At 50.6% G+C, this 230,686-nt stretch carries 209 protein-coding genes, 6 tRNA genes and 1 pseudogene (2 of these 216 only partly in view); 97 read left to right on the top strand and 119 right to left on the bottom strand.

Features of this window, described 5'->3' with window-relative positions; translation table 11 throughout:
- Positions 1–413, bottom strand: partial view of a prolyl oligopeptidase family serine peptidase gene (locus ACMGDE_RS10800; protein ID WP_436832798.1) — the 5' end (the start) only. 1,729 nt of this gene lie to the left of the window's left edge; only the first 413 of its 2,142 coding nucleotides appear in the window; it begins with the start codon at positions 411–413; its stop codon lies off the left edge, out of view.
- A gap of 58 nt (positions 414–471) precedes the next feature.
- On the opposite strand from ACMGDE_RS10800, the gene ACMGDE_RS10805 reads away from it, so the two are divergent.
- From ACMGDE_RS10805 to ACMGDE_RS10820, 4 genes are all read left to right on the top strand, one after another.
- Positions 472–1,227, top strand: coding sequence for a UDP-2,3-diacylglucosamine diphosphatase (locus ACMGDE_RS10805; protein WP_436832799.1), 756 nt, complete (start codon positions 472–474; stop codon positions 1,225–1,227).
- 9 nt (positions 1,228–1,236) lie between these two features.
- Positions 1,237–1,566: a DMT family transporter gene (locus tag ACMGDE_RS10810; RefSeq protein ID WP_436832800.1), complete on the top strand. Its 330-nt coding sequence runs from the start codon at positions 1,237–1,239 to the stop codon at positions 1,564–1,566.
- Between the two features lie 104 nt (positions 1,567–1,670).
- Positions 1,671–2,744: a peptide chain release factor 1 gene (prfA, locus tag ACMGDE_RS10815; RefSeq protein WP_436832801.1), complete on the top strand. Its 1,074-nt coding sequence runs from the start codon at positions 1,671–1,673 to the stop codon at positions 2,742–2,744.
- 66 nt (positions 2,745–2,810) lie between these two features.
- A tRNA-Asp gene (locus ACMGDE_RS10820) sits at positions 2,811–2,884 on the top strand.
- A 1,432-nt stretch (positions 2,885–4,316) separates the two neighbouring features.
- On the opposite strand, the gene ACMGDE_RS10825 is transcribed toward ACMGDE_RS10820, so the two are convergent.
- Positions 4,317–4,898: a hypothetical protein gene (locus ACMGDE_RS10825; protein ID WP_436832802.1), complete on the bottom strand. Its 582-nt coding sequence runs from the start codon at positions 4,896–4,898 to the stop codon at positions 4,317–4,319.
- Between the two features lie 409 nt (positions 4,899–5,307).
- The gene (locus ACMGDE_RS10830; protein WP_436832803.1) at positions 5,308–5,511 is read right to left on the bottom strand and encodes an SHOCT domain-containing protein; all 204 of its coding nucleotides are present in this window, start codon (positions 5,509–5,511) and stop codon (positions 5,308–5,310) included.
- Between the two features lie 178 nt (positions 5,512–5,689).
- Between ACMGDE_RS10830 and ACMGDE_RS10835 the strand changes: the two genes are divergently transcribed.
- Positions 5,690–6,040 (top strand): hypothetical protein, encoded by a 351-nt coding sequence (locus ACMGDE_RS10835; RefSeq protein WP_436832804.1) that lies wholly within the window; start codon positions 5,690–5,692, stop codon positions 6,038–6,040.
- Positions 6,041–6,130: 90 nt separating this feature from the next.
- Complete coding sequence (locus ACMGDE_RS10840) at positions 6,131–6,652, top strand: hypothetical protein (RefSeq protein WP_436832805.1); 522 nt, start codon at positions 6,131–6,133, stop codon at positions 6,650–6,652.
- Positions 6,653–6,761: 109 nt separating this feature from the next.
- On the opposite strand, the gene ACMGDE_RS10845 is transcribed toward ACMGDE_RS10840, so the two are convergent.
- The 3 genes from ACMGDE_RS10845 to ACMGDE_RS10855 are packed head-to-tail and all read right to left on the bottom strand — an operon-like array spanning position 6,762 to position 7,600.
- Positions 6,762–6,959 (bottom strand): hypothetical protein, encoded by a 198-nt coding sequence (locus ACMGDE_RS10845; protein WP_436832806.1) that lies wholly within the window; start codon positions 6,957–6,959, stop codon positions 6,762–6,764.
- Positions 6,960–7,190: a helix-turn-helix domain-containing protein gene (locus ACMGDE_RS10850; protein WP_436832807.1), complete on the bottom strand. Its 231-nt coding sequence runs from the start codon at positions 7,188–7,190 to the stop codon at positions 6,960–6,962.
- A 5-nt stretch (positions 7,191–7,195) separates the two neighbouring features.
- Positions 7,196–7,600, bottom strand: coding sequence for a helix-turn-helix domain-containing protein (locus ACMGDE_RS10855; RefSeq protein WP_436832808.1), 405 nt, complete (start codon positions 7,598–7,600; stop codon positions 7,196–7,198).
- A 313-nt stretch (positions 7,601–7,913) separates the two neighbouring features.
- On the opposite strand from ACMGDE_RS10855, the gene ACMGDE_RS10860 reads away from it, so the two are divergent.
- The 4 genes from ACMGDE_RS10860 to ACMGDE_RS10875 all read left to right on the top strand — a co-directional run bounded on the left by ACMGDE_RS10860 (position 7,914) and on the right by ACMGDE_RS10875 (position 10,189).
- Positions 7,914–8,324: an iron chaperone gene (locus tag ACMGDE_RS10860; protein ID WP_436832809.1), complete on the top strand. Its 411-nt coding sequence runs from the start codon at positions 7,914–7,916 to the stop codon at positions 8,322–8,324.
- Between the two features lie 25 nt (positions 8,325–8,349).
- Positions 8,350–8,859 carry a VOC family protein gene (locus ACMGDE_RS10865; RefSeq protein ID WP_436832810.1) on the top strand — a complete coding sequence of 170 codons (510 nt, stop codon included), beginning with the start codon at positions 8,350–8,352 and terminating at the stop codon, positions 8,857–8,859.
- Positions 8,860–8,920: 61 nt separating this feature from the next.
- Positions 8,921–9,466: a GNAT family N-acetyltransferase gene (locus ACMGDE_RS10870; RefSeq protein WP_436832811.1), complete on the top strand. Its 546-nt coding sequence runs from the start codon at positions 8,921–8,923 to the stop codon at positions 9,464–9,466.
- A 111-nt stretch (positions 9,467–9,577) separates the two neighbouring features.
- A complete protein-coding gene (locus tag ACMGDE_RS10875; protein ID WP_436832812.1) occupies positions 9,578–10,189 on the top strand; it encodes a 2'-5' RNA ligase family protein in 612 nt (203 codons plus the stop codon).
- Positions 10,190–10,194: 5 nt separating this feature from the next.
- Here ACMGDE_RS10875 and ACMGDE_RS10880 read toward each other — a convergent pair whose 3' ends face one another.
- From ACMGDE_RS10880 to ACMGDE_RS10890, 3 genes are all read right to left on the bottom strand, one after another.
- Positions 10,195–10,782, bottom strand: a complete 588-nt coding sequence (locus ACMGDE_RS10880; RefSeq protein ID WP_436832813.1) for an RNA polymerase sigma factor — start codon at positions 10,780–10,782, stop codon at positions 10,195–10,197.
- A gap of 231 nt (positions 10,783–11,013) precedes the next feature.
- A complete protein-coding gene (gene glyA / locus ACMGDE_RS10885) occupies positions 11,014–12,285 on the bottom strand; it encodes a serine hydroxymethyltransferase (RefSeq protein ID WP_436832814.1) in 1,272 nt (423 codons plus the stop codon).
- A gap of 60 nt (positions 12,286–12,345) precedes the next feature.
- On the bottom strand, positions 12,346–12,873 hold the full coding sequence (locus ACMGDE_RS10890; RefSeq protein WP_436832815.1) for a DUF7935 family protein: 528 nt from the start codon (positions 12,871–12,873) through the stop codon (positions 12,346–12,348).
- 98 nt (positions 12,874–12,971) lie between these two features.
- On the opposite strand from ACMGDE_RS10890, the gene ACMGDE_RS10895 reads away from it, so the two are divergent.
- From ACMGDE_RS10895 to ACMGDE_RS10910, 4 genes are all read left to right on the top strand, one after another.
- A complete protein-coding gene (locus ACMGDE_RS10895; protein ID WP_436832816.1) occupies positions 12,972–13,325 on the top strand; it encodes a HesB/IscA family protein in 354 nt (117 codons plus the stop codon).
- A gap of 345 nt (positions 13,326–13,670) precedes the next feature.
- A complete protein-coding gene (gene ileS / locus ACMGDE_RS10900) occupies positions 13,671–17,084 on the top strand; it encodes an isoleucine--tRNA ligase (protein WP_436832817.1) in 3,414 nt (1,137 codons plus the stop codon).
- Between the two features lie 3 nt (positions 17,085–17,087).
- Positions 17,088–17,471 carry a TraR/DksA family transcriptional regulator gene (locus tag ACMGDE_RS10905; RefSeq protein ID WP_436832818.1) on the top strand — a complete coding sequence of 128 codons (384 nt, stop codon included), beginning with the start codon at positions 17,088–17,090 and terminating at the stop codon, positions 17,469–17,471.
- Positions 17,472–17,499: 28 nt separating this feature from the next.
- Positions 17,500–18,150, top strand: a complete 651-nt coding sequence (locus tag ACMGDE_RS10910) for a lipoprotein signal peptidase (RefSeq protein ID WP_436832819.1) — start codon at positions 17,500–17,502, stop codon at positions 18,148–18,150.
- Positions 18,151–18,189: 39 nt separating this feature from the next.
- On the opposite strand, the gene gnd is transcribed toward ACMGDE_RS10910, so the two are convergent.
- Positions 18,190–19,644, bottom strand: coding sequence for a decarboxylating NADP(+)-dependent phosphogluconate dehydrogenase (gene gnd, locus ACMGDE_RS10915; protein WP_436832820.1), 1,455 nt, complete (start codon positions 19,642–19,644; stop codon positions 18,190–18,192).
- A 147-nt stretch (positions 19,645–19,791) separates the two neighbouring features.
- Here gnd and ACMGDE_RS10920 point away from each other — a divergent pair, with 147 nt between their 5' ends.
- From ACMGDE_RS10920 to ACMGDE_RS10930, 3 genes are all read left to right on the top strand, one after another.
- Positions 19,792–20,778 (top strand): glycoside hydrolase family 43 protein, encoded by a 987-nt coding sequence (locus ACMGDE_RS10920; protein WP_436832821.1) that lies wholly within the window; start codon positions 19,792–19,794, stop codon positions 20,776–20,778.
- Between the two features lie 45 nt (positions 20,779–20,823).
- The gene (locus ACMGDE_RS10925) at positions 20,824–21,723 is read left to right on the top strand and encodes an SDR family oxidoreductase (RefSeq protein ID WP_436832822.1); all 900 of its coding nucleotides are present in this window, start codon (positions 20,824–20,826) and stop codon (positions 21,721–21,723) included.
- 100 nt (positions 21,724–21,823) lie between these two features.
- Positions 21,824–22,348 (top strand): acyl-CoA thioesterase, encoded by a 525-nt coding sequence (locus ACMGDE_RS10930; protein WP_436832823.1) that lies wholly within the window; start codon positions 21,824–21,826, stop codon positions 22,346–22,348.
- On the opposite strand, the gene ACMGDE_RS10935 is transcribed toward ACMGDE_RS10930, so the two are convergent.
- The 7 genes from ACMGDE_RS10935 to ACMGDE_RS10965 all read right to left on the bottom strand — a co-directional run bounded on the left by ACMGDE_RS10935 (position 22,329) and on the right by ACMGDE_RS10965 (position 26,465).
- Positions 22,329–22,541 (bottom strand): hypothetical protein, encoded by a 213-nt coding sequence (locus ACMGDE_RS10935; protein ID WP_436832824.1) that lies wholly within the window; start codon positions 22,539–22,541, stop codon positions 22,329–22,331. The genes ACMGDE_RS10930 and ACMGDE_RS10935 overlap by 20 nt on opposite strands.
- A 71-nt stretch (positions 22,542–22,612) precedes the next feature.
- Positions 22,613–23,614, bottom strand: a complete 1,002-nt coding sequence (locus tag ACMGDE_RS10940) for a 3-keto-disaccharide hydrolase (RefSeq protein WP_436832825.1) — start codon at positions 23,612–23,614, stop codon at positions 22,613–22,615.
- 42 nt (positions 23,615–23,656) lie between these two features.
- Entirely contained in the window at positions 23,657–24,061 is a 405-nt protein-coding gene (locus ACMGDE_RS10945; RefSeq protein ID WP_436832826.1) for an EVE domain-containing protein, read from the bottom strand.
- Positions 24,062–24,117: 56 nt separating this feature from the next.
- A complete protein-coding gene (gene gldC / locus ACMGDE_RS10950) occupies positions 24,118–24,468 on the bottom strand; it encodes a gliding motility protein GldC (RefSeq protein WP_436832827.1) in 351 nt (116 codons plus the stop codon).
- A gap of 16 nt (positions 24,469–24,484) precedes the next feature.
- Positions 24,485–24,733: a hypothetical protein gene (locus ACMGDE_RS10955; RefSeq protein WP_436832828.1), complete on the bottom strand. Its 249-nt coding sequence runs from the start codon at positions 24,731–24,733 to the stop codon at positions 24,485–24,487.
- Positions 24,730–26,061, bottom strand: a complete 1,332-nt coding sequence (locus ACMGDE_RS10960; RefSeq protein WP_436832829.1) for a DEAD/DEAH box helicase — start codon at positions 26,059–26,061, stop codon at positions 24,730–24,732. Before ACMGDE_RS10960 ends, ACMGDE_RS10955 begins: the two co-directional genes overlap by 4 nt.
- Positions 26,062–26,114: 53 nt before the next feature.
- On the bottom strand, positions 26,115–26,465 hold the full coding sequence (locus ACMGDE_RS10965) for a hypothetical protein (protein WP_436832830.1): 351 nt from the start codon (positions 26,463–26,465) through the stop codon (positions 26,115–26,117).
- A gap of 100 nt (positions 26,466–26,565) precedes the next feature.
- Here ACMGDE_RS10965 and ACMGDE_RS10970 point away from each other — a divergent pair, with 100 nt between their 5' ends.
- On the top strand, positions 26,566–27,720 hold the full coding sequence (locus tag ACMGDE_RS10970) for a glycosyltransferase (RefSeq protein WP_436832831.1): 1,155 nt from the start codon (positions 26,566–26,568) through the stop codon (positions 27,718–27,720).
- 26 nt (positions 27,721–27,746) lie between these two features.
- On the opposite strand, the gene ACMGDE_RS10975 is transcribed toward ACMGDE_RS10970, so the two are convergent.
- The 4 genes from ACMGDE_RS10975 to ACMGDE_RS10990 form a co-directional block, all read right to left on the bottom strand.
- Positions 27,747–28,220, bottom strand: a complete 474-nt coding sequence (locus tag ACMGDE_RS10975; RefSeq protein WP_436832832.1) for a uroporphyrinogen decarboxylase/cobalamine-independent methonine synthase family protein — start codon at positions 28,218–28,220, stop codon at positions 27,747–27,749.
- A 566-nt stretch (positions 28,221–28,786) separates the two neighbouring features.
- Positions 28,787–29,254, bottom strand: coding sequence for a CPBP family glutamic-type intramembrane protease (locus ACMGDE_RS10980; protein ID WP_436832833.1), 468 nt, complete (start codon positions 29,252–29,254; stop codon positions 28,787–28,789).
- A gap of 254 nt (positions 29,255–29,508) precedes the next feature.
- Positions 29,509–30,093 carry an O-methyltransferase gene (locus ACMGDE_RS10985; protein ID WP_436832834.1) on the bottom strand — a complete coding sequence of 195 codons (585 nt, stop codon included), beginning with the start codon at positions 30,091–30,093 and terminating at the stop codon, positions 29,509–29,511.
- 20 nt (positions 30,094–30,113) lie between these two features.
- Complete coding sequence (locus ACMGDE_RS10990; RefSeq protein WP_436832835.1) at positions 30,114–30,578, bottom strand: pyridoxamine 5'-phosphate oxidase family protein; 465 nt, start codon at positions 30,576–30,578, stop codon at positions 30,114–30,116.
- Between the two features lie 536 nt (positions 30,579–31,114).
- Here ACMGDE_RS10990 and ACMGDE_RS10995 point away from each other — a divergent pair.
- Both ACMGDE_RS10995 and ACMGDE_RS11000 read left to right on the top strand, forming a co-directional pair.
- Complete coding sequence (locus tag ACMGDE_RS10995; protein ID WP_436832836.1) at positions 31,115–32,455, top strand: M16 family metallopeptidase; 1,341 nt, start codon at positions 31,115–31,117, stop codon at positions 32,453–32,455.
- 34 nt (positions 32,456–32,489) lie between these two features.
- Positions 32,490–34,535, top strand: a complete 2,046-nt coding sequence (locus ACMGDE_RS11000) for a M16 family metallopeptidase (protein ID WP_436832837.1) — start codon at positions 32,490–32,492, stop codon at positions 34,533–34,535.
- Between the two features lie 5 nt (positions 34,536–34,540).
- Here ACMGDE_RS11000 and ACMGDE_RS11005 read toward each other — a convergent pair whose 3' ends face one another.
- Complete coding sequence (locus ACMGDE_RS11005) at positions 34,541–35,062, bottom strand: NADPH-dependent FMN reductase (RefSeq protein WP_436832838.1); 522 nt, start codon at positions 35,060–35,062, stop codon at positions 34,541–34,543.
- A gap of 122 nt (positions 35,063–35,184) precedes the next feature.
- Between ACMGDE_RS11005 and ACMGDE_RS11010 the strand changes: the two genes are divergently transcribed.
- The 5 genes from ACMGDE_RS11010 (at position 35,185) to lepB (ending at position 39,950) form a co-directional block, all read left to right on the top strand.
- On the top strand, positions 35,185–35,985 hold the full coding sequence (locus ACMGDE_RS11010; RefSeq protein WP_436832839.1) for a ParA family protein: 801 nt from the start codon (positions 35,185–35,187) through the stop codon (positions 35,983–35,985).
- Between the two features lie 3 nt (positions 35,986–35,988).
- Entirely contained in the window at positions 35,989–36,909 is a 921-nt protein-coding gene (locus ACMGDE_RS11015) for a ParB/RepB/Spo0J family partition protein (protein ID WP_436832840.1), read from the top strand.
- On the top strand, positions 36,909–37,649 hold the full coding sequence (locus tag ACMGDE_RS11020) for a DUF5683 domain-containing protein (protein ID WP_436832841.1): 741 nt from the start codon (positions 36,909–36,911) through the stop codon (positions 37,647–37,649). The genes ACMGDE_RS11015 and ACMGDE_RS11020 overlap by 1 nt, the downstream gene beginning before the upstream one ends.
- Positions 37,650–37,747: 98 nt before the next feature.
- Positions 37,748–38,497: a 4-hydroxy-tetrahydrodipicolinate reductase gene (gene dapB / locus ACMGDE_RS11025; RefSeq protein ID WP_436832842.1), complete on the top strand. Its 750-nt coding sequence runs from the start codon at positions 37,748–37,750 to the stop codon at positions 38,495–38,497.
- A 31-nt stretch (positions 38,498–38,528) separates the two neighbouring features.
- On the top strand, positions 38,529–39,950 hold the full coding sequence (lepB, locus tag ACMGDE_RS11030; protein ID WP_436832843.1) for a signal peptidase I: 1,422 nt from the start codon (positions 38,529–38,531) through the stop codon (positions 39,948–39,950).
- A 29-nt stretch (positions 39,951–39,979) separates the two neighbouring features.
- Here the strand turns inward: lepB and ACMGDE_RS11035 are convergent, their stop codons facing one another.
- The gene (locus ACMGDE_RS11035; protein WP_436832844.1) at positions 39,980–40,702 is read right to left on the bottom strand and encodes a pyridoxine 5'-phosphate synthase; all 723 of its coding nucleotides are present in this window, start codon (positions 40,700–40,702) and stop codon (positions 39,980–39,982) included.
- 128 nt (positions 40,703–40,830) lie between these two features.
- On the opposite strand from ACMGDE_RS11035, the gene cdaA reads away from it, so the two are divergent.
- Positions 40,831–41,613 carry a diadenylate cyclase CdaA gene (cdaA, locus tag ACMGDE_RS11040; protein WP_436832845.1) on the top strand — a complete coding sequence of 261 codons (783 nt, stop codon included), beginning with the start codon at positions 40,831–40,833 and terminating at the stop codon, positions 41,611–41,613.
- 58 nt (positions 41,614–41,671) lie between these two features.
- Here cdaA and ACMGDE_RS11045 read toward each other — a convergent pair whose 3' ends face one another.
- The 4 genes from ACMGDE_RS11045 to ACMGDE_RS11060 all read right to left on the bottom strand — a co-directional run bounded on the left by ACMGDE_RS11045 (position 41,672) and on the right by ACMGDE_RS11060 (position 46,136).
- A complete protein-coding gene (locus ACMGDE_RS11045) occupies positions 41,672–42,520 on the bottom strand; it encodes a DUF2911 domain-containing protein (RefSeq protein WP_436832846.1) in 849 nt (282 codons plus the stop codon).
- Between the two features lie 221 nt (positions 42,521–42,741).
- A complete protein-coding gene (locus ACMGDE_RS11050) occupies positions 42,742–44,037 on the bottom strand; it encodes a sugar MFS transporter (protein WP_436832847.1) in 1,296 nt (431 codons plus the stop codon).
- Positions 44,038–44,422: 385 nt separating this feature from the next.
- On the bottom strand, positions 44,423–44,935 hold the full coding sequence (locus tag ACMGDE_RS11055; RefSeq protein ID WP_436832848.1) for a DinB family protein: 513 nt from the start codon (positions 44,933–44,935) through the stop codon (positions 44,423–44,425).
- The gene (locus ACMGDE_RS11060) at positions 44,916–46,136 is read right to left on the bottom strand and encodes a sensor histidine kinase (RefSeq protein WP_436833120.1); all 1,221 of its coding nucleotides are present in this window, start codon (positions 46,134–46,136) and stop codon (positions 44,916–44,918) included. The genes ACMGDE_RS11055 and ACMGDE_RS11060 overlap by 20 nt, the downstream gene beginning before the upstream one ends.
- A 67-nt stretch (positions 46,137–46,203) precedes the next feature.
- On the opposite strand from ACMGDE_RS11060, the gene gltX reads away from it, so the two are divergent.
- A complete protein-coding gene (gene gltX / locus ACMGDE_RS11065) occupies positions 46,204–47,736 on the top strand; it encodes a glutamate--tRNA ligase (RefSeq protein WP_436832849.1) in 1,533 nt (510 codons plus the stop codon).
- Here the strand turns inward: gltX and ACMGDE_RS11070 are convergent.
- Positions 47,717–50,602 carry a DEAD/DEAH box helicase gene (locus tag ACMGDE_RS11070; RefSeq protein WP_436832850.1) on the bottom strand — a complete coding sequence of 962 codons (2,886 nt, stop codon included), beginning with the start codon at positions 50,600–50,602 and terminating at the stop codon, positions 47,717–47,719. The two genes, gltX and ACMGDE_RS11070, sit on opposite strands and share 20 nt — an antisense overlap.
- Positions 50,603–50,699: 97 nt before the next feature.
- Complete coding sequence (locus ACMGDE_RS11075; RefSeq protein WP_436832851.1) at positions 50,700–52,919, bottom strand: helix-turn-helix domain-containing protein; 2,220 nt, start codon at positions 52,917–52,919, stop codon at positions 50,700–50,702.
- Positions 52,920–53,129: 210 nt separating this feature from the next.
- Here ACMGDE_RS11075 and ACMGDE_RS11080 point away from each other — a divergent pair, with 210 nt between their 5' ends.
- From ACMGDE_RS11080 to ACMGDE_RS11095, 5 genes are all read left to right on the top strand, one after another.
- On the top strand, positions 53,130–53,327 hold the full coding sequence (locus ACMGDE_RS11080) for a hypothetical protein (protein ID WP_436832852.1): 198 nt from the start codon (positions 53,130–53,132) through the stop codon (positions 53,325–53,327).
- 298 nt (positions 53,328–53,625) lie between these two features.
- Complete coding sequence (locus ACMGDE_RS11085; protein ID WP_436832853.1) at positions 53,626–53,868, top strand: FeoA family protein; 243 nt, start codon at positions 53,626–53,628, stop codon at positions 53,866–53,868.
- A complete protein-coding gene (gene feoB, locus ACMGDE_RS11090) occupies positions 53,865–55,949 on the top strand; it encodes a ferrous iron transport protein B (RefSeq protein ID WP_436832854.1) in 2,085 nt (694 codons plus the stop codon). Before ACMGDE_RS11085 ends, feoB begins: the two co-directional genes overlap by 4 nt.
- Before the next feature lie 13 nt (positions 55,950–55,962).
- On the top strand, positions 55,963–56,115 hold the full coding sequence (locus ACMGDE_RS20055) for a FeoB-associated Cys-rich membrane protein (protein ID WP_495911616.1): 153 nt from the start codon (positions 55,963–55,965) through the stop codon (positions 56,113–56,115).
- 52 nt (positions 56,116–56,167) lie between these two features.
- A complete protein-coding gene (locus ACMGDE_RS11095; protein ID WP_436832855.1) occupies positions 56,168–56,668 on the top strand; it encodes a cupin domain-containing protein in 501 nt (166 codons plus the stop codon).
- A 17-nt stretch (positions 56,669–56,685) separates the two neighbouring features.
- Here the strand turns inward: ACMGDE_RS11095 and ACMGDE_RS11100 are convergent, their stop codons facing one another.
- The 4 genes from ACMGDE_RS11100 to ACMGDE_RS11115 all read right to left on the bottom strand — a co-directional run bounded on the left by ACMGDE_RS11100 (position 56,686) and on the right by ACMGDE_RS11115 (position 60,577).
- Entirely contained in the window at positions 56,686–58,401 is a 1,716-nt protein-coding gene (locus ACMGDE_RS11100) for a GMC oxidoreductase (RefSeq protein WP_436832856.1), read from the bottom strand.
- A 34-nt stretch (positions 58,402–58,435) separates the two neighbouring features.
- A complete protein-coding gene (locus ACMGDE_RS11105; RefSeq protein WP_436832857.1) occupies positions 58,436–58,966 on the bottom strand; it encodes a gluconate 2-dehydrogenase subunit 3 family protein in 531 nt (176 codons plus the stop codon).
- A gap of 41 nt (positions 58,967–59,007) precedes the next feature.
- Complete coding sequence (locus ACMGDE_RS11110; protein WP_436832858.1) at positions 59,008–60,285, bottom strand: glycoside hydrolase family 76 protein; 1,278 nt, start codon at positions 60,283–60,285, stop codon at positions 59,008–59,010.
- A 100-nt stretch (positions 60,286–60,385) separates the two neighbouring features.
- Positions 60,386–60,577 (bottom strand): cold-shock protein, encoded by a 192-nt coding sequence (locus tag ACMGDE_RS11115; RefSeq protein ID WP_436832859.1) that lies wholly within the window; start codon positions 60,575–60,577, stop codon positions 60,386–60,388.
- 257 nt (positions 60,578–60,834) lie between these two features.
- Here ACMGDE_RS11115 and ACMGDE_RS11120 point away from each other — a divergent pair, with 257 nt between their 5' ends.
- The 3 genes from ACMGDE_RS11120 (at position 60,835) to purU (ending at position 69,617) form a co-directional block, all read left to right on the top strand.
- Entirely contained in the window at positions 60,835–66,810 is a 5,976-nt protein-coding gene (locus ACMGDE_RS11120; RefSeq protein ID WP_436832860.1) for an alpha-2-macroglobulin family protein, read from the top strand.
- 89 nt (positions 66,811–66,899) lie between these two features.
- Positions 66,900–68,765 (top strand): DNA topoisomerase IV subunit B, encoded by a 1,866-nt coding sequence (locus ACMGDE_RS11125; protein ID WP_436832861.1) that lies wholly within the window; start codon positions 66,900–66,902, stop codon positions 68,763–68,765.
- A gap of 9 nt (positions 68,766–68,774) precedes the next feature.
- The gene (gene purU / locus ACMGDE_RS11130; RefSeq protein ID WP_436832862.1) at positions 68,775–69,617 is read left to right on the top strand and encodes a formyltetrahydrofolate deformylase; all 843 of its coding nucleotides are present in this window, start codon (positions 68,775–68,777) and stop codon (positions 69,615–69,617) included.
- A 15-nt stretch (positions 69,618–69,632) separates the two neighbouring features.
- Here purU and ACMGDE_RS11135 read toward each other — a convergent pair whose 3' ends face one another.
- On the bottom strand, positions 69,633–69,791 hold the full coding sequence (locus ACMGDE_RS11135) for a hypothetical protein (RefSeq protein WP_436832863.1): 159 nt from the start codon (positions 69,789–69,791) through the stop codon (positions 69,633–69,635).
- Between the two features lie 216 nt (positions 69,792–70,007).
- On the opposite strand from ACMGDE_RS11135, the gene ACMGDE_RS11140 reads away from it, so the two are divergent.
- Together ACMGDE_RS11140 and ACMGDE_RS11145 are read left to right on the top strand one after the other, a co-directional pair.
- Positions 70,008–70,232: a CDGSH iron-sulfur domain-containing protein gene (locus ACMGDE_RS11140; RefSeq protein WP_188505910.1), complete on the top strand. Its 225-nt coding sequence runs from the start codon at positions 70,008–70,010 to the stop codon at positions 70,230–70,232.
- Between the two features lie 104 nt (positions 70,233–70,336).
- Positions 70,337–71,119 (top strand): hypothetical protein, encoded by a 783-nt coding sequence (locus ACMGDE_RS11145; RefSeq protein WP_436832864.1) that lies wholly within the window; start codon positions 70,337–70,339, stop codon positions 71,117–71,119.
- A gap of 36 nt (positions 71,120–71,155) precedes the next feature.
- Here ACMGDE_RS11145 and ACMGDE_RS11150 read toward each other — a convergent pair whose 3' ends face one another.
- The gene (locus ACMGDE_RS11150) at positions 71,156–71,545 is read right to left on the bottom strand and encodes a DUF1801 domain-containing protein (RefSeq protein WP_436832865.1); all 390 of its coding nucleotides are present in this window, start codon (positions 71,543–71,545) and stop codon (positions 71,156–71,158) included.
- A 304-nt stretch (positions 71,546–71,849) separates the two neighbouring features.
- On the opposite strand from ACMGDE_RS11150, the pseudogene ACMGDE_RS11155 reads away from it, so the two are divergent.
- Positions 71,850–72,272, top strand: a pseudogene (locus tag ACMGDE_RS11155) (DUF1016 N-terminal domain-containing protein); the annotation flags it as partial.
- Between the two features lie 60 nt (positions 72,273–72,332).
- Here ACMGDE_RS11155 and ACMGDE_RS11160 read toward each other — a convergent pair.
- The 3 genes from ACMGDE_RS11160 to ACMGDE_RS11170 all read right to left on the bottom strand — a co-directional run bounded on the left by ACMGDE_RS11160 (position 72,333) and on the right by ACMGDE_RS11170 (position 74,998).
- Positions 72,333–73,232 (bottom strand): class I SAM-dependent methyltransferase, encoded by a 900-nt coding sequence (locus ACMGDE_RS11160; RefSeq protein WP_436832866.1) that lies wholly within the window; start codon positions 73,230–73,232, stop codon positions 72,333–72,335.
- 256 nt (positions 73,233–73,488) lie between these two features.
- Positions 73,489–74,241 carry an ABC transporter ATP-binding protein gene (locus ACMGDE_RS11165; RefSeq protein ID WP_436832867.1) on the bottom strand — a complete coding sequence of 251 codons (753 nt, stop codon included), beginning with the start codon at positions 74,239–74,241 and terminating at the stop codon, positions 73,489–73,491.
- A gap of 22 nt (positions 74,242–74,263) precedes the next feature.
- Positions 74,264–74,998, bottom strand: a complete 735-nt coding sequence (locus tag ACMGDE_RS11170; protein ID WP_436832868.1) for an MlaE family ABC transporter permease — start codon at positions 74,996–74,998, stop codon at positions 74,264–74,266.
- An 87-nt stretch (positions 74,999–75,085) separates the two neighbouring features.
- Between ACMGDE_RS11170 and ACMGDE_RS11175 the strand changes: the two genes are divergently transcribed.
- The 5 genes from ACMGDE_RS11175 (at position 75,086) to ispG (ending at position 80,552) form a co-directional block, all read left to right on the top strand.
- On the top strand, positions 75,086–75,805 hold the full coding sequence (locus tag ACMGDE_RS11175; RefSeq protein ID WP_436832869.1) for an SDR family oxidoreductase: 720 nt from the start codon (positions 75,086–75,088) through the stop codon (positions 75,803–75,805).
- 13 nt (positions 75,806–75,818) lie between these two features.
- Positions 75,819–76,415 carry a PspC domain-containing protein gene (locus ACMGDE_RS11180; protein ID WP_436832870.1) on the top strand — a complete coding sequence of 199 codons (597 nt, stop codon included), beginning with the start codon at positions 75,819–75,821 and terminating at the stop codon, positions 76,413–76,415.
- Positions 76,416–76,424: 9 nt separating this feature from the next.
- The gene (locus ACMGDE_RS11185) at positions 76,425–77,399 is read left to right on the top strand and encodes a toast rack family protein (protein WP_436832871.1); all 975 of its coding nucleotides are present in this window, start codon (positions 76,425–76,427) and stop codon (positions 77,397–77,399) included.
- A gap of 4 nt (positions 77,400–77,403) precedes the next feature.
- Positions 77,404–78,021 carry an RDD family protein gene (locus ACMGDE_RS11190; protein WP_436832872.1) on the top strand — a complete coding sequence of 206 codons (618 nt, stop codon included), beginning with the start codon at positions 77,404–77,406 and terminating at the stop codon, positions 78,019–78,021.
- Positions 78,022–78,557: 536 nt separating this feature from the next.
- Positions 78,558–80,552, top strand: a complete 1,995-nt coding sequence (gene ispG / locus ACMGDE_RS11195; protein ID WP_436832873.1) for a (E)-4-hydroxy-3-methylbut-2-enyl-diphosphate synthase — start codon at positions 78,558–78,560, stop codon at positions 80,550–80,552.
- A gap of 14 nt (positions 80,553–80,566) precedes the next feature.
- On the opposite strand, the gene ACMGDE_RS11200 is transcribed toward ispG, so the two are convergent.
- Entirely contained in the window at positions 80,567–81,079 is a 513-nt protein-coding gene (locus ACMGDE_RS11200) for a T9SS type A sorting domain-containing protein (RefSeq protein ID WP_436832874.1), read from the bottom strand.
- Between the two features lie 301 nt (positions 81,080–81,380).
- On the opposite strand from ACMGDE_RS11200, the gene ACMGDE_RS11205 reads away from it, so the two are divergent.
- A complete protein-coding gene (locus ACMGDE_RS11205) occupies positions 81,381–83,318 on the top strand; it encodes a KUP/HAK/KT family potassium transporter (protein WP_436832875.1) in 1,938 nt (645 codons plus the stop codon).
- A gap of 27 nt (positions 83,319–83,345) precedes the next feature.
- Here ACMGDE_RS11205 and ACMGDE_RS11210 read toward each other — a convergent pair whose 3' ends face one another.
- Both ACMGDE_RS11210 and ACMGDE_RS11215 read right to left on the bottom strand, forming a co-directional pair.
- Entirely contained in the window at positions 83,346–85,034 is a 1,689-nt protein-coding gene (locus ACMGDE_RS11210; RefSeq protein WP_436832876.1) for an amino acid permease, read from the bottom strand.
- A gap of 100 nt (positions 85,035–85,134) precedes the next feature.
- Positions 85,135–85,809 (bottom strand): hypothetical protein, encoded by a 675-nt coding sequence (locus ACMGDE_RS11215; protein WP_436832877.1) that lies wholly within the window; start codon positions 85,807–85,809, stop codon positions 85,135–85,137.
- A gap of 113 nt (positions 85,810–85,922) precedes the next feature.
- On the opposite strand from ACMGDE_RS11215, the gene tyrS reads away from it, so the two are divergent.
- The gene (tyrS, locus tag ACMGDE_RS11220) at positions 85,923–87,206 is read left to right on the top strand and encodes a tyrosine--tRNA ligase (RefSeq protein ID WP_436832878.1); all 1,284 of its coding nucleotides are present in this window, start codon (positions 85,923–85,925) and stop codon (positions 87,204–87,206) included.
- 230 nt (positions 87,207–87,436) lie between these two features.
- Here tyrS and ACMGDE_RS11225 read toward each other — a convergent pair whose 3' ends face one another.
- Positions 87,437–88,153, bottom strand: a complete 717-nt coding sequence (locus ACMGDE_RS11225) for a DUF4397 domain-containing protein (protein WP_436832879.1) — start codon at positions 88,151–88,153, stop codon at positions 87,437–87,439.
- Positions 88,154–88,354: 201 nt separating this feature from the next.
- On the opposite strand from ACMGDE_RS11225, the gene ACMGDE_RS11230 reads away from it, so the two are divergent.
- Complete coding sequence (locus tag ACMGDE_RS11230) at positions 88,355–90,934, top strand: FtsK/SpoIIIE family DNA translocase (protein ID WP_436832880.1); 2,580 nt, start codon at positions 88,355–88,357, stop codon at positions 90,932–90,934.
- 2 nt (positions 90,935–90,936) lie between these two features.
- Positions 90,937–91,605: an outer membrane lipoprotein periplasmic chaperone LolA1 gene (gene lolA1, locus ACMGDE_RS11235; protein ID WP_436832881.1), complete on the top strand. Its 669-nt coding sequence runs from the start codon at positions 90,937–90,939 to the stop codon at positions 91,603–91,605.
- Between the two features lie 30 nt (positions 91,606–91,635).
- On the opposite strand, the gene ACMGDE_RS11240 is transcribed toward lolA1, so the two are convergent.
- A complete protein-coding gene (locus ACMGDE_RS11240) occupies positions 91,636–92,442 on the bottom strand; it encodes a lytic transglycosylase domain-containing protein (RefSeq protein ID WP_436832882.1) in 807 nt (268 codons plus the stop codon).
- Positions 92,443–92,701: 259 nt separating this feature from the next.
- Between ACMGDE_RS11240 and ACMGDE_RS11245 the strand changes: the two genes are divergently transcribed.
- Both ACMGDE_RS11245 and ACMGDE_RS11250 read left to right on the top strand, forming a co-directional pair.
- Positions 92,702–93,841: a pseudouridine synthase gene (locus ACMGDE_RS11245; RefSeq protein WP_436832883.1), complete on the top strand. Its 1,140-nt coding sequence runs from the start codon at positions 92,702–92,704 to the stop codon at positions 93,839–93,841.
- A 4-nt stretch (positions 93,842–93,845) separates the two neighbouring features.
- The gene (locus ACMGDE_RS11250) at positions 93,846–94,313 is read left to right on the top strand and encodes a pyrophosphohydrolase domain-containing protein (RefSeq protein WP_436832884.1); all 468 of its coding nucleotides are present in this window, start codon (positions 93,846–93,848) and stop codon (positions 94,311–94,313) included.
- On the opposite strand, the gene mnmL is transcribed toward ACMGDE_RS11250, so the two are convergent.
- From mnmL to ACMGDE_RS11325, 15 genes are all read right to left on the bottom strand, one after another.
- Positions 94,310–95,275, bottom strand: coding sequence for a tRNA modification radical SAM protein MnmL/YtqA (gene mnmL / locus ACMGDE_RS11255; protein ID WP_436832885.1), 966 nt, complete (start codon positions 95,273–95,275; stop codon positions 94,310–94,312). The two genes, ACMGDE_RS11250 and mnmL, sit on opposite strands and share 4 nt — an antisense overlap.
- 155 nt (positions 95,276–95,430) lie before the next feature.
- Positions 95,431–99,711, bottom strand: a complete 4,281-nt coding sequence (gene rpoC, locus ACMGDE_RS11260) for a DNA-directed RNA polymerase subunit beta' (protein WP_436832886.1) — start codon at positions 99,709–99,711, stop codon at positions 95,431–95,433.
- Positions 99,712–99,745: 34 nt separating this feature from the next.
- The gene (rpoB, locus tag ACMGDE_RS11265; protein ID WP_436832887.1) at positions 99,746–103,555 is read right to left on the bottom strand and encodes a DNA-directed RNA polymerase subunit beta; all 3,810 of its coding nucleotides are present in this window, start codon (positions 103,553–103,555) and stop codon (positions 99,746–99,748) included.
- Between the two features lie 177 nt (positions 103,556–103,732).
- Complete coding sequence (rplL, locus tag ACMGDE_RS11270; protein ID WP_436832888.1) at positions 103,733–104,113, bottom strand: 50S ribosomal protein L7/L12; 381 nt, start codon at positions 104,111–104,113, stop codon at positions 103,733–103,735.
- 78 nt (positions 104,114–104,191) lie between these two features.
- Positions 104,192–104,710 (bottom strand): 50S ribosomal protein L10, encoded by a 519-nt coding sequence (rplJ, locus tag ACMGDE_RS11275; RefSeq protein ID WP_436832889.1) that lies wholly within the window; start codon positions 104,708–104,710, stop codon positions 104,192–104,194.
- Positions 104,711–104,712: 2 nt separating this feature from the next.
- Positions 104,713–105,411, bottom strand: a complete 699-nt coding sequence (gene rplA, locus ACMGDE_RS11280; protein WP_436832890.1) for a 50S ribosomal protein L1 — start codon at positions 105,409–105,411, stop codon at positions 104,713–104,715.
- 22 nt (positions 105,412–105,433) lie between these two features.
- Positions 105,434–105,877 carry a 50S ribosomal protein L11 gene (gene rplK, locus ACMGDE_RS11285; RefSeq protein ID WP_436832891.1) on the bottom strand — a complete coding sequence of 148 codons (444 nt, stop codon included), beginning with the start codon at positions 105,875–105,877 and terminating at the stop codon, positions 105,434–105,436.
- A gap of 171 nt (positions 105,878–106,048) precedes the next feature.
- The gene (gene nusG, locus ACMGDE_RS11290; protein WP_436832892.1) at positions 106,049–106,594 is read right to left on the bottom strand and encodes a transcription termination/antitermination protein NusG; all 546 of its coding nucleotides are present in this window, start codon (positions 106,592–106,594) and stop codon (positions 106,049–106,051) included.
- Between the two features lie 17 nt (positions 106,595–106,611).
- A complete protein-coding gene (gene secE, locus ACMGDE_RS11295) occupies positions 106,612–106,806 on the bottom strand; it encodes a preprotein translocase subunit SecE (protein WP_436832893.1) in 195 nt (64 codons plus the stop codon).
- A gap of 17 nt (positions 106,807–106,823) precedes the next feature.
- A tRNA-Trp gene (locus ACMGDE_RS11300) sits at positions 106,824–106,894 on the bottom strand.
- An 89-nt stretch (positions 106,895–106,983) separates the two neighbouring features.
- Positions 106,984–108,171: an elongation factor Tu gene (tuf, locus tag ACMGDE_RS11305; RefSeq protein ID WP_436832894.1), complete on the bottom strand. Its 1,188-nt coding sequence runs from the start codon at positions 108,169–108,171 to the stop codon at positions 106,984–106,986.
- A gap of 57 nt (positions 108,172–108,228) precedes the next feature.
- A tRNA-Thr gene (locus tag ACMGDE_RS11310) sits at positions 108,229–108,300 on the bottom strand.
- Between the two features lie 76 nt (positions 108,301–108,376).
- Positions 108,377–108,449, bottom strand: a tRNA-Gly gene (locus tag ACMGDE_RS11315).
- 6 nt (positions 108,450–108,455) lie between these two features.
- Positions 108,456–108,536: transfer RNA gene (locus ACMGDE_RS11320), tRNA-Tyr, on the bottom strand.
- Between the two features lie 7 nt (positions 108,537–108,543).
- Positions 108,544–108,616: transfer RNA gene (locus ACMGDE_RS11325), tRNA-Thr, on the bottom strand.
- Between the two features lie 249 nt (positions 108,617–108,865).
- Between ACMGDE_RS11325 and ACMGDE_RS11330 the strand changes: the two genes are divergently transcribed.
- Complete coding sequence (locus tag ACMGDE_RS11330; protein ID WP_436832895.1) at positions 108,866–110,011, top strand: BamA/TamA family outer membrane protein; 1,146 nt, start codon at positions 108,866–108,868, stop codon at positions 110,009–110,011.
- Positions 110,012–110,013: 2 nt separating this feature from the next.
- On the opposite strand, the gene ACMGDE_RS11335 is transcribed toward ACMGDE_RS11330, so the two are convergent.
- The 5 genes from ACMGDE_RS11335 to ACMGDE_RS11355 form a co-directional block, all read right to left on the bottom strand.
- The gene (locus ACMGDE_RS11335; protein WP_436832896.1) at positions 110,014–111,549 is read right to left on the bottom strand and encodes a hypothetical protein; all 1,536 of its coding nucleotides are present in this window, start codon (positions 111,547–111,549) and stop codon (positions 110,014–110,016) included.
- 308 nt (positions 111,550–111,857) lie between these two features.
- Positions 111,858–114,554, bottom strand: coding sequence for a zinc-dependent metalloprotease (locus ACMGDE_RS11340; RefSeq protein WP_436832897.1), 2,697 nt, complete (start codon positions 114,552–114,554; stop codon positions 111,858–111,860).
- A 205-nt stretch (positions 114,555–114,759) separates the two neighbouring features.
- Positions 114,760–115,017, bottom strand: a complete 258-nt coding sequence (locus ACMGDE_RS11345) for a Txe/YoeB family addiction module toxin (protein ID WP_436832898.1) — start codon at positions 115,015–115,017, stop codon at positions 114,760–114,762.
- A 2-nt stretch (positions 115,018–115,019) separates the two neighbouring features.
- The gene (locus ACMGDE_RS11350) at positions 115,020–115,274 is read right to left on the bottom strand and encodes a type II toxin-antitoxin system Phd/YefM family antitoxin (RefSeq protein WP_436832899.1); all 255 of its coding nucleotides are present in this window, start codon (positions 115,272–115,274) and stop codon (positions 115,020–115,022) included.
- 61 nt (positions 115,275–115,335) lie between these two features.
- The gene (locus tag ACMGDE_RS11355) at positions 115,336–115,839 is read right to left on the bottom strand and encodes a hypothetical protein (RefSeq protein WP_436832900.1); all 504 of its coding nucleotides are present in this window, start codon (positions 115,837–115,839) and stop codon (positions 115,336–115,338) included.
- A gap of 36 nt (positions 115,840–115,875) precedes the next feature.
- On the opposite strand from ACMGDE_RS11355, the gene ACMGDE_RS11360 reads away from it, so the two are divergent.
- Positions 115,876–116,730: a transglutaminase-like domain-containing protein gene (locus ACMGDE_RS11360; protein ID WP_436832901.1), complete on the top strand. Its 855-nt coding sequence runs from the start codon at positions 115,876–115,878 to the stop codon at positions 116,728–116,730.
- A gap of 4 nt (positions 116,731–116,734) precedes the next feature.
- Here ACMGDE_RS11360 and ACMGDE_RS11365 read toward each other — a convergent pair whose 3' ends face one another.
- Both ACMGDE_RS11365 and ACMGDE_RS11370 read right to left on the bottom strand, forming a co-directional pair.
- Positions 116,735–117,784 carry a PQQ-dependent sugar dehydrogenase family protein gene (locus ACMGDE_RS11365; RefSeq protein ID WP_436832902.1) on the bottom strand — a complete coding sequence of 350 codons (1,050 nt, stop codon included), beginning with the start codon at positions 117,782–117,784 and terminating at the stop codon, positions 116,735–116,737.
- 45 nt (positions 117,785–117,829) lie between these two features.
- A complete protein-coding gene (locus tag ACMGDE_RS11370; RefSeq protein WP_436832903.1) occupies positions 117,830–118,699 on the bottom strand; it encodes a pirin family protein in 870 nt (289 codons plus the stop codon).
- Between the two features lie 136 nt (positions 118,700–118,835).
- Here ACMGDE_RS11370 and ACMGDE_RS11375 point away from each other — a divergent pair, with 136 nt between their 5' ends.
- Entirely contained in the window at positions 118,836–119,513 is a 678-nt protein-coding gene (locus tag ACMGDE_RS11375) for an epoxyqueuosine reductase QueH (protein WP_436832904.1), read from the top strand.
- Here the strand turns inward: ACMGDE_RS11375 and ACMGDE_RS11380 are convergent.
- The gene (locus tag ACMGDE_RS11380; RefSeq protein WP_436832905.1) at positions 119,494–120,345 is read right to left on the bottom strand and encodes a dienelactone hydrolase family protein; all 852 of its coding nucleotides are present in this window, start codon (positions 120,343–120,345) and stop codon (positions 119,494–119,496) included. The genes ACMGDE_RS11375 and ACMGDE_RS11380 overlap by 20 nt on opposite strands.
- A gap of 482 nt (positions 120,346–120,827) precedes the next feature.
- On the opposite strand from ACMGDE_RS11380, the gene ACMGDE_RS11385 reads away from it, so the two are divergent.
- The 13 genes from ACMGDE_RS11385 (at position 120,828) to ACMGDE_RS11445 (ending at position 133,884) form a co-directional block, all read left to right on the top strand.
- The gene (locus ACMGDE_RS11385; RefSeq protein WP_436832906.1) at positions 120,828–121,037 is read left to right on the top strand and encodes a hypothetical protein; all 210 of its coding nucleotides are present in this window, start codon (positions 120,828–120,830) and stop codon (positions 121,035–121,037) included.
- A 250-nt stretch (positions 121,038–121,287) separates the two neighbouring features.
- Positions 121,288–122,028, top strand: coding sequence for a GLPGLI family protein (locus tag ACMGDE_RS11390; protein WP_436832907.1), 741 nt, complete (start codon positions 121,288–121,290; stop codon positions 122,026–122,028).
- A 127-nt stretch (positions 122,029–122,155) separates the two neighbouring features.
- A complete protein-coding gene (locus tag ACMGDE_RS11395; RefSeq protein ID WP_436832908.1) occupies positions 122,156–124,801 on the top strand; it encodes a TonB-dependent receptor in 2,646 nt (881 codons plus the stop codon).
- A gap of 60 nt (positions 124,802–124,861) precedes the next feature.
- The gene (locus ACMGDE_RS11400; RefSeq protein WP_436832909.1) at positions 124,862–125,401 is read left to right on the top strand and encodes a YceD family protein; all 540 of its coding nucleotides are present in this window, start codon (positions 124,862–124,864) and stop codon (positions 125,399–125,401) included.
- 14 nt (positions 125,402–125,415) lie between these two features.
- Positions 125,416–125,607, top strand: a complete 192-nt coding sequence (rpmF, locus tag ACMGDE_RS11405) for a 50S ribosomal protein L32 (protein WP_436832910.1) — start codon at positions 125,416–125,418, stop codon at positions 125,605–125,607.
- Positions 125,608–125,709: 102 nt separating this feature from the next.
- Entirely contained in the window at positions 125,710–126,648 is a 939-nt protein-coding gene (gene plsX / locus ACMGDE_RS11410; protein ID WP_436832911.1) for a phosphate acyltransferase PlsX, read from the top strand.
- Positions 126,649–126,656: 8 nt separating this feature from the next.
- Positions 126,657–127,652 (top strand): beta-ketoacyl-ACP synthase III, encoded by a 996-nt coding sequence (locus tag ACMGDE_RS11415; protein ID WP_436832912.1) that lies wholly within the window; start codon positions 126,657–126,659, stop codon positions 127,650–127,652.
- Positions 127,653–127,722: 70 nt separating this feature from the next.
- A complete protein-coding gene (gene accB, locus ACMGDE_RS11420; RefSeq protein WP_436832913.1) occupies positions 127,723–128,190 on the top strand; it encodes an acetyl-CoA carboxylase biotin carboxyl carrier protein in 468 nt (155 codons plus the stop codon).
- A gap of 23 nt (positions 128,191–128,213) precedes the next feature.
- On the top strand, positions 128,214–129,554 hold the full coding sequence (accC, locus tag ACMGDE_RS11425) for an acetyl-CoA carboxylase biotin carboxylase subunit (protein ID WP_436832914.1): 1,341 nt from the start codon (positions 128,214–128,216) through the stop codon (positions 129,552–129,554).
- A 37-nt stretch (positions 129,555–129,591) separates the two neighbouring features.
- Positions 129,592–130,479 (top strand): twin-arginine translocase subunit TatC, encoded by an 888-nt coding sequence (gene tatC / locus ACMGDE_RS11430; protein ID WP_436832915.1) that lies wholly within the window; start codon positions 129,592–129,594, stop codon positions 130,477–130,479.
- Between the two features lie 6 nt (positions 130,480–130,485).
- The gene (gene rpiB, locus ACMGDE_RS11435) at positions 130,486–130,926 is read left to right on the top strand and encodes a ribose 5-phosphate isomerase B (RefSeq protein ID WP_436832916.1); all 441 of its coding nucleotides are present in this window, start codon (positions 130,486–130,488) and stop codon (positions 130,924–130,926) included.
- Between the two features lie 128 nt (positions 130,927–131,054).
- The gene (locus ACMGDE_RS11440; RefSeq protein WP_436832917.1) at positions 131,055–132,626 is read left to right on the top strand and encodes a M28 family peptidase; all 1,572 of its coding nucleotides are present in this window, start codon (positions 131,055–131,057) and stop codon (positions 132,624–132,626) included.
- Between the two features lie 4 nt (positions 132,627–132,630).
- Positions 132,631–133,884 carry a DUF819 family protein gene (locus ACMGDE_RS11445; RefSeq protein WP_436832918.1) on the top strand — a complete coding sequence of 418 codons (1,254 nt, stop codon included), beginning with the start codon at positions 132,631–132,633 and terminating at the stop codon, positions 133,882–133,884.
- Positions 133,885–133,948: 64 nt separating this feature from the next.
- Here ACMGDE_RS11445 and ACMGDE_RS11450 read toward each other — a convergent pair whose 3' ends face one another.
- On the bottom strand, positions 133,949–135,646 hold the full coding sequence (locus ACMGDE_RS11450) for a TonB family protein (RefSeq protein WP_436832919.1): 1,698 nt from the start codon (positions 135,644–135,646) through the stop codon (positions 133,949–133,951).
- On the bottom strand, positions 135,646–136,032 hold the full coding sequence (locus tag ACMGDE_RS11455; RefSeq protein WP_436832920.1) for a BlaI/MecI/CopY family transcriptional regulator: 387 nt from the start codon (positions 136,030–136,032) through the stop codon (positions 135,646–135,648). Before ACMGDE_RS11455 ends, ACMGDE_RS11450 begins: the two co-directional genes overlap by 1 nt.
- Before the next feature lie 342 nt (positions 136,033–136,374).
- Here ACMGDE_RS11455 and bshA point away from each other — a divergent pair, with 342 nt between their 5' ends.
- From bshA to frr, 3 genes are all read left to right on the top strand, one after another.
- Entirely contained in the window at positions 136,375–137,514 is a 1,140-nt protein-coding gene (gene bshA / locus ACMGDE_RS11460; protein WP_436832921.1) for an N-acetyl-alpha-D-glucosaminyl L-malate synthase BshA, read from the top strand.
- Between the two features lie 81 nt (positions 137,515–137,595).
- Positions 137,596–138,303, top strand: coding sequence for a UMP kinase (gene pyrH, locus ACMGDE_RS11465; protein WP_436832922.1), 708 nt, complete (start codon positions 137,596–137,598; stop codon positions 138,301–138,303).
- A gap of 30 nt (positions 138,304–138,333) precedes the next feature.
- Positions 138,334–138,897, top strand: a complete 564-nt coding sequence (gene frr, locus ACMGDE_RS11470) for a ribosome recycling factor (RefSeq protein ID WP_436832923.1) — start codon at positions 138,334–138,336, stop codon at positions 138,895–138,897.
- Positions 138,898–138,909: 12 nt separating this feature from the next.
- On the opposite strand, the gene ACMGDE_RS11475 is transcribed toward frr, so the two are convergent.
- Positions 138,910–139,467 (bottom strand): SRPBCC family protein, encoded by a 558-nt coding sequence (locus ACMGDE_RS11475; protein WP_436832924.1) that lies wholly within the window; start codon positions 139,465–139,467, stop codon positions 138,910–138,912.
- Between the two features lie 258 nt (positions 139,468–139,725).
- Here ACMGDE_RS11475 and ACMGDE_RS11480 point away from each other — a divergent pair, with 258 nt between their 5' ends.
- The 6 genes from ACMGDE_RS11480 to purE all read left to right on the top strand — a co-directional run bounded on the left by ACMGDE_RS11480 (position 139,726) and on the right by purE (position 144,691).
- Positions 139,726–140,412, top strand: coding sequence for a zinc metallopeptidase (locus tag ACMGDE_RS11480; protein ID WP_436832925.1), 687 nt, complete (start codon positions 139,726–139,728; stop codon positions 140,410–140,412).
- Positions 140,413–140,521: 109 nt separating this feature from the next.
- Positions 140,522–141,862 (top strand): signal recognition particle protein, encoded by a 1,341-nt coding sequence (gene ffh / locus ACMGDE_RS11485; protein WP_436832926.1) that lies wholly within the window; start codon positions 140,522–140,524, stop codon positions 141,860–141,862.
- Between the two features lie 24 nt (positions 141,863–141,886).
- The gene (locus ACMGDE_RS11490; protein ID WP_436832927.1) at positions 141,887–142,480 is read left to right on the top strand and encodes an NADH-quinone oxidoreductase subunit A; all 594 of its coding nucleotides are present in this window, start codon (positions 141,887–141,889) and stop codon (positions 142,478–142,480) included.
- A complete protein-coding gene (locus ACMGDE_RS11495) occupies positions 142,477–142,980 on the top strand; it encodes an NADH-quinone oxidoreductase subunit B (protein WP_436832928.1) in 504 nt (167 codons plus the stop codon). The genes ACMGDE_RS11490 and ACMGDE_RS11495 overlap by 4 nt, the downstream gene beginning before the upstream one ends.
- A 25-nt stretch (positions 142,981–143,005) precedes the next feature.
- Complete coding sequence (locus ACMGDE_RS11500; protein WP_436832929.1) at positions 143,006–144,148, top strand: 5-(carboxyamino)imidazole ribonucleotide synthase; 1,143 nt, start codon at positions 143,006–143,008, stop codon at positions 144,146–144,148.
- A gap of 30 nt (positions 144,149–144,178) precedes the next feature.
- Positions 144,179–144,691, top strand: coding sequence for a 5-(carboxyamino)imidazole ribonucleotide mutase (purE, locus tag ACMGDE_RS11505; protein ID WP_436832930.1), 513 nt, complete (start codon positions 144,179–144,181; stop codon positions 144,689–144,691).
- Between the two features lie 496 nt (positions 144,692–145,187).
- On the opposite strand, the gene ACMGDE_RS11510 is transcribed toward purE, so the two are convergent.
- The 8 genes from ACMGDE_RS11510 to ACMGDE_RS11545 form a co-directional block, all read right to left on the bottom strand.
- Positions 145,188–146,033, bottom strand: coding sequence for a hypothetical protein (locus ACMGDE_RS11510; RefSeq protein WP_436832931.1), 846 nt, complete (start codon positions 146,031–146,033; stop codon positions 145,188–145,190).
- Positions 146,034–146,094: 61 nt separating this feature from the next.
- Positions 146,095–146,322 (bottom strand): hypothetical protein, encoded by a 228-nt coding sequence (locus ACMGDE_RS11515; RefSeq protein WP_436832932.1) that lies wholly within the window; start codon positions 146,320–146,322, stop codon positions 146,095–146,097.
- Positions 146,323–146,395: 73 nt separating this feature from the next.
- Positions 146,396–147,115, bottom strand: a complete 720-nt coding sequence (locus tag ACMGDE_RS11520) for a hypothetical protein (protein ID WP_436832933.1) — start codon at positions 147,113–147,115, stop codon at positions 146,396–146,398.
- Between the two features lie 337 nt (positions 147,116–147,452).
- Positions 147,453–148,388: a glycoside hydrolase family 43 protein gene (locus ACMGDE_RS11525; protein ID WP_436833121.1), complete on the bottom strand. Its 936-nt coding sequence runs from the start codon at positions 148,386–148,388 to the stop codon at positions 147,453–147,455.
- A gap of 2 nt (positions 148,389–148,390) precedes the next feature.
- Positions 148,391–149,671, bottom strand: coding sequence for a Gfo/Idh/MocA family protein (locus tag ACMGDE_RS11530; RefSeq protein ID WP_436832934.1), 1,281 nt, complete (start codon positions 149,669–149,671; stop codon positions 148,391–148,393).
- A gap of 109 nt (positions 149,672–149,780) precedes the next feature.
- Positions 149,781–151,529, bottom strand: a complete 1,749-nt coding sequence (locus ACMGDE_RS11535; RefSeq protein WP_436832935.1) for a family 43 glycosylhydrolase — start codon at positions 151,527–151,529, stop codon at positions 149,781–149,783.
- Positions 151,530–151,657: 128 nt separating this feature from the next.
- A complete protein-coding gene (locus ACMGDE_RS11540) occupies positions 151,658–153,553 on the bottom strand; it encodes a RagB/SusD family nutrient uptake outer membrane protein (protein WP_436832936.1) in 1,896 nt (631 codons plus the stop codon).
- An 18-nt stretch (positions 153,554–153,571) separates the two neighbouring features.
- Positions 153,572–156,784 (bottom strand): SusC/RagA family TonB-linked outer membrane protein, encoded by a 3,213-nt coding sequence (locus tag ACMGDE_RS11545; RefSeq protein WP_436832937.1) that lies wholly within the window; start codon positions 156,782–156,784, stop codon positions 153,572–153,574.
- Positions 156,785–157,302: 518 nt separating this feature from the next.
- On the opposite strand from ACMGDE_RS11545, the gene ACMGDE_RS11550 reads away from it, so the two are divergent.
- The 5 genes from ACMGDE_RS11550 to ACMGDE_RS11570 all read left to right on the top strand — a co-directional run bounded on the left by ACMGDE_RS11550 (position 157,303) and on the right by ACMGDE_RS11570 (position 163,043).
- Positions 157,303–157,998 carry an NUDIX hydrolase gene (locus ACMGDE_RS11550; RefSeq protein WP_436832938.1) on the top strand — a complete coding sequence of 232 codons (696 nt, stop codon included), beginning with the start codon at positions 157,303–157,305 and terminating at the stop codon, positions 157,996–157,998.
- A 96-nt stretch (positions 157,999–158,094) separates the two neighbouring features.
- Complete coding sequence (locus tag ACMGDE_RS11555) at positions 158,095–159,756, top strand: ribulokinase (protein WP_436832939.1); 1,662 nt, start codon at positions 158,095–158,097, stop codon at positions 159,754–159,756.
- A 9-nt stretch (positions 159,757–159,765) separates the two neighbouring features.
- The gene (gene araD, locus ACMGDE_RS11560) at positions 159,766–160,467 is read left to right on the top strand and encodes an L-ribulose-5-phosphate 4-epimerase AraD (RefSeq protein ID WP_436832940.1); all 702 of its coding nucleotides are present in this window, start codon (positions 159,766–159,768) and stop codon (positions 160,465–160,467) included.
- Positions 160,468–160,514: 47 nt separating this feature from the next.
- The gene (gene araA / locus ACMGDE_RS11565; protein ID WP_436832941.1) at positions 160,515–162,014 is read left to right on the top strand and encodes an L-arabinose isomerase; all 1,500 of its coding nucleotides are present in this window, start codon (positions 160,515–160,517) and stop codon (positions 162,012–162,014) included.
- A 48-nt stretch (positions 162,015–162,062) separates the two neighbouring features.
- Positions 162,063–163,043 (top strand): sugar phosphate isomerase/epimerase family protein, encoded by a 981-nt coding sequence (locus tag ACMGDE_RS11570; RefSeq protein ID WP_436832942.1) that lies wholly within the window; start codon positions 162,063–162,065, stop codon positions 163,041–163,043.
- Here ACMGDE_RS11570 and ACMGDE_RS11575 read toward each other — a convergent pair.
- The gene (locus ACMGDE_RS11575) at positions 163,040–164,191 is read right to left on the bottom strand and encodes an aldose epimerase family protein (protein ID WP_436832943.1); all 1,152 of its coding nucleotides are present in this window, start codon (positions 164,189–164,191) and stop codon (positions 163,040–163,042) included. The genes ACMGDE_RS11570 and ACMGDE_RS11575 overlap by 4 nt on opposite strands.
- Positions 164,192–164,496: 305 nt before the next feature.
- Here ACMGDE_RS11575 and ACMGDE_RS11580 point away from each other — a divergent pair, with 305 nt between their 5' ends.
- Complete coding sequence (locus ACMGDE_RS11580; protein ID WP_436832944.1) at positions 164,497–167,223, top strand: DUF5695 domain-containing protein; 2,727 nt, start codon at positions 164,497–164,499, stop codon at positions 167,221–167,223.
- A 309-nt stretch (positions 167,224–167,532) separates the two neighbouring features.
- Here the strand turns inward: ACMGDE_RS11580 and ACMGDE_RS11585 are convergent, their stop codons facing one another.
- The 3 genes from ACMGDE_RS11585 to ACMGDE_RS11595 are packed head-to-tail and all read right to left on the bottom strand — an operon-like array spanning position 167,533 to position 173,133.
- On the bottom strand, positions 167,533–171,036 hold the full coding sequence (locus ACMGDE_RS11585; RefSeq protein ID WP_436832945.1) for a PVC-type heme-binding CxxCH protein: 3,504 nt from the start codon (positions 171,034–171,036) through the stop codon (positions 167,533–167,535).
- A gap of 58 nt (positions 171,037–171,094) precedes the next feature.
- Positions 171,095–172,228, bottom strand: a complete 1,134-nt coding sequence (locus ACMGDE_RS11590) for a Gfo/Idh/MocA family protein (RefSeq protein ID WP_436832946.1) — start codon at positions 172,226–172,228, stop codon at positions 171,095–171,097.
- Between the two features lie 26 nt (positions 172,229–172,254).
- The gene (locus ACMGDE_RS11595; protein WP_436832947.1) at positions 172,255–173,133 is read right to left on the bottom strand and encodes a sugar phosphate isomerase/epimerase family protein; all 879 of its coding nucleotides are present in this window, start codon (positions 173,131–173,133) and stop codon (positions 172,255–172,257) included.
- 187 nt (positions 173,134–173,320) lie between these two features.
- Here ACMGDE_RS11595 and ACMGDE_RS11600 point away from each other — a divergent pair, with 187 nt between their 5' ends.
- Positions 173,321–174,193, top strand: coding sequence for an AraC family transcriptional regulator (locus tag ACMGDE_RS11600; protein WP_436832948.1), 873 nt, complete (start codon positions 173,321–173,323; stop codon positions 174,191–174,193).
- Here ACMGDE_RS11600 and ACMGDE_RS11605 read toward each other — a convergent pair whose 3' ends face one another.
- From ACMGDE_RS11605 to ACMGDE_RS11645, 9 genes are all read right to left on the bottom strand, one after another.
- Complete coding sequence (locus ACMGDE_RS11605) at positions 174,194–176,584, bottom strand: TonB-dependent receptor (RefSeq protein ID WP_436832949.1); 2,391 nt, start codon at positions 176,582–176,584, stop codon at positions 174,194–174,196. It lies immediately after the preceding gene.
- Between the two features lie 150 nt (positions 176,585–176,734).
- On the bottom strand, positions 176,735–177,721 hold the full coding sequence (locus ACMGDE_RS11610) for a hypothetical protein (protein WP_436832950.1): 987 nt from the start codon (positions 177,719–177,721) through the stop codon (positions 176,735–176,737).
- A 24-nt stretch (positions 177,722–177,745) separates the two neighbouring features.
- Positions 177,746–178,438 carry a hypothetical protein gene (locus ACMGDE_RS11615; RefSeq protein ID WP_436832951.1) on the bottom strand — a complete coding sequence of 231 codons (693 nt, stop codon included), beginning with the start codon at positions 178,436–178,438 and terminating at the stop codon, positions 177,746–177,748.
- Positions 178,439–178,479: 41 nt separating this feature from the next.
- Positions 178,480–180,135 carry a RagB/SusD family nutrient uptake outer membrane protein gene (locus tag ACMGDE_RS11620; protein ID WP_436832952.1) on the bottom strand — a complete coding sequence of 552 codons (1,656 nt, stop codon included), beginning with the start codon at positions 180,133–180,135 and terminating at the stop codon, positions 178,480–178,482.
- Positions 180,136–180,140: 5 nt separating this feature from the next.
- Positions 180,141–183,263 (bottom strand): SusC/RagA family TonB-linked outer membrane protein, encoded by a 3,123-nt coding sequence (locus ACMGDE_RS11625; protein WP_436832953.1) that lies wholly within the window; start codon positions 183,261–183,263, stop codon positions 180,141–180,143.
- A gap of 356 nt (positions 183,264–183,619) precedes the next feature.
- The gene (locus tag ACMGDE_RS11630; protein WP_436832954.1) at positions 183,620–185,851 is read right to left on the bottom strand and encodes a S9 family peptidase; all 2,232 of its coding nucleotides are present in this window, start codon (positions 185,849–185,851) and stop codon (positions 183,620–183,622) included.
- Positions 185,852–185,923: 72 nt separating this feature from the next.
- Positions 185,924–187,354 (bottom strand): APC family permease, encoded by a 1,431-nt coding sequence (locus tag ACMGDE_RS11635; protein ID WP_436832955.1) that lies wholly within the window; start codon positions 187,352–187,354, stop codon positions 185,924–185,926.
- Positions 187,355–187,374: 20 nt separating this feature from the next.
- Positions 187,375–189,150, bottom strand: a complete 1,776-nt coding sequence (locus ACMGDE_RS11640) for a DUF885 family protein (RefSeq protein WP_436832956.1) — start codon at positions 189,148–189,150, stop codon at positions 187,375–187,377.
- Between the two features lie 164 nt (positions 189,151–189,314).
- Positions 189,315–190,457, bottom strand: coding sequence for an acyl-CoA dehydrogenase (locus tag ACMGDE_RS11645; RefSeq protein WP_436833122.1), 1,143 nt, complete (start codon positions 190,455–190,457; stop codon positions 189,315–189,317).
- 83 nt (positions 190,458–190,540) lie between these two features.
- Here ACMGDE_RS11645 and ACMGDE_RS11650 point away from each other — a divergent pair, with 83 nt between their 5' ends.
- Positions 190,541–190,714: a hypothetical protein gene (locus ACMGDE_RS11650; RefSeq protein WP_436832957.1), complete on the top strand. Its 174-nt coding sequence runs from the start codon at positions 190,541–190,543 to the stop codon at positions 190,712–190,714.
- Between the two features lie 13 nt (positions 190,715–190,727).
- Here the strand turns inward: ACMGDE_RS11650 and ACMGDE_RS11655 are convergent, their stop codons facing one another.
- The 4 genes from ACMGDE_RS11655 to ACMGDE_RS11670 form a co-directional block, all read right to left on the bottom strand.
- Positions 190,728–191,096: a VOC family protein gene (locus ACMGDE_RS11655; protein ID WP_436832958.1), complete on the bottom strand. Its 369-nt coding sequence runs from the start codon at positions 191,094–191,096 to the stop codon at positions 190,728–190,730.
- A gap of 96 nt (positions 191,097–191,192) precedes the next feature.
- The gene (locus ACMGDE_RS11660) at positions 191,193–191,576 is read right to left on the bottom strand and encodes a VOC family protein (RefSeq protein ID WP_436832959.1); all 384 of its coding nucleotides are present in this window, start codon (positions 191,574–191,576) and stop codon (positions 191,193–191,195) included.
- 170 nt (positions 191,577–191,746) lie between these two features.
- Positions 191,747–192,538 (bottom strand): AraC family transcriptional regulator, encoded by a 792-nt coding sequence (locus tag ACMGDE_RS11665; RefSeq protein WP_436832960.1) that lies wholly within the window; start codon positions 192,536–192,538, stop codon positions 191,747–191,749.
- Positions 192,539–192,542: 4 nt separating this feature from the next.
- Positions 192,543–193,295: an EcsC family protein gene (locus ACMGDE_RS11670; protein ID WP_436832961.1), complete on the bottom strand. Its 753-nt coding sequence runs from the start codon at positions 193,293–193,295 to the stop codon at positions 192,543–192,545.
- A 106-nt stretch (positions 193,296–193,401) separates the two neighbouring features.
- Here ACMGDE_RS11670 and ACMGDE_RS11675 point away from each other — a divergent pair, with 106 nt between their 5' ends.
- A complete protein-coding gene (locus ACMGDE_RS11675; protein WP_436832962.1) occupies positions 193,402–194,037 on the top strand; it encodes a peroxiredoxin in 636 nt (211 codons plus the stop codon).
- A 92-nt stretch (positions 194,038–194,129) separates the two neighbouring features.
- Here the strand turns inward: ACMGDE_RS11675 and ACMGDE_RS11680 are convergent, their stop codons facing one another.
- Positions 194,130–195,242: a trypsin-like peptidase domain-containing protein gene (locus ACMGDE_RS11680; protein ID WP_436832963.1), complete on the bottom strand. Its 1,113-nt coding sequence runs from the start codon at positions 195,240–195,242 to the stop codon at positions 194,130–194,132.
- Between the two features lie 17 nt (positions 195,243–195,259).
- Entirely contained in the window at positions 195,260–195,835 is a 576-nt protein-coding gene (locus ACMGDE_RS11685) for an RNA polymerase sigma factor (RefSeq protein ID WP_436832964.1), read from the bottom strand.
- A 212-nt stretch (positions 195,836–196,047) separates the two neighbouring features.
- Here ACMGDE_RS11685 and ACMGDE_RS11690 point away from each other — a divergent pair, with 212 nt between their 5' ends.
- Positions 196,048–197,022: a polyprenyl synthetase family protein gene (locus tag ACMGDE_RS11690; protein ID WP_436832965.1), complete on the top strand. Its 975-nt coding sequence runs from the start codon at positions 196,048–196,050 to the stop codon at positions 197,020–197,022.
- 152 nt (positions 197,023–197,174) lie between these two features.
- Positions 197,175–197,966, top strand: a complete 792-nt coding sequence (locus ACMGDE_RS11695; RefSeq protein WP_436832966.1) for an amidohydrolase — start codon at positions 197,175–197,177, stop codon at positions 197,964–197,966.
- 17 nt (positions 197,967–197,983) lie between these two features.
- Here ACMGDE_RS11695 and ACMGDE_RS11700 read toward each other — a convergent pair whose 3' ends face one another.
- Positions 197,984–198,409, bottom strand: a complete 426-nt coding sequence (locus tag ACMGDE_RS11700; RefSeq protein WP_436832967.1) for a hypothetical protein — start codon at positions 198,407–198,409, stop codon at positions 197,984–197,986.
- A 68-nt stretch (positions 198,410–198,477) separates the two neighbouring features.
- Between ACMGDE_RS11700 and ACMGDE_RS11705 the strand changes: the two genes are divergently transcribed.
- Together ACMGDE_RS11705 and ACMGDE_RS11710 are read left to right on the top strand one after the other, a co-directional pair.
- The gene (locus ACMGDE_RS11705; RefSeq protein WP_436832968.1) at positions 198,478–198,975 is read left to right on the top strand and encodes an RNA polymerase sigma factor; all 498 of its coding nucleotides are present in this window, start codon (positions 198,478–198,480) and stop codon (positions 198,973–198,975) included.
- Positions 198,962–199,564 (top strand): hypothetical protein, encoded by a 603-nt coding sequence (locus ACMGDE_RS11710; RefSeq protein WP_436832969.1) that lies wholly within the window; start codon positions 198,962–198,964, stop codon positions 199,562–199,564. The genes ACMGDE_RS11705 and ACMGDE_RS11710 overlap by 14 nt, the downstream gene beginning before the upstream one ends.
- A gap of 18 nt (positions 199,565–199,582) precedes the next feature.
- Here the strand turns inward: ACMGDE_RS11710 and ACMGDE_RS11715 are convergent, their stop codons facing one another.
- Genes ACMGDE_RS11715 through ACMGDE_RS11725 form a run of 3 tightly spaced genes read right to left on the bottom strand, consistent with a single transcriptional unit; the run spans position 199,583 to position 203,246 of the window.
- Entirely contained in the window at positions 199,583–200,347 is a 765-nt protein-coding gene (locus tag ACMGDE_RS11715; RefSeq protein ID WP_436832970.1) for a Rossmann-like and DUF2520 domain-containing protein, read from the bottom strand.
- A complete protein-coding gene (gene ccsA, locus ACMGDE_RS11720; protein WP_436832971.1) occupies positions 200,347–202,800 on the bottom strand; it encodes a cytochrome c biogenesis protein CcsA in 2,454 nt (817 codons plus the stop codon). Before ccsA ends, ACMGDE_RS11715 begins: the two co-directional genes overlap by 1 nt.
- A gap of 8 nt (positions 202,801–202,808) precedes the next feature.
- On the bottom strand, positions 202,809–203,246 hold the full coding sequence (locus ACMGDE_RS11725) for a cytochrome c maturation protein CcmE domain-containing protein (RefSeq protein WP_436832972.1): 438 nt from the start codon (positions 203,244–203,246) through the stop codon (positions 202,809–202,811).
- A gap of 160 nt (positions 203,247–203,406) precedes the next feature.
- Here ACMGDE_RS11725 and ACMGDE_RS11730 point away from each other — a divergent pair, with 160 nt between their 5' ends.
- Positions 203,407–204,369 carry a lipid A-modifier LpxR family protein gene (locus ACMGDE_RS11730; protein WP_436832973.1) on the top strand — a complete coding sequence of 321 codons (963 nt, stop codon included), beginning with the start codon at positions 203,407–203,409 and terminating at the stop codon, positions 204,367–204,369.
- On the opposite strand, the gene arfB is transcribed toward ACMGDE_RS11730, so the two are convergent.
- Together arfB and ACMGDE_RS11740 are read right to left on the bottom strand one after the other, a co-directional pair.
- Positions 204,366–204,785: an alternative ribosome rescue aminoacyl-tRNA hydrolase ArfB gene (arfB, locus tag ACMGDE_RS11735; protein WP_436832974.1), complete on the bottom strand. Its 420-nt coding sequence runs from the start codon at positions 204,783–204,785 to the stop codon at positions 204,366–204,368. The genes ACMGDE_RS11730 and arfB overlap by 4 nt on opposite strands.
- Positions 204,772–206,040, bottom strand: a complete 1,269-nt coding sequence (locus ACMGDE_RS11740; RefSeq protein WP_436832975.1) for a dicarboxylate/amino acid:cation symporter — start codon at positions 206,038–206,040, stop codon at positions 204,772–204,774. Before ACMGDE_RS11740 ends, arfB begins: the two co-directional genes overlap by 14 nt.
- Positions 206,041–206,084: 44 nt before the next feature.
- Here ACMGDE_RS11740 and mnmC2 point away from each other — a divergent pair, with 44 nt between their 5' ends.
- Positions 206,085–206,759 carry a tRNA (5-methylaminomethyl-2-thiouridine)(34)-methyltransferase MnmC2 gene (mnmC2, locus tag ACMGDE_RS11745; RefSeq protein WP_436832976.1) on the top strand — a complete coding sequence of 225 codons (675 nt, stop codon included), beginning with the start codon at positions 206,085–206,087 and terminating at the stop codon, positions 206,757–206,759.
- On the opposite strand, the gene ACMGDE_RS11750 is transcribed toward mnmC2, so the two are convergent.
- From ACMGDE_RS11750 to ACMGDE_RS11775, 6 genes are all read right to left on the bottom strand, one after another.
- Positions 206,760–207,254, bottom strand: a complete 495-nt coding sequence (locus ACMGDE_RS11750) for an FKBP-type peptidyl-prolyl cis-trans isomerase (protein WP_436832977.1) — start codon at positions 207,252–207,254, stop codon at positions 206,760–206,762.
- 41 nt (positions 207,255–207,295) lie between these two features.
- Positions 207,296–209,302, bottom strand: a complete 2,007-nt coding sequence (locus tag ACMGDE_RS11755) for a thioredoxin domain-containing protein (RefSeq protein ID WP_436832978.1) — start codon at positions 209,300–209,302, stop codon at positions 207,296–207,298.
- Between the two features lie 58 nt (positions 209,303–209,360).
- Positions 209,361–209,861, bottom strand: coding sequence for a SixA phosphatase family protein (locus ACMGDE_RS11760; protein ID WP_436832979.1), 501 nt, complete (start codon positions 209,859–209,861; stop codon positions 209,361–209,363).
- A gap of 77 nt (positions 209,862–209,938) precedes the next feature.
- Positions 209,939–210,796 carry an alpha-1,2-fucosyltransferase gene (locus ACMGDE_RS11765; protein WP_436832980.1) on the bottom strand — a complete coding sequence of 286 codons (858 nt, stop codon included), beginning with the start codon at positions 210,794–210,796 and terminating at the stop codon, positions 209,939–209,941.
- Complete coding sequence (locus ACMGDE_RS11770; RefSeq protein WP_436832981.1) at positions 210,793–211,557, bottom strand: DUF268 domain-containing protein; 765 nt, start codon at positions 211,555–211,557, stop codon at positions 210,793–210,795. The genes ACMGDE_RS11765 and ACMGDE_RS11770 overlap by 4 nt, the downstream gene beginning before the upstream one ends.
- An 11-nt stretch (positions 211,558–211,568) precedes the next feature.
- Complete coding sequence (locus ACMGDE_RS11775) at positions 211,569–212,591, bottom strand: glycosyltransferase family 2 protein (protein ID WP_436832982.1); 1,023 nt, start codon at positions 212,589–212,591, stop codon at positions 211,569–211,571.
- Positions 212,592–212,665: 74 nt separating this feature from the next.
- Between ACMGDE_RS11775 and ACMGDE_RS11780 the strand changes: the two genes are divergently transcribed.
- Both ACMGDE_RS11780 and ACMGDE_RS11785 read left to right on the top strand, forming a co-directional pair.
- Positions 212,666–213,400: a hypothetical protein gene (locus tag ACMGDE_RS11780; protein WP_436832983.1), complete on the top strand. Its 735-nt coding sequence runs from the start codon at positions 212,666–212,668 to the stop codon at positions 213,398–213,400.
- Entirely contained in the window at positions 213,397–214,239 is an 843-nt protein-coding gene (locus ACMGDE_RS11785; protein ID WP_436832984.1) for a glycosyltransferase family 2 protein, read from the top strand. The genes ACMGDE_RS11780 and ACMGDE_RS11785 overlap by 4 nt, the downstream gene beginning before the upstream one ends.
- Here ACMGDE_RS11785 and ACMGDE_RS11790 read toward each other — a convergent pair.
- The 10 genes from ACMGDE_RS11790 to ACMGDE_RS11835 form a co-directional block, all read right to left on the bottom strand.
- Positions 214,211–215,242 (bottom strand): glycosyltransferase, encoded by a 1,032-nt coding sequence (locus ACMGDE_RS11790; RefSeq protein ID WP_436832985.1) that lies wholly within the window; start codon positions 215,240–215,242, stop codon positions 214,211–214,213. The genes ACMGDE_RS11785 and ACMGDE_RS11790 overlap by 29 nt on opposite strands.
- On the bottom strand, positions 215,218–216,138 hold the full coding sequence (locus ACMGDE_RS11795; protein ID WP_436832986.1) for a glycosyltransferase family 2 protein: 921 nt from the start codon (positions 216,136–216,138) through the stop codon (positions 215,218–215,220). The genes ACMGDE_RS11790 and ACMGDE_RS11795 overlap by 25 nt, the downstream gene beginning before the upstream one ends.
- A gap of 16 nt (positions 216,139–216,154) precedes the next feature.
- A complete protein-coding gene (locus ACMGDE_RS11800) occupies positions 216,155–216,928 on the bottom strand; it encodes a glycosyltransferase family 2 protein (protein WP_436832987.1) in 774 nt (257 codons plus the stop codon).
- A 69-nt stretch (positions 216,929–216,997) separates the two neighbouring features.
- Complete coding sequence (locus ACMGDE_RS11805) at positions 216,998–217,765, bottom strand: glycosyltransferase family 2 protein (protein WP_436832988.1); 768 nt, start codon at positions 217,763–217,765, stop codon at positions 216,998–217,000.
- Between the two features lie 10 nt (positions 217,766–217,775).
- Positions 217,776–218,516, bottom strand: a complete 741-nt coding sequence (locus ACMGDE_RS11810) for a hypothetical protein (RefSeq protein WP_436832989.1) — start codon at positions 218,514–218,516, stop codon at positions 217,776–217,778.
- Positions 218,509–219,264, bottom strand: coding sequence for a glycosyltransferase domain-containing protein (locus tag ACMGDE_RS11815; RefSeq protein WP_436832990.1), 756 nt, complete (start codon positions 219,262–219,264; stop codon positions 218,509–218,511). The genes ACMGDE_RS11810 and ACMGDE_RS11815 overlap by 8 nt, the downstream gene beginning before the upstream one ends.
- On the bottom strand, positions 219,261–220,076 hold the full coding sequence (locus tag ACMGDE_RS11820) for a glycosyltransferase (protein ID WP_436832991.1): 816 nt from the start codon (positions 220,074–220,076) through the stop codon (positions 219,261–219,263). The genes ACMGDE_RS11815 and ACMGDE_RS11820 overlap by 4 nt, the downstream gene beginning before the upstream one ends.
- A gap of 182 nt (positions 220,077–220,258) precedes the next feature.
- Positions 220,259–221,371, bottom strand: a complete 1,113-nt coding sequence (locus tag ACMGDE_RS11825) for a glycosyltransferase family 4 protein (RefSeq protein WP_436832992.1) — start codon at positions 221,369–221,371, stop codon at positions 220,259–220,261.
- Positions 221,368–222,396 carry a glycosyltransferase family 9 protein gene (locus ACMGDE_RS11830; RefSeq protein WP_436832993.1) on the bottom strand — a complete coding sequence of 343 codons (1,029 nt, stop codon included), beginning with the start codon at positions 222,394–222,396 and terminating at the stop codon, positions 221,368–221,370. Before ACMGDE_RS11830 ends, ACMGDE_RS11825 begins: the two co-directional genes overlap by 4 nt.
- Positions 222,396–223,001, bottom strand: coding sequence for a DUF4254 domain-containing protein (locus tag ACMGDE_RS11835; RefSeq protein WP_436833123.1), 606 nt, complete (start codon positions 222,999–223,001; stop codon positions 222,396–222,398). Before ACMGDE_RS11835 ends, ACMGDE_RS11830 begins: the two co-directional genes overlap by 1 nt.
- Positions 223,002–223,412: 411 nt before the next feature.
- Here ACMGDE_RS11835 and ACMGDE_RS11840 point away from each other — a divergent pair, with 411 nt between their 5' ends.
- From ACMGDE_RS11840 to ACMGDE_RS11865, 6 genes are all read left to right on the top strand, one after another.
- Positions 223,413–224,288 carry a helix-turn-helix domain-containing protein gene (locus tag ACMGDE_RS11840; RefSeq protein WP_436832994.1) on the top strand — a complete coding sequence of 292 codons (876 nt, stop codon included), beginning with the start codon at positions 223,413–223,415 and terminating at the stop codon, positions 224,286–224,288.
- Positions 224,289–224,453: 165 nt separating this feature from the next.
- Positions 224,454–225,404: a dihydrodipicolinate synthase family protein gene (locus tag ACMGDE_RS11845; RefSeq protein WP_436832995.1), complete on the top strand. Its 951-nt coding sequence runs from the start codon at positions 224,454–224,456 to the stop codon at positions 225,402–225,404.
- Positions 225,401–226,882 carry an aldehyde dehydrogenase (NADP(+)) gene (locus tag ACMGDE_RS11850; RefSeq protein WP_436832996.1) on the top strand — a complete coding sequence of 494 codons (1,482 nt, stop codon included), beginning with the start codon at positions 225,401–225,403 and terminating at the stop codon, positions 226,880–226,882. The genes ACMGDE_RS11845 and ACMGDE_RS11850 overlap by 4 nt, the downstream gene beginning before the upstream one ends.
- A complete protein-coding gene (locus tag ACMGDE_RS11855) occupies positions 226,879–227,886 on the top strand; it encodes a 4-hydroxyproline epimerase (RefSeq protein WP_436832997.1) in 1,008 nt (335 codons plus the stop codon). The genes ACMGDE_RS11850 and ACMGDE_RS11855 overlap by 4 nt, the downstream gene beginning before the upstream one ends.
- A 3-nt stretch (positions 227,887–227,889) precedes the next feature.
- Positions 227,890–229,152: an NAD(P)/FAD-dependent oxidoreductase gene (locus tag ACMGDE_RS11860; RefSeq protein ID WP_436832998.1), complete on the top strand. Its 1,263-nt coding sequence runs from the start codon at positions 227,890–227,892 to the stop codon at positions 229,150–229,152.
- A gap of 84 nt (positions 229,153–229,236) precedes the next feature.
- Positions 229,237–230,127, top strand: coding sequence for a thioredoxin family protein (locus ACMGDE_RS11865; protein ID WP_436832999.1), 891 nt, complete (start codon positions 229,237–229,239; stop codon positions 230,125–230,127).
- An 11-nt stretch (positions 230,128–230,138) separates the two neighbouring features.
- Here ACMGDE_RS11865 and uvrB read toward each other — a convergent pair whose 3' ends face one another.
- On the bottom strand, positions 230,139–230,686 hold the final stretch of the coding sequence (uvrB, locus tag ACMGDE_RS11870; protein ID WP_436833000.1) for an excinuclease ABC subunit UvrB. The gene runs 1,489 nt beyond the window's last position; the window shows 548 of its 2,037 coding nt (coding positions 1,490–2,037); the start codon falls outside the window, past its right edge; the stop codon is at positions 230,139–230,141.

Here is a 230,686-nt window from a genome sequence, read left to right on the forward strand (position 1 = left end):
TCCACCTCGCCTTCATCCCCCTGATGGCGATACAGCACGCTTTGATTCTGCAATCCGTCGTTTTTATAAAAATACGTGTAGTCGCCCTCCTTGAAAGGTGCGGAAAACTTCTCATAGTTCCACAGCTTTTCCAGTCGCTTATATATCGCCTCTCGAAACGGGATCTGTTCCAAGTAATTGTTGGTCACTTGGTTCTGCGCTTCCACCCAAGCCTTGGTATCCGCCGCGGTATCGTCTTCGAGCCAACGATATGGGTCGGGCACCTCAGTGCCGAAATGATTGTCCACCACATCGCCTTTTTTTGTTGTCGGATAGGGTAATAAGCTGATATCCTGTGCCGGATGGGTAGCCTTCTGATCTTGACAGGCCGTTACGAGTGTAGCCAATATAATGACGTTTAGATTTTTGTTCATGTTCGCAATCGTTCTTCAGAAACAAAGCTAATAAGATTTTCCTTATTTTAGCGCCGCCATGGCTATACGCGACAAGATCTATTTCGCTTCCGATTTCCATCTCGGGGCACATCCGCGTTCCGCGACGCGCGAACGGGAATCACGGATTGTCCGTTGGCTGGACGCCATCAAAGCCGATGCGGCCGAGCTTTACCTGATGGGCGACGTCTTCGACTTCTGGTTTGAATATGCCACGGTGGTACCCAAAGGCTACATCCGTTTTTTGGGCAAATTGGCTGAGCTGGCCGACTTGGGCATCAGCATCACCCTGTTCAAGGGTAACCATGACATGTGGATGTTCGGCTACCTCAAGCAGGAGCTTGGCGCTACGATCGTCGACCATGAACTCCTCATCGAACGCGGCGGAAAAACCTTCTACTTGCACCATGGCGATGGGTTGGGACCGGGAGACCAAAAATACAAACTCTTGAAGAACCTTTTCCGGAGCCGATTATGTCAGTGGCTTTTCGCCCGATTGCACCCAAACCTGGGGATAGGCATCGCCCAGCGGTGGTCGGCGCATAGCCGCATCGCATCAGGCGGGCAGGAAGTGTTTCAGGGCAATGACAAGGAATGGCTAGTGCAATACGCCAAGTCCGTGCTCGAAAACCAGCACTACGATTACTTCATCTTCGGACACCGCCACCTCCCCCTGGAAATTGATCTGCCCAATGGCAGTCGGTATATCAACCTCGGCGAGTGGATAAATCACGATACATACGCCGTCTTTGATGGGCAGACATTGGAATTGAAAAAATGGCTAACATCATCCTGACAATGCATCATGAATTGGATCATCCTCATCATTGCCGGCCTGTTTGAAGTCGGTTTCACGACAAGCTTGGGCAAAGCCAAGGAAACAACGGGCATGGAATCCATTTGGTGGTATGTCAGCTTTGCCCTATGCCTCACGCTGAGCATGGTGCTGCTGATTAAAGCCACACAGACGCTGCCCCTCGGCACGGCGTATGCCGTGTGGACCGGTATCGGGGCCGTGGGAACCGTATTGGTGGGCATCTTTTTCTTTGATGAACCAGCCACCTTATGGCGCATCGTGTTTATCAGCACCCTCATCGGCTCCATCATCGGGCTCAAAGCTGTATCTCCACACTGAAGCAAAGTCGTAATTTAGCGCACTGAAAACCCATAAAAAAGCGTATTTTTGCAGATATTTTTGGTGATTTTGCTTCGGCGTAATCGCAAGAAACACATCGTAATATGTTAGGAAAGTTAAAAGCCATAAAAGACCGTTGGGAAGAGGTGGAGCGCGAACTAAGCAGTCCGGAAGCCATCAATGACATGAAGCGGTTTGCCCAGCTCAACAAAGAATACAAAGATTTGAGCAAAATCGTGGAGCAATACCATATTTACAAAAATATGGTCAGCAACATCGAGACCAATAAAGACATCCTTTCCAACGAAAAGGATCAGGAACTACGGGAGATGGCCAAGGAAGAGCTCGACATCCTATTGGACCAAAAGGAGGCCAAAGAAGAAGAAATCCGCCTGATGCTCATTCCGAAAGATCCCGAAGACGCCAAAAATGCCATACTGGAGATCCGTGGCGGCACCGGAGGAGACGAAGCAGCCCTATTCGCGGGCGATCTCTACCGGATGTATACCCGCTATTTTGAGCAGAAAGGATGGCGGGCAGAAGTGATGGATGTGACCGAAGGCACGGCAGGCGGCTACAAAGAAGTCATCCTTAAAGTGAGCGGCGAAGACGTCTACGGCCAGTTGAAATACGAATCGGGCGTACACCGCGTACAGCGGGTACCCGATACCGAGACCCAGGGACGCGTACATACCTCAGCGGCATCCGTAGCCGTGCTTCCCGAAGCCGAAGAGGTGGATGTGGAAATCAACCCTGCGGATGTCGAGCTACAGACCTCGCGTTCGGGCGGCGCAGGGGGGCAGAACGTCAACAAGGTGGAGACCAAAGTACAGCTCACCCACAAGCCTTCGGGCATCGTGGTCGTGTGCCAAGTAGAGCGCTCGCAACTGGCCAATCGCGAACTGGCCATGGAGATGCTGCGGTCCAAACTATATGAGCTTGAGGTTCAGAAAAAACACGGCGACGTCGCTGCCAAACGCAAGACCATGGTCTCCACGGGCGACCGTTCGGCCAAGATCCGTACGTACAACTATCCGCAGGGACGGGTCACCGAACACCGCATCGGAATGACGTTATACAACCTCCCAGCCGTCATGGATGGCGCCATTCAAGAGATCATCGACGCCCTGCAATTCGCCGAAAATGCCGAGAAAATGAAAGAAGGAGTGACACTTTAAATATTTTAAAAAAAATATTTGCAAATAGATAAAACACGCTATATTTGCAGACCCGAAAGGGAAGCAGGTTCGGTAGTTCAGCTGGTTAGAATACATGCCTGTCACGCATGGGGTCGCGGGTTCGAGTCCCGTCCGGACCGCTTGTTAAAAACGCAATCACTTGATAAAAGGTGGTTGCGTTTTTGTTTTTGGGCTTGTGGAATGAAATGGGGAATGTTTTTACTGTTTTGAGGTCAATCCAAGCGCTTGCACCGTCACCCGACAATGGCTATATTTGTATCAAATGCCGTAAAGGAATTTTAAACGCAAAAAGAAACCCCGCCATGTGAGTGATGGGGTTTTGTTTTTATCAAAAATATGCGTGCTGACCTCAACAGAGCGTAGGCTTTAATGAAGCAACTCCGGATAAATGTCAATAAACATTCTAGCGGCTATCGGAATAAGGTCGTCAGGGTCTCCGAAACCATTATTGATGATCAAATAGACGCTTGATATAACATTCATGTAGTGGGTGAACATTTCATACCCAAAGTAGGATTCGAAGGCATATTTGTAAAGCCTAAATCTCTTCGTATTAGTTTGACCTTCGCGCCAATTCATCTCCGGCATAACAGTAGGCGAACCTACAAATCCAAAGTTAGCGGCAGGATCTCTTTTGATTATGCTTTCAATTATCCGAAGACAGGTTGCTATAATCCTGGGAGCGAGGTATTCCGACGTTAGTATATTGAATCGGTACTTATAGTTCTTGCACTTTTTAGGGTAGTATTTGACGATATAAAAATTGTGGTCGTAATGCTCGACCTCAACAATATACCGGCCCCTTCCAGTGTCGAAAGTATAAATGATAATAAAATCAATTTGATTTCCAAGCGCTCCCTTCCGTACGTCCGCCTTCCGGTATTCAAACGGCGAATCGAACATCCATTAAGGGATCAGGTATTTATAGTTGTGATTCCTGACGGAATTTAGTTCTTCCTTCGTTCGTTTAACGAACGTTCCCACCGCTTTCGTTGGCACCGTTAGAGGCACCATTTTAGCGTTACGGGTATTGAATTTCACCTTTAAATCCGCGCTCTTTAAAGTTGAAAACTTTGACATTTTGATTTCGCCTTTCTCTAAGTTGCTAAAAACTATAGCTTTACACTTTATTGTGTTGCACAAACATACACACTTCTATAGCACATTTGCAAATTTTGCACCAAAAATGATACAACAATGAGTATCAGATCGGTGTTCTAAATGTTATAATTGCATCCATTAGAAGTTCAACCTTTTGGGGCTTCTTTTAAATTGATGGAAATTGCCAACAGGCTAATACCATCTCAAGGCGCTCCAAATATCCCTTTTATCGCATTTCTTGAATGCGTCGGTTACTTGAATCGCATGGATTTTCCCATAATTGATAAACTCACCTATGTCATTTAAAAAATTTCCGCTTATAAGGCTTAACTTTAGTTGCTTCGTCCACCTCTTTCTTTTTGAAGAAAACCGTTTTACCAGCCTGATGGAAGGCGATATTCAGGCGTTCTTTATTTATGCAAAACTGTATGGTCACGTGGTATTTTCATGCTAACCGCCATATACGTCGTCAACCAGCACCTTTCTCTTTTTCCTGTTTTTGTCGAATTCATCTCTTTCTACAGGTTTTTCTATTCCTACACTAAACGGGAACGCCTCGCCTATTCCGTTTGAAAATCCCTGTATTATAAATATGTATTCGCCATCTTCCAATTTATGCGCCGGAATGATTTTGTAAACCCCGTCGTCCTGCGGGGAAATGTTATAGCTTATTGGCTCACCTCCTACGCTGGCTCCCGAGAACGTTCTTTGTTGATAATACTTAACCCTTCTGCTGTTTTTGGTTACCTCGGATTTGTAAAGGCTTAGGTTTCCTATGAGATTTCCGTCCATCTTGACGTAGAAGTATACGGAATCGCTGTCCCTTATGTTCAGTTTCGATTTGGTTCCGCTTATTTCAAGGTACGAATCCGCTCCACCGTAACCCAGCCCCCTTACTTTTACGGATAACTTTACCTTCACCTTCTCCATCGGATTGCCTTTGTAATAAGGGTGGTTTATAAACTCGATGGAATCTGTTTGAGCGATAACCGGAATGTAAGCCATCAATAGCAATAGTAAAAATGTTTTCATAGTTAATATGGTATTTAATGCTTTATTTGATCTTTGATTTACACCTTTTTTCCTTTATAAATAAGTTTTTTACCGTCATAAGAAAATGTAATGGTAGTGATACCGGACGATGATTTGATGCATATCGTACAACGGTCTCCGAATGAATCAACAACATTTATATCGCACAAAGGATAGTACTGGTTTCCCGAAATAATGGTGTATGTAATTTTATCTCCGTTCCTGTAATCCAAAGTCAACTTGGTTGAATTGGCATAAACGTAAAATATCGCGGATTTTGGCATCCTTTTCCCGTTTAATTCCGCCAACTCAAACTTATAAACACCTGACTGTTTTGGAGTGGCAAATGCAGTTAGGCATGTCGTGACAAAAATTACTATCAAAAATAGGCAGATAGTTGATTTTGTTTTCATATTTTCAATAATTTGGCTTTCTGTTCAATAAATTCATCAGATGTTATAATACCATCGTCAAGCAGTTTTTTCAGCTTGGCCAGCTCGTCCGCTACCGAAAATCCCACGGATGGCTCCGGGTTATCCCTTATCCGTTTCAACTCTTCCGTCTGCTCCTCTTGCTTTTTCAGCAAAAGCTGCTCGTGTTTTATGGTTTCCAAAGACTTGGATGTTGCTGCAACAATAATCCCTATAAGGGGGCTAAGCACCAAGGACAGCAGGAATGCACCGAAAAAACCTATCGATTTGCCAGACCCTATCAAACCCGCAACAAGGGAGCCTACGAACCAAAAAAATACCCATGCCATTACTACGAAATATTTAGTTATGAGATATACAATGCACAGATTGCAGGCCGCGCTACTCCCTTATCCACTGAACCCCACAGTTTATCGGCTGCCCATCATGCGGGGTGCAAATTATCGATTATTTATCCAATTATTGTTACGGTTTCCCGTAAAGCCATTATCCCCCGAAATACCTGCATTTGCTTTGCTCAAATCCGATATGGAAAAACGGGTAAATGTCCGTAAACTGGATATGGGGAGCCCGCTTTCGCTTACCGATCCGGTCCGTGACAGTATTGACATCATCACAACCGACTATATGATCTGGTGCTGTTCGATCTTATGGGCGAACCCTTGTTACGCAAGAACGGAGAAGTCAGGGGCTGATATCCATTGGATTTGACATCGTTACCAGAAGGTGCGTATTTCGTATATTTGATTGGTGAAAAAAGACAGCTACAGCAAAAGAATAATAATCAAAAAATAATATGTCATGAAATACATTTCATTTGTGGTGCTGATGTTGCTTTCTACGGCATGCAGTAAAACTTCGTCGCCGTGCGCCGAAGGTGATCCGCGTACTTATTACATACATTTTGAATTGGACAGTTCATATCCATCCGACGTGCAGGTTGAAATATCGAACCAGGTAAAAATCGTTGATATCTTAAAAAAAGAAACTTGGGAAACGGACAATGTCAGTTTTACTCCGCTTGCGATCGATCAAGCAGCATCCGACATCACGGGAAAGCGGCTTTTAGGGCCATTTCCTTTTGCGATGGGTTGGGAGCCGTGTGACGTGAAGGAAGATAGGCGGCTACGGGACGAATATTACCTGCTACGCTTTAATAGTTCGGAAACCGTTTCACTACGATTCAGGGACAGCTCGGATTTTAATCCGACGGTCAGGAAGTTCCATTTCTACCTTAATGAGAAAGAACTCGAAGTCACGGATGATTTAAAGGATATCGAAAGTATAGGTTTTGTGACGATAAGTAAGAGCCATAATGACTGAATAGGAGGAGTGCCCATCGGATTTAGGGTCAGCCAATGGTTCTTTCGAATCTCCCGAAATGTGTGAACTATCCGCTCAACGGCGGTACGAAATTCATCCTGTCGGACAGTTATATGGGCTTGTAGAACATATTCGAATAGCTGTCAAGCAACCGGTAGCGCGTACTAAGCCATTCTTTCCGCTTGGCTTGCACCCTTGCCCTGGCTTCGTCCGGCATGAGCGAGAATGTCCAAGCTTTTTGGGGTGGAAGTAAATACTTACGCTTGCGGTTCAATATCTCGCTCACACGTCCTTTGAATCCAATCACCTACGCCAGGTCCTTATTGGAGTGATCCATTTGCTCCATGCGGAACGTAATCGCCTCAATGGGATCGGGAAAGTCAATGGGGAAATGTGTGCGTTCGTAGTTATTGATAAGCACGCCCAGTACTTCGAGCTCATCCCCTTCCGGTGTACTCGGCTTTGAGTGAAAGATCGATTCCAGCCTTTCCATGGCGGTCCTGTAATCCTTTTCCGTTTTGATGGGTCTTATATTCATAGTCCTTAAACCAGCAAACTAACCTCGCTTAATTCCCTGCCAAGCTGCTGCACGCCCCTTACGATGCGCTGCAATTGCTTTCCCGATGGCTTCTTGCTACCATTGGCGTATTGCGCCAATAGGCTTTGGCTCATCCCTATGCGCTCGGAAAGTGCCTTGGCATTGATGATCTTATAGAAGTCGAAGAAACTCTCCAGGTCATACTCAAATTGCACCTCATCGATGGCATAGGTGAAGCCCAAATCCTCAAACATCAGATTGAGCATCTCCACCACCATTTCCTTCAATTCGTCCCAAGTGTCGCCGGAAGTGATGAGGTGCCTGTCCTTCCACTGGCCTACGGCAGTGTAGCCGATGTCCTCCTTTATCACGTTCAGCTTGATTGTGGGTTTCTTTGCTTGCTTATCCATAATACCTTACCTTTTGTTCGTTTCGATGCCTGTGACCTCGCTGCTTTTCATTTTCAAAGGTAATAAATCTATAACTTATTTCAAATATTGATTTGGCATATAAAGCTGAATTCACCTATGGGAATTGTCCAGCGGTCGCGAGAGTTTGCGTACGCTGACTTCCTCGAATACCTTTCTTGTAAGTCTGCCTTATTTGAATGTCCCCGGCTGTTCAGATCATTTGTCGCATTCCCCCCCTCACGTTGTCATGTCTACCCATTGGCATGCATTCGCTTTCACCGTATGTTTGTATTGTCCATTAACGACAATCAATATGGAGCAAAACAAGGCAGGTGGTTTTAGCAGCGTAGACGCATACTTGGCCACCATCACAGATAGCAAGCAAAAAGCCCTCTTGGAGCGGGTACGAACTATCATAAAAAAAGCGGCTCCCGAAGCGGAGGAAACGATCAGCTATCAAATGCCAGCTTACAAGTACCACGGCATGCTTGTTTACTTTGCCGCATGGAAAAACCATTGGGGACTGTATCCTGCAAGTGCAGCTATCAAGGAGACGTTCAAGGAGGAGCTGGCGGCATATAAACAGACAAAAGGGGCTATCCAATTTCCTTGGGGTGAGCCGCTCCCCGAAGGGCTCATCACCCGCTTGGTCAAGAAACGAGTGGAAGAAAATCTGGAGGCGGCAAGACTTAAGACCGCAAAAAAAGCTAACTCGAAAAAATAATCATTCATTTTTAACAAAAGACATCATGGAAAAGCGCATTTCAAGCCAGAAGATCACCCCAAACCTGTGGTTCGATAACCAAGCGGAAGAAGCAGTTAATTTTTATACGTCGGTTTTCAAGGATTCCAAAATAGGAAGGATCACCCGTTATACGAAGGATGGGATTGAACAACACCAACAACGTGTCGGTTCGGTGATGACGATCGAATTTATCATCGAAGGACAGGAATTTGTAGCCCTCAACGGCGGACCAATCTTTACGTTCAATGAATCGATCTCGTTCATCGTCAATTGCGAAACTCAAGAGGAGATCGATTATTATTGGGGAAAACTCGCGGAAGGCGGAGATGAATCTGCACAGGTATGCGGCTGGCTCAAGGATAAATTCGGTGTTTCATGGCAGGTAGTTCCCGCTATATTGAACGATATGGTGCTCGACCCAGATCCCGCCAAGGTAAGTCGGGTATTACAAGCCATGTTTCAAATGAAAAAGCTGGATGTTACCCTGCTCAAAAAAGCGTATGACGGCAGGTAGCACCAGGTAGGTCCTGTGAATTACGCAACAGGCAACGAATAATACTTTCATTCCAATTTATATGCTGTTTGTCATTGATCGGGTAATGCATCAGCCCCGTCCGCTGTGTCTGGACGCAAACGACGAGATCCATACGCTCGCCGGTGGCGACGTCGTGTTGCGGGTATTGACGCAGGGCGACGCGGATGCATTTCATGGATTATACGCTCAAATCGGACTATACGGCTACGATAATGATCTGTTTGCCCCGGATGATACTCCTGATAGCTTTACGCAGCGGATCGTCTCAGGCTGCGAAATGATATGGACTGTCCGCTTGGCTAACCATCCGGGTAGGATTGTGGGTGATTGTGCGCTGCACCATTGGGATAAGGAAACGAATGAAATCGAGTTTGGAGGATCTTTGCTCCCGGCGTATCGGGGACAAGGAATCATGGCCGGTGCCTTTTCGCTAATTACCAGATTTGCAAAGGATAGGTATGGCATCACCGCAATCACCTGTAACACTTCTGCCGCTAACCACGGGGCTATCCGGTTTGCAGAAAAGATGGGGTTCAAAAAAACGGCTCCGGCGCATCAAACGGTCTCCTTGAAAAAACACCTATAACTGGCGGTGCTTACCTGTGCGCCAATATTGTTGATAACTTTTTTAGTAAAATAATCTAAATATTTTGGTATTAAAATTTCATTGCTTATTTTTACTAAAAAAATTAGTGTTATGTCCACATTGTTCCAGCATGCTTTTGCCTATCACCTGTATGAGTACCTGTTAATTATCGAGCCTGCCGATCATACACAAAAAGCGATACAGGCATTCAAGCGATATTTCCAAAAAAGCCATCGGTATCACAACGCAATCGTTTCAAAAGGGCACATTACGCTGATGCGGTTCTTCCAGTATGAAAGCTTTGAAAAGCGGATCATCCAACGGTTGCAGCAGCTCGCCGATTGCATCCAGCCATTCGATATCGAATTACAGGATTTTGGCAGCTTTGGCCATACCATATATGTGGATATAAAATCGACTGATCCGATACGCCGGCTCGTGGCCATGCATCGGCAAGAGCTTCGCCCATTGCTAAATAGATCAAAGGATTTGGCACCCTATTTCGTGACAAAACCACACGTTACGATCGCTCGTAAACTCACCCCAGCCCAAAATGATGCCATCTGGCCGATTTGGAAACGCACGCGCTACCACGATACCTTCCGCGCAAAAAGTATGGTGTTGTTGCGGCGCACGGCAGGGACGCTGGGTTATTCGACCGTCAGGAAATTCGATTTTTTAGGGCTTTCCCCCTTTGGTACCCAGGGAAATTTATTTGCGTAATCCCCTTATCCGATTTTCAATGCCAGCTCGTTGCCATACATCATTTTGCGCAGATTATTGAGCGCGTAGCGCATTCTGCCCAGTGCGGTGTTGATGCTTACTTCGGTGACATCGGCGATTTCCTTAAAGCTCATGTCGCCGTAATGCCGCATGATAAGCACTTCTTTTTGATCATCCGGAAGGAGTTGTATCATCTTTCTCAGATCCCTGTGCGTCTGTTCCCGGATCATCCGCGTTTCCGCACTTTCATCGGCAAAATGGAGCACATCGAAAATATCAAAGCCATCGCTGTTGACAACCACCGGGGTGCGCCGTTCCTTTCGATAGTGGTCGATCACCAGGTTATGCGCGATACGCATTACCCAAGGCAAGAATTTGCCCTCTTCGTTGTACCGACCGCTTCTAAGGGTATTGATCACTTTGATAAAGGTATCCTGAAAAATGTCCTCTGCAAGATATTCGTCCTTCACCAATAAATAAATGGATGTGTATATTCTAGATTTATATCGGTCTATCAAAACCTCCAAGCCCGTCTCGTCACCAGATACATACTGACGGATGAGCGCTTGGTCTGTTCGTTGTTCAAGCTTCATAATACGCTACTTTCACTTTTACTATTTTCAACAAATAAGTAATTCTCCGTGTAGTCGTATCTCCTATAGCGCGTCTCCTATTAATGGTTTGATCAGCCAAAAAAAAACAAAAATTTCAGAATTTCAAAGCTTTTGTTCTATTTTAACTTTAATGAAGGGGATAATGAGCTTTAATGTAACAAAAGTGCCTTGTTTCATCGCAGAAACAAGGCACTTTAATGCTCATGTGTATTACTTATACAGCGGGAACTCCGCCATCAGCATCTTCACTTTATTGTGGATTTTGCCCAGCGCTGTGTCATCGTCGTGTTTTAGAAGCGCGACGTCTATCATCTCGGCAATTTCCAGCATCTGTTCTTCCTTGAGCCCGCGGGTCGTAATGGCGGCTGTACCCAAACGGATACCCGATGTGACGAATGGCGACTTATCGTCAAACGGTACCATATTTTTATTGATGGTAATGCCCGCTTTGCCGAGTGCCGCTTCGGCGGCCTTTCCGCTGATGCCTTTGTTACGGAGATCGATCAGCATCAGGTGATTGTCTGTACCTCCGGATATAATCTTATAGTCTTTATCTACAAACACCTTTGCCAGGGCGGCGGCATTCTTCTTCACTTGGATAATATATTCCATGTATTCTTCACTCAGCGCTTCGCCGAATGCGATGGCTTTGGCCGCAATGATGTGTTCCAGCGGACCACCCTGCGTGCCGGGGAATACCGCCAGATCCAGCAGGGATGTAATGCTGCGGATCTCACCCTTCGGTGTTTTAATCCCCCATGGGTTTTCGAAATCCTTACCCACCAAGATGAGCCCGCCACGCGGACCACGCAGCGTTTTGTGGGTGGTGGTCGTCACCACGTGACAATGCGGGAGCGGGTCGGTGAGCAATCCACGGGCGATGAGCCCGGCAGGGTGCGAAACATCGGCAACCACCAGCGCGCCGATTTCGTCAGCCACCTGGCGGATGAAGGCATAGTCCCAATCACGGGAATACGCTGATGCACCACAGATGATCACCTTTGGTTTTTCTTGCAGGGTGATTTCTTCCAATTGCTTGTAGTCGATCAAACCGGTTTCTTTATCCACGCCATAAAATAGGGGCGAATATAATTTGCCGGAAAAATTGACCGTAGCACCATGGGTAAGGTGTCCGCCATGGGAGAGGTCAAAACCTAAAATCTTGTCACCGGGTTGCAACAGGGCCAGAAACACGGCCGCATTCGCCTGAGCACCTGAGTGTGGCTGTACGTTAGCCCACTCGGCATTGAACAGCTGTTTTGCGCGTTCGATGGCAATGGTTTCTACTTCGTCCACAACTTCACAGCCACCGTAATACCGTTTTCCGGGCAGGCCCTCGGCATACTTGTTGGTCAGTACGGAGCCCGCTGCCTCCATCACCTGCTTGCTCACGAAATTTTCCGACGCGATGAGTTCGATGCCCTCTTCCTGGCGCTTGAGCTCCTGGTTAATTAACTTAAAAATGGTTTCGTCCCTTCTCATTATGGTACAAAGAATTGAATGTTAAAAAGTTGCGCAAAGATATAAACTTGGATGCAATATTCAACCTTCCAACTCACTTTTGATGGTTTTAACGGCGAGCGCATACGGACTTTCATCCAATGTGGCGATATGCGCGAGCACAACCTCGCTAAACACCTTCGCACCGGCCGATGCTGGCAGTCCCGCTCCTGCATTGCGTATCAGCGCCACGGTGTTATCCTTTAACTGTTTGACGATGGACCACGCAGCATCGCTCACGTACAGCTGCTGGGTGATATTGTGCTGGTATTCTGCACGGATCTCGTTGACCAAGAGCTGCTGGAAATCAGCGGCGCTCAACCCCGGTTCATGCACCCGAAGCAACAGATTGCTCGGGTTGATCCGTTCTGCAAACAGCACCAGCCGTTCATAGGCCTGCAGCCGCAGCGGCTGTAATTCCTTCCGCGCGGCATGCCGTTCTTCCAATAGTTTGAGCCGGAATACATGGTTATTATATTTGGTCCAATACATCCAATTTGCCACACCGATGATCACGCACCCGGCCAGGATATATTTAAGCAAATCGATCAAGAATAAGGCTATGTCCATTATCGTTTGTTTATGGAACGTCAAAATCCACGTCTTCCTGCAAAAGTGGGGAATTTTATGTATTTTTGTATGGTTTGAAATTAATTAATCGAAAGCGGATGAGTACAGCAACACTTTCAACTTCGGCACCGTTGACACTAACACCTGGGGCGATCAAAGAGCTCAAAAAGCTGAAAGAACAACAGGAAATATCGGATGATTTCGGTTTGCGGGTAGGTGTCGAGGGTGGTGGATGTGCGGGGATGAATTATCTTTTGGGCTTCGACCAAAAGAAAGAAGGTGACTCCGAGTACAGCATCGAGGGGATACGGATTTTCATGAATAAAGCACACGGTTTATACCTTGCCGGCATGGAAATCGACTTCAAAAACGGCCTGGATGCTCGTGGCTTCGTCTTCAATAATCCCAATGCGACCAGCACCTGCGGATGCGGAACGTCGTTTTCGGCGTAATTTGTTGGCTAACGATAACGTTTTATATCATGCCGCTTTGAGAAACCTCAAGCGGCATTGTTATGCAAATTCCAGTTTCGGAGTGGTCACTACCCCCTACCAACGATTCAGGCGGCTGCAGACGAAACCTAGGAATTGGAAGCAACGCGAACCGATTCCAGTTTCGGAGCAGCAATTATCCCCCCATCCCTACCAATGATCCAGGCGGTTGCAGACGAAACCTAGGAATTGGGAGAAACGCGAACCGATTCCAGTTTCGGAGCAGCCGCCTGAATCAAACCTTTCCTTTTACCTTTCGTTCTAATTCCCTATCTTTGCAACCTCATTTTTGAACTCAAACGATTGATGTACAAGGAATATAAGCAGCTCAATTTATCCGAAATAGGCAAGGAAGTATTGGCCCGGTGGCAAGCAGAAGGCATCTTTGAAAAAAGCATTACCCAACGTCCCGCCGAGAAGCCATATACCTTTTATGAGGGTCCGCCGTCAGCCAATGGTATGCCCGGCATCCACCATGTCATGGCACGCGCCATCAAGGATATTTTTTGCCGCTATAAGACCCTTAAGGGCTACCAGGTAAAACGCAAAGGGGGCTGGGATACCCATGGCCTGCCCATTGAACTGGCCGTGGAAAAAACCCTTGGCATCACCAAAGAAGACATCGGCAAAACCATATCTGTGGCCGACTATAATGCCGCATGCCGCCGGGAGGTGATGAAGTATACCGATGTGTGGAATGACCTCACCGAAAAAATGGGCTATTGGGTCGATCTGGAGGCCCCATACATCACCTATGAAAACGAATACATCGAAACGCTGTGGTGGATACTGAAGGAACTGTATACGAAAGGCTTGCTTTACAAGGGATATACGATACAGCCCTATTCTCCGGCCGCGGGCACGGGGCTCAGCTCCCACGAACTCAACCAGCCCGGCACCTACAGACCGGTGAAGGATACGACCATCGTGGCCCAGTTCCGCATCAAAAAGGACCAAGTGCATCCCGCCATGCCGGCACTCTTCGAAGATGAAAACGAGGATACAGCTTTCTTGGCCTGGACGACCACCCCGTGGACCTTGCCTGCTAACAGTGCGCTGGTCGTGGGCAAAAACATCCGCTATGTCAAAATACGCACGTTCAATCCATATACCTTTGAGCCCGTTAGCGTGGTGCTGGCCAAGGACCTGATCAGCCGGTATTTCAAACCCGAGGGACAAACCATCCCTTTAAGAGACTACCAACAGGGAGATAAAATCATCCCCTGGGAAATCCGGGCGGAGTTTTCGGGAACGGAACTGGTCAACTTGCGGTATCAGCAGTTATTGCCTTATGTCAGCAACGAGGAATTGGAGCAGAAGGCCTTCCGTGTCATTGCAGGGGATTTTGTGACCACCGAGGATGGCACGGGTATCGTACATTCGTCGGCTACCTTCGGTGCCGATGACTTCCGCGTGAGCAAGGAAAACGACGTACCGGGGGTCTTCGTGAAAGACGAGAATGGCAGAGATGTCCCCATCGTTGACAAACGGGGCCGCTTCGTCAAAGAGATCGGTGAATTCGGCGGGCGTTTCGTCAAAGAGGAATATTACAGCGACGAAGCGCGCAATGCCGAGGGTTTCAAGCCCACCGACGTGCTGATCGCCATCAAGCTGAAAGAAGAAAACAAGGCCTTTGAGGTCAAGAAATACGAGCACAGCTATCCGCATTGCTGGCGCACGGACAAGCCGGTGCTGTACTACCCGCTGGACAGCTGGTTTATCCGTACCACTGCCGTGAAAGATGAATTGGTGGCCCTCAACAAGACCATCAACTGGAAGCCGGAGGCCACCGGTACGGGCCGCTTCGGTAACTGGCTGGAAAACCTGGTGGACTGGAACCTCTCGCGCTCACGCTTCTGGGGCACACCCCTACCGATCTGGCGCAGCGAGGACGAAAATGAGGAAGTCTGCATCGGATCCATCGAAGAGCTGAAAGGCCGTATCGAAAGCAGCCTGGCTTCCGGTGTGCTCAACGATGATGAGAAAGCCAAGCTCCAGGAATACTTGAATAAATTCGGCACCGATAAACTGGACCTGCATCGCCCTTATGTGGATGATGTGGTCCTGGTATCCGACGCCGGGCAGCGGCTCTACCGTGAGCCGGACCTCATCGATGTGTGGTTTGACAGCGGCGCCATGCCGTTTGCACAGTGGGGATTGGATCAGGAAAAACTGGCCACAGGCAGTGATACACCATTCAAAGCCGGTTTTGAGGGAGCCTATCCCGCAGATTTCATCGCCGAGGGGGTAGACCAGACCCGTGGTTGGTTTTTCACCCTGCATGCCATCTCGACCATGCTGCGGCACTCGGTAGCGTTTAAAAATGTGGTATCTAACGGACTGGTCTTGGATAAAAACGGCAATAAAATGTCCAAGCGGTTGGGCAATGCCGTAGACCCCTTTGCAACGATCGAAAAACACAGCGCCGATGCTACACGCTGGTACCTGATCAGCAATGCCGCGCCCTGGGACAACCTCAAGTTCAACGAAGAAGGATTGGAAGAAGTGCGCCGCAAATTTTTCGGCACGCTGTATAATACCTATGCGTTTTTCGCTTTATACGCCAATATCGACAAGTTTGCTTATCAAGAAGCCGACTTGCCCATCGCCGCACGTCCGGAAATCGATCGGTGGATCATTTCCCTGCTTAACAGCCTCACCCAGGAAGTGGATGGCTATTATGCGGATTTCGAACCGACCAAGGCTGCCCGCGCCATACAAACGTTTGTGGATGAGCACCTGAGCAACTGGTATGTGCGGCTTTGCCGCCGCCGCTTCTGGAAAGGCGAATATACCGACGATAAAATTTCGGCTTATCAGACACTCTATACCTGCCTCAATACCATTGCCAAGCTCATGTCGCCCATCGCGCCGTTTTTCAGTGACCGCTTGTATCTCGATTTGAACAGCGCAACAGGCAGGGAGCAAGCCGAATCGGTGCACCTGGCCGATTTCCCGGTTTACCATGCCGATCTGGTAGACAACGCATTGGAAGAGCGGATGGCACTTGCGCAGGACGTGTCTTCATTGACGTTATCGCTTCGCAAGAAAACGGGCATCAACGTGCGGCAGCCGCTCAATAAAATCCTATTGCCGGTGCTTAGCGACAATTTCCGGAGCCAGGTAGAAAAAGTGAAAGACCTCATCCTGGCTGAAACAAATATCAAGGAAATTGAGTTCATCACGGATACGTCTGGCATCATCAAAAAGAAAATCAAACCCAATTTCAAGGCCTTGGGACCTAAAGTGGGCAAGGACATGAAATTGGTTGCCGATGCCATTCAGGCGCTTTCGCCAGCCGAGATCGCTACCTTCGAACGCGAAGGAAGCATCGCCATACGCAATACGCCCTACGTGATACAGCTATCTGACGTCGAAATCATCGCGGAGGATGTGGCCGGCTGGCAGGTCGCTAACCTGGGCGCGCTCACGGTGGCCCTGGATATCAACATTACACCGGAGTTGAGACATGAGGGAATTTCCCGCGAGTTGGTCAATCGCATACAGAACCTCCGTAAGGAGCGCGGGTTGGCGGTTACCGACCGGATAAAAGTAAGTTTGAGTAATATCCCAGACATAACTGCGGCGGCAGAACGTAATTTATCTTATATTCGCACGGAGATATTGGCAGACTCTTTGATATTTGAGGATACCTTCGCGATGGGTGACACCATCGAGATCGGTGAACAGGAATTGAATGTTTTAATTGAAAAAGTGTAACATATGGCAAATAGTGAAAAAACGAGGTATAGTGACGTAGAATTGCAAGAATTCAAAGAAATTATCCTGGATAAGCTCCGTGTGGCCAAAGAAGAGCTGTCAGCTTTGACCAAATCGTTAAACAGCAGTAATGGCAATGGCACTGACGATACGGCAGGGACATTCAAAACATTGGAAGATGGTTCCGCTACGTTAGAGAAAGAGCAGACCAATCAGCTGGCTGCACGCCAGAAAAAGTTCATCGACAACTTGGAGGCTGCATTGGTACGCATCGAAAATAAGACTTACGGCATCTGCCGTGAAACGGGCAAATTGATACCGAAAGAACGCTTACGTGCCGTGCCGCATACGACGCTCAGCATGGAAGCTAAAATGAAGCAATATTAGACCAGCAATCGGGCTGTTAGCTAACACCATGAAAGGTTATACCAAACCCGTTATACTGATTATATCAGTACTCCTGATAGACCAGTTGGTCAAGCTGTGGATCAAGCTCAACATGACGCTTGGGCAGGAGTACAACATCATAGGAGATTGGTTCATCATCCATTTCACCGAAAACAATGGCATGGCTTTCGGACTGGAATTTGGTGGTGAAGCGGGCAAATTGGCCTTATCGCTCTTCCGTATAGCGGCCGTTATCGGTATCGGATATGGTTTGCATTACATGGTCAAAAAGAAGTACCACCGCGGCTTCATCCTCAATGTGGCACTGATTTTCGCCGGCGCGATGGGCAACATCATCGACTCCACCTTTTATGGCGTTATCTTCAGCGAAAGCACCTGGTTTGACAAAGCCCGTCTATTCCCTGCTGAAGGTGGCTACTCCAGCTTCCTTCATGGCAAAGTGGTCGATATGCTGTATTTTCCCATCCTGAAAGGGCATTTTCCGGCGTGGCTGCCGGTATGGGGAGGCGAGGATTTTCTATTCTTCCGGCCGGTATTCAACATCGCCGATTCGGCCATCACCGTGGGCGTGGCGCTCATCCTGATTTATCAAAAACGGTATTTCAAGGAAGAGGTGATCGAACCCGAAAGCTACAATAGTGAGGTGGTGGAGGATTGATTATTTATGCGCGGCTATTGCCGCGCATAAATAATGATATCAAACGTCATAAGTCGTCGAGGAGGTTTCTCCGCCCCGGCCGGTCCAATTGGTATGGAAAAATTCACCGCGGGGTTTATCCAACCGCTCGTAGGTATGGGCGCCGAAATAATCCCGTTGCGCCTGTAGCAGGTTGGCCGGCAGCCGCTCGCAGCGGTAGCCATCGTAATAAATCAGTCCCGCGCTGAGACACGGTACCGGTATACCGTTGGTCACCGCTGTCGCGATCACGTTCCGCCATCCGCGCTGTGCTACCTGTATTTTCTCTTTGAAGAAGTCGTCCAATATCAGATTGGGCAATCCGGGATTTTTATCAAACGCTTCTTTGATTTTCCCCAAAAACGCCGACCGGATAATACAGCCTTCGCGCCACATCAAGGCGATGCTTCCATAGTTTAGCTCCCATCCATATTCCTTAGCGGCCACGGCCATCATCTGAAAGCCCTGTGCGTAGGAGATCACCTTGGCAGCATACAGTGCATCCCGCAGGTCGTCGATAAAGGCCGTCCGGTCGCCGTCGAACGCCGGGACCGGTCCTTCTAGCACCTTGGAAGCAGCCACCCGCTCCTCTTTCAAGGCCGAGAGGCACCGGGCGAATACCGACTCCGCAATCAGCGTCAGCGGCACACCCAGGTCCAACGCCACGGTTCCCGTCCACTTACCGGTTCCTTTTTGTCCTGCGGTATCCAGGATTTTATCCACTAGCGGAAGGCCGTCCTCATCCTTGAACGCCAGAATGTCCCGCGTAATTTCAATCAGGTAGCTATCCAATTCCCCGTCGTTCCACTCTTTGAACACCTCATGCATCTCATCGGGTGTCATGCCCAGCACCTCTTTCATGATGTGGTAGGTCTCGTTGATCAACTGCATATCGCCGTATTCAATGCCGTTGTGCACCATCTTGACAAAATGCCCCGCGCCCCCATCGCCGACCCAATCACAGCAGGGCGTGCCGTCGGCTACCTTTGCGGCGATCGACTGGAAAATCGGCCTGATCGCAGGCCATGCCGCTTTCGATCCCCCGGGCATGATGGACGGTCCCAAGAGTGCCCCTTCCTCACCGCCGGATACACCGGTACCGATATAAAGCAGCCCCTTGCTTTCCACATATTTCGCGCGGCGCTCGGTATCCGGGAAATGCGAATTGCCCCCGTCGATCATGATGTCGCCCGGCTCCAGATGCGGGATCAGCAGTTCGATGAAATCGTCCACCGGCTTACCGGCCTTGACCATCAGCATGATCTTGCGGGGACTTTTAAGGGAATCCACCAAATCCTCGATGGTGGTGGCCCCATAAATGTTCTTTCCTTTTGCCCGTCCATTGACAAAACGTTCCACCTTATCCACCGTACGGTTGTAAGCAGATACATGAAAGCCTTTGCTTTCCATGTTCAAGATGAGATTTTCTCCCATTACGGCGATACCAATGACGCCTATATCAGATTTTTCTTGCATAGCTATATTTTCGGATTCCGCTCCCAAAGTTATACTTTACGTATTAGGAAAAAAGACAAAAATGGAAAAATGTGATTATTGTGATGGCCGGGAATCGAAATTACAACAGAAACTGTATTTTAGCGGTCGTACAAAACCCGATGTTGCATGAAGACGTTCCGTATCTACGGCTTTTTGATTATCCTAGGGCTTTTCGCCAATTGCTCCCAATCGTTGATCGCCCAGCAAAACCCCGTGTTTCCGGGCTGGTATGCCGATCCGGAGGGCATCATCTATGGCGACCGCTTTTGGGTGTATCCCACCTATTCCGCACCTTATGAAGAGCAGGTGTTTTTCGATGCCTTTTCCTCGCCCGACCTTGTCCACTGGACCAAGCATCCGGTGATCATCGATACGGCAGCAGTCAAATGGGCCAAGCGTGCCATGTGGGCGCCGGGTGTGTTGGAGAAAGGTGGCAAATACTACCTTTTCTTTGCGGCCAATGATGTGCATGAAGGCGAGGTAGGCGGCATTGGCGTGGCCGTGGCCGATAAGCCCGAGGGACCGTTCAAAGACCTGCTGGGCAAGCCGCTGATCAATGCGATCGTCAATGGCGCACAGCCCATTGATCAATTTGTGTTCAAGGACAGCGATGGTACGTACTACCTATATTACGGTGGCTGGCAGCATTGCAACATCGTCAAGCTAAATGATGATTTTACCGGCCTAGTACCGTTTGATGATGGCGAAACCTACAAAGAGGTGACACCGGAAGGCTATGTCGAAGGGCCATTCATGTTCACCCGCAACGGCAAATATTATTTCATGTGGTCTGAAGGCGGCTGGGGCGGTCCGCATTATAAAGTGGCTTATGCCATAGCGGATAGTCCGTTCGGGCCATTCAAACGTGCAGCCACCATCCTGGAGCAAGATCCCGAAATCGCCACCGGCGCGGGCCACCACTCGGTCATCCAAATCCCGGGCAAAGATCAATGGTATATCGTGTACCATCGCCGCCCGCTTGGCAAAACAGGCGCCAATGAACGGGCCACCTGCATCGATGAGATGCACTTTGACGAAAACGGCCACATCCTACCCGTCAAGATGACTCATACCGGTGTAAGCTATCCTTTGGGGGCAACTGGTACATACTAACATTAATTTCCAAAAGTGATGACTGAACGTGCAAGTCCGAAAACAATGAAGATACTCGTTACGGGAAGCAATGGGCTACTGGGCCAGAAGATTACCGACCTGGCGCTTAACGACGATACGGTTGAGCTGATTGCGACTTCCCGGGGTGAAAATCGCCATCCCGTCAAAAGCGGTTATCGGTATATCGACTTAGACATCCTCGATGGGCAGCGGCTCAGGGAAGTCATCGCCGAGCAACAGCCCGATGCGATTATCAATACGGCCGCGATGACCAATGTAGATACCTGCGAACATGATCCCGAGGGCTGCCAGAAACTGAATGTAGATGCCGTTGCGCAGTTGATATCCTTGTCCGAAGCCTTCGGCATCCACCTGATCCACCTGTCTACCGATTTCATTTTCGATGGCGAAGACGGGCCCTATGCAGAGGATGCCCCCCCCAATCCGCTAAGCCTGTATGGCCGGAGCAAATTAGCAGCCGAGCACCTCATCCAGCAGTCCAGCTGTAAATGGGCTATCCTACGCACCATACTGGTATATGGTGTGGTGGCCGATATGAGCCGGAGCAATATCGTCCTGTGGGCTAAGGGAGCATTGGAAAAAGGGCAACCGCTCAAGGTGGTCAACGACCAATGGCGGATGCCGACACTGGCCGAGGACCTAGCCAATGCATGCCTCCTTACCGCCATCAAACAGGCCGAGGGTATCTATCACATCTCGGGCAGCGATCTGTTCGCCATTCACGAATTGGTTGCCGCTGTGGCCGATTTCTGGGGATTGGACAAGTCATTGATCACCGAAGTGAGCTCCGCGACGCTGAGCCAAGCCGCGCCGCGGCCCAAGCGGACAGGATTCATACTCGATAAAGCCCGCAAGGTATTGGGTTATCAACCACATGATTTTGAAGAAGGGCTGGCCGTCGTTGACCGGCAGCTCAAAAAATAATCCCATCTTTGCAGCATGAAACCTGCCATATCAGCGCCTTACGCAAAAGGCGATGAAAATGCAGGTTCCATGAGGCCATTAAAAGACAAATAATTTACGAATGACACAAAAGTTTGCCCGCGAATCATATACCATCATGAACGAACTGGTGCTCCCTAACGACACCAACACGCTAAACAACCTGATGGGCGGCCGGCTGCTTCACTGGATGGATATTGCCGCTGCCATCTCTGCTCAAAAACACTGCAACCGCATCGTGGTAACCGCTGCCGTAGACAACGTATCCTTTAAGCATCCAGTAAAATTGGGCGATGTCATCAGTATCGAAGCCAAAGTAACACGGGCATTTACCACTTCTGTGGAGGTGCGGCTTACCGTATGGGCACAGAATATTCCTTCAGGCACGAAGGTCAAGTCAAACGAAGCGTATTATACGTTTGTCGCGATCGACGAGCACGAGCACACGATCAACGTACCTCAGCTTATCCCCGAGACCGAGGAAGAACAGAAATTATTCAACGAAGCGCTTCAGCGCCGTCAACTCCGGCTCGTATTGGCCGGCAAACTCAAGCCAAAGGACGCCAAGGAACTTCAAAACCTGCTGCTTACCTTCTCCGCGGAATAACCAATAGGACAACGCCAGCCAGTAATAGTATACCCCCCACATAGGGCGGCCAATTGACCTGTTCCTGTTTATCAGCCGTGATCTCCACTGAGCCGATATCCACCACTTTTTCCTCGCGTGTAAACGAAAAGCCGGTCCACACGAGCATGACTGCTCCCAGAACGATCAAGATAATGCCAACGGTCCTTGCCATACGGTTTGTTTTATCGTATGCAACAACGACCGTTGGAAAATGTTTGAATGGGTATTGAACCCGATGGCGGGCTACTTCGCCGGTATCACGGTAATCTTCCGGAATTGTACCCCCGTGTGGTCTCCCTGTAGGTAAATTGGACCAGGCTCACCTTCGCGGCTATCGCGTGCACCGCCTGTAATCCCGGGGATCTCCTGATTATTGATAATGGTTTTGCCGTTGGCTACGATCGTAACCATACGCCCACGCAGGGTGATTTCGTATTTATTCCACTCATTCGGTCCTAATGTCGCCATTTCACTGGGCGACAAGAAGCCATATATACCGCCGAAATACAAAGAGCCGGGGTGCCTGTCTTTTGGTGAATCCTCAATCTGTACCTCATAACGTCCTCGCAAATAAATACCGGAATTGGCTCCTTCTGCATAACGGAATTCGGCAACCAGTTTAAAATCTTCAAACTGCTGTTCACTGATCAGGTTGGCACCCGATTCTTTATTGATCAGTATACCGTCTTCCACCACCCATTGGCTATTATCGCCCGAAGTCTTCCATCCGGTTAGGTCTTTGCCATTGAAGAGGTCAATGGGTTGGCCCCATTGTGCTTCGCCCGTTCTGGTCAGATAAGGAGCCTTAACCCCCGTAAACGGAAACGTATTCCCCTTATTGGTCGTGATCGTGCCCTTGATACCCTCGGCGGTCAGCTCTCCTTCAACCGTAAAAAGGCCACCTCCTCCCTCCCATTGCGGCGGGATCTGGAATGAAAACACGCCATTCTGGAGGGTAATGTGCGAAACCGGGCGACTGCTCCCCGCATCAGACACAAAAGCACCTACCAGTACATCAAAGCCCGATAATTTGACTTCCAGCCATGACGGCGCTTCCTCGCCTTCTTTATCTACGGTGATATCCCAACGCCCGATCAGTCCTTCAGCCTCTTCGGGCACGACCTGCGTAGCCGCGTTATGTATCTCTTCTTCCTGTTTCTGTATTGTCGTTCCGTTGTTGCACGAAATGACACTTACCGCTAACAAACCCATTAAAGGGCCGTATATTGCATACTGCTTCAACATATTTATAGGGTTAAATTTTCCAAGGGAGCTAATCTACAAAAATTATGTTCCTAGTGCGACAATGCGGTCAAACTCCTCCCGCATCAGCGGCATCACCGACAAGCGGCCCTGGCGCACCAACGCAATGTTCTGAAGCAATGGCTCTTTCTTAATGGTCTCCAAGGTGACCGGCTTTCTCAGCGTTTCCACCGGCGCCAAGTCCACCACTACCCAGCGTTCATCCGAGGTAGTGGGGTCTTGATAATGTTCTTTCACCACGTTGGCAATGCCCACGACCTCCTTGCCTTCATTGCTATGATAAAATAAGACCAGATCGCCCTTCTTCATTGCCAGCAGGGTGAGCCTCGCCTGGTAATTGCGCACGCCATCCCAAACCGTCCGTTTATCCTCGAGAAATCGCTGCCAGCTATATTTAAATGGCTCCGATTTGACTAAAAAATGGTTCATGCGATGTTAGATTTTAGATTTACGACTTTAGATTTACGATTCCGTGCGTCCACGTGTTAGTTCTGTTTTTGGGTCACCTCCATCTTCTCGGCGAAATGGTCGCAGTAGTCCCGCAGGTCGCCGATGACTGCTTTCGCCACTTCATCATCGCCGGAAGCCCGGATGAAGGTGTCGCCCAGCGTCTGTAGCGTTTCATAGAAAAAGCGCTTCATTTCATCCAAGGGCATGTCCTTTGTCCAAAGGTCTATGCGCATGGAATTTTTATAATGGTGGTCCCACAGCGCCAGAAACATGGCTTTGGCCGGCAGTGCTTCTGCGTTCTCCCCGTCGGATGATTCCCAGGAGATGTTATCCGGTACGTTGTGCTCATCGAGTTCAATCGTCAGTTTTATTTCTGCTTTTTTCATGTTATTCATTCCATATTTACCATACCCGTATCACCCATACCAATACCACCACCAGCACCAAAAACACCCCTTCGGCCATCCATATACGTTTAAGCTTGCGCAGCAGTAACCGAAAAAACTGGTCGGCCGCAACAAGCACCAGCAAAAGTAATAAAAACCAACCAATGGTGCCTACGCCGATCTTGTCGGCGATGACTTGCCACAGCAGCCAGGTAACCAGCAATGCCGCAGCAATATTCAGCGGGGTAATTCGCAACTGCCTCATCGCTTACCCTTACCCGGCTTCGATTTGTTTTGCGCAGTACGCGTATGCTTTCGCTGCGGTTTATCTCCCTTCTGATTCGCCAATTTTTTCTCATGGAAAGCTCCCTGAAAATCGGGATTATCCTTTCGTTTCTGTGCATCAATCTCCCGTGCGATGGCCTGCCGCTCCTCAAATCCCGTTTGCTCCACAAACACCTCCTTGGGAATATCCACTACCGGTATCTGTTGGCGGATCAGCTTTTCGATTTTATGCACATAATATTCTTCTGCCGGATTGCAGAAGGTAATGGCGTCTCCCGTTTGGTATGCCCGCCCTGTTCGGCCGATGCGGTGCACATAATCTTCAATGACGACCGGTACATCAAAGTTGACTACATGGCTCACATTGCTCACATCCAGTCCCCGGGCCGCCACATCGGTGGCCACCAATATCCGGATGGCCCCTTCCTTGAATGCGTTGATCGCATTGATACGGGTATTTTGTCCTTTATTAGCATGGATCACCCGTACATTTTCAGTGCCATATCGGCGTTCAACAAAGTGGAATACGTTGTCTGCCACCGTTTTGGTTTTGCAGAACACGATGAGCCTGTGCAAGGCTTCATCGTCTTTGAGCAAATGCTGCAACAGATTAATCTTCGTTTTGAGGTTAGGCACCCGATATAGCGTTTGTGTCACGGTCTGCGCCGGGGTGGCCTGTTCAGTGACCTCCACGATGGTCGGGAAAGCCAAAAAATCGCCTGCGATCTTATGCACCAGTTCGCTCATCGTCGCCGAAAAAAGCAGGTTCTGCCGCTTGCGGGGCACTACTTCCAATATTCGGTGCAGCTTACCGATGAATCCCATATCCATCATCTTATCGGCCTCATCCATGACCAGCACTTTCAGCGATTTGGTGACCAGGTACCCGGCAAGGTACAGCTCGAGGAATCGACCGGGCGTGGACACAATTATGTCTACGCCCCGCTCCAACGCCGCAATTTGCGTTTTCGGACCGAGGCCACCGTAGAGCACCACGGTCCGCAGGTCGGTATAGGCCGTAAACAGGCGGATATTTTCCTCGATTTGCATCGCCAGTTCGCGGGTCGGCGAAAGGATGAGTGCCCGTGCTTCATTGCCCTGCGCATGGCTGAGTTTCATGAGGATGGGCAACACGAAAGCGGCAGTTTTCCCCGTGCCGGTCTGGGCGATCCCCATGACGTCCTGTCCGGCCAAAATCGGCGGAACCGCCTTCTGTTGGATCGGAGTGGGTGTAGTATAACCCGCCTCTTCGATGGCATTCAGGATTTGTTTGTTGAACTTGAAATCCGCAAAGGTATTCCGCTGCATCCGGCAAACTTAGGCAACTTGCACTGCATATGCAAGTAATCAACATGGTCAGTTCAGTTGCCCCGCTTCACCAATAGCACCTCGTCATTATCCAGCAACAGGTAACCATATTCGTAGCAAAACCGGTATTGGGTACCTTTGCTTGTTTCGTACATATCGGTGATGTAGTCAAAATTGAATCCCGCATGGATGAGCGATTTCCACTTCACTTTTGTCTTGCCATCGGGGTTCAGCGTTTCCAGGATTTTGCGATTACGCTTTAAAATATTATTCACCTTGCGGAGGTAACTGTTTTCTTCACTGTTTCGCCGGTTGTTATAATTGCTACGGCAGGCATCGTCGCAGAATTTCTTATCGGCACGGCCCAAGAGCAACGCTCCACAATCCAAACATCTTTTTTCCATAGGCAGGTTTTGCTTGATGATCGTTTCAGATGATGCCCTAAAGATACGATTTACTACTAGTAACCATTAATTTTTTTAATTTGCATCCCGATTGGGGATCATGCGGATACTGATTATACACAATTACTACCAAGACCCAGGCGGCGAAGACGCGGTTTTCGAACAGGAACGGGCATTGCTTGCGACCACGGAAACGGTGGAGACGCTAACCTTCCGCAATCAAAAGGGCTGGAGGGGCGCATGGCAGACCCTCTGGTCGCCGTGGAATACCTGGGCCGGGCGCAGAGTAAAACAAGCTATCCGGACGTTCAGCCCTGATGTGATCCACATCCACAACCTGCACTATGCCATCGGCCCCATTGCCATCCGCATCGCCAAACGCCATGGTATCCCGGTAGTGATGACCCTGCACAACTATCGCCTGCTCTGCCCTTCAGCCACGCTGTTCCATGCCGGCAAGCTATTCCTCGACAGCCTGCACGCCGGGTTTCCCTGGAAGGCCGTGCGCTTGGGTGTGCATAGCAATTCTGTGTTCAAAACCTATTGGCTGGCCTTCACGGTATGGCTGCATAAGCTGCTGGGCACTTGGTGTATGGTAGATCGTTATATCGTCTTGACGGACTTTGCTAGGCAACTATTCGTCGATTCATCCTTCGGTGTGCCGGCGACACAGTTTGTCGTCAAGCCTAATTTCGTGGCCGATACCAGCCAGCTAGCCGCTGTACGTGGGCGGCATTTCCTCTTCATCGGCCGCCTGACCCAAGAAAAGGGCATCAAGGTATTGCTGGAAGCATTTGGCGGCACGGAGCTGCACGTACGGATCGTGGGCGATGGCCCGTTGCGGACTAGTGTGGTAGACGCTGCTCAACAATCCGCCAATATTACCTACCTGGGTACGCTCGGCAGAGGCGGGATCGAAGCGCAACTGGCTAGCTGCACGGCACTCATCTTCCCTTCTGTTTGGTATGAAGGCATGCCCATGACCGTGATAGAAGCCTTCGCCTCGGGTACACCCGTCATTGCCAGTAATCTGGGTGCCATGCAATCCATGATCCATGATGGGCAAAACGGACAGCTGTACACTCCCGGGGATGCCGCTGCGCTCCGCCGGGAAACCCAGCGGTGGCTCAGCAGTGAAGATGCCTACCGGCAGCAGGTAAGCGACGGCGCAAGGGAAGCCTATGAGCAACGGTATACTGCCCACCAAAACCACACGTTGCTATTGGATATTTATCGATTAGCAACCTTTGGTTAATCGCTGCGCTAGACCTTCTGCTTCTTTCAACAGGAATTGAGTTCTTGGTTGATTTGGTTCAATATCTGGACATCTTCGAAGTCCATTTGGCCGGTTATCCCGTGCGCATGTCCCAACAGCCATTTTGCCCGTTCCAACAACGCGCGCTTTTCATTATTGGATGGCTGCCTCATAGCATCGTGGTATAACAGCAATGCCAATGGCCTCAGTTGGCGGACATCCAGGTTCTTCGCAAAGTCAGGTAAATCGTCTACAGACCGCCGAAGGAAATCCGAACGATCAACGCCGAAATATGCTTCATACAAGAGCAACATGTCGCCTTCGCTATGCTCGAGCGGCTCATCTTCGGATTGGGGGCCCTTACCTGTCATCCGTTCCAACACTTCCAAGAAGCGCTTGACCAGGCGTTCGATATAGTCTTCTCTGCGTGATTGGTACATGCGCTCAAAGATACGCCTATTCCCTGAAAACCGGTGGGCAAAGGCTTCAACGACGTTCAATCATCCGCCTTACCTACAATCGGGTCGGCACTCACCGTATCAACTTACTTAATGTGAAAAGTAATATACCATTTCACCCACACATTTACCAAACGCATAAATGGCGCAGGCAGAAAGCGCAAACAAGCCAATCCTTATTATTTTATTTTCCAGAAGGTGCATGTATTTTTCCATCATGGTGTTGAATTGATTACATCAAAAATAAGGCATAATCTTTAAAATCAATTTTTTTAAGTGTTAACGCATCTAGCAACTTGAGTTGTAGAGATATATTAATATGGCAGCAATGACAAAAATTGAAAATACAACGTTAGCCCAATTACGCTTTTTTTTAGGTTCCTCTTCATTTTTCCTTTTCATTAACATACTTTATACCTGAAGGCGCCGATAAAGTTTTTTACGCACACCGGGCCTGATGCCAAATTTAATTAATGGCAAACAAATGGTCAATATTTAATTTAGCCGCTTGAATCCCCCGATGCGGCTTCGGCTGGACTGCGCCCTAGCATGCGAACAGACATTAGAAGCAATCGATTATCCGTTACCAGTATAAAGCCCAAAAGAAATCAAAAAAAACGAAGTGCTGCAATGAGATTGACGAGAGCATGCACAGCCATCGTGTATGCAAAAGCATAATTACCTTTTCTTTTGAACAACAGGTAACAACATGCTAATACCATTCCAAAAACACTGGCAGAAACCACATAAAAAAAACTGTAAAACCCATGTGCAATGCCAAATATGATGCCGGAGATTATTATAGTACATAAGGGTTTTATGTTCTTTTGCTCCAGAACAGAGATAATCAAAGCTTGGAAAATTGCGGTTTCAATTAATGGGGATACGAAAACCGCAAAAATAAAGGCGACTATTGGATTATCAATTTCTACATATCCAGTTGGTATACCAAGGAACTTAGCGGTTAGCCCTGAAATTATCCCTATCAAGTAAGCAAGAATCAAAATAAACACAAAGCATTTAAGACTAGATTGCCTTAATACAAAGCGGTATGTAAAGTATATGGTTTTATTCATGATTCCCGCGGTAAAGCTATTCAAAAAAGAAAAACTACTTTTTTGAATAGCTGATTTGAATGCTTAACCAGTTCATCTTGACGTTACCCTCCAGAGGCGTAGATACGCATCAGCGTATCCCTTTATTGACATGCATATTATCGTGGCTGTTCCAGTGGCAATTCGCCTCGAAACAGTTAAGAAGATGTATTTTTCATCCAAATCATTCTCGCAGCCTGCCGCAATAAGACTAACTACTACCAGTAAATAACGTTTTATATGCATCTTTTCACGCCAATGATCATGCCGGTTGCCCAATGCTGTTTAGCAATCCACAGGTCACCGCGGCTTTCCAGCCGACGCACAAATTCAAAGGCCTTTTCCTGATGCCCTTCTGGCCAATTCGGTTGCGGCAGCATGTCGTCCACGATATAAAGACCTCCCGGCCGGAGCATGGCCAGCACTTCATCCAAAAGAAGGTATTTGCCATGCCAGGTATCCGCAAAAATAAAATCGAAGGATTGCCCCGCATTTGTATGAACCCATTCGGCACCATCAGACAGTACCAGCGACAAACGCTTGTCGTGGCCGAGGTATTTCCGGGCAATCGCCAGCAGCGCATCATCGTGGTCGAAAGATACCAGGGTGGCATCACCATCCATGCCGTCGAGTACCCAAGCCGTGGCCAGTCCGCTGCCCGTACCCAGCTCCAGGAAACGCCCGGCAGGCTTGCTGGCTGCCAGCGTACGCAGTAATGCGCACGTCTGCACATCCGAGGGCATGGTAAAACCAAACTGCCGCGTTTCTTCAGCAATGGCATGGTACGCTTGCGGGAGGGGTTGGTTTATCGTGTCATTCATGATAGAGCCAAATATATGTTTTATTGCTTACCCAACCTCACATTGTAGGTCTCAAGAGCGCTTTCAATCTGTTTGCTTTCCGTGGTATCGGGAAAGAACAGATAACTCGGCGCCCGGATCGGTTCCACTATGGTCACGGTTATCTCAATAAGCTCCTTGATCGGGAAGGCGTCCGTAAACAGATCCGTTAGGAATTTTAGCTTGCCCGGAAACAAAGGGTCCGAGTTGTCGACGATCCTGGCTGTACCCTTCACTTTATACCCTTTCTGCACGAAAACATCCACGAAACTCACGCAGATCTTCGGATTGCCCCGTATGTTTTGTATGCTGCCCGGTGACGCGATATTCGCTATCAGTAGCGTTTTTTCATCAAAATAAGCGAATATCTCTTTCGGTGATACATTCGGTGCATGGTCTTCGTCAACTGTGGCCAGCCAGCACAGTACACTTTTGTCGATATAGTCCTTTACGCCTTGCGTGATCATACACATTTATTGGATGCTAAAATTACAATCAATTTTCAGTCAATTCTATTAAATATTTTGTTCAATACACCGATTCAACGTAAATTTTATTTCGATGGGTGCTCGCTACGCCACCTTCCGTAGTAGCCCTCCGCATCCGCCAATTCATTTAAAGAGCGGTTGCGTGCCATGCATATGGCGTAGCGGTTTACATATCCGAAATCCTGACACCGTACGATGCTGTCCAATCGGACGCAACGTAGCTTTTCAATATTAGTTTCCCAGTAGTTATCCAGGGATAACCCAGTAGTATTCCGGTAGTATCTTAGTTTAAGCTTCCTCTTAGTACATCGGTTATAGGTAAATTATACATGGGTTATCAGTAGCTAATACCCCGGTAAAGGTGGGGTCAAGCGTGCGTGTACTGCGGTTGATCGGTGTCTGTGGTTCAAGCTGCACGAAAGTTGTAACAACATCCCCGTTTTTTCATCCAATAATGGTAAACTTGCATAAGTTTTTTATCAACGTATACGTTCTTTTAACCTCATTCTCAACTGATGAAGAAAGTTTTACTAATCCCTGCATTTGTTGGCTTATTGCTCTGCACCGTCAGCAAGGCAGTTGCACAAAACCGCATTGAATTCAAGGAATTCAAGTTGGATAACGGCCTGACCGTGCTGATGCACCAAGACAATACCACGCCCATCGTAGCGGTATCGGTGATGTACCACGTGGGCTCCAAAAACGAAGACCCCAAGCGCACTGGATTTGCGCACTTCTTTGAGCACCTGCTCTTTGAGGGTACCGAAAACATCGGCCGCGGCGAATACATGAAAAAAATTGAGTCGATCGGCGGCACGCTCAATGCCTATACCTCAAATGACATCACGTATTACCACGAGGTGGTACCCGCCAATTACCTCGAAACAGCCCTTTATATGGAGAGCGAACGGATGCTGCATGCGAAGATCGACACGATAGGCGTGGAAACCCAGCGTTCCGTGGTGAAAGAGGAAATGCGGCAACGGTATGATAATCAACCCTATGGCACCATCCTACGCGAAACCTTTGAACGCACCCATCAGGTACACCCCTATCACTGGCCGGTCATCGGCTCCCTGGATCACCTGAATGCGGCCTCACTAGACGAATTCATGCAGTTTTACCGCACGTATTATGTACCCAACAATGCGGTGCTATCCCTTGCAGGCGACATTGACTACGATCAAACGGAAGCTTGGGTGCGCGAATATTTCTCGGAAATACCGGTAGGCACGGGCACCATCAACCGGTCGGAGGTAACCGAACCGAAGCGCACGGCAGAAATACGCGATGTGGTATACGACAATATCCAACTGCCGGCGGTCATCCTGGCGTACAACCTGCCTCCCAAGAAACATGCGGACAGCCATGCGCTGAGCATGCTCTCTACCTACCTGACCGGGGGAAACAGCTCTTTGCTGAATAAGGAGATCGTAGATAAGCAGCAAAAGGCGGTGGGCGTGGCGGCATTCCCGCTTGACCTCGAAGACGGCGGCGTGTTCCTCACATATGCGATCGCCAACATGGGCATCGCCGCAGATACGCTGCAACAGGCTGTCGATGAACAGATCGAAAAGGTAATCGCTAACGGCATATCAGAAAGCGACTTTCAGAAGCTTCAAGCGCAGGTGGAGAATGCGGTAGTCAGCCGCCACGCCTCGGTGGCCGGGATCGCCGAAAGCCTTGCCGAGGCGAAGACGTTCTTCGGCGAGGCCAACGAGGTAAACAAGGAGATGGATAAGTACAACAAGGTGACCCGCGGAGACATTCAACGGGTGGCGAAGCAGTACCTGGCCAAAAACGGACGCGTGGTGCTATATTACCTGCCGAAATCAGCAGAACCGACACAACAATAACCGCTTATTCCCGTAAACTTAAGCATCAACGATCATGAAGAAAATCAGCATATATCTACTGACTTTTATCGGCACCTGCACGGTGGCCCTGGCGCAGGTAGACCGTAGCCAATACCCCGAACCCGGTCCGGCTCCGCAAATCAATATCGGCGACCCGGCCACGTTCACGCTGGACAATGGACTGAAGGTATTCGTGGTGGAAAACCACAAGCTACCGCGCGTCACGTATTCGCTCGTGTTGGACCGCGACCCCATCTTGGAGGGTGATAAAGCGGGCCTCACGTCACTTGTGGGCGATATGCTTATGGGCGGCACGGCCACCCGCAGCAAGGATGAATTGGATGAAGCCATTGACCGGATCGGTGCTTACATCGGCGCGTCTTCCACCTCGGCCAATGCTTCGTCATTGAAGAAGTACAATGATCAGTTGCTTGAACTGTTTGCCGATGTGTTATTCCATCCCGCCTTTCCCCAAACGGAGCTCGATAAGCTCAAAAAGCAAACGATATCGTCGTTGGCAGCGGACAAAGACGACCCCAATAGCATCATCGGTGTGGTCCGGAACGCGGCCATGTATGGCAAAGACCATCCTTACGGGGAGATCGAAACCGAAAAGACCGTGGAAAACCTGCACGTAGACGACTTTAAGCATTACTACACGACGTATTTCAAGCCCAACATCGCATACCTAGCCATCGTTGGGGATATCACAGTAGCCGAGGCCAAACAATTGGTAAACAAGCACTTTTCCGGATGGCAAAAAGGTGATGTGCCCAAGCATGAATGGCCATCGCCCACCGCTCCCAAGGGCAACAAGGTCGTGCTTGTAAACCGCCCCGCTAGTGCCCAGTCGGTCATCAGCGTGGGTTATCCGTTTGACCTGAAACCCAATAACCCCGACGTAATAGCGGTCAACGTGGTGGCTGAAATCCTCGGCGGGGGAGCCTCCTCTCGGCTATTCCAGAATCTGCGCGAAGACAAAGGATATACCTATGGCGCCTATGGCAGCATTAACCCGGGCAAACTGGTGGCTACCCTGAGCACCAATGCCAGCGTACGCAATGCGGTCACGGATAGCGCAACTCAAGAGTTTATCCACGAATTGAATCGGATGGCCGAAAAAACCATCACCCAGGGAGAGCTCGACCTGGCGAAGGCTTCCCTTGCGGGGAGTTTCGGACGGTCGCTGGAGCAGCCGTCGACCATCGCGAACTTTGCTATCAATACGGAATTGCAACAGCTGCCCAAAGACTACTATAAAAATTACCTTAAAAACATGGATGGCATTACGTTGGATCAGATCAATGAGATCGCGGCTAACTATGTGCGCGGCCACGACCTGCAAGTGACCATCGTGGGCAAAACGGATGATTTTGCGGACAAGATGGGCACGTTCGGCACGGTGCAGTTCTATACGGTCACCGGCGATCCGGAGGTGAAGATGGATATCACCGATGCCAGCGTCACGGCCGAAGGGGTGATCGAAAAATACCTCGACGCGATCGGGGGCCGCGAAAAGCTGGTGGCTGTAAAAACCATGAAAGCGGTGAGCGAAGCCGAAATCCAGGGAATGACTATTGTCATTGAACAGGTGGTGGATCAAGGCAAAGGCATCGCTGTGCAAAGCACCAGGATGGGCGATATGGTGCTCTCAAAAGTGCTGGTCACGAAAGATAAGGTGACCGCGACAGCCCAAGGACAATCGCAGGAACTCCCGGCCGAAGCTGCGGCGGCATATCAAGCGTTGCTATACATCTTCCCCGAACTCACCTACCAGGAGCGGGGCGTAAAACTGGCGTTGGACGGTATCGGCAAGGTAAACGAAGAGGATGCCTACAAGGTGAAGGTGACCGATGGCAGCAATACATCCACCGAATATTTCAGCGTGGCCACGGGGCTCAAGCTGAAAACCGAGAGCACGCTTTCCGGAGAGACCACCATAAATGGCTACGCCACCTACGAGCGCATCCAGCTGCCTGAAACCGTTACCATCGCTAACCAGATGATGCCGGTGCCGCTGAAAGCGGTAACCAAGGAAGTGGTGATCAACGTGGAAATCAGTGACGAAGAACTGAAATAGGCGCATTAAAATCGTATAAATGCCTCGATCTGCTCATTGGTAAACCGGAGGGTGTCTTCCTTATACAGGTGGCCCGAAGTGTCAAACTCATCAAAAATATGGGGGATGTGGATGCGCAACGGCAACACATTCAAGCGCACGTAGTGGCAGACACCGGTAAAATGATCGACCCCGCGGATGTTGCCATACTTGCCGCTGGATAACCCCACCAGCGCGGCTTTTTTATTAAAAAAACTGTCGGGAAACTGGCAGGCATCGACAAACGTTTTCAGTATCCCCGGAAAGCTTCCGTTATATTCGGGGATGATGAAAATAAACTTGTCCGTTGCGCTGATGTGCTCCTGATAAGGCAGGAATGCGGTGCTCCGGGTTTTGTACATATCGGCCGATATGAATTCGGCCGACAAATCCGCGAGCGACAGAAGATGCGCCTCCACCCCCTTTTCCGCCAGCCTGTGCTGATAATAACTCGACAGCTTAAACGTATTACTATGAGGACGGTTTGTACCGGATATGATGGTAATCATGATGGATTAAATTAAAAAGCGTATCTTAGCCCCTCGCATTTGTACTTGCTGAAATGCCCAAAAATACAAATTAATGAATACTTTTGAGCACAGCGCAACAGGGCGTAAATTTTTCATCACCCATGGGTAAAATCATTTCAATAGCTAATCAAAAGGGAGGGGTGGGTAAAACGACCACTTCCATCAACCTGGCAGCGAGTTTGGCTGTACTGGAATACAAAACGTTGTTGGTAGACGCCGATCCGCAAGCGAATTCGACATCGGGGATCGGATTTGACCCGCGCACCATCAAGGCCAGCGTCTATGAATGTTTGATCAACGACCTGGACCCGCATGAGGCGATCCAGCATACGGATACGCCCAACCTGGACCTGTTGCCAGCGCATATCGATCTGGTGGGGGCCGAAATCGAAATGATCAACCTGCATGAGCGGGAATATAAAATGCGTGGCATCCTCAACCAGATAAAGGACGAGTATGATTTTATCGTGATCGATTGCTCGCCTTCGTTGGGCCTCATCACCATCAATGCCCTCTCCGCTTCCGATTCGGTCATCATCCCCGTACAATGCGAATACTTCGCCCTGGAAGGCTTAGGCAAATTGCTCAACACCATCAAAATCGTACAGAACCGGTTGAACACGGCCCTGGAGATCGAAGGTATCCTGCTGACGATGTATGATGTGCGGCTGCGGCTATCCAATCAGGTCGTGGAAGAGGTAAGGTCGCATTTCACAGAGTTGGTCTTCAATACGATTATCCAGCGCAATACGCGACTGAGCGAGGCCCCCAGCTTCGGCATCTCCGTCATCATGCATGATGCCAATAGCAAGGGCGCCATCAACTACCTGAACCTGGCCCGGGAGATCCTCGAAAAGAACAATCATAACACAGAAAAAAAAGTACACGTAAGCGCATCTTAGCACATGGCAGCACAACAACGGAAAATAGGTTTGGGTAAGGGACTGGGTGCATTGCTCGACGATACCGAAGAGGTCATCAGGCGGCCAGCAGAAAACAAGTCGGTAGGCGACGTGCAGGAACAGCGAATACAGACCAACATCAACGATATACGCATTTCCCAGATCGCGGTCAATCCTTTTCAACCACGGACGGCCTTTGATGAGGAGGCGTTAGGCGAACTGGCCGATTCCATCAGATTGCAGGGATTGATACAGCCCATCACTGTGCGGCACGCCGCAGGCGACACCTACCAGCTCATCAGCGGCGAACGGCGATTGCGGGCGGCAAAACTCGCCGGATTGACGGAAATACCGGCGTATGTACGCACGGCCAATGACCAACAAATGCTGGAAATGGCCCTTATCGAAAACATCCAGCGTGAAAACCTCAATGCCATCGAAGTGGCACTGAGTTTCCAGCGGATGATCGAAGAATGCAGCCTCAAACAGGAGGAACTGGGCGAACGGGTGAGCAAGAACCGATCAACGGTGACCAATTACCTGCGCCTGCTGAAACTACCTCCGGTCATCCAGGCCGCCATCCGCGACGGGCAGCTCAGCATGGGGCATGCACGGGCGCTGATCAATGTCGCCGAGATCGATAAGCTGCTCTATATTTTCCGCGAAATCGTCAAGAAGGGGTTATCTGTACGGAAAACCGAAGAATTGGTGAGAGATATGCAGCAACATGCCAGCCAGCAGGCCAAACGCGAGAAAACCGCTCCCCTGTCCTTTCAGTATCAGAAGGTGGAGGATGACCTGGCCTCTAAGTTTGCCACGCGGGTGAAGCTCAAGGTTGCGGGCAAAAAGGGCACCGGTGCCATCGAAATCCCTTTCCATTCGGAGGAAGACCTCAACAGGATCCTCGAACTATTAGATTGGTAATGAATCGCCTTTTTATCATCGCGCTGTTGATGCTGGGGCTCACCGGTGCGCTGCGGGCACAGGAGCCGGACAGCCTGCGGCGCGACACCATTCCGAAGGCGGTGGATAGCCTTGCCGTGGATACCATAGGTAAAGCCGATACGACCGAGACCCGCCGCGAACGGCGGCAACGGGAACGTCGCGAGCGGGAAGCGCTGGAGGAGAAGCAGACGGTATTCAAAGATTCGGCCCGGCTGGCGCTGGAAGCCATGTCGGTCAGGCCAGGGAGGCAATCGCTCATGGTACCCGGCTGGGGACAGATCAGCAATGGCGGTTGGTGGTGGCTCAAGGTGCCGGTCATCTACGGCGGATTCGTCAGCGCCGGACTGGTATTCGAATTCAATAACCGGTACTATCACGACATTTTGGAAGAGGTGCAATACCGCGTTAATAACAATCATGCCATCCCACCCAATACCAAATACCCGAATATGGACGCCGGTAGTCAAGCGACGGATTATATGATTACTTACAAAGACTACTACCGCCGCAACCGAGACCTGACGGTATTGGTGACCATCGGTTGGTGGGGCCTACAGGCGGTGGAGGCTTATGTCACGTCTATGCTCAAGCACCGCTGGGAGATCGACAATCCGTTGGGTTTCAAGATTTCGCCTACGCTGTTGCCGCAGCCTGCGTCATCTTTCGCTTATCAGTCCCGCCCATACGCCCTCGGCTTCAAAGTAGGATTTACTTTTTAGATATACCGTTTATAGATTAAACCCTTTTGACTTTTAATTTTTAACTTTTGTCTTTTGACTGCTAACTTACTAAGTTTGCGAATCAGCAATTTACGTATATGAACATTGCACTACTCGGATATGGCAAGATGGGGCGGCTCATCGAAAAGTTTGCCTTACAGCGTGGTCATCAGGTCCACCTCGTCGTCGACGAAAACAATCGGGATAGCGTCGCCCCTTCAGACCTGGAAGGCGCCGACGTGGCGATTGACTTCAGCAGGCCGGAAGCAGCCGTAGCCAATATCGAACTGTGCTTTGAGGCGAATGTACCGATCGTCGTGGGCACCACCGGCTGGTATGACCAGCTGGAGGAGGTAAAAAAACAATGCCTCGATGGTAACAAAACCTTGCTTTATGGCTCTAACTTCAGTATCGGGGTGAATGTATTTTTTCACATCAACAAGTTATTGGCCGCCGTAATGAATCCATATAAGCAATATGATGTACAGGTAGAAGAAATCCACCACACCCAAAAGCTGGATGCGCCCAGCGGTACCGCCATCACCATCGCGGAGGGCATCATCGAACAGACCGATTCCAAAACAGAATGGATCAACAACCTCATCGGAGAGGGCAAGGAATCCATTCCGAAGGCCCAGCAGCTGCTCATCGAGAGCCACCGCATTGATGATGTACCGGGCACGCATACCGTGTTGTACAGTTCAGAAGTCGACCAGATCGAATTCAAGCATACCGCCCATAGCCGCGCAGGCTTCGCGCTCGGTGCAGTCATCGCCGCCGAATGGCTTGACGGCAAAACCGGATTTTACCAAGTGACCGAAATGTTTAACTTTGGCGGGCGCATTTAATATCAGATAAACGTATCTAAACGCAACCTATATGGGATATATCGTTTTTGCAATTATTCTAATCTTAGTCCATGTCGGCCTTTGGAAATTGTTCATCAAGGCCGGTCGTAAGGGTTGGGAATCGTTGATACCCATTTACCGGGAATATGTGATCACCCGGATCACCGGACATCCCCGCTGGTGGATCGCATTGCTGCTGATTCCCATCGTGAATATTTTCATCTTTTTCGGGCTGTACCTTGATTTGGTCAAGGCCTTCGGCAAGCGCCGATTTTGGGAGTATGCAGCCACCGTGCTGTTGCCGTTCGTGGTGCTTCCCTGGTGGGGCAACGACCCGAAAGTTGTGTACCTCGGCCAATCCTTTACACCGGAGTTTAAGGAGAAATATCCCTATAAAAAGTCCGTTGGCCGCGAATGGGCAGATGCCATTGTATTCGCGGTGGTGGCGGCTACGCTCATCAGGGGCTTTCTCATTGAAGCGTATATGATCCCCACGGGATCTATGGAAAAAAGCCTGCTCGTGGGCGACTTCCTGTTTGTGAGCAAACTGAATTATGGGCCACGCGTGCCCATGACCCCGATCGCATTTCCCTTTGCGCACCACACCATGCCCCTTGTAGGCGGCAAAGCCTATTGGGAAGGCATAAAAATCGGGTATAAACGGCTGCCGGGATTCCAAGAGATCGAACGGAATGACGTGGTGGTATTCAACTACCCGATGGAGGCCGATCCCCCATTCAACAGGCCCATCGACAAACGCGAAAACTACATCAAACGCGCCGTTGGCGTCCCGGGTGATACCATTTCGCTGCGCGAAGCGCAATTATATGTCAACGGCGACAAGGGGTATCAACCGCCCAATGGCCAACTGGATTACTATGTGTATACCGACGGAACGGGGCTGAACCCGCAGCGGCTGCTCGACATGCGGATTGACTACAATCCGTACGCGCGTGAACCGTACCAGCTTTACCTTACCGACGAAGCTTATGAAGAGGTAAAAGGCTGGGCTAATGTCAAACGGATCGTACCCAATATCCGGCACCGCGATAACGCCGAACCGGGTGTATTCCCCAATAATCCGCTATACCATTGGAATATTGACAATTTCGGGCCCGTCATCATACCCAAAAAAGGATGGACGATCACCCTTGACAGCCTCACCATGCCGATCTACGAACGCGCCATCCGCGTATACGAAGGCAATGAATTGGAAAGCCGGGAAGACGGCATCTACCTCAATGGCGCCAAAGCGAATAGCTATACGTTCAAGATGAACTACTACTGGATGATGGGTGATAACCGCCACAACTCCGAAGATGCCCGTACATGGGGCTTCGTGCCGGAGGACCATATCGTGGGCAAAGCGCTCTTTGTATGGCTGAGCTGGGATAAAGACGGCACCTTCTTCAGCAAGATCCGCTGGAACCGGATTTTCATGGGGATTAACTAGGTAGGCTTGCTGTCCGCTGTCATCAAAAACTAGCGAAGGGATAGCTGGTCCAGATACAGCTTGATTGTCTCTTCTAGCCCCAAGTAAAGCGCATCGGCGATCAGCGCGTGGCCAATACTCACTTCGAGCAATCCCGGTACATGCTGGTTGAAATACCGTAGGTTGTGCAGGTCGAGGTCATGCCCGGCATTGAGGCCCAAACCCGCCTGTTGCGCTGCCTCAGCGGCGGCGATGTACGGTGCAATGGCCTGCTCGCGGTCGCGATGATAGGTGCTCGCATAGCCTTCGGTATAAAGTTCCACGCGGTCGGTGCCGGTTTCTGCCGCTGCCGCTATCATCGTGGGATCGGGGTCTACAAATATAGAGACCCGGATACCCGCTTCCTTAAACAGCGAACAGGTGTCCTGCAAATACGATCGGTGCTTGATGGTGTCCCAGCCATGGTTGGACGTGATCTGCCCCGGGTCGTCCGGCACCAGCGTCACCTGGGCGGGCGCGGTATCCAACACCAGGCGGACAAACTTCTCCTCTTGGCTATTGCCCTCGATGTTCAGTTCGGTCTGGATATTCGCTTTCAGGTCATAAACATCCTGATAGCGGATGTGCCGCTCATCCGGCCGGGGATGCACCGTGATTCCTTGCGCGCCGAATCGTTCACAGGCCAATGCCGCTTGCAATACATCGGGATTATTGCCTCCCCTTGAGTTGCGGAGCGTAGCGATTTTGTTGATATTGACGGACAGTCTTGCCATGGGAATTGCTTTATCAATGACAAACTTAGCCAACTTACCCAACAATGCAAGCTATTGACCGCTAATCGGCCACTGAAAAATTCACTTTTATCACCCGGAACGCATAAATTTCTTAAATTGCGGGGATTATGGAGAGCCTCGACTTCAGCTTTAGGTTACTGGATATCATCGACATCCTGCTGGTAGCTGTCATCCTTTATTATATCTATAGCCTTATACGGGGTACCATTGCGGTAAACATCCTCATCGGCCTGGGACTGATCTATGTGATCTTTCTGCTTGTCCAGCAATTCAATATGCACCTGCTCACCCAGATCTTTGGCGGATTTATCAGTGTGGGGTCGTTGGCCCTGGTGGTGGTCTTCCAGCAGGAAATCCGGCGTTTCCTCATCCATATCGGCAAGAACATCTCCGTAAAGCGGAAAAATTTCCTTTGGTCGATCTTCGTCAACAAAAAAACCGCGACGCAGGATAATCATGCCCGCCTGAAACCGATTGTCGATGCCTGCCGGAGCCTGTCCAAATCGTACACGGGGGCATTGCTGGTGTTTGCCAAATATTATGATGAAGAATACTATCAGACCAGCGGCGAGTTCCTGGATGCGCAGCTCTCCAAGCGACTGCTCGAAAGCATCTTCCAAAAAAGCAGTCCGTTGCACGATGGCGCGGTGGTGATCGTCGATTTCAAGGTGATGACTGCCAGCTGTGTGCTTCCCCTATCGGATAGCGAAGATCTGCCCCTCCATTTCGGTTTGCGCCACCGGGCCGCCATCGGCGTCACGGAGGTGAGCGATGCGATTGCGGTGGTGGTGTCTGAAGAAACCGGGGAGATCTCATTTGCCAAAGATGGCAACGTAAACATGAACATCAGTCACGAGGAGTTGGAAGAGCTGCTGAACGCCAACCTATGATATGAAAAAAGCCTGATCTGCGTCATGCAAATCAGGCTTTTCTGCGAAAGGCCGTTACCTACCGTTGCGCCTCGGCCAATACCTGGCCATTCAGTTTGATGTATTCGGGATTGTTCTGCTGTTTCGCGATCGCAACACCCTCTGTGGCGGTCGCCGCCGCACCTTGTTTATCCCCGGCCTTCAGTTGAATGCGCGCCTTCCAATATTTGATATAAGGCGCTGGGTTTGGACCTTTGTCGGCCTCGTTCATCCACTCAAGTGCTTTTTGGATGTCTTTATTGTTATTATAATAGTATTGCGCGGCCTGCATATACGGCTTTTTCTCGCCTTTCATCGCTTCATCGATAGACGCCATGATCTCCGCATCTTGATCCACCGTCAGATCAAAACTGACCTGTGTCCGTTCCCAGGCAATATTCAGCTTCGCGCTTTGCGGCTTTACATCCGAAAATGCAATGGTAAAGGTTTCCAAGGGTTTAGCCAACCGCTCAGGCTTCACGTTGAAACGGAATAGATCTTCCTCCTGCTTATAGGAATAAGCACCCCATTGTTTGCTGTTTTTGCTGATGATGATCGTCCACTCTTTCGTACCGGGTATCGTAAACAACCCATACGTACCAGCGGGCACTTTATTGCCCGCAATGGTGACCTCGTCATCGAATGTCAGCGTCGAGACATTATTCGCCCCTGTACGCCATACGGTGTCATAAGGCTCCAGTCCACCGAATATCTTCCGGCCGTTCATGTTCGGGCGGCTGTATGTAAGCGTGACGCTACTGATACCCAGCCCCTGCGTGACTGTTTGCGGGCTGCTCGCTGGCGGCAGCTTCAATTGAGCGTTTGCCGGCTGCCAACCCAGGGCAACCGCCATGGCAACGATTGCCGACGTAAATAAGTTCTTCCTCATATTGCTTGTTATTAGTTTACAATGGTCCGAAATTAAACAATATCCCGGAGTAGTAAATCAACCTGCATTTAAAAATGCAACATTACCGAAATATTACAATCCGGTCAAAATACTTCAGCGTCCCAAGCGTTTTAAAAATATTATTTCACAAGTCCTGTTTTCCTGCATCGCATCAGCGGTGCAGGAAAATCAGGCACAACCCCTTCGGTTCGCAATCATTCTTATTCGGAAATCGACTTTTTCCCCACGTTATGGCCGTAACTTGCAAAATAAAGGAGGTAAAGGTAGGCCGGAATCATCGCGTATAGGAATGCATATTGGAAATCTATGCCAAGGGTGTCTTTTAGATAACCATATACCAACGGCCAGATCGCACCGCCTGCGATACCCATGATCATCACGCCGGATCCAACTTTTGTAAACCGGCCAAGACCTTTAATGCCTAGCGGGAAGATTGCCGGCCACATCAACGCATTGGCAATGCCCAATAGTGCCACAAAAATATAGGAAGTCATCCCGGAGGTGAACACCGAAATAGTGGTAAACGTAATGCCGACCAATGTGCAGACCCGAAGTGCGGCCTGTTGTGAGATCAGTCTGGGGATGGTTGCAATCCCAATAAAATAGCCAATAAGCATACAACCAAGCGTAAATGCAGTACCATATTTTACAAAGAAGGGAGGTAATGACAGTAACCGTCCGTAGGTCCCAATGATGTCGCCCGCCATGACTTCTACGGCAACACAAAAGAATATCGCTAACGCTCCGAGGAAAAGATGAGGAAAATGAAAGATGCTGCTTTTCTTTTTGAGATTTGCACTTTCCGTTATCACTTCTTCTTTGTTTACGTCTACGTCGGGCATTTTCACAACAAACACAATGATTGCCAGGATGGCTACGCCAACAGCCATTCCAATGTATGGGCTATGGATCCGTTCGGAGAGTTCGGCTAACAATGCGTCATGTTCGGGACCTACTTTGAGGTCTTTTATTTTCCCCGAAATCAAGTCATAGTCCTTCAACAATATGCTCCCTAAGACAAAAGGGACAATGATGCCGGCGGTCTTGTTGAAAATACCGACAATGGAGATGCGTTGGGCAGCACTCTCAATGGGGCCGATGATGCTTAGGTAAGGGTTGATCGCCGTCTGAAGTAGCGCCATCCCCGATGCTTGTACGAATATCGAAACCAAGAATAGTCCATAACTTAGGTTGGATGCGGCCGGCAATATAATCAACGCGCCAATGACGATTAAAAACAGACTGAGAACAATGCCGTTTTTAAACCCGATCTTGTCTAATATCCACGAACTGGGAAGGGCTAAAAAGAAATAAGCAATATACGAAGCAAATAATATGAAGAAAGCCTGCAAATCTGTTCCTAAATTAAAGGCTAACCGCACAAAGGGGATAAGTGCTCCGTTTGCCCAGGTTATATAACCTAAAATAAAAAACAGTGCGCAGCAGATGATCATGGGTAATACCGCTGTCTTTTTTTGAGTGGCTGTAGCGTTCATTGATGTAAATGTTTATGTTAGTTAGGTTGGTTGTTAAAACGGAAACCTTCCACTCTACAAGACTATAAAATAAAATCAACAATTGAAACAAAAAAAATTACGCAAACGGTTGAGTGGAGGTTTTTGACGTATTGCAGACACGGCCTAGGAGACGGCAGCGAAGCGCTCCGGATCCAGACGTGGAGCAATACGCTAAAATAGGAAACGTCCCGATCGCTCGGGACATTTCCTACACCTAAACCGTATCATAAAACCATGGAAATGGTTTCCTAGATACCATAATTACAATGCGCCTTGAAAAAGGTTTAATATTTTTTCATTTTTTTCCCCACAGCCTCCCACGCAGACCACCCAACACGGATCACCAATCACCAACCACTTACCACTACCCCTCCAAATACCGCTCACGGATCATGTTGCGATGATGATTGAGGTGACCGGCAATGATATACAGGAATGCCCGCACGCTGATCAGCCGTTCGGAGGCAATGCCCTTGCGCGCCAGTTCGTGGTCATTAAAGCTTTTAAAAAGCATCAGGTTCGATTGTCTTACTAACACAAATTCTTCCGCAAAGCTCTCCAATGAGCGTTCGTTGAATCGGGCGTTGGCCACAAAATCTTCCGGTTCAAACCCGATGAGCTCTTTGGTGTCATTACGGGCGAAGCGCAAGGCGCGATAGGCCATGACCCGCTCGGTATCGATCACATGACCGACCACCTCCTTGATCGTCCACTTGCCTTCGGCATACGCATATTCGGATTTTCCCGCGGGAATGTGTGCCAGAAATTCGGGAAACGATTCCACCTGTTCTTGCAACATGTCGAGCGCTTCGCCTTTTATGGTATCGATATAAGATGCATATATTGCCGGATATTCATCAGATTTGAGCGGGTTCATACGTTTGATTACTTGGTAAAACGATTCTAAATGTGGTTCCTTTATCTATTTCTGATTCTTTCACAAAAATCTGTCCTTTATGATACTCGATCATCCGCTTGGTGAGGCTCAACCCGAGGCCCCACCCACGTTTCCTCGTCGTGAAACCAGGCTGGAAAACGGCATCAAACTTATTTCGGGGTATCCCCTTTCCGGTGTCGCTAATGTCTATAAAAATCTGCTCTTTCGCAATATTTTCTGAAATAAGGATATCGATCCGGCCGGCCGACTCGATGGCGTTGGCTGCATTTTTCAAGAGATTCTCCAGTACCCAGTCAAACAGCGGCACATTCAGCATGGCCTCCACCTTCGTATCGCCCGACACATTGAATACAATTTTGTCACTGGTCCGCACCTTGAAATAATTGACAAAATCGGCTACTACCTTGTACAACACATGGTTTTGCAACACGGGGGTAGATCCGATTTTAGAGAACCGATCGGCCACCACCTCCAGGCGCTTCACATCGCTTTCCATCTCATTGAGCAATGCGTCATTTTCGGCATCAAACTTGGCCCGCACCAATTCCAGCCAGGCCATCAGCGAGGATATCGGTGTACCCAACTGGTGGGCGGCTTCCTTGGCCATGCCCACCCATACGAGGTTTTGTTCGGACTTGCGGATCGAGTTGAACACCGTGTAAGCAATGGTCAGGAATATCGCAATCAGCGTGAGCTGCACGTACGGAAAAATTCGCAGCTGGGTCAGCAGCATCGAATCTTTGTAGTATACAAACCACCGGGTGCCGTTGGGGATATCAATGACGATCGGCGGATGGCTTTCCTTCATGATGGCCAACTGCCTGTTGAAATACGCCGGATCGTATACCTGGCCGCCGCCGCCGTCCTCGATTAAAATGTTCGTCTTCGTGGAATCCAGGTCGCGCCAGTAGATGATGCTATCCTGGGCATCGGCAATGATTGCCGGTACAGCAAGGCTGTCCCGGACAGAGTAGATAAAGGTAATCGTTTCGTCATCTACATCGGGCATCGTGATGATGCTCCGCGTGCTCATGGCCCACACTTCCGCCTTGGTACGCTCAGACTTGGACAGGTTCCGCACCAGGTAATTGGTATACAGCAGCGATGCCCCCGCAATGAGGGCAGCGAAGATCAGCAAAGCAAATTTCCAACGCTGTTGATTGTACTGGTAAGGATTCATCAGGGCCAAAATACATAATTCCGCGTAAATGGTGATTTCGGCAGGCGTATTTTTTATCTTTGCCCCCATGGATCAGGACAGAAACGTAAGGGTGCGCTTTGCACCGAGCCCCACCGGGGGGCTGCACTTGGGCGGCGTGCGCACGGCATTATTCAATTACTTGTTTGCCAAGCAGCACGGCGGCACGTTTGTGCTGCGTATCGAAGATACCGACCAAACCCGCTTCGTGCCCGGTGCGGAGGACTATATCCAAGATTGTCTCCGCTGGTGCGGCATCGAGCCGGATGAGAGTCCCACTCATGGCGGCCCATACGGCCCTTACCGCCAAAGCGAGCGCAAGGCTAACTACCGGAAATATGCCGAACAGCTCGTGGCCGATGGGTATGCGTACTACGCGTTCGATACCGCTGAGGAGCTGGAGAACCAACGGGCCGCACAGCCTAACTTTAAATACAGCCACGAAAACCGGCTGCAACTACGCAACTCGTTGAACTTGTCAGCATCCGAAACCGCACGGCTGCTGGCGGAAGGGCATCCCCATGTCATCCGCATCAAGATGCCTGTGGGTGAAACCATCGGCTTCGAAGACCTGATCCGCGGGATGGTCAGTTTCGACTCGTCATTGGTGGATGACAAAGTGCTGCTAAAGGCAGACGGCATGCCCACATATCACCTGGCCGTAGTGGTAGACGACTGCCAAATGGCCATTACCCATGCATTCCGTGGTGAGGAGTGGCTGCCATCTGCTCCCGTACACATCCTCCTATGGGAATACCTCGGCTGGCGCGACGCCATGCCGCAGTGGGCGCACCTCCCGCTCATCCTCAAGCCCGACGGCAACGGCAAGCTCAGCAAGCGCGATGGCGACCGGTTGGGTTTCCCGGTGTACGCCATGAACTGGCAGGACCCGAAGACGGGCGACCTCACAAAAGGTTTCCGCGAACTCGGTGTGCTGCCCGAAGCATTTGTAAACATGCTGGCCCTGCTGGGGTGGAACGACGGTACCGATCAGGAAATTTTCGCGCTGGATGAATTGGTAGTTAAATTCTCGATAGCGCGCATCAGCAAGGCCGGCGCAAAATTTGATTTCGAAAAAGCCAAATGGTTCAACCATGAATGGATAAAACGGAGCGAAGACGATGCGCTCCTGCCCCAGTTGGGCAATCTGTTGGCAGAACACGGAGTAAGAGACATTGACCAACAATACCTCGCGGATGTGCTGCCGCTGGTAAAAGAGCGCCTCACTTTTCTAGCCGATTTCTGGGAGCAGGCGTCGTTTTTCTTCCAGCGCCCGGACAGCTATGACCTGCCGGCCATACAGCCCAAATGGAGTACGGACAAAACGGTCTTCTTCCAAGACATGATCGACAAGCTCGAAAACTTCGCCCCTTGGCACAGCGCCGAGCTGGAGAGCTTCTACAAACTGGCCATCAATGCGTCCGGCATGAAAGTAGGTGAGCTGATGCTTCCCTTCCGCATCATGCTCGTGGGCGGCAAATTCGGTCCGCATGTGTTTGACATCGCCGCACTGCTCGGTCGCGAGGAGACGGTAGCGCGCATGAAAAATGGCTTAGCGGCGTTTACCCAAGCAGCTCTTTGATATCGTCCGGCGTGAGTGACTTAATGAAGCTTTCCTCCGTGGTGATGAGCGTATCCGCAATCGTCTTTTTGCGGCTTTGCAGGGCCAATATTTTTTCCTCCACGGTGTCTTTGGTGATGAATTTATAAATGAACACGTTGCGCGTCTGCCCGATGCGGTGCGTACGGTCGATGGCCTGCTGCTCTACTGCCGGATTCCACCAGGGATCGAGGATAAACACATAATCGGCCTCCACGAGATTGAGCCCTACACCACCCGCTTTGATGGAAATGAGGAATAGCCGGGTACCTTCATTCTCGCGAAACTGCTTGACCACCTCGTCCCTGTTTTTGGTAGCCCCATCCAGATAGGCATAGCCGATGCCGTGTTTGTCAAAATACTGCTTGAAAATCACCAGCTGCTTGACAAACTGCGAAAACACCAGCACCTTGTTGCCGCGCTGCAGCACACTCTCCAGCGTATGGATGACACTCTCGAATTTGCCCGATTCGCCTTTGAAGGCACTGTCTATCATCCGGGGATGATTGGCCAATTGGCGTAGCTTGGTCAGCCCCTGCAAGAGGGCGATCTGCGGTGTCTTGGTTTTTTCATCCCCCAGGTTTTCCAATATCGCATTGCGGTATTCGGATTTTATCCGCTCGTATCGCTCGGCCTGCTCCTCACCCATGGCACAATAAAAAATCTGCTCCGACTTGGGCGGTAGCTCCGTAGCCACCTGGCTCTTGGTGCGCCGCAACACGAATGGCTTGATGATCGCCTGCAAGCGCTTGGCTTTTTCCTCATCCTTCTTCCGTTCGATAGGCTGCACAAACTCCTGCTGGAAATAGTGATAACTGCCCAGCAGTCCGGGATTGAGAAACGCCATCTGCGACCAGAGGTCGGCTACAGAATTTTCCACGGGCGTGCCGCTCAATACCAGCCGATGTTTGCTTTTGAGGCTTTTCACGGCCTTGAACGACTTGGATGTCGGATTCTTGATGATCTGGCTTTCATCCAATATGACATAGTTGAAATAAAAGCCGCCCAACAGCTCCTCATCACTACGGACGATACCGTAGGTGGTGATGATGAGGTCGTAACTTCCAAACACGGCCACATCCTTGCACCGATTGATGCCGGTGTGTACCAACATGCGCAATTGGGGTACAAACTTGTCTGCCTCGTTTTGCCAATTGTATATCAGCGAGGTGGGCATGATGATCAGTGAGGTAGCAGGCCCCGCTCCTGCCACTGCGGTTTCCTTCTGCTTTTGGAGAAAAGCCAAGGTCTGGATGGTCTTGCCTAAGCCCATGTCATCGGCCAGGCAGCCTCCAAACCGGTATTTTTGCAGAAAGTGAAACCAATTGTACCCCGCCTTTTGATAAGGTCGCAGCGAGCCGTTAAACGCTTTCGGCGCGTCAACCTCCTCGATCGCATCGAAGCCCGCCAACTGCGCCAGCCTGCGGTCCATCGTCACTGCCGTATGTTCGGAGATGTCACTGAGCAACCCGATATGATACTTGCTTAGCCGGATACTTTTTTTATCTTCCGAAAAGTGAAAAAGCTGGTTGTAGCGCGCAAACCATTCTTCGGGGATGACCGCCACCTCGCCACTCGGCAGCACAAACTCCTTCTGGTTGTTCAGGATGTGGTGGCGCAGTTGGGTAAACGGCACTTCATACTGCCCGAAGCGGGCAACCGCCTGCACGTCAAACCAGTCGTTGCTTTCGTTGATGGATAGGTCCAGCTCCGTACGCCCAAAAAAGAAACGCTTATGGGGGTCTTCCTGTACGATCTCGTATCCCAGCCGATTGAGTTCATCATGTTTATCGCGGAGCCAGTCCATCGCCGAAGCGGTTTCTGTATCGCCGGCATCCGGCTCCAGGTGGCTGAATAACGCGCTCGTACTGTGCAATCCCATCTGCAGCAGCTCCTGCAGGCGGTGCTCTTCCCACTGCAGCGAACGTTTGATGCGATGGAACATATACTGATCGGCACCTTCGTCATATTGCATCCGTACCGTCGCCTTGTGCTCACCCCCCGAAGCAAAGAGGTATGGCCCATAGCGAAAATTCAGCTGCAGCTGCGACGTGCCATTTTCGACATAGAGCAGCTTGATTACCGGCACGGCATTGTGCTGGTGTGTTTCAATGGCAAACCCCTCGGCATACACATGGTGTTTTTCGATCAAGCCGCGCACAAAGGTTTCGAAATATTTGCGTTCCGTCGCCCTTGGCACAGAAATATAGCGCTTCTGTAAAAATGGCGACAGCTTCTTCCCTTCCAACGGCTGGTCAAAATGGTACAGCACGTTTTCGAGCAATAGCCAAGCCTGCTGGTTGATGACCACCTGTGCATCCTTATACATAAATTCAATACGCTGCCCATCGTATTTAATGGTCGGAAAATAACGCGTCTCTTCTTCATTGCGCCTGAAATGGAATAACACCGAAGCTGCCTGCGGCGCTATTTCGAGCGGTTGTTCAGCGGCATACCCGTCTTTGCTCATCGAGAACAAGGGCTTGCCTTTGAGCAGCTCCAGCGCCTGCAATAAACGGCGCTCGATTTTGGGTCGGATGTATTCGAAAAACTTTTTATCAAACACCTTGGAGAAAAAATCCACCGGCCGTACGGGCTTCTTATGGTAGCGTTTGATAATGTTCGTCTGCTCCACCTCTTCGAGCAGCTTAATCAGTTTATGATCCGTGTCATCCAACACCTGCGCATAATCCAGGGACGTATTGCTGAAAACGCGCCGATGGGTCAGCGAATGCCCCCCGTTGGGGTTGAGCTGCACCACATGCGGTTCAATCAGATAGCCCAAATACGGATGTTCGCAAAGGGAATAGACCAGTTCATAAGGTTGTGTAGTATCGATTTGCTGCATCTAACAACGGTAGCTTCCAAAAAATAAGGCACTAAAGATACGGAAATTCACGATAATCATGCTTGCTTTTAGCAAGACTTGTGCCATTCGGTCCGCATCATGTCTTCATATCGGCTTGGGCGACACGGATTTCATAATATTCCACCTCCGGGCCCAATATCGCTTTGATCACAGACGAAGGCCGACCGGGATTTTTCCGCAGCGTATTCCGGATCGTTTCCAATTTAGCGGCTTCCACCAATTGGGCCGCTTCCACTCCCTTACCGATGAATGCGGTGAGGTGACCGATAACGGTACCTGGAGTCAGCCCTCGCTCGGCTGCAATTTCGTCAAGGGATTTGCCGGACTTGAACAGGTCAAGACTCATGCGTTTCGTATCGCCCTTCGCTGCGCTTCGAACGGCGGGTATGCCCGGTAGTCCGGAGGCATCGATGGCAATGGCGGTCAGTCCATCGGCTTTTGCCATGATGTCTGACAGGGCATCCCCCTTGGCCAGTGCCTCGGTGATGGTGGCACACTGTCTCAGCTGTTCGCGCTTTCGCTTGAAATCGATCAGCGGCTCTTTCAGTTCCTCCACATATTTCTTCGTTCGCTTCTTGATCACCCAGGAGCTGATATGATCTTCAAGCATCGCAATCAACTGCTGATCGATCTTGGGCAAAAACCACTCAATGGCTTTAGCCGTGCGCTCATGTATCCGGATGTAATCTGGCTGCTCCTGCTTATTGAGCAAACCATCCAGTTGGTTCCTGAATTTGTTGGCCACTTCTTGCAGCGCCTCACAGGTCAGGTACAGGGCTTGGAGCACCTGCATGGCAGCCACTTTGTCAGCGATATTGCGCGTAGCGACATCCGTCTTCAGCGATGCCAGTGTTGCCACCGGACCGTCCCACTTAAACGCCTGGAGGAGCATGTGCCCGATGTAATGTCGCTGCGAGGCCTCCAATAAGGCAGGCACCTCCTCTTCGGCCAGCATATTACTCGAAAAATGGGCCACCTGCCGGTCTGTGCGGATGCTGTGCGGCGGAATCCGCGAATAGAGTACCAGCCCGTCAAGGGCACGCAAGCGGCTCAGCGCCACATACACCTGCCCCGCCGCGAAGGAGGCTCCGGCATCAATGATCGCCTTGTCAAAGGTAAGTCCTTGGCTTTTATGGATGGTGATGGCCCACGCCAGCCGCAGTGGAAACTGCGCGAACGTGCCCAATACTTCCTCTTCTATCTTGTCTTCGGCTTTATCATACCGGTACCGGATGTTTTCCCACGCCTCGCGCTTCACTTCCACCGCCTCGCTGCCATCAGTAAAGTCGACCATCAATGCATCACCCGAGGCGTCGATGTGTTTGACATAACCGATTTTGCCGTTATAATAACGCCGCTCATCGCCGCTGTCGTTTCGGATGAACATTACCTGGGCGCCCACTTTCAGCGCCAGCTCCACCTCCGCAGGATACAGGCTTTCCGGAAAATCGTTGGACACCTTGGCGTTCAGCATCATGGTTTTACCTGGAAGGGCTTCCAGCTCTCTTTTATTGATGGCATCAGCCCGGTGATTATGGGTGGTGAGGGTGATATAAGGCGCTTCCTTTGGCGGCACAAAATCCGGGCGGTAATAACTGTTAAGCACCTCCAGTTGCGCCTGCGAGCAGCAATCGTTTCGGATATCGTTGAGGATGTCGATAAACATTTGCTCGCTTTGTCTGTAGATTTTCTTGAGCTCCAACAGGATGGGCGGATGCTCCCGCAATACCTTGGCATCGAAGAAAAACGGACTAGGATAATGGCGGCTCATCACCTCCCATTCCCGCTCTTTCACCACGGGCGGCAGCTGGTATAGGTCGCCGATGAACAGCACCTGTAACCCGCCGAACGCACGCGCATCGCGTCTCACCGATTTCAGGATGGCATCAATGGCATCCAGGGTATCGGCCCGCAGCATCGAAACCTCATCGATGACCAGCAAATCGATTTCCTGCAAGAGGGCGCGCCGCTGCTTGGTCAGCTTCACTTTGCCAAACAGGCGACGGCGGTTGTAGATGTGGCTGTCGTCGTCATTCCATGCCAGTTCGTAATCATCAATATACAAGCCGAACGGCAGCCAAAACAGCGCATGCAGGGTGGTACCGCCCGCATTCATCGCCGCCACACCGGTGGGTGCCGCCACCGCCATCTTCTTATAACTGTGCTGGCGGATATACTTGAGGAACGTCGTCTTTCCCGTCCCGGCTTTGCCAGTAAGAAAAATATTGCGGTTGGTCTGGTTTACAAACGATAGCGCCTGCAAGAAAGCCGTATTGTGCACATCTAATTCGGCCATAATACCGATGGAGGTCTAAACGATTTAATGTTAAAACAGTAGGTAGCATACAAAAATAATATAATTTTTCATATTCGTCTTATTTTCTGCTTGCCACAAGGGTGTTTTTTGTCGCTGGCCGCGAAGGCTTCTTTGTTCTTTGGCTTGACCCAAAGAACCAAAACTCAAGGCTGTGGAGGCTATGTTGCAGTTGATTGCAAAGCATCCACGGTGCGTATTGCAGCCGCTTCGCTTCCTCAATCCGCTCGGTCTGCTACCCGATCGAACGGCGCTGCACATGCTTTGCTGCTCACTGCTGCCATATCCCCCAAGGCCGATCCGGCTCCGACCATATTTCCGTATGGCTACGCCCGTCCGCTGCCCCTCTGTTCCCGCTACGCTGCCCGCAGGAAACCTCCGTACACCTAAAAATCCCGCCTTAGCCAGCTGCGGCATGCAATGAGAGGCACTACCGACCGTAGCAGCTGGGTACAGCGGGGAGTTTTTTGCCTACTTTTTTCCGGAAACCGCGAAGCAGCATGAGTACCAATGAAGCGAACACGATGCGAATAAAAAGTAGGGCCTCGTCGCGGCAGCGACAAAAAGCCTCGCGCAGCGAAAAGTACCAAAGCCCGCGGCAGCGACAGCAAGCGCTGAGGGCACAATTTACTGTGTTTAGATTCATTATAATTAGTACCTTTGGCGATTGCAAGCAAAGATCCGTGTCATGTCACCATCCATCAATCAGTTAAAAATAGGAGAAACGGCCACCATCGTCGGATACCGTTCTGGCGATGTTCCCATCAAGGTCTACGAAATGGGGCTTCTGCCTGGGGTGGTGTTGACGATGAAACAGCAGCTGCCGTTTAATGGTCCTGTGTGCGTGTATATTCATAACAATCCGAATGCGATCGCATTGCGTCGGTCTGAAGCGGACCTTATTTTAATTGAATCCCTATCAGCAGTATGACAGAGCTAAAAATCGCGTTGGTAGGAAATCCCAATGTGGGCAAGTCTACCGTATTCAACAAGCTGACCGGACTGCGGCAAAAAGCCGGGAACTATCCGGGTATCACGGTCGAAAAAAAGACAGGCAGTTTTACCCATGAGCACATCCGGTATCAACTCATTGATTTACCGGGCGCATACGGCATCCACCCTTCATCGTTGGATGAGGAGATCGTATATGACGTACTGATCGACAAAACAAACCCCAATCACCCTGAATTGGTCGTGGTGGTCGGCGACCCCTTCAACCTGAAGCGCGCCGCCCTGCTCTATCAGCAAATACGGGAGATCGGATTGCCTGCGATTTTTGTGGTCAATATGATTGATGAGGCCGAACGGACTGGCATTTCCATTGATGTAGCCCAATTGGAAAAAGTGCTATCGACCAAAGTGGTGCTTACCGATGCGCGCTCAGGCAAAGGCATCGACACCCTCAAAGCAGCCCTCCAGTACAAGCCGAATGGGTATACACCCACTTTCGCCATTCCCGATGAATACATCCCGATCACCCAGCAGGTGAAGGAACGGGTAGCGCAGCCCAATGACTACATTGCCTGGCTATACCTGTCGCAAAAGCACAACAAGCATTTGGATGCGGCACAAACCGCAGAAATCAGGTCTATCCGTGAGGAACACCATGTCAACTCTCACCGGCTTCAGATACAGGAGACCATGGCACGGCACACCCAGCTGGATAGCCGTCTGGCCAACGTGGTGAAGGACCCCGCCAAAAAACGCGAAAACTTCACCGCACGGCTTGACAACCTGTTGATCCACTCGTTCTGGGGATATGTTATTTTCTTCGCCCTGCTGCTGCTCATCTTCCAGGCCATCTACACTTGGTCAGGCCCGTTTATGGACGCCATTGACAACACTTTTGCTTGGTTGGCCGCCAGTGTCGGCGAACGACTGCCCGAAGGCCCGATCAATGGATTGCTCACCGACGGTATCATCGCCGGTATCGGTGGTATCGTCATCTTCATCCCACAGATTGCCATTCTCTTTATCTTCATTTCGCTGATGGAAGAATCGGGGTATATGAGCCGGGTGGTCTATTTGATGGACCGCTGGCTGCGACCCTTTGGCCTCAGTGGAAAAAGCGCCGTACCGCTGATGTCGGGAGCGGCATGTGCCATTCCGGCGGTCATGTCTGCCCGTACCATCGAGAACGATAAGGAACGGCTGATCACCATCTTGGTGACCCCCTTCATGACCTGCTCCGCCCGGCTGCCTATCTATATCATCATCATCGGCTTGGTAATTCCCCAAACGAGTTTTATCGGCCTGCAACTACAGGGAATTGTCCTATTTGGCATGTATGTACTCGGGATATTGGCGGCGCTGGGGAGTGCCTGGGCACTGAAACAGTTGATGACGACCAACTATAAGAGTTTCCTGATCTTGGAAATGCCTACCTATAAATATCCCGTGGTGCGCAATGTGCTGCTCAACGTGTGGGATAAGACCATGGGCTTTGTATTGGGCGCCGGCAAAATCATTTTGGCCATCAGCGTGATGCTATGGGTACTGGGTTCGTTTGGGGTAGGTGAGCGGTTTACCAACGCGGAGGAGATCGTCCGGACGGAAAATCCGGATATCACCGAAGAAGCCTTCGAAAACGCCGTGCAATCGCAAAAACTGGAGTACTCACTCCTCGGCACGCTTGGCCGATTCATCGAGCCGGTGATAACGCCTCTGGGCTATGACTGGAAGATGGGCATCGGGCTGATTGCCTCGTTTGCCGCGCGGGAGGTTTTTGTCAGTACCATGGCCACCGTATACAGTTTGGGGGGCACGGATGATGAGCTGACCATCCGGGAGCGCATGGCCGGCGAGATCAATCCCAATACGGGGCGTCCGGCCTATAACCTGGCCTCGGGCGTGTCACTGCTACTGTTTTATGCCTTTGCCATGCAATGCATGAGCACCATTGCCATTGTCAGAAAAGAAACAAATTCGTGGAAATGGACGTTTATACAATTGGCATTTATGACCGGAATTGCCTATCTTGCCGCTTTGTTGGCGTATCAACTATTGAAATGATATGGATGGGATGATGATTCAATACTTAGCGGTCGGTGCGTTGTTTTTGATGGCACTGATCTACCTGGTCCGGCGAACGCGAAAGTCCCTCAGCGGAAGCAAAGGTTGTTCAAAGGGCTGTGGATGCGCATTCAGTGAAAACACGAAAACACTGAAAACCGAATAAGATGCAGAAACTTGAGCGGTTTCTGCTATATTAGCCGCTTCAAAATATAACCATGACTTACCAAGCAAAGGAAGAACTTTTCAAGGAAATAGAAGGGACTCTTGTTGATCAAGGATTCCAAATCGTGCAACAAGACCAAACCCGTCCATGGGGTGGCTTTTTTGTGATCGAAGAATCGCAGGCACAGGACTTTGCCAACACCTATTTCAATGGGCTTGATGTGCAGGAGCTCAAGATATCCGGCAAACTGAGTCCCAAAATTCTCGTTGTCGCACCGGGCAAGCGCCTCTCGTGGCAGTACCATCACCGGCGTGCCGAAATCTGGCAGGTCGTGCGTGGTGTCGTGGGTGTGGTGACGAGCGACAGCGATGAGGAGCATGAGTTGCAGCTCCTGAATCCGGGCGATGTCATCCGGCTCAACCAGGGCGAACGGCACCGTTTGGTCGGCTTGGACGAGTGGGGTGTGCTCGCCGAAATCTGGCAACACACCGATGCCGCCAATCCCTCAGACGAAAATGACATCGTGCGGGTACAGGACGACTTCGGGCGGTAATCCTCCGCCCCCTGACCTTAGAGATTTCCTTTTTTCAGCTCTTGTACGGCATGATCGACTGCACGCGCAGTAAACGCCATATACGTGAGTGTCGGGTTTTGCGTGGCGGTAGAGGTCATGCACGCGCCGTCGGTCACATAGACATTCTTACACAGGTGCAGCTGGTGCCATTTGTTCAGCAGCGACGTCTTCGGGTCGTGACCCATGCGCACACCACCCATCTCGTGGATGTCGTTGCCCGGCCGGCGATTGTCGTCCGTCGTCTTGATATTGGTGAAGCCCGCCGCTTCGTACATTTCGCTCATCCGGTCGTAGTAATCCTGGCGGCGCTGCTGATCACTGTCGTCATACGCCACCGATACATGCAGCAGGGGCACACCCCATGCGTCTCTCTTGTCGCCATCCAGCCACACCTGGTTGTTCTCCTTCGGGATGGTCTCTGCCATCATATGCGAATGGATCTTCCAATTGCTGAGCGTCGGGTTTAACAGCCCCGCTTTGAGGTCCACACCCGTGCCGCTGGAATCACGTATCTCTTGCCTGCTGGCACCGAAGGCCGCCGCCCATCCCCGCAGGAAATCGGTCTCCTGCCGGTCTACATTCCTGAAATTCGGGATATAACCGCCGCCCGCCGGATTCCGTCCATCGGTCTTGTATTGCAGTAACCCGTCATATTCGGCACTTATCCGCGCCGTATAATTGTGGAAAGCGATGTATTTGCCCAGCAACCCATTGTCGTTGCCCAGTCCATTGGGAAACCGCGCTGACACCGAGTTCAGCAAGATCAAATTGGTGTTCAGTGTTGCCGCATTCACAAAGATCACCTTGGCATAAAATTCCAGCTCCTCTTTGGTGTTGGCGTCTACCACTTTCACACCGGTGGCCTTACCCGTCTCCTGATCGTACAGGATGGAATGCGCCACCGAAAATGGCCTAAGCGTGAGGTTGCCCGTCTTCTGTGCCCAGGGTATGGTGGAGGCGTTGCTGCTGAAATACCCGCCAAACGGACAGCCGCGCTGACAGAGGGTGCGGTTTTGGCATTGCACCCTACCCTGCTGGATGTGAATGGGCTGGGGCTCCGACAGGTGGGCACACCGCGCGCTGATGACGTGGCGCCCTTTATAATGACTGTCCACGGCCTTGCGGAAATGGTCTTCCGCCGCGTTGAGCGGATACCCCGGCAAGAATTCGCCATCGGGCAACGCAGCCAGCCCGTCCCGATTGCCCGCAATGCCGACAAAGCGCTCCACGTAGCTATACCAAGGCGCAATATCCTGGTACCGGATGGGCCAATCCACGGCAAAACCATCACGGGCCGGCCCTTCAAAATCATATGCACTCCACCGCTGGGTTTGGCGTGCCCACAGCAGCGTTTTCCCGCCTACCTGATACCCCCTGATCCAGTCAAATTCCTTTTCCTGTACGTAGGGGTGCTCATCGTCTTTCACAAAAAAATGCGCAGAATCTTCCCGATAAGCGTAACAGCGGTTCGCAATCGGGTTCAGCTGCTTGTCTTGATGCGTCATTTCCCCACGATGTTCCAGCTCATAGGGATATAAATTGGTCGTGGGGTAATCTTTCACATGCACCACATCACGCCCGCGCTCCAGCACCAGCGTTTTCAGTCCCTTTTCGGTAAATTCCTTGGCCGCCCATCCCCCACTGGCGCCAGATCCGATGACAATGGCGTCAAACGTCCGGTCTTTTATACTGTCTATTGCAAGATTTGCCATATTTTAGTTGGTGAATAGTGATTAGTGATTGGTGTCAGGTTGCCACGGCGTATCCATTGTATCGCCCGGGCACCAATTCATACTTCACCAGGTTGGTCATCACGTATTGGGAATTCATATAGCCCTGTATTGATCGGCGTTTGGTGATCGAGAAGAACTGCTTTAGATCTTCGTCGTCGTTTTCGCTGATCTTGCCGAGCAGCTCTGCGCGGCTATCCCCGTCAGCATCACCGAAGGGCACACCCAGTTCGGCAGACGACCAATTAGCAAATGCCGATAACCCCTTCGCAAACGCCTGCTGGTCTTCCGGGCTGTGGCAGTCGTCTACCATCTTCAGCACGAACAGGTGCAGGAGAAGCTCCTCGCTACCGGGTGTATCCGTAGCCGGAATCAGCGTTTCGGTCAGTTCGGCCAGCAACGCTTCATCGGCTTCGCTAATGGACAGGTTGGCCAGGTCAATGCTGGCTTTGCCGGATTGCCGGAAACAGGCGGGCAATACCAACGTGCCTCCCGCAATAATCAGCATATTGCGCAGCGCTGTCCTTCTATTGATGGTCTTCTTCATCATCTGCATCTCACCATTTGTGCGCTAATGTAATAAAAAAACTAATCGTTCGCTATCCTGGCATACATTTCAACCATCGCCGCCTGGTCAAGCAACCATTTGCGTGAACGAATATCCACGCTTTTCCAATCTTGATCAAACAACCCGTTTGCGCTCCTCCCATGATTCCACGCATAATCCAGGTTCTGTTTGAATGCTTCGAGGTATCGGGCATTACCATCTACTTCATCAAGCGCTACATAACCCCTTAGCATCACAGCAATGAACCAATTGTTGCTTGGCTTCAGGAACCTGGATGACCCACCCGGCCCTCCGGAAGCTTCAAAAAAATAATCATAGCCACTTTGGGCAATGCGCTTAGCGTCTTCCAGGTAGCCGGTATCGTTCGTTGCATGGTATAACAATACCGCCCCTTGGAGCATTTGCCCGCTGTTATACGGATACTTCCGTTTGTTTACCCGTCCGGCGAGGTTGATGTTGTCCCAATAAAGGCCATCCGCAGGATCCTGCAAGTGGCGTTTTGTCCACGCATACCATTCCCTCCCCTGCGCCAGATAGGCGCTGTCTTTGGTGGCTTCAAACATCCGGAGGGCAAATACGACCGCTGGCGCATTCGAACAGGTATTTTTCGACTCTTTTTTCTGCTCACACCAGTATACGCCCCCGCCTAGCAGGCTATCCTGTCCGCTCTTCACGAACGCCCATATTTCCGTCGCTTTATCCAAGTATTGCTGCCGCCCGCTGTGGAGATACAATTCGGAAAAATCGATCCCCAGCCAGATGTTATCATCATAGAACCGATCGGATGGGCCTGCCGCGCGGATATAGGATGCATATGCCGCGGGCTTTCTGTCCGGATCATAGTATTGTTGCAGTGCTGGCACAATACGCTTATCCACTAAGCTCAGGTATGCAGTGTCTTTCGTGTGCTCGAGCAATGCACTCACGGCAGACAGTGTCCCCGAAAACGGCCACAGATACGCGTACGGATTCGTTGATCCGGCCTGCCCTCCAGCCAGGTAATCGGCCCGGTAACTGCTGTCATACGGAAAATTCTCCCGCAGCAGCAAGGAGTTATTCGCCGAATACAAGGCATAGATGGAGTCGAGTGTTGCTGTCGCGCGATGAAGTGAAGGATTTTCTTCCCTTGCTTGCTCACCATGCCTTCCGGCAACGAGCACTGCCATGGCCACCGCTCCCGCAAACCAATAGACCGGCTGAACTATTTTTTTTACATACATATCGTCAAGTTGAGCATTATGGCGAGCCTTGTCGTCCACCGCCGCTATGCAGGCATTGGCGTTGTGCAGTCCATCCATCGCTATAGGGAAGCTAAGGTAACGACAAATTGCGTAAAGCAAAAAGAAAAAGCTGCCTTGAGGGGCAGCTTCAATGAAAACCAATCGAATTGACTTTCGTTTAGATGAGCTTTACATTCACCGCACTGGGGCCTTTTTTGCCCTTTTCGACTTCAAAGGATACGTCGTCGTTTTCGCGGATCTGATCAATCAGACCGGATACGTGAACAAAAACGTCCGCACCACCACCTGTCGGGGTGATAAATCCGAAACCCTTGGTCTCATTGAAGAATTTTACTACGCCTTCTTGCATTGTGATCTAAAATAAAAATTAAAATTTAACTAATAGCGAACGCCCGCATTATCTGTGCCAAAACTTAGCGGAAATCACATTTCGAATGAACATTTATGGAATTCGTGCTGCTGTAGCATCCGTGTACTGCCATGCGTCATTACATAATGGCGCAATTTAGCTAAGTTTGTAACAGCATTGAGGGAATTAATTCTAACACCATGATTCGCAGCATCTTTTCCGTATTGACAATTTTCATCACAATCGCCTCCCCTACCATGGCACAACACCAAACGCACCGATTCAAGCAAGAATGGCAGCAGATCGACTCCCTTGCAGGCAAAGGACTACCCGAATCAGCGGCGGTAATCGCCCGCAAGGTGTTGGCCACCGCGCAGCAGCAAGGAGATGCCCCCAATGCCATTAAGGCCCAGCTGTTCCTGATGGGGGTGGATGAGACCATCCACGAAGAGGCTACCATTGGCAACATCCGCCGGATCGATTCGCTCATCGCGATAAGCGAAGGTCCTGAACAGGCGCTGTGGCAAAGCATCAATGCCGAACTCTATTGGCAATATTACCAAGGCAATCGCTGGACCATATTAGGCCGGACACCGCTGGCTGGCGAACCGCCTGCCGATATCACGGCATGGGATGCCGCCGCGTTTGTGTCCAAAGCCAGCGACCTTTACCAAGCCTCCATCCTCGATAGCGAGCCGCTGAAAGTGATTCCGGTGAAGCACTACGCACCACTGCTGCTGGAGGGCAAAAACACACGGCACCTGCGTCCTACGTTGTATGATCTGCTGGCATTCCGCGCCATCGAATTTTTCCAAAATGATGAAAAGGATGTCATCAAACCGGCCTATCAATTTCAGATCGACGGCACGTTGTGGTTTGAACCGGTGGATCGCTTTGCCGCCGTGATGGTCAATCCACGGAACCCTGAGGCGCTGCATTTCCGCGCGCTGCATACCTATCAATGGCTCCTGCGGTTCCACCTCAACGATGAAAAGCCCGATGCGCTCATCGATGCCGACCTGCAGCGGCTGGCATTCGTGCATCAATATTCGGTACACCCCGATAAGGACAGCCTGTACCTACAGGCGCTCCAAACATTGGAACAACGGTATGTCAATACGCCCGCCTCTGCACAGGTCACCTACCGAATCCTCCAGTTTAGGCATGATACCCAGTCGGCGGACACGACCGGGCATGACCTCGAGGTGTTGAAAAATCAGCTCGATGCGCTGATTGCGCGCTTCCCGGATACCGAAGGGGCGGCCAACGCCACGCAGCTGCGCCATACGTTGACCAGCAAATCGCTCAACCTGCAAACCGAAGAGGTGGCATTGCCCGCGGAAAACAGCAAAGCACTGCTGACCTACCGCAACCTGGACCAGGTATACCTGCGCATCTATCGCATTCCCTCCAGTTGGGATGTCCGGCAGCGCGGCCTAAAGGAAGCGGAACAGGCCAACCTACTAGCGGGCAATCCGCTGAAACAATGGGAATCGGCACTGCCCGGCAGCGGCGACTACCGCGAGCACCGTACTGAACTCAAAATAGACCCGCTGCCCGCGGGGAGCTTTCTCCTCGTGGCATCGGCAACGCCGGATTTCACATCCGGCGACAACATCCTGCATGCCGTGCCCTTTCAGGTTTCCAGCGTGAGCGTGGTCATTCAAAATACCCAACGGCATGCCTCCCTAGTGGCACTCCACCGCAAGTCGGGCATGCCCATCCGAGGGGCCGAGGTGACGCATTGGGAAAACAACTGGAATGCCAAGGCCAAGGATTATGAATATACCCGATTGGGCGAATCCCGCACGGATGAAGACGGCGTAGCACCGTTGATCCTTGATGGCTCCAAAAACCGGCGAATCAACCGGATTACCGTCGTGTTACATGGCGATACCCTACAAACCGATGGCTACCACTATCGCCTCGACCGCGAGGATGAACAAGCGGATACCCGCAAACATACGTTTCTTTTTACCGACCGCGCGATCTATCGTCCCGGACAGACCGTCCATTTCAAGGGCATCATGGTGGAGCACCACATCAAACGCAAAGACAACACGACATTGGCAAACGAAAAAACGGACGTGACCCTGTATGATGCCAATGGCCAAGAAGTGGCAAAGCTACCGTTGGTCACCAATGCCTGGGGTTCTTTCTCGGGCAAATTCACGGCGCCGACCAGCGGACTCACCGGCCAGATGCGCATCGGCAATGACAACGGGGATGTCTATATCTCGGTGGAGGAATACAAGCGGCCAAAATTCCATGTCGCGTTCGACACGGTGAAATCGGCCATCGCCCTCCATGAACAGGTGACCGTAAAAGGCCGCGCACAGGCCTATGCCGGCAACAGCATCGATGGCGCACAGGTCAGCTATCGGGTGGTGCGGCGCGCGCGCTTCCCGTATTTCTGGGCGTTCCACCGCTGGGGGCAGCCGCAGTCGCCCGAAATGGAAATCGCCAATGGTACCGTTGCCACCGATGGCGAAGGCGCTTTTGAGGTTCCTTTTACCCCCATTCCGGATCAGCAAATCAATCCACAGACATTTCCTGTTTTTACGTACACCGTCTATGTAGACGTTACCGACATCAACGGCGAGACCCAAAGCGGCAGTTATGGCCTCCATGCGGGCTACCGCTCGCTGGAAATCCAAGCCACCATCGCCGAGCAGCTGGATGCCCGTAAGCCGCAGAAGCTCACGGTGCATACCGAAAACCTCAACGGTGTATCCACGCCCGCCGATGTATCGGTTTCCATTGCCCCGCTACGCTTTCCGGGCAAACTGTACCGCAAACGCCTTTGGGAAAAACCGGACCGATATACGATGACGGAAGCGGAATTCCGCACGGCCTTTCCGGACGACGAGTATGGCGATGAGGCGGACTACCTGAATTGGCCTCCCGACGAGCCGATATGGAAAACAACGCTCCATACCGGAGAGAAAACGGCAACGGAACTCCCCGCGGCAGCATGGAAGGATGAAGGCTGGCACCTCATCGAACTCACGACCACCGACCCGCAGGGGAATACCATCACCGAGAAACAATATACGTATGTGACCGATCCCACCGGTGATGCGCAACCCCAAACCGCACTGCTGATGCAGACGGACAGTACGACCCTGCAACCGGACCAACGATTGGCCATGACCGTCAAAACAGGCTATGACAGCACCTACGTATTGGAAAGCAACACCGATGTAAGCCCTGAATTCACCACGTTCTCCGAAACCCGCCATATCGACCGCCCCATCACCGAGGGAGACCGGGGCGGCTTAGGCTTCCACTGGCTGTATGTATACAACAACCGGGTGTATACCGCATCCAAGCGCATTGACATCCCGTGGACCAACCGGGATCTGCAACTCGAATGGGCCACGCATCGCGATAAGCTCCTGCCGGGTGAGCAGGAAGCGTGGCGCCTCACCATCAAAGGCGATAAAAAAGACGCTGTAGCCGCCGAATTGCTCGCCGGATTGTATGACGCATCGCTGGATGCACTGAAGCCCCATGGCTGGCAGTGGGATAAGCTCTCGCCCGTCAACCTCCTTGATGGCTACTGGAATACGCAGCAAGGTTTCGGCCTGAGCGCCGGCGCCGTGTGGCAAAATACCATCAATGGCCCCTGGCCCGAAGGATTCGACAAGCAGTATGACCAACTCGTAAACTACTTGTCCGGCTACGCACGCCCCGGCAGAGGCATCCGGATACGGGGGGTTTCTAACCAACTCGCGGGAAAGGTTGCCGGTGTGCAAGCATCACCAGAAAGCGCCTTACAGGAAGTCGTAGTCGTAGGCTACGGAGAGCAAGAACAATCTGCATTGACCGGCGCTGCCGAAGATACAGCTGCCAGCGAGGAGCAAGCACCCCCCGCCGAAGCGGACACCAACATCCCCATACGCACCAACCTACAGGAGACGGCGTTCTTCCTGCCCCAATTGCAAACCGATGCCGAGGGCAACGTGACGCTCGAGTTCACCCTTCCCGAAGCCCTCACCGAATGGAAGCTGATGGCATTTGCCCATACCCAAGACTGGAAAACCGGGTACCTCGAAGGCAAGGTCAAAACCCAGAAAGACCTGATGGTAATGCCCAACCTGCCGCGCTTCCTGCGCCAGGGGGATGACATCCGCATCAGTGCCAAGGTGAGCAACATCAGCGCCGAGGCCTTAGCCGGTGTAGCACAGTTGACCCTGTTGGATGCCGCAACGCTCCAACCGATCAGCGATTTCGGCAACAGCGCCGCGCAACAGGACTTTTCCGTAGCTGCTGGCCAGAGCGCGACTGTCCATTGGGACCTACAGGTTCCGGGCGACTACCTGTCACCAGTGGTGGCGCGCATCACGGCCAAGGCGGGCAATTTCACCGATGGGGAGGAAAACACCCTCCCTGTGATCACCAACCGCATGCTGGTCACCGAGACCCTGCCGCTACCCGTGCGGGGCAATGAAACGAAAACCTTCCAGCTGGAAAAACTGGCCCAGTCTACCAGCAACACCCTGGTGCACCATGCCCTCACCGTCGAATTTACGGGCAACCCCGCGTGGTACGCCGTGCAGGCCCTGCCTTACCTGATGGAGTATCCGTACGAGTGTGCCGAGCAGGTATTCAACCGCTTTTACGCCAACGCCTTGGCCAGCCACATCGTAAGCCAAGCGCCCACGGTAAAGGCCATCTTCGATCGTTGGAAAACCAGCGATACCACCGCCCTGCTCTCCAACCTGGAGAAAAATCAGGAATTGAAATCGGCCCTGCTCGAAGAGACCCCCTGGGTGATGGAAGCCAAGGATGAAAGCGAGCAAAAACACCGCATCGCGCTGCTGTTCGATAGCCACAAACTGGCGCAGGGACTGGAGCAAAACCTCGCCAAATTGGCCGAAATGCAATTATCCGATGGCAGCTTTCCGTGGTTCAGGGGCATGATGAGCAACCGCTATATCACGCAGTACCTCGCCACGGGTATCGCCCGCCTGCAAAAGCTGGGCGTAGCGGCAGCCCATTCCGAAACGGCCAAAAGCATCCTACAGAAAGCCGTCGATTACCTGGATCGGCAAGTCGAAGCCGATTACGACCGGCTGCTGCGCGACAAGGCCAAGCTGGATAGCCAACAGATCAGCCCTATCCAAATCCAGTACCTCTACCTGCGCAGCATGACGGATGGCGTGGCCGTGCCGGACGCAAGCCGCAAGGCGTATGATTACTATGTATCGCAGGCCGCCGACTACTGGCAGCAGTTCAACCCCTACCTCAAGGGCCAGCTCGCGCTCGCGCTGCAACGGATGGACGATGCCGCCACTGCCGCAGACATCGTCGCTTCCCTCCGCGAGACCGCTATCCGGCAAGCGGAAATGGGCATGTACTGGAAAGCCATGCCACAGGGGTATTGGTGGTACGAGGCCCCCATCGAAGCACAGGCATTGCTCATCGAAACCTTTGCCGAGGTGGCGAAAGATACCCAAGCCGTGGATGACCTGAAGGTATGGCTGCTCAAGCAGAAACAAACCCAGCATTGGAATACCACCAAAGCCACGGCCGATGCCATTTATGCCCTACTGCTGCAAGGCAGTGACTGGCTCGCAAACGAGCCTGCCGTTACCATTACCCTTGGCGACGAGACCATCCGTTCTACCGAGGCTGTAGCCGAGGCCGGCACGGGTTATTTCAAGAAACGGATCAACGGCGATGCCGTAGTACCCGAAATGGGCAACATCTCGGTGAGCGTAGACAAGGCCGTCAATGAAGGGGTGGCTTGGGGTACCGTGTACTGGCAGTATTTTGAAAACCTCGACAAGATTACCGCTGCCGAAACGCCGTTAAGCCTGCGCAAGCAGCTCTACATCGAGCGGAATACCGACAGCGGCCCCGTATTGGAAGAGATCACCGCCGCAAACCCGCTGAAGGTAGGCGATAAGGTGAAGGTACGCATCGAACTGCGCGTAGACCGCGACATGGAATATGTACACCTCAAGGATATGCGGGCGGCGTGCTTCGAACCCGTCAACGTATTGAGCGGACACCGCTATCAAGGCGGATTGGGCTATTATGAAAGTACGCGCGATGTGGCCACCAACTTCTTCTTTGACTACCTCCGCAAAGGCACCTATGTGTTTGAATACCCGGTATTCGTGTCGCAGGCAGGTGATTTCTCCAATGGCATCAGCACCATCCAGTGCATGTATGCCCCGGAGTTCAGCAGTCACAGCGAAGGAATACGGGTGCGGGTAAAATAAAAATTCTGTATACTTGCATGGCTTTGATATTAGTTGATAACCATCAAAAATCTGATAGCTGATGTCTCATGTCTCATGTCTTATAAAAAATGACCACATATAACGAAGATAGCATACGTTCACTCGACTGGAAAGAGCACATCCGGCTGCGGCCGGGCATGTACATCGGCAAGCTGGGCGACGGCTCGGCGTATGACGATGGCATCTACGTGCTGCTCAAGGAAGTGGTAGACAACTCCATTGACGAATTCGTGATGGGTGCCGGGCGGACCATCGAGATCACCGTAAACGAGCATAAGGTATCCGTGCGCGATTACGGCCGCGGCATTCCCCTCGGGTCGGTGGTCGATGTGGTATCCAAAATCAACACCGGCGGCAAGTACGACAGCAAGGCCTTCCAAAAGTCTGTCGGCCTCAACGGCGTGGGTACCAAGGCCGTCAATGCCCTGTCCTCATCATTCACCGTGCAATCCTACCGGGAAGGGAAAACCCGTATCGCCGAGTTCAGCCAAGGCGAACTGCTGAAGGATGAAGAGAAAACCACCACCCAACGCAACGGCACGGCGGTGACCTTTTATCCCGACGATAGCATTTTCAGGCATTACCACTACCGCCTGGAATTTGTCGAAAACATGATCTGGAATTATGTATTCCTCAATTCCGGATTGACGGTCAGCTTCAACGGCCAGAAATTCATTTCGGAGAATGGCCTCAAGGACCTGCTCGAGCGCAACATCGATACCGAATCCATGCGCTATCCGATCATCCACCTCAAGGGTGATGACATCGAGATCGCCATCACCCACGGCCAGCAATACGGCGAGGAATATTACTCCTTTGTCAACGGGCAGCACACCACACAGGGCGGCACCCATCAGGCGGCATTCCGCGAAGCATTGGTCAAAACCATCCGCGAGTTTTACAAGAAAGATTTCGAGGCATCCGATGTCCGCGCCTCCATCATCGGCGCCATCGCCATCAAGGTGCAGGAGCCCGTCTTCGAATCACAGACCAAGACCAAGCTCGGGTCGCAAAACATCGGCCCCGAAGGCCCCACCGTGCGTACCTTCATCAACGATTTTGTCAAAAAAGCGCTCGACGATTACCTGCACAAGTACGCCGATACCGCCGACGCGTTATTGAAACGCATTTTGCAATCCGAGCGTGAGCGCAAAGACATTGCCGGCATCAAGAAGCTGGCCAACGAGCGGGCCAAGAAAGCCTCCCTGCACAACCGCAAGCTGCGCGACTGCAAGATCCACTACGGCGATAAGCACGAGCGCGCACAGGAAACCACGCTGTTCATCACCGAGGGCGACTCCGCCAGCGGCTCCATCACCAAGTCGCGCGATGTGCAGACCCAGGCGGTATTCAGCCTCAAAGGCAAGCCGCTCAATGCCTTCGGCCTCACCAAGAAAGTCGTGTACGAAAATGAGGAATTCAACCTGTTGCAGCACGCCCTCAACATCGAAGACGGGCTAGACGGGCTCCGGTATAACAACATCGTCGTCGCCACCGACGCCGACGTAGACGGCATGCACATCCGCCTGCTGCTCATGACCTTTTTCCTCCAGTTTTTTCCCGACCTGGTCAAGGCCGGTCACGTGTCCATCTTGCAGACCCCCCTCTTCCGCGTGCGCAACAAGAAAGAGACCATCTATTGCTACAGTGACGAAGAGCGGCAGCGCGCCATCCAGAAACTGGGCGGCAAACCCGAGATCACCCGCTTCAAAGGACTGGGCGAAATCTCGCCCGAGGAGTTCGGGCTCTTCATCGGCAAAGACATACGGCTCGATCCGGTCATCCTCTCCAAAGACCAGAAGATCATCCAACTATTGGAGTACTACATGGGCAAAAACACCCCCGACCGGCAGAAGCACATCGTCAACAACCTGCGCATCGAGGTAGACATCGCCGAGATGGACAAAGCGAAAGAAGAAGAACTCGTGGCTTGACGCAAAGCGATGACCAATCAGACCCTCATCCTCATCCAGTGCCGCGATGCCGTAGGCCTCGTGGCCCAGATCGCCAATACCGTCGCGGCACACCGCCTCAACATCGTCACCATGCGCGAGTATGTCGATGAGGCGGCCAACCGTTTCTACGTGCGCGTCGTCTGCGCCGGCAAGCCGGAAGACAGCGAGCAGCTCGCTGCTGACCTGACCACCGCGCTGCCCGCCGGAGCCACCATCGTCGTCAACCCACCCCAGCAAAAGCGGTTGGCCATTTTGGTCACCAAAGAACACCATTGCCTCAGCGACATCATCGTGCGCCATTTCTTCGGCACCCTCGGCGCCGAGGTGTGCTGCGTGGTGGGCAACTACGATCAGCTCAGCGCCTTTACCGAGCGGTTCGGCATTCCGTTTCATCACGTATCGCACGAGGGAACATCCAAGGAGCAGTTTGAGGCCGCGCTTGCCGATACCCTGGCACCCTACCAGCCCGATTACCTCGTGCTGGCCAAGTTCATGCGCATCCTCTCAGCCGATTTCGTAGCCCATTACCCCGGCCGCATCATCAACATCCACCATTCCTTTTTGCCCGCTTTCATCGGTGCCAACCCCTACAAGCAAGCCCATGCCCGCGGTGTGAAGATCATCGGCGCCACCGCCCATTTCGTGACCACTGACCTCGATGAGGGGCCCATCATCGCCCAGGATATCAAACCCGTGAACCATAGCTACACGGTGAAGGATATGGTCCGCGCGGGCAAAGAGGTGGAAAAGTCGGTCTTGAGCAAGGCCATCTCGCTGGTCATCGAAGACCGGGTGATTATTACCGGAAATAAGACGGTGGTGTTTGAGTAGGGGTCAATTCTTCTGTTAATCAGCTAAGGAGAGATATTTGTATGCCGGATGCATGGTAAGCCTGATCATCCCATCCGCTGAAAAAGAAACTTCATTGGCAGTTTTATGGATATACCAGTACAGTAAGCCAGTAAGCCCCGCGGTGATAAAAGAAGAAATGATTGCAATAGCCATTGGTGTCATTCGTTGATTACACGGCAATTATAAGAAATGGAAGCGATATTTTCGTTTCCAAAAGAAACAAACTAACAGGTCCGCCCCAATGGGATTAGGGGCTATCAACGTAAACCTGAGACGAAGATGCCTATACAGTATAATGTTTCTAAACTATAAGTAGATGTCTATCGATCATTTGGATGTGCTATTTTTGGCAGAAAAAGGAAAACTTAAATGGCGAAGACTAAACTAACTATTAATAACAATGGATCAGTGAGAATTGAAGGTGATTTTGAAATCGTAGACAGAAATGGTGATGCCTATGGCTTACAAGGAAGGTCCGTACTTTCCATTTGCCGCTGCGGGCTTTCAAAAAACAAGCCTTTTTGCGATGGATCACACAACGGACACTTCGAGCATGAGGCTATAGCTTTTGATTTGCCTCCAAAAAAGGCATAACATAATCCACAATACAACATCCGTAACACGATGTGACCTATATTACTGAAGCATATCTTAATCCACGCGCTTTTTGGTCTGTAGATAAGTCAATAATCAACAAAATGATACAACGCGATTTTGCTGACAGAGCTAAGAGAATTTTGGAATCAAACGAAAATGTTATTGGTTTGGCTGTTGCTGGTTCATGGCTGACAAATGAAATAGATGAATTTTCTGACCTTGATTTAATTCTGGTAACTCAACAAAAAATTTCAGACGACAAAAACCTAATGCTTGACTATGCAAAAAGATTAGGGAATTTTTTATCCGGATTTACAGGCGAACACGTCGGAGAACCAAGAGTTTTAATTTGTCTTTATGACAACCCGCTCTTACACGTTGACATAAAATTTGTAACCCTCGAGGAGTTTCATTCACGTATTGAAACACCAACGATACTCCTTGACAAAAACGGGCAACTTGAAAAAGCAATCAGTAACTCACAAGCAGATTTTCCTTATCCCGACTATCAATGGATCGAAGGCCGCTTTTGGACGTGGATACATTATGCACTATTAAAAATTGGACGTGGAGAGTATCTTGAAGCATTCGACTTTTTGGGATTTTTGCGAATGAACGTTTTTGGTCCTTTACTTCACATCAAAAATGGCAACTTACCTCGTGGTGTAAGGAAAGTAGAAACAGATCTAGACCCTGATGATTTTGCCAAACTAAAACTAACAATACCGACTTACAACAGACAATCTTTATTAGACTGTTTAAGAAACGCAGTATCATTATATAGACAATTGAGGACTGAACTGTACGGCAACAAAGTGGATTTGCAAAACGACATCGAAAAAAAAGTAATGCATTATTTCGACGAAATTGAGAGCAGAAAATAAAAGATGCCCATACAAAATGATTCGGCTAATTATAGTTTAGGATACTTTTTTGAAAGTGCTATCTAATTTGATCGCTTCTTTTAAAAGCTTTTTTATTGGAGTTTCATCAATCTCCTCGGCGGTCTGGTAGATTTTATAAAAAATTCGCTTGTTAGTTCCATGAGAAAGAAAGCCGTCGTGGTCATTTAGTTTGTGCCCATACCAAAAACCCAAAAGAACTCCTTTTTTGATACCTCCCCTCGGAACAGTTGAAGGCCAAATAATACAGACACCTTTGTTGCCGTAAAAAAATGGGACATTGTATGATATTTTCTCTTTGCAATATTCAGGAAGAGTTTCAATAACTATCTGTCGCAACACATCTACCATTATTTTTTCGTCTTCAGGAAGGACAGTAAATAGTTCAACAAGATTGCTAATTTTCATCGTAGTTGGTTTTGTTTACGATACAAATCTCGGGTAAAATACCATGTCAATTAGCGTATGTATACGACAATCATAGGGCTAAAATGCGACAAGTTCAAATTCACTTTTTTTTGGAATAATCAATCACAAAGCGATGCGAGCTCATGAGAATGCAATCGTTTGCGGTTATCTATGATTAATTACTAAATTAAATGCGATGAAGGTAATTGGACTTATAGGTGGAATGTCTTGGGAAAGTTCGGATCTGCACTATCAGATTAATTTTATCCATATAAATAATTGTTTTACCGACTATCTTTGAGGCATGTCGATATCGCAAAGCACGCTTATAGCTGATATTAAAGAGATTATCCATTCTTCCCGTGATCGTGCTATACGGCAAGCGGACCATGAGCGGACACTGATGTATTGGCGTATTGGCCAGCGTATCTTCGAGGAAGAGCAACAGGGAAAAGACCGTGCTGACTACGCGGAATATCTCACGCGCATGGTGGCAGAACAATTAGAACCAGAGTTTGGAAGCGGATTTTCCAAAAGGCAAGTGGAGCTTTCTCGGCAGTTTTATCGCACTTTCCCAATTGCGAATACAGTGTATTCGCAATTGAGCTGGAGCCAATATAAAATATTGATACGTCTTGATTCACAGGACCAAAGAGACTTCTATATTGCGGAAACCGTAAAAAATCATTGGACGGTTCGCCAGCTGGAACGACAAATCAACAGTAGCCTTTGGGAAAGACTTTTGCTGAGCAATGATCGGGAAAACGTCCTAGCGCGCTTTAATACCTCATCGCATCAGCTTCCTAAACTTCCCAAATACCCCGAGCGGCAGTTTGCTCCCTGCCGTGGCTTGCAGGTAGAGTTCGCCGGTTTCCAGCTGTTGCACGGCGGGCATGGCGGCCCTGATCAAATTATCCACAATCACCGAGGAGAAACCCAATGAGTAGGTATTGAGGATCAGGAAGTGCTCATGCGGATCTAGCAGTTGCACCACATCGTGCATCATCTCGGCGATGTGGTCTTCGAGCTTCCACTTTTCCCCTTTCGGGCCATGGCCATAGGCTGGCGGATCGAGGATGATGCCGTGGTAAGTGTTGCCCCGCTTGAGCTCGCGCTTGACGAATTTCAATGCATCTTCTACTACCCAGCGGATGTTGGACAGACCGGACAGCTCTTGGTTTTCGTTAGCCCAGGTGACCACCTGCTTGATGGAATCGACATGGGTGGTATCGGCGCCGGCAGCTTGGGCGGCTAGCGAAGCGCCGCCGGTATAGGCAAAAAGATTCAGCACCTTGGGCTGCTTGGTTTGAAAGGACTTAACAGACTCAGTGATGTAGTCCCAATTGACCGCCTGCTCAGGAAAAATGCCCACATGCTTGAAGGCGGTAAGCCCAAGGCGGAAGTTGATGGCCACATCCGGATTCCGGTACGCGATATGCCACCGATCGGGCAGTTGGGGCCGCTTTTTGACCCAATCGCCACTGGTGGCCGAACGCCCTTTGAAGCGGATGTCGTGCCGCTTGGTCCATTCGGCTTCGGGCAACGCCTTGGGCCACACGGCCTGGGGCTCGGGACGGATCAATACCACCTTGCCGAAACGCTCGAGCTTCTCGAAATCGCCGCAGTCGATGAGTTCATAGTCTTCCCAGTGCTGGGGACTGAGGAGTTGGATGTTATTTGATGCCAAGATAAAAATGCTTTGCGGCAAAGATATGGATATTCAGTATATTGTTTGTAGGTACCCTACGTTTCGCAAAAATGCCGCCTTAGCTAGCTGCGGTTTGCACTGGGATGCACTACCCATCGTAGCAGCTGGGTACAGCGGCGAGTTTATTCGCCGCTGGTTTGCTTTCAGCGGTGCTCATGAGCTCCCTTCGGTCGGTTTTGCTTCCTTTTTGCGGTCAAAAAGGAAGGCCAAGTCGCGGCAAGCGACAGACGTCTCCCTAAAACCGCTCCTTGGCCGCTTTCATGAAGGGGCTGGCAAATACGAAGTTATTCAGTTCCGCTACGTCGGTATGGGCGATTTCTTTGTTAGACCCCTCCCACCATTTCTGACCTTTGTATAAAAACAGAATATGATCACCAATGCCCATCACCGAATTCATGTCGTGGGTCACCACCACGGTGGTACATTGGTATTCTTCGGTCAGCTCGGAGATCAGCTCATCGATCAAGATGGCTGTTTCAGGATCCAGCCCGGAATTGGGCTCGTCTACAAATAGGTATTTCGGACTCATGCTGATGGCGCGGGCAATGCCTACCCGCTTCTTCATACCGCCGGAAAGCTCCGCCGGATAGAGCTTGTTTTTACCGGCAAGGTTGACGCGCTCCAGGCAGAAGTTTGCCCGGTCGATTTTCTCGCTGCGGCTCATATCGGTAAACATCTCCAACGGGAAAATGATGTTTTGCTCAACGGTCATCGAATCAAACAACGCCGAATTCTGGAACAGCATGCCGATTTCCTTCCGGACGGCGATGCGCTCTTCAAAGTCCATCTGCGTGAAATCTTCGCCCTGGTAACGTACCGTGCCTTGCTCCGGCGTGTGCAGCCCGACCATGCACTTCAATAGGGTGCTCTTGCCCGATCCTGAACCGCCGATGATCAAGCTGATTTTGCCCGCCTCAAACGTGGCGTCGATGCCCCGGAGCACGTGGTTATCACCAAATGACTTGTGGATATGTTGAACTGCTATCATATGGAATAAAACGGTAAAACGACTACAGCATCAGTGCGGTAACGATATAGTCCATGACCAGGATGGAAATGCAGCTGATCACTACTCCGCGGGTGCTGGCCTGCCCCACTTCCAGAGCCCCGCCCCGCACGTAAAACCCCTTGAACGCCGATACGGACGTGATGACAAACCCGAAGACGAACGCTTTGACCAAGGCCACGGCCACGGTGTAGCCGATGAAACCATCGGTGATGCCGTTGATGTAGTCAGCAGGTGTCACTGCGCCGGATATGGCCCCACCCATCAGGCCGCCGGCCAGTGCCAGGAAGATGGAGATGATGACCAATATGGGTATCATCGTGATCCCGGCTAATATTTTGGGGAGAATCAGGTATCCGGGGGCGTTGATACCCATGATTTCGAGCGCATCGATCTGCTCCGTGACCCGCATGGACCCAATCTGGGAGGAAATGGACGACCCTACTTTACCCGCCAATACCAAGGCGGTAATGGTCGGACTCAGCTCGAGGATGCTCGAATCGCGGTTGATCTGCCCGATAACGGAATTTGGAATCAGATCGGAAACCAATTGGAAGGCGATCTGCATGGTCATAACCGCCCCCACGAAGGTGGAGATAATGGCGATCAGGCCCAGTGAGCCGACGCCGATCTCGTTCATTTCGTGGATAATCTCCTTCCAGTAAATTTTCCATTTTTCCGGTCGCCTGAAGACCGATTTCAGTAATAACAAGTATTGCCCGAAATAGCTAAAAAACATATGTTAACTTTGCGTAATCGAATCCCTTACCATGTTCCGCTTAAAGATACAAGTTTTGGTTAGGAAACGAAAATTAAAGACATTCATATGCCAGCACTTATCAATCAGGCGGCCCTGATCACCGGGGCAACGAAAGGCATGGGACATGCCATCGCAACGAAACTGGCCAGCCTGGGCTGTCACCTGTTTCTTTCAGCCCGCGACGGCCAAGCCCTTGAAGCGCTCAAAACGCATTTGGAGCAGGAACATCCCCCTATCCGCATACAATACTTGGCGTGCGACTTGTCTGACGGTGATCAGCTTCAACAGCTGGTGCAATGGATTGAACGCGTGGCAGCGGACGTGGATATTCTGGTCAATAATGTCGGGATATTCCGGCCGGTTTCGCTGCTGGATGAATCGGATGACGACTTCAGGTCGCAAATGCAGATCAACTATTACGCCCCTCATGTGTTATCTCGCGTAGTGGGACGACACATGCGCAGGAACCGCAAGGGGCATATCTTCAATATCAGCTCCATCGCCAGCCGACAACCCGTTTCATCGGGCGGCACCTATACTGTAACAAAATATGCGATAAGGGGTCTAACCCATGTATTGCGGGATGAATTGAGGCCGCACGGTGTCAAAGTGACCGAAATCATTCCGGGTTCGACATTGACATCTTCATGGGAGGGCACAACGATACCCGCCGACCAGTTTGTACAGCCGGGGGATATTGCAGATGCGATCGCTGCCTGCCTGTTGATGAGTGAGGGTGCCAATGTGGACGAAATGATGATCGTGCCGAAATTTGGCAATAGTTAAAAACAACAGAACGATGGAAAAGAAACTGCAACGGATACCCCACGAGGGCGCAATTGCCGGTGTGTGTGCCGGCTTGGGTGCATATTTTACGATAGATAAGACGTGGGTCAGGCTTGCCTTTGTCATTAGTGTCTTCTTTTCGGGTTACATGGGCATTGGTTTGCTGGGGCCGATTGTGTATATCGTATTATGGATTGTATTGCCGGTAAAGGCATTCTCATTCTCTCAAGACCCCTTTGACGTGGACTACCGCACGCCGGAAAGCCGGCAAGCGGCGGACGCATATGATGCAGGCAATGCGGCGTATGGGTGGAACCAGACGGATAGGCCCGGTGTGCCCAAAAACGCGTCAAAGGATCGGTATGTAGCGGGGATCATCCTGCTGGCACTTGGCTTGTTTTTCCTGCTGCACCAATTGGATGTGTTCCATTGGCGCGACTTCTCGCGATTCTGGCCGGTCTTGATCATCATTGCAGGGTTGGCCAGCATTTTCGGTGCATTCAACAGCGGAAGGAAGGATTTTTGGTCATACAAACAAGGAGATGAACCCGCGCAGGAGCCGGAGCCGCCGACGGACGATGACGGACCTGCGCATACATACACCAAATAAACAACGGCTATGAACAAAGAAAAATTAAGTTGGGGGCTCATCCTGCTGTTTGTAGGCGGGGTCTTGTTATTGGATAACTTGGATGTGATCGATTTTTACTGGCGATCGGTCTTTAGCATGTGGCCGGTGATCCTGATCATCATCGGTGTAAACCTGTTGGTGCCGAAGCGCGGTATGGGCAATGCCGTTTCCATTGTAGTCACCATCGCAGCCCTGGCATTTTTGGCCTATCGGGGTACATTTCCACCCCGCGACAGCTGGTGGACATTCCACAGTGATGATCGACGCAGCGAACGGCGCGAACGGCTATACCCCGATGCGGACGGTGATGACCACGCAAGACGCCTGGAAAAATCTAAGGGTACGTTTACGCATGAATATGACAGCAATATCACGGAGGCGCATCTGAGTATCAAGGGTGGGGCCGTGGAATATGAGATCGAAGGCCTTACCGACAAGCTTTTCAGTGCCGAAGCCACCAGTACCATAGGTGCTCACCAGCTGGAAACGACCACCAATGGCTCCACTGCGGAGTTGACGTTTAGCATGCTGAACAATAAAAAAGACAACTGGGATATTGATGGGGATGAAAACCGGGCTGAAATCAGCCTCAATGGCAATCCGGTGTGGCGTATTGACCTGGAGATGGGTGCCGGCGCAGCGGAGTTTGACCTGACGAAGTATAAAGTGGCCAGCCTCAATTTTAAAGGCGGGGCCGCGGCTTTTGAGGCTCGGCTGGGCATGCCGCTGGCGGAAACTACCATCAACGCTGAATCGGGTGTGGCCAGTGTCGAAATCGAAATACCCCGCGCTGCCGCGTGCAGAATCGTGACTAAATCTGGACTGTCATCGCGGGATTTCCCGGGTTTCACGAAGCAGGGCGATGGTTCGTATGTGACCGAAGGTTTTGAAAATGCCAGCAATAAGTTTGTCGTCAACCTGCAAGGCGGATTGAGCTCCTTTACGGTGAAACGTTACGATTAACCCGGTGGATACGTTGCCAGAGCGGTATGAAGTGGTCATCCAAGGGAAGCCACAAGGGCCGTATACCTTGGATGAACTGCGGAGCATGAAACTCCGCTCAACGGACTTTGTGAAGCCCCAAGGGTATCCGGAGTTTAAAGAGCTTCGGGAAATCGCCCAACTGAGCGAGCTGCTGCATGTGAAGCATCAGGTCGCAGAGCCCCAATATTTCGCCTCGCTGGATATGCGGCTGCTTTCTACGGCTATTGATTATTTCATTGCGTTTTGCATATATGCCGTGTTGGCGGCAATATACCTGAGCGGGACGGCGAATGCCCAGGCGAGTATCCCTACGATTCTTGGTGGGCTGATCCTGGTGCCTATCTTCAAATTTATTTTGTGTGTAATCGCAGAGGGCTCCAAAAAACACGCTTCCATCGGTAAAATGCTCATCGGTGTGAGGGTGACGGACGAGCAGGGACGTCCGATCGGCTATGGCAAGGCGCTGCTGCGCAACCTGGCAAAGTTAGTGGGGGTACTGACCCTTGGTATCGGATTTTTCAGTGGCTTCCTGGACCGCAGGCAGCAATGCCTGCACGACAAGATCGCCGGTACGCTGGTCATTAAAGATCGGTTGATTTGAATGTCGCTCGCCCGCGAATGGGCTTTTTTCCGCTCAAGCCGCGGGGGCTTCTTTGTTCTTTGGCTTGACCCAAAGAACCAAAAGTCAAGGCTGTGGAGGCTATGTTGCAGGTTGATTGCCGCATGCCAGCAACAAACCGAAGCCACGCCATTGCAATACCCCTTCGTTCGTCGGTTTGCTGATCCCGTACGCTTCGCGGTGATATGACGTGAGGGCATGCCTGCTGCCAGTTGCTGCCTACACAGGCTAGGCCTCGGCTCCGACGATAATCCCGTACGGCTGCGCCCGCTCACTGCCCACAACGCTGTCCACCTATTGCATGCAGGAAACCCTCGTTTATCGTAAAATGCCACCTAGGGGATTTGCGGTCAGCAGGTTGAGGCACTACCAATCGTAGCAAAGACCCCAGTGGCGAGTTTTTTGCTTCCTTTTTTGCGGAAAAAAAGGAAGGCCTTGTCGCGGCGAGCGACAAAAAGCCTCGCTAAAACAACGGTCGCTTTCAGCGAAAAAAAACCTTAACTTTGCGGTACGTAAATATGGATACCAAACTCCAAAATACGCTGCCTGGCGGCTACTGCAACTCGCTGACGGAATATTCGAGATGGCATACGCGTGAAGTGACCATCGGTGATGTACCCATGGGAGGTCATAACCCCATTCGGATACAGAGCATGACCACTGTCGATACCATGGATACCATCGGTTCTGTAGCGCAAACAATCCGCATGGTGGAGGCCGGCTGTGAATATGTGCGCATCACGGCGCCAAGTGTGAAGGAGGCGCATAACCTCGCTGAAATAAAAAAGGAACTGCGCAAACGTGGATGTCATGTACCCTTGGTGGCCGATATCCATTTCACGCCGAATGCGGCGGAGGTAGCCGCGCGCATCGTGGAAAAAGTGCGCATCAACCCCGGCAACTATGCCGATAAGAAAAAATTCGACCAACTCAACTACACGGAAGCGACTTACCAAGCCGAACTGGAGCGTATTTATGCCAAATTCGCCCCGCTGGTAAACATCTGCAAGGAATACGGCACGGCCATGCGTATCGGCACCAACCACGGCTCGCTGTCAGACCGCATCATGAGCCACTATGGTGATACGCCAGAAGGCATGGTGGAGTCTGCCATGGAATTTATCCGCATATGCGAAGACCTCCATTATTACAACCTGGTCATCTCGATGAAATCGAGCAATCCTCAGGTGATGGTGCGGGCATATCGCCTATTAGTGGAGAAAATGGTGGCCGAGGGAATGAACTATCCGCTGCACCTGGGTGTCACGGAAGCGGGCGATGGGGAGGATGGGCGCATTAAATCGGCCGTGGGCATCGGCACATTGCTCGAAGATGGCTTGGGAGATACGGTACGCGTGTCGCTGACGGAAGAACCCGAATGTGAAGCTCCGGTGGCGATCGCGCTGGTAAACCGGTATAAAGACAGGCAGGCTCAAACCCGTATAGGGGAATCGGTTGGTCCTGACAGGACGATCACGAAGCCTCAAGCTTACGCTTCGACCGAGGTGAGCGCATTCATCGGGGGGGCGTTGGTGCCGCGGGTCGTGGTCGATATTTCGCACAAAAACCTGAAGGACCCGGCGATCCTTGCCGATGTCGGGTATAAATACGACATCCTGCTCGACAAATATCATATGGGCGAGCAATCGGTAGACTTTGTTTATTTGGCTGATCAGCTGCCTTCTTTTACCATGCCGGGCAACCTCAAGCAGTTGTACGATTACCCGACCTGGGTGGGCATCAATGATAAGGCAAACATCCACCCGGTATACACGCTGCGCGAATTTACGGAAGCCGCCCTGCGGGATGCTAGCCTGAATATGATACGGGTGTGCCGGGCGGATCTGTACACGCCTTGGTTTGAGGCGCTGCCATTGGACAAAACCATCGTATTTGTGCTGGAGACGGACGAACCGCATGGCATGGCAGATCAACGCCTGTTTTTTGCGGCGCTGTCCGAACTGGGGATCACCAACCCCGTCATCATCCGGCGGCACTATCCAGCCGAAGCGTTCTCGGGTCCGCAGGGTGATTTGATGGACCCGGAAGAGCCCCTATCGAAGCTGCAGGTGTATGCCGCCACGGATATGGGGGCGTTGCTGATCGACGGCATGGGCAACGGCATCTGGATCGATTCGCCGGCCACCCCAACGGACAAGCTGGTTTCTGCCGCTTTCGGCATCTTGCAAGCCACCCGCTCACGCATATCCAAGACCGAATACATCTCTTGCCCAAGCTGCGGCCGTACCCTGTTTGACTTGCAGGAAACCACCCAAATGATCCGTAGCCGCACAAATCATCTTAAAGGATTGAAAATCGGTATCATGGGCTGCATTGTGAATGGTCCGGGGGAAATGGCCGATGCGGACTATGGATATGTTGGTGCAGGGCCTGGAAAGATCACCCTCTACCGGGGCAAAGAGGTGGTCAAACGGAATGTCAATACGGCAAACGCGCTCAACGAGTTAATAGAAATCATACGCGAAGATGATCGATGGATAGAACCCGAATAAACGGGAGTCTGAAACTATAGCACGGAAATCCGCTTCACAACCGTTTCATTGCCGGCCGATACACGGATAAAATAAAAGCCATTGGTAAGCTTATTGCTGGTTTCAAAGACATGACTTTGGGGACCAGCATCCAATTCTTGACTAAGCAATGTCATCACTTCGTTGCCCAATGCATCCATTACCTTGATCGATACCGAACTTTGCTTATCAAGCCGATAGGAAAGGTTGATCTGATCCACAACAGGATTAGGGAAAATCTTCACACTGCTCAACAGCTTCTCGTTTTGGATTTCATTGGAACGAAAAGGCAGGAAATTTCGGAAAGAAGAGAAAAATGATCGCTGCATGCGTTTTTCTGAAGATAAAACCCGAGCAGCCTCGGTAGCTTTGACTTCATTTTTCGTCGCCGTACGACTGGTATCAGCCTCCGCCGTAGCTATAGACATCCACGCTGCGTCTGCACTTCCGATGAGCATCACGGTGCTTACTGTCAATATAACAATTATGTGGCGTAAAAACTTCCTCATACAGTATCTGGCTTATCCAAGGTCGTTGATTCGATTATTTTACATCAATTCCCTTTTCACTATGTTTACAAAGTTAGTACAAACTGGTCAATGCACCTAAACAAAGATACATTTTTTTGACTAATTTAACAATTTTTAACACGCATTATCGTTGATGTATGTCACATCGTTGTGGCATTGCGTGAAACAGCTTTGCGATCGTCAAAATCCGTCTGTTAATGGGGTATGAAAAGCAAAATTTTTAGCGCTAGGCATTGTAAGACAATTCTATTATGTTTGCTTCGGAATTGCACCTATTGAAATGTCAAGTACACACACCACACAGCGGCTTAGTTCCGCAGGGCTGCTCATCAGTTTAGGTATTATTTTCGGCGACATCGGCACCTCCCCGCTTTATGTTTTCAAAGCGATCATCGGCACCAATGTGATCACCGCTGATCTCGTACTCGGTGGGGTTTCTTGTATATTTTGGACGCTCACCCTGCAGACCACAATCAAATATGTATACATTACCCTGCAAGCCGATAATAAGGGCGAAGGGGGTATTCTTTCGTTGTACTCTTTGGTGAGACGGCACGGCAGGTGGCTCATTTTCCCGGCCATGCTGGGTGGCGCTGCGTTGTTGGCGGATGGCATGATTACGCCCGCAATTACCATTTCGTCGGCGATCGAAGGACTTGACATTTATTACCCCCATCTGCAAACGGTGCCGGTGGTGCTGACGATCGTGACCGTATTGTTTGCTGTGCAACGTTTTGGCACTTCGGTAGTCGGTCGCTTATTCGGTCCGATCATGTTTCTCTGGTTTGCGACAATGGCAGTGATTGGCATGCTGCACCTCGTTGACATGCCGGGTATCCTGAAGGCTTTTAATCCGGTCTACGGCTTTCGCATATTGATCGAGCATCCAGATGCCTGGCTTATACTGGGCGCTGTTTTTCTGTGTACCACCGGTGCGGAGGCGCTTTACTCCGACTTAGGGCATTGCGGCCGCACCAACATCCAGGTCAGTTGGATATATGTCAAAATCTGCTTGCTGCTCAGCTATTTCGGACAGGGTGCCTGGCTGCTGCTGCACGAAGGGCAAAGCCTGCAAGGCGGCAATCCGTTTTACTTGATGATGCCGGAGTGGTTTTTGCCGTTTGGGATCGGTATCGCCACGATGGCGGCTATCATTGCCAGTCAGGCCATGATCTCGGGCTCTTTTACACTGGTCTCCGAAGGGGTACGCTTCAATATATGGCCCAAGGTCAAAATCATACACCCTAATATCTACAAGGGACAGCTATATGTACCATCGGCCAACTGGATGGTCTGGATAGGATGTGTAATCATCGTATTGGTCTTCCGCAATTCGGCAAATATGGAGGCGGCATACGGTTTGGCGATCAACATCAGTTTCCTCGTCACCACGGTGATGGTGGCGATATTCTTATACCGGAAGCACATCCCCCGGTATGTTATCGGCATCTTTCTATTGTCATACTTGACGATTGAGGGGATATTTTTTGTGGGAAATGCTTCCAAAATAACACATGGGGGGTGGCTGACCGTTCTGATAACAGCGTTGATCTTCGCGGTTATGCTGTGTTGGTGGTGGGCCCGCAAGATCAAAAACCGTCACATCCGCTTCGTGGAAATCGAAGATTATTATGGCATCCTATCAGAACTCGGCTCAGATGAATCGGTTCCCCTCTTTGCGTCTCACCTGGTGTACCTGACCAGTGCAAACTTCACATCGGAAGTCGAGGAAAAAATCGTGTATTCCATTATACAGAAAAAGCCCAAAAGAGCGGATATTTATTGGTTGGTACACGTGGATGTCACCGATGCGCCCTATACGGGGGCATATAAAGTAACACAACTCATCCCGAATAAGCTCATTAGGATCGACTTCAAATTGGGCTTCAGGGATGAACAGCGCATCAGCTTGCTGTTTCGAAGGGTCGTCGAAGACCTCGTCAAAAACAATGAAGTAGATATCCGCAGCCGATACGACACCTTGCGGAAACATGGCATATCCGGCGATTTCCGTTTTGTCGTACTGGAGAAAGTGGTGTCCAGCACCACCGCACTCAAGTTTTATGAGCGCATTATACTTGATGTGTATGCGATATTGCGGCAGTTCAGCCTTTCGGAAGAAAAGGGATTTGGATTGGATTCCAGTTTTGTCACCATGGAGCGGGTCCCCTTGATGATCGAGACAACCGACCGGATCCGTCTTAAACGGCTTAAATGAGGCACATCCCGATCTTCAGCGCGCGAGTTAGCTAGGCTTATTGAGCTTAGAATGCCGATAGCCGTATCCAAAATACACGAGCAACCCGATGGCCAGCCAGGCCAAGAAGATCAACCAATTGCTGGCGCCAAGCTGCGACATCAGGTAAAGATTGACCAGTATACCGGCCACCGGCAACAGCGAAAACCGATACCGGTATCCCATGATGCACAAGATCACCCATACGATCCAAAAGATAACGACGAGCAATTTATGCTCGATGACATCCAGTATGGACAACTGCCGCCACTCGGCGAGGGTATCCTGCCCGTAAACGCCGATGCCCAATACGGCGATCAATAATCCGATCGTAATCAGGTACTGCCCATTGACGTAGGGCACCTTAAAGCGGGATTGCTTCGAAATGCCCGAATAATCCATATACAATACGCCTGCGCATACGAGGATAAAGGCGAAAAAAGTACCTACGCTTGTTAAATCAACAAAAAAATCCATTTTGAAGAACAACGCGGGGATGGCGACCATAAAACCGGTAACGATCGTCGCGAACGATGGTGTTTTGTATTTCGGGTGTATCGTCGCAAAGCGCTTCCAGAGCAGCCCATCGCGGCTCATGGTCATCCATATCCGAGGTTGGGCAAGCTGAAAGACCAGCAACGCACTGGTAATGGCTACTACCGAGGTGACCGAGACAATACCGGCCATATAGTCCATCCCCACGTATTGAAATACATAGGCCAGGGGATCCTTTACATTCAATTCGGTATAGTGGACCATCCCGGTCAATACCAGCGTGATCAAGATATAGAGGACAGCACAGATCAATAAGCACCAAATCATTGCTTTGGGCAGATCCCGCTGCGGATTCCGGCATTCTTCGGCGGTGGTGGAGATCGAGTCAAACCCAATAAATGCAAAAAATACCGCAGCCACCCCAGTTAATACCCCTTCTACGCCATTGGGTGCAAAAGGTGTCCAATTCTCGGGTTTCACAAAAAAGACGCCCCCAAAAATGACAAACAGGATGACGCCGACCTTAATCAGCACCATGATGTTGCTTGCCGTGCGCGACTCCTTAATGCCAATGTAAACCAACCAGGTGACCAGAAATGTGACCAAACCCGCAGGCAGGTCAAATATGATGGGAATGTCTCCGATTCGAGGGGCACCCTGATACGCCGAGGCGGCCATCTGTTCTACCTGAGACAGTGCTTCTGCTCCTTGCTGCTGCAACTTGGCATAAGCCTCTGTGGCGTAGGCAGGGGCCATGGTGAGCCAACCGGGAAGGTGGATACCGAATCCCTCCAGCATGCTCACAAAATATTGCGACCACGAGATGGCTACCACCATATTGGACACCGCATATTCCAGTATGAGCGCCCAGCCGATAATCCATGCAAATAGCTCACCAAAGGCCACATACGCATAGGTATAAGCACTCCCGGATACCGGCACCGTACTGGCAAACTGTGCGTAGGATAATGCCGTAAAGACGCAGGCAACAGCAACAAACACAAATAACAGCGATACGGCCGGTCCGCCGTTAAAGCTGGCAAGCCCTATCGTGCTGAAAATACCCGCTCCTACGATGGCCGCAATGCCCATGGACACCAAATCGCGTACCCCAAGCACCTTCGCAAGCGCTCCCTCCTTGGATGAGTAAGACGCGTCTAAAATTTGCTGTACTGTTTTTTTCCGGAAAAGTTTGTTTGCCATACAGTTGGTGACTATGGGGTTGGATGGATGATCAACCGGCCAAACTTATAAAAAAACTTAGATAAAATTGCTTTCCGACGCAAGTTTATGAAACAATTCGCTAGGTAAGCTCACGACGTATCTCATCGAAGACCGGATGAAAATTGCCATCCAGCCGCGCCGCGTAATCGCCGATGGCCCGGGTGATCTGATGTCGCTGGTCATCGCTGAGCCGCACCTCCCACAGCCTGCGGCAGATATGCTCCATTGCCAGGGTGATTTTATCAAATTCCCAATAGTCTGAAAGGTATCGCGCCTGCATGAATCCGTCGAAATGCACAAAAAAGAAATGGGTATCCGGTACCTCGCATAGTTTCAGAAATCGATCCGTCATCCCGCGATCTGCTGCCCCCAGATAGGCGTAAAAATCCGACTCGTGGACCCAATCGTTGTGGAGCAGCAGGTGGTCCAATAGCAGCTCCAGCGCGATATGCGACAGAAACGAGGGCCTGATGGCCGTTCCCTCTACAGCCGGTGCAAGCACGAGCTTCAGCTCGTGTGTATGGGTATAAAAAAAGGGGGAGTTGTGAAAATAACGATCGATTTCCATGTGCCGCATCCAGCCGTGATAGATGCTCTGCAATTTCGGGTTGGTGATCAGCTGATCTTCATGCTTTTGTGGCAACACGTGGATATCCCGGTCTGCGCTCCTGATGAGGTCGGGCAATACGCTCCCCAACACCTGTTCAGGATTGTGGCTATACCGCTCAAAATAGTAATGTGACAGGAAATTCATTCGACCCGCTCCTCTCCGTTGGAGAACACTTATTGTGCCAAGATAGCAAATTTAGCCGATATTATCCTATCTTTGCAGCCACTTTTGATGACGCGTTTTAAAGTTAGATCACGATGAGTTTTGTCGATGAATTACGTTGGCGGGGCATGTTGCATGATATCATGCCGGGGACCGAAGACCAATTGCTCAAGGAAAAAACGGCCGGTTATATTGGCTTTGATCCGACAGGCGATTCGCTGCATGTCGGTCACCTCACGCAGATCATGACCCTTATCCATTTTCAGCGAGCTGGCCATAAACCAGTAGCGCTAGTGGGTGGCGCTACGGGTATGGTGGGCGACCCTTCCGGAAAATCGGCTGAACGTAACTTGCTTGACGAAGACACCTTAAACCATAACATCGCCTGCCTGAAAAAGCAATTGACCAAGTTCCTCGATTTTTCAGACTCGGATCACGGTGCCATCATGGTCAACAATTACGACTGGTTCAGGGACTTTCGCTTCCTCGATTTCATCCGCGACGTAGGCAAGCACATCACCGTCAACTACATGATGGCGAAAGACTCCGTCAAAAAACGGCTGGAAGGGGAAACCGGCATGTCGTTTACCGAATTTACCTACCAGCTGGTGCAAGGTTATGATTTTTATTACCTGTGGAAGCATCATGGCTGTATACTGCAAATGGGCGGTTCGGACCAGTGGGGAAACATCGTAACCGGCACCGAACTCATCCGCCGCAAGGACGGCGGCACGGCCTATGCCCTCACCACCCAACTCATCAAAAAAGCCGATGGCAACAAATTCGGGAAGACCGAAAGCGGAGCCGTATGGCTGGATGCCAGCAAGACTTCTCCGTACCGGTATTACCAATTTTGGCTCAATGCAAGTGATGATGATGCCAAGAACTGGATCAAAATCTTCACGCTGAAACCGAAAGAAGAGATCGATGCCCTCATTGCCGAGCACGATGCTGCACCACACCTCCGCATCGTACAAAAAGCGCTGGCTAAGGATATCACCATCCGCACACACTCCGAATCGGACTATGAAACGGCCATAAGTACGTCTGAATTTCTATTTGGCAATGGGTCCCTTGAATTTTTAGAAGGCATGCCCCATGCGGCAGTGCTGGATGTTTTCGATGGCGTACCGCAGTTCCAGCTTTCGAAAGACCAACTGGCCGTCGGTGCAAATGTATTGGACCTGTTGGCGGTCTTTGCGTCGGTATTTCCATCGAAGGGTGAAGCACGGAAAATGATACAAGGCGGCGGCGTGTCGATCAACAAAGTAAAAATCGGCGACATTGAGCAAACATTCAACGCAGAAAACCTCATTAATGGCCGGTACCTCATCGTTCAACGCGGCAAGAAAAATTACTATTTGCTGATTGCAACCTAATATAGGGCTGTGATCGGGCCTGGGGGAATGATTCAGGCACTGGATCATAGGCATGCCTCTTGCAGGCGAAGCCTCGGAGACGGGAGCGAAGCGAACCGGATCCCAGCTGAGGAGCAAGAGGCTAAATCACCTACTCATAAAAAAACCGCTCCCGGGGAGGGAGCGGCATCTATGCCGGATCCCGGCACAGACTTTCAATCAACCTAAACTTTATGGAGAAACCGTATTATCTAATGCGTAATGATGCCATGACCGAAATCCAACGCGGCATCCCCCGTGTGGTCTAATAAACCTTTGGCCCAAATCGTATAGATCATGTCATTGCCAACGGCGAACTCAAAGGTATGCACCACCTCCCCACTATCATGATCGATGATATTGAATGTATACGTCTCATCCGCGTCGATGCTGGAGAAATCCTCCGCTTCCTTAAACGCCTTATCACTCGCGATGAGCGTATCCGCACCTTCGATTCCAAAATCCAGCGCTGGAGCATCCGGACTGAGGTTCATAAACCGGATCTTGGCCTTCCCTTCACCCGGCTCGGATAAATCGTCTTCTGTCGCGATGATCTCCATATCTTCATATCCTACTACATAGAGCGAATAGAACTTGCCAGGCGTAAATGTGACTGTACCCTGTGCTAGTGGCTGCGCATTTGGATAGTCCTCGGGATCGAACACCCTCACCAACCGGTTGCCGGGCCACGCATTTTTGTATACCAAGGTATCTTCATATGCAAAATCCTCATCTTGCCCCGTTGTGTTGTCAAAATTGAGTTTGTTCTCATCCAGGCCGATATCAAGGGAGCTCGAACCCGGCACTGCATTCAGCGCCCTCACGGCGGAAACCTGATACCCGCTATTTTCATTATCCTTAAGGCAACTGCTTAACGTGGCCATACCCATTGCCAGCGCTACAAGCATAAAAATTGACCGGCTTTTCATTTTCTTAAATCGTCCCTTTCAGTTGTAATCATGTTCATTTAATCTTGCGGAGAGCATTGTCACCTGCTTTGTTACGAATAACGAACGTCGCCCGTGGAATGCTACACCCGGCAAAAAAATTAGGAAACCACGCGCGCGAATTGCCAAACCGATAATCTGCAAAAAATCCGTAAGTTTGTCTCAAACAAATGGGTGTTCTAGATGTCTGGAAAAGGGAATTCATTCAAGAGAAATGTTCAACACGACACGGGAAGTAGGCCAACTCAACGCAAAAAAAGCGAGCGGAAGACCTCCTCAAGCAACCGTTCCGGTCGTGGAGTTGGGGACAAATTGATAAAAATAGCGGGACTGTTTCTGCTGGTGTTATCCATATATTTCCTCATCGCGTTTATCTCTTACCTATTCACTTGGAAAGAAGACCAAAGTTACGTTTCGGCAGCAAACGGCGGGTGGCACACCCTGTTCAAGACACGTGAGGAACTTGAATTGGCCGGTATACAAACGCCGGTTGTGCAAAACTGGATGGGTAAATTCGGTGCGCTATTGGCCCATCAGTTTATCTATAAGTGGTTTGGCGTCGCATCATTCATTTTCGTCGCCGTCCTTTTCATTATCGGGTACCGGTTACTCGTGAAGGTCCGGATCGTCTCCACTTGGAAGATTCTTGGCTACAGCCTGTTTGGATTGGTGTTCATCTCCCTTACCTTAGGCTTTATTCACGGACTCATCCAGGACTATCCCCATTTTTTAGAGGGTGAGTTCGGGTTCTGGTCTAATCGGTTACTGGGTGCCCAAATCGGAACACCGGGCGTGGCGGGATTGCTGCTCTTTACGATCCTCACGATCCTGATCGTTTTCTTTAACTTCGATTTCAAATTAGGCGATGGGCGAAAACGAGCAGCAGATGACGGCCTGGAAAATGATGCTGCCCGCAACCTGCGGGATGAACGATACATGCATGAATCTGAATACCGGGTTGATCCGGTGGAATTCAGCCTCAACCGGAACAAAGACCTCGCCGAAGGCGAATTAGTTTCTAATCGGTTGAAAACAGTGCCCGACCAACAGGAATCCAAAGATAAGCTCCAGCAGCAACTGACTGTTCCGTCGAAGGCAGACCCAGCGGAATCGAAGGAAACGTTGGATTTCGCGATTGAAAGGCCGCAGGAGAAACCCAAAAACGAAGTCTTGGCGCCCCCCTTGACCGTTTCTGCGATTAAAGAAGAAAAACCCAGTACTGCCAATGAATTGGTCGAGAAAGTAGGACAATACGACCCGAAGCTTGATCTCTCAGGCTATCAACATCCGACACTTGATCTGCTCCGCGACTATGGTTCGGGCAAGATTACAGTCAATAATCACGAACTGGAGGCCAATAAGGATAAGATTGTCGAGACGCTGGGCAACTATAACATCGAAATAGCGAAAATAAAGGCTACTATCGGACCCACCGTGACGCTTTATGAGATCATCCCAAAACCGGGTGTCCGTATATCCAAAATCAAGAACCTGGAAGATGATATCGCATTGAGCTTGGCGGCCTTGGGCATCCGTATCATCGCGCCGATGCCCGGTAAGGGCACCATCGGCATCGAGGTACCCAACAGCCATCCCGAGATGGTATCCATGCGGTCGGTATTGGCTACGGAAAAATTCCAGCATACGGATATGGACCTCCCCATCGCCCTGGGCCGTACCATCTCCAATGAAGTGTACATTGCAGACCTCGCCAAAATGCCGCACCTCTTAGTAGCGGGGGCTACCGGGCAGGGTAAATCCGTAGGCATCAACGCCATCCTCACCTCCCTGCTGTACAAAAAACATCCGGCTGAACTTAAGTTTGTACTGGTAGACCCCAAAAAGGTGGAGTTATCGCTGTTCAAAAAAATCGAACGCCATTTCCTGGCCAAATTGCCGGGCGAGGAAGACGCCATCATCACGGACACCAAGAAAGTCATCAATACCCTCAATTCGCTGTGTATAGAGATGGACGCCCGGTACGATTTGCTTAAAAATGCCCAGGTGCGCAACCTGAAGGAATACAACGTCAAGTTCATCAACCGCAGGCTGAACCCAGAGGAAGGCCATCGCTACCTCCCCTTTATCGTGCTCATCATCGACGAATTTGCCGACCTCATGATGACGGCTGGAAAGGAGGTGGAAACACCGATCGCGCGGTTGGCACAGTTAGCCCGTGCCGTGGGTATCCACCTGGTCATCGCCACGCAGCGTCCTTCCGTAAACATTATTACGGGCACCATCAAAGCGAATTTCCCGGCGCGCCTGGCATTCCGGGTGCTTTCAAAAGTAGACTCGCGTACCATACTCGATTCGGGAGGCGCCGATCAGCTCATTGGTCGTGGCGATATGCTATTGGCCACCGGCAGCGACCTGATCCGGATACAATGTGCTTTCGTAGATACCCCTGAAGTGGAGGAAATATCGGATTTTATTGGCAATCAACGTGGCTACCCTTCGGCGCTGCTCCTTCCGGAGTATGTAGGTGAGGACGGCGAAGGCGGGATAGGCGATTTTGACATGAGCGATCGCGACCCGATGTTTGACGACGCCGCCCGTTTGGTAGTGCTGCACCAGCAAGGATCTACCTCACTCATTCAACGTAAGCTTAAACTGGGCTATAACCGCGCCGGCCGCATCATCGATCAACTGGAGGCAGCGGGTGTGGTCGGACCGTTTGAAGGCAGCAAGGCCCGCGAAGTGTTATTTCCGGACGAATATTCATTGGAACAGTTTTTGGATGGATTACGGAAAGATGTGTAAAAATGATGAATAAATCGCGATATCAAATCGGCAGCCTCCTAGTAGCGCTCTTGCTGGCATTCACGGCCCAGGGCCACGCGCAAACCGATGCTGCTGCAAAATCCTTGCTCAGTAAAGTTAGCAAGACATATGAAGGGCATAAAACCATACAGGCAGATTTCACCCTGAAGGTGCAGCAACCGCAGCAGACCGATAGCTATAACGAATCGGGCAGCATCTTGATGGAACAGGCTACTGGCAAGTTCTACATCACGACGAGTAATCAAGACCTGATCAGTGATGGTAAAACACAGTGGACCATACTCAAGGAAGAGCAGGAGGTGCAGGTGACCGCCGCTGATCATTCGGCTGACGCGATCTCTCCGACCAATATCTTTTCGTTTTACAATAGCGGTTACAAGTACGTATCGGCTCCGGATGAGCGGGCAGGCAATGTGCAATTGGAGGTAGTGGAACTTTCGCCCGAAAATCCCCGAACGCCTTATTTCAAAATCAAGCTGCGCATCAACAAAGCGACCAACTTGATCCATGATGCGACTGTTTTTGACAAAGGGGGCGTCAAATATGTATACGCCATCAAAAATACGAAAGCCAATCCTCAGATCGCTGCTGATCGGTTTACCTTTAAGTCAAGCAGCTATCCTGGAATGGAAATCGTCGATCTCCGGTAGGACCCGGTAATCGTTAAGCATGATAATGCATTATAATTTGCGGGGTTTTTCGGCTGAGGAGGTTTTCCCCTCTCCGCTGGCATTAGCCAACAGCACGCGGTTTTTGCGATAGCCGTGCATGGTAGGATGCTCGATGATTTCCTTTACGGAAATTAGCTTATAAACATAGCTACCGGTCTCCTTATTGAGTTTTAGCCGAAAGTAATTGTCTTCGCGTTGCCTGTTGATAGCCCGCTGAAGATTGCCCTCGCCAATGTTAAAGGCGGCAGCCACCAAGGTCCAGCTATTGAATGCACGGTACAGTGTTTTAAGGTATTTTGCCGCTGCAATGGTAGATTTTTCGATATTTTGTCGCTCATCTACCTGATGGTCTACTCGCAATCCAAAGGCCCTCGCCGTTTGCGGCATAAACTGCCAATAACCGGATGCCCCGCGATGCGATGTGGTGCCGCTCATAAAGCCGCTTTCAACCAAGGGGATGTACTTCAAATCTTCTGGAATTCCATACTTGCGCAAGATAGCCGTCACCTTAGGCAGTGCTTGCAATGCTTGGCGATGTAGCCGGTGTGAACGGCGCTTGGTATACGAATATTCTTTCAGGTAACGCATCATCTTGGTTTCGATTTGCTTATCCCCCAGGGGTAGGTTCTCTTCAGCAAAATTCAAGGATGCAAAGTACGGAGTGTTGCGGATATCACTTATATCTTCTTGCAACAGGGCTCCCTGAGACAGGGAGTCATGTGGTGGTACGTAGGTGGGTTCTGTATCTGCTGCGGCGTGGTACGAATACAACTTTGAAAGCAACAGCAACATCAAAACCACACTACTACAGAGCATGTGTTTTTTTATCATTCAAAACCTTTCTGTAATCCATGGCAGACCAATTAAAATCAACCATAGCAATACTTGGTCCAAAAGCTGGATGCAAAGGTAAAAATATAAGGTTAATATACAAATAGTTACATTAATGTGCATTGGTATTTAACAAAATTTAACGTATCTTTTCGGGTTATTTTTGCGTAAAAAAACGACACAACACCAATTAAAGCCGGATTTTTGACTACCTTTGTCGTTCATATTTTTTTAGGTAAACATCATGCCATTTAGTAACAAAAGGAACAGTCGCGACGACAAATCCAAACGCCCCGGTAAATCGAACCCGAACTTTCACAACTCCAGTGACCGCAAGTTCGGCAACCGGGACAAGCAAGACAATGAACGAAAATACCCCGGTAATAAATCCACTGACCGTCAAGATAGACCATTTTCAACGGATAAACCATTTGGAAAAGACAGGCCATTTGGCAAGGACAGGCCTAAGCCAGCATACGGCACGGACAAACGCCCGGACCGGCCCTCCGATACGGATCGGGAAAGAACGTATAGAAGACCTGGACAAAAACCTCCATTTAATACCGAAAAACGCTCATTCGGCAATAAGCCATACGACCCCTCAAAGAAACGGCGTGAGCGGACTGAGCTTTCACCGAAGCTGTTCGATAAAGCCGTTGAAGATGATGGACTGATCAGGCTGAACCGATACATTGCCAATGCCGGAATCTGTTCACGACGCAAAGCAGATGAGTTGATTCAAGCCGGCGTCGTGTCCGTAAATGGCACGGTAGTCACCGAACTCGGTGTGAAAGTCGACCCATCCAAAGACGAAGTGCGGTACAATGGTGAGCGCCTGAAACGCGAAAAGATGGTATATGTGCTACTGAACAAGCCAAAAGATTATATCACCACCACAGACGATCCGCAAGAAAGACGTACGGTGATGCAACTGGTTGCCAAGGCTACCAAAGAGCGAATATATCCTGTTGGTCGGCTTGACCGCAACACCACTGGCCTGCTCCTGCTGACCAATGATGGCAACCTGGCCGATAAACTCTCCCACCCACGCAATAGCATCGTTAAAATATATAATGTTGAGCTGGATAAGAATCTTAACCAAGGTGACTTTAATAAAATCGTTTTCGGATTGGAGCTGGAAGATGGTTTGATAAAACCTGATGCGGTAAGCTATGTTCAAGGGGGAAGCAAGCGCGAAATCGGGATTCAGATCCATAGTGGCAAAAACCGCATCGTCCGCCGCATCTTCGAGCACTTGGGTTACGATGTAATTAAATTGGATCGGGTGGTCTACGCCAACCTCACCAAAAAAGACCTGCCCCGTGGACGCTGGCGCTATTTAGAAGAAAAGGAAATCATCCAACTCAAGCATTTCATCAAATAACAAAATGATTGATCCAAAGACGTTGACGGCTGTTGCCGAATTTCACAACACATTCAAACATCCCATCCTGCCCGTGCCCACCATCCCCGATGAGCAGCGCTGTCGACTGCGGGTGGCCTTATTGGCCGAGGAACTCAAAGAGCTTGAAGAAGCGATTGCGGACAAGAATATCACTGAAGTGGCCGATGCGCTCTGCGACCTCCAGTATGTCCTCTCCGGCGCGATATTAGAGTTCGGATTGGCCGATAAATTCAGCACGTTATTTGACGAAGTACAGCGGTCCAACATGAGCAAGGCTTGCAAAAGCGTACAGGAGGCTGAAGACACCGTGGCACATTATCAGCAAAAAGGTGTTGAATGTTTCTATGAAGAAGCCGATGGGCATTACCTGGTGTATCGCACGGAAGATCGGAAGACGCTTAAATCCGTGCGCTATTCGCCAGCAAACCTAACGGATATCATCGAAGGTTAGGCATCGGCCCATTGATCACGTAGATACTTACTACCCTGGACGGCTTCCCGCCTTTCCAATTCCTTATCGATATATGTTTGGATAGCCGATTTTCCTTTGCCCCAATTCGGGGCGATCAGCAATTCTTGGTCGGCTAACCCGAACAGTCGCTGGATGATGATATCCGGACGCAGCAAGGGGATAAATTCGCAGAGGAAGTCGGTATATTCCTCCAACGTGAATACCGGGAAAGGATTCCGCTTATACTGCGCCCCCATAATCGAACCTTCCACAATGTGCAGATGGTGCAACTTGACGAATTTAATCTGCGGAAACCGGTTGATTTCATCGGCATAACGCAGCATCATCGCTTTGGTCTCCCACGGAAACCCGAAAATCGTGTGCACGCAGATATCCAGCGGACTGTTTTGTACCAAACCAAGGGCGGTTTCCAGCTCCTCATGGGTACATCCCCTATTGATCCGCTCCAGTGTGTCGTTATATATCGACTCCATGCCCATCTCTAGATCCACATCATAGCGGTCACTATAGCTTTCCAGCAGGGCCACCTTTTCGAAATCGATGCAATCGGGCCGTGTACCCACAGACAATCCCACCACGTGCTCCGGTGCTACGCTCAACGCCTCATCATAGAGGGCTTTCAGGTAATGCGCCGGCGCATAGGTATTGGTGTTCGGCTGGAAGTAAATCACGAATTTTTCGGCACCATAGCCATTCACCGCACGTTGGATACCCTCTTCTACCTGCTGCCGGATGGTCGGCAGTTTTCGTGCCGAATCGGGGGTAAAGGAGTCCACATTGCAGTAAGCACATCCACCATACCCTTTACTTCCATCGCGGTTCGGACACGTGAAATGGCCATCCACGATGATCTTGAAAACGCGCTTACCCGCGTATTTGGCACGTAGGTATGCGCCGTAATGATTGTAAGGCTTCTGACCGATATCCAATAGGGTACCCATAGTGGGGGCAAAGATACGCGATAGATTTTAGATATGAGACATTAGACAACAGACATTAGACATTAGACGCTGCATATCATAAAAAAACCGCCGGATATTAACCCGGCGGTTTTGAACTTTATTGATTACTGGTCACCGACCACGCTAATCACTGCTTAGTCCTCTTCTTTTGAAGCCAGCAGCTGGTCGTATTCCTCTTGTGAACCAACGATGATGTGCTCGTAATCGCGCAATCCTGTTCCTGAAGGGATCAAATGGCCCACAATCACATTTTCCTTCAAGCCCAATAGATCGTCGCGCTTGCCGGCGATGGCTGCCTCGTTCAATACCTTGGTTGTTTCCTGGAAGGACGCCGCCGAAATGAACGACTTCGTACCCAATGACGCGCGGGTGATCCCTTGCAATATCGGGCTGGAGGTGGCCGGAATCGCATCCCGCACCTCCACCAGCTTCAGGTCGCGGCGCTTCAAGCTGGAATTGACATCCCGCAATTTGCGCAACGAAACGATCTGCCCTGGCTTCAATTCATTGGAATCCCCGGCTTCAACGACCACCTTCTTATCGTAGATAGCATCGTTTTCTTCCATGAAATCCCATTTGTTCACGGCTTCCTTCTCCAGGAACCGCGTATCGCCCGGATCTTCAATCTCCACCTTCTGCATCATCTGGTGTACGATGGTCTCAAAATGCTTATCGTTGATTTTCACCCCTTGGAGGCGATAAACTTCCTGAATACCATTTACGAGGTATTCCTGCACCGCCGACGGACCTTTGATGGCCAGAATATCAGCAGGTGAAATGGAACCATCAGACAATGGCATACCCGCTTTCACGAAGTCATTGTCCTGTACGAGAATGTGCTTAGACAGCGGCACCAGGTATTTCTTGATCTGACCATCACGCGACTCGATGGAGATTTCGCGGTTACCGCGCTTCACGCCACCTAAGGTCACGACACCGTCGATCTCGGTCACCACCGCAGGATTGGATGGATTACGCGCCTCAAACAGCTCCGTCACCCGTGGCAGACCACCCGTGATGTCCCGGGTCTTACCGGTAGACCGCGGTATCTTCGCCAAGATCACGCCCTCTTTTACGGCGGCACCGTCGCCCACGGACACGTGGGCACCCACTGGGATATTATACGTACGGATAACCGCACCTTTACTGTCTAATATCTTGATGGCAGGGTTCTTCGTCTTGTCCCTCGTATCAATGATGACCTTCTCACGGTGTCCGGTCTGTTCGTCCGACTCCTCGCGGAATGTCACCCCTTCAATGATCGATTCAAACTCTACTTTGCCCCCAAACTCGGAAATAATTACCGCATTGTACGGGTCCCAGGAACAGATACGCGTGCCTTTGACCAGTTTGTCACCGGGATTCACGTATAGGTAAGAACCGTAAGGGATATTATTCGTCATCAGTACTTTATTGGTTTCCGGATCGATGATGCGGAACTCACCTGAACGACCAATAACCACCTGATCCGGACCTTCCTCGCTTTCATGCGGTACCGAGCGGATATTTTCCAGTTCGATGATACCATCAAACTTGGCGAATATCTGCGACTCTGCGGCAATATTCGATGCCGTACCACCCACGTGGAACGTACGGAGTGTAAGCTGTGTACCCGGCTCACCGATAGACTGTGCAGCAATTACCCCTACAGCCTCGCCCTTTTGCACCCGTTTACCGGTTGCCAAGTTACGGCCATAGCACAGTGCACAAACCCCACGCTTGCTCTCACAGGTCAGTACCGAACGGATCTCAAGTCCTTCAACAGTAGAAGTTTCGATTTTCCCTGCGATTTCTTCGTCGATATCCTGATCGGCTGCCACCAGCAATTCACCCGTTATCGGGTCATATACGTCATGCAGTGATACACGCCCGAGGATACGGTCATATAAGGGTTCGATGACGTCTTCGTTGTCTTTCAAGGCCGTTGTATACACGCCCCTCAATCCACCGCAGTCCGGATCTACCACAATCATATCCTGCGCCACGTCATGCAAACGACGGGTCAAGTAACCGGCATCGGCCGTCTTCAAGGCCGTATCCGCCAGACCCTTACGGGCACCGTGCGTAGAAATGAAGTATTCCAATACCGACAGTCCTTCCTTAAAGTTCGAAAGGATTGGGTTTTCGATAATTTCACCGCCTGAAGAGCCTGATTTTTGTGGCTTAGCCATCAAGCCCCGCATGCCGCAGAGCTGACGGATCTGCTCTTTCGAACCACGGGCTCCGGAATCGAGCATCATGTATACCGAGTTGAATCCTTGGTTGTCGGTGGAAAGGATTTCCATCACGTTCGCCGTCAATCGGTTGTTGATGCGTGTCCAGATATCGATGATTTGGTTATAACGCTCGTTATTGGTGATGAAGCCCATGTTGTAGTTGTTCATCACCTCTTCTACCTCTTTCGTAGCCTGTCCGATCAGATCGGCTTTCGCATCGGGGATATTCAGATCCTGCAGGTTGAACGATAGTCCACCTTTAAATGCCATCTGGAAACCCAATTCTTTGATATCATCGAGGAATTTGGCAGCACGGGCCATACCCGTGATTTTCACCACCTCGCCGATGATGTCGCGCAAGGATTTTTTGGTCAACAGTTCGTTGACATAGCCGATTTCCTCAGGAACGACCTGATTGAACAGTACACGCCCCACTGTGGTCTCGATCACACGTTCTTCGATGTTGCCATCCTTACCCCTTACCTTGCCTTTCACCTTGATAAAGGCGTGGAGGTCTATCTGTTTTTCATTGTGTGCAATGATGACTTCTTCGGCAGAGTAGAAGGACATGCCCTCGCCTTTCATGACCCGGGCTTCGTCAGTCTTGCGGCCTTTGGTCATGTAATAGAGCCCCAAAACCATGTCTTGCGAGGGTACAGTAATAGGCGTACCATTCGCCGGATTGAGAATGTTGTGCGATGCCAACATCAGGATCTGGGCTTCCAATATGGCTGCATTGCCCAAAGGCAAGTGTACCGCCATCTGGTCACCGTCAAAGTCGGCGTTGAACGCCGTACACACCAGTGGGTGCAGTTGGATTGCCTTACCTTCTACCAAGGTCGGTTGGAAGGCCTGGATACCCAAACGGTGCAGCGTAGGTGCACGGTTGAGCAGTACAGGGTGTCCCTTCAATACATTTTCGAGGATATCCCATACCACCGGATCTTTCCGGTCCACGATTTTCTTCGCAGACTTCACGGTTTTCACGATGCCCCGTTCGATCATCTTGCGGATGATAAACGGTTTATACAGTTCGGCTGCCATATCTTTCGGCAAGCCACATTCATGCAATTTCAGGTTTGGACCGACCACGATCACCGAACGAGCAGAGTAATCCACCCGTTTACCCAGCAGGTTTTGACGGAAGCGGCCTTGTTTACCCTTCAGGATATCCGAGAGCGATTTCAATGCACGGTTACCTTCCGTTTTCACGGCATTCACCTTGCGCGAGTTGTCAAACAGGGAATCCACGGCTTCTTGCAACATACGCTTTTCGTTGCGCAAGATGACTTCGGGCGCTTTGATTTCCATCAGACGCTTCAAGCGGTTGTTACGGATGATCACCCGACGGTACAAATCGTTCAAGTCGGAAGTAGCAAAGCGGCCACCTTCCAATGGCACCAACGGACGCAGTTCGGGCGGAATGATCGGCACGATCTTGACGATCATCCACTCGGGGCGGTTCTCAATCCGATCCCTTGAGCCACGGAACGCTTCCACCACTTGCAGGCGCTTCAATGCTTCATTTTTACGTTGCTGCGAAGTCTCGTTAGCCGCTTGGTGACGCAGATCATACGAAAGCTGATCCAAGTCGAGCCGTTTCAACAGTTCTTCCAGCGCTTCCGCTCCCATCTTCGCAATGAACTTCTGCGGGTCGGTATCGTCGAGGAACTGGTTTTCCTTGGGCAGGGTATCCAAGATATCGAGGTATTCCTCTTCCGTGAGGAAGTCCATGTAATTGATACCATCTTCTTCCTTCACACCCGCCTGGATGACCACATAACGCTCGTAATAGATGATCATATCGAGCTTCTTGGTGGGCAGCCCCAACAGGTAGCCGATTTTATTCGGCAGCGAACGGAAATACCAGATGTGCGCTACGGGCACCACCAAGCTGATGTGGCCCATACGCTCACGGCGTACCTTCTTTTCGGTTACTTCCACGCCGCAGCGGTCGCATACAATGCCTTTATAACGGATACGCTTGTATTTACCGCAATGGCATTCGTAATCCTTTACGGGACCAAAAATGCGTTCGCAAAACAAACCATCACGTTCGGGCTTATACGTCCGGTAGTTGATCGTTTCCGGTTTTACCACCTCACCGCTTGAACGCTCCAGAATGATTTCTGGAGAAGACAAGCTAATCGTAATGGAGGTGAAGTTGCTTTTTATTTTATTATCTTTTTTGTAAGACATGCTTTCGTTTCTAAAAGTTAACGCGCTGTACTGATTAATCCAACGTGATATCCAATCCTAAACCACGCAGCTCATGTACGAGTACATTGAACGATTCGGGTACGGACGGTGTCGGCAGGTTATTGCCTTTGACGATAGACTCGTACGTTTTGGCCCGGCCAACCACATCGTCGGATTTGACGGTGAGGATTTCTTGCAGGATATTCGACGCACCGAATGCTTCCAACGCCCACACTTCCATTTCACCGAAACGCTGTCCACCGAACTGCGCCTTACCACCAAGCGGCTGTTGCGTAATGAGTGAGTAGGGTCCGATCGAACGTGCGTGCATCTTATCGTCCACCATGTGGCCGAGTTTCAGCATGTAAATCACCCCTACCGTAGTCGGTTGGTCAAATCGCTCGCCGGTCAGCCCATTAAAGAGGTATGTCCTTCCAGACGCCGGCAATCCAGCTTTTTCAACCCATCCTTCCACTTCTTCAGTCGATGCACCGTCAAAAATAGGGGTAGCAAATTTGACACCCAGTTTTTGTCCAGCCCAACCCAACACGGTTTCGTAAATCTGGCCGAGGTTCATCCGCGAAGGTACACCCAAGGGGTTCAATACAATATCCACCGGGGTACCGTCTTCCAAGAAAGGCATGTCTTCGTCACGCACGATACGTGCAACGATACCTTTGTTGCCGTGGCGCCCGGCCATCTTGTCTCCCACTTTAAGTTTACGCTTTTTAGCGATGAATACCTTAGCCATCTGCACGATGCCGGAAGGCAGCTCATCACCTACGCTGATCGCAAACTTATCGCGTTTGTACGCACCGAGCTCTTCGTTCAACTTGATGTTGTAGAAGTGGAGCGCCTGCTTAATCAATTCATTCTTATCGTCATCGGTGGTCCAACCAACAGGGTTAATGTTGGTGTATTCCAAATCAGACAGGATTTTTTGAGTAAACTTAGCCCCTTTCGGCACCAGCAGCTCTTTGTACACATTATAGACACCCTGCGAAGTTTTGCCATTCACGACGGCAAACAACTTTTCTACCAGTTTGTCTTTCAACGCTTTCAACGCCTTGTTATGTTGGGTATCCAATACGTCGAGGGCTTTTTTCTCCTCTTCCTTGCCCATTTTCTTGGCCCTGGAGAACAGCTTCGTGTCGATGACCACACCATTGATCGATGGTGGGGTTTTCAATGAAGCATCCTTCACATCGCCAGCCTTGTCGCCAAAGATGGCACGGAGCAGCTTTTCTTCCGGTGACGGATCCGACTCACCCTTAGGCGTGATCTTACCGATTAAGATATCACCTTCACGCACTTCGGCACCGATACGGATGATACCGTTCTCATCCAGATCTTTGGTCGCTTCCTCAGATACGTTGGGGATATCGGCCGTCAGCTCTTCTTCACCGCGTTTGGTATCACGCACTTCCAGCTCAAATTCCTCGATATGCAGCGAGGTAAAGATATCCTGGCTCACGACCCGTTCGGAGATCACGATCGCATCCTCAAAGTTGAACCCTTGCCATGGCATGAACGCTACTTTCAGGTTGCGGCCAAGTGCCAACTCCCCGTCTTGGGTAGCATAGCCTTCGCACAGCACCTGCCCCTTTTCTACCTTTTGGCCCGTCTTAACGATCGGTTTCAGGTTGATGCACGTACTTTGGTTCGTTTTCTTAAACTTGATGAGCCTGTAGGTCTTGACATCGTCGTCAAACGATACCAACCGTTCATCCTCATTACGTTCATAACGGATCTTAATTTCATTCGCATCCACATATTCCACCACGCCATTCGCTTCCGCATTGATCAGCGTCCGCGAATCACGGGCTACACGCCCTTCCAATCCGGTACCGACGACAGGGGCTTCCGGACGCAACAATGGCACGGCTTGCCGTTGCATGTTGGAGCCCATCAGCGCACGGTTGGCGTCGTCATGTTCCAAGAACGGTATCAACGAAGCGGCAATGGAAGTGATCTGGTTGGGCGCAATGTCCATCAAATCCAGTTTCTCCGGCTCGATAACGGGGAAGTCACCCTCAAACCGCGCCTTTACTTTCGGCGTGATGAAGTTACCCTTGTCATCATATTCCGCATTCGCTTGCGCGATGGTCTTGCCATCTTCATCCTCGGCAGAAAGGTACACCACCGGCTCTTCAACGACAACCCGTCCATCCGCTACCCTTCTATAAGGGGTTTCGATAAAGCCTAAGTTATTGATCTTCGCATGTACGCAAAGTGACGAGATCAGACCGATGTTCGGTCCTTCCGGCGTCTCGATCGTACACAGCCGACCGTAATGCGTATAGTGCACGTCACGCACCTCAAAGCCTGCACGCTCCCGCGAAAGACCGCCGGGTCCGAGTGCTGATAGCCTACGCTTATGCGTAATCTCCGCCAGCGGATTGGTCTGATCCATAAACTGCGACAGCTGGTTCGTCCCGAAGAATGAATTGATCACAGACGACAAGGTACGCGCATTGATCAGATCAGTGGGGGTAAACACCTCATTGTCGCGAATGTTCATCCGCTCGCGAATGGTACGCGCCATACGCGACAGCCCAACGCCAAACTGCGAATACAGCTGTTCGCCAACGGTACGCACCCGCCGGTTAGACAAGTGGTCAATATCGTCGACTTCGGCCTTCGAGTTGATCAGGTTAATCAGGTATTTCACGATCGCGATGATATCCTGGCGCGTGAGCACCTTGGTCTCATCGGGTGTGTCCAACTGCAACTTGCGGTTGATCCGGTAGCGGCCTACGTCACCGAGGTCATACCGTTTGTCAGAGAAAAACAAGCGTTCGATGATGCCGCGGGCAGTTTCCTCATCGGGTGGTTCAGCATTACGCAATTGGCGGTAGATGTGCTCCACAGCCTCTTTCTCCGAGTTGGAAGTATCCTTTTGGAGGGTATTATAGATGATGGAATAATCGGCGTTGTTGACCGCGTCTTCCTTCGTCAGGATAATGGATTTCACACCAGCATCGATGATCAGGTCGATATGATCGTCTTCCAAGATGGTTTCGCGCTCCAACACCACCTCATTACGATCGATGGATACCACTTCACCCGTATCTTCATCCACGAAATCCTCGACCCATTTTTTCAACACCCTTGCGGCCAGCTTACGGCCTACATATTTCTTGAGTCCCGATTTGCTCACTTTCACTTCATCGGCCAATTCGAACAATTCCAAGATGTCCTTATCCGAATCATAACCAATAGCCCGCAAAAGCGTAGTCACCGGAAACTTCTTCTTTCGATCTATATACGCGTACATGACGTTATTCACGTCGGTAGCGAATTCAATCCACGACCCCTTGAACGGAATTACCCGTGCTGAATACAGCTTCGTACCGTTGGTGTGGCGGCTTTGGCCGAAAAACACCCCCGGAGAGCGGTGCAATTGCGATACAATGACACGCTCAGCGCCATTGATCACAAACGTTCCCTTTGGGGTCATATAAGGGATTGTTCCCAAATAGACGTCTTGCACGATGGTTTCAAAATCCTCATGTTCTTCATCATTGCACGACAAGCGGAGTTTTGCCTTGAGCGGAACACTATAGGTCAGCCCACGTTCGATACATTCCTGGATATCGTAGCGCGGCGGATCGATAAAATAATCCAAAAACTCAAGCACGAAAATGTTCCTCGAATCAGAAATGGGAAAGTTTTCGGAAAATACCTTAAACAGTCCTTCCTGATGGCGGTTGTCTGAAGTTGTTTCCAACTGGAAAAACTCCCTGAAAGACTCCAATTGCACATCCAGAAAATCAGGGTAGTCGATTACCTTTTTACTGCTTGCGAAATTGACTCTTTCTTTTTGAATACTTTTGTTTGCCAAGGGAATAAGAATTTAGTTTAACTATTTAAACTGTGTTTTATTGCTGTTTTTGCTGTGTAACCAGCATCCATGGACAGCGTGGATATGATGTGATAGAGGAAAAGTCATAAACAGGAATAGACTCTGACGAAATTCACGTCAGAGTCTAACCCCTTCAGGTACGTTGTATGATCCGGATTATTTGATCTCAACAACAGCTCCCGCTTCTTCAAGTTGCTTTTTCAAAGCCTCAGCTTCGTCTTTTGCAACACCCGTTTTGATTTCTTTGGGTGCGCCGTCAACCAAGTCTTTTGCTTCTTTCAGGCCAAGACCTGTCAAATCTTTAACAAGCTTAACGACAGCCAATTTCTGACCACCAGCTTCTTTCAAGATTACGTCAAAGGAAGTTTTTTCCTCAGCAGCAGCAGGAGCATCTCCACCTGCAGCGGGACCAGCAACAGCAACTGCTGCAGCAGCAGGCTCAATGCCATACTCATCCTTCAAGATTTGAGCTAACTCGTTAACTTCTTTTACTGTCAAGTTTACCAACTGCTCAGCAAACGCTTTTAAATCTGCCATTTTATTTTAAATTTTTGAATTTACTTTTTAAAAAACTATTAACAATCCGTGGGGGCCTTTTTGTTTGGAGGTTGCCCTTTAACCTCTTTCTTGTAACGTTTTAACCAATCCGGCCAATGTATTGCCGCCCGATTGAAGTGCGGAAACCACATTTTTGGCAGGCGACTGCAACAATCCGATAATATCGCCGATGAGCTCGTTCTTCGATTTGAGCTGGCTCAGCGCATCAACTTGGTTGTCACCGACAAAGATTGCCGAGTCGATATAAGCCCCTTTCAGTACCGGCTTATCGCCTTCCTTGCGGAGTTCCTTGATCAACTTGGCTGGTGCGTTGCCTGTATCTGAAAACAACATGGTAGAAGACCCCTTCAGCACGCCGAGCAATTCTTCCGAATCAACGCCGGCTTCTTCAAGCGCTTTCTTGATCAATGTGTTTTTGACCACTTGCATAGCAATACCCCTATCGTAGCATTTACGGCGAATTCCGTTAACCTTAGCTACAGTTAAATCAGCAGTATCGGTAATGTAAAAAATACCGTAAGATTTAATCTGTTCAGCCAAAGCTCTAACAATCTCTTGTTTTTCTTCTTTTTTCATGATTAAATTCCTGCTACTGATTTAGTTTCTACTTGGATACCGGGACTCATCGTAGAAGAGATGTAAATGCTTTTGAAATACGTCCCTTTTGCCGCCGAAGGCTTCAACTTAGAAATCGTCTGCAACACTTCCAAGGCATTTTCGTAGATCTTTTCCTGAGGGAAAGATGCTTTGCCGATGGAGGTGTGGATAATTCCTGTCTTGTCTACCTTGAAATCAATTTTACCTGCCTTTACCTCCGTCACCGCCTTGCCGACATCCGTGGTCACGGTACCGGTCTTCGGGTTAGGCATCAGGTTACGCGGACCGAGGATACGGCCGAGTTTACCCACCTTCGCCATGACACTGGGCATAGTAATGATGATATCAATGTCGGTCCATCCGCCTTCAATCTTGCTGATATAGTCGTCCAGTCCCACGTAGTCTGCTCCTGCTGCCTTCGCTTCTTCCTCCTTATCGGGGGTACAGAGCACCAACACGCGGACGGTCTTTCCCGTACCATGTGGCAATGTGGCGATACCGCGTACCATTTGATTGGCTTTACGAGGATCTACCCCAAGGCGCACATCGATATCCACCGAAGCATCAAACTTGGCATTGGTAATGTCTTTCACTAAGGCAGACGCCTCTTGCAAAGAATACGCTTTACCAATTTCAATCTTGGATAGGGCCGTTTTTTGATTTTTTGTTAATCTTGCCACTTTCTTAAACTGATTTCGTTAATTAATTGTTCCAGGGCGCATTACCGTTCACAGTAATACCCATACTACGCGCTGTCCCAGCGACCATTCGCATGGCCGAATCCAGTGTAAATGCATTCAAATCAGTCATTTTATCCTTGGCGATGGTCTCCACTTGTTCCCAAGTAACCGCCCCAACCTTCTTCCGGTTAGGCTCGCCAGAACCGCCTTTTATTCCGGAAGCCTCGATCAACTGAATGGCTACCGGAGGGGTTTTGATGATAAAATCGAACGATTTGTCGCTGTACACCGTAATCACAACGGGCAATACTTTGCCGGGCTTATCCTGAGTACGTGCATTAAACTGCTTGCAAAACTCCATGATATTTACCCCCTTGGCACCCAATGCAGGACCAACGGGAGGAGAAGGATTCGCAGCGCCGCCTTTCACTTGTAATTTTACTAACGCACTGACTTCTTTTGCCATTTTTAACGATGTTGATTAATTAATAAATGTTTGTTAGTAAGTTGGAAGCATATAACGTAACATTTAGATTTTGAAGCGCTTGGCATTTAACTGTACCAGCACCCCAAAATGGAGTGCAAAGGTACAACAAAATTTTTAAACTTTATAATATAGTGAAAAAAAGAATGCTCATCACTCTTTTTCTACCTGTATATAATTCAATTCCAGTGGTGTTTTGCGCCCGAAGACCTTGACCATCACTTTCAACTTTTTCTTCTCCTCGTTCACCTCTTCGATCTCCCCTGTGAACCCATTGAATGGTCCGTCATTCACCTTCACCAGTTCGCCCACATAGAACGGAACGTTCATCATCTCACCCTGCCCGGACATCTCGTCTACCTTGCCCAAGATGCGGTTGATCTCAGCCGGACGCAACGGGATGGGAGTGCCATCCTTATCACCCAAAAAGCCGACAACACTGTTGATGTTCTTGATCACGTGCTCTAACTCGCCATCAAGCGCCGCTTCCAACAATACGTATCCCGGATAAAAGTTGCGTTCTTTCGCTACTTTCTTTCCATCGCGCATCTGGTAATATTTCTCCATAGGGATCAATACTTGCGGGACAAGATGGTTGATCCCCAATCGATTTACTTCGGCCTCAATATATTGCTTTACTTTCTTTTCCTTACCACTTACAGCCCGTACAACATACCATTTCAGTGCTTGATCTGCCATTTCTTCTTTCCCAACAATTAAGACTCGATATTATAGAACAATTCCAGCACGTTACTCGATGCTTTATCCATCGCAAAAATCATCAGTGCAATGATAATAGACGCGACCAACACCACGATGGCAGAACTTTGCAGTTGCGACCACGTAGGCCAGGTCACCTTTTGGCTCATTTCTGTATAAGAGTCCTTTATAAATTCAAGTACGTTTGCCATGTTCTGTCACTAGTTAGCACGGGCACCAGGATTCGAACCCAGATCAAAGGTTTTGGAGACCTCTATTCTACCATTGAACTATGCCCGTGTAAATTTCTCACTTACTAGACACGATTAGCTAACCAACGTAACGTTGATTAGCTAATCGGTCGGAAATTTACAATCCCTAAGGATTGATTATTTAAGGATTTCAGTTACCTGTCCGGCACCTACTGTACGGCCACCTTCACGGATCGCGAAACGAAGACCTTTTTCCATGGCGATCGCGTTGATCAATTTCACGGTAATGGTCACGTTGTCACCAGGCATTACCATTTCTACCCCTTCAGGAAGCGCGATCTCTCCAGTCACGTCTGTGGTACGGAAATAGAATTGCGGACGGTATTTGTTGAAGAACGGCGTGTGACGGCCACCTTCAGCTTTTGACAATACGTACACTTCAGCTTTGAACTCGGTGTGCGGTGTAACCGAACCGGGTTTGCAGATCACCATACCACGACGGATGTCGGTTTTTTCGATACCGCGCAACAGCAGACCTACGTTGTCACCAGCTTCACCACGATCCAATATCTTGCGGAACATTTCTACCCCGGTAACAACGGATTTCAAGTTCTCAGCACCCATGCCTAAAATATCAACCGTATCACCAGAATTGATGACACCACGCTCGATACGGCCAGTAGCTACTGTACCGCGACCGGTGATGGAGAATACGTCTTCTACAGGCATCAGGAACGGGAGGTCTGTCAACCGTGGAGGAATCGGAATGTAGTTGTCTACAGCGTCCATCAACTCCATGATCTTGTCTACCCACTGAGGCTCGCCGTTCAAACCGCCAAGCGCAGAACCGCGGATCACCGGGATGTCATCACCAGGATATTCGTAGAATGACAACAACTCACGGATTTCCATTTCCACCAAATCCAACAACTCAGGATCGTCTACCAAGTCTACTTTATTCATGAATACCACCAAAGCAGGTACACCTACTTGACGAGCCAACAGGATGTGCTCCCGAGTTTGGGGCATCGGACCGTCAGTAGCAGCGACCACGATAATGGCTCCGTCCATTTGAGCAGCACCCGTAACCATGTTCTTCACATAGTCGGCGTGGCCCGGACAGTCAACGTGTGCGTAGTGACGGCTGGCTGTTTGGTACTCAACGTGTGCTGTATTAATAGTGATACCACGCTCTTTTTCTTCGGGAGCAGAGTCAATCGAATCAAAAGAACGGGCTTCAGAAAGTCCTTTATCTGCCAATACCTTTGTAATTGCGGCGGTAGTAGTTGTTTTACCGTGGTCAACGTGACCGATCGTACCAATGTTCAAGTGCGGCTTACTGCGGTCAAATTTCTCTTTTGCCATGTTTTATGCGAATTAGTAATTTAAAATTTTATTGTATAAATATATGTTACTCTTACGAGCCAATGATGGGACTTGAACCCATGACCTCTTCCTTACCAAGGAAGTGCTCTACCGCTGAGCTACATCGGCTTTGTGCTTACAATCAAAGCCCCCGTCAATGCACCAATCGATGGTGTGACAGCGGGACTTCTCTTAACACGTTACGAGCGGAAGACGGGTCTCGAACCCGCAACCTATAGCTTGGAAGGCTATCGCTCTACCAATTGAGCTACTTCCGCTTATTGTGGGGGGAGAAGGATTCGAACCTTCGAAGCCGAAGCAACGGATTTACAGTCCGTCCCATTTGACCGCTCTGGAATCCCCCCAATTTTGAGCCCCCTGCCGGGATCGAACCAGCGACCTACTGATTACAAGTCAGTTGCTCTACCAGCTGAGCTAAGGAGGCAATATGATTTCAAAAAACGCCTCACCGGGCCAACTAATCGATTCTATTTGGCGCCAGCTAACACCACTAAAATCATCCCGAATCACGCACGCAAAACACCCCTTTCCTTTAGGGACTGCAAAGATATACAAACTTGTTTTAATACAAAAATTATTTACAAAAATCTGAAACCGGCCCATCAAGCCCGGTTTTCATCCTCCTGACTTCGCTTCTTATCCGTATCTTCGCCGCACATTCATTATGGGATTGATGCGTCGTTTTTGGATATGCTTGGTTGCCGGAATGGTGGCCACACCTGCGTTTACACAGGATAGGGGTGGTTTCTGGGATCACCCGCTCATCAAGCGGTTCATTTCGCCAACCAAAGACAGCACCCGGTCCGCGGGGTTTGTGGTGGTCCCCGCGTTGGGATATGCGCAGGAAACCGGACTGGAGTTTGGCTTAGCCGGTGTCTATAATTTCTATCTGGACAAGGCTGATACCACCATCCGCACGTCCAATGTCACCTTTATCGGCACCTTTACCACCGAGCGGCAAACCAACCTCAAGCTGGAGTCGGACATCTGGACTACGGGAAACGAGTACCATTACATCAGCGAGCTGCGCTTCCGCAATTTCCCGTTCAATTTTTATGGGTTGGGCAATCAAACCCTTCAGCAAGACGAAGACGTTGTGCTGATGCGGCTGGCCAAGGTCCGATTGGAAGGCGAGCGCCGGTTAGCACCTAACTACTATACCGGACTCAACTTCACCTATGAGCACTACACCTTTTCCGATCGGGAAAGCGGAGGCATTTTTGAAAGCAGGGCGCCCTACGGACAGGAAGGTGGTTGGCATATGCTCTTAGGCCTGTCCCAGCTGTATGATACCCGCAACAGCAATACCTATACCACCGAAGGCTACTATGTGCGCTTAAAGTATGCCTACTCCCCCGGCTTCGGAGGAGGCAGCCGTTTCAAGGGCAGCGCAGTGGATATCGACCTCCGGGCCTTCTTTCCCCTCACCCGCCAGCTGACGCTGGGATTGAACGCTCATTATGACACCTCCTTTGGCCCGCGGGTACCCTTTTACGTGTACCGGGAGCTGGGCGGCGACTCGATGATGCGCGGCTATTACAGCGGACGCTACCGCGAGCGCAGCTTGTTGGCCGCACAAACCGAAGTCCGCTACCGCTTCCATCCGCGCATCGGTGCCGTTGGCTTTATAGGCACCGGCTCTGCCCATCCCCATGGCCTGCAAAACGCCCGTTTGGTACCCTCGTATGGCGGGGGGCTCCGGTATTTCTTCGATCTGGAGCACAATAGCACCATCCGGTTCGATTACGGGGTTGGCGAGCAGCGTCCCGGCGAAAAGCGCCAAGGGGGGTTCTACCTGTCGTTAAGCGAAGCCTTTTGACGCTAGAACACTTCCTCGGTTTCACTCCCCCAATCCGTATTGAGGTTGACGGTAAAACCACTGATATTGCCCGACTGCCCAAGCAAACGGCCCCGCAATAGTAGCCGCACATTGTTTGCAATGTTGTGCGAGAGCGTTACCGTGTTTAGTACACTTCCACCTTCGCCATAGGCCGTCAACTCGTAGCTCACGGCTTTCGGGTCACCCACTATTCCCAGGAATTGATGGAAAGCGATCCGGTAGTCTTCGACATCAGCGAGGTTTTCAAAGGAAATCTCCTGCTCATCGGCCAACGGCGACGATGCCGGTGCACCGAAGGGTATATAAAGGTAGTTCTCATGCGATCGGGTTACCGTTATTTTCTTTACGCCCAGCAGATCACGCGCGATATCGGTGAAATCAAATTCGACCAAACTGTAACATCTTTCCAAGGTGATCGACTCATCCACATCGTCGGCACCCACCTCAAGATTCGGTAATAGCGAAGCATACGCCATTGCTTGATGATCATCGAAACGTTGGCCAAAGAAAAACTCATCCGCATGGGTCAAGGTCTCTGGCAGCAGCATCCCTTTGTCAGACCGATAAGCCAAGAATAGGATATCATAGGCGCCCTCTTCCAGCAGCATGTCTAATGCCCCATCCTCCCCCAGATCGGCCAGCGGCAGTGCCTCCTCTTTCACCAGCGCACCGTTTTCAGATGAGAAAATATAATAATGCAGTGTGCTGGGCGTTGATGGATCGCCTCCTCCCCCTTCGGTGTTATATACCCCCGAAAGACGGATGTTGTCAAGCTTCGCCACACCGGTGCTCGCATTGTAATTGCCGGCGCCCTCACGATCGCCCGGCAGGAAGTCCAATTTGATCTTTAGCAAATTGATACCGATGAATTCGGGAAAAGTGCTGATGTCAAACGAATACGGATTGCGAGATTGCGCGCCCATATTTTCAAATTGATTAGCTTCACTAAGTACTTGATAGGTGACACCGTTATCAACGGAATAGGAAAGCTGGAAATCCTTCGGCCCGGTGTCTGAACTGCTCACATCGAACGCGAAACTCGTTAGTGATGCAATGCCAACCAATGGCAAGCTGATTTCCATAGACGATGTGTTTTTAATACTTACCGCACGACCGGCCTCATGGGGCGCCAACGCAAACCCCGTCCCGAATGTCTGATCAACTCCTTCACCCTCAAACACAATCCACGCCCCCATCTCATCCACCGCGATATCGGGCACTAAGGTTTCATCATTGAACGACCAATAATACAGGTATTGCGGCTCCACACCAGGCTCCAAGCCCTTCAATGCTTGGATACCCCGGCCAGTAGGATCAAAGCCCAGCCGAGATATGCCCTGCGCGTCGGGAATCGGTGTAATTTCGGATTCAAAACCCGACACCTTGAAGGTTACCTGACGTGCCTCTTTAATCGGGGCTACTGGAAGTTCCGGAATATCCCGCTTACATCCGCCGGATACGGCAATGGCGCAAGCACCGCACAGCAGTGCAACAGCATGAATTTGTAAAGATTTCATAAATCATATGGTTAGATGGTAAACAAATGCAAAGCCGGCGCCCTGCCTTCATTGCTTACATCCAATAACTACACATGATTCCCTTTCAAGCGTTTAGGTGGCAGAAGCTTAAGTATCATCTCGAATATGCAATTTTTATTATTTCGCAGCAAATGACAACGGAAATGTGAAACGATCTTTACAATGCTGTAAAAAAGAATAATAATTAAGAAATGAGACTTTCTATTAATTGATTGATCTATAATTTTAAAAAAATCCCGCCCGCACCTTTCGGCGCGGGCGGAACACATTCATCAGCTAAAAAGCGCTTATGACTTATCCACCGACAGTGCTTTATCAATCAGGAAAACCAAATTTTTACGGTGGGCAGCGGTTTGGATATCCGCGCCGGTTGCACCTCCTTCCAATTTGGTCTTGAGATCCATCAACGCGGCCAATGCCGCCGCCTTGCTGGCATAGTCGTAACCGGTTTCAGCCTTGAGGATACCACTCAATGCCGACACATAATCGGTCTGCAAATTCTGGCGAACCAAGTTGACGCTTCCACCTAAGTCGGCATCGAAAATATTGGCTGTTAAATCCTGCATCACTTCAGCCACCGGATACGTATTGCCATATAACGTGCTGTTGTTGACGCGCGACAAGGTGGTGGGGTGCAAGATATGCGACAAGGTACTCACCTGCAGCGACCGGAACGTATTTTGCGGCTTGTAGTCTTCTGTGCCGCTGAAGAAGTTGAAGCCCCTGCGCTGCGGCTGCAAATAAGGGAACAATGAATAGTCATCTTTGAACGCATCAGGCGCAAAGATGTATTTCCCCAACAGCTCCATGGCTTTCTTCTGCAATTCTACAGGTACCGGCGTATAGGGGTTCGCATCGGTCTCCTGTCCGACAAAACTACGGTCTACATATACGCCGCCGATATAGCGGCTGATCGCCGCGGCCATGCTGGACCGCTGACCATTCAACTGGCTATACCGCTGGAGCAGTTCCTGATAGCTCTGGTCAGGCTTGCTGAAGCGTGCTTTCAGTTTCGGCATCATGTCGTTGACCAATAAGAAGCGTTCTTCCCCGTAGGCCATCATATCATTGGAATGATCATTCACATTCACCCGTGGGTCGATGGCCTTGCCCGGACTGCGCATGTCATCGGCATCGTTGCCGAAGGCCAGCTTCGGATCGGTGCTCCGGCTCAGTATCTTATTCAATCCCTTCTCTTCCTCCGCAGCTGAAAACGGTGCGTAACCGTATTCAATGGCCCAGATGTCATACGGACCGGCCTTGGTCGTATAGTAATCGCCCTGCTTGCTCCGATCGCGGCTCACATTGATGGCCGGATAATCCATCACCGATCCTTGCAATCCGATTTTATGCGTAATCTTGGTATCGTGCAGCTGCTCAGGGCTCAGCATCTGGCTCGCCCGCATATTGTGGTTCAGCCCCAGCGTGTGGCCCATCTCGTGCATGATCAGGTAGTAGAGAAACTGCTTATGCATCTCCTTTACCGTCTCTGCTTTTCCGGACTCACCAAGTCCGGCATCCAACGTCTCCACCACGGCGATGCCCGTTTGATACTGCATGCTTAGCTCGTTGGCCAGGTTGCAGAACGCCGTGCGGTTCACCTGCGAATGGTGCACATATTCGGCCTGGGCAACGGCCTGTTCCGGATGCTCCCAGGGCAGGGACATTAGGGTAGTCTTCCCTCCATTGAACAAATCATCCATAACCGGTGTTCCGGCGCCCGACTTCCATTCCACGGTAATGTCCGCACCCAAGATCTGCCCCGTCAGCGGGTTGAAGAAACTCGGCCCGATCGCCCCATAGCCCGGACTGCTGGACGACTTCCATCGGATCACGTTGTAAGCGATATCTGCCGGATCCCAATCGGCATCATCCGGCATCTCTTTCATCACCACCGCATTTTTGAAGCCTGCGGCCTCAAACGCCTCATTCCATTTCTCTCCGGCTTCCTTGATGATGGGCCGGTACTCCAATGGCGTCGTATTTTCTATCCAGAAGACAATCGGCTCTACCGGTTCGCTGACCTTAGCGTTCGGGTCTTTCTTTTCCAAGTACCAGCGGCTGATAAAATCGCGGTAAGGGGTAGGTGATATCGAGGTTAGGTCATCCACCTGCGCACCGAAATAGCCAACTCGTGGATCATCCCGTCGAGGGCGGTAGTTGTTTTGCGGCACTTCCAGAAATGAATGCTGCATCCGCACGGTTACATACCGAGCGTCCGTAATGTCCTTGCCACCCCCGTTCATCGGATTCGGATTGTCATAGGCCAGCCGCACCACCACATCCGTATTTCGGGGAAACGATCGCACCGTGTCATAGCTCGACTTGCCGGTATTCAGATTACCAAGGTTGAACATCGCTCCAGGAGGCATCCCCGGAGGCATCGTGGGCTTTACCTGATCCAGTTTGTCGCTCACAAACAAGGCATCCACCGGAATCAGGTACCCCGCGCTGTCCGAAGCGGCAATCTTTTCCGAGTAGAAGATGGCATCCAAGACATCCGCATTGGCCGCCTTGCTTACCGGATTATTCGGATCGTAATAAAAGGCCGTATTCTTCCGTAAAAATTCGATCCGGTCGTTGTTCTTCCGAACACTGAACAGCCAAGTATCCCGGATCATGTTCTCATTCAAAAACAGGGCAGTGGGTCCTCCCATCGAAAAGCTTTGGTAGATGAAATCTTTATCCAGTTGCTCCTTTTTCAAATAAAGCTGCAAACCCGCCGTAGCCGTATCGCGGTAGAGGGTGAACAATCCGTCGATCTTCTTACTCGACTTTACTTTCTCCGTGATAGAAGGCTTTTCGGGCTTCTTCTTCACCGAATCTGCCGCGGCCTTCTTGGTGCTGTCGGGCGGCACCACGTTGGTCGTGTCCGGTTGTTTCTTGGGCAAGGTATCTTGCAGCGCATGGGTTCCTGCATGGGTAGAAGCAGGCATCGCCGCGAATAAGCCACTCGCGACAATTAAGGTCAATAAATACTTCATAAGGTTTGGATCATAATATTATTCATGTAAGGTTTTGGGGGTTAAACTCCCCGTGGTTGTAAGACGCCAAAAACCAATGCAAGTTACACAGGCATCGGGTAAAATACACCGCTGACAATCGTAACTTATATGTTACAAATAGAAAATATCCGCACATATGAGCCAAAAAGCAGCAACGCGGTGATACACGGGTATGCAGCAGGTATTACGAATAGTGGAACCGACATTGTAAAATATGCAAGCGCCCGTCGCGCAATGCATATACCAACCGGTGTTCATCAGTGATCCTACGGCTCCAAAAGCCGGATAAGTTCCCCTTTAGCGGCTCAGGTTTCCCGATACCATTGAATGGATCGCGCAACACATCCTTAATAAGGTCATTGATGCGCTTTAGCACTCGCTTATCCTGTGATTGCCAATAAAGGTAATCCTCCCAGGCCCTTGACTGCCAAACCAACTCCACGGCTACTCTTCTATAAGCGGATGGGCGGCGTATTTGCCTCCATTCATTTCATCGATGGCTTCAGCTAAGCGATGGCGGTTGGCTGGCGTGCCCATCAAATACATGGTTTCCTGTATGCCGTTGTATTCTTCCAGATCCATCACCACGACACTTTTTCCTTTGGTTCGGGAAACAATGACAATTTCACGGTCCTCATTCACCACGTTCAGATTACTCTTAAGGTTATTTCGGAAATCGGAATAATTAACAACTTTCATTGAATACTTATTTACGTACAAAAATACGTACAAAAACCGGAACAACCAAATTCCCTTAAATTCAGTGCCTGATCTTAAAATCCTCCTTAGCCTGGCCCTTGTGAAAGAATGCCAATCCTGCATGGAATAGGTTTACCGTGACCGTCACCTGCGGTTTGGTCTGGATGGCGCGCCACAGCCGTTTCATCTCCGCATTGCGGTAAATGCCCTCGACCAGCAGCACGCTGCCCGGATGAAACGTTGGCCAAAGCCGGTCAAGTTCGTGGCGTATGCATGCTGCATCGCTGCCATCGGCAATGACAAAATCCACCGGTGCCTCCGGTAGCGCAGCGCCCAGTTCATATACGTGCTGCGGCTTAAAACGATCTATGAGCCTCATCGTCAATCGCTTTACCTTGTCCGCTGGCTCACCCACCTGCCGTTTAGCATAGAGGACCTCATCCACCAAACGGTATATGAAAGGTGAATGGGTGCCATGCCGAGTATTGGACGACAAGAGATGAGTGAGGCGATCGATGTAAAAACGCAGCGCATACACACGGGCAAAGCTAACAGAAATTAGCACTTGTGAAAAAATACAATTTTATTTAAGTTTGTCATAATGAACGAGCGTGAGATAGATTCGTTGATCAAGTTACTCGACGATCCGGATACGGAAGTGTTCCGGCATGTGGAGCAGAAGCTGATTACGTTCGGTCCCGAGGTCATCTCACGGTTAGAATCGGTATGGGAGCAGTCTTTCGATGTCATGTTACAGACCCGTATCGAAAATCTAATTCACAAAATTCAGTTCGAAGATGTGCTGCAGGAACTGGAGCTCTGGAAATTGAGCGGTTCATTTGATTTGCTCCAGGGGCTGATCATTGTCAATAAATATCAATATCCCGACCTGAATGAACAGAAAATCATCAACCAGATTGAAACGATCAAGCGGGATGCCTGGCTGGAGATGATCTACAGCATGAGTGCCGTAGAAAAAGTACGGCTGCTCAACAACATCATCTATAACGTCCACGGTTTTTCGGGCAATACCAGCAATTACCATGATCCGCAGAACTCATACATCGGCCAGGTACTGGAAACCCGCCGCGGCAATCCCATCTTGTTGGCGTGCGTTTACAGTATTGTGGCTCAAAAGCTGGACATACCCATCTATGGGGTAAACCTGCCTAAGCACTTCATCTTGGCTTATACAGAAGATCATATGCCTGTAGAGAACAAGCACGGCATCCTGTTTTATGTCAACGCGTTCAACCGGGGTCAGATTTTCGGGCGTCATGATGTTGTCGCGTTCCTCAAGCAACTCAACCTCTCCCCCAGCGACAATTTTGTGTTGCCTTGCAGCAACCTGGATATCATCACCCGTGTATTGCGCAACCTGGTCACTTCCTATTCCCAAGCGGGCAGTGCCGCCAAAACGGATGAAATAAACCGGATGCTGGAAATACTCAATTAAATAATTATTGCACGACACCCCTCGCATCCAGGGAGATGCTGAATGGCACCCGGTTGTCAAAGAAAATCGTGGCTTCAGGTGCTATGTTGCCCTCGTCACTTAGCTTAAACCGGGAGACCGTTCTCGCGGACTGGTCAGCCACATAGATCGTACGTTTAGTTGCCCGTGGGTCGATGGCGACATCGATAGGCCCGGTTAAGCCGGTCGACATCCCAGTGATCACGCGTGTGGGTGTCACCGTCACGTTAGGCTGCTTGAGGTATTCCTTAATGCCTTCAACAATATATACTTTGCCGAGCGACCCTTCGGTTCCGAAATCTGCCAGTACCATCACATCCAGCGAATCCACGAATGCGAAACCCCGTATGCTGGAAGCGCCCGCAATCCGGACGGTCGAAATAGGCTGGAAGTCGGCCTCCAACGAGTCCGTTTGTGTTACGTCTCCATACAATAAAACACCTCCGTCCGTTCCCGAGTTTGACACCAAAAGACTATCGTTCCACAGCATCACCCCCCAAGGACGTACGGCCGACCCCAAGCGCAGATCTTTGTCGGGCACCTCATAGCCATTACTGTTCTGAGGTCGAAGGAAACCGAAAATCCGGGTAGGAGACACATTATTAGCCACATATAGCATATTCGAACTCGGATGATAGGCCAATCCACGCATTTGCGTGAGCATGCCATTGCCGATGGTGGCTGCCGAGCCCAATTGCCCCAAGGTGCCAACCGTCAGGGCGTGAATCGTCGTATCCCCCTTACCGGCCTGAAACACCAGCCCGGCAAACGGATTAAAATGAATTCCCTGCCCGCCTATGGCACCGGAATCGTAATTATACGAGGTATCGATTTCTGCTGCTGAGGTATCTGCCCGATCAATCACGGCAATATTGGCAATTGGATCTCCCACCTGACCAGCGTTGTAGCTCTCAAACGACACATACAGGCGCGATATCGGCCGCGTAGGTATTACCGGCTCGTCATCACTGCGCATGCAACCACCGAAGGCCAGCAACAGACCCACCATTACGAATAAACCAAATGACTTCTTCATTCAACAGGTTTTGGGCAAAGTTATGAAATATAACGTTATGAAATATTACGATGGCAGTGGCACAAACTCCGTTTCGCCAGACACCGGGTCAAACCGCTGCTCCCGCCAGCGCTGCTTTGCCGCCTCGATCTTCTCGCGGCTGGAGGACACAAAATTCCAATAGATGAACCGCTCTTCCGGGAATGGTTCTCCTCCAAAGATGTAAATGCTGGTATCCGCATGGATGGTAAACGAACACAGCTTAGCCTCCTTGGCCACCAAAATCTGCTTTGGCGCGTACGTATGCCCATCGCTTTCAATACTTCCCTTGAGGATATACAAGCCCGATTCTCCGAATAATTCGGTGCCGATATGCAGTTGCTGGTCGGTAGCACTGTGTATCTCTAGAAAAAACTGCTTGCTGTATACAGGCACGGGCGAACGCCTGCCGAATGCCTCACCGGCAATGAGCCGGAAGGATACATCGCCGTCTTCCCAATAGGGGATATCCTTGGCCTCCACATGATGGAACGATGGCTCCATGTCTTCCAACTCTTTCGGCATGGCCACCCAGATCTGCAAGCCGTGAAACGATTTGTCCGAATGGCGCAGATATTCGGGGGTCCGCTCGGAGTGCACCACCCCCCGTCCGGCGGTCATCCAGTTGACCGCTCCGGGGTGTATCTCGATCTCCGTACCCAAGCTGTCGCGGTGCATCATGCTCCCCTCAAACAGGTAGGTCAGCGTAGACAGGCCGATGTGCGGGTGAGGAGCCACGTCAATATTCTCCCGGTCGCTCATCTTGGCAGGCCCCATGTGATCGATGAAAATGTAGGGGCCCACCGTCCGCTTGCCGCGGAAAGGCAATAGCCGGCCAACCATGAAGTTGCCGATATCCGCCGGCCGTTCCTCGATGATCATTCCAACGTTTGACATGGTATGAGAAGTTTTTGAATAATGGGACGCACACAAATATAACGATTAAACCCGAAAAATGAGTCTTCAAACCCCTGCGCTTGCAACAATCCGCTATTATCCTTAATATTGCAGCTTCAAACTAGGGGTTAAGAAGATGGATAACACTGTATTAAAACGTGAAAAGCTGGAACTACCCAACGGCGAGAGCAAGCTGCTGCTGCACTCCTGCTGCGCACCCTGCTCCGGCGAGGTCATGGAAGCGATGATTGCCTCCGATATCGATTTCACGATCTACTTCTACAACCCCAACATCCATCCCCGTAAGGAATACGACCTGCGCAAGGATGAGAACATCAAGTTTGCTGAAAAGCATAACATTCCTTTCGTTGATGCCGACTATGACGTAGACGACTGGTTTGCCCGTGCTAAAGGCATGGAACACGAGCCCGAACGCGGGATTCGCTGTACCATGTGCTTCGACATGCGTTTTGAGCGCACCGCGCTGTACGCTTACGAAAACGGCTTCCCCGTCATCACCAGTTCACTGGGCATCTCGCGGTGGAAAAATTTCGAGCAGATCAACGATTGCGGCATCCGCGCTGCCGGGCATTACCCGGGCATCTCCTACTGGACTTTCAATTGGCGCAAAAAGGGCGGTTCCTCCCGCATGCTCGAAATCAGCAAACGCGAGCAATTCTACATGCAGGAATATTGCGGCTGCGCCTACTCCCTGCGCGACACGAATCACTGGCGGCTCCAGAACGGCCGTGAGCGGATCGAGATCGGCAAGAATTATTATGGCGACGAGGGCACTACCCCAGCTTGCTCCTGAAGAAATCAATTGTCCGCTGCCAAGCCAGTTTCGCTGCGGCCTCATCGTATCGTGTAGGTGACGTATCATTGTTGAATGCATGATTCACCCCGTCGTATACAAACAACTGATAGTCGACCCCATTGGCCTTCAATGCCTCTTCATACGCCGGAATGCCCGCATTGATACGCTCATCTAAACCCGCATAATGCAACATCAGACTCGCCTTGATTTTGGGCACATCGGCGACATTCGGCTGGCTACCGTAGTAGGCCACGGACGCCTGCAATTGCGGGTCGTTGACCGCGAGCCGGCCGGCCATGGCTCCGCCCCAGCAAAAGCCCACACAGCCCACCTTGCCATTACTTCCATCCACGGTGCGCAGGTAGTCGAGCCCCTTCAGATAATTCTGGATGTTTTTCTCCATATCCAGCTTGCCGATGAGTTCCCTTCCCTTATCCTCATCGGAGGGTGTACCGCCGAAAGGCGACAGGGCATCTACCCCTAAGGCAATGAAACCTTCGGCTGCCACGCGTTTGGTCACATCGACAGTATGGGGGTTCAGTCCACGGTTTTCATGGATGACGACCGCGGCCCCGATACCGGATTTGCCTTTGGGCCTGGCCAATACGGCCTTGACGTCGCCATCCACGCCCGGATAGGTGATGTTTTCGAAGGTAATATCGTCACTTTCAAACGGGGTCGCTGCGGCATAGTTATTCTGCAACAGGGGCAATAGGGCGGTAGCGGCGGCTGTACTTCCCGCAAGCATGACCAGCTTTTTCATAAACGTCGCCCGGGTAATCTGGCTGTGCGTATACTGGTCGTAGAGGTTAATGATCTTCTGGTTCATAATCTAATGTATTGAGCGTTTATGCTAAGTTAGGGTAAAATCGTGTGTTTTTCAAACAACCAACACCCTATTTGCTTCTGCCTTTTTCCTGCCCATGTTCTCCCATCCCGCGTGCCGTACGCGTGCCGCATGCGGCGTGTACGTTACCTTTTCCCGCATACAGCCCGCATACGTCCCGATAAATTCACGGGGGATGGGAGAAGAATGGCAGAAGAAAGGGTGGAGAAAGGGTGGAGAATGTAGAGAAACGGACTCCATTCACTCCTTCGCCACCGCCAATGCCGCAGAATAGTCAGGGTCTTATGAAAATTGACGAATATTAATCAGTCCGCTATTCCCGTCGTTCAAAGACATTCTAGGAAACTATCTACGGAACACACCTGTAACTGATATCAATTTTCAAAATTTATTTCATAAAATTTGGACTTACAGTTATTTTAGTTTAGTTTAGTGATATTAATTAACCAACTAAATTTAAAGTTATGAAAAAGTTACTTACAATTGTTACTGCAGTTTGGACAATTTTGGCTGTATCATCATCTTCCAATTCTGCAGTTGCGCAGCAGGTTGAAGTATCATGCGAAGATGCCGCAAATGAAATTTATGATTATTACATAGACGAGGAATATGGCCATGATTATGCATATGCTAAAGCAATGAATTATTTGATAACGTGCGAAATACTTAATTGACGATTCAGGACAATAGGTACGTATAACATATAAACATAAACAAATCGGGTTGAAAATTTAACTTACTGGTAATATACGTTTTAAATTGTATTCAACTTTAACGAAAGGGAATACCAAAATTACTTGACAATTAACGAGTGGTATGAGTATTTTCACTAAAGGGTTGGTTATATGATTTAAGCGAACTATATTACTAAGTGATATTGGTATGTGTATAAAGATATATTCTAAGTAATCCCTTTCTATTTCTATGATTCGTTTTCATTTCGTTCTAATTATATTACTGGTTTATTCTTTCGGTTATGGCCAACAGAATAACGGTCTTGTAAAATATGAGATATGGCTTGTAGAAAACAAATTGATTGAGGACGAAATAAAACAGAATGTCCGTTTGCCAATGATACTCGAAAAACTTACGTTTTCTTTGGCATTTACCAATTCACGAGCCGCATTTAACCTTGATGAGAACAGGCAAATAGATCAACGGGATTTGCAGGAGGTCAGTCCTTTCTTTGTAGGGGTTTCCACAGACAAGTATTTTTGGCAGGATAAGGATGCTGCTTATCATACCATGAACGCTGCCCCATTTATGGATGGGAATTATCTGTTGGTGGACTCCTTTGAAAATGGCTGGCACACCGGATGGGAAATTACGGGAGAAAGCAAGGAAATCGCTGGATACAAATGTTTTAAAGCAACCCGATATAACCTCAGTTGGGATCTTAAGGGGGAAGAGCGAAGATTTCCAGTGACTGCATGGTTTTGCCCTGAGTTGCCATTTTCATTCGGACCTCTAAAATATGGAGGGCTTCCGGGGTTAATATTAGAATTACAAACCCATTTGACGGTGTTCGGTGCCAAATCCATTGTGCTGCGAAACGATATTAAAATCCCCGAAATGCCAACATTTGAAGAAATTTCCGAGAAATCGTATTATAAGAAGTTCGATGATAAAATGAGGGAAATAAGAAAAAGAAGACAAAAGCAATAATCCTCCATGACTTTTTTATTAATTACTGATATTTGTGGTTCAGGTAGTTTACCAAGGCATACATTGGCCGATGGTAATGCATATAATTTAAGAGCTTATTGACGGTGTGTATAAACTGCTTTGTATCTTGTTATTATTTCCTTTTATCGTACTTTCACAGTCTCGAACGATTACCGGAACAGTCTCTGATGGAATCGGCACACCCCTCGAACGGGCCAACGTGATGGCTAAAGCGCTGGACAAAGGTGGCGGTATCCAATTCGCCGTGGCCAACACACAGGGGCAGTACCGCTTTGAACTGGATGCTTCAAAACCTTACCTCCTCAGTGTTTCGTATATCGGCTACCATCCTGACTCTGTCGCGCTTAAAGCAGGCAACAACGATGTACGGCACGATTTCAAGCTTCAAGCCAAGAACGAGCAGCTCACCGAGATCGTCATCGAATATGACTACCGCCCCATCATCATCAAGAAAGACACTATCGTCTTCAATGTGGAGAGCTTTGCCGCGGGCAATGAGCGCAAGCTCAAGGATATCCTCGCTAAGTTGCCGGGTGTGGAGGTAGACCAAGATGGGCGCGTGACCTTCAACGGGCAGCCTATACGGCACATGCTCGTTGAGGGAAAGAAATTCTTTGGCGGGGGGAGCAAGCTGGCCGTGGAGAACATTCCTGCCGATGCGCTGGAACAGATCGAGGTCATCGACCACTTCAACGAGGTGGGCTTCCTCAAGGAGGTTTCCGGCACGGACGAGATGGCCATGAACGTGAAACTCAAGGAAGACCGAAAACGGCTGGTGTTCGGCGATCTGGAAGCCGGTGGCGGCAACAGCGGTCACCACCTCGGCCATGCTGCACTCTTCTACTATACTCCGGCGCATAATGTGAGCTTCATCGGAGACATCAACGATGTCGGCAAGTCGGTCTTCACCTTTGATGACATGATGCGTTTTCAGGGCGGTGTGAGCGCTTTCATCAATACCAACAGCCGCCCATCGTTCACCGACCTGCAGGCGTTCACAAGTGGCAATCGCGACGTGCTGGAAAACCGCTCACGCTTCGCGGCGCTCAACTTCAGCAGCGACGTGGCGGAAAAGCTGAACCTATCCGGCTTCGCAATCTTCTCCCGTCTGCTCACGGACCGGCGCTCAGACGCCTACCTCCAGTACCTCACCAACCAGGAGGTAACCGACGAGCAACGGTATTCCGATCAGGAAAACGATGATCTGATGGGGTTGGCCAACGTCAAACTGGACTACAGTCCTGGCAATACCGAGAAGTGGTACTACAACGCCCAATGGCAGAGCAGCGATAATTCCTTCACCAGCATGCTCAACTCCGTCACTAACATACAGAATAACCGCTTCGATGCGCTCGGCGATGCCGGCAACCATTCGCTCAAGCAATACGTCGAATGGCATAAAGCGTACAATGTGCAGCACACCACCACCTTCGTGGTGAACCATGTCTATGAAAAAAGCACACCGCTGAACACCTGGATCAACAATCAGGCGTTCCTCATGGGCTTCCTTCCGCTCGAAACGGATGAGTCATACCACATTGAACAGGTCAACCGCCAACGGAGCAATAGCGTGGACGTCCTTTTCAAGCATTATTGGGTAATCAACCGCTATGGACAGCTCCACACGAACGTCGGCAATAACTTCGCTCAGGTTGACCTGCTGACCAGCGAGCGGCAATTGCTGTCGGACGGCTCAGTTAATAATTTCGCCGATGCTGGATTCGGCAACGATGTCCGCTATCGCCTCAACGATGCTTTCATCGGACTTGATTACAAATTCATCATCGGAAAACTTGCCAATACGGCTTCGCTCTATGGCCATTGGTACACACTCTCTACCCAGCAGGCAGAGGGCAACCATCGCCTCAGCCGGTTCCTCCCTGAACCGAAGTGGAAAAGCGAATACGAAATACAGGAGCACGAAAAAATAACGCTTGACTACCAGTATGCCAACAGCTTCCCCCGCATCGGGCAGCTGAACAACCGCTTTACACTTACATCCTATAATGCCGTGTCCAGGGGCAATGCACTGCTGGCTAATGAGCGCTATCACCGTTCCATGCTGCGCTATAGCCGGTTCACCGGCATCGGAGGGCCCATTACCAACGTGTATGTCAATTTCAACCGGAAGACACGTGCTATCCGCAGTGAGCTGCAATTCGAGGGCATCAACCGCTATTCGATGCCCGTGCTGACCGACAATCCCGAAACGAACTGGATGGCCTACGGCTCATACTCCAACCAAGTGGCTTTCCTCCGCATCGGGGGCAACGCGCGGCTCAGCTGGTTTGATTATTCCCAAACCGTGAATGAAACGCTTGCCAATAACCGCCGCACAAGCCAGCAGTACACGGTGAATGTACGCACTGCACCGCGGGATTGGCCGCAGGCGGAAGTGGCTTACACCAAGGGATTCAACCGCTTCAAGGGCAGCTCATCGTCGCGGTTTACCACCGACCAGTTTGATGCCAGCCTCGATTGGCGGGTGCTGTCCGATTGGTCCGTTATCGCCGATTACATGTACTTCCGCAATGTAAACAACCAAAACAGCGCCAGTGATCATTATCATGTGGCCAACACCGCGCTGGACTACCAGCGGGAGAAAAGCCCCTGGGGATTCCGCCTCACAGCGAACAACCTGCTGGATAACCGCACCAAGGTAGCCAACTCGATTTCGGATTTCCTCGTGAGCGAGCAGATCACCTACATCATGCCGCGGGTATTGCTGCTGTCGGTACGATATAAGTTGTAAATCAAAAAACTTTTATATCTTATAATTTATATTTACCTTTGCAGGCTCAATTGTGGGACGGTGAACTATTTGAAGCAATATCGGATCCCCTTTACGGGGTTGAGTTTGGGTTCGCATGACTTTGAGTTTGATGTAGACAAGGCGTTCTTTGATTGTTATGACTATTCCATTGTCAAAGACGGCAATCTGAAAGCGTCGGTCAATCTACTCAAACAGGAAAACATGATGATCCTCCAATTCCATATTGCAGGCACCATTAGCCTGACATGCGATGTGTGTCTCTCCGCGTTTCCGGCAAAAGCCGATATCCAGGAACGGATGATCGTCAAATTCGCGGATGAAGACCTGGCGGAAAGCACTGAGGAGATATTGGTGCTCGCCAAGCACGAACACGAACTGGACATCGCCGGACTGTTGTATGAATACATCAACGTGTCGGTACCGCATTACGCAAAGTGCAGCGAACTGGGCGATAAGATTATCTGCGACGAAACGGTACTGGCCAAACTGAATGATATGGCACCGGAACAACCGAAGGAAGAAGAAGAAAAGGCACCTGATCCCCGTTGGGACGCATTGAAGAATATAAAATACAACTAAAATAACGATACGAGATGGCACATCCAAAACGTAAAACCTCCAAAGCTCGGAGAGACAAAAGAAGGACGCATTATAAGGCTGAACGACCCACCTTGGCTACATGCAAGGAGACGGGTGCCGTGCATCTGCCCCACCGCGCATACCTGGTCGATGGCAACCTTTATTACAACGGCAAATTGATCATCGAAAACACTGCCTCCGCCTAAGTTGATCTTTCAAAAAATTGAACATCCCGTAGCGTATAACTGATTTTTTATACGTTACTTTGGGGTGTTTTTGCGTATTATTGGATTAGAAAATAATAACGGATGAAGATTGGGTTAGACATATTGGGTGGTGATTTTGCACCGGAAGCAACCATACAAGGAGCCATTCTGGCCGCAAAGCAGCTTTCGGAAAACCATAAAATCGTACTCATTGGTGACCAGGATATTGCGAAGCAACACATTGAACAAGCAGGCGAAAACCCTGCTTTTTTTGAATACATCCATGCCCCGGATCACATCGGCATGGGTGAACACCCGACCAAGGCCATTGCCCAAAAACCCGATTCGAGTATCAGCCGCGGATTCCAGCTGCTGAAAGAGGGGGCGATCGATTCTTTTGCCTCAGCTGGCAATACTGGGGCCATGCTCGTGGGCGCGGTACTCAGTGTGAAAACCATCCCGGGTGTGATCCGCCCGGCCATCGCCACCAATATACCGAAGACCAAAAGCGGCTTCGGCATTCTCCTCGACGTGGGGGCAAATGCCGACTGCAAGCCGGAAATGCTTCCTCAATTCGGACTCCTCGGCAGCCTTTTTGCTGAACATGTTTATGGCATACAAAAGCCTGCTGTTGGGTTGCTCAATATTGGCGAGGAAGAAGAAAAAGGCAATATGCTTACGCTGGCGACCCACCCGCTCATGAAGGAAAACGGACGTATTCGCTTCATTGGCAATGTTGAGGGCCGCGAACTGTTTGATGATAAGGCAGATGTGATCGTGTGCGATGGATTTGTGGGCAATGTGGTGCTCAAACTGGCTGAGTCATTCTATGTATTGACACGTAAGAAGGGACTCAACGACGACTTTTTTGACCGATTCAACTATGAGCAGTATGGCGGAAGCCCCATATTGGGCGTCAATGCACCCGTGATCATCGGCCACGGCATTTCCAGTCCCGAAGCGATCAAAAACATGCTGTTGCTGTCTAAGGATATGATCCAATCCAATATCATCGAAAAAATCAAATCTGCTTTCAACTAACTAGCTATATGTCAAAAATACATGCTGCCATCACGGCTGTACATGGGTACGTACCGGATTATATCCTGACGAACCAGGAGCTTGAGACCATGGTGGACACGAATGACGAATGGATAACCACCCGCACCGGTATCAAAGAGCGCAGAATATTGAAGGGGGAAGGAAAGGCCACTTCGGATATGGCGGTGCCTGCCGTAAAAGGCCTGCTGGAGAAACGGGGTATCAGTGCCGAAGAAATTGAGTTGATCATTTTTTGCACCGTCACGCCGGACATGCCGTTTCCGGCGACCGCCAATATCTTAGCCGATAAAATCGGTGCAATAAACGCATGGGGTTATGACCTACAGGCGGCATGCTCGGGCTTTATCTATGGATTGACCACCGGGGCTAAGTTTATCGAATCGGGTATGCACAAAAAAGTACTGGTGGTAGGCGGCGATAAGATGTCGTCCATCATCAATTATAAAGACCGCGCCACGTGCATCATCTTCGGCGACGGCTGCGGTGCCGTGCTGCTGGAGCCCAGCGAAGAAGCGGTGGGTGTAATGGATGCGATCCTCAAAAGCGATGGCTCCGGAACCCCCTACCTCAACATCAAGGCAGGCGGCTCGTTATACCCGGCTTCTCACGCTACCGTAGACGCCGATATGCATTATGCCTACCAAGAGGGGCGCACGGTCTTCAAATTTGCGGTGACCAACATGGCAGATGTAGCGGCCGACATCATGGAACGCAACCACCTCACTGCCGACGATGTTGCCTGGCTTGTGCCGCACCAAGCCAATAAACGCATCATCGACGCCACAGCAGACCGCATGGGACTGCCTGAGGAAAAAGTGATGGTCAACATCCAACGCTATGGCAATACCACGGCGGCAACTATCCCGCTATGCCTTTGGGAATGGGAAAACCAGTTGAAAAAGGGCGACAACATCATTTTGGCTGCCTTCGGAGGCGGGTTTACCTGGGGGTCGGTGTACCTGAAATGGGCATATGGACAATAAATCCCGGAATTAATTGTTAATTAATAAATTAGATTATATTTTTGATCGTTATTATCAAACCTACTAAGCAATGAGCATGGATATCAAACAGATACAGGACCTGATTAAGTTTGTCGCAAAATCAGGGGTGAATGAGGTAGCTATTGAAGAACAAGATTTCAAAATCACGATAAAGACCAACCAGGCACCCACCTACGTGACAGCAACGGTACCTGCTCCTGCAGCAACCCTTCCTGCAAGCCCTGCGCCTGCGGTAGTATCCCAGCCAGCGGCAGCAAAGACAGAAGACGTATCCAATTATGTGACCATCAAGTCTCCCATGATCGGCACCTTCTACCGCTCGTCATCACCAGACAAGCCGGTTTTTGTCAACGTGGGAGATGAGATCACCGCCGGCAAAGTGGTGTGCATCGTAGAAGCGATGAAGCTCTTCAATGAAATCGAATCAGAGGTCTCCGGAAAGATCATAAAAGTACTGGTAGATGATGCCCAGCCAGTGGAATATGATCAGCCACTGTTCTTAGTTGAACCCAAATAACCGATAGAAGATAGTCAACATTCATGTTCAAAAAGATACTAATAGCCAACCGTGGGGAAATCGCATTGCGTGTCATCCGCACGTGCCGCGAAATGGGCATCAAGAGCGTGGCCATATATTCAACGGCCGACCGCGATAGCCTGCATGTGCGCTTTGCCGATGAAGCCGTCTGTATCGGTCCACCTCCAAGCAAAGAATCGTACCTCAACATACCCAACATCATATCCGCCGCTGAATTGACCAATGCGGATGCCATACACCCCGGATATGGGTTTCTCTCCGAAAACGCGCGGTTTTCTTCCATCTGCAAGCAATATGGCATCAAGTTCATTGGCGCCACCGCCGAGCAGATCGAACAGATGGGCGACAAAGCGTCGGCCAAGGAAACCATGAAAAACGCCGGCGTACCCACCATTCCGGGTTCGGATGGCCTCGTCAAGGACGTCAAGGAGGGCATTAAGATTGCCAATGCGATCGGATATCCGGTCATCCTCAAGGCCACCGCCGGTGGCGGTGGACGCGGTATGCGCATCGTTTGGAAGGACGAAGCATTTGAGCCCGCCTGGGATTCTGCACGCCAGGAAGCGGGTGCAGCCTTCGGCAATGACGGCATTTACCTCGAAAAATACGTGGAAGATCCCCGCCATATCGAAATACAGGTGGTGGGCGACCAGTATGGTACGGTGTGCCACCTGTCGGAGCGTGATTGCTCCATCCAGCGGCGGCACCAGAAGCTGATAGAAGAGGCTCCTTCTCCATTCATTACCCCCGAGCTGCGCAGGGCCATGGGCGAGGCGGCGATCAAAGGGGCTAAGGCGGTCAACTATGAAGGGGCTGGCACCATTGAGTTCTTGGTGGATAAGCATCGCAATTTCTATTTCATGGAAATGAATACCCGCATACAGGTGGAGCATCCTGTCACCGAGGAGGTCATCAACTTTGACCTCATCAAAGAGCAGATCAAAGTGGCTGCGGGTATCCCCATTTCAGGCAACAACTACGAGCCGACCATGCACGCCATCGAATGCCGTATTAATGCGGAAGATCCATTCAATGGATTCAGACCCTCTCCCGGCAAGATCACCAATTTCCATTCGCCGGGTGGCCACGGTGTGCGGGTAGATACCCACGCCTACTCAGGATATGTCATTCCGCCCAACTATGACTCCATGATCGCTAAGCTCATCTGCGTGGCCCAGACCCGCGAAGAGGCCATCTGCACCATGGAGCGGGCATTGAGTGAATTTATCATCGAGGGCGTCAAAACAACCATTCCCCTGCACTTGCGGCTGATGCGCGACCCCAATTTCAAGGCGGGCAACTTCACCACCAAGTTTATGGAAACATTTGATTTAAGCGAATAAATGGAATTTACCATATTTTTGCTTTTTGTCCGTCATCATGAGTAAGCTATCCGGAAAAAAATTGATTGATACCATCAAGGATAAAGGCAAGAGCATCGAAGCCGAAATGTCGTTTTTCGATCACCTTGAAGTACTGCGTTGGCACCTTATCCGATCGGCCATCGCCATTGTCGTTTTTATGGCCTTGGCCTTCTCGTTTTACGACTTTATTTTTGGAACGATCATTATGGGGCCCAAAAATGCGGATTTTTGGACCTACCGGATGATGTGCAAAATTGCAGAATGGCTGAATACCCCGGATTTCTGCGTGACGGAGGTGCCGGGCACCATCATCAATACCCAAATGGCGGGGCAGTTTATCCTGCAGATCAATTCTTCGCTGATCATGGCCCTCGTACTGGGATTCCCTTATTTGCTGTATGAAGTTTGGTTGTTTGTAAAGCCTGCATTGACCGACCTTGAACGGAAGTCTGCCAGTGGGTTCGTCTTCTACGCAACCGTCCTATTCGCACTGGGTGTACTATTTGGCTATTACGTGGTGGTCCCGCTCTCCATGAATTTCTTAGCCAATTACTCCATCAGCGAAGAAATCAACAATACCATCACTATCGACAATTACCTGTCTTTTGTGGCTACCCTTACGCTTGGTTGCGGGATTGTTTTTGAGCTGCCGATGATTATTTACATCCTTTCGAAATTGGGTATCATGACACCCCAATTCATGCGCAAATCACGGCAATATGCAGTGGTGATCATCTTCGTCATCGCCGCCATCATCACACCCACTGCCGACATCATCACCATGCTTACCGTTAGTTTTCCGATGTTTTTGCTGTATGAGCTGAGCATCATCGTGGCAGACCGGGTAGACAGGCGGCGCAAGAAGAACGAATTGGACTTTTATCGGGGCGAAACCAAGGAGTAGGCGACCATGACTGCACAAAAAACAATTGGCATCGGCGGCGACCACGCCGGATTTGGGTACAAGGAGGCCTTGAAACAATTCCTCGAGGCGGAGGGCTATGTCGTGAAGGACTTCGGCACGTGTACGGCGGATTCTGTCGACTACCCGGATTTTGCCCACCCAGTGGCCGCAGCGGTAGAAGGCGGCGAAGTTGATTGCGGGATATTGGTGTGTGGCAGCGCCAATGGGGTGGCCATCACCGCCAATAAGCACCAAGGCATCCGTGCCGCCATTTGCTGGCAAGCGGAACTGGCATCCCTGGCCCGGCAGCACAACGATGCGAACATCGTATGCATCCCCGCCCGGTTTATCGATATCGCGCTGGCTAGAACCATCGTCGACGTATTTCTAACGACGGACTTCGAAGGCGGGCGTCATGCGAACCGCGTGAATAAGATTTCTTGTTAGTGACAGGTGATTAGTATCTCATGTCTGTTGTCTCATGTCTGTTGTCTAATATCTGTTGTCTAATATCTGTTGTCTAATGTCTGTTGTCTAATGTCTAATGTCTAATGTCTCATATCTAAAAAGCACAAATGAAACATACCTTATCCTTACTATTCCTCATCCCCGTGTTCTGCGGATGTATCATGGCGCAGGATCCGGTGCAACTGCAATATGCCGCCGAAATCAATCCTGAAAACGCCAAAGCACACCTCTCCATTCTGGCGTCTGCAGAATTTGAAGGCCGCGGCACCGGCGAGCCGGGCGGCGAAAAGGCTGCAGCCTATATTGCTGAAGAATTTAAAAAACTCGGACTGACGGCACCTGTAAACGGCTCGCATTTCCAGCCGGTCAAGCTAGTGCGCACCCGCTTCAATGTCAAGGATTTTGCCATCGATGGCAAATCGTTTACCAACGGCAAAGATTTCTACATTGTCGGCGGTGGTCCGCAAACCACCATTAATGCTAAAGAGATCGTATTCATCGGCTACGGCATCAGCGAAGCGAACTATGATGACTTCAAAGGCATCGATATCAAAGACAAAGTGGTGTTGGTGCTGAGCGAAGGCGAACCCGCAGATGCGCAGGGCAACTCCCTGATCACCGGCACCGACAAACCCTCGGACTGGGTAACTTCGCGCACCAAACGCCTACAGAACATCACCGCGAAAGAACCCAAACTGATCATCGCAGTGTCAAATACCATCAAGGAATCGCTCGAACGCTTCGGCAACCGCCTTTTACAACCCCGCATTGCGCTTGAAGAGGCCACGAGCCAGCCAACAGCCAATACCACACCCGTGGCCAACATCAGCGTAGAAATGGCTGATCTGCTACTCAAAAGGGCAAAAACCTCGGTAGACGCACTGACACAAGCCATCAACAACACACGGCAACCACAAAGCAAGTCCTACCGGGCAAGATTTGCCGCCACTTATGGCGCGGTTACGGAACCCTTCACCTCGCCCAATGTACTGGGGTATCTGGAAGGTACGGACCTAAAGGATCAGCTGGTGGTCGTCACCGCGCATTATGACCATTTGGGTAACGAGGATGGTACGATTTACCCCGGTGCGGACGACGATGGTTCAGGCACTACAGGTGTATTGATGCTGGCCCGCGCTTTTGCCAAAGCAAAAGCCGAAGGCCATGGCCCGCGACGAAGCATCCTTTTCATGACCGTCACCGGCGAAGAAAAAGGACTGCTGGGCTCCAACTACTATTCACGCAACCCCGTATTTCCGCTGGAAAATACAGTGGTAGACCTGAATACTGACATGATCGGCCGTGTAGATGATAAGCACATCCGCGGCAACTTCAACTATGTGCATGTCATCGGCTCCGATAAACTGAGCTCCGAACTGAAAGTGATCAACGAGGAAGCCAATGCCACTTACACCCACATGGAATTGGATTACATGTATGACGATCCGAAAGACCCGATGCGCATTTACTACCGTTCGGACCACTATAATTTCGCAAAGCATGGTATCCCCGTGGTTTTCTATTTCAGCGGACTGCATCCGGACTATCATACCCCTACGGATACGGTGGAGAAAATCAACTTCGAGATGCTGTCCAAACGTGCCCGCCTGGCATTCCATACGGCATGGGAGATTGCCAACCGGGATAAGCGCCTCGTGGTCGACTCGAATAAGGAGTAATCCTATGACGATTGCAGCGACACCATGGATCAGCAATGATGCGGTAGTCTTCGGACTGCTCATGACCATACTTGCGCTCGTATTTTACACGTCGGCATTGAAGAGCCGTTTTTTCAAACGGCTATATACCTTTTTGCCGCCCCTATTGCTCTGCTATTTCATTCCAAGTTTGTTGAACTCGGCGGGCATCATCGACGGTAAAAACTCGGCTTTATACAGCGTGAGTTCAAATTACCTATTGCCTGCCTGCTTGGTGTTGTTCACGCTGAGCCTCAACCTTCCGGAGCTTTGGAAGTTGCGCAAGCAAGCCGGAGTTATGTTCGCGGCCACTGTCGGGAGCATCGTGCTCGGTGGTCCCATCGCTGTATATATCGTCGGATTGGCGGCGCCCGATGTCGTGGGCGGAACGGGTGATAATGCTGCTTGGCGCGGACTGGCTACGTTGGCCGGTACGTGGATTGGCGGTGGTGCGAATCAAGCCGCCCTTTTTCGGATTTTTGAGCCCTCGCCCGAACTCTTTTCGGCGACCATCGCCGTGGATGTATTTGTTGCCTATGGCTATATGGCCTTGCTGCTATTCGGCGCGGGCAAAGCTGATAAAATGAATCGGTTCTTTCGCGCCGATAACCGCGCCGTGGAGGAATTGACCGGAAGAATGGAAGCTTATAGCAGAGAGAACACAAGAATACCGCAGCTAAAAGACCTGATGGTGATGCTGGGTTTGGCCTTTGGCACCACCGGCATTGCTCATTTTTTTGGCAGTTCCATTGCCCGGTGGTTGGGCGAACATGCTCCATATCTTGACAAATTCAGTCTCACTTCTGATTTCTTTTGGATTATCCTGATTGCTACGGTCATCGGCATTTCACTTTCCATGACCAAGGCCAGGCAATTGGAAGGCGCCGGAGCATCCAAGATGGGCACGGTACTCCTCTACATCTTGATTGCATCCATTGGTATGCAGATGGATATTTTAGCCATACTTGATAATCCCGGATTGTTCCTGGTGGGCATTATCTGGCTGCTTTTCCACGTGACGATACTGGCGTTGGTGGGTTGGCTGATTAAAGCTCCCTTTTTCTTCTTTGCGGTGTCGAGCATGTCGAACATCGGAGGGGTCGCCTCGGCGTCGGCCACAGCTGCTGCCTTCCATCCGTCACTGGTGTCCGTAGGCGTGATTCTTTCCGTTTGCGCATATGCAGTCGGCACCTACGCCGGTTACCTTTGCGGCATATTGATGCAACTGGTTTCGCCCTGAACATAAAAAAGCCCGGCTCATCGCCGGGACTTCTTCAGGTTTACATCATCACTACCCCATTCTGTCATGCTTGAAGATTCAGCCGGATAGGCAAGGTGTAGGCCACCCGCACAGGTCTGCCGTTCTGAATGCCCGGAGACCACTTGCTGCTGCGTTGCAAGAGGCGGATGGCCGCTTCACCAGTGCCGTATTTCAAATCCCGAACTAACTTGATGTCGGTGAGGCTTCCGTCTTTTTCAACCACAAAAGAGACCTGCACCTGACCATTCACCCCAGCCTCAATAGCGGCCTGCGGATAATCGTAATTATCCGCGACCCATTTCATGAAGCTACGCATCCCGCCCACTGGCTGGGGATTGATTTCAACGGACTGGAATACGATATCGGTGCCTTCTTCGACAACAGGTTTCTGGTCAGATTTTTCAGGGAACCGTACCTGTATCACCTCGGGTTCCGTCTTATCATCTTCTTGCGCGGATTGCTTCGGCACGACCTTGGGTGGTGGCATCCGCACGGTGTCTACGCGGGGTTTGGAAGGATCTACCGGGGGTGGCGGGGGTGCCGACAGGTGGCCCATGACGACCAAGACGCCCAGCTGGGTGTAGTCCGGCGACATCGGGGGAGGTGGCGGGGGCATGTCTTCGGGTTCTACTCCCGAGATCTTGAAGTCGATGACAATCATATTCTTCCCTTCGGGCGCAGCCCGCTCCACGGTATCATGCTGCAATGCGCTGATCACCGACGCTTCCATACCAGGGCCTATCGTATTCAGAAAGCGGATATTCGATAGCTCACCATTCGACTTTTCGTATGACACGGCCAGCATCCCTTGTGCCCGGTCTTGCAGCGCCTCGTCACTGTACCTGAGCTGGTCACCGAGGGCCTTTATAAACTCGTCTGCATTCACGTCCGCTGCCACGGCTGCTTCGGTATCGCCGTTGCTATTCTTACCCTGGTTGCAAGCGACGGAGAAGACCACCATGGCCACCACAATGGGAAGCAGCAACGTGTACCGGAGGAGGCTCCGTCGGGGCGACCGATGGCGCAACAACATGGCTACCCGGTGCTTCAACAGTCGCCTGTTCGAAAACGTATTAGCCAACACCGGACCCGCGACGCCCATCGCCCGATAAACCAGCAATTCGGCATATTCCGTTTGCTTGTCCGCTGCGGTTTCACCGTCGGCAATGTACTCGTGCTGCAGTTTGACGGTCCGCTCGTATATATACACGATGGGATTGAACCAATTGATGATTTTCGCTAACTGCATCAGGATGATATCCAAGCTGTGCCACTCACGGGCGTGTACCTGCTCATGCCTACTGATCTGTTCATGGCCTGCCAATGAATGATCGATCCGGATAGCGGAGAAAAACGAAAACGCTTCACCCCCTGTCTGCGTCCTTAACATCCGGAGCGTCCGGAAAAAACGCAAAGCAAACGCAAGAAAAGCGACAACACATCCGCCAATATAAGCGTATAACAGCATATCCTGAACGAATGCCGCCGAGGGATACCCTGCATTGGTGGCATTCCCCTGCACCACCACCGGCTCGCCTGCCTGCATCACCGCCAAATAACGCGGGTATTCCCCGGTGTTTGTATGCCATTCAGGATAGCTCACGATAGGCAGTATAAATGCCAGCAGCAATCCTCCCAGCAGGTAAAACCGATTCAACCGGAAAAAAGTCTCATTCCGCAGGAATACCTGGTAAAATCCATAGAAAATACCCAAGTACAAATTGGTTAACAGTAAGTACATCATCGCTGCCTCCTTTTTTTCTTTGCCTCTTCGAGCATCTTCAATAACTCATCCGCATCCTTCAGGTCGATCTGCTGCTCCTCCAAAAAGAAGGACAGCATGTTTCTCGCCGAATTGTCGAAGTAGCCATGCAATAGTTTCCCCGTTGCAAATGTGCGGTACTCCTCTTTGGAAACCAGCGGATAATAGCGGTGGCTCTTGCCAAAAGCCTCATGTGCGACGAAACCCTTGGTTTCCAAGATCCGTACAATCGTAGACACCGTATTGTACGCAGGCTTGGGCTCAGGCAACTGATCGATGATATCTTTCACAAACGCCTTTTCGAGATCCCATAGCTCCTGCATGATCTGTTCTTCCGCACGCGTCAATTCTTTTAGTTCTTTCATTTGAATAATTGTTTTTTAATTGGCAATGAAGCTTGCATGAATTATTCATATCCTTTTGTGATGGCAATTCATGCAGGTTTCATCTGTCGATTCGTGTATGTGTTCAATGGTATCAATGAGCCCATTTGCGCAGGGTTTGCCTTCTTAACGGTCTCGTGCCTATAGCAGGCAAATGAACCCTGATATAAACACAAACATAAAACTAATATTTTAGTTTTGCAACTTTTTGTTTTTTTATTTATATGCGTTCGTTACAATCGCAGTGCGCTTTTTTACGTTGGCATGAACATCCCATCGGAAAATTTATGCGTACTTTGCAATCAAGCTAATTGAAGGGAGTACATGAAGATAGGTATAGTATGCTACCCCACTTTCGGTGGAAGCGGTGTAGTGGCCACTGAACTCGGCAAGGCTTTGGCGGCCAATGGACACCAAATCCATTTTATTACCTACAGCCAGCCGGCCAGACTTGATTTTTTCTCGGAAAACCTCTACTACCATGAGGTCACGATATCCAAATATCCGTTATTTGACTTTCCGCCATACGAACTGGCATTGGCCAGCAAATTGGTGGATGTTGTCCGGTTTGAAAAGCTCGATTTGCTGCATGTGCATTATGCCATCCCCCATGCGTCGGCAGCTTTCATGGCCAAACAGATCTTGGCTACCTATGGTATCCATATCCCGGTAGTGACCACGCTGCATGGTACCGACATCACATTGGTGGGCAAAGATGCCAGCTATAGTCCGGTCGTTACCTTTTCCATCAACCAGTCAGATGGGGTGACAGCCGTATCCGCCAACCTGAAAGAGGAAACGTTGAGCTATTTCGACATAAAGCGGGAGATCCGTGTCATTCCCAATTTCATCGACTTGGACCGTTTCAGCCTCAAGCCCCGCCAGCACTTCAAACAAGCCATCGCGCCGGGCGATGAGCGCATCTTGGTGCACACCTCTAACTTCCGCAAGGTGAAGCGCACCACCGATGTCATCCGCATCTTCAAGAAAGTGCAGGAAAAAGTGCCCAGCAAGCTACTCATGGTGGGCGACGGACCGGAACGCACGGCGGCCGAGCAGTTGTCGCGCGAGTTGAATGTAGCCAATGATATCCGATTCTTGGGCAAGCAAGACGCCATTGAGGAGATCCTGTCGGTGTCCGACCTATTTATCATTCCCTCGGGTTCGGAAAGCTTCGGCCTCGCGGCATTGGAAGCCATGGCCTGCAAGGTACCCGTGATCTCGTCTAATACGGGCGGACTGCCAGAATTGAATGTAGACGGCGTTACTGGTTTTCTCAGCGATGTGGGCGATGTGGAAGCGATGGCCGCTAACGCCATCCACATCCTCGAAGACAATGCACGCCTGGAGCGGTTCAAAGAGGCCGCGCTGGAACGCGCTAAAGACTTCCAGCTGGCCAATATCATGCCGTTGTACGAGCAGTATTACCAAGAGGTCATCGAAGGCGTCCAGCAAAACGCTTGATCGTGCATCACGTGAAACCTGCCAGTTAAAAAAATTCTATTATCTTTGCCGCTCGGAGGTCCCTTCCAAGACTGGAAACATATGAAATACAAACGCATCCTACTCAAACTCAGTGGAGAGGCCCTTATGGGTGATCAGCACTACGGTATCGACATCAACCGCGTAGCCCAATACGCTCAAGACATCAAAGACATTCACAGCAAAGGCCTGGAAGTAGCCATCGTCATCGGCGGCGGCAACATCTACCGCGGTCTCAGTGCCGAAAAGGCAGGCATGGACCGCGTACAAGCCGATTATATGGGCATGTTGGCCACCGTTATCAACAGCATGGCGCTACAGGATGCGTTGGAAAAGCTCGACATCAAGACCCGCTTGCTCACCGCCATTAAGATGGAGCAGATCTGCGAGCCGTTTATCCGGCGGCGTGCGGTACGCCACCTCGAGAAAGGGCGAGTGGTCATCTTCGGCGCAGGTACCGGCAACCCCTATTTCACCACCGATACCGCCGCTTCCTTGCGGGCCATCGAGATCAACGCAGACGTGGTGCTCAAAGGCACCCGTGTGGATGGCATTTATACGGCCGACCCACTCAAAGATCCCACGGCCACCCGTTTCGACGAGATCACCTTCCAGGATGTTTATAACCGCGGGCTAAGCGTGATGGACATGACGGCATTCACCTTATGCCAGGAAAATAAACTGCCCATCATCGTGTTCGACATGAACAAACCCGGTAACCTCAGCCGATTGGCAAACGGCGAAGCCATTGGAACTTTAGTACGAGAATAATTATCTTTGACCAAACCATAACGCATAACCATGGACGAACTGATATCCTTACAACTGGACGATAGTGCCGAACAGATGACAAAGGCGGTGGCACACACGGAATCCGAACTCACTAAAATCCGCGCCGGTAAAGCGATGCCTTCGATGCTCGACGGTATCCAAGTAGATTACTACGGTACCGCTACACCGCTTTCCCAGGTGAGCAACATCAATACACCCGATGCACGTACACTGGTCATACAGCCCTGGGAGAAATCGATGCTATCTCCCATCGAAAAGGCTATCCTGGATGCCAATATCGGACTGACCCCCCAAAACGATGGTGCGATCATCCGCCTCAATATCCCCCCGCTTACGGAAGAGCGGCGGCGCGACTTGGTCAAGAAAGTAAAAGAAGAAGCCGAAAAAGGACGCGTGGCGGTCCGCAACATCCGTAAGGATGCCAACGACAGTATCAAAAAGCTGAAAAGCGAAGGCGTGTCGGAAGACGACATCAAGGCTGGTGAACTGGAAGTACAGAAGCTGACCGACAAACATATCGCCAACGTGGATAAACTGGCCGAAGCCAAGGAAAAAGACATCATGACAGTGTAGCGCTGCAAACCGCTAACCACCTGGGGTGACAGGTGTTTTCGATTCCAACGCAACTTTCAGGTTTACCAATCCGGTTTCAAAATCATCCCCCAGCATTTTTTCCATGTTCATGACCAGGAGCAGGAAGTTCATGGGATAGTCCATGTGTCCGCTGAACCCCCACTTTACCCGGGTTTGGCTGTCAGACACTGGCTCGGTGATCATATACGCTTTTGACGTAGACTCCATCGGTTCCAGAAAACGGAGCTCGTAGTCGATCCGTTCGCCTTCGATGATGTTGGTGATCTCCTGTTCGCCCTCGCCCGCCTTGTCGCCGTCCCACGCGGACACAAACCCAACGGTCCCGTCGGTACCGCGGTACGATTTGTCCATATCCGGATCCATCGTGGCCCATTTACTATAGTTGTCTTGATTTTTGAGGTACTTCACGTAGTCAAATACCTCTTGCTTGGACCTGTTGATGGTCACCTCCCGCTCTACGGCGTAGTCCTTTTTCACAAACAAGGCGATGAGCAAGGGCACCGCAATAATGATCACCAGGATGATCAGAATAATTTTTAGGGCTTTCATTATTCAGTAATATTTGGTTAATCAAAAATATAGGTTTTTTTCAATATAACAAAAATATTACTTTTATGTCTCACGAGCACATGCACTCATGCAACTTTGTCATCAAACGACCATAATACCAAGACGGACTTGCAGGGCAGCTTCCTGTTTTTTATATTCGTAACGTGGATATACCGTCATGTCGTCAGCAAGGGGTGCCCGGTATACTTTTTGCACGATGATACAAGAGTTGAAAAAACAAACAGAAAGAAAATAACGATGGCAGGATATTGGATTATTTTTATCGGAATCATGCTGGTCAGCATGATCGTGCAGTGGCGCTTCAAGAGTAAGTTTAAAAAATACTCGGAAATGCCACTCAGCAGCGGGATGACGGGGAGAGACGTCGCCGAAAAAATGCTGCATGACCATGGCATACATGATGTGCAGATCATTTCCGCACAGGGTCGATTGAGCGACCATTATAACCCCGCAAACCGAACGGTAAACCTCAGTCCAGAGGTATATAGCGGCCGTAGCATTGCCGCTGCCGCAGTAGCCGCCCACGAATGTGGACACGCCGTGCAACATGCCAAGGCGTACGCCTGGCTACAGTTGCGCTCGGCTATGGTGCCTGCGGTGAGCGTGGCTTCAAAACTCGTCACCTGGGTGCTGTTGATTGGCGTCATTATGGCTGCATCTGGCAACATTTGGGTATTGACCATCGGTGTGGCGGCGCTGGCCGTTACGACGCTCTTCAGCTTCGTGACCCTGCCGGTAGAATTTGACGCATCGAAACGCGCACTGGCCTGGCTGGATAACAAGGGCATTACGCACAGCAGTGTAGAGCACGCCGGCGCTAAAGACGCCCTCTGGTGGGCAGCGATGACCTACGTGGTTGCAGCATTGTCTTCATTGGTCACCTTGCTGTATTATGCCAGTATGCTGATGGGAAGAAGGGATTAACGATTGTTTTTCATAGTTAGGTAAGTCCGTCTGCTTCATTGCCGGCGGGCTTTTTTATTACGGTTTTTTGTACCTTTGCACTTCGTTTGTATTTATATAGCAACTGACAATGTTTCAGAATCTACAGGATAAATTAGACAGGGCCTTTAAAGTACTGAAAGGCCAGGGTAATATCACGGAAATCAACGTGGCGGAGACCATGAAGGAGATCCGCAAGGCATTGCTCGATGCCGACGTCAACTATAAAACGGCCAAGACGTTTACCGATGAGGTGAGGCAGAAGGCACTCGGTCAAAACGTACTGACCAGCATATCGCCCGGGCAGCTGCTCACCAAAATCATGAACGATGAGCTGACCGCGCTGATGGGCGGTGCGGCCACCGAGCTGGAGCTCTCGAAAAACCCGACTGTCATCCTCATCGCTGGCCTCAACGGTGCAGGTAAAACCACCTTCACCGGAAAACTGGCTAAATACCTCAAAGAGAAAAAGGGCCGGAAACCTTTGTTGGTTGCCGGAGACGTATACCGTCCGGCGGCCATCGAACAGCTGCAAGTACTGGGCGAGCAGGTGGATGTACCGGTGTATGCTGACATGGAATCAAAAGACCCCATCGGCATTGCCAAGGCCGGCGTGGCCGAAGCCAAGCAAAAGGGATACAATGTGGTCATCATCGACACCGCCGGTCGCCTGGCCATCGATGAGGCATTGATGAACGAAATATCAGCGGTGAAAGACGCCACGCAGCCGCACGAAATTCTCTTCGTTGTGGATGCGATGACCGGCCAGGACGCGGTCAATACGGCCAAAACATTCAACGACAGGCTTGACTTCACCGGAGCGGTACTCACCAAGCTGGACGGCGATACGCGTGGTGGCGCGGCACTATCCATCAAGTCCGTGGTCAATAAGCCCATCAAATTCATCGGTACGGGCGAGAAAATGGAGGCACTGGATGTGTTCCACCCTGACCGCATGGCGTCGCGTATCCTCGGCATGGGCGACGTGGTGTCGCTCGTGGAGCGGGCGCAGCAGCAATTCGATGAGAAAGAAGCCGCTGAACTGCATCGCAAAATCCGCAAGAATAAATTCGACTTCAACGATTTCAAGAGTCAGATTCAGCAGATCAAGAAGATGGGCAACATGAAAGACCTCATGGGCATGATTCCCGGCGTAGGCAAGGCAATCAAGGACGTGGATATCGACGACGATGCCTTCAAACCCATCGAGGCCATCATCAACTCCATGACGCCCTATGAGCGCGAAAACCCGGATATCATTGACCAAAAGCGCCGTGCACGCATCGCCAAAGGATCAGGAACGGACCTGTTGGAGGTAAACAAGCTGATGAAGCAATTCAACGATATGCGCAAGGTAATGAAACAGATGTCCAATCCGGCAGCCATGGCCCGCATGATGCGCGGCATGCCCAAAACGCCGATGGGCCGATAAGGAAAAAATCACTATCTTTGAATCATGGACGACCCGGCGCAGCTGACCGAATTTGGCAAAGTACTCCTCATCGGGGTAATGGGTGCCTTGTTGGTGTTGTTTACGCTGCTGCTGGGCAAGGTAGTGTCACCGAAAAAGCCGACCCCCGAAAAGCTGAGCACCTATGAATGTGGCGAAGAAGCCGTTGGTAGCTCCTGGATACCGTTCAACTCCCGTTTTTATGTAATCGCCCTGATATTTTTGCTTTTTGATGTCGAGTTGGTCTTTGTCTTTCCGTGGGCAACGGTCTTCGGCCGTCCCGAATTGATTGGTGCCGATGCCCGCTGGGGCTGGTTTACCTTGGTAGAGATGGCCATTTTCCTGGGCATTTTGGTGGTAGGGCTGATATATGTATGGAAGAAGGGCGATCTTGAATGGGTAAAGCCCCAAACGGTGTTACCGCATGTACAGGTCAATATCCCCAAGTCGGCCTATGATAAGCTGCATCGCGATGCTTACCGCGTGCGGCCATTTGCGCCAGAAGCACCGGCTGCGGCCAGGCCGGCAAACCAAGATGCAGGCGCGGCGAAGACACCGGCGTTCAAGCCCTTATTCAGAAAACCCGGAGCGACCCCATGAGCATCAACAAACAACTGGAAAGCAATGGTGTGGTCATTGCCAAGCTTGATGACCTGCTCAATTGGGCGCGCCTGTCATCCATGTGGCCCATGAGCTTCGGCATCGCCTGCTGTGCCATCGAAATGATGGGTGCCATGGCCGCGACCTATGACCTCGACCGCTTCGGCGTGTTCCCCCGCCCTTCCCCCCGGCAGTCAGACGTGATGATCATTGCCGGCACGGTCACCTTCAAAATGGCCGATCGTATCCGTAGGCTCTACGAACAGATGCCCGATCCCAAATACGTCATCTCCATGGGGTCATGCGCCAACTGCGGCGGACCGTATTGGCAGCACGGCTATCATGTGGTCAAAGGAGTCGACCGCATCATCCCAGTAGATATCTACGTGCAGGGCTGCCCTCCACGGCCGGAGGCGCTCATCGGCGCCTTTCTGGAGTTGCAGAAAAAGATAGCAGGCGAGCATATCATCGCTGACAAATTGCAATCGACACATGCTTAACCCCTAACAAATTTCAACCGCTCGTATGGCAAAAGATTTTTATGGCGAACTACAATTGGGCATCCTCGGCGGCGGACAGCTAGGCCGCATGCTAATTCAGGAGGCCATCAATTTCAATGTGAACGTCCATATCCTTGACCCCGATAGGCATGCACCCTGCCGCACATTGTGCACCCGCTTCGTCAACGGTCCGCTGAACGACTTTGATACCGTATACGATTTTGGCAAAGGGCTCGACATGATCACCATCGAGATCGAGAAAGTCAACGTCGACGCCCTTGAAAAACTGGAGGAAGAGGGTGTGCTGGTCTACCCGCAATCGCGGGTTATCCGCTTGATACAGGATAAAGGCCTGCAAAAGCAATTCTTTAAGCAGAACGATATCCCCACGGCACCTTTCCAGCTGATCTCATCCAAAGAAAACCTGAAGAACACGTCCATCGCCCTGCCTTATATCCAAAAACTTCGCAAGGATGGCTACGACGGCCGTGGCGTAAAGAAAATCACCAGCGAGGCCGATCTCGAAACGGCCTTCGAAGCCCCTAGCCTCATTGAGCAGTGGGTCGACTTCGAAAAGGAGCTGGCGGTGATCGTATCGCGCAACGACGATGGCGAGGTAGCGACCTTCCCCTGCGTGGAAATGGAATTCAACCCCGAAGCCAATCTTGTCGAGTTTCTCATCTCACCCGCGACCCTCCCTTCCGAAATCCAGCAACGGGCCGAACAGTTGGCCAAAAAGATCGCCGAAGACCTGCACATCGTGGGACTGTTGGCTGTAGAGCTCTTCCTCACCAAAGACGGGCAGTTGTTGGTCAACGAACTCGCTCCGCGGCCCCACAACAGCGGGCATCAAAGCATCGAGGGCAATTTCACTTCGCAGTTTGCCCAGCACTTGCGTGCCATCTTCAACCTCCCCCCCGGCAACACTGCCACCCGCAGCAATGCGGTGATGGTGAATCTGCTCGGCGAAGCAGACCACGAAGGGTTGGCTCGATATGAAGGCGTTGAAGAAATTTTGGCAATGGAAGGCGTATATTTGCACCTGTACGGAAAGAAGTTCACCAAGCCTTTCCGCAAAATGGGCCATGTATGTATCGTCAACGAAAACCGGGAAGCAGCCATTAATACGGCAAGGAAAGTACAGCAGACGATTAGGGTGGTAACGTGATTGGGGGTGAATACTAAATTAAATTCGACAATGACAAGGACATCAGATATACCAGAAGTAGGCATCATCATGGGTAGCAAATCGGACCTGCCGGTGATGCAGGATGCTGTGGAAATACTGAAATTGCTCGGTGCGCGCGTCGAAGTGACCATCGTATCGGCACACCGCACGCCCGACCGCATGTATGACTACGCCAAAACAGCCGCCTCGCGCGGCCTGAAAGTCATCATCGCCGGTGCCGGAGGCGCCGCCCACCTGCCGGGCATGGTGGCGTCCATCACCCACCTGCCTGTCATCGGTGTACCCGTCAAGTCATCCAATTCCATCGACGGCTGGGACTCCGTGCTCTCCATCTTGCAGATGCCAAACGGCATACCCGTCGCCACTGTTGCGCTCAACGCTGCCAAGAACGCAGGAATACTCGCCGCCCAGATCCTAGCCGTTGCGAATGAGCAGATCACGCAAAACTTACTGAACTACAAAGCAGAATTAGCCAAGAAGGTAGAGGAAAGCGCGAAGGAAGTAGAAGAGGGGAATAAGTAGCCACCAACGTTAATAGACGCCACAATACATCTGAAGGATATAACCTCTCGTTTTCCTGACAAATTTATCGGTATAGTTATATCTCCGTTGCTGGGCGGATAACACCTTATCGACCCATTTTTTCAATGCCGCAATCTTCTCCGGTGTATTAAAAAACCTTGTCGAGTATCCCAAGCATATCGCAATGTGAGTTGTCAACTCCCCTAAGGTGTGGCCTATCCCCGAAGTATCCAAACCGGTAGAAAGCAAATCGGCCACGCTTTCCCGTTGTACATCACTATGCCGTTTGGATACAATGTATTAGGAATATCAAATTATTAACTGATACCTTAACAGGATCGGTGACATAAAACTCCGTAACTAATTGAGTATAGATTCTAACTTTGACTACGATTAATTCTTGACCTTATTATCAATATCCTGCAATACCACAAAGCCGTATTGAACTATGCGGCTATTCCGATATTGTGATGAAGAACCATCGCGGTTTTTTTCATTAATCTTGCTTAGTCTTTTTATATTCTCCATTAGTTGAAACCATTATGCTATCATCGTTATTTAACCGAACATAGATATTGACGGCGAACATTACAGATCTACCTCCTTGACGGGCCGGAATCCAAGATTTACTACTTTCTTCAAGACTTTGCTGTATAAAATTTGAGAACTGGGATTGCTGACCTTGAATCAATTCAACGTCATTTAGAAAGCCATCGCGATGCACCACACCACGGAAAATAAGGATAGAATCCTTAACGGAGACTTGCTGTTGCTCATTATAATTTGCTTCAAGTATCTTCGCCAATTGGGTACCTCCCCCTTTAAATTTCGCGTCGAACATCTCTTTTCTTTGTTTGCTCGTATAAATAGCAATGTCTGGATCATCTGGATGATGATATTGGCTAAACTGATATGCTATAGAGTCATCCTTATATATTAGGGCTTTAACATCATAATATGTTTTGATATCTTGCCTATCAGTGATATTTGGCAAATATTGCATGGTCAATGTTGGCAAGACAGGCATTGTTATTTGTTTGTATTTTTTGGAAAGCCTATAGAGATCTCCGTCAAACTCTAAATCATAAAACTCATCGGGATCTTGATTGTCTAAGGGGCTGTAAGGATGTTGGGTCTTGGAACTATAATACAATGATAGCGAAATAGGTATTCCTTTCTCAAAATCAACTGTGAATAAACTAATATTGTGCTGTTTCGCAAAAAAATGACGATTAGAAGTGTCTGGAAAAACAATTTGGAATGTAAGATCACGTGTTATCTGTGAATGAGCACCTGTCGTAAAAAGGCAAGAAAACATTACAATAAAAAACACCCTAATCATGATTTTGTAATTATCGACTATTAGAATCCCTTCTTTAATATACCCAACTTATGATGAGGTATCACAAATATATATTTTTAACCACAGCGTTGAATATCCTATCCAGTGTCGCGCCCGGATAGTCAACCAATGCATGCTGCTGGATGACCTTTTCGTTCACTACAAAAGCGTAGTTTTCGAATGTCCCCTGGGTCTGCGAAGAAGTGGATTTGCCCTGCGGGGGATATTGTGCATTAAGATCGAATATGGGATAAAACCAAACAGTTATTATAAACAATACGCTTTTCATAATTGCAATATATTATCATACGACTGCAAAGTCGTATTTGGCAGATACCCCTAGTAAACGTTTTCCAGTGTACTTAAAAACGGAATAGATACGAACTCTTGTCATTATCCTTTATTTTAAGCCTCCGACCACGCCCTGTTACTGAAACCGAAATGCTTTCGTCACTATTCAACCTAACATAAATATCCATAAGGCTCCTTAATACTCTTCCATCTTTCGTCATAGGCACCCACGAAGCCCCTGTTTCCCGTAAACAACGTAATACAAATTCAGAAAAAGAAGATCGCTCACCATATATCAAACCAATATCTCCTAATGTCTTGTCCCGATTGACTATGGATTGAAATATCAATATGGAGTCACCTTGAGGCACAAAGACATCTTTTACATATTTGTTTTTAATGGTTGTTTCCAGCTCTTTGATACCTGATTTATAAGCAGGAAAAATAACTGGGGGAAGAGGGTCGTATTTATAAATGCTCGTATCTCTAGTGATGAAAACATTTAATCGCTCCATGCGTTTATTCTCATTCAACATATCAAGCCTTTTTGCTTCAATTAATGCAGCAGAAAATATAGCTCCATGTTTTTCTCGTAAAATTTGCCGGTCACCTTCAAACGTCAAATCGAAACAACCTATATGATCACACTTGAAAGCTGATTTGGCAGAATCAGAACCGAAGTATAGCTCGGCATAGACAGGTTGTGACGTATCGAACTCAATATGTATAGAATCTAAATCGGGATGAAGGGTAAAAAGATGGTTATATAAAGTGTCTATAGTACTATTCATGTCTTCTTTATCCCCTATGCCAGTTTCCGATTTATGGATGTGCACATTACTCGATGCAACAGAGCAAAGAAGAAAAAATATTAGACCCATTTTCATAACATATCTATAGTCACTACTGAATTTACCATTATGCTAAATTCAATATTTAAACTCGGTACCGTCGTGTTCGAGCTTTACAAAGATTTTAATTTCTTTTCCATATGATTTCGGTTTTTGAATTTAAGATAAAAGTAAGTAAACAACTATAAAAACCAGCTTGGAATTTCATTAGTTTTATATTAATAACTGTAAAATAAGGCTATCCCAGCGAGTGTAAAGTGGGGCGTTCGGTCCAAAATCAATTAATCAACCGCTCCAATTCCTCCCTACTGATCTTGAAAACCGTCCCATGTCGAATCCCCTCGGGCATGGCTAGTTTTTCCGACACATCGTTCCAGGTTACGAGATCGCTGGACGCCACCGCTCCGTATTGGTGTTCGATGTACTTGTCAAAATATACCACCCATTCCCCGTTGATGCGAGTGACCGTAGGGCCTTCGGCCCAATAATTCCCCGTGATCGGCTGATCTTCCAGTCGATAAGGGCCTTCGAGTTTATCCGAAAAAGCCACCTTGAGGTTTTTTTGCGCAGGCTCCCGCGTCTCATCTTTGAGCAGCATCACCCAACGGTTACCGCCTTGCTGGATGGTCGCGTCGATCACGTTGAACCCTGGATCGTAAAACAACCGGGTATCACTGAACGTCTTGAAATCCTTGGTGACCACGCAGTACATCCGATGATTATAGCCATTGTCTGCATCGACCTGCGTTTCCGGAAACCGCCCCCGGACGGTGGTTGCCCAGTAGATCATGTAACAATCGTGCTCCCGATCGTAGGTGATTTCCGGCGCCCAGCAGTTGCGGGCATCCGGCTCGTGTGCCATCACCGGGAGATATTGCTGCTCCGACCAATGCATCAGGTCGTCCGATGACGCATAGCCGATACCCTTGTCCGTCCAGCTCACCGTCCATACCATGTGGAAGCGGCCATCGCGTCCACGAATGATGCAGGGGTCGCGCATGAGCTTGTCCTTGCTCAGCATCGGCTTGAGAAATGACTGGTCCTTATTCAGGGCCGTCCATTTGAATCCGTCCTCGCTATAGGCCAAGTGCAGCCCATCTTCACCATTGCCCTTGAAATAAGAGAAGGCATATACGCTATCTTGTTGGGCAAACAAAACGTGCGTCAGTAAAAGAGATACGCAGGCTGTCAGCAGCTTGATCACGGTCGTCATGTTCACTCATCGAAAATCACCGATGGAATTTTATATCCATTATGGTATTCAGCCGCCAGCAGCTTATTGGCCGCTTTGCTGGTGAACTGTCCCTTCTCCTCATCCCAATAAATCTTTTCTCCGGTTCGGTAAGCGATGTTGCCCATCTGCGAGAAGATGGCGATATGCGCCCCCGCGGTGACAGGCGCATGCAGCTCCTCCAGCTTCCGCGAGCGTACCACATCTACAAAATTGGTCGTATGCAGATCCAGCCCATCGTCTTGGCTCTTTTGGAGCGACACCGCCTCCATCCGGTCGCCTTCCGGAATGACCTCCCAGCCGCCGCGGTCTACCACTAGTGTACCGAAATTACCAATAAACGCCACACCATGGTTGCGCCCATAAGGACCGCCATCAATGCCGTTGGCATGCTCCCACTGCACGGTGAAGTCATCAAATTCATACACGGTGGTCAGCGTATCAGGCGTTTCAGCCGCATCCTCGGGGTAAGCAAACTTGCCGCCTGTAGCCATGATGGTCTTGGGTGTGGTGGCCTTCATGCCGATCAAGGCAAAGTCGAGCATATGCACACCCCAATCCGTCATCAGTCCACCGGCATAATCCCAAAACCAACGGAACTCGAAGTGGAAGCGGTTGGGATTGAACGGGCGCTGCCGTGCCGGACCCAGCCAGCGCGTGTAGTCCACCCCTTCCGGTGCCGGGCTATCCGGTTTGACGGGGATGCTCTTCATCCAACCCTGGTAAGCCCATGCCTTCACCAAGCGGATCTTGCCGAGCTTACCCGAATGCACAAAATCCATGGCATCCCGAAAATGCTGCTGGCTGCGCTGCCATTGTCCGACCTGCACCACACGGTTATATTTTGCCGCCGCTGCCACCATGGCGTTGCATTCCGCAATGGAATTGCCGAGCGGTTTTTCGACATACACATCTTTACCCGCAGCACAGGCATCTACCATGATGAGGCAGTGCCAGTGATCGGGGGTGCCGATGATGACGGCATCGACGTTCGGATCGGCCAGCAATTCCTCGTGCTTGGCATATAATTTAGGCGTAATATTGCGCCCTTTCAGCTCCTCGGCCCGTTTATTCAATATGTTGGCATCCACATCACACAGCGCCGTGCATTGTACGCCCGGCACTTTCAGCATGGAATTTAGATTTGACCAGCCCATGCCATTGGTGCCGATCAGCCCTACCTTTATGGCATCCTGTCTACGGCCGATGGAAAACGATCCGGGGAAAGCGGATGCGACGCCTGCGGTCGCTGCCAACGTTGTCATTGTTCCGAGAAATTTTCTTCTGGTGGTGTTCATCTTTTAAGCTAATTGGTAATTATCCGACTAAGATAAAAAAAATTCGTTCATTCTTTCAAACTCAAAAAACGATCCGTTAGAACGGTTTGCCCATGATGAGCTTATCGCCGGAATCATCCATTTCAAACAAATGGGGAATGCGTATGACGTGGCCGTCTTCACCGGCCTGGTGGCTATGTACCGCCATGAGTAGCTTACCTTCAAATGTGCGGAACAACATGCCGTGACCATAGTCTGGCGGTGTAATCGGTTCCTGTTCGTGTATCCAAGGACCATCTAGCGTACCGCTTTCCGAATAGGCTACGCCTTGCGTATACACGTCAAACACCCAACTGGTCCACAGCATCCCTAACTTTCCGGTTTGGGTATGAAACAGGAAAGGACCATCGGTCACTTTATTCGGAACAACCTCTCCATCTTCATTACGCTCTTTGCTCCACGGCGAGTCGCTGGCTTTAAACAGCAGCTTGCCCTCGCCCACCGGGCCGCTTAGATCCGGCTTCAATTCAATTTTTTCCATTGTACCGTCCCAGTTCTGCAGCCATTCGTGGCAGTAGATCATGTAAGGTTTGCCATCGGTATCCACCCAAAGCGTACCGTCCAGCGTCGGTTTATGTGCCGGCAAATACGTGGAATCTGCCATCGGAACATATGGGCCGCCGGGTCTGTCGCTTACCAGTACATGAGAGGCGCGGCGTTCAATGACATTGCCCTTTACGGTATCAATTTTCACATTCCGGTTGGTGAAGGTGGCAAAATAGTAATACTTGCCCTTATAATGGTGCAGTTCGGCTGCCCAAACCATGGGACGCGGACCCATCCATGAATCTGGGTCGTGTTCGATGACCCGGAAAGGGCCGGTCCATTTTTTCAGATCTTTGCTTTTCCAAACCAAGCCACCTGTACCCGTCATGTAGTAGGTGGATGTATTTTGATCAGCGAGAATGAAGGGGTCACTCAGGCGGATGGAATCCAACGGTATATCTGTTTTCAGAACACGCCTGTTGTTTTCCGCGCTTTTCTGATAGACCCGCACATAATCAATCTCATACTTAGCAGGCAATAGGCTGTCATCAATCTCACCACCATTCATCCCCCCAAGCGCAAAATTCAACAAGAGGTAATGTGGCTGTTTGAATGGATTGATACCGGTGCCATCCTTATTGACCAGCTTTTCCAACGGTACCCGGTTCATCAACACATCATCCACATATAGGGAGATCTGGTTTTCGTCCCAATCCATGCGCCAGATATGGAATTGGTTCGCCCAGGCTTGACCACCCAGCGAATCCACCCTTCTCGTTTCGGTGTACCATTCGGCCTTCCAACGTTCTTTTGTACCATGGGCGATATTGGCCAGGATCATGCCCCGGTAATATTCCATAATGTCGATTTCGCCATTGGACGGCCAGTCTCCTTCGACACCCAATGTCCAGAACGCCGGCCACAGTCCACCACCGATCGGAATACGGGCTTTCATTTCAAACCGGCCATATTGCCATTGATGTTTGCCCCGTGTATTGATGGACGCTCCGGTATATTCGATGGTCTTCCTCGATCGTCCCCAATGGTCGCTGCCCGTTTCATAGCTGGGATTAGGCTTGCTTTCCTTGCGCGCTTCGATAATGAGCATGCCGTCTTTGCAATAAGCATTGTCTTCTTGGTACCATTGCGCTTCTTGATTGCGCACGAAACCATTTTCGAACCGCCAATTGGACCTATTTACGGGTCCTCCTGTATTGAATTCGTCCGCCCAGACCAACTGATAATCAGCTGTTTCTCCTACAGGCTCTCGGTCATTGAGCAACCCTTGGAGTACAACCATCACAAGCATACTGCCTAAACCTATCATATCTTAGCTTTAAACGCTCAAATTTAAGGATAACGCTACATAACTCGCTATAAAAAAGGGGATGCCGAAACACCCCCTTTCATTTATGTTATTGCGAAACCCTAATACCCCGGGTTCTGCACCAACTGTCCGTTCCGGTTTATCTCGTCACGGTGAATCGGAATAAAATACATTTTATCCAACCATTGCCGGTTTTCGATACCCGGATCGATATTAGTCACCGTGTAGGTATAATTATAATTTTCCGGATCATACCGATATATGGAGACCGAGCTACCGGCTTTCAACCGACCTAGAATACGGACAATGCCCACTTTCCGACCCAGGGTCTCTGCGGCTATCATCCATCGGCGTGCGTCATGGAAGCGGTGCTCCTCATAAACCAGCTCAACCCGGCGCTCCTTCCGATACGCATCGCGCAGCGCATTGCCCGATACGGTAATCGCGGGCATGCCTCCGCGGAAACGGATGCGGTTGAGCCACGTCCGTGCCTCTGCATCTTCACCCAATTCAATGCAGGCCTCAATGTAGTTCAATACCACCTCGGTGTACCGCAACACTGGCCAAGGGATGAATTGCCGCGTGTTCTGGTCGACCACCGCGGGGTCTGGATCGATGAATTTGCGCATGTAATAGCCAGTATGGGTACCATTCCAATCCTCTACACTGCTATTACGGGTATCCAGTCCGTAGTGGATCACCTTGTTCCCTCCACGCATTACTTCATACTGGCCGGTCTGGATTTGATTCGCTGGGTCATTGCCCGTTACATCGGCGGTACGTGGTTTCCAGTCGGCCCCGTCAAACAAAATTGTTGCATAGAAACGGGGGTCGCGATTAGCATATGGCGTGGCCGCATGGGTCGGATTGCTCCAGCTAAAGGGTGTTCCATCTACCATATCATAATCGTTGACCAGTTGCTGTATGGGACTGTTTCCTGCCCAGTTGTGGTACCCGTTCGGACCGTTATTCCGTCCTACATAGTTGCCTCCCTCATCCTTGAGGTCGACGAAAAAGCGACCCAAGATCAAGTCGGCTTTGCCATCGGCTGACACGGCGCTGCTGCCCCCGCCCATCGAAATTGACAGGTAGTTCTCGGTTCCCTCTTCGGGGGTGACAGGAGCGGTGAGGTCCATTAAGTATCCCGGACCGAAGGCATCCATCACGGCTTTCGCGGCCTCCTTGGCACGCTGCCACCGTTCTGTTTGACTGCCGCTGGTATACCCAATGTATTCCGGATTCGTATAGCTCGCGATGGTTTCTGAATTGGCAGACGCTGTGGGGATATCGTGCAGATCGCTGGCGGCCTTGGTGAGTACCCGGGCTTTCAACGCCAATGCAGCGGCTACGGAAGCCCGGCCGTCCACCACCGGTGCGTCGGTCAGCAACTCGGCCGCCCGATCACAGTCGGCCACGATAAATTCCACATTTTCCTCAAATGTATTCCGTGCGATCGTGTAATCTTCATTACCCAATCCGTAGACACTGTCGATCAAGGGAACCGCTCCGTAATACCGTAGCAATTCGGTATAGAAAAAAGCGCGGAGGAAATGAGCTTCACCCATCAGCTGATTAGCCATGTTCGTAGAATTGTCAAACTGTGGATTCGACAGGTTTTGGATAGCGATGTTCGTTGCTCGGACACGCCGGTACAAGTTACCCCAATTGTGGGTCCCACCGCTAATTTGACTATTCCAGCCTTGGTCGGCATCGTTCGAACGGGCTTCTGTGATGACATTAATCCCACGGCCCGGGTGCGTAAACATCGCCTCATCTGATAGCGACGCCAGCATTTCCTCGTCGAACCCGCCCTGACCGAAGCCGTTGTAGATCTCGGTGACGAAGGCTTGTGCCAATCCGGGGTCAGTCCAGGCGTCGGCTTCAGACACCTCGCCAAGCGGCCTCGTGCTTACAAAATCGTCGTTACACCCCATGATACAGACCGCCACTAGCAGCAGCCCCTGTACAAACGCATGATATTTTTTGAATCTTTTCATCTTTCAGTTTCTTTTCGTTTAAAATGTGACCGCTATACCGGTATTGATCAGGCGGGCCTGTGGATAGTATTGGCCCGTTGAGTTGAGCGACTCCGGATCGTATACGCCGATCTTACTCCAGGTGAATAAGTTGAATCCGCTGAGGTAGATCCGCAAATTGCTGATACCGGCGGGTTCCATCCATTGCGTTGGGAAGGTGTATCCCAGTTCGAGGTTTTTCAACCGGATATAGTCCGTACTTCGCATCCAATAGGTATTGCCGGAGGAGTAGTATTGGTCGCTACGGTCCGTGATCCGGGGATGTTCGCCACTGGGTGCATTTACCTGCCAGCGATTTTCATAAAAATGGAGTAGGTAATTACCGATCGCGCCCGACTCATCGGTGCCGACCCGCAGCTCGGCCCCCGCTGCACCTTGCATGAGTACGGTAAGGTCAAACCCTTTGTATCCCAAGCTGATGTTCAACCCACCTTGGAAGGTCGGTATCGTATTCTTATCCCGGCGTACGCGGTCGTCTGCCGTGATGGCGCCATCTCCATCGTAATCGGCGAATTTCATATCGCCCGGACGTAGGGAGTTGGTCACTGCACTATAATCCAAGGTATTGGCTGCGATCTCCGCCTCATCCCGGAATACACCGTCATAAATATAATACAGGCCGGAGTTGATCGTCCTGCCGGTAGATAGCTGCCATTCGGGTGCTCCCGGCGCCTCATCCCAGAAAATAATCTTGTTCTTGGCATAGCCGCCATTCAGGCTTACATTCAAGTTGAATTCGCCGAACTGGTCGGTATATCCCGCACTGAAATCCCATCCACCATTTTCGACGATGCCGATATTTTCCGCGGGCAAGGTCATGCCTGTACTTTGGGGGATGGATGCGTTCCTCCGCCAAAGGATGCTTTCGCGCCGGTTCTTAAACCATTCCAAGGTGAAGTTGAACTTTCCGTCCATCAGCTGCCCGTCGAGCCCGACGTTGTAGTTGTTGGCCACCTCCCAAGTGATAAACTCATTAGGCACCCGGCTTTCGAACAGGGTCTTGACTAATTCATTGCCAATGATGTATGTACCGAAGCCATAGGTAGAGAAATATTGATATTCTTGCAACGCACCATCGTATTCAATATTGTCATTCCCCATCTGCCCGTAAGATCCACGCAGCTTCAGGAAGTTAACGAAGGGCACGCCGTCTTTCCAGAAATTCTCCTCAGAGATCATCCAGCCGGCCATCACCCCTGGGAAGAAACCGTATCGGCTGCTTTCAGGAAACATGTAAGAGCCATCGTACCGCCACAGAAATTCGGCGATGTACTTGCTTTTGTAGTTATAGCCCACACGGCCAAAATAATTGAGGCGTGCGCGCTCCCATGCACCGCCGCCATTGTTCTTCTCTGCATCACCGCCGGCAAACATGTAGTCGATATTGGTAGAGATGAAGTACCTGCGGAAGGCGCTGAAGTTATCATTGCGGATGGTTTCGCGGTTTACACCGGCTAAGAGGTTGAGGGTGTGATCGCCAAACGTACGATCATATGTCAATACACCACCGAGTAACACGTTCAGCTGGTCCTCATCTCCCTGGTTGAGGCGTGGATCTGCGGGACCGCGCTGTCCGCGCACCAGCAGGGGTGTCACGCCGTCTTCTTCATAATCCCCCTGCCAGGTGTACAGGTACCATGGAATTTCCCAGCGCTTCGTCTTGCGGATGTATTTATCAACAGACGCCGTACCGCTGAATTTCAACCCTTCTACCCAAGGGATGGTGACATCCACCTGCCCATTGGTCTGAAAGTAATACCGCTTGTCCCGGTCGTAGCCCGTTTGATCCGTCGTGATCACCACCGGGTTTTCACCGTATTCGATGTCCGGTCCGGGCATTCCATTCGGCCAGAAAGCCGGTTCCGTAGGAATGCCGCGCATCAGCATCCGGAAAATCGTTCCGGCTGATTTGGTCGGAAATTCCCGGTCTTCCTGCCTGCCTAAGATACCGATCTTCGTACTGATGTACTTATTGATGTTCGCATCCAGGTTTACCCGCACATCGTATTGGGAATAACCCGTTGCCGATTTCTTATAATAAGCATCTTGGTTTTGGTAGCCGATGGACGTCAGGTATTTGATGTCCTCGGTGCCTCCGCTGATTTGCAGGTTGTGCTGCTGCTGGGGCGACCAGTTTTTCAATGCGGCGTCGTACCAGTCGGTGTTGGGATGTCCCCAGGGATCGGAGCCGTCTGCGAATAGCTGCATATCTTCGGGCGAAAATGGTGCCGTCAAGACCGAGCCATCATTCCGGGTATACGATCCACTTTCGCCGAAAGCGGCCTGAGCACCTGCCCACTCATCCACCGGCAGTTTGAAGATCTCCAGTTCATTGCGCATCTCGGCATATTGGTTGGCATCGGCCAGTGCTGGAATCACCGTCGGCTGCGAAAATGCCTGATTGAAGGTATACGACAGGGATGGTTTTCCGGATTGCCCCCGTTTGGTGGTGATGAGGATAACCCCGTTTGCTGCGCGGGCGCCATAGATGGCTGCAGAAGCATCTTTCAGCACCGATATGTTATCGATATCAGCTGGGCTTAAACGCTCAAATCCTCCTGCCCGTGCAGGAATACCGTCGATAACCACCAATGGGCCGCTGTTTCCCAAGGTATTCGTACCCCGTATGCGCACAGCCGCCCCGTCATACCCAGGTTCGGCACTTCCTTGAGTGGCCACCACCCCCGCTAGCCGTCCGGCTAAGGCATTGGATACGTTGACCGTGGGCGACTTCATCAATTCGGTGCTTTTCACCGAAGCGACGGATCCGGTGATGGTCTCCCTGCGTTGGGTGCCGTAGCCCACCACCACGACTTCATCCAAGTTGGACATCGAAGCGTCGACTTCCAGCTGCACGTCTATCCGATCACGGTCCGCGGGGATCGTCTGCGAAACATATCCCACATACGAAAATACCAAGGAAGCTCCTTTCGCCACCTCCAAACTGTAATTCCCGTCATCGTTGGTCGTGGTTCCCGTTGTACTCCCCGCAACGGCCACGGTTGCACCGCTGATAGGCGCTCCTTCAGGGTCGGTGATCTTGCCTTGCACCGTCATCGTGCCTTCCTGAGCAATTGCCGAATGTTGATGGAACGCGATGGCTATCCATAAAATAAAGAGCGGTAGCTTAAGAAAAGCGCTCACCCGACGATCCGCCGGGTTAAGCGCATGCCTCGTTAGCAATTTTGTCATAATGATTCGTGTTTGTTTAATGATATAGTTAAAATTGGTGATTGCTTGATATTGCCTCCATTGCGCATGGGTATTGATGGGACGTCGTGATCGTCCTTGGTGTGCTTGAGATTCATAATTTTGGTTTGTTAAGGCATTACATGTCTCCCTATTCAGTCATAAGGCAACATGAAAAGCCATGTTACATTTTTTATCGTTAAATAAACACTTATATAGCTCTACCCCACTCTAACCGACGAGTTCCGCTGTTAAGCCTTATCGGCCTAACCTGAAGACGTCACTATAAATGCAATTCAGTAAAAAAAGTTTATCAAGTATCTGGAAAAATTTCGCTGTGTGTTTTTTGTGTATTTGTGTCAGCGAAACGATTCATAATTAAGGGCAATAATAGTCGATTCATTTTGTATTCGCAAGTATATTTTTACAAAACTCATTATCAATTATTTAAAATTGCCGATTCATTTGTAGTTTTGCGGCCGTGCTGCAACGCACGACAAAAACGTTGAAGGACCCAAATTATGACAAAATACACCAAGGAAACCCGCATCTTAGTTGCGGTAGATTGCATCATTTTCGGATTTGATGGCTACAACCTAAAGCTGCTGCTGATCAAAAGAGGCTTTGAACCGGAAAAGGACAAATGGAGCCTAATGGGCGGATTTGTACAGTCGGATGAAAAGCCCGAGGATGCGGCATCGCGTGTGCTGAAACAACTCACCGGATTGAAAGATGTGTATATGGAGCAGCTTTTGGTCTTTGGCAAGCCCAAACGGGATCCCATTGAGCGCACCATCAGTATCACCTACTTCGCGCTGATCGACATCAAGCAGTATGAAAAGCAACTCAGCGATGACTACCGTGCGGAGTGGTTTGCGCTGGACCGCCTACCAAAACTGATTTTCGACCATAACGAAATGGTCGCCCATGCGAAGCAAAAGCTGCGCTATAAAGCGGCCTTGCATCCCATCTTGTTTGAGCTGCTTCCGGAAAAGTTTACTGTGCCGCAGATCATCTCGCTTTACGAGCAAGTATATGATGTGCAATTGGACAAACGCAACTTCACCCGCAAGCTTCGTTCCACGGGGCTGCTGATCAAACAGTTGGATAAAGACAAGGAAAACTCCAAGAAAGGCGCCTTTTACTATAAGCTTGACAAGGCTACCTACAAGGAAAAATTCACAAAATTTCTGAATTTCGTATCCAATCCTGATTAAAAGCACCCACGGTAGGCAATAAATAAAATTTTGTTTCGTTTTGCTTTTAATTGTCCCTAATTAAATGTTAATTCGACACGACTAACCAGTTAGGCAATGGACACAACATATGTAATTGGCGTGGATTTCGGAACGGATGCTGTGCGTGCGGTACTGGTCGGTACCGCAGACGGTACCGAAATCGCCAAATCCGTGTTTGAATACCCGCGATGGAAGCGTGGCTTGTATTGCAATCCCGCGCAAAACCTATTCAGGCAACATCCGCTTGATTACATCGAAGGGTTGGAACACACCATACGTGCCTGCGTTGATGCCGCGGGCGAGACCATCGCTAGGCAGGTCCTAGGCATCTCGGTAGACACCACGGGCTCCACACCCGCGGCCGTCGACCAATGGGGCACACCGCTGGCACTGCTTCCGGAATTTGCGGACAACCCGAATGCCATGTTTGTGCTCTGGAAAGACCACACCTCGGTGGAAGAAGCCGCGGCGATTAATGCCCATGCGCAAAAATTTGAAATAGACTACCTTCAATATGTGGGCGGCATCTACTCATCGGAGTGGTTTTGGGCCAAGCTCTTGCATGTACTGCGGCAGGACGAACAGGTGCGCCGGGCCACCCATTCATGGGTGGAGCATTGCGATTGGATCCCCTTCTTGCTATCCGGCGGACGGCAGGCGTCCGAGATCAAGCGGGGTGTTTGCTCGGCTGGACACAAATCGCTCTGGGCCGATGCGTTCGGTGGCTTTCCGCCCAACGCGTTTTTTGCGGCATTGGATCCCTTGTTGGATGGGTTCACGGCGAGGTTACCTCGGGAGACATTCACCGCCGATCAGGCGGCAGGTACCCTAAGTGCCGCATGGGCCGAGAAATTGGGACTTACCACGAATGTGGTTGTCGGCATAGGTGCATTTGACTGCCACATGGGTGCCGTAGGCGGACAGATTGAGCCGTATTACCTCAGCAAGATCATCGGCACGTCAACCTGCGACATCCTGGTGGCCCCCAAAGCGGAAATGACGAACAAATTGGTCCGAGGCATCTGCGGACAGGTCGACGGCTCGGTAATCCCGGGAATGATCGGTTTAGAGGCGGGGCAGTCGGCCTTTGGCGATGTGTATGCCTGGTTTAAAAACTTGCTGGCCTGGCCCTTGAAATCGTTGCTCGATCTCAACGACGCCCATTCGGCGCATATCGCACAACAGGCAGAAGCACAAATGCTGGGTGCACTCGGTAAGCAGGCGGCGGCGCTCCCGCTGGCCGAAGACAGTGAGTTGGCCATCGACTGGCTCAACGGACGCCGGACGCCGGATGCCAATCAACTGCTCAAAGGGGCTATCGCTGGCCTCGATCTGGCTTCTGATGCGCCCCGTATATTCCGCGCACTGGTGGAAGCTACGGCTTTCGGGTCTAAAAAGATTGTGGACCGATTGATCGAGCAGGGCATTCCTGTCAATGGATTGATCGCATTGGGTGGAATACCCCGTAAATCGCCCTTCGTCATGCAGGTAATGGCCGATGTCATCGGCATGCCCATCAAGGTACATCGGTCTGAACAAACCTGCGCCATCGGCGCCGCGATGTTTGCGGCCACCGCAGCCGGCATATTTACACGTGTGGAAGATGCCATGCAGCAAATGGGCCAGGGATTCGACATGGAATACCTACCCAACCCGCAGCACATGGCTATATATGCCAAACGATATACGCAATACGCGCAGCTTGGAGATTTTATCGAAGCACATACCACCCGTTAGCTATTTGCCATGAGTAAATACCGTGAAATTAAAGAAGCGGCATACCGCCACAATATGCAGCTGCCCGAACTGGGACTCGTGCTGTTCACCTTCGGCAATGCCAGCGTGGCTGATCATCCCATGGGGGTGTTCGCTATCAAGCCAAGCGGCGTGGCCTACACAGACCTTACACCGGAAAAAATGATCATCGTAGATTTCGAAGGCAACATCGTAGAGGGCGACCTCCGGCCTTCTTCGGATACGAAAACCCACTCCGTGCTGTATAAGCACTGGCCAAAAATCGGGGGCATTGTGCATACGCATTCGACCTATGCTACGGCATGGGCTCAAAGCCAACGCGCCATCCCCATATACGGCACCACACATGCCGATCACCTGACCATCGATATCCCCTGCGCACCGCCCATGGCTGACGAGCAGATTGCGGGTAACTATGAATATGAAACGGGGTTCCAAATACTCAACCATTTTGAACAGCATGGGCTGAATTATGAGGAGGTGGAGATGGTCCTCGTAGGCAACCACGCCCCGTTCACCTGGGGGAAAACAGGGGAAAAAGCCGTTTATAACAGTGCGGTATTGGAGTACATCGCCAACATGGCAACGCTGACCGAGCAGATCAACCCGGATGCGCCGCGGTTGAAAGATTCGCTCATCAAGAAGCACTTCGAACGCAAGCACGGACCGGATTCGTATTATGGACAGGCATAGCAGGAGATAATCAGTGAATTAACAAATCAGCGAATTTGCAGCGAAATATGATCGATTTTAAGCATTTAGAAGTGTGGTTTCTTACCGGAAGCCAACACCTTTACGGGGAAGAAACGTTACGGCAAGCCGCCGCGCATGCAGCAGACATGGTCAACTACCTTGACCAATCGGACCAAATCTCCATAACGGTCGTTTTTAAGCCGCTCGTCACGACAGCAGCCGATATCTATGCGACATTAGCCGATGCTAACTATTCACCCAACTGCATCGGCATCATCACCTGGATGCACACGTTCTCTCCGGCTAAAATGTGGATCAGGGGGCTGACCATCCTGAACAAACCGCTTTTACACCTCCACACCCAATACAACCGGGACATCCCTTGGGGGAGTATCGACATGGACTTCATGAACCTCAACCAGAGTGCACATGGCGATCGCGAATTCGGTCATATCGTCTCGAAGCTGCGCATCAACCGCAAGGTGGTCACGGGCTACTGGCAGGACGAGGATGTGCTCCGGCAGATCGACGTGTGGATGCGCGCAGCAGCAGCGTGGCACGACTGGCAGGGCGCGCACTTCGCCCGTTTCGGGGATAATATGCGCGATGTGGCCGTCACCGATGGCGATAAGGTTGCCGCCGAAGCGCGCTTCGGATTTTCGGTAAACACGTATGCCGTGGGCGATTTGGTAGCCGTGATCGACGCCGTCACGGAAACCCAAATTGACGGGCTGATCGAGGAATATGAGCAGTCTTACCTCTTGGCTGCCGACGTTCGGGTCGGCGGGGATAAACACCAACAGCTGCGCGATGCCGCCCAGATCGAGATCGGCCTACACCAATTTCTGCAAGCAGGTGGTTTCAAGGGCTTCTCGAATACCTTTGAAGACCTGCACGGCATGAAACAGCTGCCCGGTATCGCCACGCAGCGGCTCATGCAGGCCGGCTTCGGCTATGCCGGTGAGGGCGACTGGAAAACGGCGGCATTAGTGCGCGCCGCCAAGGTGATGGCCGCCGGATTGCCCGGCGGCAATGCGTTTATGGAAGATTATACCTATCACCTCGATCCGGCAAATACGCTGGTCCTCGGGGCACATATGCTGGAAGTAGACCCCGCATTGGCCAAGGGAAAACCCACGTTGGAAGTGCATCCACTGGGTATCGGAGGCAAGGACGATCCTGCCCGGCTGGTCTTTGATGCAGGCGGTGGACCAGCGCTCAATGCCAGTCTGGTAGATATTGGCGATCGGTTCAGGCTAGTGGTCAATGCAGTGGAAGGGCAGGAGCCTCAGCATCGGCTCCCCAACCTGCCGGTGGCACGGGTACTCTGGAAGCCTCTACCCGACATGAAGACCGCTTGTACGGCCTGGATCTACGCAGGGGGCGCACACCACACCGTGTATAGCCAAAACCTGACGATCGAGCATTTCCGGGATTTTGCGGCCATGGGTGATATCGAGCTGCTCCACATCGGAGAGGACACCCGTTTGGAAGATTTCCGCAATGAAATCCGTTGGAACGAAGGATATTACCGAACTAATCGCTAACTTTATTTAAGTTATAAACCATACTGCTACTGTCAAAAGATCAAACTAATGGACACCAATAGACGCATATTTTTGAAGCAAATGGGACTCGGCGTTGCTGCGGCTTACGTCACTCCTTCGGTATTTTCCTGTTCATCTGAGCAGGCGCCCACCACCATCCGCGAAATCGGCTTACAACTCTACACGTTGCGCGAGCAACTGGCGGGCGACCCTACCGCGACGCTTGCCCGTGTGGCCGAAATCGGCTACGACCACGTCGAGACCTTCGGCGCCGAAATCAAGGACAGCGACGCTTCCTTTTGGGGTCTGGGCGTGACTGACCTGGCAAGGATATTGAATACCCATGGCCTGAAAACGTATAGCGGACATTACGACCTTGCTGAATACCTGACACCGGGTAATGGCAATGAAGAGCTGCTCAAGACGTATCTTGATACGGCGGCTAGCCTGAATCAACGCTACCTGATTGCACCGGTACCACCGATGTTACTCATCGACAAACTGACCGCCGATGACTACCGCTTCATGGCCGAACAGCTCAACAAAGGCGGTGAACTAGCGGCCAAATCGGGGTTGAAAATCGGCTATCACAACCATTTTTGGGAATTCCGCACACTTGAAGACGGCCGGAAGGGATTGGATATCCTGATCGAACATACTGATAAGGACCTAGTCGTCTTTGAACTGGATTTGTTCTGGAGCGAAAAATCCGGCACCGACAGTACTGCATATTTCGAAAAGTATCCCAACCGCTTTCCGCTTTGGCACATCAAAGACATGGATAAAAACAATACGGGTCCCGTCACGGGTCCGGAATTCGATAGCAAGCCCGTAATGGAGATCACCTCGGCTATCACCTATACGGAGGTGGGCACAGGCAGCATCGATTTCAAGAAAATCATGGCCGAAGCGCAAACTGCCGGATTGCGGTATGCATTCGTAGAGCAGGATATCATCACCATCGATCCGTTTGATAGCATTGCCAAGAGCTATGCGTATGTGACAGAAGAGCTGATAACTGCCAACTAATTGCGAAACTTGTATACCGTCCGTGTGCTGTATTCCGCCTTGGGCTCCAGTACCGTAGACGGGAAGTCAGGCTGATTAGGCGAGTCCGGAAAATGTTGGGTTTCCAAGCAAAATGCCGAACGGTATCCATAGGTTTTCCCGCCTTTGGCGTGCTGCACATTGTTCATGAAATTACCACTATAAAACTGTAGTCCCGGTTCTTCGGTGAGGATATCCATCACGATACCGGTTTTAGGACTTTCCACCGTAGCCACCAGCTGCAAGCCGATGTCCTTTTTCAGTACAAAATTATGGTCGTACCCCTTTCCGAGCACCAGCTGCGCGTCTGCTGTATCGATACGGGCACCGATCGCGGTGGGCTGCCGGAAATCAAATGGAGTGTTATCCACGGGTGTAATTTCGCCCGTAGGGATCAATGTTTCGTCGACCGGTGTATAGCCATCCGCCCGGATGGTCAGCAGGTGGTCCAGGATGGTGCTGTCGCCTTCGCCGCTCAGGTTGAAATAGGCGTGATTGGTCAGGTTTACTACGGTAGTCTTATCCGTGGTGGCATGATAGGCAATATCCAAGCCATTGTCCGATGTAAGTGTGTACACGACCGTCGCATCCAGCTTGCCCGGATAGCCAGCATCGCCGTCAGGCGATACGTATTGCAATTCCACGCTGCTGTCCGTCACGTGCTTTACTTCCCATACCTTCCCGAAAAATCCGTTCGTCCCGCCGTGCAGCGTATTCGGTCCATCATTCAATTCCAGCTGGTAGGACTGTCCATCCAGCGAAAACTGTCCCTTGGCAACGCGGTTGCCATAGCGCCCCACGACCGCACCATAGAAGCCCTCCCCCGGTTGGCGGTAAGCAGCGAGATCCTGATAACCTAGCACCACGTCTACCAGGTCTCCGTTCTTATCCGGCACATGGAGGCTCACGACACGGGCGCCGTAGTTCGTAACAGCAGCCACTGCTGTGCCGTTCGTGAGGGTGTAAAGTTTTACCGAATCGCCATTGATATCGGCTTCGAAATCAGCGGGTGCTACCGTCAACACCGTTGACTGATCAGTACCGGTCGTCTGTTCTTGCGGGGCATTACAAGCCGCCAATCCAGCTACCGCGATGATGATGGCAAAGGACTTACTGGTATTTTTCTTCATGGTTTCAAAAATAGGTCTATCAGCAGGCGTATGACTAACTGCCGTTGCTGCGATTATTAAATGCTATCTCGGCAAAGATAATAGTAAAATCGGCATATAAAATAGTCGCATGAATTTTTACGCCTCACCGGATCCCGTAGGCGGACTGTGGACACATCAATATCCGGGTAAAATCAGGCAATATCGAACGCGTGCATTAACAGCGCTGTACGTACATTTGTTTATCAGAAGATGATACCATGCGGACGGTGACAACTCCTTTTTTTATATCTTTTTACCGGGTCGGGCTTGTGCTGTGGACCGCTATGGCAGGTGTGTTATCCGCCTCCGCTCAATCGCCTTGGGAACGCCTATCTCAACAGCCCTCCACCCTCGGGCTCGAGCAGGGCATCGACGAGATTACGTTGCCTCCCCTGCGGCTCCAACTGGTGAAAGCCTCCCAAACCGCCGCAGGTCTCTCGCTGTTGACCGACACCGCCTTCAACTATACACCAGACGAACGGTTGGCGGCGCGGGCAAAGGATGGCTTATACCATTTGGGCGACATCAACATCCGGATAAAAGCCAAGGGAGATTCCTCATGGGCTTCCTACTCCACCGCCACCAAACGCGCCCCCGTGATACCGCTGCCAACAACGGGCAATGCGCTCGCCACCGCAGACCTGACACCTACGTTGCCTGCCGGTATTCCGCTCCGGGTAATTCGTTCCTGGCAATCGGTAAATGGGCAATTGGTGCTCCGCTTTGAAGTAAAGAACGAGGCAGACCAAGAAATGGAGATTGGGTCACTCGGGATTCCCATGATATTCAACAACATCCTCCAGGATAAAACCTTGGATGAAGCACATGCCGATAACGTATTTTTCGACCCTTACATCGGGCAAGACGCCGGTTATCTGCAAGTCAGTAGGCTACACGGACAAGGTCCGGTCTTACTGGTACTTCCCCACGAAAATGCCCCGTTCGAGGCATATCGTCCGCTGAACGACGATCCAACGCCTCGCAGCATTGTTTTCGAAGGATTCCACGAGTGGCTGATCCACAGCAAGGCTCACGCAGCGGTCGACTGGAAAGGTGTAACGCAGTGGAACGAACCAACCTCATCGCTGCTTGCACCGGGCGAAACCAAAGCATTCGCCCTCCGGTTTGTGACGGCTCCCAGCATCCGGCAGATCGAAGATGAGCTCGTCACTCAACGGCGACCCGTAGCTATCGGCGTGCCGGGCTATGTTGTGCCCCAGGATGCACCAGCCAAGCTCTTCCTGCAATACGGCAGCGCCGTGCGTTCCATCGTGTCTTATCCAGCAGGTTCGCTCGACGTCAAAAAGGGCAAGCGAACGAAAAATAGTTGGCAAACCTATGAAATTGCCGGAAAACAATGGGGTCGGGCAAGACTTACCATCACCTATGCCGATGGTCTCAAGCAAACCATCAATTATAAGGTCATCAAGCCAGAAGCGGATGCCGTCGACGATCTCGGCCGTTTCCTCACTACCGCGCAATGGTATGAAAACGAAGACGATCCGTTCGGCCGTTCACCTTCTGTCATCAACTACGATTACGAAACGAAGAAACACCTAACCCAAGAGTCACGAGCTTGGTTTGCTGGACTAAGTGACGAAGCCGGCGCCGGCAGCTGGCTCGCCGCTGTCATGAAACAGGTACTACGGCCCGAGAAAGCCGAAGTGGAAAAACTAAGCCGTTTCGTAAACGAAACCCTATGGGGAGGTATCCAATACGACGGGGGACCGTTGCAGTATGCTGTCAAGAAAAGCCTGTTTTACTACGCGCCGGATTCCATGCCAGCGGGCACCTATAGCGACACCATCAACTACCGGGGCTGGTCCGCCTGGCCCAAGAAAGAAGCCAACAGTCCCGGCCGTTCCTATAACTATCCCCACGTCACCGCCGCTCATTGGATGATGTACTGGCTGGCGCGGAACTACGTCGGGCTGGTCACCGACGTCCCTTGGCAAACCTCCCTGGAACGGGCATACCACACTGCGATGGCGATGGTGAACCACGCCCCCCACTATGCCCAGTTTGGCCAGATGGAGGGTTCTATCTTCCTGCTAGTGCTCCATGACCTCAGAAATGAGGGGTTCACGGACTTGGCCGACCAATTGGAAGCGGCCATGCGGAAGCGGGCAGCACACTGGCACTCGCTGGCGTACCCCTTTGGCAGCGAGATGCCTTGGGACTCCACCGGGCAGGAAGAGGTATACCTATGGTCGCGGTACTTCGGTTTCGACGACAAGGCATTGGTCACCCTCAATGCCATCCTCGCCTACATGCCGACGGTGCCACATTGGGGATACAACGGCAGTGCGCGGCGGTATTGGGATTTCGTCTATGGCGGCAAGCTTGCGCGCATCGAGCGGCAACTGCACCACTATGGGTCGGCGCTCAATTCCATACCGGTACTCACGCATTACCGCGATCATCCCGACGATTTTTACCTGCTCCGCGTAGGGCATGCGGGCGCGATGGGTGCACTGGCCAACATCACCGAAGATGGTTTCGGTCCCGCGGCTTTCCACTCCTACCCCGCTACATTGGCCATCGACGGATACGCCGGCGACTACGGCTGCGGGTTCTACGGTTACGCGGTCAACTCCGGCACGTATATCACGAAGCATCCTGAATTCGGGTGGCTGGCATTCAGCGGTGTGCTAACGCAGCAAGGCAATTGGATAACTACTGAAGTGACCACAGCCGGACAATCCCGTGTGTTCATCGCGCCGATCGGACTTTGGCTCACCGCGGACGCCGGCCGGATGGAGAAGGTAGCCTATCAGGAGAAAACAGGTGAAGTGCGTATCACCTTAGCGGAAGCTGACGGGCAGACAACAAATGCCTATCTACGGCTGAATCAGCCCGTTTCCGTTGCAGACCGTTATACCCTACCCGCCTGCCAGCGAAATGACCGCGGGCAGTACATTATTGCGTTGGGCAGTGAAAAGCAGACCGTGGTTATCTCGCATGCCACCATCAAACTGAAAAACCTAAAACAGCCTTTAACTAAAAATTAATTTCGGCCGTTCATCCATTTTGAAGGTTTTGTCCACTCAATAATTGAAGCGCTCAGCGAGCCTAATATTGCCCTTATTTGCCAAGCGGCTTTTTTGGCCGGCAAATTTTTGCGTGTTTTTCTTTAAAAGAGACCGAAGTAAACCGAAAAAGTTTCCGAACAAAGTCCGGAAACTTTCCGAAGTCTCTTTCCAAAGTGACCGGGGTCATTTTGGAAAATGCTTGCTCGATTATATTTTTTTCGTTAAATACACATTGTTTTGCTAGTTGTTAATTTGATTTTCGCCCCCGACCATCAATTTGAAAACAAACTACCTCGTCACCCGCATCACCCCTTGCATGATCCGCCAGTGCCCGGGAAATGTACACACGTAGGGGTATTCCCCGGGCGTGGCCGGTACGGTGAACGTCAGCTCATATCGCCCTTCCGGATTGACCAGCGGCGTGCTGAACAACACGTCCGATGTATTGGGAATGTATTGCATTTCCGCCCCGTTGGGCTGTTTGGCCAGCTCATCCGCCGCCTGTCCCACCGTTGCTAAGGTGCCCGGCTTCAATATCAGCAGGTTGTGCTGCATATGATCCGGATTCTCAAAGATGATTTTCAGCGTCTGCCCGGCCTTGGCGGTGAAGTTGGTCACGTCGTACTTCATCTCGCCGACGATCGCCTTGATGGTGATGGATTCATCCGCCGCGACCACCTCGCCCGTTCCGCCTTCCGCGGTATTGACGATCACCAAACGGGCATTTTCCAATCCCCCTGTAAAGTGGAAATCATCGGGATAGTCGCCCACATTGGGAATGGGCGGCTCGTCACCCCACTGCCGCTGCCTGTTATGTCCCACGCGGATCAATCCATCCGGCACCTTTGCAAATAAGCCCGCACTCTTCCCGTCGGCCACTTGCTTCCCATCGACGGACAGCGTCATCCGTCCGCCTGTCAGCAAAGAGGCTTTTATCCGAAACGCCGGAGGCAACGAGTCCACCGTATGGACGATGCTTTTTCTTCCCTTTTGATTTACCTGAAAATGAACCCGGCCATCGCGCAGGTATACCACATAACCATCGCGGTTATTCCCATGTGATATCAGGACGCCTTCGGGAAGTACGCGGGGCATTTCGGGACGTTGAACATCGGCGACAAAGCTGATTTCCTGGCTGGTAAAGTCCGGTATCTGCCGCCCGCCCAGGGTTTCCCCCCTGGTCAACGGGAGTACTGTCATCCGATCGCCGGCAATGATGCGTTCGGCCAGCGACCCGTCCGTGTTGGAGAGGTCGGGATGTCCAAATTGGTGATGATATTCCGTAGAAAAAGCTGCCCGATGCACCGCTCCCGCAACGAGCAACGCATGGGATACCCATTTGTCCTCGACATTCTCCTCCTGCTGCATGGCCTCAAAGATGGCCTTGCCGATCTCGGCCGTGGGCGCTGCATCGGATAGCGCGAGGAAGGCGGCCAAACGCACCCGCAGATCGGGATCCTGCATCACACCGGAAGCCATGAGTTGCTGCACCACCTCCGGCTTGTCCATCGGCAGGGTCTGGACCGCGGCCCGCCGCACACCTGGCGCCGGGTGCTTCAATGCGTCAACCACGGCAGACAGGCTTTTCTCATCGGAGCCATCCAGCAACCCCAGACCATGCAAGGTCCAGATTGCGTGGGTAGCCGCACCATTGACCTTTACTTCATCAACGGATGGGTCACTTATCAGCTTTTGCAGGTCACCAGCCACGTCTTTATTGCCCGATTCGACCAGCAACCGCTGGGCGGTGAGCCGCCAAAACAGGTTATCGCTTTCCAGTGCATCCACCAGCGTGCCCGGTCGCTCTGGGTTCAGCTTATAGGGTTTATAGCGATCGGCGTCTTCGTGGACCAGCCGGTAAATTCGTCCTTTCGTATTATCGCGCAGCGGATCGATATACGCATTGCCTTCGCCATTTTCAAACCCATCGGGCGTGGGATTATGCTGGATGATGAAGTTATACCAGTCCAGTATCCACAGCGATCCGTCGGGTCCCACCTTGGCATCCACCGGCCCAAACCAATTGTCTGAACTGGCCACCATGTTCCAGCCATCGCCCTGCTCCTTGAAACCCGCCCCTACCTGCTCCAGTAGATGACGGTGCACCAATCGGCCGGTGGGCTCGCTGATGAACGCTACCCTATTCCAATATTCCTGCGGAAATGCCCGCGCCGTATACAAGCTATGGCCTGCCGCGGCCGTAAAACCGCCATGGACATCCACCTGTCGCAGTCCTTTGGTCAGCACGTGCATGTTGTAATGGCCATCGATCTTTTCGATACCCCGCTCATGCAGGTTGGCCTTTTCATAATAGCGCGAAGGAATCGCAAAGAAGTCGCTGTGCTCATTGTTCGCTGTGGAAATAAAGACATCAAACTCTTCCGAGAAGCCGAGGCCCCAAGTGTTGTTGGTGGTCCCCCCGAGAAATTCAAACTGCTTCGCGCCGGCATCAAATTGATACACGCCTGCTCCGAATTTGAACGGTTGGCCTCCGATAGTACCCTCAAAGCCCGAGTAGCCCACCGTACCCCAGATTTTATTGTCCATCCCGTACCGAAGATTAGATGGCCCAGCATGGGTATCATACGTGCCCCAGCCGTCGATCAGTACCTTACGCACATCGGCCTTATCATCCCCATCCGTGTCTTGTAGGAATAAAAAGTGTGGTGCTTGCGCCACAATGATGCCCCCATTGGCAAAGGTGAGGGATGTGGGAATATTCAATCCTTCGGCAAATATGGTAAATTTATCCGCCTTGCCATCCCCATCGGTATCCTCACAGATGGTAATGCGATCGTCGCCCTGCCCTTTATCATTGCGCACCGTGTTGGGATAATCCACCGTCTCAATAATCCAGAGCCTGCCTTTTTCGTCCCAATCCATCGCGATAGGCTTCTTGATATCCGGTTCGCTGGCAAACAGTTCCAGCCGGAACCCGACTGGCACCTGGATGAGCGTCTGCGATTCTGCCGGAGTCAACGGATGTTGGTACTGTGGCGGGGGGTCGCGGCGCTCATAGTTGGGCATCCGCCCTTCTTCATAGGTAGGCTGGGCGATGGCATATGCCTTCATGTTGCTCACCGCCTGCTCACCCACCGCCCACAGGATCCCGCTTTTGACCAGCTGCAAGAATCCGGGGTTGTGGAACGTTCGCTCGTCATGGCCAAAGGCCGTGTAAAATACCCTGCCCTTGCCGTACTCCTTCACCCAGGTATAGGGCTCGCGATGCGCGCTGTCCACGCGCTCCATCAGTACCTCAATGTCATCGGCGATTTTATCGTGCACATACGTTTCGTCCCACTCCGTCTCGAATGGTGTTACCCCTTCCATTGCCGGGTGGTCGGGCTTGACGATTTCGGCGGAAAACGCACCTCCGCCATGGCTTTTGAATTGTCCGCCGATGAGAGATACTACTTCAGGCGAATTGCGGAAGCAAAACGACGCCGAGTGCAGCGGGATGAACCCCTTACCCGATGCGACGTAATCCAACAGTGCCTTCTCCTGCGCAGGAGTAATGGAATCATGGTTGGCATATACGATCAACCCATCGTAGCGGTTAAAATCCGCCCGTGTGAGGTCGTCGGGATCGGTGGAGTATGTGATGTTGATACCCTCCGAAAAATATTCTTGCGCCAGTATCCCCGCCAGTAATTCAGAATCATGGTGCTTACTCTCGTGCCCCAGAAAAAACAGTTCCAGTCGCCGTGGCCCATCTTTGGCCCGTTGGCCATCGCAGCCCACGAAAAACAGTGGGATCAGCAGCAACAGCCAGCTATTCATCAGTCTATTCATTATAATGTTCTATTGACGTTTATTAACCTACGACTAATCCCCCGAAGGGGGATTAGGTCTACTTTTCTGACAATGTAAACGCCGGCAACCGGATAATTTCCCCGCCTTTCAGGGCAGACTCGTGCGCCAAAATACCCACACAAGTGATATTGGCCGACTGCCGCACATTCGGAAAGGGCTGCCGCTCTTCCACCAGCGCGCTGATAAACTCATGCACCAAATGCGGATGTGAACCTCCGTGGCCTGCTCCTTGAATAAACGAGAGGTGTTGGTTATCGCCCTCATCGTATACACCGCCCGTGGTAAAATGCCGGATCGGTTCGGGCAGCAGGTGCGCATAATCCGGACATCGCACCTCCTCGGGGATATCAGGTTCCGCTCGCTTGGCCGTGTGCAGCACCAGCGGATCGCCTTCGATCAAGGGCCACTCAACGGTCTTCTTAGAGCCGTATACTTCAAAGCTCTCGCGGTATTGCCGGGCGGTATCAAATAACGAACGGTATACCTGTGCGCTCAGGTCCGAATCTTTGAACTTGATGTGAGCGGTTTCCACGGCAAAGGGCGAGTGATAATGATGATGCAACTCCTCCCGGATGGTACCCGAGCCAAAGCATGACACATACTCCGCCTCGCTGCGTGTAAGTCCCAATACAGGACCCACGCAATGCGTGGCATAATGCATGGGGGGCAATCCGGGCCAATAATCCGGCCAGCCATCCATATCCTGTTGATGACTGGCTTTCAAGAATTGGATCTTGCCCAACTCCCCCTCTTCGTATAATTCTTTCATGAATAGAAACTCGCGCGCATACACCACTGTCTCCATCATCATATAGGTCAGTCCGGTCTCCTCCACCGCTTCTACCAGTTGGCGGCATTCGTCTACGGTAGTGGCCATCGGTACGGTACAAGCAACATGCTTGCCAGCCCGGAGCGCCTTCAGCGACTGCTCAGCGTGGTTGGGTATGGGTGTATTGATGTGCACGGCATCCACCTGATCATCTTTCAGGAGCTCATCATAGTCCCGATACCGCTTTTCGATACCGAACGCGTCACCGATGCTGTTCAGTTTCGCTTCATTGCGTTGGCAGATGGCATACATATTGGCCGCTGGATGTTGCTGGTAGATGGGAATAAACTCGGCTCCAAAGCCAAGGCCGACAATGGCCACATTAATAGGTCTCTTGCTCATATTTATTACTTACTTGCTATTACTTATTAGTTATCATCCGATTTACCTGCCGCCCATGCATTCAAAAAGGCATAGCCCTCACGGGCGAATGTATCCTGATCCGCGGCGAGGTTACGCCAGATGCATACGGCACCTGCCAGCTCCTTATTTTCCGGTGTGAAGCTTTCAATCGACACCGTACCGGTATAGCCGATCGCTGCCAGTCCCCGGTGATAAGCATCCCAGCTGGCATTGCCGGTGCCGGGCGTGCCCCGGTAATTTTCGGACACCTGCATGTGGATCAGCTTGCTGCCTGCCTTGCGGATGGCTGCCTCGGGATCGGGCTCTTCGATATTCATGTGAAACATATCGAGGCAGATTTTCGCCGCAGGATGATTCACGTCACGGATGAGCCGGAGCACATCATCTACGTTGTTGATCAAATCCGATTCAAATCGGTTTAAAGGCTCCAGTGCGATTGCCAGTCCCCTGGCCGCGGCCATGTCGCCGACAGCCCGTAGGTTGTTTACGGCCCGCGTCCACTCGATGACCCGCTGTTCGGCGGGCACCATGCGGGCCTTGCCCACAGCCGAGTACATGGGACCGGCAAAAAACCGGGCTCCCACCTCAGCAGCAATTTGGAGGCATTGATCGATGTAGTCAAAGGCATTTCGTTGCAAGCGCTCATCGTCGCTCGTCAAGTCCCTGGTGGGACCGAAAGCACCGCAGATAATGGCCTCCAGCCCATGCGCTGATAGGGCAGACCGGATGGATGGTGCATCGATCAGCTGTGGGTCCTCCACGGCAATTTCCACCGCGGTGTAACCCAATTCGGCGATCTTTTTGAACAGTGCCGGAGCCTCATCACTGCTGAATGGCGATGTCCACAGCCAAGTACTCACACCCAGTTTAACGTCTAACGTCATTCGATTTACTGCAATTGGTTATCTTTGTAAGGGCTAAGGTAGCAGTTTCATCCCTTTCGGCACACCTATTAATTAACTAATGTTGACTGTATTTTGCCTCGATATAGTATATTTTTTGTTATTAATGGATAATTAGCTCACATTTGACGGTAATAAATAACAATGGCATTTCGTTTATATAATTCGAATGAAAAAGACGGCCATCCAAAAGACCCGGATTCCGGAAGCCAATATCTTCTTTGTACGAGAACTGCACGACAAGCATTTTGACACGACGTGGCATGCCCATTCGGAGTATCAACTGTTCCTCGTCGTGGAAGGCACGGGCACCAAATTTATCGGCAATACGGTGAAGCCGTTTGACAAAGGAGACCTCACCTTCCTCGGACCTCATATTCCGCATCTCTGGCGGAGCGATGAGTCGTACTTTGAATTGCCTGCTGAAAAAAGCTGCGTGGGCTTAGTCATCTACATCAACCCAGCCGCGCTGAACCAATGGATAGACAAGGAAGAATTTACGCAGCTAAAGACGTTGTTGGAGAAAGTGCGACGGGGCATGGAGATATGCGGAAAAACAGCCCAAAAAACGGCAACCTTAATGCAGGAATTGATCCACCTGCACGGTATGGAAAGCATGATCCACCTCCTGCGGATCTTCGACCTGATTGCTAAGAGCAAAGAGTATCGCCTGTTGCACGACGATATCGCATACAATCAGCCCAAAGATGTAGAGACCAACCGTATCAATACCGTATACAACTACGCCGCGCGGCGCTTCAAACACAAAATCACCCTGGAAGAAGTGTCGGCCCTGCTCAACATGACACCGACATCGTTCAGCCGGTATTTTACCATGAAAACCAGCAAATCGTTCTCCTACTTCCTGACAGAGCTGCGCATCCGCAATGCGTGCAAGCAGCTCTCTACCGAGGAAGGCAAGACCATTGCCCAAATCTGCTACGAATCGGGCTTCAATACCTTATCCAACTTCAATAAGCAATTCAAAACCTTCATCGGCATGACGCCAACAGCCTACCGGCAGAAGTTTTTGACCTTGTGATTATTCGCCAAACCGCTTCCGCAGCGTCACGCCATACGTGACCGGCCTTCCTAGATGCACAGCGGCAAAGCCGAAATCATAGGCATAGTCGACATACCGCTTGTTTGCCAGGTTTTGACCCCACAGGATGAGCTCATAACCATGGCACGAGTAGCCTACATTAGCGTTCAGTAGACTATATGCCTCTTGACCCAACGAATTTTCAACCGTAAAATATTGCTGACCAACGAACTTGCCATACAGGCCCAATTGGAGCTGCTGTCGCTCGGCGGCACCGAGAGGAATTGCATATTGAGCCCCCAAGAAGCCTGTCCAATCCGGCGTGAATACTGGTCGATTACCTTTCAGCTGCACATTGTCTCCCTCGCCAGCCGTATTCAAATCCAGGTACCGGGCATGGGTATAGGCCGCATTGCCCCAGAGCGTTAGGTGGCGCACCACCCGGGCCTCGGCTTCCAGCTCAAGCCCCATGCTCTCCATACGGCCCGTATTTTGGGTCACCGTGATCGCATCCGGCAATACCAATGTGGGGACCTGTGCATCATTCACCCGTGAATAAAACGCCGCCACATTGAGCTGCAAACGCTGGTTTAACCACCGGTTTTTGCTGCCCAGTTCAATATTGTTGCTATACTCCGGATCAAATGGCCTCAGGGAGGCCTCACTAGGGTCAGATGACAGTTGTGAGATACCCCCTGCACGGAACCCGCGGGCGTAGCTAGCGTAAACGTGATGCGCCTCGTCAACTGCATACTTGATACTCAGGCTCGGCGTCATCGCATGGAAATCTGCCGATGCCGATGTATCCGGCTGGGTAACCATCGGTTCCCCGCCATCGGGCTGAAATTCGCCACGGCCATCCAGCTTAGCATGCTCATAGTCATACCGCAATCCCGCCTGGAGCTCCCACCCCTGCGCAAAGCGATAACCCAACTGGCCGAAAACGGCGGCGCCCTGATTGGTCGCGGCATTCGTCAATATACTGGTGGCGAATGTCGGCGTGCCCGGACCCATCATCTCGGCATCCGCCCCAAAATGCGTTCCCTGCTTGGTAGGCGCATCCTGATGAAACAGAAATGCCCCGGCTGTCCAGCTCAACGGGGAATCGTCGGATGAGGGCGAAGAAAATTTAAACTCCTGGGTGAATACGTTGACGTTATTCCACTTCCGGCCATAGTCGTTGGCAATCGAGATCGCATCCAACGGCGAGAAATCGCCATCGATGGGATCCCGGTAATACCGGTAGTTCGATTGGAAAGCCGTTTGCGAACTGAAATTGAAGGCATTGCCAAAATGATTGATTGACAACGACGCATTGCGCGACTCGTCCACCATCTGGGTTTTGGCATTCTGGCTGAGGTGAAAAGGTGTGCTAAAGGCATCATCCAGACCCGGTATCAGCGCAAAAGCCCCTCCATTGCGATTAGAGACATGCTTGAAATTCAAGGTCATGGCCCATTGCGCACTCGGGAGGTATTTCAGGTAATAATTGCCAAACACCGTATGCTGCGTATCGTAGTTCGAATCATCGAAATCATTGGTATAGAAACCATTCAAGCCATTATACATGCCCGAAGCGCCGAAAAAAAGCTTGTCCTTGACGATGGGTGTACGCACACCCAAGAGGTACCGCTGCTGCCCATGGTTGCCGATATTCACCTCAGCCAACCCGGTAGTGCGGTTCGTCGGCTGCTTCGTAATGATATTGATCACACCAGCCATCGCGTTCCGGCCGTACAGGGTCCCCTGCGGTCCACGGAGCACTTCGATCCGCTCCACATCCTGCAAGTAGGGAATGTACGTATCCAGCCCAAATTGGTTTACCCCATCCACATAGGTAGCCACTGCCTGGTTATATGAGGTAGTGGTGATGCCACGCATCGAAGCCACGTTGCGACTGTCGCCCGGATTGGCGATATTCAGATTGGGCACTACAGCCGTCACATCCATGATGTTCCAGATGTATTGCTGTTCTACCGATTTGCTGCCGACCACCGATAGGCTGGCCGGGATATCATGCGGGTCGCTCTCCGTCTTTTGTGCCGTCACCACCGCCTCGTCCAGCCGATTTTCGACGCCGGACAGCTCAATATTCAAGGTGAGATCCCCATTGACCACCACCCTGCGGTTTTCCGTGGCATACCCCAGCGCACTCACGCGGAGGATGTGCGTGCCGGGTGAAACGCGTTCGAGCGTAAAGTTACCCTGCTCATCGGTGGAGGTGGCCAAGGTAGCGTTTAAAAGCTGTATGCTCGCGCCCGGAATGCCGCGATTCTCCTTTCCAGAGACTTTTCCGCTTATAGAAGACTGGGCGATCGCCGCGGTGGACAGGATGGATAGGGTCAAAAACAAACAATAACGAAGCATCGGAATGGAATATCTGGATATCATAATCATCTTAACATTTTACGAGGGTTCGAAAATAACGATAAATATTACATCCTGATGCAGAAAAGTTGATTTTAACCTTCGGAAGCAATAAAAATGCCCCATCCCTTTTGGGGAGTGGGGCTGTGATCTTGATCATTTTACACGATCTGATTAACCACTTGTCCGCGTAACGGACGGCAGCCTGACGGTCACGACATACGTACCTTCCATCAGCACGCGAAAACCAAACACCGGGTTGACGTTGAGACTTTGTAAACCATCAATAACGGCATAGTCTTTCGGAATACGATAATAAATCAAATACGCCCAATCCGTTACCCCATCATTGTAATTGGTCAAGGGAAACGGCGCCACTTCGTAGTCGCAAATCAGCGCGGTGTCGGTTTCGATAACCGGATTAAATTTCACATGGCTCTCGAATGTCGGCCGGTCTCCCCGTCGGATCACTTCCCCCTGTGCAGGATTAAAGGGGTTGCCATTCTTATCAACGATTTTCAAAATGACTCGTGCGCCTTCTGTAGATATCCGCTCGCACGAGAGTTGCGGTGCGGTGGTATTGTAAAATGTCTCCGAGGCGTCAGAACCCGTGGCGGCTTGGTATGTAATCTCAAACATATCGTCGATTGTCGGATCTACCACGCTGATTTCGCCCATATCTGCAAACAACCTAGTCGTCGTCGGATTGGTCATCTCGATATCGAAGATGTAGCTGCCCAACGGAAGGTTGCTGGAGGCCCGGTTAAATACCAACTGCCCACTGACTTCGTTGAATACCATGGGCGGCGTATTCACAGTTTCACGTTTAGCATCTAACAACGCTACGGTGGTATCCGTCTGCGCGTTAAACACCATACCGCTCTTAAACATCAGCACTTCATAGTCGGTAAAAAACTCCTCGGGAGCCGGAGTTCCGGTTTCCTTATCGCGCAGGTTCAGTAATTTATAGCTAAATGGCGGCGTAGAGCCATCCGTCTCAATCCGATCCGAAGCAACGTAGGCCATCCCCCGCTGCACGTAAATGGTGCCGTTGACGTAGCGTACGTTTTCGCTCAAAAAACCCTTTTCGATCTTCGAACACGAATAGTTTGTAACGATCGTAGCAGCAAGGCCAAGACTTATTAATAACTTCCTTTTCATCTGTTTATCTTATTTCAAACCCTTTTAATTGCTTGCAACAGCTTCTCGATTAAACATCAACCGGTGGTTATCTGACAATACGTGGACAACACCCGTCGTCGTAATGATCCCTGAGGTCTGGCAGTCATAGGACAGATCCTCTTCTTCGGTCGGAATTTCATTCTGATCAGGCTCTTCACTATCCAAGGTACCCGCCACCCACGTAAAATTCACATAATCCACATGGTCAAGAAAATTGCTGTAGTCCGTTGTCCGCCGCAGCTTGATCATGAGCTGGATGTTATCGATCGGTCCAAACTTACTCATGTGATACGTGCCTTCGGTGTTCATCTGTTCGCGGTTTATGGGACCGTCAAACATGTACATCTTTAGGGAATCCAGCTCCTCTGCGCCGATATCCTTGATCCCAAAATCGATATTCTCATTACCTATTTCGACGATCTTCTGCTGCTTCTTGGCCGAAACATAACCCACCACGCTGTAATTAGTACCGGCAAAAAACGTAATATCGCTGTTGACCAATTCTTTGAGGCCGGCCTTATCGATAATGGCGACCAAGGAATCGAATTTGGGATGCGATGCGAGAAAGTCGTATGTGGTCATGTCTACGTAGGGACTGGCTGTACCACCATCATTGATATAGGCGTCGCTTTCGCAGGAACTGAGGTACGCTACCACAAGTGCCAGAAATGGTAATATCGCATGTATTCTTTTCATCTTTTTCGTATATACACTATAACTTAATTTGCTCATCCCACTTAGATCCTTCCAACCCAGTAGCTGGTTTGGGTCATATTCAGGTTATTCATAAACAGTGCCGGGGCAGCAGGCCAATAAAAGCCTTGCTGTCTAAACCTCGAATCGGACAGCCAGGTGATAAATTGTGGGTATTGGCGGGTACGCAACAGATCGTAAAACAAGTGGCCTTCCAGATACAGTTCCTTACCCCGCTCGATCATATACTCATACATGGCTTCGTCTTTGGTAATGTCTGTGGATAACACGGCATTTGACCCATTCCGCGTGCGAAATGCGTTGATGATGCCCACTGCATCAGCCACCTGATTTTTATATAATGCGATTTCAGCTTCCAGCAGGAGCATATCACTGTACCGGAAGATGATGAGGTTATTGCCGAGGTAAGCCGAATTGGTACTCCGGTAGTTCACCTCATGGTACTTGATGCAGGTGGGCTGGTCTAAGGACAGGTCCGTGAAGTTCCTACGATACCGCACATCCGAACCGTCGATCAACATCGCTGCCGTAACTACGATCCCATCAGGGTACTCGTCGTTATACACCGTTTCACCCACCGAGGCCGCGTGATCGATCCATTGCCATTCGTTGGCTGTATCGCTCCAAACCCAACCCCACCCCCAGTATTCTTTGGAGAAATGGGTTGATAAATAGGTGGGGTTGACATAAAACCGCGAGTAAGTCGCACTATTGTAGCTGATGTTGGCTTGACGCAAGAAAAACATCCCGATATGGGAATTGGAGCCCTCTAGGTTTTTCTCGCTGGCAGCCAATTCAAATATCCCGTCGGAAGACTGACCGACAAACGTGCTGTAATAGCTTGCGGTATCCACCAGTCGATAGCCGCCACTGTTTTTCAACTGCGTAATCGCATCCTGCGCCTTGTCCACGTCGTCCATGATCGGCATATCACTGGTTACGTCGGTAGTCGTTGCCCGCCAAAGGTACAGGTGTGCCAGCAGGGCGTAGACAGAACCTTTATTGGCCGTCACCTTGGCCTTCGTAACATCGGTATACCCCCAGTCCAATAACTCGGCTGCCGCAAAGCAGTCCATTTCGATCTGCGCCATGATTTCGCTTTTCGGTGACCGCCCCAGAAACTCCTCATTAATCGGATCATTGGACGTATTCAAAACCAACGGTACATCGCCCCAGGTCCGGGTCAAAAAGAAGTACGCAAGGGCGCGGATGAAATAAGCCTGGCCCATCACATCATTGACGAATTCGGCGGGGTTATCCTGATCATTCAATAACGACTCGTCCATTTCGCTCACCCGTTCCAACAGCAGGTTGCTCATGGTGATAACTTTATAATATTGCGTCCAGTCGCCAAATGACTCAATATTGTACTGGAAGGTAAAGTCACCTGTTTGGATACCCTCCAGCCCATCTCCGGTATATTGGATGGTGAAATAATGGCCGGCAATACCATCGCCATACATAAAATGCCGGCCGGCGCCGCCATTACCACTGGTAATGGCGGCCCGTAGCAACGCATACGCACCGGCCAATCCGCTATTGACATCCCCGCTGGACTGCCAAAACTCGCTGACAAAAGTTGAATTCTTAGGTTCCTCTTCCAAAAACTTACTGCATGATGCACTGACCAGCAGCATTCCCACCAATAGGCTATAGCCAAAAATTGTTCTCATCTTCATAATGCCTATAATGTTATTTCTACACCAAACGTAAACTTCCGGGGTATCGGATACCCGTTGCCATTGTATTCGCCGTATTGGTTGACCGCTTCGGCATCCGGCAAATGCTTGGAAGCCTTCCAGGTCAACGCATTGTCCAAAATCCCATAAATCCGGAACTGACTCAGTCCCAATCTGCTCAAGAACTGCTGTCCCACCCGGTAGGAAAGAATGACATTCTTCAGCCGGACGTAACTGCCGTCTTCCAAAAAGAACGACTGGGCCGAGGTATAATAATAGCGGTAAGTGCCAATATCGATTTTGGCGTACTCGGCCTGATCACCCGTTTGGGTCCAGATGTTGTATTTGCTGAGATCGGGCAAAGCATTGCCGGCCATATTGCCTATATTGCCTGCCGAATGCGCCCCGAACGCATCAGATTCATATAGGTTCAGCACATCACGATCCAATGTAAAATTGATGAAAAACGAAAAATCAAAGTTCTTATAGCTGAATATGTTGTTCCACCCACCGTACCATTTCGGATTGGGATCGCCCATCGGTAGCTTATCCGGATTGATCCCGCTGTTGAAAACGTCGGTAAAATAGTCACCATCCACGTCGCGGAAACGAAACATGCCTTCGCCATACGTACCATTACTATTGCGGAACAACTCGCCGGTATATGGGTTGATCGGCACATCGTTGATCGTGGAATAGACGCCTTGCGTTTCATAGAGGTAAAACGCATTAATGGGACTACCAATAGATAGGATGTGTGACTTATCAAACCGATCTCCGGACATCACTAAATCCCGCCCGCCATTGGGTAGACTCATGATCGTGTTCTTATTGTAGGAAATATTAAAATTTGTCCGCCAGTTGACCTTGCTGCTCCGCGAGAGCGGACTCGCACTCAGTATCAGTTCAGCCCCCGCATTGCGGACACCAACCGCGTTGGTCTGTGCGTAGTCATAACCGGTATTGGTGGGCAACTGCACGGCAAATAATTGGTTAGAGGTTTCCTTATTGTAGACATCAGCAGAAATACTGTATTTCCCGTTATACAAATCAATGTCCGCCCCGATATTCCAGCTCTCGCCCTTTTCCCAGGTCAGGTCGTCCTGTGCCACGCCGTTGGTAAAATTGGGCGTGATGGCGGACACCCCGTTGTACGAACCCGCGTTCGCGCCGGTATACCCCCCATTATTAACCGAATAGAGGTTATAGGCCAAGTAATTCTGCCGGGGCAGATTTCCCGTGGCCCCGTAGCTTCCCCGGATCTTCAGCAGGGAAATACTCGGATGATCTTCCAGGAAGGATTCTTCGGAAAGCAGCCACGCCACAGAGGCCGCAGGAAACCAGCCCCATTGATTGTTTTTGCCAAACCGCGACGACCCATCAGTGCGGATGCTTCCTGAAAAAATATACCGGCTATCAAAGTCATAGCTAAGCCGGGAATAATAGGACATGAGACCCCAAGCCTGGTAGTCGGACCAAGCGGTGATGTAATCCTGCAAAAATCCCTGCACCACCTGGATCTGGTCCGAAGTACCATAGCTGCCGGACGCCTCGGTTTCCTGATACTTGTCGTGCTGGATATCCTGGCCCGCCAGTACGGACAGGGTGTGCTTCCCAAAGGTGTCGTTGTAGGTCAGGTAATTCGATAACTGCCAGTTTTCCTGCGCGGACGACCAAGTAAAAACGTAGTTGCCTAAGTTATTGTTCATCGCACTCGGCCGATTGTAATCGCGTTTGCCCGTATTGTAATTAAACGAAGTCTGCGATACAAAAGCCAATTCCGGCAATAATTGCGCATTTAAGTTGAGGTTGAGGCTTAGCTGGTTGGTGATATTTTTGTCTAGGTCCGCATCGAATCCGCCCATGTAGTATGCCATTTTAGCGTCTGATGCATTTAACAGCGAAGAGGGCATGCTACCGGCATCCAACGGGAAAGGATCAACATCATCACCATTACCCCGGTCCCGGTCCATATGGGTATAGGCGACAATGGGGTTGATGATCAGTTTTTCATTCACGGCCTTGCTCGCCAAATTCAACCGTGTCGACATGCGCTGGAATCCAGTCGCTTTCACGACGCCGTCTTCATCGTAGTAATTGGCACTGAACCGGTAATTGGACGTTTCACTTCCACCACTGATACTCAAATCGGCATTTTGAACTACCCCTTTTTGATAAAATAAATCTTGGAAATTCGTGTTGCCGTTAAAAGCCGGATTCAAGCTGTCCGTCAGCAGGAAAGGCAGATTTGCTTGCTGTGCATAGGTCAGCTGATCGGCAACAATTTGCATTTTCTGACGCCGTTCGGCGGTTCCCAAAGCGACTTCCCTCAGATCGGGGCGCAACGTTAGGCCCGTGTATCCCGTGACGACGACCTTCGGCTCTGTACTCTCGCCTTTTTTAGTGGTAATCAACACCACCCCATTTGCCGCTCGCGAACCGTATATGGCCGCGGCCGAAGCATCACGCAGGATTTCTATCGACTCAATGTCATTCGGGTTGATGCCTGCCAGGTAGCTCGTTCCGGTTCCGGTATTGAGGTTTGCATATTGTTCCGTAGGCTGGGGAACCCCATCGACCACATATAATGGGCTACTTAAAATCTGTGCCTCATCATAATTACTGCTAATCCCGGTCGTTCCACGGATGTATACCGTTGAAACACCCCCAGGTGTTCCGGTTAAATTTTGAACGTTGACCCCAGCCAAACGCCCTTGTAGAATCGACTCAAAGCTGGCTGCCGGGATGTTCTCCAAATCCTTGCCGGAGAGGCTAGATATCGCCGCTGTATTCTTCTTCTTACTGACCGATTGGTAGCCGATGACAACGACCTCATCCAGATCGCTTAACGACTCATTCAAAACAAAATGGATGGGGGAACCATCTTCGACCACCACTGTTTTGGAGTCGAAGCCCACCAGTTTCGCTTCAAGGGTGGCACCATTTGATGCCCGAATGGAGAATTGTCCAAGCTCGTTGGCCTGCACGGCAACGCTGCTACCGCGAACCGACACCGTCGCCGCCGCCAACGGTTGTCCTTGTGCATCTTTTACCGTCCCCGTGATCATCTGCGCAAAAACGGAAATCGACAATATGCTTAGAAATAAAAATAGTACTGCTTGTTTCATATTCGCTAATCCAAAATAGTTGTTAAACACTCCTTCAAAACATCCATGATCAATCTTTACGGAAACGGAGCAGTGATCTTTATTTTCATCTCGTTTGGTTTGTTACGTTGCAATGCTTAGGCACACAAAAAATGCGGCTCATCTCACATCTGGCGAGAGCTGCCATTCCCTGTTCTCAAGACTTAATATGCGGTTAAATTGGTTAGTTAATGTCATCAAGACATATGACAAAGGTAAGGCCGATCGATGTTGGAATGTAACCAGATTTTCACCTGTTCAACCAACAATTTAACAATAACTTAATTTATACCTTGCTATTACGATAGATCAAATGTAATCGCCTGGCGATCTCATCATCAAAACACTGCCTTCTGACCTTCCCACACGGGTGGATTGACATCCAATAAGTGCTTCACAAAGAAATCACGCCGTTTGCGTTCGCCGTAGTCACCGCCTGAAGTGTGGCCCGCACCGGGGATTACCACCAATTCGTGCTCTTTGTTTGCTTTGATCAACGCATCCACTACCTGCATGGTAGAGGCAGGGTCTACGTTGTCATCCACCTCGCCCACGATGAGCATCAATTTGCCTTCGAGCTTATGTGCATTCACGACGTTCGAACACTCGGCATAATGTGGACCAATAGGATAACCCATCCACTGCTCATTCCACCACATTTTGTCCATTCGGTTATCATGGCAACCGCATGATGATACGGCCACTTTGTAAAATTCGGGGTGAAACAAGACGGCCCCGGCCGAACTTTGGCCGCCCGCAGAGGTGCCGTAGATACCGACCCGGTTTAAGTCCATATAGGGGTACTTGGCCGCGGCGGTTTTCATCCATGCAATGCGGTCGGGAAACCCGGCGTCCTTGAGGTTTTTCCAGCAGACATCATGGAAGGCCTTCGAACGGTTGGAAGTGCCCATGCCGTCGATCTGCACGACGATGAAGCCCAGCTCAGCCAAGGCGCCCATGCCCGAAGGATTGGCAGTAAAGCTCTTAGGCACAAAGGAGCTATGCGGACCGGCGTAGATGTATTCGATTACCGGATACTGCTTTTTGGGGTCAAAATTGGTGGGGCGCACGATGATGCCCCAGATATCCGTGGCACCGTCCCGTCCTTTGGCGTGAAACACCTCGGCTTGCTTCCAGCCGGCGGCTTCCAGCGCTTGAATGTCAGCCTTTTCTAGTTCCATTAGGATCTTTCCCTCCTCAGCGCTACGCAGCACGGTGGTCTGTGGCTCATCCACGCGCGAATAGGCATCTATAAAATAGGTGTGATCAGGTGAAAATATGGCGCGGTGATTGGCGTTTTCCTTGGTCAATGCCTTGAGTCCGCTGCCATCAAAATTGACCCGGTAGTATTGGATAAGATAAGGATCTTGCCCCTGTTCGCGGCCGCTGCCGGCAAAGATGATAAACCGCGCGCTGTCGTCTACATGCACTACCTCGCGCACTACCCATTTGCCCTTGGTGATCTGGTTCTTGACCGCGCCGGTGGCGCCATCATACAAATACAGGTGATTCCAGCCGTCACGCTCAGACGCCCAGATGATCTCCTGGCCATCGTCCACGTCTTTCCGGTACTTCTTCCCGCTGTAATCGATGAAGGTGTTGCTGGTCTCGGTGATCAGGGACTTCACCGCACCCGTGACCGCATCGATGGAAAATACTTCATACCGCTGATGGCCCCGCTGGTTATATTCGAAGCTAAATGCCCGGCTATCTTTCCGCCATTCGAGGCGTGAGAGGCTGTATTGGTCCGAAATCAATCCGGGGTCAACAGCAAAAGACTGCCTGGTAGCCAACACGAACAGGGTGGGTTGGTATTGCGGCAGTGCGTCGCCGGGTTTCAGGTAATTACGCTCCTGCAGCTTGGGTTGTAGCTGGTCCCCGGGCGACGATTCCACAAAGTAGATGGTCCGCGGGGTATTGGGCCTTACTTTGTTCACCGCCAGCTTTTTCGAATCCGGGGACCACGCGATGAATGCTGAATAATAATGTCCAGGCGATCCGTCAAAGCTCAGCTGTACTTCCTCTTGGGGTTTGCCCTTGGGATGCACGTGTACGTTGTTGTTCTTGATATACGCCACCCACAAGCTGTCTGGCGAAGGTACGGGATCCCCGTTGCGATCATCCCGGCGGGCACCCCAGTAGTCTCCCGAACGGCCACGGCCACGCTCCTCGGCCTTGCCGCCATCGGTTACCTGATAATCCGACAGGCCGATGCGCCACGTTTTGCCAAAGGCTGCCACTTCCACGCGATTGCTATCAAGATACTCGACGCTGTTAAATGGCAGCGAATCTGCCTTCACCTGCTTACCGCTGGCTTTGGCCAAGGCAGCGGCCATCCGCACATGGTCGAATGCTTCAGTCTTCGTTCCCTTGGCGGCATCCACCATGGTAAATTTCTTTCCTTGCGGGGTTTGATTGACGTACCAGAAACGTGACCCCTTCTCGATCCAAGAAAACGAATACGGTGAATTGTACACCTTGTCCCGGATTTTCTCAGGATAGGCCGCTGCCCGCTTGTAATCATCGGCTGTGCCCTGTGCACCTGCACCTAACGCAACCGTCAGTAACACAATTATTGATAAACAGGATATCCAATGCGCTTTAATCATGGTCACTTACGTTTAGATCTGAATGTTTTTAATCTACTGCCCTTCATTTACAGGAAGCGCTTTTTTCCGGATGATATAATAAATCGGAATACCAAGCAGCGCGATGATGATGCCCGGCCATGTATAGTTGGGTTTATAAACGATCATCAGCACGATAAAAGCCACTCCCATCCCGATGTAAACGATGGGCAGCACCGGATAACCGAATGCCCTATAGGGCCGCGGTGCGTCCGGCCGTAATCTCCGCAACCGGAAGATACCGATGATCGCCAGTACATAAAAAATGACCACCACGCTGGAAATCATATCCAGCAGGTCGCCGTATCTACCACTGAGACACCAAAGCGATGCAATAATGCATTGTAACCATAGCGCTACCCCTGGCACCGAAGAGGTGTTCAACTGCCCCACCTTCTTGAAGAAAAGGCCATCCTGAGCCATGGAATAATACACCCTCGCACCGGCCATGATGAGCCCGTTGTTGCACCCAAAGGTGGAAACCATGATCATCACGGCGATGATGGTGATGCCGATGGGGCCGAAAATCTCCTGGGCAGCGCTCATCGCTACCCGGTCTTTATCAGCAGAAGCCATTTGTTCCATCGTCAGCACGCCGGTATACATCAGGTTCGTGAGCAGGTAGACGACGGTAACGATGATGGTACCCAGGGCAAGGCTCAGCCCGACATTGCGGCTCGGGTTCTTGATCTCACCAGCCACCGAAGAGGAGCTGTGCCAAGAGTCGCTGCTGAATATAGCACCCACCATCCCCGCCGCGATTGCGCCGAGCGCCGCGAAAGTCGTGTAACTGGCCGTGGAACCGTCGGCATTCAACCGCTGCAGATTCCAAGCATCTTCAGACAGCCAATTGGCACGCCAGACATCGCCATTGAAGGCAAAAAAGCCGAACAGGATCAATCCCAACAGGCTGATGATTTTCACGACCGTGATGCTGGTTTGCACTGCCTTACCACTGTTGACACCCCGGGTGTTGACAATGGTGAGCAGCAGAATGACCACGATGGCGAGCAGTTGCGCGGCGGATATTTGCAGAAAGCCCAAATCCATCACGATCACATCTTCATCCAGTTGGGGAATGAGGTATGCGGTAAATTTAGCAAACGCTACACCAACCGCGGCAATGGTAGCGGTCTGTATGACAGCAAAAAACGTCCAGCCGAACACAAAGCTAACCAACGGATTGTAGGCTTCCTTTAGGTAAATGTATTGTCCACCAGCCTTGGGAAACATCGCGCTCAGCTCGCCGTAGCTCAATGCCGCCGTGAGCGTCATGAATCCGGTGATCAGCCACACCACCATCAGCCATCCAGCGCTGCCCGTGTTGCGGGCGATGTCTGCACTGACGATAAAAATGCCGGAGCCGATCATACTCCCCGCCACCAGCATGGTGGCATCCATCAGGCCCAATGAGGATTTAAATCCTTTATCCGTTGTGGTATCCATCACAGTTGATTAGCAAGGCATCAATTAAAATCATAGAATTTCCAGCTCGGCTCATAGTCGCTCGCCAGCTTTTGATCGGTCAAGGTGGCCCGCAGCATTTCAATGGGGAGGTAGTTCTCCTTCATGACCGCATCATGGAACTCCTTATAGCTCATCTTGCCCGAATCGACCAACTCTTTCTTCAAGCTCCACATTTGCAAGCCACCGGTCAGGTAAGCCAATTGATACAGCGGACCGTAGTTTGCCTCAAATGAACGCTTCACCTCGCCATGGGCGGTAGACGGCTCATGCCCTACACGATCCACCAGGTAATCGACGCATTGCTGCGGCGTCCATTCGCCTAGGTGATACTTGATCGAAAACGTGATGCGCGCGCAACGGTGCATGCGCCAAAATAACATGCCAATGCGCTCTTCGGGTGTCTTAGCAAATCCGAGATCATACAGCAGCAACTCCCAGTACAGGGTCCATCCTTCGGTCCAGAACGGCGTACGGAAGGCCTCTGCGCGATAGGGCTTATAACGACTGTTCATGAAATATTGCAGGTGGTGACCGGGTACCAGTTCATGCTGTACCGTGCCGCGGGAAAAATAGGGATTGTTGCCCCGCATGCTCATCAGCTTACGATCGTGGCTCATCGTATTGGTGGGATAGGATACCATGATGTTGCGGCCGCCAAGGAAAAACGGACTCACCAGCTGCTGCTCGGGAGACATCATGATCATGCCCCAGGTCTCTTCTGAAAGTGGGGGCATGGTTACGAGATCTTTCGCCTTAATGAAGTCATTGGCATCTTTATACAACTTGATGATCAGTTCCGGCTGCTTGCCCGGGGGCACATAGCTGTTCTTTACCTGCTCCTGTGCGGCTTTCCAGTCGTCGCCAAATCCCATCTCCCGGGACGCGTTCAGCAGCTCCGCTTCGCACCAGGCAAACTCCTGGTCGGCTAATTTCAGCAATTCCTCCGGCGTATAGGGAATCATCTCGTCGCGCAATGCTTTCGCAAAAGCATCCCGCCCGATGGGTTTACCACCGATGTCGCTGCCGTCGTCAAAAGGCTTGGCATCGCTCTTGCTGCGGATCAGCTTAGCATATTCGTCGAGCGCCGTATCCAACGCCTTATAGGGTTCGGGCACCCACCAGGTAAACAGGGGGTCGTAGCCGTTATAGAAATCGAACGCATTTTTTAGCCGCGCTTTCAAATCGTGCACGGTACTCGCCGCATAATCGGCCAGGTCGGCATCCAGTGAGTTCTCTGCCTCCAGCGTGATGTGCGCCTGCTGGAGCTGCTGTAATGCGGCGTGCAACGAGCCTGCTATGACCTCTCCGTCGATCGTCGTACCCCGCCTCCGTATCTGTTCAAACGCATAGATGGAATCGGCGAACGGTATCCGTTGGACTATTTTTTGATAATTACCTTTTTCGGTGGCTAACTCCTCCTCACTTCGCTCAATCTTACGCGTGAGCAAAATGTAGTCTACCTTTCCGTAGATACTGAATTGATCGAAATCAAGCGCCCTTAATTTGTCCAAGTATTCCCTGTTCAACGCTTCCAACCGCTTCAACTGTTCGGGTGAATGCACCGGTTCTCCGCCTCTGCCAAAAGCGGCATTCATTGGACCGTAAAAGTATCCGATAGCCCGTACGTCCTGCCCGTATTGCACGATCAAGCCCGACGCTTCTGTCGCTTGTTCATATAAACTGGCCAACTGCTCGCGCTGCTGCGGTAATGCCACCGATGGGAGGTTCAACAGAGACAATGATGCGACAAAATAAATAAGTAATCTATGCTTCATAACGAATTGTTAAGCGAAAATAGCTGCCACTCCGAATCATCTGCAACAGGCCTGAAAAATTGGTTACGCAAATATAGAACAAGATCATTAAATGCCGATAGTCACATATTAACCTATCATGCCCCGATTTAGGCAGGGCACGTACGTCATAATGGCAAAGGAGGTCAGTTTCTCAGCAATTCGCGCGAAATTATCATTTTTTGTATTTCAGAGGTGCCTTCGTAAATCTGGGTGATCTTGGCATCGCGCATCAGGCGCTCCACATGATATTCCTTCACATAGCCATAGCCTCCGTGGATCTGCACCGCCTCGATGGTGGTTTTCATCGCCACGTCCGATGCGTAAAGTTTGGCCATCGAAGCGGCTTGGGTATACGGCTGGCCTTGGTCTTTGAGCCAGGCGGCTTTCAGACACAGCAGCCTCGCCGCTTCAATCTGCGTAGCCATATCGGCCAGTTTGAATTGGATGGCCTGATGCTGGGCAATGGGTTTGCCGAATGTCTGGCGCGTGCGCGCATAGTTCAGCGCGAGTTCATAGGCTCCGGAAGCAATACCCAGTGCCTGCGCGGCAATACCGATGCGGCCACCTTCCAAGGTCTGCATGGCGAATTTGAAGCCGAAACCGTCTTCGCCGATGCGGTTTTCCTTGGGTACTTTTACATCGTTGAAGTGTAGCGAATGAGTATCCGAACTCCGAATGCCAAGCTTATTTTCCTTCGGACCGATGGTGAACCCGTCCATCCCTTTCTCCACAATCATGGCGTTGATACCGCGATGCCCTTTCTCTGGGTATGTTTGGGCCATCACAATATACGTGGAAGCCGTACCGCCATTGGTTATCCAATTTTTGGTGCCGTTGAGCAGGTAATGATCCCCATTGTCCAGCGCCGTGGTCCGCTGCGAAGTGGCGTCTGATCCAGCCTCTGGTTCGGAGAGGCAAAAGGCGCCGATGCGCTCCCCCGCAGCCAGCGGTTTCAGGTAGTCCTCCTTTTGCGCCTCGGTGCCGTATTTTTCGAGTCCATCACATACCAAAGAGTTGTTTACGGACACCACGACCGATGCCGAGGCATCTATTTTAGACAACTCCTCCATGACCAACACATAGGATACCGCATCCAATCCGGCTCCATGGTATTTCGGATCGACCATGATACCCAAGAATCCCAATTCACCCAGTTTCTTGATCTGCTCTGCGGGAAACACCTGATGCTCGTCACGCTCGATGACGCCCGGTTTCAATTCGTTCGCTGCAAAATCACGGGCGGCATCCCGGACCATCCGTTGTTCTTCGGTAAGTTCGAATATCATCATTAATTGGTTATCGGCAAGCGGTGCCTTTAGACAAAGTTAGCAAAAAATACTATGCTAGCATAGTATTAAATCGTGGCACTATGCGTATCTCACCGTCGCTGCTTTTGCCAAAAAATCGCCAAACCGTTTCGCTTGCGACGGCCATCTCCGCGGTATCCAATATCGATCTCACCGATTCAAGCGTGACTTTGCCCTCCCTGGGTGGAGAGGCGGATGGTAGCGATTTGAGCTGCTGTCATGGTCGCATTGCATAGGCCCGATCACCCATCATTGCATCGAGTGCAGCCCCAGTTTATTGCCTTCCGTGTCCGTGAACAAGGCAAAAAAACCATATTCCGGGCTAATTTGCGTTTTGGGCACGATCACCTGACCGCCATTGGGCACTACCCTATTCAACACGGTTTGCAGGTCCTCACCGCCGTTCAGATAAACCAGCACCCCCGAGTCGGCTGGTACCGCCCCTTCGCCCTTGACGATCGCCCCCGAGACGTTGCTGCCATCCGAAGGTAGCATGCCCATCTTCATGTCGTCCATGGTCATCACCTGAATTTCTACATTCAGCAGTGCACGATAAAATTCGACCGCCCGTTCGAAATCACTCGCTGGAATCTCGAACCAATTGATAAAATTTTCCATTCTAATGGTTTATTTAAAGGTAAACAACGCATTTCGTACAAAAATGCCGATCGCTATTGGCATAGCGAAAATACGAATTTTTCGACATACCTCCAATTAATCCGTCTGCGCAGGTGCATAGTTGACGATGTCAATCCCAACTCCATTGGGATCCTGGATAGCGAAATGCCTATCGCCCCACGGCTCATTGCGAAGATCGATTTTAATATCCACCCCTTTGGCTTTGAGTGCTTCGTACCAGGTGTCTACATCGTCTACCTCGATGGTGAGGTACACACCTTGTCCTTGAAAAACAGATTGGAAGATTGGCTGCTGCGTGGGGTGGTCAGGCAGCAAGAAGCTGATTTCGGCGGAGCGATCGGGTGTATGGAGCAAGAGATAAAACTCGTTTTCGAATGTCACGCCAAATCCCAGTGTTTCGATGTAGAAAGCCCTAGTCTCAGCGAGCTTTTCAGTGATAATTCCTACGTTCAGTTTCATTTTTATTTGTTTATTTTTGTTGTTAATAGTGTCCGTAGTTTGCGCGCCGGTACCGCAGCAAATACAAACAGCCAACATCAACGTGAATAAATAATGGTGCATAACTCAATTGTTTTGACGATGCAAAGTTGTTCAGAAACGATGGGTTATCATTGTAAAAATCGGACAAGTTATCGCCCAAATACACGGCCGGGTGTCACGCCGTAAAAATGCTTGAATTCCTTAATGAAATGGGCTTGATCATAATATCCCGCGTCAAGGCACAGAAGGTTATTTGCGCGCAGGGCATGCTGAAACCGTACCACCTTGGAAAAGGTCTTCGCCGTGTCGCCGATGTAGAACTGAAACAGCCTGCGCAATTGCCGTGGACTGACACCGCTGTCGATATCTCGCTCTACGTTTAGCATGCCCGAAGTCTGTATGATAGTTGCAAGCGCCCCGTATAGGCGCCGGTCATTGTCAATGTCATGATGTGCCACGTGATGTAAGAAAAAAGCATTCAGTTTCTGTATGATGACTTCCGTTGACTGAACAGGCACCATGTGATCGGCGAGAAACCGGGCTACTGTTGGAACAACAGCATCCAATGGCTCCGTACGGTTACTCAGCAACGACGCATTGATTCTGAATAGCTGCGGAAACATGGTAGGCAGGAAGCGCACGCCGACGTAATGAAACGTACGCTCCAATTGAAATGCTGTATATTGCTTGCAAAAGCCCGTGACGAAGCACTCTTCCCGTCGACCCGGCTCAAAGAAAATGTCGATACAACCATCGGCGACCACCCTGTAGGTAAACCGCTCTTGAAGCGGCTCCTTTGTCTTCAGCTCCCAATAGCGATAGATAAATGGCAGCAGGCGACGGTCTGGCAATAACTCCACATAAGACACGGGACCTCCCGATGGCTCCACAGTGGGCTGCAACGGTCGATAAAAGTCTCGTACATCTAACGCGCTTTTCATAAGCCTACGCCTCCCCCTCAAGCATCCGCATCCGGTAGCAATTCATGGCAGCGGCACCCAACTGCTTCACCAAGCGGTAATTAACTACAGCACCAACGGCAGCGCCGATAATCGGGATGAGCTGGGCCATTTTAGCCAAATCGATATAATCTCGGTACTCCAATTGGAACGTACGCCAATCAAAACTGTCCACATCATCAGGAAGGCCCTCCGCATACGCATCCCAATGGAGTAGCCGATGATATACGTCGGCCCGATGCTGATGACTCGAAAAGGCCAACTGGAATACCGTAAGCAAAAAAAGCCGCTCCTTGTACTGCCGCACATCAAAACCGTAGATTGCCGCGATGTCAAAAAGCATTTTCATCTTGATCGCCAGCAAAGCCGGAAAATCTGCAATGCCCATCAGGATGCCGCCGGCACCGGTCACCGCTCCTTCTGCAGATGCCATTTTTTTATAGGTTTCGATCAGTTTCAGCACGTATGCTTCGCGGAGCTGGAAGCTGCTGTACGTCTTTCGCGGAGCCGTGGTATACTGCGCTCCGAAAAGCACTCCCTTCACCATTTTTTCAATGGTAAAGGTGATGGCCTGATGGACTTTTTCGGGGATGAGGTCATTCAGCTTGGCTTGGATGTTTTTAGCCCACACGCTGCCGCGAGACCCCTTTTTGGTCATCTTATGTTTCCAAAACGCCAACTCGATCATCACCTTTTTGCGATAGAGCGGCGATAGATCGTCAAACGATTCTTCTTTCATCTTGTTCATATAGACAAACATCGGCGACAGATGTTACATCACTTGGTATTCTAATAAAATCTACTAACTTTGTAGATTACATAATTTAATGAAGGAGGAACAAAACATGAGCTTACGATTGGGCGATACCGCGCCAAACTTCAAAGCGGTAACCACAATAGGAGAGATTGACTTTTATGACTACACCGAGGGCAGCTGGGTAGTCCTGTTTTCGCATCCCGCGGATTACACGCCCGTATGCACAACAGAACTGGGCCGTACCGCACAGTTGAAGGCGGAATTTGACAAGCGCAACGTGAAAGTATTGGCCGTGAGCGTAGACCCATTGGAAAAACACACGGGTTGGATCAATGATATCAACGAGACGCAGAATTGTGAAGTGGACTTCCCGCTGATTGCCGATGAGGACCGCAAGGTTTCTGAATTGTACGATATGATCCACCCCAACGCATCCGCCACGGCTACCGTTCGGTCGGTATTTATCATTGGGCCTGACCGGAAGATCAAGCTGACGCTGACATACCCGGCTTCTACTGGACGCAATTTCCTGGAAATCCTCCGGGTGATCGATTCGTTGCAGCTTACGGCAGACTACAGCGTGGCCACGCCGGCAGACTGGAAGCATGGCGAAGACGTGATCGTAGTACCCGCCATTCCGACGGAAGAGATCCCGGCGAAGTTTCCGAAAGGTCATACGATCATTAAACCCTATCTGCGCACCACGCCGCAGCCGAACATTTAATGGAAGTTTGGTAAAGAAAGGGGCAAGGGTATAAAAAAAGCGCTCCGGCACAAGGCTGGGGCGCTTTCATTTTTTATTATTTCACAACGTCCTTAAAAGACCTTCACTAGATAGACGTAATCCTGGATGCGCTTGATCTGTTCCGTCCGCTTCAGGCCGCTAAGCGCATTCTTTTTATTGATGATCAGCTTACTTTCTACCGAATCCATCGGAATGGCCGATATGGATCTCAGCAGCGCCTCAGTCTTGATGGCAAATGAGGCCCCGTCGATACCGGTCTGCTTACCACTGATGATACCCACTACATTACCCTTACTATCCAACACAGGTCCGCCGCTGTTACCAGGGTTCACCGGGATGGATATTTGATAGGCTGCGGTATCTCCTGCATAGCCGGTGCGGGAGCTCAGGTACCCCTGTCCATACACCACTTCGTCCCGCGGGAATCCGATGGTATATACATCTTCGCCGAGGTCCGACTCCGATTCTTTAAACGTATAAGGCGTGTTTTTCAAAGCCTTAAACGTCGCATCACTGATCCGCAGGATCGCCAAGTCCGGTGCGGGATCGATATAGACCACTTCAGCTCTAAATAACTCACCCTTGGTATTTTGCAGATGCACCGAATCCGCATCCTTCACCACGTGGTAATTGGTCACCACATACCCGTTTGAAGAGACCACAAAACCGGTGCCCCCAAAATGGCCTTCGGCCTGCGGTCCTTGCTGATTGTTGATGTTGCGAATCACCGCATTCTGGGCATTCACGTTCTTTTTCACCGTATTCATGTCCCGCCGGAGCGCACTGTAATTGGAAGTGGTCTTTTGAATGGCCTTGTAATACCCCGACAGCCATAGGGTGGAGAACACCGCCACGATAGCTACGCTGGCAGCAACCAACGAATTGATTTTAAACTTATTCCATAAGGCTACGACCAGCGGTTCATGCCGCTTCTCCGATGAGTCGGCAAGCTCGGTATCCGCCATCTCCCCATAAGCAGCTTCCGCCGATGCGAGGGCATGTTTGAATGCCTTGCGCTCCGCGTGATCGCGAAGCTGCTGCAAAAACAATCGATGGGTAGCCAGCTGCTCGGCAGCAGCGGGGTTCGCCCCGCAATGTCTTTCAAAAGCCGCACGCTCGGCTTCATCCATATCCCCGCCCAAATACCGGTCGGCTTGTATCATAAATTCCTGCTCGTTCATCATATCCGTGTTCACTTACTTTATTTTTGTTGCATAAAAAACAGCTTCTTTAGCCGCTGCAAACATTTATACTTCTGGGTCTTCGCGTTGTCAGCATTGGTATACCCGAATTTCTCACAAATTTCCTGCATAGACAGGTTCACTATATAGAAATCATGGATAATGGTTCGGCAGGGTTCTCCCAGCTTATCCAGCGCTTCCTCCATCAACGACAGCTGCAAATCGTGCTCTTCATGCCTAGCCAAATCATCCTCCACCGAGATCACCTCCTCGTAGCCGCTGATATCATGGGCCGCTTGCCCGTGGCTTGCCAATTGCTTGAGCCACAATCGGCGGCAGATGGCGTATATATAGGTCTTTAATTTGCTGCTCAGTTCAAAATTACCCTGCTTAATTTTGTCATACAGCACGATGACCGCCTCCTGAAAAATATCCTTCGCCTCTTCCGCAGTCCCGTTGTTTTGAACAACCATATGCAAAACCATCGGGAAATAATCCTTGTACAAGCCCGTTAACGCGGTAGCATCGCCGAGCGCAACGCCCTCGATGGTTTTCAGATCCGCTTCGGGTACGGCAATCTTATTCAATTTACTCACCTGTTAATACGCTTTTACCCCAAATAGTAACCCATATCCCCCTTCAAACCTAACATATTTTTTTGTTTTTTCCCCTGCCCCGATTTTTTTGATCACCATCCACCCACCACCGATCACCCATCACCATCCACCCATTACCGATCACCGATCACCGATCACCAATCCCCAAATAATCCCTATCTTAGCGGCAAATTTTAACGAGTATAGCCCTCATGCAGGATATCGCCGAATTGCAGCAACGGATTGCCCAAGGATTATCGGACCTCAACCTTCCCGAGCACCCTGAAAACCTGTACCAGCCGATTAGCTATATGTTGCAAATCGGCGGCAAGCGCATCCGCCCATTGCTCACCATGATGGCCGCCGATTTATTTTCCATTCCCAATATCGAAGAGGCGCAGCCGGCGGCACTTGCGGTCGAGTTATTTCATAACTTTTCCTTGGTGCATGACGATATCATGGATCATGCACCGCTGAGGCGCGGACAGCGGACCGTCCACGAAAAGTGGAACCCCAACATCGCCATCCTATCCGGCGATAAGTTGCTGATCATGGCCTATACGCAGTTGGCAAGGTGTGCGCCGGCCAAACTGCCATCACTGATGGAAGCCTTCAACAAGATGGCCACCGAAGTATGCGAAGGGCAGCAGTTGGACATGGACTTCGAACAACTGACGACGGTCGGTATTATCGATTATCTCCGTATGATCCAACTAAAGACGTCCGTTTTATTAGGCACCGCACTAAAAATGGGGGCCATACTCGCCGACGCCGACGAAGCAGACGCCCAACTGATCTATCATTTCGGTGTCGATGTAGGCATTGCGTTTCAGCTGCAGGACGATATACTCGACGTGTACGGCGATCCCGAACAATTCGGCAAGCAACGGGGCGGCGATATCCTGGCGAATAAAAAAACGTATTTGCTGTTAAAGGCATTTGAAATGGCAGATGCTACCACTCAAACTGCACTACACCAGTGGCTGCAGGATGAAGCACATCCACAAGAAAAAATCGATCACGTAACCGCTATATACGACCGCCTTGATGTGAGGCAGGCGGTGGAATCCGTAAAGCAACACCACATCGACCGCTCGTTGAAGGCCTTGGAACGCATTCATGTAAAACCCGAGCGCAAACGACCGCTTCAAACCTTAGCCCAGCTATTGCTGACACGGACGCAATAGTCCCGTTGATCCCCTCTCCGCCTTAATAAGCGCCCACTAATAACTGGCAAAATAATTGCTGACTAACACACAATCATTCAATTTGTATATTTTTTCACTAACTTGTGCTTATTGCAAGCCACAGTTATAAACGGACACCATAACGTATGGATATGGATGCACTCAAAATTACTACCTTTCAAGCCTATATTTTTTGGGAAAACATCGATAAGAATCTCAGTAATCTCGCCCTACGGTTGTCAGCCATCCGCGAGAAGACAGATTTGATCGTATTACCCGAAATGTTCAATACGGGCTTTACGATGAATGTGCAGCGGTGTGCTGAGAAGCCCGATGGCAAAACCATGCATTGGATGCTGGAAATGGCCCAAAAATTCGATTGCGTAATAGCAGGCAGTCTGATCATCGAAGAAGAAGGCAAGTACTTTAACCGATTCGTCTGGATGACCAAAGACGGCAACTACCTAAAATATGACAAGCGCCATCTTTTTTCCCTCGCCAAGGAGGACACCACCTTTACGCCTGGCCAACAACGGATCATTGTTGATCTCAATGGGTGGAAGATCTGCCCGATGATCTGCTACGACCTGCGCTTCCCCGTATGGTCGCGCAATCTCAACGGCGCCTACGATCTACTGCTGTATGTGGCAAACTGGCCGGATAAGCGCTCAGCCCATTGGCGAAGCCTGATTCCCGCCCGGGCCATCGAAAACCAATCTTTTGTCATCGGTGTAAACCGGGTGGGGCATGATGGCAATGAGATCTACTACTCCGGGGGTTCCATGTGCATATCGCCCGTGGGGGATGTCGTGTACTATAAGCCGGAATACGAGGATCTATACACGTTTACCATATACCGGAAAGACTTGGACGATACGCGCCAAAGCTTGCCGTTCCTGAACGATATGGATGATTTTAATTTAAGTGTAAATCGTAAACCGTAATCGTAAATCTAAAATTATCATTGATAAGGCCGCTCAAGGATGGCCGATTGAATGACCGCGTGGCGCAGATCGAATGAAATATTGTTTCCCATCGCGGTGGACACCGCGCCTTCATCCACTTCCAGCCGCTCCGGTGTTTGCCGCTTTCGTTTGCCTTGGCGTATACGCCTCGCTTCTGCCGCGTCTACAACGCCGGAGTATCGCTCAAATCGTGGTTGGGGGGCAGTAATCGAGGGCCGGGGGTCCGTAACGGCCGACCGAGAATTAGTGACCGGGGGCTGGGTCGCAGGGGTCGGTGATGGGAGGCGCTGCGCATTGTCCTCCGGCAGTGGGGGCGGAGCCAAATTCCGTTTGCGCGCTTTCTCCTGCTCCTTCTGGAAGTTGTTGTATACCTGAAAGGCGAAAAAAACGATGGCGATCAGTATGGGAATAAACGTTTCCATGGCATAAAGATAAGGGTTTTTGTAACATATTGGCATCAAGCACATCAAAGTAATTGTAACTGCCGTTCATGGATAACCAGCGACAATTGTTTCAGCGACTATTTGAGGACAACTCCAAACGGGTGTATCACCTTTGTTATGGCTATACCGGTGATAGCGATGCGGCGAATGATCTGATGCAGGAGACCTTTATCAAAGTATGGCAAAACCTCGGCAAATTCCGCAACCAGTCGCAGTTTTCAACCTGGATATACCGTATTGCCGTAAACACTTGCCTCTCCTACTTGCGCACGGCAAAGCGCAGGGCCACGGATGAGCTCAACGATAATATCATCGAAAACTACACGGAAGAACCCTCTGAAAAACAGGAGCAGATCGCACTATTATACAAGTCCATCGCACAGCTGGAAGAAAACGAACGGATCATCATTACGATGGTACTGGATGAAATCCCCTACGCTGAGATTGCCGAAATAGCGGGAATCTCTGAAGGCAACTTGCGGGTGAAAATACATCGGATAAAACACAAGCTAACAGAAATATACAACTGCAATGAAAGGGTTTGACGAGATACAACAGCTTTGGCAGGGACAAAAACCGGAGCCGAACGTTAGCTTTGAAATGATTTTAAAGCGCGTCAAAGGCAACCAAGCTGCTTTGGCTAGCAAGCTGCTTTGGCAGCTTATCGCTGTGGGATTAGCCATTATTGTGCTGCTATGGATGTTCGTAACGGTCAATTTTTCGACGTGGACCACTTACCTGGCATTAGTCATCATGGTGGGATGTATCGGCTATTATTTCTTTAATCAAATAGCCGACTACCGCAGTATCAGCAATAGCGGGCACCTACTCGCTAAACCGCAGGACTATATCAACCATTTGAAAACCTTCCGACAACGGCGCAATCGGTTCAATACGCGTAATTATTCGGTGTATGAAGCGTGCATTGCGGTTGCCTTTGCCTTTTATGGCATTGAAATGTATTTCGCGCTGCCGCTGTGGACATTCATCGGCCTCGTTATCTTCGTCGTTTTTTGGTTTCTCATCTGTCACTTCGTTTTCATGAAGCAATATATCCATAACGAGAACATGCGCATAGCCGAAATGATCGACAACCTTGAGCGGATTAACGACCAATTTACTGAAAGCAATTAGTTGTCTGAATAGCACCAGTTAACGCGTGCTTTCAAAAATCTCACGGCTTAGCTTCCTGTAGATTTCCCTTAGCTGCGGCCGACCTTCCAATAGTTTCAGATGCTTCGCCATCGTCTCGGCATCGTTCCGCACCGCCGGGCCTGTCTGCACATCCGTTGGCTGATGAACCATCACCTTCTCGGCAGTCTCTAGGATGAGCGGCCGGATGAGGTCGAAATCCAATTGATGCTCCTGCAGGATTTTTGCGCCGATCGCATAGAAGTGGTTCGTAAAATTGCACGCAAATACCGCAGCGACGTGTAACGACAGGCGTTGCTTAGAATCGCAGGGAAAGACCCGGCTGGACAGGCTGCTGGCCAATTTCGACAAACGGGTATGGGTGTCTCCATCGGCGGCTTCCACGGCAATCGGAATCGTCGAAAAATCAACTGCCTTCGCCTTCGAGAAGGTTTGTACCGGATACAGCACACCATAGTGAGCCTGCGCAGCGAGTACGTTCATATCCACACTACCCGCAGTGTGCACGACAATACCCTCCAAGGATGAGGGCAGCTGCGCAGCCACCTGTTCGATGGCGTCATCCTTCACCGCAATGATATACAGGTCGGCATCGGCCGCAAGGGACGCCAAATCGCCAATCGCTTCGGCATTTACGTTAGCCGCCAGCGCTGCTGCGTGTGCTAAGGTTTGGCTGTACACCTGCACGATGCGGTGCCCTGCTTCCGCCAGTGCCTTACCTAAATGGGTAGCTACATGACCACTGCCGAGCAACACAACGTCCATTAGGCTTTTTCGGGTTTGATTTCTTTATTGCGGCGCAGGATGGAGAGGAAGAAACCGATGGTCATGACAATCGCGCCGCACCATAAAAAGTTGATATACGGAAATTTGACGGCCTTAAACACGATCCACTTCTTTTCCGGTAGCGGCTTCTGGTACACCATCAATTCAAGCTTGTCTTTCTGCGGCATGATATTGCTAAATCGTAACCGCAAACCCTGTTCTTCCACATCTTTGAACAAATCGAATGTAGTCCCGCCACGAATCAGGAATACCGGTTCCGCTTCGTAAGTTTCTCCATTGACCGCATGCACCTTCAGCTGCATGCCCACGATGACATCGTCGTCCCTGCGGGGGATATTCTCGACCGCGGCGTTGCGATTGATACCCATTACGACAATATATCCATTGCGGTAGCGCAACGTATCGCCGATGTTGGTTTCATAGATCGCCGGCTCCTCATAATCCTCAAAACTATTCCGCGTCGAATCTCCGCCCTCACTCGGCTGGTGCGTGTCGGCCATGGCCGCGGTGATCAAGGTATACACATCATGTGTGAGATAATGCTTGGTTGCCGGTGTACCGACAAGGCCGCCCATCTCAGGGTTATTTTGGGCGAACGGGCGAAGCTGGAATCGTTCGGTCACCCGGCCACTCTCCTCATCTATTTTTTCGTAATTGATCTTGTAATATACATTGGGCGGTGCTACACTATCGCCCACATAGGTGATGCGGTAATCACCCATCTGCGCGGGTTCACCTTCGGTGAGAAACAGGTTATCGCCCGGTTTCTCCACTTGATCGAAGCCCGCAACGGCAATATAATTGCTGCTGTTCACGGAGATTACCTCATTGGTAGCGGCGGCAACCAATGCACCGATCAGCAGCAAGCCAAATCCGATATGGGCCACAGCCGAGCCGGTGAGCTTCCATTTACCCTTGATGGCCTCGCCCAGTATTCTGCCGTTGGCGACGATCGAAAAGGTGGCAGAAAACACCAACACGATATACATGAAGTTGGTATACACTTCGGTCACATAGACCACGATGGCGGTGATCACTGCTGCCACGATCAGCGAAGCAATGGCAGCGGCATAGAACTTGCGCACATCCGTGCGCTTGTATTTCATGAATTGCGCGACGGCCGAGAGCAGACCCACCACCACGGCAAAGCCTGCCTGCCATTTGTTGTAATGTTGTACCGGGTCGATCGGAGGCGCCACCTTGGTGCCAAATACGGCATTGAATACCGGCACGGAGGTAGAAGCGATGATCTGCACGCAGGCCACCGACAGAACCAATGCACCGATAAACAGCCAAAATTCACGGGAATAGATTTCTTCTTCCTTTGGCGTCGATGGCATCTCCTTTTTGCGGCTGACCAAGAGGTATACCATCAGTGCCAAGAAAATGACATTGAACGCCACCAACTGCCAATAAAGACCCAAGTCGGTAAAGGTGTGCACCGACGTCTCACCCAACACGCCGCTGCGGGTGAGGAAAGAGGCGTAGATCACCAGCACGAAACTGACCATCACCAAAAAGGAAGCAGTAAAGTACGAGTGACCGGAATTTTTATAAGCCACCATCACATGTACGGCGGCGATCAACGTAAACCAAGGGATAATAGAGGCATTCTCTACCGGATCCCAAGCCCAGAATCCACCGAAATTAAGCGCTTCATATGCCCAAAACGAACCCATGATGATGCCTGCCCCCAATGTCATGACCGCAAATAGCGCCCAGGGCAACCCCGGGGTCATCCAGTCTTTATAGCGTTTCTGCCAAAGTCCCGCCACGGCATAGGCAAATGGCACGATCATCGATGCGAATCCGAGGAATAAGGTCGGCGGATGGATGACCATCCAGTAATTCTGCAGCGTAGCATTGAGACCGGTACCATCGGCGATCATGCTCAGGTAGTTCGGATCCGAGAAGATGGGTGCTTGGATCGCATCGCGCAACAGAATGAATGGAGAGCTCCCGACACGCTCACCGAAAATCTCCACACCGATGAGCATCGATCCCAATATGGCTTGGCAAAGCATGACCACCGCCATCACTGGGCTTTCCCAGCTCTTTGACCTGAATACCAACACGATGCCCAATACGATCTGCCAAAACATCCAAAGCCAAAAACTGCCCTCCTGCCCTTCCCAAAAGCTGGAGATGATGTAGTGCGTAGGCAAGGACCTGGATGAATGCGCCCAGGCATAGTGGTACTCAAAAAGGTGATTGTAGATGATATAGAACAGGCTTGTACCGATGCCTACCACCGCAACAACATTCGTCCAGAACGCGATACGCGCAATGGTTTTCCAAGAATGCTCTTCCTTATATTTCGAGGCGAAGTAATAACTGACGCATGATAATAATGCGGTGCCAAAGGCTAGAATGACTAAAAACTGCCCGATTTTTCCAGGCAAAAGGCTTTCACCTACATACGTTATATCCATCTATGCTCCTATCGATTATCGGTTGGCGTTTCAACAAAGCCCAAGGTTTGGGCAGCCGATGCCTCGGTCACCTCCACCTCATCTTGGTTGTACTTAGAGGGGCATTTCATCAGAATCTTGCTGGCGTGAAATTCGTTACCCACCATCTTTCCCGTTAACACGATTTGCTCCGAGCGCTCGATATCCTGCGGCTTTGAACCCCGGAATACCACCCTGCATTCGGTACTGTCGTTGTCGTACATGTAAAACGAAAAATGGTTGGCATCTATTACCGGATTGTAATGCAGATCCTTCTCCTTATTGAGCACACCGACCACATACAATTCGGCTTGCTTCTCCTTTGCTTCGGTGAATGTCGAGTACGTACTTGAATCTGTATACATCACGACAATCATCGCAATAGCAATGGCGATGATGATGATGGCGATTACCGAGCTCTTCTTCATGTCATTATCTCCCAATGGATTAATACCGGAATGCAAAATTACGAATTGCAAAACGAAGCTACGAATCTTGCAACTAATTGGTATTTTTTAGAATTATTCTAAACAATGAGTCCTGTAAAAAAATCCTTATGTTTGTTCCGGAGAATAGCAGCGCCATCCAATGACCAACGGCCTATATCATGTCATCAAAACCTGCTTTGCGGCCTCGCTGCTTTTTGGCTATATGTCATCTCCGGCACAGCATGTGCGGCGTTCCGAGTTTAATTTCCGCAATGACAACGACCTCTATTTATTTAATAAGCAAGACCAATATTATACCAACGGCTTATTCTTCGACATCCACATCGCTGCGGACAGCACGTCGTTAGCGCCAAACGAGGCAAACAGACTTTGGAGCCTCACCATCGGTCAGCAGATGTACAACGCCTACACCGCCCAAATCCATCATATCGAAGAAGTAGACCGCCCCATTACCGCTTATCTTTTCCTGACAGCCGGTATAGACCGCTATTTTGTTAATGAAGCCTTCGTATCCTTCGTCGGAGAAATCGGCACCATCGGGCGGCGCGCATTGGGGCAACAGTTTCAGGAAAGCATCCATAAGGTGCTGAATCTGTATGACATTGCCGGTTGGGAATACCAGCTGGAAAACGCCTTCGGCGCGGATGCATCCGTGCGTTATGGTGGCCTGTTATATCGCAATCGGCAGCAATGGTTCGATCTATCGGCCCAAGCCAAGGCAACGCTGGGGCTCAACCACACCGGATTGTCCATCATGCCTACATTGCGGTGGGGCAAACTCAATCCACTGCACCAATCTGCCTCCGCCTCCAGCCGATTACAGGCCGCCGCCAAGCCGATTGGCGAAGAATGGTTTCTGTATTACAGTCCGCAACTGAACTTCGTCGGCTACGATGCCACCCTTCAGGGGGGAATGTTCTTGCGCAATAAAGGTCCCGTGACCCATGCGCCTGCCCGCTGGGTATTATACAACCAGTTCGGTGTGCTGTATGCCCAGCATGCAATAACCCTGCGTTTGCAGTATATCTTTTACACCAAAGAAGTTCCGGGCATGTTCTTCCGACACCGCTACGGATCGGTAGGAATAAGCTATCAATTCTAAAACCAGTCTTTTTTTCGGTTGATCTTGCGCAACGCCTGCTGGCGCTTCCCCTCAAGGCGTCGCTGTACCGCCGCCTTAGAAGGTTTAGTGGCCTTACGCGGCTTCTCGGTCTTTAGCGCGCTGGCGAGCAGCACGACCAGTTTCTGCAGCGCGATCTCCTTGTTCTGCCATTGGCTACGGGTTTCTTGGCTGCCCACCTGCAGCAATCCATCGGCCTGCAAGCGATTCGATAGGTGTTTCTTGATGCGCGTTTTTTCATCCGCTGAAAAGCATGTAGCTGCCTCGATATCAAACAGCAGCGTGACTTTGGTTTCCACTTTATTGACGTGTTGGCCTCCAGCTCCTCCGCTCCGCGAAGTCTGGAATTGCACGAAAGGCAACAAAGCGTCCGTGTCAATCCGTTTAATCAGTGCCATCCGTATTCAATCCGCCATCTTCATTCAATTGTTTCCCGCCGAGGGCAAACCTGCTCACCAACATCGCGGCCACCGTGTCCCCCGTGGCATTCAGCAGCGTAGCGATGGGGTCTACCAGGGTGCCGATGATCATCACCGCCGGGATTGCTTCCGTAGGCAGTCCGTACACCGATATCATCAGCATCTCGCCGATATACCCGCCGTTGGGAATGCCGCCGGCCACAATGCTGACCAATACGGTGATCCCGACAGCCGTCAGCAACGTCACCGGCTCGAAAAAATCCCGGCCGATCAGCACGAAGGCCACGTAAATCTTGACAATGCTGGACATGGATGACCCGTTCTTGTGCAATGTCGTGCCCAACGGAATCACGACATTGGCTACGGCAGCAGGAATACCCATTTTGGGGGCTGCCGACAGGTTTACAGGCATCGTAGCAATGCTGCTGCACGTACTGATGGCGGTGGCCGAAGGCAAGAGGTTGTTTTTCCAATAACGGTTTACCCCTCGCTTCCCTCCAGCAATATAAGCGTATAAACTAAAAAATACGACAAAGTAAAAAGCGCCCAAGACGTAGTATAACCCCAGCGGTTTGGCGTAAAATCCAAAGAGCTCGGGACCGATCGTCCCCACCTGATATGCAAAATAAGCACCCAAACCGATGGGAGCCACTTTCATGATGAGGATCAGCAAATGCTTCATCACCTCGTTGGCCGACGAGAGGAACTGCCGGAATGAAGCCCCGGCCTCCCCCGACCGCTGCGCGGCGATACCGAGCAGAAACGAGAAGATGACAAAAGCCAGCATGTTCTCCCTGGACAACAGTTTATAAAACTCATCTACTGTTACAAACCTGACCAGCTTGTCTCCCCACGTGTCATTCGGATTCTCCTGCAGGAGTTCACTTACGGTTTCCTGTGCAGCCTGCGGTGCGTCCACCGGGAAAAACCACAACGCGATAATCGTGCACACCGCGGCAATGATGATGGTGCCCAGAAAGACACCAACCATGGCAAAAATAATACGCCCCAGTTTCTGCGATCCATCAATATTGGCAACCGCCGACGCGATGGCGAAAAACAACAATGGAATAACAGCAGCAAACAACAGATTGAGAAAGACATCGCCCAATGGCTTGAGCCAACCGACCGTATCCGGAAAAAATCCGCCCACAATACTTCCGATGACGATACCGAGCAGCAAGAGCAGAATACTCCCATAATGCTTCAAGAAACTGGACGTTTGCCTTTCCATATTTAGGTCACTAAAGTAGTGGATTTATTTTAAGTTTGCACAAGATGATGGAATTTGTTACCACCGCCGACGGCTCTAAGACCCTCTATCACGCAGAAATAGGCGAGCACTACCATTCACGGCATGGCGCCGTGCAGGAGAGCCGCCATGTCTTTCTGGGCATGGGACTAGCACATTGGCGGGCATCGCATCCGAGCGAAACGAATGTCGCCATTCTCGAAATCGGCTTCGGTACCGGCCTCAATTTTCTGCTGAGCGCGGATTACAGCAATCAGCAGGGTATCGCGCTGCATTACACTGGTGTAGAGGCTTATCCATTACCCGAAGAAATCCTGAAGCAAACCGGTTACGGGGAATATCTCCCCTCAGCACTGTGGGAGGCTTTTTTAGCGAATTATCCAGCATGCTTACAGGCACCGCAGCCTATTCTTGGCAACTGCACATTGGAAATCACCGTAAGTGATGTACGCCAGTTTACAACGGACCGATCGTTTGACATCTTGTACTTCGACGCTTTCGCTTCAGCACACCAACCCGAGATGTGGACGGAGAAAACCTTGGGCCACGTGTGCCAGTACCTGAAATGTGGAGGGGTATTCGTTACCTATGCCATCACTGGCCACCTCAAACGGACCATGAAAGCATTGGGATTTATGGTAGAAAAAGTGCCCGGAGCACCCGGAAAAAGGGAGATGCTCAGGGCAGTAAAAGGATCGTGATCAGTGATCGTGCGTACCGTCAGGGCCATGCGAATGCCCATGGGCCAATTCGTCCGGTGTAGCCTCCCGAACGGACAATACCTCAATCGCAAAATGCAGGTTTTGTCCAGCCATGGGATGATTGAGATCGACCACTATTGCTTCGGGGCTCACCTCCGTCACCTTACCGCGGAACTGATTGCCCTGATTGTCTTGCAGCGGCAGTATCTGGCCTATGGCGGGAATGCCGTCACTAAACATGTCGGCAGGCAGCGAGGCTACGGCTTGTTCGTTCACTTCGCCATACGCGTCTTCGGCAGATAGCTCAAAATCGGTCGTGTCTCCTACCCCTAGTCCAGCTATGTTTTCTTCAAACTTTGGCAACATCATGCCTACGCCATATAGGAAATCTAACGGATTGTCTTTGCCTGCTTCTTCTACAAAAGTTTTCTGGCCATCTTCAACGGTGTGGAGTTTGTAGGTCAGCGTTACCACGCTGTTGGGTGCTATTGTCATCGTTTTTAAAATTATGGGTATGGCATGCATACCCCTGTTATCTATTGTGTAATTAATTCCAGCAATTCTTCCACATGCGTTACCGGCAGGCTACATGTTTTGTTACGGCATACATAGGCCTTTGTCGTGTCACCTATCCTACCAGCTAACAACGGAAGTTTCCCTTTTGTTCCTCCCAATATCATTTTGTTGGGGAGGTAATGCTTATCCAATTCCCTGCGCATGGCGGGCCACTCCGGACCGGTAAGCACGATCTCGACGCATCCATAAACTTCCTCGAGCAGCTGCATCGCCCAATTGGAATAGGCCGAACCATATGCGGCCATCTGCGGCACCACATTGGCCAGCACCTGCGAACCGATAGCCCTATATGGTTGGTGGTCAAACAGCGACCCCAATCGGTAAAGCTGCCGCACGATGGTTGAGGTAGCGGATGGGATCACATTGTCCATGATTTCCTGCTTACGGGCAATCAGTTGTTCGGCTACCGAAGACGTATAAAAAAACGTGGCCGCGTCGGTGTCGTAAAAATGACCGAGCACATGATCCATCAGCCGTTTTGCTTCCGTTAACCAATCCTCATCAAAAGTAGCCTCATACAACGCAATAAAGGCATCGATACAAAAAGCATAGTCATCGAGGAAGCCCTCAATCGCTTTCCCGTTGGCCGCCGGTTGATGCAATAATCCCCCGTTTTCAGCATATAGGTATTGGCGTATAAAGTGCGCATTATCCAGGGCCGCTTTTAGGTATTCCGGCACGTCAAAAACCCGGTAGGCATCCAAAAAACCTTTGAGCATCAATGCATTCCAAGACGTCAGCAGCTTGTCATCCAACCCAGGCCGCACCCGTTGACTCCGATAATCCAATAGCTTCTGCTTTCCTTGGGTCAGGTAAGTCTCCCATTCGTCAGGTGCAAAACCCGCATCATGCGCCAGGTGATCTGCTTCGACATCGATTTTCAGCACATTTGTTTTCTCCTCCTCCCAATTGCCCTCTTCCGTGACGTCAAAGTACCGAATAAATAGGTCGGCATCCGCCCCCAGTACGTGTTTGATCTCCGACTGCTGAAACGTATAGTATTTCCCTTCCACCCCTTCGCTGTCGGCATCCAACGCACAGTAAAATCCGCCTTGCGGACTCGTCATCTCGCGCAGCACCCATTCCAGGGTCTCGGTAACCACCCGCTGATATTGCGCAATAGGGCGCTGTTGCCAAGCCTCCGCATACAAGCTCACCAACTGGGCGTTGTCATACAACATTTTTTCAAAATGCGGGATGTGCCACCGACCATCTACCGAGTAACGGGCGAAACCGCCGCCCATATGATCATAGATGCCACCGGAAGCAATTTTCCGAAGTGTGAAATGCACCTGTTCCAATGTCGCTTCATCTTGAGCCAACACGGCATAACGGAGTAAAAACAGCCAATTGTTGGGAAGCGGGAATTTGGGCGCCCGTGTATAGCCCCCTTCCTGGGTGTCAAAAAGACCTTTCCAAGGCTTCACGATAGCCTCCAGATCTGCTGTAGAATAGGCATCGGGAATACGGTTGATAGGCAGTTGCTCACTTTGTTGGATGCCGGCGGTTAGCCGCTCGGCATAATCGTATGCCACTTCGGGTTTCTCCCGCCACATCTGGGCCAGTTGTAATAAAACGTTTTGCCAGTCATCGGGACGGAAATAGGTGCCGCCATACACCGGACGGCCGTCCGGCAAGCAAATGCAATTGAGTGGCCATCCCCCTTGGTTGGTCATCAGCTGCACCGCAATCATGTAAATCTGATCGATATCGGGCCGTTCCTCGCGGTCTACTTTGATGGATACGAAATGTGTATTCATCACCTCCGCCACGGCATCGTTCTCGAAACTCTCCCGCTCCATTACATGGCACCAATGGCAGGCTGAGTATCCGATGCTGACGAGGATGAGTTTATTTTCGGCTTTTGCTTTGCTCAACGCATCTTCGCCCCAAGGATACCAGTCAACAGGGTTGTGCTGATGCTGCCGTAGATAAGGCGATGTCTCGTTATGGAGCTTATTGGGCATTCGGAGGTAAAGGTAAGATTTTATATGGAATTGCCCAATCGACCGGCAGGGTCATTGATCACTCATCTTCCATCCGTGGGTATGTAAACCAGACGTTCGTCCCGCTGCCGCCGCTTACCGATGCCCAATCGTCCGTTTCATCAAACCGGATATGCACAATGCCGCAGGTAGGAAGGTTTTCGAAATCATCATTCGTCAGGTAGTTGATGATGGAGGTCAGGCCCGGATTATGCCCAAAAAGGGCCACACGGTCGTATTGGTTGTCCAACTCATTGATGATGTTAAGCAATGTATTCGGTTGGGCCTCGTAAATACGGCGATCGGTTTTAATCGCCATCACCGGCACCTGCAGGTGTTCAGCGAATATCTGCGCCGTGGTGATGGCTCGTTTTGCCGGGCTGCTGATCAGCTGCTGAGGTTGGATATCATATCGGTGCAATCGATCCGCCATCCTTGGCGCGTTGTTAAACCCACGCGAATTGAGTGGCCGCTCAACGTCACTCACATCAAACCTCCAGTCGGATTTCGCATGCCGGATGATGAATAAATGTTTGGCCATGTGTAGCTCCTTTTCGCTAACAGGTGGCAACAATCATGCCCTTTGCTTATCGTTACGTCCTGTACATCCCATACGAACTAGAACACCACAAACTCCGGCAATATCACACCCGATACATCAAGCTGTTCCATATTAATCCACTTTGCCGGACTGACCACTATTTTCGATGGTGAATGGTTGAGCCAGGCCCCCCACCAACTGAAGCTGCTGTTGGCGATGATATAATGCTGGCATAGGCTCATCAGTTGCATATCGCGAAAGCTGTTTTTACCCGTATTCCAATCGACGAATACGGCATCCAGGTGCCGGAAATTCTCCCTGCACCACTGGATATCGTTCGAGAAAAAAACGAATAATGGCGTAGTGATATGTTGCTTCATATAATCAATAGCCTGTCGATAATAGGCATCGGTGCAAATCCCGCCCAGATAAGGGTCTGTGAGGTAATCTCCCCTTCTTACGTGTACGGCGACAGACGCATTGGACGCGACTAATCCTGCAAGATGCTGATCTCGTTCATCGGTGAGTGCCGGAAAGCTGAAATCCCTTCGAAGTGTATCCGCTACGCGTGTTACGTATCGAATATTTTGCCAATAGCCCCAGTAATAGCGGTTTCTTTTATCCTGGTAGATCGACTGGTCATATCCAAACAACGGGTTTTCTTCATAGTAAGCGTCTTTCGTACGATACAGGCGTCTCAACTTTCGCCATGCCCAAGCCCGGTTGTCGGGCGTGTATAGTTGGATTTCAACTTTCGAAGCCGCGCGCAGTTGGATGCCGAACACCTTTTCCAATTCAAATCCCTGATGCAGGCCATAGTTTTCAAACCCGCTTAAATCTGCCTTCACCTTTCCAAATGTTTGGCGCAACCCTTCATAAAATGCGTATTGAAATAGTTGATTGCCCAGTCCACCCAGAAATTTGACGATTTTCATAATGCAAGCTCCCGCTTTTTAAACCAAAAGCAACCACATGCATAAAATTGTTTCTGCAATAATTCATCAGGCGGATCAACGACCAAACCCCCATCTTTCCCGTCTTCTGGAATCAATGTAAAGTCCATTAGTTCCATGTCCGAAAATAGGTTTAACACCTGCACCTTATCATAAATCCGGTGTGCATTGAAGCAAATCACGCTTTCGCGACCCAGCGGCACGACAAACAACAGGGAGCCGCCCGGAGCGACTACCCGTTTAAGCTCCGAAATAGCCTTCAGGTCTCCGTCGTAATCCAACGGATCGCCATAACGCCCTAGACCTATGTGTTCTACGGTATGCATGCATGAAATCGATTCGACGCTGCCGTCCTCGAAAGGCAGCTTTGTCAGATCGGCAAACGAAGAAGTGAGATTATCCAACACCAGATCGGCAGGCCTATAGTCGTAAAAAGCGGCAGGAACGATAGCAGACAACATGGAGCAAAAATGCAAGGTCGACGAAATATCGACATGCTGTGCCGGGTTCAGTGCTTTTACGATCCGCATGGCCCAAGCAGGATGGTACACATAATGCCTATCAAATTCCGTCTCGCTCGTTGCTTCATCAAAACAGGGATAAAACAATGACGGATCTAATCGGAATCGACGAGCCGTATTTTCCGCTTGTTTTTCAATCGCTTGATAATGCGCTAAAAACGCTTTGGGTAACGCAACTCGATCGGCTCCCCTTGTTTTCCTTTTCCAAAATCGTCTAAACATCCATTGATTCGTTAAAATAAAGACCTTAGCCAAAGCTTCACAATCCTTCTTTTCTGTTTAAAATTTAACAATGATCGTTCAAAAAGTTCCTTTTTTGTCAACCATATCGCTGCCTGTTTTTTCGGCACGGTATTCATCACCAGGTCATACCAGCGGGCATAAAGCTCTTTTTCAAACCATGCAGTTGGCAACTTCCCCGAAATACGGTTTGCCGACTTTAATTCGGCTAATAACTCCAAAAAGTCTCCAATCGAATAGTCGCTGAGTCTCCACCATAAAAGGGCATCGAAGAGGGGGCCATATTTCTGCGAATCAACTCCCAGCAAACTTAATTGTTCGTCCTTGATCTGGCGCAGTTGTATTATTGCCACGTCCCGCTTGGTCTGCGAACTATTTTCCGCATGTATACGATAATAAACCAGCGGTTCATTAAAGGTGTGGATATCATACTTGTCTGATAACCGCACAAAGAGATCATAATCCTCTGCAGGAGCCCGTTCCCGATACCCCCCCACCTGCACCGCCAGCTCCCTTCGATACATGACGCTGGAATTGACAAAAATATTATTGAAGAAAAAGCGTACCTTCAACTCCCCGCCATGATACGGCCTGTGCAAAAGTTCACCGCTTACCTCACCCGCCTCATCCATCAGCAATGCATTTCCTCCGCAAAGCACCACATTCGGGTGTTCTTCCAAAAACCGGTATTGTTTCTCCAAACGACCGGCAATCGAGATGTCGTCGCTGTCCAGAATGGCGACGTATTTACCGCGGGCGGCGGCCAATGTCGCCTGGCGGGCATAGGTTAGTCCCTTGTTTTCGGCTTGATCGTAAAACCTGATCCGGGGGTCGGGGTACTGCCTGATGACAGCAGCTGTCTCGTCGGTAGACCCGTCATTGTAGATAATCAGTTCGAAATCCCCAAACGATTGGTCTAACACACTTTGGATAGATGCACCGACAAAACGCTCCACATTGTAAGCCAGCATCAATACAGAAACCAACGGAATACCTTGATTTTCTTCTTGTTCCAACAGACCAGCAATTATAGACCAATGCAAATGTAGCCATTTTAATTCCTTTCCCTAAATTTGATCTCTTGAATACGATGGAAGTCCGCAAAAACAAGTACATTGCCTTTAGCCTTTGGGGAGATGTTTCGCATTATACGCTGGGTGCTGTCCGTAATGCCGAGCTTGCACCGGCGATTTATCCAGGGTGGCATGTGGTGGTTTATTACGACCAAACGGTACCGATGCCTATTCTGAATGCGTTGACCAACCGCGGCGTCCGGTTAATAGATATGTCGGAAAGTAAGATATACGGTCCATTTTGGCGTTTTTTAGCAAGTGATTTTCCAGATTGCGGACATGTGGTTTTCCGGGATACAGACTCCCGATTGACCAAACGGGAGTATAAGGCTGTTGAAGAATGGATCAAGGAAGACCGCATCCTTCATGTCATGCGGGACCACCCGTATCATGAGATTCCCTTCGGAGCAGACAGGCGTGCTATCCTTGCGGGCATGTGGGGGATAAAAGGTAATGTCATATCAATGGACAAGGTTATCAAAGATTTCATACGAGGTAAGGAGTTTTACTACGGTATAGACCAAGCCTTTTTACAACAGATTTACACCGACTTTCAGCATTCCCAAACGCTCCACGATGAGTTTTTTGGCGGCAAACCGTTTCCAGAAAGACGTACCGAACACCAGTTCATCGGTGAGCGTATCGACGAATTCGAACAGCCGATGGGTGAAGATCGTGAAATCTTAAAAAACTTCCTTGAGCAACGCAAACCCTCATGGACCAAACGCTTAAAAAACATCTTCCGTAAATGAGTGATCCGTTATTTTCCATCATCATCCCTACTTTCCAATCAGAACAGACGATCCACTCGTGCATAAGCAGTATATTGGACCAGACATTTGGGGATTTCGAAATCATTGTACAGGATGGGTTGTCTTCGGACAAAACAGCCAGTATCATACAGGCATGGGGAGATGACAGAATTAAACTGTTTTCCGAAAAAGACCGGGGTGTTTACGATGCGATGAACAGCGCTCTGGATAGGGTTTCGGGCAGATGGATCTTATTCCTCGGCAGCGACGATCTTTTATTTGAGCGTTCCACTCTCGCATCCCTCAGCAACGTTGTACAAAAAACAGACGCCGATCTTGTTTACGGAAACGTCATCATATCGGGAGATAGCCATTGGATAAAAGATGGAACGATTTACAGGGGTGAGACGGATTTGGCAACCCTGTTTGTCCAAAACTTAAGCCACCAATCCATCCTCTACCATCGCAGAATTTTTGAAGACGGTCTCCGATTCAAACTAATTTATCCAATTTGCGCGGATTTCGATCTCAATCTACGCTGTTTTGCGCATTACAAAACCGAATACACACCGCTAATAATGGCTGTTTTCACAACTGGGGGTATCAGTACCGTCGGTGTTGACGAACGATTCGAAAACGAAAAATGGGAAAATATCATCCGTTATTACCGGCACAAACTCAGCTCGCCCGCATTCATTGGCTATAAAGGGATCTTCAGAAAAACAGGAAAATTGCTGATCAGGAAAGGGGAGATCGGCCCCGGTATTTCAGCCATGATGGCATACCTCTATTTAAAGTTGGTAAAGCTTTTTAAAACCTCGGGAGCTCGCTGTCTTTAAGAAAATCCACAATATGCGAAGCCACCGTATCTCCCCGTTGTTTAGACGGAAACAAGTAAGCCAGAATCGTTTTTTCCCTAATCCGTCTTTTTTCCGTCCGGGCCAACCATAAACGTATTGGTGTTAATATTTTCAACCTCAACCGGCTTAATGGCTTTATACGTCCATTTTTTTTGTATAATTTAATGGCCAGATAATATTTCCCCGTGATGACAAATCCTTCGTGATTCTTTTTATACAAGGCATGCATGTATGCTCTGGACAACTTCTCTTTAGGGATGAAATGATGGAATTTCAATGCTTCATCATAGTACAGCTCATATCCTCGAAGAATAAGGCGAAGGCAATATTCCGTATCTTCTGTAGTGAGGATGCTTGAATCGTCATGCATAAACAAAAAAGAAGGATATCGCTGATAAAACGCCCTGTACACGGCTGTTCTCGAACCTAAGCCGGCTCCCCATAAATACCCACGCTTGGTAACATAACCGGTTTCGCTGCCCTGCTTGCCGACGGCATAGCCTTCACTGTATTCCGAAAACCAGTCCGGCAACACCACCCCTTCTTCGGTTACGGGAATGCCCTGTCCACCGGCGGCACCGACTTCGGGATGAGTGTCTAGCAAGGTATACATCCGCTCGATGTACTGCGGGTCAAACCAATTGTCATCATCACAAATCACAAAATAACGGTAACGCGCGTGCGTAATAGCGGTTTGCAATGCAAAATATTTGGCAGGCCTGTTTTCTTCAAAACAACGAAAAGGTACACGTGCTACCTGTTGTTTGTGCCATTCGCCTTGTACCACCGCCATCGAATCATCCGACGAATGATTATCCACGAAAATGACCTCCCAAGGAATCTCTTTAGGAACCTGTTGTGCACTCAAGTGCTTGATCGTTTCGGGCAATTTAGAGGCTCCATTATGGGTACACAAGACAACAGAAATTCCGTTACCTAAATGTTGATCGTACCCCGTTATTTCCCTTTCAGGTGTTTCCATGCTGCACTTAGCCAGATTTTGTAAAACAACGTTTTTGATGTCAACGGATTTTTGAACATGCGTACGATTTCTTGCCTTGTCGCGGGATTAATCGCGTTCCTGACCGGCCAAAATTCCTTGAAATTCTTCTTATATGCACGTTCATAACGCGGTTTATCAATGAGATCACCGATGTACATCCCGTTCAGGATGGACAGACCCTCCACAAAGTTCAAGCCGCTACCGTAGGCGCCGGTACTCACATCCGCTTGGTGTTTTCGGAAGTAGTTCAACAAACGGCCGTTGACACACACGGTTCCTGTTTTAGATAACGCGATCCAAAATACCCAATCGCCGCTGAACTTATAATTCAGAAAATCCTTTGAAATGAATTCAAAATGCTTCCGCCTCCAAATGGCCATGCTCACATTAAATATTGCGGGGTTCGGACACAGGTACGTGCGGATAAATTTATCCCCTTCCACCATCTCGACAAGTTGATGGTGTGACGATTGCCATTTGATTTCGTTTCCCTTCACACAATAAGACTGGCAATAGCTGATTACACAACGGTCATCCTGCTGTATGCCCTCCACTAAATGATGCAAAAAGGTTGGCTCACACCAATCATCGCTCTCGGCAATCCAGACAAACTCTCCTTTGGCTAATTCGATGCCTTTTATCCATTGTTTAAATGGACTACCGGAATTCCGCTCGTTGATTACCACATGCGACACCTGAGGATAATCCCTGTATTTTTCGATAATCGTGCGACTACCGTCTGAAGAACAGTCGTCTAACAGGATGATTTCAAACAGTGTATAGGTTTGGTCCAACACCGAGCGGATGCGTTGTTCCAGAAATGCTCCGTGATTGTAGTTGGGTATCACAACGGACACTAACCCCTTATTGTTCATTCGCTTTTGTTTGACATTACGATGCGTACCCCGGCTCCCGATACGCCAATTTTTCCTTCACCGTCTCCCGATAAATCATTTCATTGGGTTCGAAATTACCCCGGGAGTTCAGCGGATGGAAAATGTGATAGCCGACGGCAGCCCATTTCAGGCGTTTTTTCTGTATGCCTGCGTTAATCAACCGTTCCGCAAATTCATAGTCCTCCCAGCCCCAGCCCTCAAAACCGTTGTAATATCCGTTCACTTTCTTGTAGTCATCCAGCCAAAAAGCCAAGTTACAGCCCTTTACATTATCAGAGCTTTGCGGATTTGTTTTGAAGAGGCCGGATAGCGGCGGAAACCTGATGGCGTTGAAGCGAGTATGCATGCCTGCTGTCAACGCATGAAAATCCAATTGCTTTGATTCCAAGATTTCCGTTGATTTTCGCGCGCCGATCATCGCCCGGCTCCCTTGCACGAAGTACCCGCGCTCGGCGGCTTTCAAATGATCCTTCACAAAATGCTTGTGCAGGATGATGTCGCCGTCTATCTCGATGATATAGGGGCTGGTCGCCTGCCGGATCGCCTTGTTGAGGATGATGCTCTTGCGAAACCCCTCGTCTTCGTGCCATACATGTTTGATCGGCAATCGGCCGGCGAACCGGCCAATGAGCTCGCCCGTACGGTCATCCGAGCCATCATCGGCGATGAGCACTTCATCCGGTTGCTGGCTTTGGCGCACGACACTCCTCAACACCAGATCCAACGCCTCGGGCCAGTTGTACGTGGAAATCAACAATGCAATATTCATGTATCTTATCCGTTCAGACAGTTACTGAAATAACGAACGAAATGCCGCTTTCGTTACATCAGTCAACTATTATTCCAATAATCCCAAAAAAGCAAGCAACTTGTTGTACGGCTTGGACCACGTGCGATGGATGCGTAATGGTCCCCCTAGCGTCCGCTTGAAAAACCCGGCATGCCGCTTATTAAGTAAATCGTTTATCTGCCGTTTTAATTTGCGGGTCCGTATCCTTTTGGAATTGGGCCTGATCCGGTATTGATAGCCTACGATCGGCAGTTTTACCACATCGCCGCCATCCTTTAGCATGGCGATCCAAAAATCCCAATCTTCCCTTCCTTTCATTTCCCCGCAATAGCCGCCCGCCACCGCCCAGTCCGACTTCCGATACAAGGCGCTCACGTGCAGGATGTTTTTGCGTGCAAGTAAGTTGATGTCAAAGTCCGGCAACTTACGCGGACCGGCTTTGTCACCGAAAAACTCGCCCTCGGCGGTCACCACTTTCACCTCGGGTCGGCCTTCCAACACCTTCACGGCTTCCTCGATAAAGGTGGCGCATATCCGGTCATCGCCATCCAGCGGCAATATATATGCCCCGCGCGCATAGCTGATACCATGATTACGGGCTACCGAGACGCCCTGGTTTTCCTGCCGCAGAAATGACACCTGCTCAAAACGCTCCGCATAGCCCTTGGCAATTACGCCCGAATCGTCCGTCGAGCCATCATCTACCAGGATGATCTCCGTAGCCAAATAGGTCGATTCCAACGCCCATTCAATGGTTTGGACCAAGAATTCCTGCATGTTGTAAAACGGAATGATGACGGACACCAATGGGATCATAAGCAGGTGGTTATATTTTATCCCTCCTTTTCAGGAGCTTCAGCCAATAGTATTTAAGCGGGTTGGTATATTTCAATTGCTTCCAGGGCCTGCTGCCGTGTGGCTTGTGTAACACAGGGGTGCCGTACAGCAAATAATTTTTAAATCCCATTTCCGTAGCCTGATACGAGATAAACGTATCAAACCAGTCCTTGGTTTCTTTCAACTCGGCAAAATCGTATTTCCGTAAGAAGTCGATCGATATCAGCGTGCAGCAAAAGCTAAGGCTCTTTTTGGTTTCCATGCTGCGGCCTCCGGTGGGCAGGTTTTTGAATCGCAGATAGGGAAAGTTGACCTTCCCTTGCTCATCTACCGTAATGGCGCCCCCAAGACCTAAATTAGGGTGTTGGCGAGCGTGTTCAAGCAGCTGATCGAACGTATCGGTCCTGACCACGACATCCGATTCGACAATGATCAGGGGTCGCTTTTCGCGCAACGCCCATCGCTGGGCATCCTGAAGCACCAGTCGGTAGTTTGGCGAAGGGTGGCTGGTCATCTCTTCGAGGTGGAACAGCTCGTATCCGTATAGCGCCTTATGTTGTTCGAGTGCCGCCTTTGTCTCGGCGGAACTGAAGTCGTTATATACCAAATGGCGGACAGCTGTTGCGCTGGCGTGGACAGCCTTGATGGTCTCCAGCGTCTGTTCGATGGAGTCCTTCACCGGCGTGATCACAATGGCCTTAATGATGCCGCTTTTCTCGATATTATCCATTCCTTTTTACTAATCCCAGAAGGCTTTTCAAGCGAAATTTCAGTAGCTTAGACGACCAGTCCTTCCGGTGGGCGCCCAGCATGTAAAAATACCCATTCCCCCGGCGTGAATCTCCGGGAATCACCTGATAAGTAAGCTGGTTTTTCCACATCGCATAGTCAAAGCTTAGCTGGTCCCGCCTGCTGTAGTGCTTCACCATGTACCACCAATCTTCCATCGCGCTTATCAATTGCGGGTCATGGTGCTTCCGCAGCAATACGCCCGAATACACCAATCCATTATGCTCGGGATAGCCCTCAGCCCTCAGAAATGCCATCTGCCGCTCCATCACCTCAGGATCGTCTTTGTACACACCGCGTTCTTCTGCTAGCTGCTTGATGGCCGCGTACTCCACATATACACAGTCCCTTGCATCGCGTGTATTCTGGTTATGGTCAAAACACGCGATGACACCGTCGGACAGCACAGTCTCCACCAGCTGGTCCACATTGCCGATGACTAAAAAATTGCCATCGATGAAAATGCTGATCTCATACTCCGCTAAAAACAGGTGTGGATTGATCTTCACATACCGGCTGCTCCGTACGTTGTCCCCAGCAACCGGCGGTTCGACCAACACCACCTGCCAGGGGGCAGCCTGTAGCTGCTTATTATCGGTAAAACAGATAAAATCCCATCCCGCTAGCTGCTTCTGGGGAAGCAGGCCTTCATAATCTCCAAATATGGCCGTGTAGATGACGTTCTTCAAGATGATAGTTTTTCAATCCCATTCAGGCAACGATACTGCCCGGATGCCTGCTTCTCACGGAGCAGTGCCACGTTTTCTTCCCTCGATGTCCAGCTTTCTGCATGGTATAGGTGGTACTGGATGGCGAAATGTTTGACCGAAACCACCTGATATCCCAACCCTTGAAAGCGCCAAACAAGATCATCATCTTCACCGACAGCTGGGCGCACATAATCTTCATCAAATCCGTTAATCGCTAATATCGCAGCTTTATAGCACGAAAAGTTGCATCCTTTTATCGAACTGATTCCGAAACGGCATATAGCGGCCTTCGTCACGTTGTTCAATGGAAAGTACAATCCCTCTTCCGCAAATTTAGCGCCATCCTTTTGCATCCGGGCCATTTGCCAAACCAATCCTTGCTGGAAGCGGGGCAACGGCGTATGCCGCAGCTTTTCACTATATAAGGGTCCGAGTTTAACCCGTTTTCCGGCCAGGATATGAACGGGGTGCGACAGCCGAAGGTGGTTCTGGATAAAACGGGTGTGCGGCACGCAATCGCCGTCGATAAAAATCAGGTATTCATACGAAGCGGCCACAATTGCCCGGTTCAAGGCCTTGTTTTTTTGCCAACCTTGGTCCGCCTGCGTCAAATGGACGATATTGAGTTTACCGCTGTCGTAGTTTAAAAGGAAATCGCGCATTTCTGGACTATCCCCGTCTTCGGAGACAATGATTTCATCGGGAAGTACCGTTTGAAAATGTAGGGCATCAAGAACTGTTTTCAGGAATAGGGCGTTCTTGTACACCGAAATGATTAGGCTGATATTCATGAAGGAATTCCCATTGTTGATTGATTGCTATTTGCAAGGGCAAACTTAGATAAAAGGAACGGCAAATACAATTCGGGGCGGCGGATCCGTCGAAGCCGCTCCGGCTGGGCTGCCCCCGACGGTATCCTTTTTGGGGCACTGGGAACCAAGGCGTGAGGGCCCGAACGCTTGGTTCCACTGCTTCACACCTCCCGGTACAACCTCGCCATCTGACCGGCAATACGCGCATCATCAAACTGCTGCACATGGACAAAACCCTGATCAATCATCGAGTCCCGTAAGGCTGAATCACCGAGCACCGCTTCAATCGCCTGCGCGATTTCCTCGAGATCGTCGGGCGCCACGTACCGTGAATGCGGACCGCCAGCTTCGGGGAAGCATCCTCCTCGGGACGTAATGACGGGCACCCCAGCATACAAGGCTTCGATAATCGGAATGCCGAATCCCTCAAATAAAGAGGGGTATATAAACAAAAGTGCCGATTGATACAGCTTAGCCAATTCATCGACCGAGGCACCGTGAATAAATAACACCTTTTTGGACATTCCCCGCGTTTCGATATACCCCTTTAGTTCATCGAGGTATGGTGTCGGTCTACCGGCAACCACCAAAGGCATGTCGATCCGTTCCATGGCCTTGATGACCGATAAGACATTTTTGCGTGCTTCGATGGTGCCTACATTCAGCATGAAATCCCCGGGCAGCTTATATTTTTCCAGAACAGCCTGCTTCGCTGCATCTGTATATCGCTGCTTAAATGCCGGGTGACACCCTTGATAGATCACGTCGATTTTCGAGTCCGCTACGTGCAGAAATTCGACGATGTCCCGCTTGGTCTGCTCACTGATGGCTACGATACGGTCAGCGTGGCGCGCAGCATGCTTGAATTTTCGGAAATAAATCGTACGGTCGATAAACGAGTATAGCGCTGGATAGCGCACGAAAATGAGGTCATGTATGGTCACCACCTGCTTAATTCGCTGCCCCGATAAGCCCATGGGCAATTCACCCGAAAGCCCATGAAAAAGCTGAATACCGTCCTGCTTGAGGTCGCCCACCACCCCTCGCTGTCGCCACCAATTGGAAAACGTCCGATCAAAACCACTTCGGGGAAGCCGTTCGATGACATTGGCGCTGTCGGACGCAAACAGCTGATCACGTGCTGGTTTGGGATTGTACAGATAATAGGTATGTTCCGGGTGATATTCGCGCAATATGCGGATCAAGTCCCGTCCATAGTTGCCCAGCCCGGTCCGGTTATGGAATACCCGTTTCGCCTCGTATCCGATATTCATAACCCGATTTCCCGCAATTTACCGATCACCATTTCAGGGGGAATCAGCATCATACTGTCCTTTCCATCACAGATGCAGGGCTTGTTGCCATACACTGAACTCGGCCGTGCAGGATGCGCCACCTGGATGCAATCGTCCATGCGCTGGCCATACCCTAAAAAACCAGCGTAGGGGTGGGTCGCACCCCAAATGGATAGCACACGCACCCCCATCAGCGAAGCCATATGCATGCCGGCCGAATCCATACTGAGCATCACGTCCAGGTTGGAGATGATAGCCAGTTCCTCTTGCAAGGAAAACTGCCCTACTAAGCTTTTCACATGTGCATAACGCTGCTGCCACGCCTCGGCTATCCGCTGTTCGTCTGGACCGCCCCCAAAAATGAAGATGGATCGGCCGTGCTGATCGAGATCAGCAATTACCGCTTCCATCCGGTCAAGCGGATATACTTTAGGAAGGTGCTTGGCAAACGGCGCAATCCCAATCTTGGTGGCGTGATCGGCAAATAATGGTTCCGCCATTGGGGGAAGGATCTGCCGCCAAGGCTGCAGGCGGTGGCTCAAGGTGATCGGAAAACCCAGCCTTCTGAATACATCTGCGTAGCGCTCAGAAGTGGGTTTAAGCGGCTTCATGACTTTGCGTCGAGGTCGGGTGAGCGCCCTTTTCTCCTTTCGGCCTTTGTCCAATCGCCGTACGGTGACCCCGCTCAGGCGAAAAAGCAACGAAAGTACCCGGCTTCGGATATTGAAGTGCAGGTCGGCCACGACAACTGGTGTATATTGTTGCAATTCCCGAAAAAGCCGGTATAATCCCCACGCTCCCCGATGGAGCTGCGTGGAAAATGGATGAAAAATGATGCCGGGAATGTCCACGAAAAAGGGCTTAAACGCCTCTCTGCTAACCATCACCACGGTCATCTGACGATGCTGTTCGACCAGCTCCCGCAATACACTCGCAACCATCGCTACGTCTCCCATTGCTGAAAAGCGAAATACCAATAGCCGGGAGCCGATGTTCCGTTCCATCACTTCCTCGCGGTGTATAACACCGGATTAAGCGTCGCGTCGTTATACATCTTCATTTGTTTATACACTTTCATGTATTTTTTTCCGGTGCGGATATCTTCAAGCAACTCATTGATGCTCAACGAGAGGTCTTCATGCTGCCGGAGCAATATCATCAGTTTCTCCATACAGGAAGCGATGTGCTGAGGAGAAGCATCAATTTTTTCGGTTTCTTGGCGCATATGATAGATCTTCAAGCACAAGATCGACAAGCGGTCCAAGGCCCAAGCCGGGCTTTCGGTATTGATCCTCGCGTCCCGGTGCGGGATTACGTTTGCAAAATAGCGGACGAAATAATGATCAATAAGCTCGACCGTGTCGGTGCGCAGCTGGTTGGATTCATCAATCCGGCGCTTCCATTCCAGTCCAACTGCCGGATCAATATTCGGATCACGTACTTCATCCTCCATATGCCATTGCATCGTATCGATCCAACACTTTTTATATAAGAGGTACTCCAAGGTGTGTCTTGGATAAGGGTTGCTGAAGGGACAATCGATGGAATCAAAGATGTGGTAGTTTTCAATTGCTTGTTCAAAAATGCGATTTGATTTTTCACTAATCATCATATTGCTCGAAATTAATAACGGTATCTGCTAAAATCTCATTGCGTGAATTTTTATTACAAAACCCATCAGTAGACATATCAATTATACGAAATATGATTCCGAAATGCTACAATCAGGTCCTTTCCATTTGCATATATCCCATGATATATTGATTTGGACGTGTTTAACCCCTTGTTTATTTTATTCGTATCCTATTATTCCTATTAAAAATGGTGCCAGCTGTAGATAATTGCTACAAATTTGTGGAGAGTTTTCACAAATTCTTTTTATACCTATCCTGAGGGCAACCGACTGCTTATTCATTTCTTAGCCACTATCAACCATATTTTAACCAACTTTCACAAATACTCGCATAAAACTAGTTAATATTTGTACATTTATATGAAGTATTTGTTAACCCATACCGCTATGAAAGCTCTTCAATTTACCATACCCGTCACGCCGGACAGGACGGTGATCATACAAGAAGACCTCATTCCTCAATTTTACCCGCATCTCCATCGGCATAAAGAGGCGCAGTTGATCTGGATCATCAAGGGTGAGGGCACACTGATCGCGGAAAATACCATGCACTCGTTTAAGCCCAATGATATTTTTATGATTGCACCTAACCAATCGCATGTGTTTAAGGGTAGCCGTCTGGCGGACGGGTCAAACGAAATGGGTGTCCACACCATTTCGGTATTTTACGACCCCAATGGCCACCTGGCCACGTTCCTCCAATTGCCTGAATTAAGTCAGCTCAACGCGTTTCTGAAAGAATATAAATATGGGTTTAAGCTTCCCGAACAGCATTTTCAGCCCGTTTCAAGGCAGATCCTCAAATTAAAAGAGGCCAACAGCATGGACCAGCTATTGTATTTTCTCCATTTGCTCCGCACCTTCTGCCGAATGAACCCCAAACCAGAGCACCTTTCTACCTTCAACAAGGGGCACATCACCGATGGGGAGGGACTGCGCATGGGCAACATTTACAACTATATTTTGCAGCACTACCAACAGGCATTGACATTGGAAGAAGTTGCCGCTGCCGCGCACCTAACGCCACAGGCATTCTGCCGGTATTTCAAAAAACATACCGGGATCACCTTCGTTACCTTCCTCAATGAAATGCGGATAAACCAAGCCTGTAAAAAGCTGACCGCAGGAGAATACGATTGCATCGCCACCGTGGCTTACAACTGCGGATTCAATAGCATCACCAATTTCAATCGGGTATTCAAAAGCGTGGCCGGCGCTTCTCCCAAGGAATACCTATCGAGATACCTAAACAGTATGCAATAACCGAGGATTGTTAATATCTGCACAGCATTGATTAATTCGTGGGGGGTACAGTCTACTTCGTTACCCCTATATTTGTGGCAATCCATTTAGAAGGGCTGGATGCGTCAGTACCTTGGGCTTGAAAACACGGGCTTGTTGCCAATTATTAAAAAACACACGAAAAACATGAGTAAGACTGAACTTTGGTATGGAGTATATCCAGCATTGCTTACACCATTTACAGCAGCGGGAGCAATTGACTATGAAATGTTCAAAAAAAATCTGCAGGCACAGGTCGACGCCGGGGTCTCCGGCGTGATCATTGCCGGCACGTTGGGTGAGGCAAGCACTCTAAGTGCCGCTGAAAAGTTTAGCCTATTGACATTTGCCAAACAGCATGTTCCCGATCACATTCCCGTGGTGCTCAACATTGCGGAGCAGGCCACCGCAGAAGCCGTCGGTATTGCAGCAGAAGCGGAGCGGCTCGGTGCTGATGCGCTGATGTTGCTTCCGCCCATGCGTTACAAGGCCGCTGACCGGGAGGTGGTGCACTATTTCAAAACCATTGCCAAGGCCACCAACCTATCCATCATGATCTATAATAATCCGGTGGATTATGCCATCCATGTGACCGTAGAGATGTTTGCCGAACTGGCCGAGTGTCCGAACATTCAGGCCGTCAAGGAGTCTACCCGCGACCTGACCAACATCACCCGCATGATCAATCGTTTTGGCAGCCGGTTCAAGATACTCGGCGGTGTAGACACCATCGCACTCGAAAGCCAGCTGATGGGCGCCTGCGGTTCGGTTGCAGGCTTGGTTGATGCCTTCCCCCGTGAAACGGTAGCCATCTACCGGCTGGCACAGGCGGGCCGGTTGGATGAAGCGCTGGCCATATACCGCTGGTTCATGCCCTTATTGGAATTGGACATCCACCCGCGCCTGGTCCAATACATCAAGCTGGCCGCAACCGCAGAGGGCCTCAGCAACGAGCATGTGCGGGCACCGCGGTTGCCCTTGGAGGGCGAAGAGCGGGCACGTATCCAAAAAATCATCGACGATGCCATTGCGACCCGCCCCGTATTGCCAGATTACTTAACTTTGCCAGTCCATTCAGCAGCAGAACAGGCATCATGAGCAAAAACACCCCCATTCCAGCGATCGATCAATTGGTTGAGCAGGCGCACGAAGCGTTCTTAGCGCTCAAACGCTTCAATTTACAACAGCGTGCGGCATTTATGCACCAAGTGGCCGATGAGATCGAGGCGCTGGGACCGGAACTCATCGCTACGGCACTGTCCGAGACCAATCTTCCCGAAGCCCGGCTACTGGGAGAAAAGGCGCGGACGGTTTTTCAGTGGCGCAGCTACGCGGATGCCCTGGCCAGCGGCAACCTATTGAATGTACGGATCGATGCGGGCGATGCTGCGCGTACACCGCCCAAACCGGATATCCGCAAAACCGATGTGGGATTGGGGGTGGTCGCCGTGTTCGGCGCCAGCAATTTCCCTTTTGCGTTTTCCACTGCCGGGGGTGATACGGCTTCGGCCATCGCCGCAGGCTGTGCGGTGATCGTCAAGACTCACCCCGGCCATCCCGAGACATCGGCGTTGATGGGACAAGCCATCACCAGCGCAATAGAAAAGGCCGGGTGGCCCCCAGGGCTGTTCGCGGAGGTGCGCAGTGACGGCGTTGCTGGCGGGCAACATCTCGTCTTGCATCCGCTGGTCAAAGCAGTAGCCTTCACCGGCTCGTTTACCGGAGGCAGGGCGTTGTATGACCTGGCCGCCAAGCGTGCCGAGCCCATTCCGGTATTCGCCGAGATGGGCAGCGTAAACCCGGTTTTTTTGCTCCCCGGAAAACTCGAACATTCCGCCGTGGAAATGGCCCGGCAATATGCGGCATCCCTGACGCTGGGCGTTGGACAGTTCTGCACCAATCCCGGCATTCTTGCCGTACCGAATGGCGAACACTTGGGTCGGTTTTTCGCGGCCCTGAAAAACCAGGTTATCGAAACAGTAGCGGCTCCCATGCTTCATCAGGGGATTGCGTCGGCCTATGGCAAAAACAAAGCGGATCTACTGGCACATACCGGCGTAACGGTTATCGCCGAAGCCGCCGCGGCTTCACCCGAGACCCACGGGAATGCCGTAATCGCCACCGTTAAGGCGAGTGACTTTTTGGCCGATGAAGCCCTTGGCCGCGAGGTATTCGGTCCATTCGGCCTGATCGTCACCTATGACGGTCCGGAAGAAGCGGTGGCCATCGCCCAAACGCTGCACGGTCAGCTCACGGCCACCATATTGGCTGAACCGGAGGATATCCACCAGTACCGGCCGTTGGTGACCACATTGACCGAGAAATGCGGACGCCTGCTACTCAACGGATTTCCCACAGGCGTGGAGGTGTGCTACGCCATGCAGCATGGCGGACCGTATCCGGCGACTACGGATAGCCGGTTTACGTCTGTCGGGCCTGACGCTGTCCGGCGATTTGCCCGGCCGCTGAGTTACCAAAACTGGCCGGATGAATGGCTGCCCGATGAGTTGAAAAATGCCAATCCCTTGGGAATCTGGCGTACGGTGAACGGGGAACTGACGAAAGGGGTCTTATGAAAAAGACATTTTTTTGCATTGATGCCCATACCTGCGGCAACCCGGTACGGCTGGTGGCCGGTGGCGGACCGTTGCTAGGGGGCAATAGCATGATGGAGCGCAGGCTCCACTTTCTGAAGGAATACGATTGGATCAGGAAAGGACTGATGTTCGAGCCCCGTGGGCATGACATGATGAGCGGCAGTATCCTATACCCGCCTGTGGACCCCGTCAATGATACCGGCGTGCTGTATATCGAAACCAGCGGCTGCCTGCCCATGTGCGGGCATGGCACTATCGGCACGGTCACCATCGCTATTGAAGAGGGCCTCATCATCCCGAAAACCCCGGGCAAACTGCGCCTGGAAACGCCCGCTGGATTGGTCCGCATTGATTATGTGCAGAAAGGCGAAAAAGTAACATCGGTGAAGTTGACCAATGTGAAATCCTTTCTGGCCGCCGAGGGCATTACCGTCGAATGCCCGGATATCGGCGAGCTGACCGCCGATGTCGCCTATGGCGGAAATTTCTATGCCATCATCGACCCGCAGCCCCATTTCAAGGGATTGGAGCATTATACAGCCGATCAGCTCATCTCCTGGAGCCGGGTATTGCGCCAGCGGATAAACGATCACTATACGTTTGTCCACCCCGAAGACCCGAACATCAATGGGCTAAGCCACATCCAGTGGACCGGCGCCACCCTCGACCCCACATCGACTGCGCGCAACGCCGTGTTTTATGGCGACAAAGCCATAGACCGGTCACCCTGCGGTACGGGCACATCGGCGCGCATGGCTCAGTGGCATGCGAAGGGCAAGCTCAAAAAAGGCGATCAGTTTGTGCACGAAAGCATCATCGGTTCGAAGTTTATCGGAACCATTGAAGCGGAAGTACCCAACGCATTTGGCGACGGTCGACCAGCTATTGTGCCGGGGATCGAAGGGTGGGCAATGATCACGGGGTACAACACCATTATCATCGATGATAACGACCCTTATGCACATGGATTCCAAGTTATTTGAAAAATGAGCAATCCCAATAAAGGCTCCGTAATCATTGTCGGCGGTGGCATCGTCGGCCTTGCTTCGGCCTATTATTTGGCCAAGGAAGGCTGGAAGGTGACTGTCCTGGACAAGGGTGACTTTTCCGACAATTGTTCATACGGCAATGCCGGTATGATCGTACCCAGCCACTTCACGCCGTTGGCCGCGCCGGGGATGGTGGCGCAGGGTATCAAATGGCTGTTCAACAGCCGGAGCCCGCTGTACATCAAACCGGCTCCCAGCCTGTCCCTGATTTCATGGGGACTCAAATTCCTCAAACACGCCAACGAGCAGCACGTCAGGCGGTCGGCACCTCATCTCCTCGCCCTCAATAACCTCAGCAAAGACCTCTACGACTCGCTCGCCGATGAACTGGGAGATGACTTCGGCTTGGCGCATCGCGGTATACTGATGCTGTACAAAACGGGAAAAACTGCCGAAGAGGAAATCCATTTGGCCGAACAGGCCAGCGCCCTGGGGCTTGATGTAGAGGTCTTGTCACGTGATGGGGTGCAGGCGCTGGAACCGGATGTCAAACTGGATGTATTGGGTGCCGTACATTACCGTAGCGATGCGCACCTCTACCCCCCTGCGCTTATCCGATTGTTAATGGCGCGTATCCAACAGCTTGGCGTGACCTTGGTACCGCATGCCGAGGTGGTTGAGATCATCCGCCGCGGCGGCAAGATTACCGAAGTCGTCACCGCCGAGGGCAGCTTCTCGGCCGATACGGTCGTGCTTGCCGGAGGAGCGTGGCTACAGGGACTGGCCAAACGGGCGGGACTCACCATCCCGTTGATGCCGGGCAAGGGATATTCGTTCATGACCGATGCCTTCGGCGGAAAGGTGCGGCATCCCGCGCTGCTGCTGGAAGCACGCGTAGCCCTCACCCCCATGGGTGGCCGAGTACGTATCGGGGGCACGATGGAGTTGGCCGCCATCAATCATCAGGTCAATGTGCGCCGGGTGGAGGGTATCGTACATGCCGTCCCCGAATATTATCCCGAATACCGGCTGCCCATGCCGGATAAGCAAGGCATCTGGCATGGATTCCGGCCATGTTCGCCGGATGGATTGCCCTACCTTGGGCGTGCCCGATCGGTCTCCAATTTGATTGTAGCAGGCGGCATGGGCATGATGGGCCTAAGCCTGGGACCTGCAGCGGGAAACATAGTGGCCGAGCTGGCGCAAGGTCGCCAACCATCCGCAGACATTTCGCTTTTTGATCCCGAGCGGTTTCACTAAATACCGCGTTACAATAATATTACACATCCGATGGCGACAATCGTCGGATATTCCGTAATTTTGTCTACATAATCAGTAGTCTTTATGCAGCGGATCATTTTTACCCTTTTCTTTATCGTCGCCGCGGCGGCTGTGGTTGTCGGTCAGCCCGCGAATACGCCGATTGTCAATACCGAGCACACCCGTGCCAACGGACAGAAGGTCCTGTTGGGTCATTGTTCGCCATCGGTCATGCAAAACGGCATTTACCAAGAATGGTACGATCGGAGCTATACCGATTATACCGTTGATGCGGATTTGGCCAAACAGGTTGCCCCCCTACTCAAAGGCAAGGTCATCGAAATCTTTGCGGGCAGCTGGTGCAGCGATACCCGGCGGGAAATCCCCCGCCTGATGAAAATATTGGAAGCCAACGCCTTTGACACGGCGCAAGTGAAGCTCATTTTCGTAGACAACAGCAAAGCCCTCTACAAACAAAGCCCTCAACACGAAGAGGCCGGTAAAGCCATCCACCACATTCCGACCATTATCGTCTATGAAAAGGGCCAAGAACTCAACCGGATCGTTGAAACCCCGGTTCAGTCGTTGGAGCAGGACCTGTTTGACATCCTCTCAGGCAAACCCTATCGGTCCAACTATTACGCCATCACATATTGGCAACGGTTGCCGGATACTGATAGCGCCCTGTCGCCCAAACAGCTGAACAAGATCGCAGCGACCATCAAGGAGCTGTCTAAAAATGCCGCCGAATTCAACGGATACAGCTATGCACTAGCCGCCCAGGGCCGCCTTGCGGAAGCCACCAATGTGTTGCAACTCAATGCACGGTTATACCCCCAGGACCCGACCAGCCACCTTAATCTGGGTAAACTCTATAGCCAGACCGGTGAGACCCGGCTCGCGCAAAAACACCTGAAAAAAGTGTTGGCGCTGGAGCCGGACAATGCCGATGCAAAGGAACTGCTTGATAAATAGCGCATCACAGGTCACCGGTCACCAAACTGCTCCTTAAAGGCCTTCTCCATAGCGAACATTTCGTCACGCAACTTGGCTGCCTGCAAGAAGTCCATTTCCTTTGCCGCCTTCTCCATATCCCTGCGCACCTTATCGATGGCCTGCTTCATTTGCGGCTCGCTCATGTACTGGAGCAGCGGATCCGCTGCCGCGCTGTCCGCCAGCTCAGGTTCCACATAGATTTTGGCCTCACCACCCTTGAAATCCGCAACAGACGTCTGCTCCATGATCGCCTCCCGTGACCGACCCACCGTGCGGGGTGTGATGCCGTGCTCTTCGTTATAGCGGATTTGCTTGTCCCGGCGCCGGTTGGTCTCGTCAATGGTCAAACGCATGCTATTCGTGATGGAATCGGCATACATGATGACCCGCCCTTTTTCGTTACGCGCAGCCCGGCCGATTGTTTGGATGAGCGACCGCTCCGACCGCAGGAACCCTTCCTTATCGGCATCCAATATAGCCACCAGCGTCACCTCCGGCAGGTCAAGCCCTTCACGGAGCAGGTTGATGCCCACCAACA

This window comes from Parapedobacter brassicae, from assembly GCF_051400755.1.
Taxonomy (GTDB): domain Bacteria; phylum Bacteroidota; class Bacteroidia; order Sphingobacteriales; family Sphingobacteriaceae; genus Parapedobacter.

Excerpts from the sequence above, each read along its gene's own strand:
- ACMGDE_RS10805 (WP_436832799.1), top strand. The coding sequence starts at position 472 with ATGGCTATACGCGACAAGATCTATTTCGCTTCCGATTTCCATCTCGGG.
- ACMGDE_RS10810 (WP_436832800.1), top strand. The coding sequence starts at position 1,237 with ATGAATTGGATCATCCTCATCATTGCCGGCCTGTTTGAAGTCGGTTTC.
- prfA (WP_436832801.1), top strand. The coding sequence starts at position 1,671 with ATGTTAGGAAAGTTAAAAGCCATAAAAGACCGTTGGGAAGAGGTGGAG.
- ACMGDE_RS10825 (WP_436832802.1), bottom strand. The coding sequence starts at position 4,898 with ATGAAAACATTTTTACTATTGCTATTGATGGCTTACATTCCGGTTATC.
- ACMGDE_RS10835 (WP_436832804.1), top strand. The coding sequence starts at position 5,690 with ATGCACAGATTGCAGGCCGCGCTACTCCCTTATCCACTGAACCCCACA.
- ACMGDE_RS10840 (WP_436832805.1), top strand. The coding sequence starts at position 6,131 with ATGAAATACATTTCATTTGTGGTGCTGATGTTGCTTTCTACGGCATGC.
- ACMGDE_RS10850 (WP_436832807.1), bottom strand. The coding sequence starts at position 7,190 with ATGAATATAAGACCCATCAAAACGGAAAAGGATTACAGGACCGCCATG.
- ACMGDE_RS10855 (WP_436832808.1), bottom strand. The coding sequence starts at position 7,600 with ATGGATAAGCAAGCAAAGAAACCCACAATCAAGCTGAACGTGATAAAG.
- ACMGDE_RS10860 (WP_436832809.1), top strand. The coding sequence starts at position 7,914 with ATGGAGCAAAACAAGGCAGGTGGTTTTAGCAGCGTAGACGCATACTTG.
- ACMGDE_RS10865 (WP_436832810.1), top strand. The coding sequence starts at position 8,350 with ATGGAAAAGCGCATTTCAAGCCAGAAGATCACCCCAAACCTGTGGTTC.
- ACMGDE_RS10870 (WP_436832811.1), top strand. The coding sequence starts at position 8,921 with ATGCTGTTTGTCATTGATCGGGTAATGCATCAGCCCCGTCCGCTGTGT.
- ACMGDE_RS10875 (WP_436832812.1), top strand. The coding sequence starts at position 9,578 with ATGTCCACATTGTTCCAGCATGCTTTTGCCTATCACCTGTATGAGTAC.
- ACMGDE_RS10880 (WP_436832813.1), bottom strand. The coding sequence starts at position 10,782 with ATGAAGCTTGAACAACGAACAGACCAAGCGCTCATCCGTCAGTATGTA.
- glyA (WP_436832814.1), bottom strand. The coding sequence starts at position 12,285 with ATGAGAAGGGACGAAACCATTTTTAAGTTAATTAACCAGGAGCTCAAG.
- ACMGDE_RS10890 (WP_436832815.1), bottom strand. The coding sequence starts at position 12,873 with ATGGACATAGCCTTATTCTTGATCGATTTGCTTAAATATATCCTGGCC.
- ACMGDE_RS10895 (WP_436832816.1), top strand. The coding sequence starts at position 12,972 with ATGAGTACAGCAACACTTTCAACTTCGGCACCGTTGACACTAACACCT.
- ileS (WP_436832817.1), top strand. The coding sequence starts at position 13,671 with ATGTACAAGGAATATAAGCAGCTCAATTTATCCGAAATAGGCAAGGAA.
- ACMGDE_RS10905 (WP_436832818.1), top strand. The coding sequence starts at position 17,088 with ATGGCAAATAGTGAAAAAACGAGGTATAGTGACGTAGAATTGCAAGAA.
- ACMGDE_RS10910 (WP_436832819.1), top strand. The coding sequence starts at position 17,500 with ATGAAAGGTTATACCAAACCCGTTATACTGATTATATCAGTACTCCTG.
- gnd (WP_436832820.1), bottom strand. The coding sequence starts at position 19,644 with ATGCAAGAAAAATCTGATATAGGCGTCATTGGTATCGCCGTAATGGGA.
- ACMGDE_RS10920 (WP_436832821.1), top strand. The coding sequence starts at position 19,792 with ATGAAGACGTTCCGTATCTACGGCTTTTTGATTATCCTAGGGCTTTTC.
- ACMGDE_RS10925 (WP_436832822.1), top strand. The coding sequence starts at position 20,824 with ATGAAGATACTCGTTACGGGAAGCAATGGGCTACTGGGCCAGAAGATT.
- ACMGDE_RS10930 (WP_436832823.1), top strand. The coding sequence starts at position 21,824 with ATGACACAAAAGTTTGCCCGCGAATCATATACCATCATGAACGAACTG.
- ACMGDE_RS10935 (WP_436832824.1), bottom strand. The coding sequence starts at position 22,541 with ATGGCAAGGACCGTTGGCATTATCTTGATCGTTCTGGGAGCAGTCATG.
- ACMGDE_RS10940 (WP_436832825.1), bottom strand. The coding sequence starts at position 23,614 with ATGTTGAAGCAGTATGCAATATACGGCCCTTTAATGGGTTTGTTAGCG.
- ACMGDE_RS10945 (WP_436832826.1), bottom strand. The coding sequence starts at position 24,061 with ATGAACCATTTTTTAGTCAAATCGGAGCCATTTAAATATAGCTGGCAG.
- gldC (WP_436832827.1), bottom strand. The coding sequence starts at position 24,468 with ATGAAAAAAGCAGAAATAAAACTGACGATTGAACTCGATGAGCACAAC.
- ACMGDE_RS10955 (WP_436832828.1), bottom strand. The coding sequence starts at position 24,733 with ATGAGGCAGTTGCGAATTACCCCGCTGAATATTGCTGCGGCATTGCTG.
- ACMGDE_RS10960 (WP_436832829.1), bottom strand. The coding sequence starts at position 26,061 with ATGCAGCGGAATACCTTTGCGGATTTCAAGTTCAACAAACAAATCCTG.
- ACMGDE_RS10965 (WP_436832830.1), bottom strand. The coding sequence starts at position 26,465 with ATGGAAAAAAGATGTTTGGATTGTGGAGCGTTGCTCTTGGGCCGTGCC.
- ACMGDE_RS10970 (WP_436832831.1), top strand. The coding sequence starts at position 26,566 with ATGCGGATACTGATTATACACAATTACTACCAAGACCCAGGCGGCGAA.
- ACMGDE_RS10980 (WP_436832833.1), bottom strand. The coding sequence starts at position 29,254 with ATGAATAAAACCATATACTTTACATACCGCTTTGTATTAAGGCAATCT.
- ACMGDE_RS10985 (WP_436832834.1), bottom strand. The coding sequence starts at position 30,093 with ATGAATGACACGATAAACCAACCCCTCCCGCAAGCGTACCATGCCATT.
- ACMGDE_RS10990 (WP_436832835.1), bottom strand. The coding sequence starts at position 30,578 with ATGATCACGCAAGGCGTAAAGGACTATATCGACAAAAGTGTACTGTGC.
- ACMGDE_RS10995 (WP_436832836.1), top strand. The coding sequence starts at position 31,115 with ATGAAGAAAGTTTTACTAATCCCTGCATTTGTTGGCTTATTGCTCTGC.
- ACMGDE_RS11000 (WP_436832837.1), top strand. The coding sequence starts at position 32,490 with ATGAAGAAAATCAGCATATATCTACTGACTTTTATCGGCACCTGCACG.
- ACMGDE_RS11005 (WP_436832838.1), bottom strand. The coding sequence starts at position 35,062 with ATGATTACCATCATATCCGGTACAAACCGTCCTCATAGTAATACGTTT.
- ACMGDE_RS11010 (WP_436832839.1), top strand. The coding sequence starts at position 35,185 with ATGGGTAAAATCATTTCAATAGCTAATCAAAAGGGAGGGGTGGGTAAA.
- ACMGDE_RS11015 (WP_436832840.1), top strand. The coding sequence starts at position 35,989 with ATGGCAGCACAACAACGGAAAATAGGTTTGGGTAAGGGACTGGGTGCA.
- ACMGDE_RS11020 (WP_436832841.1), top strand. The coding sequence starts at position 36,909 with ATGAATCGCCTTTTTATCATCGCGCTGTTGATGCTGGGGCTCACCGGT.
- dapB (WP_436832842.1), top strand. The coding sequence starts at position 37,748 with ATGAACATTGCACTACTCGGATATGGCAAGATGGGGCGGCTCATCGAA.
- lepB (WP_436832843.1), top strand. The coding sequence starts at position 38,529 with ATGGGATATATCGTTTTTGCAATTATTCTAATCTTAGTCCATGTCGGC.
- ACMGDE_RS11035 (WP_436832844.1), bottom strand. The coding sequence starts at position 40,702 with ATGGCAAGACTGTCCGTCAATATCAACAAAATCGCTACGCTCCGCAAC.
- cdaA (WP_436832845.1), top strand. The coding sequence starts at position 40,831 with ATGGAGAGCCTCGACTTCAGCTTTAGGTTACTGGATATCATCGACATC.
- ACMGDE_RS11045 (WP_436832846.1), bottom strand. The coding sequence starts at position 42,520 with ATGAGGAAGAACTTATTTACGTCGGCAATCGTTGCCATGGCGGTTGCC.
- ACMGDE_RS11050 (WP_436832847.1), bottom strand. The coding sequence starts at position 44,037 with ATGAACGCTACAGCCACTCAAAAAAAGACAGCGGTATTACCCATGATC.
- ACMGDE_RS11055 (WP_436832848.1), bottom strand. The coding sequence starts at position 44,935 with ATGAACCCGCTCAAATCTGATGAATATCCGGCAATATATGCATCTTAT.
- ACMGDE_RS11060 (WP_436833120.1), bottom strand. The coding sequence starts at position 46,136 with ATGAATCCTTACCAGTACAATCAACAGCGTTGGAAATTTGCTTTGCTG.
- gltX (WP_436832849.1), top strand. The coding sequence starts at position 46,204 with ATGGATCAGGACAGAAACGTAAGGGTGCGCTTTGCACCGAGCCCCACC.
- ACMGDE_RS11070 (WP_436832850.1), bottom strand. The coding sequence starts at position 50,602 with ATGCAGCAAATCGATACTACACAACCTTATGAACTGGTCTATTCCCTT.
- ACMGDE_RS11075 (WP_436832851.1), bottom strand. The coding sequence starts at position 52,919 with ATGGCCGAATTAGATGTGCACAATACGGCTTTCTTGCAGGCGCTATCG.
- ACMGDE_RS11085 (WP_436832853.1), top strand. The coding sequence starts at position 53,626 with ATGTCACCATCCATCAATCAGTTAAAAATAGGAGAAACGGCCACCATC.
- feoB (WP_436832854.1), top strand. The coding sequence starts at position 53,865 with ATGACAGAGCTAAAAATCGCGTTGGTAGGAAATCCCAATGTGGGCAAG.
- ACMGDE_RS20055 (WP_495911616.1), top strand. The coding sequence starts at position 55,963 with ATGATTCAATACTTAGCGGTCGGTGCGTTGTTTTTGATGGCACTGATC.
- ACMGDE_RS11095 (WP_436832855.1), top strand. The coding sequence starts at position 56,168 with ATGACTTACCAAGCAAAGGAAGAACTTTTCAAGGAAATAGAAGGGACT.
- ACMGDE_RS11100 (WP_436832856.1), bottom strand. The coding sequence starts at position 58,401 with ATGGCAAATCTTGCAATAGACAGTATAAAAGACCGGACGTTTGACGCC.
- ACMGDE_RS11105 (WP_436832857.1), bottom strand. The coding sequence starts at position 58,966 with ATGAAGAAGACCATCAATAGAAGGACAGCGCTGCGCAATATGCTGATT.
- ACMGDE_RS11110 (WP_436832858.1), bottom strand. The coding sequence starts at position 60,285 with ATGGATGGACTGCACAACGCCAATGCCTGCATAGCGGCGGTGGACGAC.
- ACMGDE_RS11115 (WP_436832859.1), bottom strand. The coding sequence starts at position 60,577 with ATGCAAGAAGGCGTAGTAAAATTCTTCAATGAGACCAAGGGTTTCGGA.
- ACMGDE_RS11120 (WP_436832860.1), top strand. The coding sequence starts at position 60,835 with ATGGCACAACACCAAACGCACCGATTCAAGCAAGAATGGCAGCAGATC.
- ACMGDE_RS11125 (WP_436832861.1), top strand. The coding sequence starts at position 66,900 with ATGACCACATATAACGAAGATAGCATACGTTCACTCGACTGGAAAGAG.
- purU (WP_436832862.1), top strand. The coding sequence starts at position 68,775 with ATGACCAATCAGACCCTCATCCTCATCCAGTGCCGCGATGCCGTAGGC.
- ACMGDE_RS11135 (WP_436832863.1), bottom strand. The coding sequence starts at position 69,791 with ATGGCTATTGCAATCATTTCTTCTTTTATCACCGCGGGGCTTACTGGC.
- ACMGDE_RS11140 (WP_188505910.1), top strand. The coding sequence starts at position 70,008 with ATGGCGAAGACTAAACTAACTATTAATAACAATGGATCAGTGAGAATT.
- ACMGDE_RS11145 (WP_436832864.1), top strand. The coding sequence starts at position 70,337 with ATGATACAACGCGATTTTGCTGACAGAGCTAAGAGAATTTTGGAATCA.
- ACMGDE_RS11150 (WP_436832865.1), bottom strand. The coding sequence starts at position 71,545 with ATGAAAATTAGCAATCTTGTTGAACTATTTACTGTCCTTCCTGAAGAC.
- ACMGDE_RS11165 (WP_436832867.1), bottom strand. The coding sequence starts at position 74,241 with ATGATAGCAGTTCAACATATCCACAAGTCATTTGGTGATAACCACGTG.
- ACMGDE_RS11170 (WP_436832868.1), bottom strand. The coding sequence starts at position 74,998 with ATGTTTTTTAGCTATTTCGGGCAATACTTGTTATTACTGAAATCGGTC.
- ACMGDE_RS11175 (WP_436832869.1), top strand. The coding sequence starts at position 75,086 with ATGCCAGCACTTATCAATCAGGCGGCCCTGATCACCGGGGCAACGAAA.
- ACMGDE_RS11180 (WP_436832870.1), top strand. The coding sequence starts at position 75,819 with ATGGAAAAGAAACTGCAACGGATACCCCACGAGGGCGCAATTGCCGGT.
- ACMGDE_RS11185 (WP_436832871.1), top strand. The coding sequence starts at position 76,425 with ATGAACAAAGAAAAATTAAGTTGGGGGCTCATCCTGCTGTTTGTAGGC.
- ispG (WP_436832873.1), top strand. The coding sequence starts at position 78,558 with ATGGATACCAAACTCCAAAATACGCTGCCTGGCGGCTACTGCAACTCG.
- ACMGDE_RS11200 (WP_436832874.1), bottom strand. The coding sequence starts at position 81,079 with ATGAGGAAGTTTTTACGCCACATAATTGTTATATTGACAGTAAGCACC.
- ACMGDE_RS11205 (WP_436832875.1), top strand. The coding sequence starts at position 81,381 with ATGTCAAGTACACACACCACACAGCGGCTTAGTTCCGCAGGGCTGCTC.
- ACMGDE_RS11210 (WP_436832876.1), bottom strand. The coding sequence starts at position 85,034 with ATGGCAAACAAACTTTTCCGGAAAAAAACAGTACAGCAAATTTTAGAC.
- ACMGDE_RS11215 (WP_436832877.1), bottom strand. The coding sequence starts at position 85,809 with ATGAATTTCCTGTCACATTACTATTTTGAGCGGTATAGCCACAATCCT.
- tyrS (WP_436832878.1), top strand. The coding sequence starts at position 85,923 with ATGAGTTTTGTCGATGAATTACGTTGGCGGGGCATGTTGCATGATATC.
- ACMGDE_RS11225 (WP_436832879.1), bottom strand. The coding sequence starts at position 88,153 with ATGAAAAGCCGGTCAATTTTTATGCTTGTAGCGCTGGCAATGGGTATG.
- ACMGDE_RS11230 (WP_436832880.1), top strand. The coding sequence starts at position 88,355 with ATGTCTGGAAAAGGGAATTCATTCAAGAGAAATGTTCAACACGACACG.
- lolA1 (WP_436832881.1), top strand. The coding sequence starts at position 90,937 with ATGATGAATAAATCGCGATATCAAATCGGCAGCCTCCTAGTAGCGCTC.
- ACMGDE_RS11240 (WP_436832882.1), bottom strand. The coding sequence starts at position 92,442 with ATGCTCTGTAGTAGTGTGGTTTTGATGTTGCTGTTGCTTTCAAAGTTG.
- ACMGDE_RS11245 (WP_436832883.1), top strand. The coding sequence starts at position 92,702 with ATGCCATTTAGTAACAAAAGGAACAGTCGCGACGACAAATCCAAACGC.
- ACMGDE_RS11250 (WP_436832884.1), top strand. The coding sequence starts at position 93,846 with ATGATTGATCCAAAGACGTTGACGGCTGTTGCCGAATTTCACAACACA.
- mnmL (WP_436832885.1), bottom strand. The coding sequence starts at position 95,275 with ATGGGTACCCTATTGGATATCGGTCAGAAGCCTTACAATCATTACGGC.
- rpoC (WP_436832886.1), bottom strand. The coding sequence starts at position 99,711 with ATGTCTTACAAAAAAGATAATAAAATAAAAAGCAACTTCACCTCCATT.
- rplL (WP_436832888.1), bottom strand. The coding sequence starts at position 104,113 with ATGGCAGATTTAAAAGCGTTTGCTGAGCAGTTGGTAAACTTGACAGTA.
- rplJ (WP_436832889.1), bottom strand. The coding sequence starts at position 104,710 with ATGAAAAAAGAAGAAAAACAAGAGATTGTTAGAGCTTTGGCTGAACAG.
- rplK (WP_436832891.1), bottom strand. The coding sequence starts at position 105,877 with ATGGCAAAAGAAGTCAGTGCGTTAGTAAAATTACAAGTGAAAGGCGGC.
- nusG (WP_436832892.1), bottom strand. The coding sequence starts at position 106,594 with ATGGCAGATCAAGCACTGAAATGGTATGTTGTACGGGCTGTAAGTGGT.
- secE (WP_436832893.1), bottom strand. The coding sequence starts at position 106,806 with ATGGCAAACGTACTTGAATTTATAAAGGACTCTTATACAGAAATGAGC.
- tuf (WP_436832894.1), bottom strand. The coding sequence starts at position 108,171 with ATGGCAAAAGAGAAATTTGACCGCAGTAAGCCGCACTTGAACATTGGT.
- ACMGDE_RS11330 (WP_436832895.1), top strand. The coding sequence starts at position 108,866 with ATGCGTCGTTTTTGGATATGCTTGGTTGCCGGAATGGTGGCCACACCT.
- ACMGDE_RS11335 (WP_436832896.1), bottom strand. The coding sequence starts at position 111,549 with ATGAAATCTTTACAAATTCATGCTGTTGCACTGCTGTGCGGTGCTTGC.
- ACMGDE_RS11340 (WP_436832897.1), bottom strand. The coding sequence starts at position 114,554 with ATGAAGTATTTATTGACCTTAATTGTCGCGAGTGGCTTATTCGCGGCG.
- ACMGDE_RS11350 (WP_436832899.1), bottom strand. The coding sequence starts at position 115,274 with ATGAAAGTTGTTAATTATTCCGATTTCCGAAATAACCTTAAGAGTAAT.
- ACMGDE_RS11360 (WP_436832901.1), top strand. The coding sequence starts at position 115,876 with ATGAACGAGCGTGAGATAGATTCGTTGATCAAGTTACTCGACGATCCG.
- ACMGDE_RS11365 (WP_436832902.1), bottom strand. The coding sequence starts at position 117,784 with ATGAAGAAGTCATTTGGTTTATTCGTAATGGTGGGTCTGTTGCTGGCC.
- ACMGDE_RS11370 (WP_436832903.1), bottom strand. The coding sequence starts at position 118,699 with ATGTCAAACGTTGGAATGATCATCGAGGAACGGCCGGCGGATATCGGC.
- ACMGDE_RS11375 (WP_436832904.1), top strand. The coding sequence starts at position 118,836 with ATGGATAACACTGTATTAAAACGTGAAAAGCTGGAACTACCCAACGGC.
- ACMGDE_RS11380 (WP_436832905.1), bottom strand. The coding sequence starts at position 120,345 with ATGAACCAGAAGATCATTAACCTCTACGACCAGTATACGCACAGCCAG.
- ACMGDE_RS11385 (WP_436832906.1), top strand. The coding sequence starts at position 120,828 with ATGAAAAAGTTACTTACAATTGTTACTGCAGTTTGGACAATTTTGGCT.
- ACMGDE_RS11390 (WP_436832907.1), top strand. The coding sequence starts at position 121,288 with ATGATTCGTTTTCATTTCGTTCTAATTATATTACTGGTTTATTCTTTC.
- rpmF (WP_436832910.1), top strand. The coding sequence starts at position 125,416 with ATGGCACATCCAAAACGTAAAACCTCCAAAGCTCGGAGAGACAAAAGA.
- plsX (WP_436832911.1), top strand. The coding sequence starts at position 125,710 with ATGAAGATTGGGTTAGACATATTGGGTGGTGATTTTGCACCGGAAGCA.
- ACMGDE_RS11415 (WP_436832912.1), top strand. The coding sequence starts at position 126,657 with ATGTCAAAAATACATGCTGCCATCACGGCTGTACATGGGTACGTACCG.
- accB (WP_436832913.1), top strand. The coding sequence starts at position 127,723 with ATGAGCATGGATATCAAACAGATACAGGACCTGATTAAGTTTGTCGCA.
- accC (WP_436832914.1), top strand. The coding sequence starts at position 128,214 with ATGTTCAAAAAGATACTAATAGCCAACCGTGGGGAAATCGCATTGCGT.
- tatC (WP_436832915.1), top strand. The coding sequence starts at position 129,592 with ATGAGTAAGCTATCCGGAAAAAAATTGATTGATACCATCAAGGATAAA.
- rpiB (WP_436832916.1), top strand. The coding sequence starts at position 130,486 with ATGACTGCACAAAAAACAATTGGCATCGGCGGCGACCACGCCGGATTT.
- ACMGDE_RS11440 (WP_436832917.1), top strand. The coding sequence starts at position 131,055 with ATGAAACATACCTTATCCTTACTATTCCTCATCCCCGTGTTCTGCGGA.
- ACMGDE_RS11445 (WP_436832918.1), top strand. The coding sequence starts at position 132,631 with ATGACGATTGCAGCGACACCATGGATCAGCAATGATGCGGTAGTCTTC.
- ACMGDE_RS11450 (WP_436832919.1), bottom strand. The coding sequence starts at position 135,646 with ATGTACTTACTGTTAACCAATTTGTACTTGGGTATTTTCTATGGATTT.
- ACMGDE_RS11455 (WP_436832920.1), bottom strand. The coding sequence starts at position 136,032 with ATGAAAGAACTAAAAGAATTGACGCGTGCGGAAGAACAGATCATGCAG.
- bshA (WP_436832921.1), top strand. The coding sequence starts at position 136,375 with ATGAAGATAGGTATAGTATGCTACCCCACTTTCGGTGGAAGCGGTGTA.
- pyrH (WP_436832922.1), top strand. The coding sequence starts at position 137,596 with ATGAAATACAAACGCATCCTACTCAAACTCAGTGGAGAGGCCCTTATG.
- frr (WP_436832923.1), top strand. The coding sequence starts at position 138,334 with ATGGACGAACTGATATCCTTACAACTGGACGATAGTGCCGAACAGATG.
- ACMGDE_RS11475 (WP_436832924.1), bottom strand. The coding sequence starts at position 139,467 with ATGAAAGCCCTAAAAATTATTCTGATCATCCTGGTGATCATTATTGCG.
- ACMGDE_RS11480 (WP_436832925.1), top strand. The coding sequence starts at position 139,726 with ATGGCAGGATATTGGATTATTTTTATCGGAATCATGCTGGTCAGCATG.
- ffh (WP_436832926.1), top strand. The coding sequence starts at position 140,522 with ATGTTTCAGAATCTACAGGATAAATTAGACAGGGCCTTTAAAGTACTG.
- ACMGDE_RS11490 (WP_436832927.1), top strand. The coding sequence starts at position 141,887 with ATGGACGACCCGGCGCAGCTGACCGAATTTGGCAAAGTACTCCTCATC.
- ACMGDE_RS11495 (WP_436832928.1), top strand. The coding sequence starts at position 142,477 with ATGAGCATCAACAAACAACTGGAAAGCAATGGTGTGGTCATTGCCAAG.
- ACMGDE_RS11500 (WP_436832929.1), top strand. The coding sequence starts at position 143,006 with ATGGCAAAAGATTTTTATGGCGAACTACAATTGGGCATCCTCGGCGGC.
- purE (WP_436832930.1), top strand. The coding sequence starts at position 144,179 with ATGACAAGGACATCAGATATACCAGAAGTAGGCATCATCATGGGTAGC.
- ACMGDE_RS11510 (WP_436832931.1), bottom strand. The coding sequence starts at position 146,033 with ATGATTAGGGTGTTTTTTATTGTAATGTTTTCTTGCCTTTTTACGACA.
- ACMGDE_RS11515 (WP_436832932.1), bottom strand. The coding sequence starts at position 146,322 with ATGAAAAGCGTATTGTTTATAATAACTGTTTGGTTTTATCCCATATTC.
- ACMGDE_RS11520 (WP_436832933.1), bottom strand. The coding sequence starts at position 147,115 with ATGAATAGTACTATAGACACTTTATATAACCATCTTTTTACCCTTCAT.
- ACMGDE_RS11525 (WP_436833121.1), bottom strand. The coding sequence starts at position 148,388 with ATGACGACCGTGATCAAGCTGCTGACAGCCTGCGTATCTCTTTTACTG.
- ACMGDE_RS11530 (WP_436832934.1), bottom strand. The coding sequence starts at position 149,671 with ATGACAACGTTGGCAGCGACCGCAGGCGTCGCATCCGCTTTCCCCGGA.
- ACMGDE_RS11535 (WP_436832935.1), bottom strand. The coding sequence starts at position 151,529 with ATGGTTGTACTCCAAGGGTTGCTCAATGACCGAGAGCCTGTAGGAGAA.
- ACMGDE_RS11540 (WP_436832936.1), bottom strand. The coding sequence starts at position 153,553 with ATGAAAAGATTCAAAAAATATCATGCGTTTGTACAGGGGCTGCTGCTA.
- ACMGDE_RS11545 (WP_436832937.1), bottom strand. The coding sequence starts at position 156,784 with ATGACAAAATTGCTAACGAGGCATGCGCTTAACCCGGCGGATCGTCGG.
- ACMGDE_RS11550 (WP_436832938.1), top strand. The coding sequence starts at position 157,303 with ATGACAAAATACACCAAGGAAACCCGCATCTTAGTTGCGGTAGATTGC.
- ACMGDE_RS11555 (WP_436832939.1), top strand. The coding sequence starts at position 158,095 with ATGGACACAACATATGTAATTGGCGTGGATTTCGGAACGGATGCTGTG.
- araD (WP_436832940.1), top strand. The coding sequence starts at position 159,766 with ATGAGTAAATACCGTGAAATTAAAGAAGCGGCATACCGCCACAATATG.
- araA (WP_436832941.1), top strand. The coding sequence starts at position 160,515 with ATGATCGATTTTAAGCATTTAGAAGTGTGGTTTCTTACCGGAAGCCAA.
- ACMGDE_RS11570 (WP_436832942.1), top strand. The coding sequence starts at position 162,063 with ATGGACACCAATAGACGCATATTTTTGAAGCAAATGGGACTCGGCGTT.
- ACMGDE_RS11575 (WP_436832943.1), bottom strand. The coding sequence starts at position 164,191 with ATGAAGAAAAATACCAGTAAGTCCTTTGCCATCATCATCGCGGTAGCT.
- ACMGDE_RS11580 (WP_436832944.1), top strand. The coding sequence starts at position 164,497 with ATGGCAGGTGTGTTATCCGCCTCCGCTCAATCGCCTTGGGAACGCCTA.
- ACMGDE_RS11585 (WP_436832945.1), bottom strand. The coding sequence starts at position 171,036 with ATGAATAGACTGATGAATAGCTGGCTGTTGCTGCTGATCCCACTGTTT.
- ACMGDE_RS11590 (WP_436832946.1), bottom strand. The coding sequence starts at position 172,228 with ATGAGCAAGAGACCTATTAATGTGGCCATTGTCGGCCTTGGCTTTGGA.
- ACMGDE_RS11595 (WP_436832947.1), bottom strand. The coding sequence starts at position 173,133 with ATGACGTTAGACGTTAAACTGGGTGTGAGTACTTGGCTGTGGACATCG.
- ACMGDE_RS11600 (WP_436832948.1), top strand. The coding sequence starts at position 173,321 with ATGAAAAAGACGGCCATCCAAAAGACCCGGATTCCGGAAGCCAATATC.
- ACMGDE_RS11605 (WP_436832949.1), bottom strand. The coding sequence starts at position 176,584 with ATGATATCCAGATATTCCATTCCGATGCTTCGTTATTGTTTGTTTTTG.
- ACMGDE_RS11610 (WP_436832950.1), bottom strand. The coding sequence starts at position 177,721 with ATGAAAAGGAAGTTATTAATAAGTCTTGGCCTTGCTGCTACGATCGTT.
- ACMGDE_RS11615 (WP_436832951.1), bottom strand. The coding sequence starts at position 178,438 with ATGAAAAGAATACATGCGATATTACCATTTCTGGCACTTGTGGTAGCG.
- ACMGDE_RS11620 (WP_436832952.1), bottom strand. The coding sequence starts at position 180,135 with ATGAAGATGAGAACAATTTTTGGCTATAGCCTATTGGTGGGAATGCTG.
- ACMGDE_RS11625 (WP_436832953.1), bottom strand. The coding sequence starts at position 183,263 with ATGAAACAAGCAGTACTATTTTTATTTCTAAGCATATTGTCGATTTCC.
- ACMGDE_RS11635 (WP_436832955.1), bottom strand. The coding sequence starts at position 187,354 with ATGGATACCACAACGGATAAAGGATTTAAATCCTCATTGGGCCTGATG.
- ACMGDE_RS11640 (WP_436832956.1), bottom strand. The coding sequence starts at position 189,150 with ATGAAGCATAGATTACTTATTTATTTTGTCGCATCATTGTCTCTGTTG.
- ACMGDE_RS11645 (WP_436833122.1), bottom strand. The coding sequence starts at position 190,457 with ATGATATTCGAACTTACCGAAGAACAACGGATGGTCCGGGATGCCGCC.
- ACMGDE_RS11650 (WP_436832957.1), top strand. The coding sequence starts at position 190,541 with ATGCGTATCTCACCGTCGCTGCTTTTGCCAAAAAATCGCCAAACCGTT.
- ACMGDE_RS11655 (WP_436832958.1), bottom strand. The coding sequence starts at position 191,096 with ATGGAAAATTTTATCAATTGGTTCGAGATTCCAGCGAGTGATTTCGAA.
- ACMGDE_RS11660 (WP_436832959.1), bottom strand. The coding sequence starts at position 191,576 with ATGAAACTGAACGTAGGAATTATCACTGAAAAGCTCGCTGAGACTAGG.
- ACMGDE_RS11665 (WP_436832960.1), bottom strand. The coding sequence starts at position 192,538 with ATGAAAAGCGCGTTAGATGTACGAGACTTTTATCGACCGTTGCAGCCC.
- ACMGDE_RS11670 (WP_436832961.1), bottom strand. The coding sequence starts at position 193,295 with ATGAAAGAAGAATCGTTTGACGATCTATCGCCGCTCTATCGCAAAAAG.
- ACMGDE_RS11675 (WP_436832962.1), top strand. The coding sequence starts at position 193,402 with ATGAGCTTACGATTGGGCGATACCGCGCCAAACTTCAAAGCGGTAACC.
- ACMGDE_RS11680 (WP_436832963.1), bottom strand. The coding sequence starts at position 195,242 with ATGATGAACGAGCAGGAATTTATGATACAAGCCGACCGGTATTTGGGC.
- ACMGDE_RS11690 (WP_436832965.1), top strand. The coding sequence starts at position 196,048 with ATGCAGGATATCGCCGAATTGCAGCAACGGATTGCCCAAGGATTATCG.
- ACMGDE_RS11695 (WP_436832966.1), top strand. The coding sequence starts at position 197,175 with ATGGATGCACTCAAAATTACTACCTTTCAAGCCTATATTTTTTGGGAA.
- ACMGDE_RS11700 (WP_436832967.1), bottom strand. The coding sequence starts at position 198,409 with ATGGAAACGTTTATTCCCATACTGATCGCCATCGTTTTTTTCGCCTTT.
- ACMGDE_RS11705 (WP_436832968.1), top strand. The coding sequence starts at position 198,478 with ATGGATAACCAGCGACAATTGTTTCAGCGACTATTTGAGGACAACTCC.
- ACMGDE_RS11710 (WP_436832969.1), top strand. The coding sequence starts at position 198,962 with ATGAAAGGGTTTGACGAGATACAACAGCTTTGGCAGGGACAAAAACCG.
- ACMGDE_RS11715 (WP_436832970.1), bottom strand. The coding sequence starts at position 200,347 with ATGGACGTTGTGTTGCTCGGCAGTGGTCATGTAGCTACCCATTTAGGT.
- ccsA (WP_436832971.1), bottom strand. The coding sequence starts at position 202,800 with ATGGATATAACGTATGTAGGTGAAAGCCTTTTGCCTGGAAAAATCGGG.
- ACMGDE_RS11725 (WP_436832972.1), bottom strand. The coding sequence starts at position 203,246 with ATGAAGAAGAGCTCGGTAATCGCCATCATCATCATCGCCATTGCTATT.
- ACMGDE_RS11730 (WP_436832973.1), top strand. The coding sequence starts at position 203,407 with ATGACCAACGGCCTATATCATGTCATCAAAACCTGCTTTGCGGCCTCG.
- arfB (WP_436832974.1), bottom strand. The coding sequence starts at position 204,785 with ATGGCACTGATTAAACGGATTGACACGGACGCTTTGTTGCCTTTCGTG.
- ACMGDE_RS11740 (WP_436832975.1), bottom strand. The coding sequence starts at position 206,040 with ATGGAAAGGCAAACGTCCAGTTTCTTGAAGCATTATGGGAGTATTCTG.
- mnmC2 (WP_436832976.1), top strand. The coding sequence starts at position 206,085 with ATGATGGAATTTGTTACCACCGCCGACGGCTCTAAGACCCTCTATCAC.
- ACMGDE_RS11750 (WP_436832977.1), bottom strand. The coding sequence starts at position 207,254 with ATGACAATAGCACCCAACAGCGTGGTAACGCTGACCTACAAACTCCAC.
- ACMGDE_RS11755 (WP_436832978.1), bottom strand. The coding sequence starts at position 209,302 with ATGCCCAATAAGCTCCATAACGAGACATCGCCTTATCTACGGCAGCAT.
- ACMGDE_RS11760 (WP_436832979.1), bottom strand. The coding sequence starts at position 209,861 with ATGGCCAAACATTTATTCATCATCCGGCATGCGAAATCCGACTGGAGG.
- ACMGDE_RS11765 (WP_436832980.1), bottom strand. The coding sequence starts at position 210,796 with ATGAAAATCGTCAAATTTCTGGGTGGACTGGGCAATCAACTATTTCAA.
- ACMGDE_RS11770 (WP_436832981.1), bottom strand. The coding sequence starts at position 211,557 with ATGTTTAGACGATTTTGGAAAAGGAAAACAAGGGGAGCCGATCGAGTT.
- ACMGDE_RS11780 (WP_436832983.1), top strand. The coding sequence starts at position 212,666 with ATGGAAGTCCGCAAAAACAAGTACATTGCCTTTAGCCTTTGGGGAGAT.
- ACMGDE_RS11785 (WP_436832984.1), top strand. The coding sequence starts at position 213,397 with ATGAGTGATCCGTTATTTTCCATCATCATCCCTACTTTCCAATCAGAA.
- ACMGDE_RS11790 (WP_436832985.1), bottom strand. The coding sequence starts at position 215,242 with ATGGAAACACCTGAAAGGGAAATAACGGGGTACGATCAACATTTAGGT.
- ACMGDE_RS11795 (WP_436832986.1), bottom strand. The coding sequence starts at position 216,138 with ATGAACAATAAGGGGTTAGTGTCCGTTGTGATACCCAACTACAATCAC.
- ACMGDE_RS11800 (WP_436832987.1), bottom strand. The coding sequence starts at position 216,928 with ATGAATATTGCATTGTTGATTTCCACGTACAACTGGCCCGAGGCGTTG.
- ACMGDE_RS11805 (WP_436832988.1), bottom strand. The coding sequence starts at position 217,765 with ATGATCCCATTGGTGTCCGTCATCATTCCGTTTTACAACATGCAGGAA.
- ACMGDE_RS11810 (WP_436832989.1), bottom strand. The coding sequence starts at position 218,516 with ATGGATAATATCGAGAAAAGCGGCATCATTAAGGCCATTGTGATCACG.
- ACMGDE_RS11820 (WP_436832991.1), bottom strand. The coding sequence starts at position 220,076 with ATGAATATCAGCCTAATCATTTCGGTGTACAAGAACGCCCTATTCCTG.
- ACMGDE_RS11825 (WP_436832992.1), bottom strand. The coding sequence starts at position 221,371 with ATGAATATCGGATACGAGGCGAAACGGGTATTCCATAACCGGACCGGG.
- ACMGDE_RS11830 (WP_436832993.1), bottom strand. The coding sequence starts at position 222,396 with ATGGAACGGAACATCGGCTCCCGGCTATTGGTATTTCGCTTTTCAGCA.
- ACMGDE_RS11835 (WP_436833123.1), bottom strand. The coding sequence starts at position 223,001 with ATGATTAGTGAAAAATCAAATCGCATTTTTGAACAAGCAATTGAAAAC.
- ACMGDE_RS11840 (WP_436832994.1), top strand. The coding sequence starts at position 223,413 with ATGAAAGCTCTTCAATTTACCATACCCGTCACGCCGGACAGGACGGTG.
- ACMGDE_RS11845 (WP_436832995.1), top strand. The coding sequence starts at position 224,454 with ATGAGTAAGACTGAACTTTGGTATGGAGTATATCCAGCATTGCTTACA.
- ACMGDE_RS11850 (WP_436832996.1), top strand. The coding sequence starts at position 225,401 with ATGAGCAAAAACACCCCCATTCCAGCGATCGATCAATTGGTTGAGCAG.
- ACMGDE_RS11855 (WP_436832997.1), top strand. The coding sequence starts at position 226,879 with ATGAAAAAGACATTTTTTTGCATTGATGCCCATACCTGCGGCAACCCG.
- ACMGDE_RS11860 (WP_436832998.1), top strand. The coding sequence starts at position 227,890 with ATGAGCAATCCCAATAAAGGCTCCGTAATCATTGTCGGCGGTGGCATC.
- ACMGDE_RS11865 (WP_436832999.1), top strand. The coding sequence starts at position 229,237 with ATGCAGCGGATCATTTTTACCCTTTTCTTTATCGTCGCCGCGGCGGCT.